Genomic DNA, 221,569 nt, shown 5'->3' with positions numbered 1-221,569 from the left:
TCCGCGAGGAGGATGAGCCCAAGCAGGTCATGATGGCCCGCTGGTCGCTCACCGACACCCAGGCCGAAGCGATCCTCAACATGCGGCTGCGCGCCTTGCGCAAGCTGGAAGAATTCGAGATCCGCAAGGAATTCGACGGCCTGACCGCGGAGAAGAAGCAGATCGAGGCACTGCTGGCGTCCGATGCCAAGCAGTGGTCGACCATCAAGTGGGAAGTCACTCAGGTTCGCGACAAGTTCGGTCCGGAGACCGAGATCGGCAAGCGCCGCACGCAGTTCGCCGACGCGCCCGAGCACGACCTGACCGATATCGCGCACGCCATGATCGAGCGCGAGCCGGTCACCGTGGTGGTTTCGGAAAAAGGCTGGCTGCGGGCGATGAAGGGCCATCTGGCCGATTTTTCGACCCTAACCTTCAAGGAGGGCGACAGCCTCAAGCTCGCCTTCCATGCCCAGACGACGGACAAGGTGCTGGTCTTCACCACCGGCGGCAAGTTCTACACGATCGGCGCCGACCGGCTGCCGGGCGGCCGCGGCCATGGCGAGCCGATCCGCATCATCGTCGACATGGACAATGACCAGGACATCGTCACCGCCTTCGTCCACGATCCCAAGCGCAAGCTGCTGCTCGCCTCTTTCGACGCCAACGGCTTCATCGTTCCCGAGGAAGAGGTGGTCGCCAACACCCGCAAGGGCAAGCAGGTGATGAACGTCAAGGCGCCGGACGAGGCCAAGCGCTGCGTGCCGGTCACCGGCGATCACCTGGCCATCGTTGGCGAGAACCGCAAGATGCTGGTGTTCGCGCTCTCGGAAATTCCGGAGATGGGTCGCGGCAAGGGTGTGCGGCTGCAGAAATACAAGGACGGCGGCCTGCTCGACCTCAAGCCGTTCACGCTGGAAACCGGTCTCTCCTGGCAGGATTCGGCCGACCGTACCTTCACCCGGTCGCGCGAGGAATTGGCTGAATGGATCGGCGCCCGGGCGTCGGCGGGACGGATGGTGCCTAAGGGATTCCCAAGGACTGGGAAGTTCGGCTAGAAGCTGCCGATCTCCTCCCTCGTGGGGGAAATGGCCGGCTGGCCAGAGGAGGCGCTGTCCCGCCAGCGCATCAAATGGCTGGCCACACCTCTCGCAATTCTCGGTCCTTAAGATCAGATCAGGGGTTCACGCCCCCTCTGTCCTGCAGGAAATTCCCACGAGGGGGAGATTGGCAGCTCCGCCATCACCATTTGGAGTATCGTCACGATTGCTGCACTATATCGGTGCATAACTGACCGGATGGGCCGGGGAGAACAGGGCGTTTGAAGGAAGCAAAGATCCAGAAGCCGGAACGGCAGCAGCGCCTCTTCGGGCTGTCCACGCCGCTTCGTTCGGCCGTCATACCGCCGCTGTCGGCGGCGCGCTGGCTGCTGGTGCTGATCGTTGCCGCCGGCGTCTATTTTTTCCACGGCTTCCTGTTCCCGGTGCTGGCCGCCCTCGTTATCGCCTTCGCCAGCTGGCCGCTCTACCGACGGCTGCTGGTCGGCGTCGGCGGCAACCGAACCATCGCCGCCACATTTGCCATCCTGTTCATCCTGGCCTTCCTGGTGATACCGATCGCGCTTGCCGGCACCTATGCCATCAACGAGGTGCGCGCATGGGTCGGCTGGGCGATAGAGACCAACCGCCACGGTGCGGTGACGCCGCACTGGATCGCCACCCTGCCTGTGGTGGGTGAGTGGCTGAACGAGCAGTGGACGACCAATCTCGGCCATCCCGGCGGCATCGGCGAACTGATCCAGCTGGTCAGCGGCGCCAATATAGGCAGCATCTACCGCGGTGCGCTCGCCGCCGGCGGCAGCGCTTTCAGCCTCTTTCTGACGCTGCTGTTCATGATGATCGCCCTGTTTTTCGCCTATCGGGACGGCGAGAACTTCGCCGGCCAGATCGACCGCCTCGGCGAGCGTATCCTGCCCACCCGCTGGGAACGGATCTCGCGCGTCGTGCCGGCGACCATTTCCTCGACCGTGACCGGCATGACGGTAATCGCCATCGGCGAGGGACTGGTGCTGGGCATCGCCTACTGGCTGGCCGGTGTGCCGTCGCCGGTGACGCTCGGCGCGCTGACCGGCGTCATGGCGCTCATCCCAGGCGGTGCGCCATTGTCCTTCACATTGGTCTCGATCTACCTCGCCGCCAGCGGCTCGCCGATGGCCGGCCTGGCGCTGTTCATCTGGGGCACGGTCGAGTTGTTCGTCGTCGACAAGACGTTGCGCCCCAAGCTCGTCGGCGGCCCGATAAAACTGCCCTTCCTGCCGACCTTTTTCGGTTTGATCGGCGGCGTCAAGACCATGGGTTTCCTCGGCCTGTTCATCGGCCCGGTGCTGATGGCGCTGCTGGTCGCGATCTGGCGCGAGTGGCTGCGCGAGGTGGAACTGGCCGACGAGATCGTGCCGCCGAATGAGATCGAAGCCGGTCCACAAATCGAGGTCCTGCCCGAGCCCAGCGTGGTCAAGAAAGCCAGCGCCTGATCTCGACCTCTACGCCGGATGGTGCACCGCGAGGTCGCCGCGCCGCTTGCGCCCATCATGCAACTGCCAGAGCGAATGGGCGACCAGCGTGACGATCAGGATGCCGCCGCCGATCAGGCTGTTGCGGGTCGGCGTCTCGGCAAAGATCATCCACACCCAGATCGGCGCCAGCACGGTTTCGAGCAGGTAGAACATCGCCACTTCCGGTCCTGAAATGTATTTCGGCCCGGCGGCGAGGCAGAAGAACGAGATGGGCATAATGACGGCGCCGTTGAAGATGATCCACCATGGCGCGTTTACGTGAAAGCCTTCGCCGCTCACCATGAAGGCCGCCAGCCCAAGCGGCAGAAGGACGCCGATCAGCGAGGTGAATCCCATATCTTTGCCGCTGGCGCGCGAGAGGGTGATGGCCACCGCGATGAAAAAAGCCGAGCACAGCGCCATGAAATCACCGAACAGCTTGCCGCTGCCAACCGAACCGCCGACGATGACCAGCACGCCGAGGATCATGACCAGCATGGCCGCGATCGTCACCGCTCCCGGCCTTTCCCGTAGGAATATCCAGGACAAGAGTGCGGCGAAGACGGTGTTGAAGGCCAGGATGAACACCAGGTCGGCGGTCGAGGTGTGGAAGACCGCGGTAACGAAGGTGATCGAGGTCAGCCCATAGCATATCGCCACGATCAGCCCGGACCAGCCGGGGATAAGCGGCGGGACATTCCGGCTCAGCGCGCGCCAGACCGACCAGATGATCATCGCGGCGATGAAGGTGGTTCCGGTTCGCAGCAAAAGGATGGTCCACGCGCCGCCATCCGCAAGGCGGATCAACGGTATGTCGACGGTCAGTATCAGTCCGCCGATGGCGGTTATCAGAAGGCCCTTCTGGTGATCATGGTGAGAGGACATGCAGGAACTTTCGCAATTGAATTGCAGGCGGCCGGTCGGCGCAAGCGCGCACTCTCTCCAGCCGAGCGGCTGAAAGACCAGCATCCCCTGCCTTGAAACAGTTTAAGCGTGGATCGGGGGAAAACTCAGCGTCAGACCGCTTCGTTGGTATAGCGCTCCCAGCCTTTTGGGCCGAGATGCTCCTGCGGCATGAAGCGCATCTTATAATTCATCTTGCGCGAACCATTGACCCAGTAGCCAAGGTAGACATGGGGCAGCCCCATCGCCTTGGCACGGGCGATATGGTCGAGGATCATGAACGTGCCGAGCGAGCGGCTTTCGAAATCGGGATTGAAATAGGAATAAACCATCGACAAGCCGTCGGCCATCTTGTCGGTGAGCGCCACCGCTATGAGTTCACCCTGGCCTTTGCCGGTGATGAAGGTGTCGGGTCCGCGCCGCCGGTATTCGATCACCTTGGTGTCGACATGGGTATCCTCGACCATCATGGCGTAGTCGAGCACCGTCATGTCGGACATGCCGCCGCGGCGGTGGCGGGCATCGAGATAGCCGCGAAACAGTGAATATTGTTCGGTCGAGGGCTCGGCGTTGTGCATGGCGCCGACGAGGTCGGAATTGTGCTGCAGCACGCGCTTCATGTTGCGGCTGGCGGTGAACTCCTGTGCCAGGATACGCACCGATACACAGGCGCGGCAGGTCTCGCAGGCTGGTCTGTAGGCGATGTTCTGCGAGCGCCGGAAGCCGCCTTGCGTGAGCAGGTCGTTCATCTCCGAGGCCTTGTCGCCGACCAGATGCGTGAACACCTTGCGCTCGAACTGGCCGTCGAGATAGGGGCACGGCGACGGCGCGGTCAGGAAGAACTGCGGCGACTGGGTCGGGTGCTGCGTCATCGAGCCTTGGAAACACTCCTTCGAATCGCTCTACCTTTGGCTCCGGCGGCGAAAAATTCAACAGGATTGTGAAGGTGTGGGCAACTCAACACCTTCACATTTGCGCTCAAGGGGGCTGCGGCTTTGCTTCAGGGCGGTTTCATCGGCCGGTGCGGCTGACGACAGTGCCGAGCAAAAGATCGTGCAGCGTGCGCTTGCGGTCCGAGAACAGGGTCACCAGCAGGACCAGCGGCGACAGAATGACGTTGCCGGCCCAGAACAATACGGAATGGACGACCGCGGTCAGCCCGTCGATGCGGGTGCCGTCGAGACGGTCGAGACGAATGCCCATCATCTTCATGCCCGTGGTGGCCTGGTCGGCGCTGCCCAACGTGTTCCAGATGTAGAGGATGGCGACTGCCGGCACCAGGACGCCGAACAGCATCCAGCCCAGGCCGAGGGTCAAGAGCCCGAGGAAGAACACCAGGATGGCGACCGGAATGCTCAGCAGGCCAACGATGAGATAGTCGAGCACGAAAGCCAGAATGCGCCTTGTGCGCACGCCTTCAAAAGCCCTGACATCGTCGAGCCGGGTGTTGATGATTTCGCCGTCGAGAACGCGAGCGTTCATGTCATTTCCTCGTAACAGGGGCCTGCTTAGCCTGCGCCCCACCGCACCAGAAATGGTGAAGGCTCATGGTGGAATCAAGATCGGACCGTTTCGCCGCGGCGCCAGGCGGGACAGAATGGGCTGAGGGTCCGAAGCGGTTGAATTTGCAGCACGGATGGCGTTAGCTTGCTGCGGCGCAACAAGACGCCGAGGGGACGGGGCAATATGGACTACGACATGCTGGTCATCGGCAGCGGCCCTTCCGGCCGCCGCGCCGCAGTGCAATCGGCCAAACTCGGCAAATCGGTGCTGGTGGTCGACCGGGGCCGGCGCCTTGGCGGCGTCTCGGTGCACACCGGCACCATTCCTTCCAAAACGCTGCGCGAAACGGTGCTCAATCTCTCGGGCTGGCGCGAGCGCGGCTTCTATGGACGCGGCTATCGGGTCAAGCAGGATATCTCGGTCGGCGACCTGATCGAGCGCCTGCACAAGACGCTCGACCATGAGGTCGAGGTGCTGCAACACCAGTTCATGCGCAACACGGTCAAAAGCGCGCGCGCGGCGGTGAAATTTCTCGGCTCCAACAAGGTCAGCCTGACATCGGACAATGGCGACTACAGCGAAGTCGGTTTCGCCAACGCACTGATCGCCGTGGGCACCAGGCCGCATCGGCCAGCCGACGTGCCCTTCGACAAGACCCGTGTCTTCGACAGCGACGAAATGCTTGAACTCGACCGCCTGCCACGCACGCTGACGGTGATCGGCGCCGGCGTCATCGGCGTCGAATACGCCACGATCTTTTCCGCGCTCGACGTACCGGTGACGCTAGGTCGAGCCGCGCAACTCCATCCTCGATTTCGTCGACCGGGAGATCGTCGACGATTTCATCCACCAGATGCGCGACCGCGGCATGACGATAAGACTGGGCAGCGCGGTCAAGGAAATCCGCTCCAAGCCGGATGCCGCCGAGGTGGAACTGGCCGATGGCCGTACCATCCGCTCCGAAGTCGTGCTCTACGCCGCCGGCCGCACCGGCAATGTCGGCAGCCTCGGCCTCGACGTGGTCGGCATCGAAGCCGACTCCAGGGGCCGCATCAAGGTCGATCCCCAGACTTTCCAGACCAGCGTGCCGAACATCTACGCGGCCGGCGACGTCATCGGCTTTCCGAGCCTCGCCTCGACCTCCATGGAGCAGGGCAGGGTGGCCGCCTGCCATGCCTTTGGCGTGACCCTGCCCGCGCCGCCGGAGACCTTCCCCTACGGCATCTACGCGGTGCCGGAGATATCGACGGTCGGCCAGTCCGAGGAGCAGGTGCGTCAGAGCGGCGGCGCCTATGAGGTTGGCGTCGCGCGCTTCCGTGAGACGTCGCGCGGCCACATCATGGGCGTCGACACCGGCTTCCTGAAGCTGTTGTTCTCCATCGAGACGCGGCGCCTGCTCGGCGCGCACATTGTCGGCGAGGGCGCCACCGAACTCATTCATATCGGCCAGGCGGTGATCAATCTCGGCGGCACGGTCGACTTCTTCGTCAACAACACCTTCAACTATCCAACCCTGGCCGAGGCCTACAAGATCGCCGGCCTCGACGCCTGGAACAGAATGGGAAGAGGGTAGATCAGCCTTCCAACTGCGACAGCAGCGCCAGCATCACGTCGGCAGAGGGCATCGGCAGCACCGCCTCGATTTCCGCCGGCCGCACGCCGGCGATCGCGGCATCGGCGCCGCCGCTGACGGTGCCGAGCGGCCCGCGAAAACCGTGTTTCGACCAGGCAAGCTCTTGCAGCTTTGGGCTGGTCAGCGCTTCCAGCAGCCTGTCGACCGAGGGGTCGACGACGATCAGCGGATGCGCCGAATAGACGGTTGGCCTGGGGTAGAGAATCTCGGGCTTGGCGCCCATGCCGGCCTGCACCCTTTGCCAGCGCGCGGGATCGGCGAGCGCCCATTCCACCAGTTGGTTCTCATAACCCACCACCATCGGCTCGGCGCCGAGACCGCCGGCGATGTACTGGTCGAACAGCTTTCCCGACGAGGACGACTTCAGCCCCATGCTGCGGAAGATCGCCTTGGCCTGGTCGCCGTGCTGGGCAAGCAGTTCCTGGGTCGCCACGTCGCCGCTCATCAGGCTGAGCACCAGGCCGGCGAACATGAAACCGGAGTTGGAGCGGTTGGGATCGGTGGAGACGATGCGGGCGCGGCCATAAAGCTCGTCAATGCCGAGATCGGCCCAGTTCTTGCCGGCCAGAATGGCGTCGAGCAAGGCCTTGAGATCGAGCTGGTTGTAGCCGCCCTTGGCGGCGACCGTGACCAGCCCGCTCTTCTTCAGCCCTTCGACTACAGGTCCCCAGGTGTAGACGACGATCGGGGAGTTGAGCACGACCTGGTCGTTGCGGATCGAGACACCGCTCTTGCGCGCGAGGTCGACCATGATCGAGGAAGAGGGCCACAGGAATTGCGGTTTTTGGGTGAGCAATGCCGGCTCGCGCACCATCTCCACGGAACCGGCGACACGCGCATCGAGTTCCAGCCCGTAGCCGCCAAGCGCATGCACGACGTCCGGATCGGCCAGGAATGCCTGCTTCTCGCCGCCGATGAAGCCGAACAGATGCGCTTTGTTGCCAAGATAGCCACGGAACTCGGGACGATCCTTCAGCGTCAAATAGCCGCCGGTGCCGGCAGCGGCGGCACCCAGCAGACCCAGTCCGAAAGCGCGGCGCGAAATGGCCATCAGCGTCCGATATCCTCTTTCAACGACTCCTGAATGAGTCGCAGGTCGACGTCGAGCGTGCCGAGTTCGCTGTCGGCCAGGCTGTCGGCATAATGTACGAACGCGTCCTGCAGCTTGGTGATGACGGCGCCGACATTGGCGAGCCGGACCTGGCTGGGTGCACGCCGGTTCGCCAGCGTCGCGTAGCCTTCCGCCACTTCCGCCGCCTGCGGCACGTAGTAGGTGAGGAAACGCCGCACCGAGGGCGCGGTTTCCGGCTTCGTCTCGACTTTGGAAATCACGTCGGCGGCGATGTCGGACAGGTTCTTCACCTTGGCCTTCATGTCCTTGTCGGCGATCGAAACGGCCGTTGCCGACAGCCGGTCCGCGGCTGGCTGGGCTTGCGCCAGGAGTTCGCGGGCGAAGGCCACTTTGCTGCCGCTGAGCGTGCTGAGGTCGAGCCCTTCGAAAAGCTGTCGCGGCGCCAGCACGAACACCAGTCCGGCAAAGACGAGGGCCGCGATGATGGCCGACACCAGGAACGGGAACTGGGTCAGAAAACCCAAGCCGACAAGCAGCACCGCAGATATCCCGCCCGCCGCGATCCAGTTCCAGTCATTGCCGAACAAGCCACGCATCCCGGCAGGCTCTAATTGTAGCCGCGCGCGGCGCGGAAGGCGCCGGCCAGATCGCCGCTGCCATCGAAGACCCGTGCCGACGTCGCCTTGGCGAGACTGTCGAGCTGGCTCTTGTCGGCGTCGCCGAAGGTGACGCCGAAGACCGGCACGCGCACGGCGGCGTTGCGCCAGTCAGCGAGAAACAGGTCCGCGCCGCCATCGGTGCGGCCATCGGTCATGATGACGATGGCCGGGAGGTATTTCGAAAGATCCGCCGTGGCAACGATCTTCTGCAGGGCCTGGTCGGCACAGGCATACATATCGGTGCCGCCGCCGGCGCGTTGCTGGGCAACGTCCGCCAGCAGCTCGCTCTGGCCCGCCGAGTCGCCTTTCGCCTCGAATGTGTCGCGCACGACGGCGTCGAAAGGCAGCACGAAGATGTGGTCGGACGGCGTCCATTGCACCAGCACCTCGCTTGCCTTTTCCGGCGTGAACAGGAATTGGGCGGCGGCCTGCAACTGTTTCTCGCCCTGGTCTTCCATCGAGCCGGAAAAATCGAAGCACAGCGCCGTCAGCGAAGGCTTGCGCAAGGCCTCCTGGTAGAGGTCGAGCGCCTTGCGGATCACGGCCGGCTCCGGCATGCGGATCGACGTCACCAGCTTGCCGGGATCAAAATTCCAATCCGGCTCGGCGGCGGCCTGGATGGCCGCGCCGCCGAGCGGCAGCCGCCGACCGGTATCGGCGATGCGTTTGCGTGCCGCGTCCGACTGCAGATAGGCGAGAAGGTCGGTGAAGAATTTTTCGACATCGGCTCCGCGTCCATGATCGATGAAACCCAGCGGCGAGTCGCCGACAGCGACGCCGTCGGCCGGATAGATGGCATAGAGCGGCTCGTTGCCCATCTGCTTGAGTTTGTCGTTGGTCTCCTTCAGCGTCGCCTCGTAGTTCCACATCGCGTCGTAGACGGTGCCCTTGCCGGCGCTGTCGACGTAAAGATCGGCGAGCCAGCCCGACGAACCGGACGAACGCTCGACGCCTTGCAGCAAGGCACTTACTGTGTCGTGCACGGCGGGATTGTCGAGGTCGCCCGGCTCGATCACCTGCTTGCCGCCGAGCGCGCTGGACAGCATGGCGAGATAGGCGCTGGCGCCCGAATTGGACTGCGTCGCCGACGTCATCAGGAATTTCAGCTTGCCGTCCTTCACCGCGGCCAGGATGTCCTTCATGAAGACCGGCTTGCCGACCCAGCCGAGTTCGGTGGCCTTGGATTTGCGCACGCCCAGAATGACCGGCATCTGCGCGATCGACGTCAGGTTGCGCACCTTGCGGCCGCTGTCGAACAGGTCGACCCAGACGCTGGAGGCCGGCCAAACCGCATCGTTGTCGAGGCCGCCAGGCTTTTGCAGTCCGAGCCCGATGTCGAGCGAGCCTTGATAGGAAATGGTGCAGGTCGCGCCTTGCTTGGCGCAGAATTCCTGGACGATCGGCTCCAGCACCGTATTCTCGGAGCCGGAGACGATCGAGAATTTGACTTGGCTGGAATTGCAGGCCGTCAAAAACATCGCGAAGGCGAGCAGCAGAACGGACGTCAGCGTCTTCGGCATGGCGGTTCCGATCAGGACTGGGTCAGCGCTTTCTTCAAGTCGATCGTCATCTGGTCCATCTGTCTTTCGGCGTCGGCCCGCTTCTGGCGGCCCTCCTGCTGGACTTTCAGCACGCCCTGTACCGTGTCGATGAGATCGCGATTGGCCTGCGCCAGCGTCTCGACGTCGACGATGCCGCGCTGCGCCTGTTCCTCGACCGAAATCGCCTGGTCCTTCATCATTTTCGACGTTTGGCGGATCATCTCGTTGGTTGCGTCGGTCACGGTCTTTTGCAGTTCGAGCGCCGACTTCTGGTTGGTCAGCCCAAGCAGGATGACCATCTTCTGCTTCCATGCCGGCACGGTCAGCGCCGAGGTTGCTTGCAAATTCTCGATCAGCGTCTCGTCGCCCGACTGGACGATGCGGATCTGCGGCAATTGCTGGATGCCGAGCTGGCGCGCCTGCACCAGGTAGAAGATCCGCTTTTCCAGGCGGTCGAGCGCCTGCACGGCGTCCTGATAGGTTTGCGCCTCCAGCGTGCCTCCAGTGTCGCCGCTAGCGGTATCCGCCGCGGCCTTCAGCTTCGGCAACTCGTTGGCGCGGTAGTCATCGACGAATTTCTTGCCGGCCTGCACATAGGCATCGAGCTTGAGGATGGAGCCCTTGGTCTGCTCATGGAGGTCGTCGAGCACGGCAATGTCGCGCCGCAGCGTGTCCTTGTGACGGTCGAGTTCGAGGCCGATGCGATCGATCTGTCCCGCCACGTCTTCGTACTTCTCCTTGAAGCGCTCGAGCCGCGCCTTGAACGAGGAGAACAGGCCGCTGAGGAAACCCTGGTCCTTGAGCGAGGCCGGATCGAGATTCTTGGCCTTCATGATGATGTCGGTCAGGAGATCGCCGGTGTCGCCGAGGTCCCGGTTGCGCAACTGGGACAATATCTTGTCGGCATAGTCGCTGACTGCCTGCTGGGCACGGTCGCCATAGACAGAAATGCCGGCACGGTCTCTGACGTCGATCGTGCTTTCGATTCTGGCGATGTCGGACGGATCGGCTACGATTGCCGGCAATGTCGAAGTGTCGTCGAGCAGAGTGATGCTGTTCTTGTCGGCCATGCAGACTTCCCCTCGGTAACAGCATCTCGATAGGTAATCTGTGACAGTGATATGTCGCCGCTGTGGAAAACGGTAGTCCGAGGCCGTTTTCGGCGGTGAACAGTGCCGTCTTCCGGCCTAGCGTCAAGAAATATCTATTCGGCGGCCTCCCGCACGGCTGGAGATGACCCGGTTCGCAGGAGCAATGGCAGGCACAGCACATAAAGCGCCGCCCCCGCGATCCAGACTGTGCCGGGAAAGACGGTGCGCGTGCGGAAATAGAGCATGGCGATGATGAAGGGCCCGAACACCGAGACCAGGCTGGTCATGCTGGTGAGCACGCCCTGCAGCCGTCCCTGATGGTCGGCGCCGACGCGTGAGGTCAACAGCGACTGCAATGCCGGAGCTCCGATCCCGCCGAGACAGAACAGCGGCAGCAGGGCGAAGGCCATCCAGCCCTGCCAGGCCAGCGCTATCGATATATAGGCCGTGCTGTCGGCGAGGATGGCGATGATCAGCGCTGCTTTCTCGCCCCAGCGCTCGGTGATCGGCCCGGCAACAAAACCCTGGGCTCCAGCATGGAAGAGCCCGAACAGCGCCAACGAGATGCCGACGGTGAACAGGTCCCAGGCGAATTTGCCTTGGACATAGAGCACCCAGATGGTGCCGCCGACTTCGCCGACCAGGGCAAGAACGGCGAAGGCACCAAGCAGCGGCAAAAGGGCCGGGAAAGTCAGCGCCCAACGCAACGGCGCCAGCGGGTTGAAAGACGGCATTTCGCTTGCGCCGCCCGCGCGCTTCGGTTCCGGCAGCAGGAAGAAAGCCAGTACCAGGTTGATCCCGTTGAGTGCTGCCGCAACCAGGAAGGGCGTGCGTAGCCAAACGTCACCAAGCAGGCCACCGAGCGCCGGACCGGCTATGAAGCCGACGCCAAAGGCGGCGTTGAGATGGCCAAAACCCCGAGCACGACGATCCTGGCTGCTGATATCTGCCATGTAGGCGGAAGCTACCGCCATGCTGGCGCCGGTGACGCCCGCGATCAGCCGGCCAACGAACAGCAGCGGCAGTGTTGGCGCGAAGGCCATGAACAGATAGTCCGCCATCGATCCCGTGAGCGAGACGAGCAAGACCGGCCGACGGCCGTAGCGGTCGGACAGGGCGCCGAGCAGCGGCGAAAAAAGCACCTGCATGGCGGCGTAGGCCGACAGGAAGGCGCCAAAAATCCAGCCGATATCGTCGACATGGCCGACCGTGCGCAGCAAGCCCGGCAGCACCGGCATCATCAGCCCGACGCCCACGGCGTCCAGTGCCATCGCCATCAGGACGACGAGATAAGCTCTTTTCACGATCGGACTCAGGAATTTATCGTTGATAAGGAAGGTTTATCACTGATAAATTCACGGCGCAAGCTGGAGGACCAGACGGATTCGCATGAAACTGGACAAGACGATGATCGTCGACGAAGCGCTAGGCTTGCTCAACGAGGTTGGCATCGATGCGCTGTCGACCCGCCTTTTGGCGCAGCGGCTCAAGGTGCAGCAGCCGGCACTCTACTGGCATTTCAGGAGCAAGCGCGCCTTGCTTGACGCGATGAACGAAGAGATCTTGCGGCGCGGCCATCGGCATCGAACACCACGGCTCGGCGAGACCTGGCAGGATTTCGTGCGCAAGAATGCCCGCAGCTTTCGCAGCGCCCTGATTGCCTATCGCGACGGCGCGCGTGTCCACGCCGGCACGGAAGCGGATCCGCAAGAGCTCGGGCACTTCGAGCGGCTGCTGGAATTCCTGGCGGGCGAGGGCATGGCGGCGATTCCAGCCATGGAATTGCTGATGACGGTCGGCCGCTACACGGTCGGCTGTGTCATGGAGGAGCAAGCCGAAAATCCGTCAGGTCCGGGGCGTGGCGAAGCGCTGGATGCGGCGGCGCATGATCATCCGCTTTTGCATGAAGCATTGGTGCACTACCGTGCCGGCGGACACGAGGCGCTGTTTGAAAGCGGGCTCGCCCTGCTGATCGCCGGGGCAGAAGTTCGAATGGTGGCCGAACGCTGATTGGGCAGCGAGCGTCCGCGAAGGCGGTCAGCCTCCCTGTGCCGCCGCCGATTCCGCCAGCCATCGCTCGACGATCGCGGCGTCCGGGTCGCCGATTTCGTGGCCCGAGGGAACGATCCGGGCGTCGATCTCGCTCCCGTGCCGGCTGAGCAATGTCACCAGGTGCGGCGTGAAAGGCCCGTAGGTCTCGTCCGCCGCCCCGGCAATGATCAGCGTCCGTGTGCCCATGAGGTCCGTTGAAGGCACCTTGTCGAGCACCGGCATTGGCCTCAGCAGCGCCGCGCTCCGGACAATGCCGGGATGGAGCAGCATCAGGCTCGAAACCAGATTGGCGCCGTTCGAATAGCCAAGGAATGTCGCGTGGGCGAGATCGAGCCCATGGCGCGCGGCGACTTCGCTTGCGAATGCCGCGAAGGCGGCGGTTTCGACACGGATGCTTTGCTGGCCGAAGCGCGTCGGCGTGATTCGCTCGAACCAGCGAAAACCGTCCTCCTGCGGGATGCGGCCCCGTACCGCGATCAGGGGGGCGTCGGGCGCGATGCGCCTCGCCAGCGGCACCATGCTTGTCTCGTCGACACCCGATCCATGCAGCAGGAACAGGCACGCGCGGCCGCTTTTGCCGGCGCCGAGGAGGCGATAGGGAAAGGCTAGATCCAGCATCGGAGGGCCATTTTCGACACTGGCGCCAGTCATACCGCATCCCGTTGATTATATGAGGTTTCGCTCAATTTGCCGGCTTCAAAACGCAATATTTTCATGCTCCGCGAAAGTTGATTGAACCAGGCTCATTCCGGCCCGTTTCTGCGCCGATACACTCCCTGTGGGAGGAATCGAAGCGGTGCGTCGGGGGTCGCATTGCTGGACATGAACAACCAGCTTTGAGGCCTTTTGTCGATGACTACCCCTGTTTCGCCAGATCGCGATTTGCGTATCTTGGAACGCGACACGCGTATCGATGTATTGCGCGCGCTGGCACTGCTCACCATCTTCGTCGACCATGTGCCGGGCACGGCTTTCGAGACCCTGACCTACAAGAATTTCGGGTTTTCGGACGCGGCCGAGGCGTTCGTGCTGATATCAGGCATTTCGGTCGCACTCGCCTACGGCACAAAGTTCCGGCCGGGTGGCCGGCTTCTGGCGACCTTGAAAATGTGGCGGCGGGCCGGCGTGCTCTACGTCGCCCACATCGTCACGACGATGGTGGTGATGGCCCTGTTCTGCGCCGTGGCGGTGTTTGCCAAGCGGCCGGAACTGCTGACGCTCATCAACATCGAGCCCTTGATGAAAAACACGCCGCAAGTGCTGGTCGGCATCGTCACGCTCGGCCATCAGCTCGGCTATAACAACATCCTGCCGGTCTATGCAGCGCTGCTTTTGATGGCGCCGGCGTTCGTCCTGTTCGTCAGCTCCAGGCCCGTCGCGGCGCTTGTCGTGTCCGGCACGCTATGGCTGGTTGCCGGAATTTGGGAGATCGCTCCGCCCAATTACCCCGAGCCCGGTTTCTGGTTCCTCAACCCGTTGTCCTGGCAGTTCCTGTTCAACATCGGCCTTGCCGCCATGCTGCATGTCAGGCGCGGCGGTGTCATTCCGGTCAACCGCTGGCTTGTCGGCGCGGCCGCGACCTATGTGCTGGCGGCTCTGGTGTGGGTGCATAGCCCGCTCTGGGGACAGATAACGTGGTTCAACCTGCCGGTGGTGATCGGCGGCTTCGACAAGACCTTCCTGTCGTTGCCGCGGCTGTTGCACATCCTGGCGGTCAGCTACCTCGTCGTCGCCCTGCCGACGGTGTCAAACCTGTTCCGCACCAGCCCCGACCATCCGCTGGCCATACTGGGCAAAAGATCGCTGCCGGTCTTCATCGCCGGCACGGTGATCGCCATGGTCGCGCAGGTGATGAAGCTGATCAATCCGGGCGGGCTCGTCTATGACAGCCTGCTGATATCGGCCGGCATCGCCATGCAGTTCGCGCTCGCCTTCTATCTCGAATGGCTGTCGACCATCGGCGGTTCGGGCAAGGCCCGCACGGCCCAAACGGTTCCCGCGCCGGTTCGTGCGCCTTTGGGGACTGCCATGGCAAGAGCCAATCGGTAGGCGGTTCGGCCGTGCGGTTCAGCCGCGTGGCGAAGCCGTCGAGGCTCGCACGATCAGTTCGACCGGCAGTTGATGCCGGCTGACCGGCCCGTCGCTCTCCAGGATCGCCCTGACGGCAAGGCGGCCCATCTCGGCAATCGGCTGGGCGATCGTGGTCAATGGCGGCTGGGACACCGCTGCTTCCGGAACACCGTCGAAGCCGACGATGGAAACGTCGTCAGGCACGCTCAGCCCGCGTGCGCTCAGCCATTCGAGCGCCACCAGGGCTATTCTGTCCGACATGGCCAGAATGGCGGTGGGCGGCGTGTCGGAGGCGAAGATGGTCTCGAGCCCCGCCTTCGTGCTCGCCACGTCGTTGGCGGTCTCGTAGACAGGCACTTTGGTTATGTCGACGCCAACCCGCGAAAGCTCCCGGAGATAGCCGGTGAGGCGGTCGCGCGTTCCGGCATAGGTCGCCGCCCGAACCTGTTCGGCCGAAACAAGGCCCGTCCTGTTGTCGGCGAAGGGCAGGGCCATGACGGCGAAGCGGCGATGGCCGAGATCCGTGAGATGGCGGGCCGCCATGCCGGCGCCGGCGATGTTGTCGACACCGATGGCGGCGACCGAGCCGTCCTCGGAGTCGAGGTCGAGCGCGACGAAGGGCAGCTTGCGCTCACGTGCCAACTCCACCAGGCGCGAGCCACCTTCGATGCAAAAGACGATGAAGCCGTCGACCAGCGCGCTCTGGATGTTCCAGGCAAGCTGCTCGTTGTTGGCGGCCGAGACCAGGGAAATGCCGGCTCCGGTCGCATCGCAAGCTTGCGAGATGCCCGCCATCATGACGCGCGCAAACGGATCGTCGAAGAAATAGGAGAGGGGCTCGGCGGTGGCCACGCCAATGGCGTTGACCTTGCCGGCCCGCAGCAGCCTGCCCTTTGGATCGGGGCCGCCATAACCCATTGCCTCGGCCGCGGCGCGAACCCGTTCGCGGACTTCCTCGCGCACGATCTCGGGGCGGCTGAATACGTTGGACGCGGTGCCGTGCGAAACACCGGCGGCCTTGGCGATGTCGGCCAGCCGTACGGGTCGTCGATTGCCTGCGGTGAGTGACGCCATTTGTGCGTGCCTCCTGATATCCATGTAGCACGTTCTTCCGCCGCATCTAGTATTTTCGTTGGATCGATTCAAATTTTGCTTGACCTGCGCCGGTTTCGATCCTAGATTTGAATCGATCCAAGTGGCAGCTTGTTCTGCTGAATAGCCAAAAAGGGAGGAGCGCCATGCATCCCGTCAACTACCTGTTCGCCGACATCTACCGCAACGACTGGAATATCGGGTCAGCCACCAACAAGGCTAGGCATCGTGGTGAGACGGGCCCATGGGTTCGCGATCTTCGCTTCTTGGTGGCGCGCAAGCGGAGCTGATCAAACCGGCTTTTTCGCGCCCGACGATTGGATCGATTCAAAGACAAGGAGGATGAGTCATGCATCCCATCAAGCATCTGTTCGAAGATATCTACCGCAACTACTGGGGCATCGCACCGGCCACCGAGCTACCGGAAGCGCGACGGCGGGTGAAACCTGCTGTTGGCGGCCGTGCCCTTTGGGTCCGCCCGGAACGCCGCCGGGATTGACCTCAAGCAATCATTTCAGGGTCGTGGACGTGCCACGGCCGAGATCGCTATCGCCAGCCAGCCTGCAATGAGCAGGGTGCCGCCGATCGGCGCCGACATCGGAAACAGCCTTGAGCCCCAGAAATCGCGGGCGAGAAGATCGCCCGCGAAGAGGAGCAGCCCGGCGAGCAGAACGAGGCTGGCGATGCGCAGCCAGCGGTTCGCGCCGATAAGGCCGATGGCGAGGAAGACCGGCGCATGCATCAGCAGGAACGACGCGGCGGTGCCGGTAAAGGCGCCGCCGCGGTGGGCGGCGGCCGCCGAAAGCGCCACCCCCGCCGCGCCGACGAGGCCGCCGGCAAGCACGAGGAGGCGGCTGCCGTTTGGATCGGGGTTCATGGCCGGCGTGCTCCTTCTTTCTTCAGCAAGCGTCAGGGCTTGCGCGCTTCCAGCGCCATATGCCGCGTCCGCCGCGACTGGACGATCCAGTTGTAGGCCGCCCCGAGCGCCATCAGCACCGACGTGCCGAGAAACACCGCCGGCATGCCGAAATGGCCGCCCACAAAACCGCCGGCCAGTGGCCCCGCGACCTGTCCGACATACTGCGCCGAGATCGCCAGGCCAAGCACGTTGCCGCCAACGCCGTCGGGGATGTTGTGCCTGATGACACTGGTGATGCAGGGCAGGAGGCCGCCCAGCGCCAGGCCCATCAGGAAACGCAGGCCGATAAGCTGCCAGCTGTTGGTGACAAAAGCCTGCGGGATAAGCAGCAGCGCCGAAACCGCCAGTGCTCCCACGACAACGTTCCAGTGCCCGATCCGGTCCGCGAGCTTGCCGAGCCAGGACGCCGAGAGGATGGTGCCCAGCGCGGCGGCCGACATCACAACGCCGGCGACGAGCGTCACCCTGCTCTGGTCCTCGATGAGCTGCTGCACATAGACGGTGATGATCGGCTCGATCGACATTGTGGCGAAGGCGAGCAGCATGCCGGTGGTCAGCATGGCCACGACCGGGCGCTTGTCCGGGATCTGCGACCAGCCGCTTTTCGGCTTTGCCGCCGACACCGGTTTGGCTGGCTTCGGACGCGGGCTCTCCTTGATGAGGAAGGTCGTTGCCAGGAAGGCGAGGAAGATCACACCGCCTGACAAGAGGAAGGTGGCGCGAATGCCGATCACCGGCGGCAGCACGCCGCCCAACAGGGGACCGACCAGCGAGCCCGCCGTAATGCCCGCCGACAGCACGCCAAGCGCCCAGCCGGAACGCTCCTTCGGCGTCTGCATGGCCACCAGTATGGTTGAACCGGAGGAATAGCCGCCCGCGAAGCCGATCAGCAGGCGCAGCAGAACCAGTTGCCAGACCGTCTCGACCATGCCCGTCAGCGACATGCAGATCGCCATGCCGAAGGAGGCGCGCACCAGCATCACCTTGCGCCCGTAGCGGTCACCCAGGCGCCCCCATAGCGGCGCTACTGTGGCCGCGGCGAAGAAGGTGGCGCCATAAGCGACGCCGGACCACTGCACGATTGCCGCGTGGCCCAGTGCGCCGAGCTGTTCGACATAGAGCGGCAGGAATGGCAACAGCAGGGTCATGGCGATGAGCGTGCTGAACGAGCCCGCGAAACAGACCGCGAGATTGCGCCGCCAGTGAATGTTGTAGCCGCTTTGCTGCGTGTCTTCCTGCGTCATGCCCTGCCTGCCCGGTATCAGCGCTTGTTGCGGATACCATTTTGGGATACCAAATTGGTCTCCGTCATGAACTTCACGCCGGCCGCTGTCAATCCGGCTTCGGAAAGGGCGCGCGATGTCGCAGATGCAGAATGTCGAACGGCAGCTTCGCGAGATGATCCTGGCGCTCGAGATCGGGCCGGGAGAGCGGCTGACCGAACGCTGGATCGAAAGCCAATTCGGCGCCTCGCGCACGCCTGTCAGGGCGGCGCTGCTGCGGCTGGAGACCGAGGGGCTGGTCGGCAGGGACGGGCGCGGCTGGACCGTTTCGCCCATCAATCTGGCCGAACTCGAGCAGGTCGCGGTCTATCGCGAGGCGGTCGAGATCGCGGCATTGCGGCTGACGTGCGGGCAAGCCGACAAGAGCGCCATCGATGTCATCGAGGCGATGCTCGATTCCTGCGACGAAAATACGCCGCGCGAGGAGTGGCATCGTGTCGGCATGGATTTTCACATCGAGCTGGCGCGGCTCTCCGGCAACGAATTCCTGTTCCGGGCGGTTCGTGACGCGATGACGCGTCTGTCGCGCGCCCGCTGGCTGGAAGTGCGTGACGAGACGGCCCTTGGCCGTGCCTGGGTCGAACATCGCGCCATTCTTGCCGCGACACGCCTCGGTCGGGCTGATGAAGCCGCGCGGCTGCTGTCGGCCCACATCGTCGGCAGCCGTGACCGGCTGGTGACGTCGCTTGCCAACGACCGACGTGGCCTTCGCGCCAGGGGATTTGCCGTCGTCGCCGCTTAATGCGGTCCATGCGCTGCGGCGCGCTGGCCGGAAAAACAGACGGGTCTGACGTGAAGCGCACTTTCGGCCTCGCTTCAAGGAAGCCGATGGCGTAAGAGCGGCGATGGAAAACAACCGGTTTGAAACACCTGTGACCGTCAAATCCGTCACGGCGGGAAGCACTCAGCTCTTGCGTTCGGCAAGGGAGGCTTCCGATTACCTCCTCAACAACTGGCCCGGCAAGCGCAGCCCCAAGCATCGTGCGGCGCTGCAGGCCTGTCACGACGCGCTCGCCGGCGACAAGCCGGCGATGAATGCCAGGCGCGCTTTCATCGCCGCGGCGCGGGAAGTGGATGTCTTCATCAGCGACAAGGCGCCAGCCTGATATTAGCTCGCGGTTTGGGCTGACAATTGGATTTGAGGCTCGGCCCGCATTAGCGGGCCGGATGCCGTTAATCCTTCGTTTCGGTCTCAGTCTCGGTTTCAGGCTTCGTACGTTCGCGCGCGGCAACCTTGGCCGCCAGCTTTTCAGCCTTCTTGGCCGCTTTCTGGCGGTCGCGCTCCTTGCGTTCCTGATCGTAGTTTGGTGCTCGCGCCATGTCGGCTCCTTTTTGTGACTGCCTTGCGGCCCTGAGCCTGCCTAGGAGCATTAGCCGTCAAACACAACAGCCGAAGCGATAATGCGTGGCTGCTGGCATCGAAGAGATGCGGGCGCTTGCCAGATCGGCGCCACAATGATGTAGGACATGCGGGCGCCATGGATTGAGAACCGCCCGTTTGTTTTGATCAAGTGACCGATGGCCACAATTTCGCGGACCGCAGCAAGAGTTTTCTATTATGCGAGAAACGTCGCGCGCGATGTCGCTCCGCAAGCGTTGTTTCGTGCCCGGCTGGCTGGCCGTCTCGAAAGGGCCAGGCTTTCCGGTGAGGCGGCGCGCCGCAGGCTGAATTACTACAACAAGTTGCAGGATGGTTTCGCGCCAAGCGCCGATGCCATGCGCATCGGCAAACTGCCCTTCACGCCGACCATGTACTATTACGACCTGAAGGAGTTCGCCCGCTACTTCGATCCCGGCCTGCTCATCGACCTGGAATTCGGCGACGTCAGGAATGTCCCCAAGGTGCCTTCGATCGTCAAGGACCGGCCAATCTGTGCTGACGACAAGAACGCGATCATCATGAAACTCGACAAGTTTCGTCATTTCCAGATGCCGGCTGACGCGATGTCGTTCGCCGACAAGCTGCCGTCCGTTGTCTGGCGCGGTGATCTCAACAATCCGATCAGGACAAGATTTCTGAACGCTGTGCGCGACCTGCCGTTCTGCGACGCCGGTTCGCACAAGCCGAACGCACCGCCCGAATACGCCAGGCCTTTTCTCAGCATCAGCCAGCACCAGCGCTATCGCTACATCGTCTCGCTCGAGGGCAACGACGTGGCGACCAATCTCAAATGGATCATGAATTCGAAGTCGCTCTGCATGATGCCGCCGCCGACCTATGAGACATGGTTTGCGGAGCGGCAGCTCGAAGCCAACGTCCACTATGTGCCGCTCGCGGCGGATTTCTCGAACCTTGAGGACCACGTCGCCTATTTCGAGCGGAATCCGGCGGAGGCGGAGCGCATCATCGCGGCTGCGAACGCCTATTGCCGGACATTCGACGACGAACAGACCGAGCAGACGATCTCCCTGCTGGTGCTCTACAAATACTTCGTGCTGTCGGGCCAGATCAAACCGGATGCCGAGGTGTGGCGCTACATAACGGGCTAGTTGCGGCGCTCGGTCGAGGCCGCCAGCCGCATTCGGGCGCTATCGGAATGCGTGGCTGGATGGTAGGGCAATCATGCTGCGGGAACCATCCCGACCGTCATTTGTTTAACCGCGTTTATCTTTGATCAAAAGAATCCATGGCCACCCTCCAACGAACGACGGCAAAGGTCTTCTACTATGCGCGGAACGTCATGCGCGACATCGCGCCCCAGGCGATCTTCCGGAGGCGATTGGCCAGCCGCCTGCAACAGGCCAGGCTCTCGGACGAGGCCGTGCGCCGGCGACTGAATCACTACAACAAGCTGCAGGATGCTTTTACACCAGGCCCGAATGCGGTGCGCATCGACAAGATACCGTTTGAACCGAGCATGTACTATTACGACCTGAAGGAATTTGCCCGCTATTTCGATCGATCATTGCTCATCGACCTGAAGTTCGGCGATGTCATCGGCGTGCCCAAGCTGCCGACCCTCGTCAAGGACCGGCCGATCCGCGCCGACAACGGCAATGCCGTCGTCATGAAGTTCAACAAATTCCGCCACTTCCACATGCCCGTCGATACCGTCGCCTTCGCCGACAAGCGCCCTGCCGTGGTCTGGCGCGGCGACCTCAACAACCCAATCAGGACACGGTTCCTGGATGTCGCGCGCGACTTGCCGTTCTGCGATGCCGGTTCGCACAAGCGCAGCGCACCGGCTAAGTACAGCAAGCCTTTCCTCAGCATCAGCCAGCACCTGCGCTATCGCTACATCGTCTCGCTGGAGGGCAATGACGTGGCGACCAACCTCAAATGGATCATGAATTCCAACTCGCTCTGTCTGATGCCGCCGCCGACCTACGAAACATGGTTCGGCGAGAGCCAGCTCGAGGCCGGTATCCACTATGCGCCGCTTGACCCGGATTTTGCCGATCTCGGCGAAAAAGTGCGCTATTTTGAAGGGCACCCGGCCGCGGCGGAGCGCATCATCGCCGCAGCCAATGCCTATTGCCGCAAATTCTCCAATGAACGGGACGAGCATGCGATCTCCTTGCTCGTCCTCTACAAATATTTCGTGCTCGGCGGCCAGATCGAACCCGATCCCGAACTCTGGCGGTTTATCGGCGGCTAGCTCTTGCTCTCTGCCTGACGCTGATCAGATATCGCTGCGGTCGAGAACCAGATCGGCTGGGCCGAAGCGATCCTTCGCTGTCAGTTGCTGGTGCCAGTAGGGGTAGAGCAGAGCCGGCCGGCTGACCGCGTCGAGGCGCTGGCGTTCTTCGGTGCCGAGCTTCAGGGCCGCCGCCGCAAGGTTGTCCTTGAGCTGAACGTCATTGCGGGCACCGATCACCAGCGAGGAGACGGCAGGGCGTCCGAGCAGCCAGGCGAGCGCCACCTGCGCCGCCGAGACGCCACGATCCTTGCCGATCTCGACCAGCACATCGACAATCCGCCACAGCCGGTCCTCGTCGCGGATCGGCGGCTCGGACCAGCCGGCAAGCTGGCGAGCGGTCGGGCTGTCGCGGCGGTATTTGCCCGACAGCAGGCCGCCGGCGAGCGGGCTCCAGACCAAAACGCCCAGCCCTTGGTCGACCGAGATCGGCAAGAGCTCGTACTCGGCCTCGCGCGCTTCCAGCGTATAGTGGATCTGCTGGGTGACGAAGCGTTGCTGGTGACGGCTGTCGCTGATGGAAAGCGCCTTCATCACCTGCCAGCCGGAATAGTTGGAGCAGCCGATGTAGCGCACCTTGCCCTGGCTGACCAAACTGTCGAGCGCGGCAACGGTCTCCTCGAGCGGAGTGAGGCCGTCCCATTGGTGGACGAAATAGATGTCGATGACATCGGTCTTCAAGCGCTTCAGGCTGCTCTCGCATTCACGGATCAGATGATGGCGCGACAGGCCCTCGTCGTTCGGGCCCTTGCCGATCCGCATCCGCGCCTTGGACGCGATCAGCACATCGTTCTTGCGCTTGCCGCCGAGAGCTTCGCCTATGATCTCTTCGGAGAGGCCGTTGGAATAGACATTGGCGGTGTCGATGAGGTTGATGCCGGCATCGATGCACATATCGATCATCCGCTTGGCTTCGGCGAGATCGCTGTTGCCGACCGCGGCGAAGGGCCCGGCGCCGCCGAATGTCATGGTGCCAAGCGTCAGTGTCGAAACCTTCAGGCCGGAACGGCCAAGGGTGCGGTATTCCATGTCAGATCCTCACGATTTTGTTGAAGAGGCGTGCCGGCAAGGCAGGCCTGGAAGGCGACCGCGCATTTGTAGGACAATTCGGCCGGCTTGTCGCCATGCGACGACGGTCGATCGATCGTACATTGCGGAATTTGCAACGCCGGCAATTGCGCCTGTGCTGCAATAAAACCGTCACCGCCGGCCTATATTGAAGTCGGCTCAGGTGTTTCCATTGGCCAGCAATTGGAGCGCCCAGTGGTAACCGACAGGGCTTGCAAGCGGAGCAGTTGATATGACCGAGCTGAAACAGAATTCCCCTGCCAAGGACTGGCTTGAAGCCGAGCTCGCCGACACGCTCGACGAGGACTATGAGCTCGAAATGTCGGAGCCGGCCCTCTCGATGGAGATCGCCAAGATCTACAAGAACTCGCATCCGCCTTCGATCGATCGCATGCAGTATTTTCGCGACCTGATCAGCCTCCAGTCCGAATTGATCAAGCTGCAATCCTGGGTCGCCTACCACAAGAAGAAACTGGTGGTGATATTCGAGGGCCGCGACTCCGCTGGCAAGGGCGGCGTCATCAAGCGCATCACACAGCGGCTCAATCCGCGTATCTGCCGCGTCGTGGCGCTTCCGGCTCCGACCGAACGCGAGAAGTCGCAATGGTATTTCCAGCGCTATGTCCCGCATTTGCCGGCAGGCGGCGAGATCGTTTTGCTCGACCGCTCCTGGTACAACCGCTCCGGCGTCGAACGGGTAATGGGTTTTGCCAGCCCCGAGCAGGTCGAGGAGTTCTTCCATGACGTGCCGGAGTTCGAGCGCATGCTGGTGCGCTCGGGCATCACCGTGGTCAAATATTGGTTCTCGATCACCGACGAGGAACAGCAAATGCGCTTCCTGATGCGGATCCACGACCCGATGAAACAGTGGAAGCTGTCGCCGATGGACCTGCAGTCGCGGGTGCGCTGGGAACACTACACCAAGGCCAAGGAGGAGACCTTCGCCCGCACCAACATTCCCGAGGCGCCCTGGTTCATCGTCGAGGGTAACGACAAGAAGCGCGCGCGGCTGAACTGCATCGACCATCTGCTCAAGCAGCTGCCGTATGAAGAGGTGCCGCACGAGGAGATCACGCTGCCGGAGCGCGTCTTCAACCCGGAATACGAGCGCCAGGTGCTGCCGCGCGAGCTTTACGTGCCGGAGAAGTATTGAGCGAGAGTTTGTCCTTCTCCCCGTCACTATACGGGGAGAAGGTGCCGGGCAGGCGGATGAGGGGCGGCGCTGGCTTTGACAATTGAGCCCGGATAAACCCCCGCGCGCGCTATCTTCTTCTGCTGACACATTGCCATCGGACATGCTCGACAGCGCAATCTTCTAGCGCTAGCGCCGCCCCTCATTGTCCTGCCGGACATTTCTCCCCGTATAGTGACGGGGAGAAATGGGCTTTCGTCGAGGGTTTCGCCACCTTACGCCCGCTTGATCACCACGTGCGTGGCCAGTGCCGTCGCCACCTGTTCGCCGCACTGGTAGCCCAGATTCAGCATGTCGAGGCCCGCAAAAAGGTTCTCGCCTCTGCCAAGCAGCACCGGCGAGATCGCCAGGTGCATCTCGTCGATCAGCTTTTCCTGCAGATACTGCCGGATGGTGGAGACGCCGCCGCCGACCCGCACATCCTTGCCTGACGCGGCCGCTTTGGCCTGTTCGAGAGCCGAATGGATGCCGTCGGTTACGAAATAAAAAGTCGTGCCGCCTTCCATCACGATGGGATCGCGCTTGTAATGCGTCAGCACGAAGGTCGGGACGTGATAGGGCGGATTGTCGCCCCACCAGCCCTTCCAGCTGTCGTCAGGCCACTCGCCCCGGATCGGCCCGAACATGTTGCGGCCGAGGATCCAGGCGCCGACATTCTCGAAGCTGCGCGCCGCAAAGTCTTCGTCAACGCCTGTCTCGCCGCCTTCCTGGCCAAACATCTTGCGGAAGGTGCGAGTGCTGAAAGCCCATTTGTGCAGGGCCGGTCCGCCGACACCGAGCGGATTTTCAAGGCTCTGATCGGGGCCGGCGCCATAGCCGTCAAGCGACAGGCTGAAAGCGTTGACGCGAAGTTTGGACATGAGAACCTCCTCCTTGAGAACCGGTTGTTTTTTGCAAGTGGTTTCTTCTAGCAAACTGATTTTGAATTGCAAGTGGTTTTTCGAGCCGGAAAAGGTATTTCCGATTGCCGCCAAGCTACGGCCGCCGCCTCATTGGCCGGTCGGTTGGCGCGCGACGATCTCAAGGGCCTCGCTGTGGCTGATCGTCAGTCTGCGGGCGGCAAGCGCCTCCCGCATGGCTTTCGCCATCGTCTTGGCATCGCGATAGGCAAGCATGTCCGTTTCCTCGGGTCACGGCAAAGCCTTCGTCAGTGCCCGCATTGCCGACACCTTCGCCCGACGGTGAAACGGGTCAGGAAGCATCCTCAGGAAGCGTTCGCCATACCTCTTGGCCGAGGGTGCGGGCTGTCGGCCGCTTCCATCATAGTTGCAGCCGCCAGTTTTTGTCAGCGGGTTTTCGATAGAACCGCCGACCAGTCGAAAGAGTGGTGACATCTACTGAAGTGCCTTGCCCGGCAAGTCGGGCTACCCCTTCAGCATCACAGCCACTTCGGGTGCGAAATAGGTCAGGATGCCGTCGCAGCCGGCGCGCTTGAAGGCGAGCAACGATTCCAGCATCGCCTTCTCTCCATCGATCCAGCCATTGGAATCAGCCGCCTTGATCATCGAATATTCGCCCGAGACCTGGTAGGCGAAGGTCGGCATCTGGAATTCGTCCTTCAGCCGGCGGATGATGTCGAGATAGGGCAGGCCGGGCTTGACCATCAGCATGTCTGCGCCCTCGGCGAGGTCCTGTTCGGCCTCGCGCACCGCCTCGTCCGAATTGGCGTGGTCGATGTAATAGGTCTTCTTGTCGCCCTTGAGCAGACCGGCGGTGCCGACCGCCTCGCGATAGGGGCCGTAGAAGGCCGACGCGAATTTTGTGGCGTAGGACATGATCGCCACGTCCTGGAAACCGTTGGCGTCGAGCGCGTCGCGGATGGCGCCGATGCGGCCGTCCATCATGTCGGACGGCGCGATGATGTCGGCGCCGGCCGCCGCCTGGATGACGGCCGCCGCGGCGACCTGTTCGACCGTCTCGTCATTGACGATGATGCCGTCGCGCAGGATGCCGTCATGGCCATGGCTGGTGAACGGGTCGAGTGCGGCGTCGGTGATGATGCCGATCTCGGGTACCGCGTCCTTGATGGCGCGTGTGGCGCGGTTGATGATATTTTCCGGGTCGAGGATGTGGGAACCCGTCTGGTCGCGCAGGCCGAGATCGACGTTGGGGAAGGTGGCAAGGGCCGGGATGCCGAGCTTGGCCGCCCGTTCGGCCTCCTTGACGGCAAGGTCGACCGAAAGCCGGAAGACGCCGGGCATGGCGGCAATCGGCTCTCGGACATTCCTGCCCTCGACGACGAAGATCGGCCAGATCAGGTCGTCGACCGAAAGCCTGTTCTCCTGCACGAGCCGGCGCGACCAGTCGGCCTTGCGCATGCGGCGCAGGCGGCGGCTGCCGGTGACATCGTCGACGCTGCGCGCGCCGGCAGCTTTTGCTGGGGTGAATTTGTTCATGGCCAAAACTCCGGATCGGTGGCTTTTACCACGAGCCCTTGGTGCTGACCAATGCGACACGTTTGTGCCAGTGCCGAAAGCTGCCTGTAGCGCTGTCCACCACGCCTATTGGTTCAGGGCTGCCCGTTGCCCGAAAGGATCTGTGCCGCGCCTCCGATTGCCACGCGGAACGCCTCGTCGAAGCTGACACCGCGCACCTGCCAACGATAGGTCTTGCCGTGATCGGCCAGTCGCCAATCGGCGATCCAGCCCAGTTCCTCGTCGCTCCATACGATGCTGCCGGCGAGCGCTCGGTCGCCTCCGGCTTGCTTGGCCACTCGATCCAGCCTTGCCATGTCCGTCGCGCGCAGCGCTTCTTCGCCCAAGCCGGCAAGTTGCGCGGCCTTGGGAAACGCGACATGCATCAGCATCGGCCCGCTGGCATTGACGAAGGATTCGCGCATCGTCTCGCCACGCCCTTCCTCGGCGCTCAGCATGAAATGCCGCGCGCCTTGTTCGGTCGTGAGGAAGACGGTGAGTGTCGGCCGCTCGCCAAGCCAGGGCCTGCTGCCGAGCGACGCCAGCAGCCTGTCGATCACATCAGGCTTGTAGAAGCAGGTGAGATCGTGCGGCCGGTCATGCGTCCCTTGCTCGTCATGGATCGGAATGCCCTCCATCCGGTCATGGTAGCGGAACGAGTCGACAAAGCTGCCGGCCTTGTCGCGCAGCGCGTCCATTTCGCGTCTGGCAAGCAGCCGCTGATCGCCCGAAACACGGACGAGCACCTTGTCGAGGCAGGTCCTGAAGCCGAGCTGACGATTTTCTTCACCCTGGCCGGTGACAATGGTCTGCGAGTGGTAAAGGTCGCCAAGGTCGGCTGCCCCCGCGGGGACATTGGTTGCCCACAAAAACGGCAGGCAACTCAGAACAAAGGCAAAGCGCAAAAATTGCGGCATGGCTAACTATCCTGCTCTCGGCCTGTCGTACCGGCCACCAATGTCTAGCATCGGCGACCGCTAGCCGCCAAGATCGAGGCGGCCAGGCTGCAGCCATTGACGCACCCATGTGCCGCCTTTAGCACTTCAGTCCCGCAGGCGCGGGAACAAGGATTCTCTGGCGATGGATTTTGGTGGAGGCGACGAAATTCGCTTCGAAAGGTTGGGCAGGGCCGGGGTCGTCACGCTGACGCGGCCGCAGGCGCTCAACGCCGTCACCCATCGCATGATCAAGGCGCTGGGCAAGGCCCTGCGGTCTTGGGAGCGCGACGAGGGTGTGGATGTCCTCGTGGTCAAGGCCGAGGGCAGGGCGTTTTCGGCCGGGGGCGACATCCTGCACATCTACGAAGCCGGCCGGGCTGGAAACCCACCGGTCGAATTTTTCGCCGACGAGTATCGCCTCAACGCCTACATCGCGCGTTTCAAGAAGCCCTATGTGGCGCTCATCGACGGTATCGTGATGGGCGGCGGGGTCGGCATTTCCTTCCACGGTTCGCACCGGGTGATGACCGAGAATGCCCAGTTCGCCATGCCGGAGGTCGGCATCGGCTTTTTCCCGGATGTCGGCGCCAGTCATCTGCTGCCCGACCTTGGCGGTTCCTTCGGCATGTACCTGGCGCTGACCGGGAACCGCATTCGTTATGGCGATGCGCTGTGGTCTGGGCTGGCCACCCACACCATCAAGGCTGAAGACCAGACAAGCTTCCTCGATCGGCTGGCGCTGACGGGCGATCCGGAATCGGTGCTGCGCGGTTTCTTTGTTCCGGCAAAGCGGGAGACCGACAGGCCGATCCTGGAGGCGATCTCCCGCCATTTCGCCCAACCGTCGCTGCCGGATCTGATCGACAGCCTGGACCGCGCGGGCAATGACGAATTCGCCACCGGGACGCTGGCAACGATCCGCAGGCGCTCGCCGACCAGCCTTCGCGTCGCCTGGCGACAGATCAGCGCCGGGCAGACATTGTCGATGGACGACTGCATGAGGATGGAGTTCCGCATCCTGAACCGGATGCTGGCCGGCCACGATTTCTACGAAGGCATCCGCGCCGCCATCATCGACAAGGGCTCGAAGCCGCAATGGCGGCCGGCAGCGATCGATGCGGTTAGCGAGGCGGATGTCGAGGCCTATTTTGCCCCGCTCGGCGATCGGGAGCTCGAGTTGTGAGCGAAGTGACATCGAGACGCGTCATCCTGCAGCCCTCGACGGTCGAGGTGATCTTCGCCTGGTTCCAGCGCGTCATCGCGGGCTACTGCCTGCTGTTCGGCATCCTCTACTGGATCAAGCTGATCGGCTTCTATCCGGGCTCGCTGTGGCGGTTCGACCTTATGCCGGTGCATTGGCAGGTGGCGGCGGTGATGCTCGCCGTGTTCTTTCCCTTCGCTGCGGCGGGGTTGTGGATGCTGGCGTCCTGGGGTCCGGTGATCTGGTTCATCTGCGCGGTCACGGAGACGGTCATGTATGCCGGCTTTCCCGAGCTTTTCGGCCATCGTCTGCTGATTATCGTCTCGCATGCCTGCGTGGCGCTGCTCTATATCGTCTTTCGCGTCGTCATCTACCTGCAGAAACGACCGGCACGGCACTAACGCATGTCGCCCCGAAGTGTCCTCGGTTGCGGGACAACGACATGCATAAAATCAGAAGCCTGCGGCAGGTCGGGCGAATCCTATTCGCCGCGACATGCCGCAAGCCCTTGTACGCGTTGACGACCTGGCGACCGCCTGAATCCGGCGCGGCGATCATTGCCTAAATCTTTAGGTTAATCATCCTTGCTCGGGTGACCGTTCGTTAAGCGTCTTGCGAAACCTCTTACCGGTAAGCTCTTGTTAGCCCTAGCGTTTAAGTCGAATTTTATGAGTATTCGATAGTGTCGCGATCAAGGTGAAAAACAAAAAATCACCAAGGCGACAAACGAGAGGCAAAGACAATGATCAATTCGCGTCCGGCGGCGAAGACCGCCAACGTTTCCGACGATCGCCGCGAGGCTATCCGTTCCCTGTACATGGAATCGCTGCAGCTGGTCGAGCGCCTGCACCGCCGTCTGCTTGATGTCATCAAGGACGAATTCGACCGCAACGGCCGCTCCGACATCAACGCCATCCAGGCGCTGCTGCTCTTCAACATCGGCAATTCCGAGCTGACCGCCGGCGAACTGCGCTCGCGTGGCTATTATCTCGGCTCGAACGTCTCCTACAATCTGAAGAAGCTGGTCGATCTCGGCTTCATCAACCACCAGCGCTCGCGCATCGACCGCCGTTCGGTCCGCGTCTCGCTGACGCCGAAAGGCAATGAAGTGGCAGACGTGGTTGCCGGTCTCTATGAGCGCCATGTCGGCTCGATCGAACAGGTCGGCGGCATCAACACCGACGAGTTCAAGCAGATGAACCGCGCTTTGCAGCGGCTCGACCGCTTCTGGAACGACACGATTGCCTACCGGATGTAAGAGCATCCAGGAAACGGAGCCGCGCCGCAGAAGCGTGGCCGAAACAGCGACCTTCAGTCAGGGCCGGTGCCGAAAAGCACCGGTCTTTTCTTTCTTGCGTCCGGCCAAAGCAAATTACGGGCCAAGGCCACGTTGCCGCCATATTCCAATGGAACCGAGAGCGGCAGTGATGCTGTGGTGAAGACCATGCGTCCACCCGCAACCGTGTCGCGCCCCTTGCCTTGGTCGCCAATGTGATACGGACCATGGTTGGCTAATTGTTAAGATTGCCGATTTTAGAGTGCGGGCGAGATCGCGCGATGGTTGACGCAGCAAGTGATCGAACCGCTACAAGAATGTCTGGAACGTCCATGAGAACCAGCCGCCGCTTTTTCCTTTCCGGAGCCTCCGCGCTCGCCGCCGCCGTGGTGGCTGGGCGTGCGAATGCGCAGGATGTGATCGGGGATATCCTGAAATCCTCGGCCCGCGGCAACTGGGACGATCAGTTCGATGCCCGCGCCAGCGAAGGCGGCAAGGTGGCCTCGACGCTGCCCATCTTCAGTCCCCAGACTGTCGCCTTCACCGAGCAGGCGGTCGCGCAGTATCAGAACATTGTCGGGCAGGGCGGTTGGACGGACGTTCCCGCGACCAAGAAGCTGCAACTCGGCGTCGACGATCCGGACGTGGTGCCGCTGCGCAAGCGCCTGATGGTTGCGGGCGACCTGTCGCAGAGCGCCGGCATTTCGACAGCGTTCGATTCCTATGTTGACTCGGCGGTCAAGCGTTTCCAGTTGCGCCACGGCCTGCCGGCTGACGGTTCGATGGGCAAATACACCTACGCCGCGATGAACGTTTCGGCGCAGATCCGGCTCGGCCAGTTGCAGACCAATCTGCAGCGGCTGAAGGAAAAGGCCGGCACGCTGGGCAGCCGTTACGTGTTGGTCGACATTCCGGCGGCGCAGATCGAAGCGGTCGAGAACGACCGCGTCGTGCTTCGCCACACCGCGATCGTCGGCAAGATCGATCGCCAGACGCCGATCGTCAATTCCAAGATCAACGAGATCATCGTCAATCCGTACTGGAACGCCCCGGTCTCGATTGTGCGCAAGGACATCATTCCGCTGATGCGGAAGGATCCCGATTATCTCAAGAACAGCCATATCCGCCTGTTCGCGCCCGATGGCAGCGAAGTCGATCCGATGAATGTGGACTGGTCGACGGACGATGCCGCCAAGTACCGTTTCCGCCAGGATCCCGGTTCCGAAAACGCCATGGCGTCGGTCAAGATCAATTTCCCGAGCCCGGACGGCGTCTACATGCACGACACGCCGCAGCAGAGCCTGTTCGGCAAGATGATGCGCTTCGATTCCTCGGGCTGCGTGCGTGTCCAGAACGTGCGCGATCTCGTCACCTGGATCCTTCGCGACACGCCCGGCTGGGATCGCCAGCATTTCGAGGCGGCCATCAAGACCGGCCAGAACACGCCGATCCAGGTCACCAACCCGGTGCCGGTGCATTTCCTCTATCTCTCGGCCTGGTCGACAGGACCCGGCGTCGTCCAGTTCCGCGACGACGTCTATGCGCTCGACGGCAACAGCGAGCTGCAGATCACGTCTTCGCTGTAACAAGCTGATTTTTTAAAAAAAGCCGCTCTCAGGGCGGCTTTTTTGTTGCGGACGCCGTCAGATCCACTCATTCGGCCGGCTGGACGAAGGTCAGGCGATTGGCGATGGTCGGCAAACAGCCGGGATCGTGCCATGGACGTCGCCATCTTCATTCTCGTCGTGCTCATCTTCGTTGCGCTGTCGGGCGCGCTCGTCCGGCTGGTTCGGGTGCCGCTGCCGGTGCTGCAGATTGCCATCGGCGCGGCCCTTGCTTGGCCTGCCAAGGGCCTGCATGTGGAGATCGATCCGGAGCTTTTCCTGCTGGTCTTCATCCCGCCGCTCCTGTTCGGCGACGCCTTCGCGGCGCCCAAGCGCGAACTCGTCGCCTTGCGCGGACCCATACTCGATCTCGCCGTCGGGCTCGTCTTCTTCACCATTGTCGGCTTCGGCTATGCCTTGCATTGGCTGGTGCCGAGCATTCCGCTCGTCGTCGCATTCGCGCTGGCTGCCGTGCTGTCGCCGACCGACGCCGTGGCGGTGTCCGCGATCGTCGACAGGAATGTGGTTCCGTCCCGGTTGATGCACATATTGGAGGGCGAGTCGCTGCTCAACGACGCGTCGGGCCTGGTCATGTTCCGCTTTGCGGTGGCGGCGGCATTGACCGGCAGCTTCTCCTTCGCGGGAGCCTCGCTCAGCTTCCTCTACGCCGTCGCCGCCGGCATCCTGGCCGGTGTCGCGGCGCTGTTTATCGCCGCCAAGGCGCTGCAGCTGCTCAACCGCATCGGCGGCGTGCCGGCCGAGGCGCAGGTTCTCGTCATGATCCTGCTGCCTTTCGTAGCCTATCTCGGCGCCGAGCATGTCGGCGCCTCGGGCATCCTGGCGGCGGTCACCGCCGGCCTGCTGACTGGGGTTTCCGGCATGTACCGCTTCCTCGGTGTGTCGGCGCGCATGCAGACCCTGTCGCTTTGGGCGACGCTCACCTTCGTCTTCAATGGCGCTCTGTTCATCCTGCTCGGCCTGCAGCTTCCCGACATCATCCGCAAGGTCCCACCGGAACTGTCCAGCCGTCATTGGCTGATCGAGCCGGTGGCGACGGTGCTGATCCTGACGCTCTGCCTGATCGGACTGCGCTTCCTGTGGATCTGGGTCGGCGACATCGCCCAGGCGATCGCGGCACGCATCGGCAAACGCGAGTCCGAGCCGTTCGGATTTCGCGTCCGGCTTGCCGGCTCCGTGGCCGGCGTGCGCGGCGCCATCACATTGGCGGGCATCCTGTCATTGCCGCTCGCTTTGCAGGACGGCTCTCCCTTTCCGGCACGCGATGTGGTGATCTTCCTTGCCGCCGGCGTCATCATCTGCTCGCTTCTGATCGCCAGCCTTGCCTTGCCCAGGGTCGCGCGGGGGCTGGTCGAGCCGGGCCAGGATCCGGCGGCGGCGGAAGAGCGCCGTGCGCGCGTCGGCGCCGCCAATGCGGCGATCGCCAGGATCGAGAGCATCGCCAATGAGGCGGGCGAGGGCGAAGCGGTCCAGGCTCGGCTGGCCGTCGCCGACAGCATCGTGGCAGGTTATCGTAGACGCATCGCGGCTTCGGACGAAGCCGACGAGGCCCGTGCCGAGGCTCGCGAGGCCGGCAGGCTGGAACTGGAACTCAGGGCGGCCGGCATCGAAGCCGAGCGCTCCGCGCTGCGCGCCATGTTCCGCAGCCAGGAGATCAACGATCACACGATGCGCGCGCTGTTTTCTGAAATCACCTTGACCGAGGCCTTGTTGAAGCAGCGGCGGGACAGGAAATAGCGATCCGCCGCGATCCGTTGGCGCAAACCGGCCAGCAAATTTCGCGCTGCAAACGTGGCGAGCCCAAAACAACTGTGTTAATGGCCCCGCGAACGCAATGCATGTCGCCCAAGGCCGTTGAGTGGTTCGGGACGACGGCGTGCACGAATTTGCCCTTCCAACCCTAGGGGAACTCAGGCCATGGCAACAGCAGCGGCGGCGTCCAACAAATTCGAATCCTTCTTCGAAACCACTTTGGAAGATGCCGATCCGGAGATCTTCGGCGCCATCCGCAACGAGCTCGGTCGCCAGCGCCACGAGATCGAACTGATCGCCTCCGAAAACATCGTCTCGCGCGCCGTGCTCGAGGCGCAGGGGTCGATCATGACCAACAAATATGCCGAGGGCTATCCGGGCAAGCGCTACTATGGCGGCTGCCAGTTCGTCGACGTGGCCGAGGAACTGGCCATCGAGCGGGCCAAAAAACTGTTCGGTTGTAACTTCGCCAACGTCCAGCCGAATTCCGGCAGCCAGATGAACCAGGCGGTGTTCCTGGCGCTGCTGCAGCCCGGCGACACTTTCATGGGCCTCGACCTCAATTCCGGCGGACATCTCACCCATGGCTCGCCGGTCAACATGAGCGGCAAGTGGTTCAAGGTCGTCTCCTATGGCGTGCGCAAGGACGACCATCTGCTTGATATGGACGCCATCGAAAAGACCGCGCACGAGACCAAGCCGAAGCTGATCCTGGCCGGCGGCACAGCCTATTCGCGCATCTGGGACTGGAAGCGTTTTCGCGAGATCGCCGACGCCGTCGGCGCCTATCTGATGGTCGACATGGCGCACATTGCGGGCCTCGTTGCCGGCGGTGTGCATCCCTCGCCCCTGCCGCACGCCCATGTGGTGACGACCACCACGCACAAATCGCTGCGCGGCCCGCGCGGCGGCATGATCCTGTGCAATGACGAGGATATCGCCAAGAAGATGAACTCGGCGGTGTTCCCCGGCCTGCAGGGCGGACCGCTGATGCATGTCATCGCCGCCAAGGCGGTAGCCTTCGGCGAAGCGTTGAAGCCGAGCTTCAAGGTCTATGCCGAAAGCGTGGCCGCCAACGCCAAGGCGCTTGCCTCCAGCCTCAAGGAAACGGGCCTCGACATCGTCTCCGGCGGCACCGACAACCACCTGATGCTGGTTGATCTCAGGCCCAAGAACGCCACCGGCAAGCGCGCCGAGGCGGCCCTTGGCCGCGCCAACATCACCTGCAACAAGAACGGCATCCCCTTCGATCCAGAGAAGCCCTTCGTTACCTCTGGCGTGCGGCTCGGCACGCCCGCCGGCACCACGCGCGGCTTCGGCCAGGCCGAGTTCCGCGAGATCGGCAAGCTGATCGCCGAGGTGCTGGATGGGCTCAAGGTCGCCAATTCCGACGAAGGCAATGCCGCGGTCGAGGCGGCGGTCAAGGCCAAGGTCGTCGCATTGACCGATCGATTCCCCCTCTATCCCTATCTCGGTTGATCGCTTATCTCGGTTGACCGGGCGCGAAGCGTCATCTTTTATCCACCGGCATCGCGTCACCCCTGATCGGGTGACGCATCGAACCGGAGAATTGATGATGCGCAATTTCTGTCTTGCTTCTCTCGGCGCCTTCGGTTGGCTGGCCGCCTGCGGCCCCGTTTTGGCGCAGACGCAGCCCGCCGCGGACATGCCTGCCACCAGCACTTTCGGCCGGTGGACGACCATGGTCGATACGCTCGACACCGGCCAGGACGCGCACAAGACCTGCGCGGCTTCCACAGCCTTCTTCGATGCGAGTGGCAATTCGGGCACGCTGACATTGTCGATCTCGACCGGCGACGCGCTGCCGCCCGATGCTTATCCGGCAATCTTGATCACCATCGACAACAAGAGCCTGCTAACTGGCAAGAAGATCGCGGCGACTTTCGGCGATCCCGGCGTCAAGGTTTCGACGACTGTCTATTCCAATGACGCCGTCAACGGCCGTCCGAGCTGGACGATCGACAACCAGGCCAAGACCAGTCTTGCGCTGCTGCGGGCCATGCGCCAGGTTACCTCGCTCGATGTTGCGTTCGGCAAGCAGGCTGTCGCCAGCATTCCGATGGACGGTTTTACAAAGGCCTATCGCAATCTCGGCGCGTCTTGTGGCTTTCCAACCAAGGACGTGGCGCCATAGCGGACTGGCCGGCGCAACTGCTTGCCGTGCTGGCAATCTTCCTCGCGCCTCGCTATCTCTGAGTACGGCAGGCCGTGGAAAAGCGGAACTGCTTCAATCCGCACCGGAAAGGTTCTAAGCCTTTCACCCCACCAGATTCGCGAACCCAAGGCTCTCCATGCGCTGTCCCTATTGCCAGTCCGAAGATACGCAGGTGAAGGATTCGCGCCCCGCCGAGGATGGCGCGGCGATCCGCCGGCGGCGTGTCTGCCCCGATTGCGGCGGCCGTTTCACGACGTTCGAGCGCGTGCAGTTGCGCGACCTCGTCGTGGTCAAGAAGTCGGGACGAAAAGTGCCGTTCGACCGCGACAAGCTGTTGCGCTCGGTCGAGATCGCGGTGCGCAAGCGCAATGTCGACCCCGAGCGCATCGATCGCGCGGTGACCGGGATCGTGCGCCAACTGGAAAGCTCCGGCGAAACGGAAGTGGCCTCGGGCGAGGTCGGCCGGCTGGTCATGGATGCGTTGAAATCGCTCGACGATGTCGCCTACGTGCGCTTCGCCTCGGTCTATCGCAATTTCCGTGAGGCCAAGGATTTCCACGAGCTGCTCGGCGAGCTGAAGGGGGACGAAGAAAAGAGCGAAGAGGACGCCGGCTGAGCATGGCAGCACCGCAACGCAGCGAGGCCGAACAAGCGGCCCTTGACCGCCGTTTCATGGCCGCGGCCTTGCGGCTGTCGCGCAAGAACGCCGGACGCACCTCGACCAACCCTTCCGTCGGCACGCTGATCGTGCGCGATGATGGGACCGGGCCGATGATCGTCGGTACCGGCGTCACCGCCGTCGGCGGCCGGCCGCACGCCGAGACCGAGGCGCTTGCCGAGGCCGGCGAACTCGCGCGTGGCGCAACCGCCTATGTCACGCTCGAGCCTTGCGCCCATCACGGCCGCACACCGCCTTGTGCCAACGCGCTGGTCAATGCCGGCATCGCGCGTGTCGTGGGTGCCGCCAGTGATCCCGATCCGCGGGTCTCCGGCAAGGGTTACGCCATCCTGCGCGAGGCCGGTGTCGAAGTGGTCGAAAAGGTCCTCGCCACGGAAGCTGCCGAACAGATGGCGGGCTATTTGATTCGCTCTCTGAGAAAGCGCCCGGAAGTAATTCTGAAGCTTGCGCTTTCTAGCGACGGCAAGATCGGCAGGGAAGGCGCCGGCCAGGTCGCGATAACAGGCGACATGGCGCGCCGCGAAGTCTACCTGATGCGCGCCGAGGCGGACGCCATCCTGGTCGGCATCGGCACGGCGCTGGAAGATGATCCGGCACTGACGGTGCGTTTGCCCGGACTGGAGAACCGGTCGCCGGCACGCATCGTGCTCGACCGCCAGATCAGGCTGCCGGAGGGCTCGAAGCTGGTGTCGGGCGTCGATCGCGTACCTCTTTATGTGGCGGCTTGCCTGGAGGCCGATCCGCAGCGCCGGGCCGCGCTCGAGCGCGCCGGCGTGCGCTTCATCGGTACGGAGACGCACGAGGGCGGCGTCGCATTGCCGGAGCTGCTCGAGGATCTGGCGGCGCTTGGCATGGCAAGCGTGCTGGTCGAGGGCGGCGCCAAGGTGGCGAGCGCCTTCCTAGCCGACGGGCTGGTGGACCGCATCGTGCTGTTCCAGGGTCCGGAAGCGATCGGCCAAGATGGCATTGCATCGCCTGTCGACGCTGACCATGTCCCCGTGGGTTTTCGCAAGCTGCGCGAGATGCGGTTCGGCGAAGACGGTTACGCCGAATGGATCAGGGATTTTCAGGGATAGCGATCGATGTTTACCGGGATTGTCACCGATATCGGCACCGTGGCCGCCATCAAGCCGCTGCGGGAAGGGATGGGACTGCGCATCGACACCGCCTATGATCCCGAGACCATCGCCATCGGCGCGTCGATTTCCTGCGGTGGCGTCTGCCTGACGGTCACGGCTTTGCCCGACAGCGGCTCGAACGCGCGCTGGTTCGAGGTCGAGGCCTGGGAGGAGGCGCTCAGGCTGACCACGGCGTCCGGTTGGAAGTCCGGCACCAGGATCAATCTGGAACGGGCGCTGAAGATCGGCGACGAGCTTGGCGGCCACATCGTTTCGGGCCATGTCGACGGCACCGCCGAGATCGTTGAACGCCGGGATGAGGGCGATGCGGTGCGCTTCACACTGCAAGCGCCGCGCGATCTGGCGAAATTCATCGCGCCGAAAGGCTCCGTCGCGCTCGATGGCACCTCGCTCACTGTCAACAGGGTCGAGGGCACCCGCTTCGACGTGCTGTTGATCCACCACTCGCTGACCGTGACCACCTGGGGCGAGCGCAAGGCAGGCGACCGCGTCAATCTCGAGATCGATACCATGGCCCGCTACGCCGCCCGGCTGGCGGAGGCGGCGAAAGAGGGGCTTTGATCGCCTGCGGGACAGTCCGACCCACGGCAATCTGATACGCGTCGGGCAATCTTCCGCTTGCGATCAAACCGGCTTCGGCCTAAGTCACCGGCGACTCCGGAGACATCTATGGCTGGCACATCCCAACACGGCAAGGCGTTCATTCGTCCCAAGAAGAAGGCTCACCTCCTCGTCATCGAGGCGCGCTTTCACGACGACCTTGCCGACGCACTGCTCGATGGCGCGACAAGCGCGCTCGACGAAGCGGGCGCGACTTACGACGTCGTCACCGTTCCCGGTTCGCTTGAAATTCCCGCGGTGATCACCTTCGCGCTCGACGGCATGGCCGAAGGCGGGACGGGCTATGACGGCTTTGTCGCACTCGGCACCATTATCCGTGGCGATACCTATCATTTCGACATCGTCGCCAATGAATCCAGCCGTGCGCTCATGGACCTGTCCGTGCAGGACTCGGTCTGCATCGGCAACGGTATCCTGACCACCGAGAACGATGTGCAGGCGTGGACGCGGGCCAAGCGCTCCGAAGGCGACAAGGGCGGCTTTGCCGCGCGCGCGGCGCTGACCATGATCGCGTTGAAGGAACAACTGGGAGCGCAATCGTGAGCGAACCCGCTTCGCCCGGACAGCCCGCGGTGCGCCACGCCAACAAGCGCGGCGCTGCCCGTCTGGCCGCCGTGCAGGCGCTCTATCAGATGGATGTCGCCGGCAGCGGCGTGTTCGAGATCACCGCCGAGTACGAGGCGTTCCGTCTCGGCAAGGAAGTCGACGGCGCGCTCTATCGCGAGGCGGACGCGCAGTGGTTTCGTGCCATCCTGACCGGGGTCGTCGAGAACCAGAAGACCATCGATCCGATCATCCGCCAGGCCCTGACCGACGACTGGCCGCTGTCGCGCCTCGATTCGACGCTCCGTGCCATTCTGCGCGCGGGCGTCTACGAACTGATGAAGCGCGAGGACGTTCCTGTCGCGGTCATCGTCACCGAATATGTCGACATCGCCAAGGCCTTCTACGAGGAAGACGAGCCGAAGCTGGTCAATGCCGTGCTCGACCGCGTGTCACGCCGGGTGCGTGGCGAGGGACGCGGCAAGGACGCTTCGTGACCGCCATCGCCGTCGAGGCGGGCAAGGAGGCGCGGCGCACCGCGCTGATCCTCGCCGCCTCGCAGGCGATCATCGGCTCGGCGGCTCCCATCGCCATTTCCATGGGCGCGCTGGCCGGGCAATATCTGCTCGGCGCCGACAAATCCCTGGCGACCGCGCCGATCACCGGCTTCAATCTCGGTGTGGCGCTAGGCGCCTTGCCCGCGGCCGCCATTATCCGCTGGCTGGGGCAGCGTGGCGGTTTCATGACCGGAACCGTGGTCACCGCGCTCGGCGGGCTGGTCGCCACCCTGGCTTTATTCCACGGCAGCTTCTGGCTGTTCGCGTTCGCGCTGCTCGTCATCGGTGTCGGCGGCGCCTTCGTCCAGCAGTTCCGTTTTGCCGCGGCCGACAACGCGCCGCCGGCGTTCAAGGCCCGCGCCATCTCCTTCGTGCTCGCCGGTGGCATCATCACCGCCATCCTCGGGCCGCAGATCGTCATCTTCACGCGCGAATTATTCGCACCAGTCATGTTTGCCGGTTCCTGCGCCTCGATCCTGCCGCTGGCGGCTGTCGGCGCCGTCATCCTGTCGTTCCTTCGTTTGCCGTCGAGGACCGCGAGCAAGGTGGACGTTGCCGACGGCGATGCCCGACCCCTTTCCGAAATCGTCACCAAGCCGCGTTTCGTCGCGGCGCTCTTCTGCGCCGTCGGCAGCTACGCGCTGATGAGTTTCGTCATGACCGGCGCGCCGCTCGCCATGGTGGGCTGCGGCCTGTCGGAGGACGATGCGACGCTGGGCATCTCCTGGCATGGCATGGCGATGTTCGGGCCGAGCTTCTTCACCGGCTCGCTGATCCATCGCTTTGGCGCCGAGCGCATTGTCGCCATCGGCCTGCTGTTGCTGATCGGCTGTGCCGTCGTTGCCTTGTCGGGCCTGGCGCTGTGGCAGTTCTGGGCGGCGCTGATCCTGCTCGGCCTCGGCTGGAATTTCAGCTTTATCGGCGCCACCGCCATGGTGGCGGCCAGCTACCACCCTTCCGAAAAGGGCAAGGTGCAGGGCTTCCACGACTTCGTCCTGTTCGGCTCCGTCGCCTGTGCGTCGCTGATGTCGGGCATGGTCTACAACGCCTGGGGCTGGACGATGCTCAACTGGATGATCTTTCCAGTCGCCGCACTTTGCTTCGTGGCACTCGGCGCGCTGAAGATCACAAGCTTGCGGCCGGCTTGACGCGAATTCGAAAGCTATGCGTCCGGCGGCAGAACCTGAAGCACCCGCGCTATGAACATATGGAACTCAGCCATGTAATTGCGCAGGAAATCCTCAGTGGATTCAACCGTCACCTCGCCGTCATCCGTGATCAGTCCCGGCGTGAACTGGATATAGGCTTCGGGCGCATTCATCTGCGGTGAGTTGCAGAAACTCAGCACGCTGCGGAGGCTTTGTTGGGCGACAGCGGTCGCGATCGCGCCCGGCGATGTTCCGATGACGGCCGACGGTTTGCGCGCGAATGAATTCTTGCCGTAGGGGCGGCTGGCCCAGTCGATCGCGTTCTTCAGTCCGCCGGGGATCGAGCGATTATACTCCGGGGTGACGAACAGCACGGCCTGGACGGAGGCGATCGCCTTTTTGAAAGCCTGGGCGGCCGGCGGGAAATTGGCGTCGTAGTCGTAACTGTAGAGAGGCAGATCCTTGAAGCCGATTTCCGTCATTTCGAGCTCGGGAGGGGCAAGTTGAACAAGCGCCTTCGCGAGCTTGCGGTTGATGGATGCCTGGGCAAGGCTGCCGATGAGATAACCGACCTTGTGTATGGCCATGACACGCTCTCCGTGTTTGCCGCCACCCTCGTGGCATTATTCACCCGATAGCGGCCAATCGCCAGCCCGCTGTTGCCGCCAGGCCCAAATCGGCGCGTCCGGAACAAAAATATTGCGCTGGTCCCCCTTCTTATGAAACCGTGTGCCCCGACTGGCCGTTGAAGCCATGCTCATATGCGGCCACCGCATCCGGTTCACAGCAAGGGGTTTCACAATGTTTTCAGTCAAGGTTCTGGCCAGCGCGGCAATCGCGCTCGCCATCACGGCGGCTTCCGCGAGCGCTCAGGTCGTCGTCTCCTCGAAGATTGACACCGAGGGTGGCGTGCTCGGCAACATTATCCAGCTCGTCCTCAACGCCAACAACATCAAGACCACGGACCGCATCCAGCTCGGCGGCACGCCCGTGGTGCGCAAGGCGATCACCGCCGGTGAGATCGACATCTATCCCGAATACACCGGCAACGCCGCCTTCTTCTTCGAGAAGGCCGATGATCCCGTGTGGAAGGATGCCGCCAAGGCCTATGAGACGGCCAAGAAGCTCGACTACGACGCCAACAAGATCGTCTGGCTGTCACCGGCGCCGGCCAACAACACCTGGGCGATCGCCCTGCGCAAGGAAGTGACGGACGAGAACAAGCTCGTCACGCTGTCGGACTTCGGCAAATATGTCGCCGGCGGCGGCAAGGTGGTCCTGGCGGCCTCCGCCGAGTTCGTCAATTCGGCGGCAGCCCTTCCGGCCTTCCAGACTACCTACGGCTTCACGTTGAAGCCGGACCAGCTGATCACTCTCTCGGGCGGCGATACGGCGGCAACCATCGCGGCGGCCGCCAACCAGACCAGCGGCGCCAATGCTGCCATGGTCTACGGCACCGACGGGGGCATCGCGCCATCGGGCCTCGTGGTGCTGACTGACGACAAGGGCGTGCAGCCGGTCTATCAGCCGGCGCCGATCATCCGCGAATCCGTGCTGAAGGAGCACCCGGAGATCGAAACGCTGCTGAAGCCGGTCTTCGCCAAGCTCGATCTCGTCACGCTGCAGGAACTGAACGGCCGCGTGCAGGTCGGCGGCGAGCCGGTCAAGGGCGTCGCCGAGGACTTTTTGAAGAAGAACGGGTTTTTGAAATAGCGACGCGTCGATAGCGACGTCAGGGCGAGGCGCCTTATGACCCCGCGTTTCGATAAGCTCGGCGTGGTCATCGCTGCACTCGCTGCTTACGCCGCGTTTCTCGCGCCATTCGCCACCTTCCGCGCCAACCGCATCGTTCCCGGCCAGGCACGCTCTATCGTCGAGGCGCTGCCGCAGGCTATAGGGCCGTTGCTGCTCGCAATCATTGTCGCGGCGGCAATCATCGCGCTCCTCAAAACGCCGCTCGTCTTGCGCCTTGCGGCGAGCATCGTGACGCTTGTCGCGCTGGCGCTGCTCATCGGCGTCGCCGGCACATTCCTCACTCCAGCCGGCAATACCTTTGCTCGGGTCTCGCCGGCATCCGGCTTCTGGATTCTCATCTTCGCCTTCACGCTTTTGCTCGCCGACGTGCTGACCCGGCTCAACCTGTCGCCCTCGGCGCGCGTCGGCGTGCTTGTCGTTGCGGCGCTGGTCATCGGCTTGCTGCTGATTTCGGGACGCTGGGACAGCCTCTCGATCCTCAAGGAATACTCCAACCGCGCCGACAGCTTTTGGGCCGAAGGCTCCAAGCATGTGACCCTTGCTCTCGGCTCGTTGCTTGCCGCCGTGATCGTCGGCCTGCCGCTCGGCATCCTGTGCCACCGTGTCGAGAGCCTGCAGGCCGGCGTCCTCAACGTCTTGAACATCATCCAGACCATTCCCTCGATCGCGCTGTTCGGGCTGCTGATCGCGCCGCTTGGCTGGGTCGCGGCCCACGTTCCGGGGGCCGCCGCGCTCGGTATCAGGGGCATCGGCACGGCGCCCGCCTTCGTCGCCCTGTTCCTCTATTCGCTGCTGCCGGTGGTGGCCAACACCGTGGTCGGCCTTGCCGGCGTGCCGCGTGCGGCCAATGACGCGGCGCGGGGCATGGGCATGACGGGCCGCCAGCGCCTGTTCGGTGTGGAGTTTCCGCTGGCCTTTCCGGTGATCCTCACCGGCATCCGCATTGTGCTGGTGCAGAATATAGGCCTTGCCACCATCGCCGCGCTGATCGGCGGCGGCGGTTTCGGCGTGTTCGTCTTCCAGGGTGTCGGCCAGACGGCGATGGATTTGGTGCTGCTTGGCGCAGTGCCGACCGTGGCACTCGCCTTTGCCGCCGCCATCATCCTCGACGCCGTGATCGAAATGACCGCCACCAAGCGCAGGGTTGAAACGGCATGATCGAAATCGAAGGCATCACCAAGCGCTATGACGCGACCACTGTCGTCGACGACGTCTCGATGGTCGTCGAGCCGCGTACGGTCTGCGTCATTGTCGGCACCTCGGGGTCCGGCAAGACGACGCTGCTGCGCATGATCAACCGGCTGGTCGAACCAACCGCCGGCGTCATCAAGCTCGATGGTGCCGACAATCGATCGGTGCCGGGGTACGAACTGCGCCGCAGCATCGGCTACGCCATCCAGGGCCACGGCCTGTTTCCGCATCGCACGGTGGCGCAGAACATCGCTACCGTGCCGGTGCTGCTTGGCTGGGACAACGCACGCATCAAGTCCCGCGTCGACGAGCTGATGACGCTCTACCAACTCAACCCCCAGGAATTTGGGCCGCGCTACCCGCATGAACTGTCCGGCGGCCAGCAGCAGCGCGTCGGCGTTGCCCGCGCGCTCGCCGCCGAACCCAACGTGCTGTTGATGGACGAGCCGTTCGGCGCACTCGACCCGATCATCCGTACCAAGGCGCAAGAAGATCTGCTGGCAATCCAGAAGCGCTTCGGCACCACCATCATCCTCGTCACTCATGACATGGAGGAGGCCGTGCACATGGGGGACAAGATCGCGGTGATGGATGCCGGCAAGCTCGTGCAATATGCAAGGCCGGCGGAGATCCTGGCGAACCCGGCCAGCAGCTTTGTCGAAACCCTGGTCGGAGCCAGCGAAAAACCATTCAGGCTGCTGTCGCTGGGGCGGGTACGCGATGCGGTGGAGCAGGGCGGTGCCGAAGGCGAGGCGATCCCCGGTGACGCCAGCCAGCGTGACGCGCTCGCGGAACTTCTCTGGTCCGGCAAGCCGGCGCTGCCGGTGAAGGGTGCCGACGGCAAGCCGATCGGCCGCGTCACCGTCGACGGACTGATCAAGCGCGCGGCGAGGCCGGCATGAAGGCCTGGCTGCCGCTGCTGCTCAGGCTTGCGCTGGTGGTGTTGCTTGTTGCCTTCATCACCAGTCCGGGGTGGTTCGAGCCGTTGCTGAAGCCGCTGACCGAAAACAACGCTCCCGTAATCTACAACCAGGGCAGTCTGCTGACGCTGACGCTGCTGCATCTGCGTACCGTGTTGATCGCGACCGTCGCGGCCACCATCGTCGCGGTGGCGCTCGCCATCCTCGTCACCCGGCCGGCGGGCGTCGAATTTCTGCCGTTGTCGCGCAGCCTGGTCAACATTGGCCAGACCTTTCCGCCGGTGGCGGTGCTGGCGCTCGCCGTGCCGGCTGTCGGCTTCGGCGAGAAGCCGACGCTGATCGCGCTGTTTCTCTATGGACTGCTGCCGATCTTCGAGAACGCACTGACCGGGTTGACAACGCTGCCGGCCAACGTCGTCGAGGCGGCGCGTGGCGCCGGCATGACCGGCTGGCAAAGGCTCACCAAGGTCGAGTTGCCGCTCAGTGCACCGATCATCCTCGGCGGCATAAGACTGTCCGTGGTGATCAGCCTGGCCACGGCCACCATCGGCTCGACTGTGGCCGCAAAGACACTCGGCGAGGTGATCATCGCCGGCCTGCTATCCAACAATCTCGCCTTCATCCTGCAGGGCGGCCTGATCGTGGCGGCCCTTGCCGTGCTGATCTATGACGGACTGTCGGCGGTAGAGCGCTACACGGCGCGCCGGATGGGCCGCGAAGCGGAATGATCCTCGGGGAGACCGGGGGTCTTGCCCCGGATGGTTCCCTAGCGCGATTTCAATCGATCTAAATCGAAGGCCCTTTCGGCTCTGCCGTCGCGGTTTTTGTCTTTTGGGCAAAAGCCGGGCAAAAACCGAACAATATCTTGACGTTCGCGGCCCTGTTTCGCATACACCGATGCGAAGAGGTGGATTCCGCGCGCGGAATCCGGTCTTTGTCTCAACGGCCCAGGGAGGGGTTCTTTTGGGCCAACAATCGAGGAAAATTCGGCAATGACCATTATTTCCGCCGTCATCGCCTGCGGCCTGCTTTCAATCCTATACGCCATCTGGGCGACACGTTCGGTCCTCGCGGCCGATCAGGGCAATGCACGCATGCAGGAAATCTCCGCCGCCATCCGCGAAGGCGCCCAGGCCTATCTGGCGCGCCAATACACCACCATCGCCATCGTCGGCGTGGTCGTGCTCGTGCTCGCCTGGTGGCTGCTGTCGATCACCGCCGCCATCGGCTTCCTGATCGGCGCCGTTCTGTCGGGTGCCGCCGGCTTCATTGGCATGCATGTTTCGGTGCGGGCCAATGTACGCACCGCGCAAGCGGCTTCCAACAGCCTCGCCGCCGGCCTCGACATCGCTTTCAAGTCGGGTGCCATCACCGGCATGCTGGTGGCCGGCCTCGCTCTGCTGGGCGTCTCCATCTATTATCTCGTCCTGACCCATTTCATGGGTCTTCAGCCCAACGATCGTATCGTCATCGACTCGTTGGTCTCGCTCGGCTTCGGCGCCTCGCTGATCTCGATCTTCGCCCGTCTCGGCGGCGGCATCTTCACCAAGGGCGCCGATGTCGGCGGCGACCTGGTCGGCAAGGTCGAAGCCGGTATTCCGGAGGATGATCCGCGCAACCCGGCCACCATCGCCGACAATGTCGGCGATAATGTCGGCGATTGCGCCGGCATGGCCGCCGACCTGTTCGAAACCTATGCGGTGACGGTTGTTGCCACCATGGTTCTGGCCGCCATTTTCTTCGGTGGCACCGCTGTCCTCGGTGCGGCGATGCTGTATCCGCTCGCCATCTGCGGCGCCTGCATCCTGACCTCGATCGTCGGCACCTTCTTCGTCAAGCTCGGCTCCAACGGCTCGATCATGGGCGCGCTCTACAAGGGCCTGATCGTGACCGGCCTGCTGTCGATCGTCGGCCTCGGCGTCGCCACTTCGGCCACGCTCGGCTGGGGCGAGGTCGGCACCGTCGCCGGCATGACGATCACCGGCAAGAACCTGTTCATCTGCGGCCTGATCGGCCTCGTGGTGACCGGGTTGATCGTGGTGATCACCGAGTACTACACCGGCACCAACAAGCGCCCGGTCAACTCCATCGCCCAGGCGTCGGTGACCGGCCACGGCACCAACGTCATCCAGGGCCTCGCGGTCTCGCTGGAATCGACGGCACTGCCGGCAATCGTCATCGTCGGCGGCATCATCGCCACCTACCAGCTCGGCGGCTTGTTCGGCACGGCGATCGCCGTCACCACCATGCTCGGCCTCGCCGGCATGATCGTGGCGCTCGACGCCTTCGGTCCGGTCACCGACAATGCCGGCGGCATTGCCGAAATGGCGGGCCTTCCCAAGGAAGTGCGCCACTCCACCGACGCGCTCGACGCGGTCGGCAACACCACCAAGGCGGTGACCAAGGGCTACGCCATCGGTTCGGCCGGCCTCGGCGCGCTGGTGCTTTTCGCGGCCTACTCGAACGACCTGAAGTTCTTCGCCGCCAATGGCGACAAATATCCCTACTTCCAGGGCATGGGCGAAATCTCCTTCGATCTCTCCAACCCTTACGTCGTCGCCGGCCTGATCTTCGGTGGCCTGATCCCGTATCTGTTCGGCGGCATCGCCATGACGGCGGTCGGCCGCGCGGCGGGCGCCATCGTCGAGGAGGTGCGCAAGCAGTTCCGCGAGGATCCGGGCATCATGGCCGGTACGTCCAAGCCGAACTATGCGCGTGCGGTCGATCTCCTGACCAAGGCGGCGATCCGGGAGATGATCATCCCGTCGCTGCTGCCTGTGCTGGCGCCGCTCGTCGTCTATTTCGGCGTGCTGCTGATCTCGGGCTCGAAGGCGTCCGCCTTCGCCGCGCTCGGCGCCTCGCTGCTCGGCGTCATCGTCAATGGCCTGTTCGTCGCCATCTCGATGACCTCGGGCGGCGGCGCCTGGGACAACGCCAAGAAGTCGTTCGAGGACGGGTTCACCGACAAGGACGGCGTCAAGCACCTCAAGGGCTCCGAGGCACACAAGGCTTCGGTGACCGGCGACACCGTCGGCGATCCCTACAAGGACACCGCCGGCCCGGCGGTCAACCCGGCGATCAAGATCACCAACATCGTGGCGCTCCTGTTGCTGGCCGTGCTCGCGCACGGCTGAGCGGGAGCGGTTGAATAACCCGCGGGGAGCGATCCCCGAGGGTTATTCATGTCAGCTGACTGGTCGCTTGGTCCGGCATCTGGGCGCCGCGTGCGCGACAGCCGCTATTCTCCGGTTTCTTCCCGCTTGCTGCCTCCGCGGTACATAGCCAACAGATCATCCACGGTCGGCTCCCGTTCAGGCATGGGCGGCAGGCCGCGTACCTTTCGAAGCATGGAGACAAAAGCACCGCGTTGGTATTTGCGGCGAAACTCGACGGATCTCGGATGAACGCCGCATGCAGCCCAAACCCTGCGTTTCAGATAACTGGATTTCTTCAGGCGAGACGGCACCGCCGCCGCGGCAAGAACCTTGATACGCAGGTCGTCAGGTATGCGCATGCGGTCGATGAGTTCCTCCTGCTCCATTGCCGTGTCTTCGAGATAACTGCCGCTGCGCTGGCCGGAGAAGATACTCAGCACCGTCAGGTGCGGCATGGTCGCGATCACGGCTCCCTTTCGCCAGGCCCGGAAGAGCCAGTCCTGCGAACTTTCGCATGAGCATTCGCTGGCAGGCCGCCAGGGGCCGAGCCAGTCCAGCGACGCCCGCCTGACCACCTGTGCCGATCCGTATCCGGCCGTGACGACGGGATCGTAAAAACCGTCTTTGCCCATTCCGTAAATCGAGGTCTTGAGAGCATCGTCTCTCGTCCGCACCGGTTCGATGATGGCGCCACGAGCGATGACGACATCCGCCCCGGTCGCATCGATCCATCCCGTGGTTGCCGCCAGATGATCCGGAAACCAGAGGTCGTCGTGATTGAGCACGGCGACAAGCCGGCCGCGCGCCCTGGCAAAACCGATATTATTGGGGCCGGATTGCTCGCCGAAATTGACGGGCAGGTCGATATAGAAGATGCGCGGATCGGCGAATTCGGCGATGATCGCCGGTGTCTCAGGGCGACAGTCGTCACCGATCACCAGAATTTCAAAATCCTGCAGCGTCTGGCGCAAGACGCTGAACAGCGTCTGTCGCAAGGCTGCGGGACGATTGTGGGTGGCGATCACCACCGAGACGAGCGGCACGCGCTGCCCTGTTGCATCGAACAAGCGCGATCCTTCCACGCTACACCAGCTTGTAGGGGATTTGTTCGGTGTCCGGTGGCAGGCGCCAATGGTCGGGCGCGTCGTAGGCATAGGCCTTGTCGACGAGATTGAGCAGCAGGGCGATCTCCGGCCCGAGCGCCGTCACGCCGTGCCACACGCCTGGCGGGATTATGACGATCGCCGGCCGCAACGCGCCGAGTATCTTGTGCCACACCGTGCCGAAACTGGGCGAAGCCTTCCGGCCGTCATAGAGCGATATGCGGACGCTGCCGGCACAGCAGAAGAGCCGATCCAGCGTCACCCTGTGCGCATGCCAGCCGGTTACCGCGCCTGGATACATCGTGCGTTGAAACACCTGGCCGACAGGCGATGGATCAAGTCCCCACTCATCCCGAAAGACCTCGGTCAGATAGCCGTTGGATGTAGCGACCGGCCTGATTTCCTTGATTGTGACGCCATCGATCGACGGCGGATCGATGGCAAGCCAGTCTGATGTCACCGTCTGCCGGTCGGGTGTCCCGGTCGCCATCCAGCCAACCGGCATCGCATGGTCGTCACTGCTCATGTCCAAATCCCCCAGCCTGACGGTTTGATATGGGTTTGCCCCATCACTGGCAAGCCGGGCCCCGTTAACAAAAACCCGTGGGATCGCTCCCACGGGTTTTTGGTCGCCTGAGACATTTCTGTTCCCCAAAGTCAGGGAAGCAGGATTCTAGGGATCAGGGGGTGCCGCCGCCGGGAATGCCGGGCGCCAGCTTGCTGGCGCCGTTGATGATCTGGCTGAGGAAGTTCTGGTCCTTGCCGCCGGTTGGCGTGGTGCGCGAAATGAAGTCGAAGATCTTGCCGTCCTTCAAGCCGTAATTGGCGATCTGGGTGACGCGGCTGTCCGGGCCGAAATAGACCGCCAGCACTTTCTGGTCGACCAGCCTCGGCTTGTCGAACGCGACGTAGCGCTTACGCGTCTGCGAAATATAGTAAAACGCCTCATTGTCGAAAGTCGCCGTGGTCGACGGCGTGCCGAGTGCAAGGAGCACCTGCTCGCGGCTGGAACCGACCGGCACGGAATCGATCGCCTGCTGATCGAGGACATAGCCTTGCGTGAACGTCTCGCTCGGACTGAGGTCGCCGATCATCTTGTTGGTGTGGCATGCCGACAGCGCCGCTACGATAGCCAGCAGCGAGATCGCGCCGGCAGCCCTGGAATTGAAACCCGACTTGAAATTCAGCGCGCGCAACAACAATTCTCCATTATATCGCCGCAACTTGCGCTGGGCCGCAAAACCGGTAAACCAGCTTGCTTGCCGATGCAACAAGGCCAATTCAACAAACGGTCCCCGGAGACCATCCCCATGTTCCAGCGCCTTTTTGGCCGCGAACGCCACGCCAACCGCGCCATCACCGACGCGCTTTACGCACAAATCGTGGCGGCGGCGCGGCAGACCGTTTTTTATTCCCACTGGAATGTGCCGGACACGCCGCTTGGCCGTTTCGAGATGCTTTCGTTGCACATGTTCCTCATCCAGCACCGCTTGCGCGGCGAGGACGGTGTGGCGCAGGAGATCGCGCAGGTGCTGATCGACGAATTCTTCCTCGACGTCGATCATTCGCTGCGGGAACTGGGCATTGGTGACGTGGGTGTGCCAAAACGCATGAAGAAGCTGGCGAAGATGTTCTATGGCCGCACCGCCGCCTATGATGATGCGCTTGAACGAAACGACCATGACGGTCTGACCGCGGCACTTGCCCGCAATGTCCGTCCCGACGCCGGCGGCTGGCCGGAAGCGTCACGTTTGGCCGGGTATGTCGCCGACGCCGGCCGGCAACTGAGTGCGCAGCCGACCGAATCGATCGTTGCCGGCACTGTGGCGTTTCCCGTAGCCAACGGAGGCTGATCGATGAAACACGTGGATATGCAAAGTCCGGTATCCTTTTTCGCCAATGTCGCGCGTCTGCCGCACAAAGGGCTGCCGGTTGTGATCGAGGCCGATGCCGCGCAGCGCGCGGCACTTGCCGAGACCCATGGGCTGCTGTCGGTCGAAGCCTATCGCGCCGAACTGCTGGTTACGTCATGGAAGCGCAACGGCGTTAAGGTCAGCGGCCGTGTCGAGGCGGACATTACCCAGGCCTGCATCGTCACGCTCGACCCCATCGAAGCGCATGTTGAAGAGCCGTTCGAGGCGCTGCTCTTGCCCGAGGACTCCAAACTCGGACGGCAGGGATTCGAAGGTGGCGGCGAAATCCTGCTCGATGCCGACGGCCCCGACAGTCCCGAGACATTTTCGGGCGACACCATCGATGTCGGGGCACTTGCCGAACAGTTCTTCGGCTTGGCCATCGATCCGTATCCGCGCAAGCCCGGCGCCTCGATTGGCACCGATGACGACACCGGACCGGCCGAGAATGAATTTCAGCAAAAACTGCGATCCTTGCTGCGAAAATCCTGAAAACCTCGCTCGCGACGGAAAAGTCGGTTGTGCGACAGCCTAAAACCGCTATTTTCGCCGAACCTTTGCGATCACTAAAACGACTTGCCGCCTAACCGTGAGATGAATACCGCGTGATCAGGATTTCCATCGATGCCATGGGCGGCGATCACGGACCAGCCGTGGTCATTCCGGCGCTCATGACGGTCGCGACCCGCCGTCCCGACATCCGCTTCGTCATCTACGGACGTGAGGAACTGGTGCGCCCGGAACTCGCCAAATTCCCCAAATTGGCCGAGGTCAGCGAGTTCTTCCACTGCGAGATCGCGGTCAGGATGGATGACAAGCCGAGCCAGGCGCTGCGCCATGGCCGCTGGAAATCGTCGATGTGGAAGGCGGTCGAGGCGGTAAAGTCGGGCGCTGCGGATGCATGCATCTCCGCCGGCAATACCGGTGCGCTGATGGCGATGTCCAAATTCTGCCTGCGCACCATGGCGACCATCGACCGCCCGGCGATCGCGGCATTATGGCCGACATTGCGCGGCGAAAGCGTGGTTCTGGACGTCGGCGCCACCATCGGCGCCGACGCGCACCAGCTCATTGATTTTGCCATTCTCGGCACCGGCATGGCGCGTTCTGTGTTCGGCATCGCCCGACCCACGGTTGGCCTGCTCAATGTCGGTGTGGAGGAGATCAAGGGCCAGGAAGAGGTCAAAGAGGCGGGACGCATGTTGCGCGAAGCCAATATGGCCTCGATGAATTACCATGGCTTTGTCGAAGGCGACGATATCGGCAAGGGTACGGTCGACGTCGTCGTGACGGAAGGCTTTGCCGGCAATATTGCTCTCAAGACGGCGGAAGGCACCGCGCGCCAGATAGCTGGCTATCTACGCGCCGCGATGAGCCGCACCCTGATGGCCAAGATCGGCTATGTCTTTGCCAAGGGCGCCTTCGACCGCCTGCGCGAAAAGATGGATGTCGGCCGCTCCAATGGCGGCGTCTTCCTGGGGCTGAACGGCATCGTCGTCAAAAGCCATGGCGGTGCCGACTCGGACGGTTTCGCTGCGGCGATCGAACTCGGCTATGACATGGTGCGCAACAATCTGCTTGATCGCATCGAGGCCGACCTCGACCTGTTTCATGCGCGCAACCCGCATGCCCTGACATCAAGGAAATCCGACGTCGTTACCGACGCAAGGGAATAGGAAAGAATTTTGATCAGATCAGTTGTGCGCGGCACGGGCGCCGCGCTGCCCCGCCGCATCATGAAGAATGCCGATTTTGAAGGTATGGTCGAGACCTCCGACGAGTGGATCGCTCAGCGCACCGGCATCCGCCAGCGCCATATCGCGGCTGATGACGAGACGACGGCTTCGCTGGGCGAGGCCGCGGCGCGTGCCGCCCTTGCCGATGCGGGATTGACCCCGGGCGATATCGATCTGGTCGTACTGGCGACCTCGACCCCCAACAACACGTTCCCGGCTACCGCGGTCGAGATCCAGAACCGGCTCGGCATGCAGCACGGTTTTGCCTTCGACATGCAGGCGGTATGCTCGGGTTTCGTCTATGCGGTGACGACAGCCGATCTCTACATCCGCGGTGGCCTTGCGAAGCGCGTGCTGGTGATAGGCTCGGAGACCTTCTCACGCATCCTCGACTGGAGCGATCGCTCGACCTGCGTGCTGTTCGGCGATGGCGCCGGTGCGGTCGTTCTGGAAGCCGGTGAGGGGGCCGGCACGATCGCCGATCGCGGCGTCCTGGCGGCCAGCCTGCGTTCCGACGGCTCGCACAAGGAAAAGCTTTTCGTCGACGGCGGACCGTCGACGACGGGCACGGTCGGTCATCTGCGCATGGAGGGACGCGAGGTCTTCAAGCACGCGGTCGGCATGATCACCGATGTCATCGAGGCGACCTTCTCGGCCGCCGGTATTACCGCCGACGATCTCGACTGGTTCGTGCCTCACCAGGCCAATAAACGGATTATTGACGCTTCAGCCAAAAAGCTCGGGATAGCTGAGCAAAAGGTGGTGGTGACCGTCGATTTGCACGGTAACACGTCGGCTGCTTCCGTACCGCTGGCGCTGTCGGTGGCCGTCGCCGACGGCCGCATCAAGAAGGGAGATCTGGTGCTCCTGGAGGCGATGGGCGGCGGCTTCACCTGGGGCGCCGTTCTGGTTCGCTGGTAAGTGCAGAACGGTCCGGTTTCGGTCCTTGACCTTGCCGGATCAATTACTTAGGCTCTGCCGTTGTTGTGCCGATTTTATGTTTGAGCTGATGGGACGGTCGCATGGGGGGAAAGACACTTACGCGCGCCGACCTTGCCGAGGCCGTCTACCGAAAGGTCGGTCTGTCGCGCACTGAATCCGCCGAACTCGTCGAGGCGGTGCTGGACGAGATCTGCGAAGCGATCGTGCGCGGCGAGACGGTGAAGCTGTCGTCTTTCGCGACATTTCATGTCCGCTCCAAGAATGAGCGGATCGGGCGCAATCCCAAGACCGGGGAGGAAGTACCGATCCTGCCGCGCCGGGTGATGACCTTCAAATCGTCCAACGTCCTGAAGAACCGCATCCTGCGTTCCCACCAGAACAGCAAGGCCAAGGGCGGCAAATAGCCTCCATTGCACGGTTGAAAACCGGCTCCGCGACAACGGCGGACTTGAATATTGCTTCACAAACCGCTGAAATAAGGCCCGATTCGGCAGCATGGCCGGATGGATGTCTGGCTTATGATCGATTCCGCACCTGCGGAACAAGCTCTTCTCATTGTTGAGCGGGATCTCGTCGGAGCACCGTTCCGGGCTACACGCCAGCGTGAGGATTTCGCCCATGGACAAGAGCCCTGACGCCTTCCGCACCATCAGCGAGGTCGCTGAAGATCTCGACCTGCCACAGCATGTGCTGCGTTTCTGGGAGACGCGCTTCAACCAGATCAAGCCGATGAAGCGTGGCGGCGGCCGCCGCTACTACCGGCCGCAGGATGTCGAACTGATCAAGGGCATCCGCCATATGCTCTATGACCAGGGCTACACCATCAAGGGCGTGCAAAAGCTGCTGCGGGAAAACGGCAATCATTTCCTGGTCGCCATCGGCAATGGCGACATGGCCGCCGTCGAGGCGATCTCGCAGCGCAAGCAGGCCGATCAGGTGCCGCTGACGCCGGCAGCCCAACCGCGCGGCGGAGATGACGAACTGGTTGGCCAGCCAAGGGTCAAGCCCAGCCGCCGCTTTTTCGGCCTGGGCAAGGGCGACGAGGAAGGTCCGGTTGCGCCGGACGCGTCGAAGCTCTCGCGTGACAACCGCGCGCTGCTGCAGGAAGCGCTGTTTGACCTCCTGGAATGCAAGCGCCTGCTCGACCAGGTGCGCTGACCGCCGCGAAGCGCTTTAAAGCCTCGAAACTGGAACTCGCTTTGGGGTGAGGCGTTAGGTTTCCTTCTGCAAGACAAGGAAACGCATGATGGCATCATTTTCGACCCTTTCGGACATCGACCTCGAAAAGCAGGTCGCGGCTCTCTCGAGGGAACTCGCCGCGTTGCGCAAGGCAGTGTCGAAGCGGGGTGGCGCTTACTATGAAGACGGCCGTGATGCTGCTCTTGATACGTATTCGGATCTTGCGGAGCGTCTGCGCGATGCCATGCCGGCAATCCGCAAACAGGGCAGGGTGATCGAGAAATCGGCACGCGAACATCCGGCGGCGGCCGCAGCGGTCGGTCTTGTCGTACTCGGTCTGGTCGCCAGCCTGCTGTTCAGCCGGCGCTGACTGCTACCCAAGAATTTCCAGAGAGAGAAAATGGCGGCTCGCCCTCCGGCGCGGCCGCTATTCCCATTGACGTCAGCGGTTTGCGATACCGCTCCGGAATCTGGCCGAAGCGCGTCGGCGTAGAGGCGCACGGCACCGCTGTGCTGCCGGTGCAGAAAGGCGGATCGATCGATCCCCCACAGCCGCTCGATTCCGCGGCGATGGCCGGGTTTGTCCAGTAGTCCCGGCCTGGCATTGTGACCAGGAGAAAACCAGCCTTGGACAAGAAGCCAGGGCTGGTCTTCTCGTTGCGGTGCTTAGGCCTTGTTGCCCATCTTCTTCATGTGATGATGGTGGTGACGATGGTGATGATGCTTTGCCATTGAGGCCGCGTCCGCGCTTGTCGCGCCGACCACCGGCACCGCGAAAGCGATTGCAGCTGCAAGCCCGAGGGCCGAGAGGAGGGATTTCTTCATTGGATCGTTTCCTTTTTTGCAAGCAGGTACGATCGGGCCGATATCCCGACCGCCGCGAACGGAATTACGCTCCCGAATTTTTTCGTCAGTATTTCCCGATTGTAGAATCTTGTTTCTGAACTGTTTCCCAGGAACCGGCTTCCTGCCCCATGATCGCCAGGGCCGAAGCCGGCTGCTTTGGCTTACATGGGCGGGATCACACCATTGTTTCCGACCACGACGCGGCTGGAACTCAGCGTGCCGTCCGCCTCGCGCTGAGCGGTAACGAAGACCGTCGCACTTGGTTTGAGATCGGTCGGGCGGCCGGCGCGAAAGTCACGACAGGCGTTCCGTCGGGGATCGAGATATTCTTCGTCTGCCCATTGTCATAGGTCAGCGTCACGGCACGCCCGTTTATGTCGGTGACGTCCGCGACGGTGCCGTTGGTCATGCGGCTGTTCGGCTCCAGGTCCCAAGGGCGATCACCCTCTCCAGCGCCTTTCAAGGCCGCTGGAAAGACCACCACTTCCAGCGCGCCGCTGCCGCCGTCAGCCTTGGAGACGGAGGCGATGCCGACGAAATCGCCCTGCTTAATGTCTTTTACCGATGCGTTGGCGACGCCTGAAAGCTTCCAGCCGTCTTTCAGCTTGATCGCGGCCGTGTCGCCTTGACGGGTTTTCACGGTCAGCAGCGACGGCTCGAAACTGACCACCGTGCCGCGCACGCGCAATGTGTCCGCCGCCTGCGCGCTGGCCATGACGATGCCGGAAAGCATGGAAATCGTGCCGAGCACGAGGAGAGGTGTCTTGAGGCTCATTGGAGTATCCTTTGGGAAAGGCTGGCTGGAAGGAATGGTTCACGCCAGCGACGTCGAGATAACGAACGGGTGGGGCGAAACTGCCGGGCAAAACCCGCTCGCGCGTTCAAAACAACTTGATCGGGACAGGGCGTGGCAGCCCCATGGGCATCCGGGTCACGATGCCGTGACGGCCAGATTGGCGCTTGGCAAATCGCTGGCGAGAGGGCATCTTCCTGCTCGTCTCAGGCAACATCCCATTTTGATCAAACGCTTTCAGCCAACGGAGTTGCCAATGCCCAACAATGCAAAAAGCCACGCCCCCTCCGAACCATTAGCCAACGAGATCGGACCGGACTACAACGCCCTCAGGGCAATGCGGGAAACGCGCGGGTACAGCCTCGAAGCGCTTTCGCTGACCTGCGGCCTCTCGGTCGAAGAGATCGAGGATATCGAGAGCGGCCGGGCGGCCGACCCGGCGAAGCTGCGTCGTATTGCGTCCGCGCTTCGTCTGCCGCAGGATGCTCCTATTGCTTCCGCCGTACCGACGCTGGCCGCACAAGGCCGGCCTCAGGCATAGAATCGGCGCCAGGGCATGCGCGAGAAACCCGCCAAGGTCGCTTGGCGGGTTTCTTGTGGATGCCATGGCGTTCGCCTGCAGGCCGGGCTTGCCGATTTGCAGAACTTGCCGGTTTGCAGATCGCACGTGTCCATACGCGGCATCCATCCGCGCCAAACGCATCCGCCGTGCAGCGGGTCTGAACCGTGAGTTTTTCGACATGAGCCTGGATTCCGTCGGTGCCTTCTTCGCGGCTCGCGCGCCTGATATCGAGGTCGTCGTCACGCAATCAAGTTCGGCGACAGTGGCGCTGGCGGCGGAGGCGCATGGTGTGTTGCCGGCGCAGATCGCCAAGACGATCTGTCTTCGCGTCGGCGAGCGCACCATGCTGGTCGTGACCAGCGGCATCGCCAGGCTCGACAACCGCAAGTTCAAGGACCAGTTCGGCGGCAAGCCGCGCATGCTGGACGCGCAAGAGGTTGTCGCTGCCACGAGCCATCCGGTCGGCGGCGTCTGCCCGTTCGGCCTGCCGTCGCCGCTGCCGGTTTATTGCGACGTCTCGCTGCGCCAATTCGACGAAGTCGTCCCCGCCGCCGGCGCCACCAATGCCGCTGTCCGGATTGTACCACAGCGCATGGCCGATCTTACCGGTGCCGAGTGGGTCGATGTGTGCCAAGCGTAGCGCCGGATCCAATCCAGAGCCGGCGGGTAAAGGAACACGCGATTCGAAAATTGGGTGATGCGGCAGGGCGGACTTTTGGGGACAAGTCCTGCTTCGAAATGGTCGGAGTGGCCGGATTCGAACCGACGACCCCTTGACCCCCAGTCAAGTGCGCTACCGGGCTGCGCTACACTCCGGACCGGTCGCGATGTATCGTGATAACCCGGCTCGGGTCAACCGAAATTCGGCGTTAATCGTACCGGTGCCGATGTGATGGCTGGTGGACCCGGCAATACCGGCCGCAATAGCCGCTGATGGCGGTATTCGAGCGCTATGGCGCCCCAGATCAAGCCGAGCAGCAGATACATATGGCGCCAGTGGTCGATGTCGATGAAGGTGCCGAGCCCGACATTGCCGATGAAGGCGACGTAGGCGCATAGGAGGTAAGGCTGCCACGGCCGGTCGCGCAGCAGGATGCGGAATCCGGCTGAGATCGTCCAGATGACCAGCGTCAGGAACGAGACGAAGCCGAGCCAGCCATAGTCCATCAGCATCTTCAGCCAGATGTCGTGTGTGTCCTCGCCGAAGATCGTGCCGAAGACCAGCGGCCCGATGCCGAACGGGTGCTCCATCGCCATCTGGAAACCGAGCGTGTAGCGGGCAAAGCGGCCCAGGCGTGCGGTGTCGTAGCTCTGTTCCAGATGCGCGCGGCTGGAGAACATCTCCGACACACCGGGCAACTGCAAGATGACGATGATGGCGATGGCCAGCAGCGACAGCGCGGCGATCGTCATGATCACCACGCGGAGCCGGAACATGCCGCTGGCGCTCTGCAGGAACAGGCAGCCGGTGAGCAGGATGGCCGAGACCGCGAACATGCCCCAGGCACCACGCGAGAAGGAGAAGAAGATGCCGGCGCTGATGATCAGCAGCGGCACAGCCAGCAGCGGCATGCGCGTGACTGGGCCCGTCAGCAGCAAATAGAGCAGATAGATGCCGGGCAGCACCAGGAACGGCCCGAACACATTCGGGTCCTGGAAGGCGCCGGCGGCGCGATCGTATTTGGTGAAAATTTCGGCACCGGGGAAGGCGTGGAAATAGCCCGCTATGCCAAGCAGCGACGTCGCCACCGCCGAAACGACATAGGCATTGAAGATCAGCCGGTAGAGGTTCGGCTGCGTGGCCGTAACCGATGCGAAAAACACCGCGCTGAAAGCGAGAAACAGCGACACGGCAAGATAAAGCGGGGTGTTGGCGAGATCCGCCATCTGCGTCATGGAAATCATGCCGCCGATGTTCATCGTCACCAGCAGCACCAGAAGCGGCATGGCCGCGCGCGATATCCTCAGGCCGAACAGCGCCCAGATGGCGATCAGCGCGGCCATGTAGATTTCGTAAGGCGCCGGCTCGCTGATGACGAAGCCCGACAGAAGAATGCCGAGCACGACCGCGCTCGAGGAGATCAGCGTGATCAGCTTGGCGTTGACCGCCGCACGCAGCAGATCATGGCTGATCGCGCTCAATAGGCGTTTTCCGTGTTCAAGAGCCGGACCGGCGTCAGGAACAGGATCCGCAGGTCGAAAAGCAGCGACCAGTTCTCGATGTAGTAAAGGTCGTATTCCGTCCGCATGCGGATCTTTTCATTGGTGTCCATCTCGCCGCGCCAGCCATTGATCTGCGCCCAGCCGGTGACCCCGGGCTTGACCTTGTGGCGCGCGAAATAGCCGTCGACCACCTCGTTGTAGAGCAGGTTGTGCGACTGCGCGGCAATGGCGTGCGGGCGCGGACCGATGAGCGACAGTGAGCCCAGCAGCGAGTTGAAGAACTGCGGCAGTTCGTCGATAGAGGTCTTGCGGATGAAGCGCCCGACGCGGGTGACGCGCGGATCGTTCTTGGTCACCGTCTGCTTTGCGGTCGGATCCGACCGGTCGGTGTACATGGAGCGGAACTTGTAAACCTCGATGATCTCGTTGTTGAAGCCATGCCGCTTCTGCTTGAACAGCACCGGTCCCTTGCTGTCGAGCTTGATGGCGATCGCGGCGGCCAGCATCACAGGCGAGAACACGACGATGCCTATGAGGCTGAAGATGATGTCGAAGGCGCGCTTGGCGACCGAATCCCAATCGTTGATCGGCTTGTCGAAGATGTCGAGCATCGGTACTGAACCGATGTAGGAATAGGCGCGCGGACGGAATTGCAGCGCGTTGGAATGCGCCGACAGCCGGATGTCGACCGGCAGCACCCACAGTTTCTTCAGCAATTGCAGCACGCGCGATTCGGCGGTCAGCGGCAACGACACGATCAGCATGTCGATGCGGGCAATGCGGGCGAATTCGATCAGTTCCGAAATCGTGCCGAGCTTGGGATAACCGGCGACGAGGGACGGCGAACGCTTGTCGTTGCGATCGTCGAAGATGCCGCAGATGCGGATGTCGTTGTAAGGCTGCTTTTCCACCGAGCGGATGAGCACTTCCGCCGCCTTGCCGCCGCCGACGATGACGGCGCGCCGTTCCATGCTGCCATCGCGCGCCCAGCGCCGGATCAGCCTCGACATCACCAGCCTGAGACCGTAGAGGCAGATGAAGGCGACGACGAACCAGGTGCCGAACAGCAGGCGCGAATAGTCTTGCGACATCTTCATGGCGAATGCCGTCAGCGCCATCAGCGCGAAGGTGCCGGCCCAGACCAGCAGGATGCGCCCAAAATTGGCGAGCGGCCGCATCAGGGACACCACCTGGTAGCAATCGGTGACATCGAGCAGCACCACGGCGAGGAACGATGCGGCGGCGATCGTCAGCGGATATTGCCAGGCGAGATAATTGAAGAATCCGACATAGTAGAAATAGACGCCGAGCCCCGAGACGAACAGCACCGCGAATTCGACCATGCGCAGCACGCCGCTGACCATGATCGGCGACATCGTATCGCGCCGGTATTGCGACGCGACCTGCCGGGCAACGTCGTTCATGCCGCCGGGCTTGTCGCCATCGGCAGGCCCGTCGAAATGACGCACCGCTTCTGATGAAAAGCGGTGCGCGGGGTCGATCTCGTTCATGGAACAGTCCGCAAGCTTCCCAGGGTGATTAGCAAAAGAGAGCTAAGAAACCCTTGAAACAACCTGTGGCTTTGGAAGGGCCTGAGCTAACTTGCGAGCGCGGCGAAGTAGGCCTTCTCGATTTCGGCGGCCATGACGTCGGCGCCGAAGCGCGCCCTGAGCGTGGATTCGTCAGGCATCAATCGGCGATAGGTGGCAAGGTCGCCCAGCGCCTGGCTCATTTTGTCGGCGAGCTCGGCCGGATCCGGGCGAATCAGGGCGGGGGAGCTTGAACCGAAAATCTCCGGTATGCCGCCGACCGAGGTCGCGATAACAGGTCTTGCCGCGGCAAGTGCCTCCAGCACGGTATAGGGCATGGCTTCCGCGCGCGAAGGAACGACGACGAGCGCCCCCAGCACAAAGGCCTCCCGGGCCGGCATTGGCGGCAGGAAACGGACATTGTCTTCAAGCCCGAGGCGTTTCACCTGCGCGTGGTAGCGGGGCAGGTCGTCGCCGTCGCCGACCATCACCGCACTCGGTGCGCGGCCGAGCCGGGGAGCGGCGGCGGCCAGGGCATCGATGAAGATATCCGGGCCCTTGAGGTCCCGCATCATGCCAATATAGAGCAAATCAGCCGCATCGGCTCTGGCGGCTACCGGCTCGAATTCGGTGGTGCGAATTCCATTGTAGACCAGCGTGTTCGGGATCGGCGGTTCGCCCACCTTCCTGCGGTAGGTCCGCCGCTCGTAGTCGGAGACGAACAGCAGGCAATCGGTGAAGCGCGCCATGAGATACTCGAGCGCGAAGAACAGCTTTCCGGTGGCTGTGTTCTCGTCATAGTGGAGAGAGCCGCCATGCGGCGAATAGAGGCGGGCTACGCGAGACCTTGATACCCGCAACAATGAGCCGAACAGACGGGCATAGGCGCCACCCTTGGCGCCATGTCCGTGCAGCACGTCCGGCCGCAATTCCTTGATGATCCTGTAGGTGCGCCGGGCCGAGGCGAGGTCGCCCGGGCCGACGTGACGCTGCATTGGCGTACGATGAACGCCGAGCGCCAGCATGTCCTTCATCTGCCCGAAAAGACGCTCCTCGAATTCACCGCCGGTAGTCGAATCGCAGACGATGCCGACCATGTGGCCGGCGGCGACCTGCGCTTCCGCCAGGTCGCGCACGTGCCGGAAAATTCCTCCCACGGGTGAGCGAAAGCAGTGGACGATCCTGAGCTTGTCCGCCACGAGGTGTCTGTCAGAACAGACGTTCACGGACGTAGACGGTATCTCCCGGCAGCAGGGGATCGGAGGTGACCACACGGCCGGTTATCACCTTGCCGTTGATATCGCGGGTGATGTCGACGCTCTCCTGGTTGGCGCGTGGCGTGAAGCCCCCGGCAATGGCGATGGCCTTCTGCACCGTCAGGCCGGGCACGTAGGAATACTGGCCGGCGGCGCCCACTTCGCCCATGACGAAGATCGGCCGGTAACGATCGATCTCGACCGAGACGTCGGGGTCGCGCAGATAGCCCTGCCGCAATTTGTCGGCGATCTCCTTTTCCATCTGCTGCGCGGTATGGCCCCGTGCCGGTATGGCGCCGACGAGCGGGAAGGAGATATAACCGGACTGGTCGACGCTGTAGCTGTTGGTCAGGCCCTCCTGTTCGAACACAGTGACGCGGACCCGGTCGCCTGCGCCGAGGCGATAGGGCTGTTCGAGGACCTCGTGGAAGGCGGCCGGCGTCGGCCGGTAGCTGGAACAGCCGGCGAGCATCGAAACGGCAAGCAGTGCGCGAAACAGGGAAGCAGTGCTTTTCATGACCGGACAGGTACCTTCGACTGGCCGCTGCGATGTCGCAGCAAACATCTGGGATCGGGTCCGTTATCATCCTGTTAGGGTTAATGGCCGGTAAAGGAGCGCGCCAATAGCGTTTTAGCAGGCAAGGTTTTGCTATTTTATCGATTTTTTTGTCGGCCCCGGCAAAATCCTAACGGAAGCTTACCGTGATCTTAACGGCTGGGTTACCATAGTTGTTTACGGTGCATGCTGATCCAGTTTCGGAGTAGGGATGCATGTCCGTTCAATCCGCGGCCGCAGACGTCGACGTTGATCTTAGGCAGCTCTTCGCCAGCCTGGGACGCAACTGGCTGCGGATTCTGGTCTTCGTTCTGGTGGTGACGGGGCTTGCATTCGTGGCTGCGTCGTTCGCGACCCGCCATTACAAGGCCCAGACGCAGGTGGAGATCGCCCCGCGAGAATCGGTCTACACGCGGCCCGCCAGCAGCAATCCAGACAGCGACAAGCCGATCCTCGACGAGCAGGGCGTTGCTACCCAGGTCCAGATAATTTCGTCCAACGAGATCCTCAAGCAGGTCGCGCAGAAGCTCGGCCTGTCGCGACTGCCCGAGTTTGACGAGACGATCAACATGTCGTCGCTGAGTCGCGTGCTGATCCTGCTTGGCCTTAAGAACGACCCGATGGATGTTCCGGCCGATGAACGTGTCCTGAAGAAGATGCGCGAGAAGCTCAACGTCTACGGCGTTGAAAAGACACGCATCATTGCCATCGAGTTCTCCTCGGAAGATCCGAAGCTCGCGGCCGCCATCCCCGATGCCATTGCCGCCGCGTACATTGCGGGGCAGGGCGCGGCTAAGAGCGAATCGAACACCGCCGCCGCCGACTTCCTGGCGCCCGAGATCGCCGACCTGTCCAAGCAGGTCAGGGATGCCGAAGCCAAGGTCGCGGCTTACCGCTCCCAGTCCGACCTCCTGATGGGCGGCAACAATTCCACCCTGGCCACCCAGCAATTGGCCGAACTGTCGACCGAGTTGTCGCGGGTGCGGGCCAACCGGGCCGCGGCCGAAGGCACGGCCGAGAGCGTGCGCAAGGCGCTGCAGAACGGCGGATCGCTGGATTCGCTGCCGGAAGTGCTGTCTTCCGATCTGATCCAGCGCTTGCGGGAGCGCCAGGTCGAGCTGCGCGCCAACATCGCCGATCTGTCGACGACGCTGCTCGACAATCATCCGCGTGTTCGCGCGGCCAAATCGCAACTGGCCGATCTCGACGCGCAGATCCGCAGCGAAGCCCAGAAGATCATGAAGGGCTTGGCGATGCAGGCCGATGCCGCCAAGGCGCGCGAAAGCCAGCTCGTCGCCGACGTCAACACGCTCAAGGCTGCTTCGGCGCAGGCCGGTGAGCAGCAGGTCGGTCTCGACGCGCTGCAGCGCGATGCCGCCGCCAAGCGCCAGCAGCTCGAACTCTACCTGACCAATTATCGCGAGGCGGCGTCGCGTCAGGATCGCAACTATATCCCGGTCGACGCCCGCATCGCCTCACCGGCTTCGGTCCCCGCAGAGCCATACTTCCCCAAGGTCGGGCCGATCGTCGGTGCTGCCGCCGCGGCTTCCCTTCTGCTGGCGGCCGTGTTCACGCTGCTGCGGGAGCTTTTCTCGGGCCGTGCCATGCGCCCAGCCAGGGGCGCGCGATTTGAGCCGATCGACGAGGTGACGATGCCGCCGGCCGCCTATCAGGAGCCGTCCACCCGCCTCGAACCGGCTGTCGCCACTGAGCGCGCCACTCGCACCGCCGACGTATCATGGCCCGAAACGGTCACGGAAACTCCGGCGCAGCCGCGGTCTGCCGCCGAGTTCGAGCCCGTCGCCAAAGCGGAGCCTATCGCCGAGCCTGAACCGTTGGCCAAATCCGAATCCTTGACCAAATCTGGACCCGTGGCAGAGCCTGAGCCCATGGCTGAGCCGGAACCCGTGGAGGTTCGGCGGCCGCGCTCCGTGCTCGGCGAGATCGACGTCGAGAAGGCAGCCGAGAAGCTGATCGCCAGCGGGGCCGCGCGCGCCATATTCGTTTCCCCCGAGGGCGATGAAGCGGCGGCGTCGGCGATCCTGGTGGCGCGCGAGGTTTCCGACGCCGGACTGCGCGTCCTGCTGCTCGACCTCACTGCCTCAGGGGCTGCCTCGCGCCCGATGCTGGACAGCGGGCTTTTCCCGGGCATCACCAATCTGCTGGCGTCGCAGGCGCAGTTCAGCGACGTGATCCATGGCGACCTCTATTCCGACTGCCATGTCATCCCCGTCGGCACGGCCGATCCCGTCCGTGCCATGCGTGCCGCCGATCGGCTGCCGATCATCATGCAGTCGTTGACAACAGCCTACGATCTGGTGGTGGTCGAGTGCGGGCCGGCCGATGCACAAGGCATCAGCCGTTTGGGCGGCGAGGCCACCGAGGTGTTCTTGTCCATGCTGGAGGCCGACGACGAGGTGACGCAGGCCGCGGTCAAGCTGATCGAGAGCGGCTATCCCGACCTGACGCTGGTGACGCCGCTCGGCCACGAGCCGCCAGGCAATCCGGTGCCGGGGCGGCGTTCGGCTGCTTGAGATAACAGCTGTTCAGAGGCCCATCAGGTCTATTCGAGTTCCTGCGTCGTCACATCGAATATCCTGTTGGCGTATTGGGGCTAGTTTTCGTCTTCCGTGGGCACGGGCGCTGTCTGTCCAACGGCCTTGCGGCGCAGCAGCTTGGTGAGCTTCCAGATTGTCGGGCTGTTCTTGACAAAGGCCTTCAGCCGCGCGCCCTGCCGAAGCGCCTGTCCCAGCGCACGGCCCTTGAGCGTCAGCGGGACGAGGACCTCGAAATGCCGGGTTTCGATATCGCACCATAGCCGCTTGTAAGGTTCGTCTCCGACGGAGAAATCATAAACCGCGAACCCGCTCCGGCAGGCATCCTGGATGTTGTCGAAGAACAGGAAGTCCCCCGGGCTGGTGTGGGCAAGATCATCCTCGGCGATCGCTCCGAACTCGCAGATCAGCCGGCTGCCCGAGCGGCTCGCTCCGGTGACGGCGCGCAGCTTGCCGGCTACTTCCAGCCCGTGCAGCACGAAGCAAGGCTTGTCCTCGCCAAGTGCTTGCTTGAACAGCCCCCGGAAGAAGGCGCGTGTCTGGTCGTCACCGAAGACGTTGGCGATGCCCATCTTGCGGAAGCGCTGTTCCTTCATATCGAAGAACGCGTCGAGCAGCCTCTCCACGTCGTCGGCACTGCTCGCCTCGATGCGCCGGTAGCTACCGACAGCCTCGAACTTGCGTGTCTGCGAACGATGCTTCTTGCGTTTGCGCTTGCCGCTGGCACGCAGCAGCAGCGCATCGAATCCGCCGCTGAGATCGACGGCCAGTGAAAGATTGGGGCTGGCGAAGTGATCGAGCGATGCCAGCGGATTGGCGGTGCCGTCGAGATCGGGCAGCAATCTTTCCAGCGCGATGAGATCGATATCGGGCCGGAATCTGGCGATCGCCGCGAGCATCGACTGGATGGCTGTGAGGTCGCCGCTGGCCAGCCATTGCGGTTCGGCGGCGCAGAAATTGCCATTGGCGTGGCGGCCGCCCATGAACTGGGCGACCCGCAACGGGCCGCGCTTGACCACCTCCAACGCCAGTGCGAAGGCCGGCTTGCCCTCCAGTTCCAGCGTGGCAATGAGCAGGTCGGGCCTGACCTCGGCGGCCCAGTTCAACACCCATGCCGCACTTTGCGCTGGAGCACAGAGTGCCGAACGACAGAACGTCGCATATGCCGCGAGCCCCTCGGCGGCGGCAATGGAAACCAACGGCGCCGCGGCATTTCTGGGTAGTGTGCGTGGCGAGGCCTGGCTCGCCGCGAGCCGCTTGCCATCAAATGACGCGGTTGCGTCAACCATACCTCAATCCTTAAGGCGTATTGATCCCGATTTGGGGGGCGCTCGGGCGTATTCCGTGCTTGGTTAGCCTAGGCGCAAAAGGTGAATGAATGATCGACGGTGGGGAGGCAATCCGGAAACTGGCGCTCAACGTCGCCCGTTATACCGGCCTCGCACCGCTGGCCAGGCCGTTTGTCGGCGGCATCGGCGCCATCCTGATGCTGCATCGCGTGACGGCGACCCCCGAAAAGCCCGAGAGCGTCAACCGACACCTCAACATCGCGCCCAGTTTCCTCGATGCCGTGATCGCCGACATGAAAGCGGGCGGCTATGCCTTCGTTTCGATGGATGAAGCGGTGGAGCGTATCAAGGCAGGCGGCAAGGGCGGCCGGTTCGCCACCATCACCGCCGACGATGCCTATCGCGACAACATGACCGAGGCCCTGCCGGTGCTGGAAAAGCATGGCGCGCCGCTTACCATCTATGTGGCGCCCGGGCTGATCGATGGCTCCGCCCACCTTTGGTGGGATGTGGTGGAGGATATCGTCAATGCATGCGACCGCCTGACCCTCGCCACATCGAACGGCCCTGCGGTGATCGATTGCGGGACCCCCGCCAGGAAACATCAGGCCATCGCCCGCCTGCATGCCTATTTCACCAGCGAGGTCCGCGAGGAAGACCTGCGGAGCGTGCTGCGCGGTCTCGCCGCGTCGCATGGTGTCGACGCCGACGCCCCGCGCCTGCGCACGCTGATGACCTGGGATGAGATCCGCACCGTCGCCGCGCACCCTCTGGTGGCGATAGGCGCCCACACGATCAACCACAGCAACCTGAAGCGGCTTTCCGAGGCCGATGCGCGGCGCGAGATCGGCGCCGTCAAGGACATGCTGCGGACCGGGCTTGGCGAGGAGCCGCGCCATTTCGCCTATCCCTATGGCTATGCCAGCGCCGTCGGCTGCCGCGAAGTGGGCTTTGCGCGCGACGCCGGCTATGCCTCAGCCGTGACCACCCGCCACGGCGTGCTGCGCGCCGAACATGCCGGCTTCCTGCATGCCTTGCCGCGCATTTCGGTCAATGGCCGCTACCAGAGCCTCGCCCACATCCGCACCATGCTGTCGGGCGTGACGACCCCGCTCGCCAATGCCGGCAAGATGCTCGTTACCGTTTGACGTACGGCCGGACCGCGCAGGGCTCAGCGCTTAGTCCGCGGCTCCAGCATCAGCCATTTGATGATGCCCATTGCCGGCAGCACCCAGAGCAGGCCGCTGACGAGGAAGAACAGGAATTGCACCAGTGCGCCCGATTCCGACAGGCGGGCGACGGCGAAGATCGAGGCGACCAGCGCGTAGATGATGACCAGCGCCAACAGCAGGAACATTCCGATCAGTTTTTTCAGGCGAATGGGCATGTCTTGGCCTCGTTGATGGCTACCGCTTAGGCCGAACGCAAGGCACGCGCAACCCACGACACCGGGCGCGACGGCGTGCCGCGCTGCGCGGCCTTGCCAGCAGGAGTGCGATGGTTCACCAATCCGCGACATTCAACCTGCCGGGACATATCCATGGCCGCCATCACCGCCGCCGCGCCCTATCAGGCCCGCGACCGCGACCTGCACAACCGGGCACTCGTGCGCGGCTGGCTCTACGTCGTGCTCCTGGTGCTGTTCGCGCTGGTGCTGGTTGGCGGCGCCACGCGGTTGACCGAATCCGGCCTTTCGATCACCGAATGGCAGCCGATCCATGGCGTCGTCCCGCCGCTCAACGACGCCGAGTGGCAGGAGGAATTCAAGCGCTATCAACAGATCCCGCAATACGCCGAACTCAACAAGGGCATGAGCGTCGAGGCGTTCAAGTCGATCTTCTGGTGGGAATGGGCGCATCGCCTGCTGGCGCGCAGCGTCGGCCTGGTCTTTGCCTTGCCGCTGCTGGTCTTCTGGGCGACGCGTCGCATCGAGCGCGGCCTTGGGCCGAAACTGGTCGGCATCCTGCTTCTCGGCGGCCTGCAGGGGGCCATCGGCTGGTGGATGGTGGCGTCCGGCCTGGTCGACCGCGTGTCGGTGAGCCAGTACAGGCTGGCGACGCATCTCACGCTGGCGGCACTTATCTTTACCGCGACCATGGTCGTCGCGCGTGGCCTGGCGCCGCATTCCGAACCCGCTGCCGATCGCTCGACGCAGCGTCTGGCTGGTTTCGTTGTGCTTCTGGCGCTGGTCCAGATCTATCTCGGCGGCCTGGTTGCCGGTCTCGACGCCGGCATGAGCTACAACACCTGGCCGCTGATGGACGGCCGGATCATCCCCGGCGATCTGCTCGTCCTCGAGCCGGCGTGGCGCAATTTCTTCGAAAGTCCGAAAACGGTGCAGTTCATCCATCGGCTTGGCGCCTATACGGTCTTCGCCGTCGCGCTCTGGCACATGATCGCCACGCGTCTGCGTCTGCCCGGCTCAACGCATGCGCGACGCGCGACACTGTTGTTCGTGCTGGTGCTGGTGCAGGCTTCGATCGGTATTGGTACGCTGCTGATGCAGGTGCCACTGCACATGGCGCTGACCCATCAGGCTTTCGCGCTCGTCGTGCTGGGCTTTGCCGCCGCGCATTGGCGCGGCACCAAGGGCGCCTATCCCTTACCCAACGAGATTGCCGTCGGACGTTGAGTGCAGCCGATCACATCCAGAATTCGTTCGACTGGGTCGTCTTCTCGCCGTCGAATTCAGCCTGACGCAGTGCGGCGGCGGATGGTGCCGATTTGTCCTGGTCGGCCTGGCCGCCTGGTCCTGATTTGCCTTGGCAACCCTGTCAGCGGCCTTGAGCGCATCGAGCCTGGCCTGGGCGACGGCGATATGCACCTGGCGGTCTGGGGAGCCGTCCTCGAGCCGCACCTTCCAGATGCCGCTCGAAAAGGTCTCGGCCATGAGTTCCGGTTCGCTGACCTTCCAGCGCGCTGGAAAGGCTGGTGCATCCATCAGAGACCGAGCATCAGGTCCATGTTCTGGACGGCCGCACCCGAAGCGCCCTTGCCGAGATTGTCGTAGACCGCCAGCAGCAGCGCCTGGGCTCTGCTGTCGTTGGCAAAGACATAGACCTTCATGCGGTTGGTGCCGTTGTAGATCTCCGGATCGATGTCAGGCACGCGTTCCAGATGTGCATAGGGCGCCACCTCGACCACGCCGCCCTGGATCGCGGCGAAATGGTCCGCAATGGCGGCGTGAAGTTCGGCACCCGTCGGCACGCGGTCGAGGCCACCGAGCTGCAACGGCACCACCGTGATCATGCCTTGCGCGAAATTGCCCACCGCCGGCTGCATAATCGGATCATGCGACAGCTTCGCATAGGCCTTCAATTCCGGCACGTGCTTGTGCTGCAGGGTCAGGCCATAGGGCAGGAACTCCGAAGCGTCCTCGCCCTTGGCGACGTAGTCCTCGATCATCGGCCGCCCGCCGCCCGAATAGCCCGTAATGCCGTTGACCGCGATCGGGAAGCTGGCCGGCAGCAGGCCTGCGGTGACCAGTGGCCTGAGCGTTGCGATCGGCCCCTGCGGCCAGCAGCCGGGATTGGCGACGCGCTTGGCCGTGGCGATCTTTTTCGCCTGCTCCTTGTCCAGTTCGGCGAAGCCATACTCCCAGCCTTCGGCCACGCGATGCGCGGTGGACGCATCGATGACCTTGGTGGTTTCGTTGGCGATCAGCGAGACGCTTTCCTTGGCCGCATCGTCGGGCAGGCATAGGATCGCGATATCGGCGGCGTTGAGGAATTCGGCGCGCGCGGCCGTTTCCTTGCGGCGCTCGACCGGGATGGAAATGATCTCCAGATCGCCGCGCTCGGCAAGCAGCGCTCGGATCTGGAGGCCGGTGGTGCCGTGCTCGCCATCGATGAAGATTTTCGGTTTCATTGCCTGATCAAATTCCCTGATATCTCAAAACTATATGCCGTTGCCATGATTGACCGTGGCGCCATTGTGGTTGCCGTTGTTCAGCTCCTCGAGCCGGGCCTTTCGCTCGGCCAGCAGGCCAAGATATTGCATGGCCACCATCGAGCCGGCGATCGCCGTTATATCGGCGTGATCGTAGGCCGGCGCAACCTCCACGACATCGGCCCCGACAATATCGACCTGGTTCAGCTGGCGCAGCGTCGACAGGACCTTCGCCGACGACGGGCCACCCGAAACCGGCGTGCCGGTTCCCGGCGCATAGGCCGGATCCAGGCAGTCGATGTCGAAGGTCAGATACGTCTTCTTGCCACCGGTGCGATCGACGATCGCGTAGGCGATGTCGGAGGCGCGCATTTCCTCGATTTCATGACCATGGAGAATCTTGATGCCGAATGTGTCGGGCGCATGGGTGCGAATGCCGATCTGGATCGAGCGATCGGGATCGATGATGCCTTCCTTGACCGCGCGGCCGACGAAGGAACCATGGTCGATGCGCTTGCCGTCATCGGGCCATGTGTCCTGATGGGCGTCGAACTGCACCAAGGCCAGCGGTCCGTGGATGGCGGCGTGCGCCTTGAGCAGCGGCCAGGTGACGAAATGGTCGCCGCCGAGCGTCAGCAGGAAGGCGCCCGATTTCAGGATCTTGGCCGCCTCGCGCTCGATCGTGCCGGGCGTCTTCTGATGGTTGCCCGAATCGAGCAGGCAATCGCCATAATCGACCACGGCAAGGTGTTCGAACAGATCGCGCGAGAACGGGTATTGCGGGTCGTTGTCGAGGATCGCGGAGGCGCGGCGGATCGCCTGCGGCCCAAACCGGGCGCCCGGTCGGTTGGTGACGGCGGCGTCGAAGGGAATGCCCCACACCACCGCATCCGCGCCCTTCACGTCCTTGGTGTATTTGCGCCGCATGAAAGACAGCGCGCCGGAGTAGGTCGGCTCGAGGGCACCACCCGTTTTGGAGCGGGCGGTGAAGGCATGGTCGATGGTGTTGGTCGCCATTACGGGTCCTCGTTTTCATCGGGGTGCAACAACTACAGAACCGGCATGGAAGATGCCAGTCACGGCTTGGGGAGACGAAACCGCGCCGCCCGGGTGCCACGGCAAGACAGGACTTGTATCATCATGACGCAGACCGCGTTTCTTAATCCGTCGGATGCCGTGGTGTCGACCCACACCGGTACGATCGCCGGCGATCGGTTCCGGGTTCTCGATTCGTGGCGCGGCATCTGCGCGTTGCTGGTGGCGCTGTTTCATTTCCCGACCGCCTCGACGATCTCGCAGAGCAGCTTCATCGGTTCGTCCTATCTCTTCGTCGACTTCTTCTTCGTCCTTTCCGGCTTCGTCATCGCCTCCAGCTATGCCGATCGGCTCGGCCGCACTCAGGAGGTCTGCCGCTTCGTGCTAGTCCGTTTCGGCCGCATCTATCCGCTGCATCTGGTCATGATTGCCGCCTTTGCCGCCTTCGAGCTGCTGCGGCTCGTGCTGCCGCAGCTGCATGGCACGGGTGCTGCTCCTTTCACCGGTGGCTTCGACCTCAGGAGCTTGGCTGCCAATCTCCTTTTGCTGCAAGGTGTCGGCTTCGAGGATCGGTTGACCTGGAACGCCCCGAGCTGGAGCATCTCGGCCGAGTTCTTTGCCTATCTCCTGTTTGCCGGCGTGCTCTTCATCGCCGGCGCGCGCGCCTGGATATGGTTGGTCGCCGCCGCTGTCACCGCGCCGCTGTTCCTGCTCGGCTTCTCCACGCATCATATGGATGTGTCCTATGATTTCGGCTTCATCCGCTGCCTCTACGGCTTCTCGCTGGGCGCCCTGCTGGCCTGGTTTCAGCATGATTCCATTGCAGGAGCGCGACAGGTTCTGGCCGCAAACGGCCCGAGGATGAGCTGGACTGTTGCCGAAATCGTCATGGTGGTCGTCATCGCTCTCTTTGTCTCGCTGGCGGGCGACAATGACGCCGGCATCGCCGCGCCCCTGGTGTTCGCCTTGGCGCTGTTTCTCTTCGCCCATGAAGGCGGCTGGATCAGCGCGTTGCTGAGGACGCCGTTGATGCTGACGCTCGGCGCGCTGTCCTATTCGATCTACATGGTCCACATCTTCGTTCAGGCGCGCCTGATCAATGTCGCCGGGCTGGTCGAGCGCAAACTCGGCCTCGGCCTGGTTGGCGACATCGTACTGCGTGGCGAGCCCGCGACCGGCTTTGGCGCCGGCTGGACGGGGACCGTGGCGATCGTCGTCATGCTTCTTACCACCATAGGTGTCTCTTGGATCACCTGGCGTTTCGTCGAGATGCCTGCGATGGCCTGGTTCCGCCGGCTGTCGAAACGCATCTGAGGCGAGATATCGCGGCAACCGCTAGCCGGCTTCGTTCACCCAGATGTCACGGGCATCGCCTATTCCCGGCTCGATCCGGAATGGAGCGATTCTCGATGCAGACCTTCTGGCCGAGCCTTCTGCTTTCCGTCACGCTGGCGGCTTCCGCCAGCCAGTCAATGGCCGGCGAAACCCGCGCCAGGCAGATCCTCGACCGCTTCGAACATGCCAACCAGTGGCGCGACCATGTCATGGTGGCCGCCCATCGCGCCGGCAGCATGCAGGCCGGCAAGACGCTCTATGCGGAAAACTCGCTTGCCGCCGTGGAGGGCTCGATCGCGATCGGCGCCGAAATCGTCGAGGTCGACATCCGGCGCTCGAAGGACGGCGCGTTCATCGTCATGCATGACAGCTGGCTCGACCGCACGACGACCTGCAAGGGCGAGGTCATCAACTACACGCTGGCCGAGTTGAAGAGATGCCGGCTGGTGATCGAGGGCACCCATGCCGTCACCAACGAGACCGTCTCGACATTGCGCGAGATGCTGATGGCGACACGGGACAGAATCCTCATCAATCTCGACAACAAGCTCGAGGTCGGCGACCTCCCGGGCATGATCGCGGTGGCGCGCGACCTCGGCATGGCCGAGCAAGTCATCGTCAAGGAAAACCTTTGGAACCAGAACAGGATCAGCACGGTGAAGGCGGCCATGACTGCCGCAGGCGGTGGCTTCCAGTTCATGCCGATCATCGCCGATGACGCGGTCCATGATGCGGGCTTCGCCTCGACGGTCGACCACGTCTTCGCGCCGCGCGCGATCGAACTGATCAACTGGCGGGCGGGCGCCGAGACGCTGACCGAAACCGGCGGGCCGCTGTTCAGCACGCGCATGCGCGCCGAGGCGGTAAGGGGCGACTGGCACATCTGGGCCGACACCTATGCCATCGTCAACAAGCCAGGCGGCTTCCTCGCCGGCGGCCGTGGCGACGAACTGGCGGTCCAGGCCAGCTTGCCGCGCGAAGCCTGGGGCTTCTGGGCCGATCGTGGCGCCACCATCATCCAGACCGACGAGCCGAAAGCGGCGATCGGCTGGCTGGCGGCGAATGGTTATCGGGTGCCCTATGCCGGCACGAGCGAACGCATCGAGCCAGCCGCGACCGCCAGCATCAATTGATCCGCCGCGTCCAAGCAAAAAGGCCGCTCGGAGGCGGCCTTTTCGATTGTCCGAAAATTCGAAACGGTTAGCGCTTCGAGAACTGGAAGGAACGGCGAGCCTTTGCCTTGCCGTACTTCTTGCGCTCGACGACGCGGCTGTCGCGGGTCAGGAAGCCGCCCTTCTTGAGCACGGCGCGCAACGCCGGCTCGTAATAGGTCAGCGCCTTCGAGATGCCGTGACGCACCGCGCCGGCCTGGCCGGAAAGCCCGCCGCCGACGACGGTGGCGATGATGTCGTACTGGCCCGAGCGGTTGGACGCGATGATCGGCTGGTTGAGGATCATCTGCAGGACCGGACGCGCGAAATAGTTCGCGAATTCCTTGTCGTTGACGACGATCTTGCCGGAACCCGGCTTCACCCAGACGCGCGCGATGGCGTTCTTGCGCTTGCCGGTGGCGTAGGCGCGGCCCGACTTGTCGAGCTTCTGGACGTGGACGGGGGCGGCGGCCTGCGTGTTGGTGTTGCCGGTGGCGGCGCCCAGTTCTGCGAGCGAGGAAAGCTCAGCCATCTTATGCGACCTTCTTGTTCTTGGAATTCAGCTTGGCCACGTCGAGGACTTCTGGCTGCTGGGCGACATGCGGATGCTCGGCACCTGCATAGACGCGCAGGTTCTTCATCTGGCGGCGGCCGAGCGGGCCACGCGGAACCATGCGCTCAACGGCCTTCTCGACGACACGCTCGGGGAAACGGCCCTCGAGCAGCTGACGCGCGGTGCGCTCCTTGATGCCGCCGGGGTGGCCGGTGTGCCAGTAATAGACCTTGTCGGTGAACTTCTTGCCGGTGAATACCACCTTGTCGGCATTGATGACGATGACATTGTCGCCGTCGTCGACATGCGGGGTGAAGGTCGGCTTGTGCTTGCCGCGAAGATGATTGGCGATGACAGTGGCGAGACGGCCGACGACGAGACCCTCGGCGTCGATCAGGATCCACTTCTTCACCACATCCGCAGGCTTCTGCGAAAAGGTTGTCATGTTTTCTGCTCTCGGTTCTGACCTTCGGGAGTGAAGGCGTTTCTTGTTGCTTGGATTGGCGAAAGACGCTTGTCATCAGCCAATAACAAAACGGCGGCCTTTGCGGGCCGCTGCTTCGTGAAGGCTTATAGGCGAGCGGAGTAACTGCGTCAAGGTAGCGGAAAAGTCCTGTAGCGCGGAAAAGGCTGTAGAAACAGCATGTTGGACTAAAGGTATTATTTTACCACATTGGCGGCGCGCTGCGGCGGGATCGAGTAGGTGCCCGTGGCATGCGCGATCGTGTGTCCTTCCGGGCCGGCGACGATGTCAATGTCGAACACCATCAGGCTCTTGCCGAGCTTCAGGATGCGGCAATGGCCATCGATCGGCCCGGCCTCGGCCTTACGCACGAAATTTATGTTGAGGTTGGTGGTGACCGAGAGCGCATCCGGCCCGGCATGGCTGAGCACGCAGACATAGCCGCCAATGTCGGCCAGCGTGAACAGGGCAGGGCCGGACACCGTGCCGCCGGGACGCAAATGCCGTTCACCGGCATTGAGCCGTACGATGCAGCCGCCTGGAAACACGTCGATCGCCTCGTAGGCGGCGGCACTCTCGTTGAGTTGGGGAAAGACGGTTTCCATTAACAAATTGATCTGCGTTGCGGTCAGCACCGGCTTGAGGTTGGTCTGGGCGGGCATATCGGTCTCTCGTTCTGCGCCAAGCCTGTATGGGCGCAGCCGGGTGTTTCTGGCAACATATACATCATGCTGGCGCAAGCGATGGGTGTTGGACGAAACCCGATCCGATATTAGATACTCTGCCGGCACCACCGGAATCGCGGAGACCTTAGCCATGGCCGAAATCCTTGCCATCAAGCCTGCTGCCGCCGACGAGGGCCCGGTCACGACAAGACGGGAGAAGGGCGTGCTGCGCCTGACGCTCGCCAATCCGCCCGCCAATGCCCTGTCGCTTTCGGTGATGGCGGCGCTCGTGGCGGAGTTGGAACGCGCCAAGGCGGACAAGGCCGTTCGCGTTATTGTGCTGTCGGCGGCCGGCAAGGTGTTCTGCGCCGGTCACGACCTCAAGGAAATGACCGCGCGGCGTGCCGATGCCGATCGCGGCAAGGCCTTCTTCGAAGAGACCTTTGCCGCTTGCGCCATGCTGATGCAGACGATCGTGCGCCATCCCTTGCCTGTCATCGCCGAGGTGGACGGCCTGGCGACAGCCGCCGGCCTGCAATTGGTCGCCAGCTGCGACCTGGCGATCGCCTCGCATGAGGCGACCTTCTGCACGCCTGGCGTCAACATCGGCCTGTTCTGCTCGACGCCGATGGTTGCGCTGTCGCGCAACGTCTCGCGCAAGCAGGCGATGGAGATGCTCTTGACCGGCGAGACGATCGACGCCGCGACCGCCAAGGAATTCGGCCTCGTGAACCGCGTCGTGCCGCGCGAGTACCTGAATCAGATTGTCACCAAATACGCGCAAGCCATTGCTTCCAAATCCTCTTTGGTGATCAAGACCGGCAAGGAAGCTTTTTACGCGCAGGCCGAGATGGGCTTGGCCGATGCCTATGCCTATACCGGCCGCGTCATGGTCGAGAACATGCTGGCGCGGGACGCGGAAGAGGGCATCGGCGCTTTCATCGGCAAGCGCAAGCCGGAATGGACGGACGAATAGGATCATGGAACCGCGCATTTCCATCATCACCATCGCCACCGAAGATCTGGATCGCGCCGTGCGCTTCTACGAGGCGATGGGTCTGAAGCGCCACGCGGGGATCACCGACGGTGTCGCCTTCTTCCAGATGGGCGGCGCGATCCTCGGCCTGTTCCCGCGCCCCAGCGCCGAGGAGGACTCCGGTATCACCTTCGCCCAGGCGCCCTCGGCCGTCTATCTCGCCTACAACACCCGCTCCGATGCCGAGGTCGACGAAGTGCTGGCGCAGGCGGAAAAGGCCGGCGGGCGCATCATCAAGCCGGCCGGCCGCGCCTTCTGGGGCGGCTGGTATGGGTACTTCGCCGATGCCGACGGGCATGTTTGGGAGGTGGCTCATAACCCGGCCTTTCCGATCGCGGACGACGGCACGATTTCGCTGCCTGATTGATGGCCTACCGCAAGCAACTGACACGGCTCAAGGCACCGTACCTCAAACGGATTTTGCTCGACCGGGAGCGGGTTACGGACTGGGAAAAGTATCCGTGGAACCTGCCGCTGTTTCGCGGCCACGCGTTCGAGCTCGAATTCACCACGCCCATCACCATCATCGTCGGCGAGAACGGCACCGGTAAATCCACGCTGCTCGAGGCGATCGGCGCGCTGGCCGGCTATGACGAAGCGGGCGGCGGCAAGGGCTACCGGCCGGTCGACCATTCCGGCGCCATCGACGAGAGTGGCGCCGCACTGGCCAACACATTCCGTGGCCACTGGTTGCCAAAAGTCACCGCCGGCTGGTTCTTTCGCGCCGAATCCTTCTACTCGGTGGCCCGCTACCTCGACCAGGCAGCGCTGGAAGATCCGTTCAAGCCACCGCCGCCGGATTTCCTGTCCTGGTCGCATGGCGAAGGCTTCATCCGCTTCTTCGAGGAGCGCTGCCGCAGGCAAGGCATCTATATCCTCGACGAGCCCGAGAGCGCGCTTTCGCCGATGCGCCAGATCGAATTGCTGAAGATGCTGCGGCGCATGGACCAATCGGGCACCGCGCAGGTGATCATGGCGACCCATTCGCCGCTGTTGATGGCCTGTCCCGGCGCGCAGCTGTTCCGCATCAGCCGCTTTGGGCTCGAGCTTGCCGACTTTCGCGATACGGACCACTTCCGCATGCTGCGCGATTTCAGCAATGACCCGGATGGTTTTCTCGCCGAGGCGTTGTATGAGGACGAGACATGAATCACGATAGCTACGACAACACCTATATCGATGGCATCCTCAATTCGGTGAAGTCGATCGCCATGGTCGGGGCGTCGGCCAATGATGTCAGGCCGAGCTATTTCGTCCTGAAATACCTGCTGGCCAAGGGGTTTTCGGTGTTCCCGATCAATCCTGGCCAGGCCGGCAAGGAAATCCTCGGCCGAATGACCTATGCCAGGCTGGCCGACATACCGGGGCCGATCGACATGGTCGATATTTTCCGTAATGCCGCGGCGGTCCCAGGGATCGTCGACGAGGTGTTGCAACTCGATCCCTTGCCGAAAGTCATCTGGATGCAGCTTGGCGTGCGCCATGACGAGGCAGCCGCTCGCGCCGAAGCCGCCGGCATCAAGGTGGTGATGAACCGCTGCCCCAAGATCGAATATGGCAAGCTCTCCGGCGAGATCGGCTGGACCGGCGTCAATTCCGGCGTGCTGTCGTCCAAGAAGCCGCTGATGCGCCAGGGTTTTCAGAGTTTCGGCGTGCGCCAGAAATAGACGCGGCGTAGAGGCGCAAAATTATTCCGCGTATTGCCGCATTATCCTGCGGTGTGATCGAAGGATCGGCGCCGAAAGGTATTTTCTTCTTTGCATTCGCACGCCGCCTTCGCCAAGAATGCGCGGCCAATTTAGGAAGTTCAAAGGGAGGTTTCAGTGACCCGTTCGCCCGGTTTCAACACGCTCGCCGTCCATGCCGGCGCCAAGCCCGATCCTGCCACCGGCGCGCGCGCCACGCCGATCTACCAGACGACCTCCTTTGTTTTCGATGACGCCGACCACGCCGCTTCGCTGTTCGGGCTAAAAGCTTTCGGCAACATCTACACCCGCATCATGAACCCGACCCAGGCAGTGCTCGAAGAGCGCGTCGCGGCCCTCGAGGGCGGCACGGCCGCCCTTGCGGTTGCTTCTGGCCATGCCGCGCAGGTCATCGTGTTCCACAATCTGATGCAGCCCGGTGACAATTTCGTCGCCGCCAACAAGCTTTACGGTGGTTCGATCAACCAGTTCGGCCATGCCTTCAAGAATTATGGCTGGGAGGTGCGCTGGGCCGAAACCAACGACATCTCGACCTTCGAGAGCCAGATCGACGACAGGACGAAGGCGATCTTCATCGAGAGCCTGGCCAATCCGGGCGGCACCTTCGTCGATATCGAGAAGATCGGCGACATCGCCCGCAAGCACGGCCTGCCGCTGATCGTCGACAACACGCTGGCCTCGCCCTATCTGATCCGGCCGATCGAGCATGGCGCCGACATCATCGTCCACTCGCTGACCAAGTTCATGGGCGGCCACGGCAATTCGATTGGCGGCGTCATTGTCGACGGCGGCACCTTCGACTGGTCGAAGTCGGGCAAATACCCGATGCTGTCGGAACCGCGCCCCGAATATGGCGGCCTCGTGCTGCACGAGACCTTCGGCAATTTCGCTTTTGCCATCGCCGCGCGCGTGCTCGGCCTGCGCGATCTCGGCCCGGCGATCTCGCCGTTCAATGCCTTCCTTATCCTGACCGGCCTCGAGACCTTGCCGCTGCGCATGCAGCGTCATTGCGACAATGCGATCACCGTCGCCGGCTGGCTGTCCAACCACCCCAAGGTCGCCTGGGTGAATTATCCCGGCCTGCCCAGCGACAAGAACAACGCGCTGCAGAAGAAATATTCGCCGCTGGGCTCCGGCGCCGTGTTCACCTTCGGCCTCAAGGGCGGCTACGAGGCGGGCATCAAATTCGTCGAGGCACTCGAACTGTTCTCGCACCTGGCCAATGTCGGCGACACCAAGTCGCTGGTCATCCACCCGGCATCGACCACGCACCGCCAGCTTTCCGACGAACAGAAGGTCAAGGCTGGTGCCGGACCCGACACGGTGCGGCTGTCCATCGGCATCGAGGATGTCACCGACATCGTCGCCGACCTCGAACAGGCGCTCGCCAAGGTCTGACCTGATATGACCGCGTTTCTTTCCGTCGACACCAAAGGCGTCGAACCCGAATCCGGCGCGCCGGCGCCGGATCGCCTGATCTCGGGCGATCCGAAATTCCGCACCTGGAATGTCGAGGAGCGCGACGGCGGCCTCTATGCCGGCATCTGGGAATCGACCCCGGGCAAGTGGCGCATCGTCTATGAAGAATGGGAGTTCTGCCACATTCTCTCAGGTGTTTCGGTAATCGCCGAAGAGGGCGGCCAAGCGCGCACCGTCAAAGCCGGTGACAGCTTCGTGCTGCGGCCGGGCTTCAAGGGAAGCTGGGAAGTGCTTGAAACGACTCGCAAGGAGTATGTGATCAAGGTTTGAAGCTTGATCACATATCGAGAATCCGATCGGATTTCCGGGCAACTCGCTAGCTAAAAATCGACGGCAAGTCGTTCCAGCCCATGGAAATGGTAAGTGTCGCGGAAGCGTGGCTGTTCGGCGAGATGCAGTTGCGGGTGCCGCTCGAACAAGGTCCTCAGCGAAACCTGCAGTTCGAGGCGGGCCAGCGGCGCACCGATGCAGAAATGGATGCCGGCGCCGAATGATACATTCTTCTGGTCGGTGCGCTCCGGCCGGAAGGTCTGCGGTTCGGCGAAGGCATGCGGATCATGATTGGCCATGCCAAGCAGAAGTCCGATCGTCTGGCCCGGCCGCACGACGATGCCGGGCGCGATTTGGATTTCCTCATAGGCATAGCGCATGAACATGTGCAGCGGCGCATCGAAACGCAGGCATTCCTCGACCGTTGCTGCCGTCACTTCGGGTGAGGTAAAGAAGCGGCGCGGGTCGCCGCCTTGTGCCAGGATGGAGTGGATGGCATTGCCGGTCTGGTGCACGGTTGCTTCGTGGCCGGCGTTGAGCAGCAGGATGGCCGAGGAGACCAGCTCGTCCTCTGACAGTTTCTGGTCGTCCTCCTGGGCCGAGATCAGCAGCGACAGCAGGTCATCGCCCGGCTTCTTGCGCCGTTCGGTCACGTAGCCGCGCAGGAAATCGGAAAATTCGCCCGCGGCACGGTTGGCCGTCTCCTCGGTCTCACGGGTGCGGCCGTGGATATACATGGCGACCATTTGATGCGACCAGTCGAGCAGTCGCGGCCCCATCTCCACCGGCACGCCAAGCATTTCGGCGATGATGGTGATTGGCAGCGGGGAGGCGAAGGCCGGCAGGAGGTCGACGGCCTTGCCAGGTTCGAAACGATCGATCAATTCGTTGGCGAGCGCCTCGACGCGCGGCCGCAACCGTTCGACCTGACGGGAGACGAAAGCCCGGTTGACCAGTGTTCTCAGCCGCGTATGGACCGGCGGCTCCAGCTCCAGCATCGAATTGGCTTCGATGCCGTCGAATGCCTTGAGATGGGTCCTGTCTTGGCCGACACCGCGGCTGTCGGGGATGCCGGCCGGGTTCTGGCGGCCGAAACGGCGGTCGCGCAACAGCCGGTTGACATCGCCGAAGCCGCCAAAGCACCAGAAGCCGAACTCTTCCCAGAAAAACGCATTCGAGGCTTCGTGCAGGAGGCCGTACGCCTCGTAAGAATTCAGGAAGAAAGCCGGTTCGCGCGGGTCGAGTCTGAGCCGGCGAGTGGCTGGATCAAAGGCCAGGTAGGAGAGCGTCGATTTGGTCATGCCAGACCCATAGCGCGGCTTGCCAGCCCGGTTCCAGACCGTATGTTGCGTCCGACAGCCCGATGCATTGAGCCAGGCAGTAGGGTTGCGGAAGGTCTGAACGGATGAATGTGATCGTTGTCGGCGCGGGTATCGCCGGTCTGTCCACGGCGTGGTCGCTGGTCAAGGCGGGCCACGCCGTGTCGGTCGTCGAGCAGGGGCCGATCCCCAATCCGCTGTCGGCATCGGGCGACCATCACCGCATCATCCGCCGCGCCTACCGCGCTGGAACCGGCTATGGGCTGCTGATCACCGAAGCCTACGAGGCCTGGGACGAGCTGTGGGCCGATCTCGGCGAGAACCACCTCGACGCGCGGGGCTTCGTCTGCGTTTCGCGCGAGCCCGGCGACGAGGCCGAGGAATACCGCGAGGGCCTGGAAGAGGGAAAATTCCCTTTCGAATTGCTGGGACCGGACGCAGCCGTCGAGCGCTGGCCGTTCCTTGAGGCCGGCTCGTTCCGCTACGCCTATTTTTCGCCCGAGGGCGGCGCGCTGCATTGCCGCAAAATAGCAGCCGGGCTGGCCAAATGGCTGCGTGCCAATGGAGCCAACGTCTACGAGCACAGCAAGGTGACGGAGATCGATGCCGAGGCCGGCCATATCGTGCTCGAATCCGGCGAGACGATGCAGGCCGACCGCATCGTCGTTACCGCTGGCGCCTGGGTGCTGAAACTATTCCCCGAACTCGGCGGCGAATTGAAGACCTTTCGCACCGCGCTCGCCTATGTCGAGCCGCCGGCCGATCTCAAGGCCGCTTGGGAGGCGGCGCCCGTCATTCTCGATGTCGGCGGCACGACCGACGGCTATATGATCCCGCTTACGCGGGGCGCCGGCATGAAATTCGGCTCGGGCCTGCACAAGGTGCCGACCAGCGACGCCGACTGGAACCGCGAGCCGGTGCCCGGCGAGGGCGAGGCGATCCGCAACCTGTTTTCGCCGCCGATCGCCCGCATCGAGGAGTACAAGGTGACCGAAGTGGTCACCTGCGCCTATACGTTCACCGATGACGAGAAATTCCTGGCGCATGAGACCGGCAAGTGCCTGGTCGTCTCGGCGTGCTCGGGTCACGGCTACAAGTTCGGCGCGGCGGTCGGGCGTCGTGTGGCCAAAACCATTGGCGATGGCGATGTCGTCGGTCTTAAGGCCTGGCTGCGGGCCGAGGTGGCCTAAGCCTAGTCCTGGCAGTGCCTTGGAATATGCACCCGCCGCCAGCCGGATGAGCCTTCGCGCACCAGCACGCGGCGCGGGACGGTCTGGTACGCGGCGGGAATATCGATGACGCGCCTTTGCTCGGGCCGCACCAGCACCTCCTCGGCGATGCTGTCATATTGCGCCGGAATGACGACGCGCCGCGTGCGCTCGGGCTGGATCACCACCGTCTCGGCGACGCGTTCAAAGCGTGCCTTGTGCCAAACCTTGCACAACACGCGGCGGCCATGGATGACGCGCCATTCCCAGGAATAGCCGCCGCCATCGACCCTGACGGTGTGATAGACGGTCCTGGTGGCCGCAGGCACCACCTCATACCGAACCTGGGCCGGCACAGTCATCACCACTCGCTCGCGCGTGCCATAGATCGGCGGATCATAGTCGACGATCTGCTGGCCGGGAGGGCTGACCATGACGTCTTCGTAGACGGTGTCGTAAACGGCCGGTGTGTGGACGGGCTCGTAGCATTCGACGGCGCGACCACCGGCCGCCGTTTGCGAAATCGAGCCGAGCATGGTCATCCCTGCAATGGTGAAGCATGCGGTTTTCCCGGACATGGCACTCCCCGTCTGAACTGTAGGCACAAGTTCAACGTTGAATTGTAGGGGAAGCCGTTGCGGAGAAAAGCGGTTTTGGCGCATTTCGTTAAGTGACGAGGTTAAGAAACTGCTACCCTGGCGGGGCCGGTCGGTATTTGAGGTCGGCGTGGCATCAGCTGCTGCTAATTCTTGCCCGGAAGCTTGATTCGACTTACCCAGATGGCTAGGACGGGTCGGCCTTGCACAAGGATGAGCCGGCATCCTATTTACATCTTAACGATCCAGAACCGATTCTGCCCGAGCTGCCAGCCTGTCCGGCGCCGGAATCCCACCGCGAGACAAGAGATAACTGATGAAGAATCCCGTCGAAACCTACATGAACCTCGTTCCGATGGTGGTCGAACAGACCAATCGCGGCGAGCGGGCCTACGACATTTTCTCGCGCCTCCTCAAGGAGCGCATCATTTTCATCACCGGTCCGGTCGAGGACGGCATGGCGACGCTGGTCTGCGCGCAGCTCCTGTTCCTCGAAGCGGAGAACCCGAAGAAGGAAATCAACCTCTACATCAATTCGCCGGGCGGCGTCGTCACCTCGGGCATGGCGATCTACGACACCATGCAGTTCATCAAACCGGCCGTGTCGACGCTGTGCATCGGCCAGGCGGCCTCGATGGGCTCGCTGCTGCTGACCGCCGGCCACAAGGACATGCGTTTCGCCACGCCCAACGCCCGTATTATGGTTCACCAGCCGTCCGGCGGCTTCCAGGGGCAGGCGTCCGATATCGAGCGTCACGCCCAGGACATCATCAAGCTGAAGCGTCGCCTCAACGAGGTCTATGTCAAGCACACCGGCAAGAGCTATGAGGACATCGAGAAGACGCTCGACCGCGACCATTTCATGACCGCCGACGAGGCCAAGGATTTTGGCCTGATTGACAAGGTCATTTCGTCGCGCGAGGCGGCCGAGGGGGCGTTGGCATAAAGGCTAGTTGGCAGTTGGATGGCACCATCACGCGCTTTTGGCGTGTCTTGCGTCATTTCGGCCACAATTGGCTGTTCCCTCGGAGGTCGGGATTGCCTACGTTAAGGCTATGTTGATTTTCGACGGCTTAGCTTTGCGTGGGGAAGCTGCGAATCATTGCCACGTTTTCTGATTTGTGTTTCGTACGGAATACGTTGCGGGAGCCGGAAGACTGGCGGCGGCGGATTCCCGCGATAAATAGAGTATGCGCCCTTTCAGCCAGACCATCGGCGGGCGGCCATGAAAGGACATGAAAATGAGCAAGGTCGGCAACAACAGCGGTGATTCCAAGAACACGCTTTATTGCTCGTTTTGCGGCAAGAGCCAGCACGAGGTGCGCAAGCTGATCGCCGGTCCGACGGTGTTCATCTGCGACGAGTGCGTCGAGCTGTGCATGGATATCATCCGCGAGGAGAACAAGACCTCGATGGTGAAGTCGCGCGAGGGCGTGCCGACCCCGCAGGAGATCCTCAAGGTTCTCGACGACTATGTCATCGGCCAGCCCTACGCCAAGCGCGTGCTGTCGGTGGCCGTCCACAACCACTACAAGCGCCTCGCGCATGCCGGCAAGAACAACGATGTCGAGCTGGCCAAGTCCAATATCCTGCTGATCGGCCCGACCGGCTGCGGCAAGACGCTGCTGGCACAGACGCTGGCCCGCATCATCGACGTACCCTTCACCATGGCCGACGCCACGACGCTGACCGAGGCCGGTTACGTCGGCGAGGACGTCGAGAACATCATCCTGAAGCTGTTGCAGTCGGCCGACTACAATGTCGAGCGCGCCCAGCGCGGCATCGTCTACATCGACGAGATCGACAAGATTTCACGCAAGTCCGACAATCCCTCGATCACCCGCGACGTGTCGGGCGAGGGCGTTCAGCAGGCGCTGCTCAAGATCATGGAAGGCACGGTCGCCTCCGTGCCGCCGCAGGGCGGCCGCAAGCACCCGCAGCAGGAGTTCCTGCAGGTCGACACCGCCAACATCCTGTTCATCTGCGGGGGCGCCTTTGCCGGGCTGGACAAGATCATTTCGGATCGCGGCAGGAAAACCTCGATCGGCTTCGGAGCTGTCGTCGCCTCGCCGGAGGATCGCCGCACGGGTGATGTTTTCCGCCTGGTCGAGCCCGAGGATCTGTTGAAGTTCGGCCTCATTCCGGAGTTCGTCGGCCGTCTGCCGGTCCTGGCGACGCTGGAGGATCTCGACGAGCCGGCACTGATCCAGATCCTGACCGAGCCGAAGAATGCGCTGGTCAAGCAGTACCAGCGCCTGTTCGAGATGGAAAATGTCGATCTGACCTTCCACGAGAACGCGCTTTCGGCGATCGCCAAGCGCGCCATCGAGCGCAAGACCGGTGCGCGCGGCCTGCGTTCGATCATGGAAGCGATCCTGCTCGACACGATGTTCGAACTGCCGGCGCTCGAAGGCGTGCGCGAGGTTGTGATTTCGGAAGAGGTGGTGACCGGCAGCGCCCGGCCGCTCTACATCTATTCCGAACAGAAGGAAAAGAAGGGCAATGTCAGCGCCTGATATGGCACTTGGCCCTATATTTTTATGGAACGGCGCCCCTGCGGCGCCGTTTTGCTGTGAGGAACCGGCACAGCGTCGCGATGGAGTGGATTGGGGACGATGTTAACTCTTGATCTTTGCCCTGCCTGCCTCCACCTAACACGAGAAGGCCGAGGTGCCCGATTTCTGTGCTGTAAAACTCCCGTCATAAACGGTGGTAGGCGGAACGATCCCCGGTCGTTAATATGAGATTCGCGGTTGGCCTGATGGTGGCCGCGACATGAAAGGTTGGACAATGGCCAAAATATCCAAGGCTCCCAGCGACGGCGTCTTCGCGGTCCTCCCACTGCGCGACATCGTGGTGTTCCCGCATATGATCGTTCCGCTCTTCGTCGGGCGCGAAAAGTCGATCAAGGCGCTGGAAGAGGTGATGGGTCAGGAAAAGCAGATCCTGCTTGCCACCCAGATGAATGCCGCCGATGACGATCCCGAGCCCGATGCGATCTTCGACATCGGCACGCTCGCCAATGTGCTGCAATTGCTGAAGCTGCCCGACGGCACCGTCAAGGTTCTGGTCGAAGGCGCCTCGCGTGCGAAAATCGTCTCCTTCACCGACCGTCCCGACTTCCACGAGGCCAAGGCCACGGCGCTGGTCGAACCGGAAGAGGAGGAGGTCGAGGTCGAGGCTCTGGCCCGCTCGGTCGTCACTGACTTCGAGAACTACGTCAAGCTGAACAAGAAGATCTCGCCCGAAGTGGTGGGTGCCGCTAGCCAGATAGACGACTATTCCAAGCTCGCCGACACGGTTGCCTCGCATCTTGCCATCAAGATCCCTGAAAAGCAGGAAATGCTGGCCACGCTTTCCGTCAAGGAGCGGCTGGAAAAGGCGATGGGCTTCATGGAAGCCGAAATCTCCGTCCTGCAGGTGGAGAAGCGCATCCGCTCGCGCGTCAAGCGCCAGATGGAGAAGACGCAGCGCGAATACTACCTCAACGAGCAGATGAAGGCGATCCAGAAGGAGCTCGGCGAGGGCGAGGACGGCCGCGACGAGGCCGCCGAGATCGAGGCTCGCATCAAGAAGACCAAGCTCTCCAAGGAGGCCCGCGAAAAGGCGGATGCCGAATTGAAGAAGCTCAGGACGATGTCGCCGATGTCGGCCGAATCGACTGTCGTGCGCAACTATCTCGATTGGCTGCTGTCGATCCCGTGGGGCAAGAACTCCAAGGTCAAGCAGGACCTGGCCTATGCGCAGAACGTGCTCGACACCGATCACTTCGGCCTCGACAAGGTCAAGGACCGCATCGTCGAGTATCTTGCCGTGCAGAGCCGCCAGAAGAAGCTGAAGGGGCCGATCCTGTGCCTCGTCGGCCCTCCCGGCGTCGGCAAGACCTCGCTCGGCAAGTCGATCGCCAAGGCGACCGGTCGCGAATTCATCCGCATGGCGCTTGGCGGCGTGCGTGACGAGGCCGAGATCCGTGGCCACCGGCGCACCTATATCGGCTCGATGCCCGGCAAGGTCATCCAGTCGATGAAGAAGGCCAAGAAGTCCAACCCGCTTTTCCTGCTCGACGAGATCGACAAGATGGGCCAGGACTTCCGTGGCGATCCGTCGTCCGCGCTGCTCGAGGTGCTCGACCCCGAACAGAACTCGACGTTCATGGACCATTACCTCGAGGTCGAATACGACCTGTCGAGCGTGATGTTCGTGACGACGGCGAACACGCTGAACATCCCTGCGCCCCTGATGGACCGCATGGAGATCATCCGTATCGCCGGCTACACCGAGGACGAGAAGATCGAAATCGCCAAGCGGCACCTGATGCCGAAGGTGATCCGCGATCACGCGCTGCAGCCAAAGGAGTTCTCCGTCGGTGAGGACGCGATCCGCGCCATCATCCAGACCTACACCCGTGAAGCGGGCGTCAGAAGCCTGGAGCGCGAGCTGATGAAGCTTGGGCGCAAGGCGGTGACCGAGATCCTGAAGACGAAGAAGAAGACGGTGAGCATCACGGCGGCGAACCTCGCCGACTATCTCGGTGTTCAGCGCTACCGCTTCGGCCAGGTCGAGGCTGACGATCAGGTCGGTGTCGTCACCGGCCTTGCCTGGACGGAAGTCGGCGGCGAGCTGCTGACGGTCGAAGGCGTCATGATGCCCGGCAAGGGCCGCATGACGGTGACCGGCAATCTGCGCGACGTGATGAAGGAATCGATCTCGGCGGCGGCCTCCTATGTCCGCTCGCGCGCCATCGATTTCGGCATCGAGCCGCCGCTGTTCGACAAGCGCGACATCCACGTGCACTTGCCGGAAGGCGCCACGCCGAAGGACGGTCCGTCCGCCGGTGCCGCCATGGCCACGGCCATCGTGTCGGTGCTGACGGGTATTCCGGTGCGGGCCGATGTGGCGATGACTGGCGAGATAACGCTTCGCGGCCGCATCTTGCCGATCGGCGGCCTCAAGGAGAAGCTGCTCGCCGCACTGCGCGGCGGCATCAAGAAGGTGCTGATCCCGGAAGACAACGCCAAGGATCTGGCGGAGATCCCGGACAACGTGAAGAACGGCATGGAAATCATTCCGGTCTCACGCGTCGGTGAGGTGTTGCGCCACGCGCTGGTGCGGATGCCGGAGCCGATCGAATGGGTCGAACCGGTCAATCCGCCGGCTTCCACGGACACCAGCGATGACGCTGGAAAGTCGCTTGCGCATTAGTTTTTTCTAAGGTTGCAGCGCACAAACAGAAAGCCGGGCCTCGCGCCCGGCTTTTTCATGTGAAAAACCCCGGAATTCCGGGCTTTTTCCGCTATTTTCCTGCCTTTTCGACTTGGTTGCGGGAACGCTTCTTTCTAAAGTCCGTTTCCTGCCGGATGAGTCGTGAGTTCCGGTGTTCTCATGGAAGGGAATTTTTATGAACAAGAACGAACTGGTGTCCGCTGTCGCCGACGCCGCGAGCATTTCGAAGGGTGACGCGCAGTCTGCGGTCGATGCAGTGTTTTCTGTCATCTCCGGCGAACTGAAGAAGGGCGGCGATGTCCGGCTTGTCGGCTTTGGCAATTTCACCGTGTCAAAGCGCGCCGCATCCACCGGCCGCAACCCGCAGACCGGCGCCGAAGTGAAGATCCCGGCGCGCACCGTGCCGAAGTTCTCGGCCGGCAAAGGTCTCAAGGACGCCGTCAACTAAGCGCGTTTTTATTTTTGAAAAAACCAGAAAAGCCGGGCTTGCCCGGCTTTTCTTTTTCGGCGTATTGGGCCGGACGGTAGCTCCTCAAGCTGTCGGGGCGTCGGCGCGCATGAGGCCTTCGTTCTTGAGGTCGGCCCAGAGCGCTGCAGGGAGTTTGGCGTCCAGGAGCGAGCGGTTGCTCTCGACCTCTTCAGGCCGCTGACCGCCGGGGATGACCGAAACCACCGACGGGTGCAACAGCGGGAACTGCAGGGCGGCTTCGATCAACCTGACCCCATGGCGCTTGCAGACGGCCTCGATGCGCGCCACGCGATCGAGCACTTCCTGCGGCGCCTCGGAATAATTGTAGTAAGCGCCGGACTTCGGTCCGGTGGCCAGGATGCCGGAATTGTACGGGCCGCCGAGAACGATGCCGATGCCGCGTTTCTGGCAAAGCGGCAGGAACGATGTCAGCGCCTCCTGTTCCAGCAGCGTATAGCGCCCGGCAAGCAGGAACAGGTCGAAATCGCCGCGCTCGGCCAGGGTCTGGGCCACCTGCCATTCGTTGATGCCGCCGCCGAACGCCTTGATGACGCCCTGGTCGCGCAAGGCGAGCAGGCCATAATAGCCCGAACGCATGAACTCTTCGATGCGCCGGTCGGACGCCTCCTTGCTGCCGTGGGTGAAGATATCGACATCGTGCACGAACAGGATATCGATGCGGTCGACGCCAAGCCGCTCCAGCGAGGCCTCGAACGAGCGCATGACGCCGTCATAGCTGTAATCGTAGACCTCCTTGCGCGACGGCGTGTCGAAGAACTTGCCGATGCCGGTGCGCTCTTCTGGCGGGCAGGCGCGCATGATGCGGCCGACCTTGCTCGACAGCACGTAGTCGTCGCGCTTCCTGGATCGCAGGAACGGATTGAGGCGCGTTTCCGACAGGCCGAGCCCATAGAGGGGCGCGGTGTCATAATAGCGGCAGCCGGTCGCCCAGGCGGCCTCCAGCGTCGCATTGGCATCCTCGTCGGAGACGGCGCGGTAAAGATTGCCGAGCGGCGCTGTACCGAAACCCAGCTCCGTGAAGGTGATGCCGCCATTGCCGATGCGGTCGAAATGCCGTGTCTTCATATCTTGAAATTTTCCCGGATTGATTTGTCTGACATGACACTATCACGCTCGTGGCTTGGCAAAAGCGCCGCTGAGCGTTGGACACGCATTTTCCCGGTTGCTAGCATGAACGAAATCAAGCTGTTCCGGGGAAAAGCGTGATCAGGAATTGCCAATCCAATTCGATTGCCGGCGCGCAGGCGGCGCGGCCGTGAGCAACTCCAGCTCGGAGATGTTCAAGACCGCGCTCGACGAGCTTGGCGCGGTGCTGGCGCGCGTCGATGGCGATCGGATCGACGCCGCCTGTGGGATGCTGGTCGGTGCCAGACAGATCGTCGTCTATGGCTGCGGCCGCGAGGCCTTGCAGGTGAAGGGCTTCGCCATGCGGCTCTATCATCTGGGCCTGCCGGTTTCGGTCGTCGGCGACATGACCACCCCGCCTGTAGGGCAGGGCGATGTCCTGCTTGTCAGTTCCGGACCCGGCGAAACCTCGACCGTACTCACCCTGATGCGCATCGCGCGCGAGGCAGGCGCCACCGTCCTGCTCCTGACCGCCCAGGCAGGCGGCAGCGCCGCAGGGCTGGCCGATTTGACGCTGCTGATCCCGGCGCAGACCATGGCCGACGACCAGGGGCCGCAAAAGACGTCGGTGCTGCCGATGGGCTCGGTGTTCGAGGGCGCGTTGTTCGTGCTGTTCGAGATCATGGTGCTGAAACTCAGGGACATGACCGCGGCGTCGCCGGAAGCCATGCGCGCCCGCCACACCAACATGGAATAGATCATGCGCTATGAACTGATGCTGCCGCACCAGATCCGAAAGGCAATCGCCCAGAATTGGCCGGTCGCGCTGCCGCTCGGCGTGCTGGAATACCATGGCGAGCACATGGCCGTCGGCATGGATACGCTGGCAGTCATCAAGACGCTGGAGCTGTTCGAAAAAGAGAGCGATGTCGTCATCCTGCCGCCCTTCTACTATGGCGCGGCGAGTTACGCGGTGGCACCGCCGGAAGGCAGCGGCTCCGTCCAGGTCGGCGGCAATCAACTGGCGCCATTCGGCGAGGCGCTGTTCTACAGCCTGCTGCGCATTGGGTTTCGCAACATCCACGCCATCATTCATCACCAGACCGAGAATTTCGCCGCCGGCATGCCGACGGATCTCGCCTTCAAGACCGCAGGCAGACAGGCGATCTTCCGCTTCCTCGAGAAGCAGCGTGGCGAGGGCTGGTGGGGTTCAGAGACGATGGCCGACTATTATGCCGGACATGCCGAGGGCGAAAACTTCTTCAACTGGGTGCAGGTGCACCCGCTGATGCCGACCGCCATGAACGGCAAATATCCGTTCGACCATGCCGGCATCGGCGAGACATCGCTGATGCTGGCGCTATGCCCGGAAGCGGTGGACGCCGCGCATTTCGCGGACAACAAAAGCTGGTATACGGCAACTGCGGCGGAAGCCTCGGCAGCACTTGGACAGAAGGGCGTCGCCATGATCATGGATCATCTGCGCGCGATCCTGAAGGCTTAGATTAGCGCGACCTTTCTCCGACCGAGGGGAGGTGAAGACGCCCGGTCACTTCACCGCGCCAGCGGTCATGCCCATGATCAGGTAGCGCTCCAGGGCGATGCCGATGACGGCAAGCGGCGCGATCGCGGCCGTGGCAAGCGCCGCCATCGACCACCAGTTGATGCCTTGCGAGCCCGTCTGGCTGGCGACCATGACGGGAATAGTCTTGGCGTCCGTCGAGGTCAAAAGGGCGGCGAAGAAGTACTCGTTCCAGCACAGCACCATCGCCAGGATGAAGGCGGCCACCATGCCCGGCAGCGCGATCGGCATGACGATACGGAAAAAGGCGCCCCAGATCGACAGGCCGTCGACGAGGGCTGCTTCCTCGAGTTCGACGGGGATGGAATTGAACTGGTCGCGCATGATCCAGATGACGATCGGCAGCACCATCAGCGTGTAGAGCAGGATCAGTCCGACGCGGGTATCGAGCAATCCGACTTCACGGTAGAGCACCAGGAAGGGCAGGGCCAGCACCACCGGCGGCAGGATGAGCTGCGACAGGAAGAAGAAGGAGATGTCCTCGTTCTTGAACCAGGCGAAATGGTAGCGGTAGCGGGTCAGGCCATAGGCGGCGAGGCTGCCGATGATGATCGCCAGGCTCGACGCGCCAACCGAGGTGATGACCGAATTCATGAAGCGCTTGAGGAACTCGTCGCGCACGGTCGATGTCTGGAAGATCGAGTCCGGCGACAGGCCAAGCGATCGCCAGCCTTTCCAATCCGGCTGGAAGTCCACGAACGGGATCAGGTGGCCCTGGGTGACATCCACCGCCGTCTTGAAGGATGTGGTGATGGTCCAATAGATCGGAAACAGGCAGATGAAGCCCCAGCAGGCGAGCGCACCATAGATGAAGACGCGGCTGGCGAGGAAGCTCGCCGGCGAGCGGATTTCGGATGCGACGTAGTCGGTGGTCTGAACGCTCATCTCTACCTAATTCACATTGCGCACGAAACGGCTGGCGAACTTCAACAGCCAGGTCACGAACACCACGATGATGACGAGATAGGCCATCGCCAGCATGGTGCCATAGCCAACATTCGAGCGGTCGCGGTATTCGCGGTAGATGAAGCTCGAGACCGAATCGGTGGCGCCGCCCGGACCGCCCGAGGTGACCGTGATGATGATGTCGGCAAGCTTCAGCTTGAAGATGATGCGCAGGATCACCGCCGTCACCGACACCGGCAGCATCAGCGGGAAAGTGACCTGCCAGAAGGTTTGCCAGGCTGTGGCGCCGTCGACACGTGCCGCCTCCAGCACCTCGCGCGACATCGCCTGCAGCCCCGCCAGCAGCATGATCATCATGAACGGAATGAAGGTCCAGGCGTCCAGCAGCATGATCGAGATGCGGGCGGTGATCGGGTTCGAGAAGAAGGCCGGGTCTTCCCAGCCGAGATGGCGCGCCAGCGTGGCAGCGGGTCCAAAGCGGTATTCCATCAGCGACTTGCCGATCATCCACGACACCGCGACCGGCGACAGCATGAGCGGCATCAGGAACACCACCCGGAAGAACTTTCGAGCCCGGATCTGCGCGTTGAGGAGCAGTGCCAGGCCAAAGGCGATGACATATTCGACCAGCACCGCCAGCACATAGAGTACCATGTTGAACAGGGCGTTGCGGTAATAGGGGTCGGCGAGCATCTGCCAGAAATTGTCCAGCCCATTGAACCTGCGGCCGCTGAAGGAGGAGAGGTTCCAATCGGTCAGCGCGATGTAGAAGCCGAACAGGGTCGGGAAGATCACCATCGCAATGGTGAACAAAAGGGCCGGCAGCAGGAACAGCGCGCGCTGGCCGTCCTCGCCGCGTGTCAGAACCTGGCCGATGCCGATCGCCACACCCCACAGCACATAGGCGTAAACCACGGGCCGCCATGTCTCGAAGCCGATCGTATCGAGCTCGGTCTTGTAGAGGATCTGCACCACGATCGTTGCCAACAGGCCGAGCGTGGCAATCGCCATCAGCGCCCAGCCCAGACGCCTGCGGCCCGGCGGGATCAGATCATAGGGGGCGGCGTCTGCCGGCCACTGGGTCGCGGTCGAAGTCTGGTCAGTCACAAATCTCGCCCGTTTGGAAGGAAAGGCTGTGGCCCGGCGTTGCCGCCGGACCACGGTTCACAGGGCAGCCTACATGCCGAGCGAGGCCTTGTAGAGCTTGATCTGCTTGTCGCGGCCAATCTGGTCGGTCAGCTTCTCCCAGGCGGCTGCGATGGCATCGGCGCCTTCCTGCGCCTTCATCTTGCCGGCGAAGGTGTTGGCCAGGATATCCTCGGCGGCGCTGTAATACTGGAAGATGCCGGGGATGCGCGGCTCGATCGCCGCGTTGGGATGATTGTAGCTGTCGCCTTCCGACTTCAGATATGAGGTGATGAACGCCTCGTCGTAGCCGGCCGCCACCCACTCCGGAATGTCGAAGTGCGAATTGCGGTAGGGCTGGAAGCCCGACGGATACATCGCCGTCCAGATCGACAGGTCCTTGCCGCCGAGATGGGCGGCGGCCGACCATGCCGCCTTCTTCTTCTTTTCGTCGCTATCGACGCGGGCCATGACATAGACGCCCCAGCCGAGATAGGCGCAGTTGGGCGAATAGTTCGGGCCGCTGGCGAGCTTCTCCCACTTGCCGGTCTTGGAGTTGTAGACATCGTCGGAGCCCGGCAGGATCGAGAAGCCGGTGACATCGCCGATGACCGAGCTGTCATTGGTCTTGACGTTCGAGCCGACGTCGCCCCACCAGGGGATCATCGAGCCGGTGCCGGCCAGGAACTGCTGGAAGGCGGTGGTGTTCGGGTCGGCATTGATCTGGTCGGCCGGCTCCGACGGCAGGGCGTCGATGACGTCCTGGATGGCGCGTACCCAGGCCGGATTGTTGATGCGTGGCTTCATCGTGTCGGCGTCGAACAGCCAGGCCTTGTCGTCGGGATGCTTGGCGTAGGCGGTGGCACGGCTGCCTAGGAAGTAGAAGCCGAACCCGCCCCAGGGCTTGGGCGCGTCGAGGTAGCCGTAGACATCCTGGCCCTTGAACTTCTTGCCTTTCAGGAACTTGGTCACGGCCTGAACCTCTTGCCAGGTCTTAGGCACGCCCCATTCGCTCGTCGCCCCGCCATCCTTCCACTGCTTGGCGAGGTCGGCATCGGCAAACACGTCGGTCCGGTAGTTGAAATTGTGCGCGTCGCCGTCGATGGTGACCCGGTACTGCTTGCCATCCCACGTGCCGACGGGCGGCTTGAGGTAGTTGACGAGATCGTCGAAGTCGATCTGCTTCTTGACCCAGTCGGGCATCTCCGAAGTCAGGCCCTTGCCGCAGACGTCGCCCTCGAACGGCGCGCCCATCTCGATGATGTCGAAGTCGACGGTGCCGGTGGCGATCGACTGCTGCAGGCGGGCGTTGTAGTCGGCCTGCGCCAGGTCGATCCAGCTGATCTTGGCGCCGGTATAGGTCTCCCATGGCTTCAGGAAACCACGGAACAGCACATTGTGCAGGTTCTGGTTGTTGAGGCCCATGAAGGTGAGCTCGACGCCGGCGAACTCGCCTTCCTTGACATTGGCCTTGGTCGCCTCCAGGCAAAGCTCGCCGACCTTCTGGAAGTCGGCGTCTGTCGGCTGGCCTTTGCCAACCCCGGGGATCTGCAGGATTTTCGAGCGCAGTTCGCTTGCGGCGGAAGCCGGGCGCGTCAGCGCGCCAAGTCCGGCGCCGGATGCGGCGGCGATCGCGGCCATCGAGGCCGCGCCCTTCAATATGTCGCGCCTTGTGGCGCCGGCACGTACCAGTTTGTCGTAAAGACCTACTCGCATGGACTATTTCCTCCCAGAACGTTAGTCGTGAATCGAAAGTGCCAATCGTGCCGGGCGCTGGCCTTTTTAGAAGCGAAATCAGGACCCCGACCTGCGTCGCTTCGCGTTCCGTTTTTTCGGGTAGAGTACCGGCGTTCGGATTGGCGCTCGTCACTATTCTCACAACCAAACGCCGTGTCAACGAGGACGGGTTTTTATCTATAAGAGACCGACTTGCCCTGACCGGTCGCGTTGGTTAGCTTCTGCGCCTACGGCCAGTGGAGCCGATGGGGGAACGATGGCTCAAGTCGCGATCAGCAATGTGGCCAAGGCGTTTGGAACCGTCAAGGTTCTGCACGAAGTCAGCGTCGACATTGCCGATGGCCAGTTCGTCGTGCTTGTCGGCCCGTCCGGTTGCGGAAAGTCCACGCTGCTCAGGATGGTGGCCGGGCTGGAGACCGTCTCCGGCGGCACGATCGCCATCGGTGACCGTGTCGTCAATCACCTGCCGCCCGCAAAACGCGACATCGCCATGGTGTTCCAGAACTATGCGCTCTACCCGCACAAGACGGTCGAGCAGAACATGGCCTTCGCCCTCAAGCTGCGCAAGACCGATCCGGCCGTGGTTGCCGAGCGGGTCAAGCGCGCCGCCGACATCCTCGACCTCAGCCCCTATCTGAAGCGCTACCCGCGCCAGCTTTCCGGCGGCCAGCGTCAGCGCGTCGCCATGGGGCGCGCCATCGTGCGCAATCCGCAGGTATTCCTGTTCGACGAGCCGCTTTCGAACCTCGACGCCAAGCTGCGCGTGCAGATGCGAACCGAGATAAAGGAACTGCACCAGCGGCTGAAGACCACCACCATCTATGTCACCCACGACCAGATCGAAGCCATGACGATGGCCGACAAGATCGTCGTCATGCGCGATGGCCGCATCGAACAGGTCGGCGCGCCGCTGGAGCTTTTCGACCGGCCGGCGAACCTTTTCGTTGCCGGCTTCATCGGCTCGCCGTCGATGAACCTGCTCAAGGGTACCGGGCGCAAGGGCGGCGTCGAGATTGCCGGAACGCTATTCCCGGTCGCTCCGAACAACACCGTCGAGGAAGGGCGCTCCGTCGTCTATGGCGTGCGCCCCGAACATCTCGAAATCCATCCCGAAGGCGTGCCGGCGAAGATTTCCGTGGTCGAGCCGACCGGCTCGGAAACCCTGGTGTTCCTCCGCTTCGGCGACGGCGAGATGGTGGCGCTGTTTCGCGAGCGCCATGACTTCAAGCCCGGCGATACGCTGAAGCTCCGGCCAAGGCTCGACCATATCCATCTGTTCGATGCCGAGACCGGCAAGCGTCTCTGATCTCAAACGCACTCCACGAGGACCATCATGCTCAAAGGGATCGATCCGTTGCTCAATGCCGACGTGCTCCAGGCATTGCGGGCGATGGGGCATGGCGACGACCTGATCATCGCCGACACCAACTTCCCGTCCGATTCGGTGGCGCGCCAGACGGCGCTCGGTCGGGTGCTGCGCATCGATGCGCCGGCGGCGCGAGTGGTCAAGGCGGTGCTGTCGCTCTACCCGCTGGACACCTTCGTCGATGATTCCGCCGCCCGAATGGAGATCGTCGGAAAGCCGGACGAGATTCCAGCCGTGCAGAAGGAAGTGCAGAAAGAGATCGACGCCGCGGAGGGCAAGTCCTGGCCGATGGTGCCGGTCGAGCGTTACGCCTTCTACGAGCGCGCCAAGCAGGCCTATTGCGTCATCCAGACCGGCGAACGCCGCTTCTACGGCTGCTTTGCCTTCCGCAAGGGCGTCGTGCCGCCGGATGCGGAGTAGCGGCATGGCCTCGGGCAAGCCGGTCGTCATCCTCGGTGTGTTTGTCGCCGACACGGCCTACAGGGCCCAGCGCCAGCCGCGCATGGGCGAAACGATCCTTGGCAATTCCTTCAAGCTGGGGCCAGGCGGCAAGGGGTCGAACCAGGCCGTGGCCGCTGGCAAGCTGGGGGCCGACGTCGCGTTCCTGACCCGCCTCGGTGTCGATGCCTTCGCCGACATGGCCAAGCGGACCTGGAAGGATGCCGGCGTGAAGAGCGCCGCCATCGACACGCCGGACAGCTACACCGGTGCCGCCTACATCTTCGTCGAGGAGGGGAGCGGCAACAACGCCATCATCGTCAGCCCCGGCGCTGCCATGCTGATCACGCCCGAGGACATCGAAGCCAATGCCGACCTTATCAGGGGTGCCGGTGTTTTCGTGACGCAGCTCGAACAGCCGATCGATGCCGCGCTGCGGGCATTGGAGATCGCACGCGGGGCCGGGGTGACGACCATCCTCAACCCGGCACCGGCGGCAAAGCTACCCGACCGCATCTACACGCTCTGCGACTATCTTACACCGAACGAGACAGAGACGGAGGAGTTGACCGGGCTGAAAGTTTCTTCGGTCGAGGAGGCTCGCGCCGCCGCCGGCAAGCTGCTCGAAAAGGGCGTCGGCACGGTCATCGTCACGCTGGGCGAAAAGGGCGCGCTCCTGCACACGAAGGATCGCTCCGAGCATGTTTCCGCCATCAGTGCCGGCCCTGTCGTCGAAACCACCGGCGCGGGGGACGCCTTCAACGGCGGCTTGGCCGCAGCACTTTCGCGAGGCGTGGAGCCGCTGGAGGCGGTGCGCTTCGCCTGCGCCGTGGCCGGCATTTCGGTGACCCGTCCAGGCACGGCACCGTCTATGCCGACATCGCAGGAGGTCGAGGCGTTGCTGGCCAAGCGCTGAGGCTGCTCAGGGTTCGCGGGGTCCCGGAGCCCAGACCGTTCTGGCCTCCGGGTCAGTGGGCGTTGAGAAGCTACTGCATGACGTAGCAGCGCTTTCCCTGGTCGGGAGCGGGATCGCCGAATGCATCGTTGTCGCATTGGACGCCATTGCGGAACACGTCCTGCGTGAACCGGCCGCGGGCGCCATACCTGACCACCTTGCGGCCATAGAAATCGCAGAATTCGCCTTCCTCGGCGCAGACCGCCCACTTCTCGCGGCGAGGCTGATCGTAGTCGTCGTTCGACTCGTCACGGTCGCGCTTCACGATGAAGCAGAACTTTTCCTTGCCCGGCGCGGGATCGCCGAAAACGCGGTTCGAACAGGGTACCGCGTTGCGCTCGATGTAACGCGAGGTCGTGCGGCCCCTGGCGCCGTAGACGACCTCGGCGGGATAGGGCAGGCGGCAGATCTCGCCCTCGCGAGCGCATCGCTGCAGCCGGTCGGCCGACGCGGCGGCGGGAAAAAGGACGGATGCGGCCGTCGTCGCGCCACCCAGGCAAATCAGCGTGAATATCGTGCGCGTGGAAATGTTCGGTGCAATTGACATTACGTCCTCCATGCCATTCCGGCAGCATACTGCAATGTGGCTGCCTGCGGCATGAATCGAGCGTTTTGTGGGCGATTGCGCAAGCAGATTCGCAACGACCAAGTCGTCCGCTGTCCGCAGGGCCTCTTCGTCCGTTGCTTGGCGACCCACAGGAATCGCGTCGTGGATTCCAAGGCATCGCTCATGCAAGGGCGATTTTGGAGCCGAGAAGAACCGGGCCGAAGAAGGTCTTCGGACGCTGTTCCTGGAGAGGTCTTTGACAATTTTGTCGGCATTTCCCCGGAGCCAAGGATCATCGTCCTTGAGGGGAAATGGCGCGAGTGACGGGGCTCGAACCCGCGACCTCCGGCGTGACAGGCCGGCACTCTAACCAACTGAGCTACACCCGCGCATTGACGAGCACGTGTCAGCCGTGTTCGTCGTTGGGGCGCTGGATAAGGGGTTCGCTACCGGGTGTCAAGCGCACCAAACCATCATAACGCCAAACAGGAGAAGGTTTTTTGACAGCCGGCATTTTGTTCGCAAATCCGGCCTGCGAACAGGGTATCCCGCACTCATTTGGCCTTGCGAAGCAAGCCCCGACCGCTTAAAGGTCCGGCCCGGAGCGGGCGATTAGCTCAGTTGGTAGAGCGCTTCGTTTACACCGAAGATGTCGGCGGTTCGAGCCCGTCATCGCCCACCATTCAAACCCACATTTCAAGTCAGCTGAGACCCGGCCGCTAGCGCAGCGCGATATCACGGCGGCACCATCCGGAAATCCTTGCCCTCCGGCAGCAACTGCCCGCCATCGACCACGATGGTCGTTCCCGTGATGTAGCTCGCATCGTCCGAGGCGAGGAACAGGAAGGCGTTGGCCACGTCGCGTGGGCTGCCGAGCCGGCCGAGCGGGATGGAATCTTCCATGTTCTTGATATAGGCGGCGCCGCGATGCTCCTGGATGGCTTCGGTGATGATATTGCCGGGTTCGACGCCGTTGACGGTGACGCCGTAGGCGGAGAATTCCAGCGCCGCGGCGCGAATGAAGCCGTTGATGCCTGCTTTCGTCGCGGAATAGTGGCCATGGCCGGGGCTGGTGACATGCGGGCCGGTGATGGAGGAGGTGTAGAGCATGCGGCCAAAGCGCTGCGCCTTCATCGGCACCAGGGCCGCGCGGCTGGCGTTGAAGGTGCCGCGCAAATTGACCGCCATGACGCGGTCCCAGTCGTCGGCGCTGGTGTTCTCGATCAACTGCCAGGGATAGATGCCGGCATTCTGGACGATGATGTCGAGGCGGCCATGGTGTTTCAGCGAAAGCGCCACGGCGGCCTCGGCGTCGCTCATTTGCGAGATGTCGGTGCGGATGAAGGGAACGCCAAGCTCATCCGCGCTTGCCCGCCCGGCCCCGGTCTCGGAGTCGGCGAGCACCAGCCTTGCACCTTCCTCGGCGAAGCGCAGCGCGATGCCCTTACCGATGCCGCGCGCGCCGCCGACGATCAGCGCCACCTTGCCTTCCAGTCGTCCTGTCATGCGAGCCGTCCTGTCACGCCAACCTTTGGCGAATGGTTTGCTTGAATGCATCGAGCAGCACGGCCGCCAACACCAGCAGGCCATGGATGACCTGGGTGAAGTTGGCGGGCAGGCCCATCAGGTTGATCGCCGTGTTGATGGCCGAAAGCAGGAGCACGCCGGCGTACACGCCGGGCAAGGTGCCGACGCCGCCCTTCAGGCTGACGCCGCCGATAACCACGGCCGCGAAGGCGTTGAACAGAAGGCCGACGCCCAGATTGGCGGTGGCGCCCGAGGTGCGGATCGCCAGCAGCCAGCCGGCCAGCCCTGCGATGGCGCCGGCGAGCACGAAGGCGATGATCAGGTTGCGGTTCACCCGGATGCCGGCACGGAAGGTCGCGGTTTCATTGCCGCCGATCATCACCAGGTGCCTGCCGAACGGGGTCTTGGCCATGATCAGTGAGAACACGACGAAACAGGCCACCGCGATCCAGGCGGTAAGCGGCAGGCCAACCAGGCGCTGGATGCCGAACCAGCGGATGGCGGGTGCCAGATCCTGCGCCGAGCGGCCGCCCGAAATGACCAGCACCAGGCCGCGCACCCAGATGTAGGAGGCGAGCGTGATGATAAAGGCGCTCATCTTGACCTTGACCACGAGATAGCCGTTGAAGGCGCCGATGAGGCCGCCGACGGCCAGCGCCAGCAGCAGCGAGACCGGAACCATCAGCCATTCCGGGTGCAACTGCACGCCGAGGCCGATGCCCGAGGAACAAAACAGGATGCCCACCGCCATGGCGCTGAGCGCGGCGACGGATTCGACCGACAGGTCCATGTGCCCGGCAATGATGACCAGCGCCAGGCCGATCGACATCACACCGAGCACGCTCGACGCCTCGATGATGTTGGCGAAGATGCCGAGCTGGAAATAGTTCGGGATGAACAGCGAGAAGACGACCAGGACAAAAAGCAGCATGAACCAGACGAGGTTGTCGAGGACGAACTCCAGGGCGTGGCGTGTGCGAGGGTTCATGTGTCGATCCGGTTGGCGTGCGGGATCAAAGCCGCGGCAGGTTGCCTGCGTCTCGTTTCATGCGGGCAGGGCAGGGCTCCGGGCCTGGTATGGCCCGGAGCGGTCGGGCCGTCTGTCTATTCGACCGGCTTGACGGTATCCGTCGGCGGCTTCTGGTTGCCCCAGAAAGCCGGGTTGTCGACGTTTTCCTTGGTGATGGCGGCACCCGGGATCTTGATGTTGGGGCCCCAGGCTTCCTTGGTAAGGGTCGATTTCAGGCCAAGCACATCGTATTCGCCGGGCTTGATCTCTTCCTTCTTGACGACCTTGTCCATGAACATGGCGACGGCGGCGGCCTGTGCGTAAAGCGGCTGCTCGACCTCGACGTTGAGCCAGCCCTTGCGGATCAGGTCGAGGCCGACCGGTGCGCCGTTCGAGCTCATCAGCATGACGTCGCCCGGCTTCTTGCCGGCGGCCTCGAGCGAGGCGACGGCGGCGACCGACAGGTGTGCGGCATGGCTGAAGATCAGGTCGATGTCGGGGTTGGCCAGCATCTGGTCGGCAACGATGGTGCCGGCGTTGCTGGCCTCCCACTGCATGGCCGGCAGCGAGATGATCTTGACGTCTGGGAACGCCTTCATCTTCTCCTCGAAACCCTTCTGGATGTCGAGCGTGTAGGGATCGCCGGGATCGCCAAGCACCTGCAGGACCTTGCCCTTCACCGAGCCGTTCTTGGCTTTCAGAAGCTTTTCGGCCTGCTCGGCGGCGACGTAGCCGATCTCGACGGTGCCCGCGACCGACGTGAAGTCGGACGGTGTCGACGTGATCTGGCGGTCGAACTCGACCACCGGAATGCCGGCCGCGCGCGCTGCCTCGATCGATGGTTTCAGCGCATTGAAATCGACGGCGGCCAGGATGATCGCCGCCGGCTTCAGCGCGATGACGTCGTTCATCTGCGATTGCTGGGCGTCGGTCTTGTTGTCGGCGTTCAGCGTCTTCATCTCGTAGCCGGTCTGTTTCAGGAACAGCTCCAGCGCGCTCACCGAGCCGGTCTGGAATTCGTCGAGCAATGTCGGCACCATGTAGTAGACGATACCCTTGGACTGGGCGAATGCCGGCGTGAGCGTGGCAAAGGCCAGTGCCAGGATACCGAAGACAGCAAGAAGTATTCGCTTCATGTCGTTGGCTCCCTGTTAAGCCGGACCCCTCTTTGTCCCTCAGCCCGCCGGTCCGGCACCGGCAAGCGTCTCTCCGGTGATCATGTTGATCACCGCATCGGGACTTGTCTTGTTGCGGGCGACATCGCCCGCCACGACGCCTTGCCGGATGACCACGATCCGGTCGGCGACCTGAAAAGCCTGCTGCATGATATGGGTGATGATGACGACGCCGATGCCCTGGCTCGCCACCTGGCGGATCATTTCGAGACCGCGCCGGGTTTGCTCGACGCCAAGTGCGGCGAACGGCTCGTCGAGAAGCACCAGCTTGCCGCCCCAATGCACGAAGCGGTTCAGCTCGATGGCCTGCCGCTGGCCGCCCGAGAGATGCTCGACATTGGTGCGCAGTGAAGGAATGCGGGTCCCGGCGCTGGCCAGCGCCTTGCCGACGACGGCTTCCATGGCGCGCTCGTCGAGCACCGGAATGCCGAGCACCTTTCTGGTGATCTCGCGGCCCATGAAGAAATTGGCCACCACATCGACATTGGTGCACAGCGACAGGTCCTGGTAGACGGTCTCGATGCCTGCCGCCTTGGCTTCCGCCGGCGACCGGGCCAGGAATTCCTTGCCCTCGAACAGCATGCGGCCGGAGGTCGGTTCGAGACCGCCAGCTATGATCTTGACCAGCGTCGACTTGCCGGCGCCGTTGTCGCCGAGCAGCGCCACCACTTCGCCCTTGCCGATGGAAAAGCTGATCCCCTTCAGCGCTTCGATCGCGCCGTAGTTCTTGGTCACGTTGTCGAGCACCAGCAGGGGTTCGCTCATGCGGCAATCTCCCTGCCCGAAAGTATGTCGCGGCCGCGCTCGCGTTCGGCGGCGAACATCTGCCCGAAGCGTGGCGACAACACCCCTGAAACGGCGAGCGCCGCCGCGCCGCGCAGCACGGCATGCTGGCCGCCGCTGGCGACGATGACGCGCGGCGTCTTGCGGTCCGCGCGGGCCGAAACCGAATTGTGCAGCGGTTCGGCCGCGTCCGCCAGGCGCTCGAGCAGTTCCGATGCCGCCAGGCCGCCGAGCACGACCGTCTCTGGATCGAAGAGGTTTTCGATGATGGCGATGGTGTTGCGGAAGATCGGGCCGACTTGCGCCACCCAATCGGCGTCGCTGCCGGCCCGGCGGCCCCGCGCCTCGAGCGAGAGATAGCGCTCGAGGCAGCCTCGGTTGCCGCAGGGGCAAAGCTCGCCATCGGGGACCACGGGAATGTGGCCGATCTCGCCGGCATTGCCCCAGCCGCCGCGCAGAACGCTGCCGTCATGCATCATCGCGCCGCCAAGCCCGACGCCGAAATAGAGATAGTAATAGTCGGAATGGCGGGCTCCGATGCCATAGAGCCGCTCGCCCATCGCGGCCGCGGCCATGTCGCTCTCGAAGAACGCCGGCAATCCTGTCGCGGCCGTCAGCCGCTCACGCAGCGCCACATGCTTCCAGCCGGTCATCGTGGTCGGGCCGACAAAGCTCATGGAGTCCACATCGAACGGGCCGGGAAGCGCCATGCCGACGCCGATGACGCGGCCGCCGGGCCGCTTGCCCGTCAGGTCGCGGACCATGGCGCCGATCTGGTCGAACGCCTGATCGGGCGTCGCGTTGGACGCTTCGCGGCGTGAACTCTCGATAACGTCGCCGCTGAGATTGATCAGCGCGGCGTCTATTCCAAGCGGCGTCAGGTGGATGCCGACGGCATAGCCGCCTTCCGGGTTGATGCGCAGCGTTGCCGGTGGCAGGCCACGTCCCTTCGGCTCTTCGCGCACGGACAGGATGTAGCCCTGTTCCTCCAGTTCGCGAACGATGGTCGACACGGTCTGCACGGTGAGCCCGACGTGCCTGGCGATGTCGCCGCGTGCAATCGGGCCATGACGGCGGATGGACTCAAGCACGATGCGCCGGTTGTATGGCCGCCCGAACTCCTGATTGGTCCCCCGCAATGCCATGCCTTGCGCCCCCACTTGACGTAAGGTTCGCATCAAACATTTATTCAGTCAAATGGAATTCAAAAATAATCCGGAAGCTGAGGAGCCGAGATCCTATGGCGGTTTACGGGGTGCGGGATACCGCATGGCGAGGAGAGGTGTGCTCGACCGGGACCGACGGCTCCGGATTCAGCAAGCGAGCGGCTGATCTTGCTAGAGATACTGGGCGACTTTCTTGCCGACGGTCAAGAAGCGCAGCGGATCGATCGCCTCGCCATTGTGACGCACTTCATAGTGCAGATGCGGGCCGGTCGAGCGCCCACTGCTGCCGGTCTTGCCGATGACGGCGCCGGCGTCCACTTTCTCGCCTACCGTCACGTCGATCTCGCTGAGATGTCCGTAGCGCGTGGCAAAGCCATTGCCATGGTCGATCTCGACCATGCGGCCATAGCCGCCATTCCAGCCGGCCTTGGTGACGATGCCGGGCGCGGTGACCTTGGCCGCCATGCCGATCGGCGCCCTGAAATCCATGCCCGAATGCAACGCGGCCGTGCCGAGAATGGGATCGGTGCGCACGCCGAACGGACTGGTGACGGAGTGGCCAGGGGCAGGGTTTGCAAGCGGCAACCGGCGCGCTTCCTTCTTGAGGTGATCGAGCGTATCCAGCGCCTCGTCCAGTTCCTTGACCTTGCTGTCGAAGATCATCGACGAGTCGAGCGGAATCAGCGGTCCGCCGACATCGCTTTCGTTCTTGCCGAAATCACTGTCGACCGGCAGTCCGGCCGTCTGCAGCGCCTGCTGGATGGCATCGGCGCTTTTGTAGGCGTTGTCCGCGAGCGTGTTGATGCGGCTGAGCTGTTCATTCTCGATGGATTTCAGCGACTGGTTGATCGAGACGAACAGCCTGTCGGCGCGATCGGCGGCTGAGTCGCTGGGCAGCGGATCGGTGCGGGTCGACCACAAGGAGAAGGGCCTTGTGTCGGCGGTGCCGAGGTCCGCGCCCAGGCTGGCAACCGCGTAGTTCCGCGCTGGCTGGCTGATGCTGCCGGTCACCTCGGCGCGCTTGTCCGGCTTGGCGGGCGCGGCCGGATCTTCGGCGGGCACCGTTCCGATATCACCTTCGGCGCGTTCGAGCAGTGGGCCGAGACGGCCATGCCGCTGGCTGAGCTGCGTCTGGCGCTCGAGCAATTCGCTGACTTTGGTCTCCATCAGTTGCTGGTCGAGCAACTGCCTGCTGGTGATGCGGTCGACCTGGGCGCGAAGCGCCGAAATGCGGTCTTCGTAAGCCTGCTGCATGCGAGCCTGGCGCGCCGTGGTGGCGCCGATCAGGTCGTCGCGCAGCACGAGATAGGATGTGGCCAGGAGGTAGCCGATGGCAATGGCGGCGAGTGCTGAACCAATGAATGCCGCCAGCCAGGGGCGGATCGTGAAGTGCCTGATCTCGTTGCCCCGGGCGATGATGATCGTGTGCGGTTCCTTGCGCCTGCCGAAGACTGCGGACTGACCGGTTGCGTTCACGGGACCAAGCTTTCGTTACGACACCACGACCGCCTGATTACACATTATTAGGGTTAACAAAGGCTTGCCGTATCGGCAGCGCGACGCCGAATGCACGCAATGCAGGCAAGAGGTTGCATGGAAATCGCCAGCTACGGCCGCTACGTCGCGAAATCGTTGGCGAGGAGCACCAATGTTCCGCCAGCAGCGGACAGTCACGCGCTGAGCAAGCTCCAGGTTTCTTAACTGTATTCGATTGCATTTAATTGACTCTTTTCGAGTAAAGACCTGCTGGTATTTCGGATTCACCGTGGCGGTAGGAATGCTGGACGACCTGGTTGGCAAGATCCTCGACAAGATTTCGGGCACCAGTCTGCTGGCGACCGGGCTTTTGCTGCTGACGGCCCTTGTCAGCGCGCTCGTGGCTTATTGGCGCACGGTCGAGGAGAAGAGCTGGAAGGAATTTTTCGAGTTCGTCGTCCCCCATGAGGTCATCACCCATCCCTCCGCGAAGGCCGACCTGCTGTTCTGGATCACCAGGAAGGCCCTGATGCCTTTCCTGATGCTGCCCGCCGGAATTGTCTTCGTCACGGCGGTGGGCTACGGGACCAACTGGCTGTTTTCGACACTGTTCCAGTTTCAGCCGCCTCTGATCGAGGGGCCGGCAGGACCGGTGACGGTGCTGATCTTCACCATCAGCATGCTGCTCGCCTACGACATTTCCTATTATCTCTATCACGTCGCCCAGCATCGCTACCCCCTGCTTTGGGAACTGCACAAGGTGCATCACTCGGCCGAGGTGCTGGTCGGGATCACCAAGGACCGGGTCCATCCGCTCGACGAGTTGATGAACCGAGCCTGGGACGGGCTCATCGTGGGGCTGTGCTTCGGCATCTGGTCGCTGATTTCGCTGAACCTTGTCGAACTGACCGTCTTTGGCGTTAACGTCTATGTCATGCGGAACATCCTGATGATGGATTTCGTCAGGCACACGCATTTCAAGATCTCGTTCGGCCCGCTCAACAACTTGATCCTGTGTCCTCATTGGCACCAGCTGCATCACAGCGTCGATCCGCGCCACTACGACAAGAATTTCGGGCTGCTCTTCTCGTTCTGGGACCGGCTCTTCGGAACATTGTGCGTGCCGAGGCCCGACGAGGACTTCAAGTTCGGACTGGTCGACCGCGATGTGCGCGACTACCAGTCGCTCGCCGGCCTTTATGTCATGCCGCTGAAGCGGATGTGGGGTCATGTTGCCAGGCGCATCCGGCCTGGAAAGCGGCAGCCACGGACTGCGCGACCATCGGAAGGGACACGGCCATGAACGCTCCCGTCACGCTCTCCATCCCGCGGACACGCACCTTCGAAATCGTGACATCGGCGGTGCGCCTGGCCGAGATCGCACCGGCCTGGAGCGCGCTCTGGCAGCGGGCTGGCGGGCTTGTCTTCCAGCATCCCGACTGGATCGCGGCCTGGTGGCGCACCACCCCGCATCAGGAGCGGCGCGCCCTCAGGATTGGGCTTGCCTGGAACGGCGACCGGCTCGAGGGCGTGATAGCGCTCGCGACCTTCAGGCGCTCCGGCATCCGCATGCTCGAATGGGCGGCGAAGGATCACAGTGACTATGGCGACGCGCTGGTTGCACCCGACAGCGACCCGCAGGCGATCTCCCGCCTTTGGCAGCATGTCTTCGATCAGGGCGGCTTCGACCTGATCTACCTCAACCGTCTGCTGCCGGATGCCGGGGTTCATGCCCTGCTGCACCCGGCCCATGGCAAAGCGCTTCGGCCCAACCACCGCGGTGAAATCAGCTATCGTGTCACTGGTCCCTGGCAGAGTGGGGCGGAATGGTTCGAGACGTTGTCGAAAAAGGGCCGGCAGAACTATCGTCGCGGCCGCAAATTCATGGAAGAGAGCGGCGCATTGCGTTTCCGCCTCCTGGATGCGGATGACCCGCGCGAGCCGGTGCTCGAGCGGGTCGCGACGCTGAAGCGGCTCTGGCTCGTTCGGCATGGCCGCGCTTCGGATCTGTTCGATGAGGGCTCGCCGGTTCTCGCCGCGCTTATTTCCGTGCTGGCCGACCTCGGGCTGTTGCGCATTTTCGTGCTGGAGCTTGACGACACGATCATCGCGGTCTCGATCAACTTCGAGCAGCACGGCACGATGATGGCTTTCGTCACCACCTACGATCCCGAACACGAGCGCGCCTCGCCGGGTATGGTGCTGATGATGGACTATATCCAGTGGTCGCTCGACCGTGGCCTTGCCACGATTGATTTTCTCTGCGGCGGCGAGGATTTCAAGCGCCGCTTCGCCACGCAATCAGTCGCGCTGTCGTCGATGATGGGTGCGCGCGGCTTGCGCGGTCATCTCGCCGCACTGGCCGATCATGTGGACCATGTTTCGAAGTCCTGGAAGACCCGGCGGCAGCCGAAAGCCGACGCGGTGCCTGACGAATAGCGCCACGATCGTCGTTTGCGTCGTGTGCTTTGGCGACGCTCAAAGCGCGCGAACGGCTTCCAGAACGGCCTCGGCATGGCCCTTGACCCGGACCTTGCGCCAGATCTTGGCGATCCGTCCGTCACGGCCGATCAAGAATGTCGCGCGCTCGACGCCCATGTATTTGCGGCCATACATCGATTTCTCGACCCACAGGCGGTAGGCCTCGATCACCTTGCGCTCCTCGTCGGCGGCAAGATCGATGGTTAGATCGTATTTCGATTTGAACTTGTCGTGTTTCTTGGCGCTGTCTGGCGACAGGCCGATGACGACAGCGCCGGCCTTCTCGAATTCCGGCTTCAGCCGCGAGAAGCTGATCGCCTCTTGCGTGCAGCTTGTCGTGTCATCCTGAGGATAGAAATAGAGCACGACTGGCTTGCCGGCGGATGCGGCCAGGCTGAGCGATCCGCCGCCGTCCCGCGGCAGATCGAATTGCGGCGCGGGATCGCCTACTTCGAGGTCAGCCATATCGATGCCCTTGTTTGAGGTTACGCGCGAAGCCACACCGATATAGTGTCGACCGGGGATTCGTCCACGAGCGAGTTTGTACAACGGAAGATTGCGTGGATCAGGAGCAACCGCAGCACGAGAAGATCCGGTTCAGGCGGGACGAAATCACCGACCTGGGCGCCCTGCCGTCCGCGTGCCGCGTCCCGCCTCTTGGCCAGGCGGCGATCGGCCGCGGCTTTCGCATCCTTTCGCGCGTGTTTGCCGGCGTGGTCGCGTTCATGCTGCTGGCCGCGACGGCGGTCTATCTCATCGGCCTTTCCGGCATTGGTTCTGACCGGCTGCGCGTCGAGGCGGAGAGCGCCATCGAGAGGCTGGCGGGCGTCGACGTCAATGTCGCTGTCGGGCCCGCCCGCATCACGCTCGACAGTTCGAGCTTCGTGGCGCTGCAGGTGAGCGATGTCAGCCTGAAGACATCGGACGGCAAACCCATGGCCGATGCCGGGCGTGTGCGCTTCGGCATCCGCCTGGTGCCGCTTTTGTGGGGCGAGGTGCGGCTGACCAGCGCCAGGATCTCCGATGCCCGCATCGTCATGGCGGCGATGCCGTCCGGCGGCGACTGGACGGCGGCACTGCGCAACGAGAACGGCCTCGTCGATCCGGAGAAGCTGTCGGACGCGGTGTTCGGCTACATCCATCGTGCGCTCGACGCCGTGCGGGAAGATTCGATGCGCCGGATCGATCTCAGCAATGTCGAGTTCGTGTTGCCCGACGCTGGATCGATCAAGCTGGTCAAGATCGCCGACGCCACCGTGGTTCAGTCGGGGCCGGGCGGCATGGAGTTCACCTCCGACGCGGACGTCGACGGCAGGACAGTCACCGTTGTAGCTTCCGCCACCCGTAACATCGCGGCGCATCGGGTGACGGCGTTGGATGCCAGCATCAATCTGGCGGATGCCGGCGCCACCGCTGCCGGCTCCGGCAAGCTTGGTGCCGTCGCGCTGAAGTTGACAGGATCGGAAGGGTCAGGTGCCACCGCATCACGCTTGACCGCCGCCCTTTCGTCCACCGGGTCCGTGCTGGATCTTGGCACACGCGGGCTGCTGCCGGCGGATGCCGATGTCAATGCGACGCTTGTCTATGGCTCCAACAAGATCCAGGTCGACAGGCTGCTCTTGAAAACCGGCAGGTCTTCATTCGATTTCGGCGGCTCGATCGGGCCAAAACCAGCAACCGGGGTGGCTGGTGAGGAACCCTCCTACCGTTACGATCTGACCAGCGACGGTTCGACCCTGGCGCCATCGGAATCGCCTGAGCCCGCGCTGATGTTCCTGGCGCGCATCGCCGGCGTCTACCAGCCGCAAAGCCATAAACTGGTGGCCGAGCAGATCGCGGTTCGGTCCGCCGGGAGCAGCGAGGTGCTTGGGACCGCGGCTGTGGAATTCGTCGAGGGCAAGGCTCCCGGGGTCAGTCTGGCGCTCAACATCCATGACATGCCGGTCTCGCACGTCAAACAGCTGTGGCCGTGGTTTTCGGCGCGCAATGCGCGGCTCTGGGTGCTGAACAATCTGTTCGGCGGCCGCGTGGTCGACGCCAGCCTCCAGTTCCAGGTGGTGCCGGATCGCCTCGGCAATGGCGTGCCGCTTTCCGCCGACGAGGTCTTCGGCCGTTTCCAGATCGAAGGCGCGCGTTTCGACACTGCCGGCCGCATCCCACCGATCCGCGACGCGGTGGGCGTGGTCGGATTCCACGGCAACGACGTCGACGTATCCTTGTCGTCGGGCACCGTCTTCATGCCGAGTGGCCGCACGGTGGCGGCCAGCAATGGCACGCTGACGGTCAAGGCCGCCAACCGTCCGCCGGTCATCGGCGCACTCGACATCGATGTCGAGGGGGAGGCGCCGGCCGTCGCCGAGCTTGCCTCCTACGAACCGATCAACGCCATGCGCCATGTCGGCATCCTGCCTGAGGATCTTTCCGGCAGCGTCACCGGCCACGTCAAGGCGGATATTCCGCTGCAGTCGGGCGTCGATACGGCGAAGCTCGATTGGCTGGTGTCGCTCGACTACACCGGCCTGTCCCTGGCCAAGCCGTTCGAGGGGCAGGCCGTGACGGACGCGGACGGCTCGATCACGGTCGACCCGCAAAAGGCTGTCATTTCGGCCAAGGCATCGCTGAACGGCATTCCGGCCGAACTCGATCTCGTCGAGCCGTTGGTGGATGACGGGCCGGCGCGCAGCCGCAAAGTCGCCCTTGTGCTCGACGACAAGATCCGCGCCGCCGCCATGCCCGGCCTGACGCCGCTGCTTGGTGGAACGGTGAAGGTCGCGATCGACAAGAGTGGTAGCGGCAACCAGAACGTTTCGGTCGACCTGACCAATGCCAGGCTGGACATTCCCTGGGCCGGCTGGAGCAAGGGGGCGGGGGTTCCCGCCAGCGCCACCTTCGTCATGACCAAGGCCGGCGACACCACGACGCTGTCCGACTTCGACCTCGGTGGCAAGACATTCTCCATCGATGGCGGCATCGTGCTGGTCAACGGCGCGCTGTCGTCGGCCAAGTTCAGCAGGGTCACCCTGAACCGGGGCGATGACGTTTCCGTGTCGGTGAAGCGATCGGGCAAGGGCTATGCGGTCGGCATCAATGGCAATGCGCTTGATGCTCGTTCGCTGATCAAGCAGTTCACGTCCGATGTGGACACGGCGACCAAAACGACAGGAACAGACAATATTTCAGTCAGTGCGGACGTCAATCAGCTCACCGGTTTTCACGACGAGCAACTCTCCAACCTGAAGCTCGACTACAGTGCGGCCGGTTCGCGGGTGAACGGACTGAAGGTCAGCGCGACGGCGAGTTCGGGTGCCGCCATCGCCATCAGCAACACCACCGGCGACGGCAGGCGTTCGCTCAATGTGCAGTCGGCGGACGCCGGCGCCATCCTGCGGTTCCTCAACATCTATGAGCACATGGAAGGCGGATCGATCACGCTGGCGCTGACCGGGGGCAGCGACGGGCCGATGAAGGGCAAGGTCGACACCAGCAACTTCTTCATCGTCAACGAACCCAAGCTCGCCTCCATCGTCTCGACCACGCCGGCCGGCGACAGCCGCAGCCTCAACCAGGCGGTGAAGGGCAAGCTCGACACGTCGCGGGTGAAGTTCGAGCGCGGCTATGCCGAAATCGACAAGGGCAGCGGTTATCTGCGGCTGACCAATGGCGTGCTGCGCGGCCCGCGCATCGGCACGACCTTCCAGGGCATCCTCTACGACCAGAACAACAATATGGATATGACCGGCACCTTCATGCCTGCCTACGGTCTCAACCGCATCTTTGGCGAATTGCCCATCGTCGGCGCGCTTCTCGGCAATGGCCGCGACCGCGGCCTGATCGGCGTCACCTACCGCCTCAGGGGCAATGCCAACAAGCCGGTGCTCGACGTCAATCCGCTGTCGGTGATCGCGCCGGGGATATTCAGGTCGATCTTCGAGTATCGCTAGAGCGAAACGGTTTTCCGCCCGGAATTGCCTCAAGACACATAGTTGGAGCCGTTTCCGGGAAACGGCTCCAAGGGCCTTAGGCCGGCCTGACCAGGATGTGTTTTTTCCTGCCCAATGAAAGCTTTATGACGTTTTCCGGACTCAAATCCTGAAGCGTCACCAGCCGGCGGTCGTCGCTGACCGCCTGGTCGTTCAGGCGCACGGCGCCGCCCTGGATGTGCCGCCGTGCCTCGCCATTGGATGATGCCAGCCCGGCGCTGACCAATAGCGACAGGATGCCGACACCGGCTTCGAGCGCGGCCTTGTCCGCCTCGACGGCCGGCAAAGTGTCGGCGAGAGCGCCTTCCTCGAAAGTCTTTCGCGCCGTCTCGCTGGCCTGTTCGGCGGCAGCGCGGCCATGCAGATGGGCGGTAATCTCGGTCGCGAGAATCTTCTTTGCCTCGTTGATCTCGGAGCCGCCCAGCCGCTCGAGCCGTGCGACCTCGTCCAGCGGCAATGTGGTGTAGAGTTTCAGGAACCGGGCAACGTCGGCATCCTCGGTGTTGCGCCAGTACTGCCAGAACTCGTAAGGGCTCAGCATCTGCGGATCGAGCCAGACCGCACCCGACGCCGACTTGCCCATCTTGGCGCCGGACGAGGTGGTCAGCAGCGGCGTGGTCAGCGCATAGAGTTGCGCATCTTCCATACGGCGGCCGAGATCGATGCCGTTGATGATGTTGCCCCATTGGTCGGAGCCGCCCATCTGCAGGCGGCAGCCGAGGCGCTTGTAGAGTTCGACGAAATCATAGGCCTGCAGGATCATGTAGTTGAATTCGAGGAACGAAAGCGATTGCTCGCGATCGAGCCGCAACTTGACGGAATCGAACGCAAGCATGCGGTTGACGGAAAAGTGCCGGCCGACATCGCGCAGGAAATTGACGTAGTTGATCTCCATCAGCCAGTCGGCATTGTTGACCATGACCGCGTCGTTCGGGCCACTGCCGAATTTGAGGTAGGGCATGAAGTTGCGGCGGATGCCGGCAAGATTGTCGTCGATGTCTTGCGGCGTCAGCAGCTTGCGCGCCTCGTCCTTGAAGGAGGGGTCGCCGATCATCGAGGTACCGCCGCCCATCAGCGCGATCGGCCGATGGCCGGTCTGCTGCAGCCAGTGCAGCATCATGATCTGGATCAGCGACCCGGCATGCAGGCTCCTGGCTGTGGCGTCGAAGCCGATATAGGCCGTCACCGTCTCCTTGGCGAAGAGTTGATCGAGACCGGCATCATCCGAGGTCTGGTGGATGAAACCGCGCTCGCTCATCGTGCGCAGGAAATCGGATTTGAAGGCAGGCATCGTTTCTTTCCCGAAAGCGTGTGCCCGTCCAGCGCGGGCAATGTGAACGCGCGCGTTTAGCACCCAAGCGCGATCAGCAAAAGTGGAATCCGGTTTTGCGTCGGATCGCGCGCCAACAAGGAGTCCGCGATCAGCAAAAGTGGATTCCGGTTTTGCGGCCGGCGCGGATGGCATTTGCGAATCCTTGCCTCATCCATGCCGCTGGCGTAATGAGGCGCCGCGCAAGGGCAGCGCCCGCACGCCGCGACGGGGTCGTCCCGCAGATCAGATCCGGAAAGCTCCCGCGATGAACAGAAACTACCTCTTCCTCTTTCTGTTCAGCTTGGTCATGAGTTTCAGCGGCTTGGCGAGCCTTCCGCCGATCGACCGCGACGAGTCCCGCTTTGTCCAGGCGACCAAGCAGATGGTCGAAACCGGCGACTATATCGACATCCGCTTCCAGGATGTCTCGCGCTACAAGAAGCCGATCGGCATCTACTGGCTGCAATCGGCTGCCGTCGCATTGAGCGGCGAGGGCGCGGCCGCACCGATCTGGGTGTACCGCCTTGTCTCGATGCTCGGAATCGCGCTCGCTGTCCTGGGCATCGGCTGGACGGGCACAAAATTGTTCGGCGCCAATGCCGGCCTTGCCGCCGGCCTGATGATGGCGGCGATCTTCGCAACCGCGTTCGAGGGACGCGACGCCAAAACCGACGCCATGCTTCTGGCCTGCTGCGTGGCCGCGCAGGGCGCGCTGGCGCAAGTCTACCTGGCGTCGCGCCGCAACGAGCCGGTGGCCGGCCATCTGCCGTGGATATTCTGGTTCGCGCAAGGCGTCGGGATCCTCATCAAGGGACCCGTGGCCCCGCTTCTGTCACTGCTGACGGCGGCCGCGCTGTTTGCTTTCGAACGCGACTGGCGCTGGCTTTTGAAGCTGAAGCTCGTGCGCGGCGTCGCGCTCGTTTTGCTCATCGTGCTGCCCTGGGTCGCTTTTATCGGCTGGAAGAGCGGCGGCGCCTTTTTTCAGGAAGCCGTCGGCAAGGATATGCTGAACAAGGTCGCGTCGGGAGAGGAATCGCACGGCCTGCCGCCTGGCTTCTACATGCTAACCTATTCGCTGTTCATGTGGCCGTTCGGCCTGATCGCGGTCGGCGCCGGCCTGCAGGCCCTCAATCGTGTGCGCGACGATTTCAGGCTGCGCTTTTGCCTGGCATGGTACATTCCGTTCTGGCTGGTGTTCGAACTCATCCCGACCAAACTGCCGCATTACGTCCTGCCGGCCTATCCCGGCATGGCGCTGCTGATCGGCTGGCTGCTGACGTTGTCGCCGCAGGACGCCAATGCGCCGCTCAAGCGCTGGCAGCAGTGGTTGTGGTGGTCGACCGCGTTCGGTCTGGTGGTGGTCAGCCTCGGGCTGGCCGCGGTTTGTATCGGGGCACCGATCTACCTTACGCACAGTTTCTCCTGGTGGAGCATTCCTGCGGCAGCGTCAGCGCTGGGCGCCGGTTATCTCGCATTCTCCAGGCAGTTGCAGGTGCCGCTGCCTCGCATTGGAGCCACCGCCGCCTGCGCGGGCATCACCTATGCCTTGCTGTTCGGGGTCATCGCGCCGTCGCTGAAGCCGATGTGGCTGAGCCCGGCGATCAGGCAAGCCGTGCTTGCCAACCAGGCATGCGACACAACGGTGCTGGCCTCGGCGCGGTATCAGGAGCCGAGCCTGGTGTTTCTGGTCGGCACGAAAACGGTGCTGACCGATGTCGGAGGCGTGGCGGAGCACCTGCTCGCCGATCCTGCCTGTGCCTTGGGGCTGGCCCCGATCGGGGATGAGCAGAAGCTGAATGGCATGCTGTCGGTGCGAGGCAAATCGGTGAACCGCGTCGCTGAAATCGATGGCCTCAACTATTCGTCGGGAGACAAACTGTCGCTCGGCCTTTATCGTGTGGCCCAATGACGGCTGGGTCGATGACAGAGTCCAGTTTCCAATGCTCGTGAAATCACGCCCACCAGTTACCAGCTCCCTCCTCGGGATAGGACGCCGGTCCCTCGACAATTTTCGCGACACCCTGCGGATCGCAAGGCGGCGCCTCGCCGTTCGGCCCGCTCGCTATCCCAACATCTCATGGTGGGCGTGGGGACTGGTCTGGGTCTTTCTGACGGCAGCCGCCTTTGTTCGTCTCGATACGCCGGCGGGGGTAGCCCATGGCCAATGGTCGGCGGGTGCCGCCAGGCTTGCCGAATTCTTCACACAGTTCGGACTGGGCGGCTGGTATCTCATCCCGTCCGCGCTTCTGCTTGTCGCGGCCAATCTGACGGATTGGCGAAGCCTTTCGCGGCGCGCGCTGATGCTGGTCTACAGTTGGACTTGTCTGGCTTTTCTGGTGCTGAGCGCCGTTGGCCTGTCGGGCCTGACCGTCAATGTCTTGAAATATGCCATTGGCAGGGCGCGCCCGCTCTACTTCCAGGATTTTGGCGTCCTTGCACTCCACCCCTTTGCCTTCGATGCGCGCTTTGCCGGCTTTCCGTCCGGCCACGCCACGACGATGGGCGCCGTGTTCGGTATCCTGCTGCTTTTGTTTCCGCGGCGTTGGTATATCGCCCTTGTGGTCACCGGCTGCATCGCCTCGACCAGGATATTCGTCGGCGCGCACTATCCGAGCGACACCGTCGCCGGCTTCGGCCTCGGCTGTGCCTTCGCGGTGGCCTGCGGACTGGTCTTTGCCAGGCTCGGTTTCATCTTCCGGCCGGCAGCTTCAGGATTGCCGGTCCGCAAATCATCGTTCCGGCTTATTGCCCCAGAAAAATAAGTCGCTGCCGAACCGTATCGTGGCAAGCCAAATGGCGAGGAGCGGACATTGTCCGCCCGCTCATAGCCCCACGAACACGCCTGGCCAGATGTCTTAACGCAGCCGCTTCGGCCTCGGATCGGACAATTCTCCCGCCAGCCGTCGATCGAGATAATCGGAGCATTCCTCGATCAAGAGATCGGCGTCGTTGGCGAAAAAGTGGTTGGCGCCGGGCAGGGTCTTCTGCGTGATGGTGATGCCCTTCTGCGTATGCAGCTTGTCGACCAGGCCCTGCACATCCTTCGGCGGCGCCACCTTGTCGGCGTCGCCATGAATGATCAGGCCCGAAGACGGGCAGGGCGCCAGGAAGGAAAAATCATAGGTGTTGGGCTGCGGTGCGATCGAGATGAAGCCCTCGATCTCGGGCCGGCGCATCAGCAGCTGCATGCCGATCCACGAACCGAAGGAATAGCCGGCGACCCAGCAGCTCTTGGAATCCGGATGCAGCGACTGCACCCAGTCGAGTGCCGCCGCCGCGTCCGACAACTCGCCGGTTCCATGGTCGAACTCGCCCTGGCTGCGGCCGATGCCGCGAAAATTGAAGCGCAGCGTGGTGAAATCACGCTTCTGGAACATGTAGAAGAGGTCGTAGACGATCTTGTTGTTCATCGTGCCGCCGAACTGCGGGTGCGGATGCAACACGATGGCAATCGGCGCGCTCTTTTCCCGCGAGGGCTGGTAGCGTCCCTCCAGGCGGCCGGCCGGACCGGTGAAAATGACCTCAGGCATGAAATACTCCACGTGACATACAAGTGCGCGGTGCCCGGAAAACTGTTCCTCTGGCCCCGCTTCCACAGACCTTGACGCAGGGCGAGCGTCTTCATAGAAGCTAGTTTAGAATTGTTCAAAACTGGGTGGCCGAAACGCAATCGCCCGGTCGCCCTCGCCGCAAGCCGCGTAAATAGGACGGCTTGCCTTGGAATTTCAAGGAAATAACGCCATACGTCGGCGGAATGGCTTCTGACGGGAAGAACTGGACAAAAATGGCCGCGAGACGCGCCTATCTCGACTATAATGCCAGTGCGCCGCTGCTTTCAGCGGCGCGCGAGGCCATGGTCGCGGCGTTTGATGCGGCCAACCCTTCTTCGGTCCATGCCGAGGGGCGCGCCGCGCGCAGGCTCGTCGACAATGCCAGGCGCGACGTGGCGGCACTGGTCAACGGCAAGGCCGAACATGTCGTCTTCACTTCGGGTGCGACCGAGGCCGCCTCGGCGCTTCTGACGCCGGACTGGCGGATGGGGCGCGGCGCCATTCGCATGAGCCGGCTCTACGTGTGCGAGGCCGACCATCCGTGCCTGCTGAATGGCGGACGTTTCCCGGCAAGCCAGGTAACGCGGATCGGTGTCGACGCCGATGGCATAGTCAACCTCGACGCCTTGGCCGCGGCGCTCGCCGGCCACGACAAGGCCGACGGTCTGCCGCTGGTGGCGATCCATGCCGCCAACAACGAAACCGGCGTCATCCAGCCGATCGATCGCATTGCCGAAATCGTCAAGGCGGAGGGCGGCATTCTTGTCGTCGATGCCGTGCAGGCCGCTGGCCGCGTCTCGATCGACATGGCGGCTGGATACGCCGACTATGCGATTGTGTCCTCACACAAGATCGGCGGCCCCAAGGGCGCCGGTGCCATCGTCGCCGCGGCCGACCTGATGATGCCGACGCCGCTGATCAATGGCGGCGGCCAGGAAAAAGGCCACCGTGGCGGCACCGAGAACCTGCCTGGCATTGCCGGGTTTGGCGCCGCTGCACGAGAAGCCCTGGCCGGACTGAAGGCCGTCGGTGCCGTGCGGCAGCGTCGCGATGAGGCCGAAGCCATCCTGAAGACGCTGGTGCCGGACGTGGAAATCTTCGGAACGGACGCGCCAAGGCTTGCCAACACGACATTCTTCGCTATTCCCGGCGTGAAAGCCGAAACCGCCCAGATCGCCTTCGATCTGGCAGGCGTGGCGCTTTCCGCCGGATCCGCCTGCTCGTCGGGCAAGGTCGGGCCGAGCCATGTGCTGAAAGCCATGGGGCACGGCGACAGCCTTGGCGCCCTGCGCGTCTCGGTCGGTGCCGCGACCGCCGCCGAGGACATCGAACTGTTCCGCACCGCGCTGGCAAGCATTGCCGCGCGTCGGGCGGGTAGAGATAAGGCCGCCTAGCGGTTGGAGCATCGGACCGGAGAATCCGATGCTTGAGAAAAACGGATTTGGGCCTTTCGGCCTGGTAGAGCCGTGCGTTTCATGCTGGCCGGGTGAATTTCCGGTGGAGGCGCACTATATTGAACTTACGCTGCCGCGGATGCTGCTCGGGCGTCCATTTGGCGGTGCCATAGTTTGAAAACTGTTGGGCCTTGACCCCGGCGTGGATGGAGAACGCTTATGCCTGCTGTGCAGGACACGATCGATCGGGTCCGAAAGATCGACGTCGACCAATACAAATACGGATTCCAGACCGAGATCGCCGTCGACAAGGCTCCCAAGGGCCTGAGCGAAGACATTATTCGTTTCATCTCGGCCAAGAAGGACGAACCGTCCTGGATGCTGGAATGGCGCCTCGAAGCCTATCGGCGCTGGCTGACGCTGGAAGAGCCGACCTGGGCGCGCGTCAACTATCCCAAGATCGACTTCCAGGACATCTACTATTACGCGGCGCCCAAGAGCACGCCCGGACCGACTTCGCTCAGCGACGTCGATCCTGAGATCTTGAAAGTCTACGAGAAACTCGGCATTCCGTTGAGGGAGCAGGAGATCCTCGCAGGCGTCCAGAAGACCGACGCCTCGGAGTTCGAGGAAGCCAGCGACAATGTCTACAAGTCGGGCCGCGTCGCCGTCGACGCCGTGTTCGATTCCGTGTCCGTCGTCACCACTTTCAAAAAGGAACTGGCGCAGGCCGGAGTCATCTTCTGCTCGATCTCGGAAGCTATCCGCGAGCATCCCGAACTGGTGAAGAAATATCTCGGCTCGGTCGTGCCGACCTCTGACAATTACTACGCCACACTGAATTCGGCCGTGTTCACGGACGGGTCCTTCGTCTTCGTGCCGAAGGGGGTGCGCTGCCCGATGGAGCTGTCGACCTATTTCCGCATGAACGAGAAGAACACCGGACAGTTCGAGCGCACGCTGATCATCGCCGAGGAGGGGGCCTACGTCTCCTATCTCGAGGGCTGCACGGCGCCGCAACGCGACGAGAACCAGCTTCACGCCGCGGTGGTCGAACTGGTGGCGCTCGACGATGCCGAGATCAAATATTCGACCGTGCAGAACTGGTACCCCGGCGACGCCGAGGGCAAGGGCGGCATCTACAATTTCGTCACCAAGCGCGGCGACTGCCGAGGCCACCGATCGAAGATCTCGTGGACGCAGGTCGAGACCGGCTCCGCCATTACCTGGAAATATCCGAGCTGCATCCTGCGCGGCGACGATTCCTCTGGCGAGTTTTATTCGATCGCCGTCTCGAACGGCTATCAGCAGGTCGACAGCGGCACCAAGATGATCCATCTCGGCAAGAACACGTCGAGCCGCATCATCTCCAAGGGCATCGCCGCCGGATTCTCGCAGAACACCTATCGCGGCCAGGTCTCGGCGCACCGCAAGGCGACCAATGCCCGCAATTTCACCAACTGCGACAGCCTGCTGATCGGCGACCAGTGCGGCGCCCACACCGTGCCCTACATGGAAGCCAAGAACTCGACGGCGCAGTTCGAGCATGAGGCGACCACGTCGAAGATTTCCGAGGACCAGAAGTTCTACGTCATGCAGCGCGGCATCCCCGAGGAGGAAGCCATCGCGCTGATCGTCAACGGCTTCGTCAAGGACGTCATCCAGCAACTGCCGATGGAGTTCGCCGTCGAGGCGCAGAAGCTGATCGGCATCTCGCTGGAAGGCTCGGTGGGCTGACCAGCCCAGATAAATATTCAGGAAACAAAGAATGCTTGAGATCAAGAACCTGCACGCCCGCATCGTCGATGACGGCACCGAGATCATCCGCGGCCTGAACCTGACGGTGAAAGCCGGTGAGGTCGCCGCGATCATGGGCCCGAATGGCTCTGGCAAGTCGACCCTGTCCTACATCCTTGCCGGCCGCGAGGACTATGAGGTGACCGAAGGCGACATCCTCTACAACGGCCAGTCGATCCTTGAAATGGATCCGGCCGAGCGCGCTACGTCAGGAATTTTCCTCGCTTTCCAGTATCCGATGGAGATACCGGGCGTCGCGACCATGGAATTTCTCAAGGTGGCCATGAACGAGCAGCGCAAGGCGCGTGGTGAAGAGCCGCTGAAAATCCCGGAATTCCTCAAGCGCGTGAAGGAAGCCGCCGCCTCGCTCAGCATGGACATGGCGATGCTGAAGCGGCCGCTCAATGTCGGTTTTTCCGGCGGCGAGAAGAAGCGTGCCGAGATCCTGCAGATGAAGCTTCTGGAGCCGAAACTCTGCGTGCTCGACGAGACCGATTCCGGCCTCGACATCGATGCGCTGAAGATCGTCTCCGACGGCGTCAACGCGCTGCGGGCGCCGGACCGGGCATTCCTGGTCATCACCCACTATCAGCGCCTGCTCGAGCACATCGTGCCCGACAGCGTGCACGTGCTCTACAAGGGCCAGGTCATCAAGTCGGGCGACAAGTCCCTGGCGCTCGACCTTGAAGCCAATGGCTATGCCGGTGTGATCGGCGAAGCCGCGTGAGATGCCAGGTCATTTTGTGCCAAAAGACGGGGCAAAGCTGATGAATATGCACACACAACCGCAGCGCACACCGGCCGAGACAGCGTTGATCGACGCGTTCGGCGACCGGCTGTCGCTGTTGCCGGGCGACGGCGCGGTGATGCTGAAGCGCGACGATGCCATCGAAGCGATCAAGCACGGCTTGCCGACGCGACGCATCGAATCCTGGCATTATACCGACCTGCGCCGTCTTTTGAACGCGGTGCCGGAGTTCGACCCGGCCGCCACGGCGAAAGCCATCGCGCCAATCGTCGACGGTTCGACGGTTCTAAGCTTGTTGAACGGCGTATCGAGTGCCAAGGCGCCAGTTGTCGAAGGCGTCAGCGTCCAGCGCCTGTCGGAAAAGCTGATTGACGGCAGCATCGCGCCGGGCCTCGATCCCTATGGCAATGACGATGCCATCGGTGCGCTGAACACGGCTTTCGTTGCCGACGGCTACTTTGTCGACATCGCCGATGGCGCCGAACTGGAAAAGCCGGTCGAGCTGCAGAATTTGCAGGCCGGCAGCCAGACCCATGTGCGCTTGGCCGCTCGCGTCGGCGACGGCGCCAAGGCCGTCATCGTCGAGCGTCAGGCGGGCGAGGGCGCGGCGCTGACCAGTTCGGTCAGCCAACTCGTGCTCGGCGAAGGTGCTGAGGTAACGTGGCTGATCGTGCAGGAGCAGCCGGAGACTGCGACGCATCTGGCACAGTTCAAGGCCCATATCGGCAAGAACGCGAAACTGACGCTGTTCGTCATGAACGCCGGCGGCAAGCTTGTGCGCCAGGAGATCATGGTCAGGACGACAGGTGAGGGCGCCGACTTTCAATTGCGCGGCATCAACCTGCTCGCCGGCGACACCCACACCGACGTCACCATGGTGCTCGACCACGCCGTGCCGCACACGACCTCGACGGAGATCGTCCGCAACGTGGTGACGGGCAAGGCGCGTGGCGTCTTCCAGGGCCGCATCAACGTCCATCAATATGCGCAGAAGACCAACGCCAAGATGGCGTGCAACACGCTGTTGCTGTCGGATGACGGCGAGTTCTCGACCAAGCCCGAGCTCGAAATTTTCGCCGACGATGTCGTCTGCGGCCACGGCGCGACGGTGACCGAGATCGACCACGACCATCTGTTCTACCTGATGGCGCGCGGTGTCGACGAAAAGAGCGCACGCGGTCTGCTGGTCAAGGCCTTCGTCGCCGAGGTGATCGAGGAACTGGACGACGAGACGATTGTCGAGGCGCTGGAAGCGAAGCTCGACGAGTGGTTTGTGACGCACGGGTGAAGCTGATGAACGCACCGGGCAAGATTGGAGATTTCTACGACGTCGAGGCGATCCGCCGCGACTTCCCGATCCTGTCGCGCGAAGTCTACGGCAAGAAGCTGGTCTATCTCGACAATGGCGCCTCGGCGCAGAAGCCGCGGGTGGTGCTGGACACGATCCAGCACGCCTATTCCCAGGAATACGCCAACGTCCATCGCGGCCTGCATTTCCTGTCCAATGCCGCCACCGACGCTTACGAAAAGGCGCGGGAAACGGTGCGCCGCTTTCTCAATGCGCCAAGCACCGACAACATCGTCTTCACATCCAACACCACCTCGGCGATCAACACCGTCGCCTATGGCTATGGCATGCCCAATATCGGCGAGGGCGACGAGATCGTGCTGTCGATCATGGAGCACCACTCCAACATCGTGCCCTGGCACTTCATCCGCGAGCGGCAGGGCGCCAAGCTGGTCTGGGTGCCGGTCGACGATCTCGGCGTCTTTCACATCGAGGAATTCGAAAAGCGGCTGTCCGATCGCACTAAACTCGTGGCCATCACGCAGATGTCGAACGCGCTGGGCACGGTGACACCGATCAAGGAGATCGTGCGCATCGCGCATTCGCGTGGAATTCCGGTGCTTGTCGACGGCAGCCAGAGCGCGGTGCACATGCCGATCGACGTGCAGGATCTCGACTGCGATTTCTTCGTCTTCACCGGCCACAAGGTCTATGGTCCCTCGGGCATCGGTGTCCTCTACGGCAAGAAGGATAGTCTCGCCGGCATGCGGCCTTTCATGGGCGGCGGCGAGATGATCGAGGAGGTGACGGAAGACATCGTCACCTACAACGAGCCGCCGCATCGCTTCGAGGCCGGCACGCCGCCGATCGTCCAAGCGATCGGACTGGGCGCCGCGCTCGACTATATGGACTCTGTCGGTCGTGAGCGCATCGCCGCGCATGAGGAAGACTTGAAGACCTACGCCCACGAGCGCCTGCGCGCCATCAACTCGCTGCGCATCTTCGGCGATGCGCCCGGCAAGGGCGCCATCATCTCCTTCGAGCTGCAAGGCATTCATGCCCATGACGTGTCGATGGTGATAGACAGGCAAGGCGTGGCGGTCCGTGCCGGCACCCATTGCGCCCAGCCGCTGTTGAAACGTTTCGGCGTAACCTCCACATGCAGGGCATCGTTCGGCATGTATAATACCAGGGCAGAAGTCGACGCTTTGGCCGAGGCGCTTGAAAAAGCGCGCAAATTCTTCGGATGACGATTTTTTCGGGTGACGACCATGGATGATGTGACCACCACCGAAGCTACGCCGGAAAACTCGGGTAACGGCGTCGTTTCCGCCTCGGCCATTCCCGCTGATGAGCTGGCGCGGCTGACCGACGATATCGTCTCGGCGCTGAAGACGGTCTACGACCCGGAAATCCCGGCCGATATTTACGAGCTTGGCCTCGTCTACAAGATCGACGTCGAGGACGACCGCTCGGTCAAGATCGACATGACGCTGACCGCGCCTGGCTGCCCGGTGGCCGGCGAAATGCCCGGCTGGGTGGAAAATGCCGTCGGCGCCGTCGAGGGCGTCTCCGGCGTCGAAGTCAACATGACTTTCGACCCACCCTGGACGCCCGACCGCATGTCGGAAGAGGCGCAGGTGGCGGTGGGCTGGTACTAGCGCCGCACCTGGCACACTTGCGCCGGTGGTAAAACTTCACCATTTTAGGTGAGGAATCATTCGGCAGGCCTTGAACCTGCATGGAATGGAGAAGGAAAAACATGGGACGCTTTGCCGTCATCACGATGACCGAAAAGGCCGCTGACCGGGTGCGCGAGATCGTCGCCACGCGCGAAAACGCGCATGGCATCCGCCTTGGCATTAAGAAGGGCGGCTGCGCCGGCATGGAATACACGGTCGATCTGGTGACCGAGCCCAACACCAAGGACGACCATATCGAGCGCGATGGCGCCCATGTCTATGTCGCGCCGGAAGCCGCCCTGTTCCTGTTCGGCACCGAGATGGATTTCGAGCAGACGACGCTGCGCACCGGTTTCACCTTCCACAACCCGAACCAGAGTTCGGCCTGCGGCTGCGGCGAGTCGGTCGAGTTGAAGCCGGCCGATCTCAAGGCGCTGGCCGAGGCGCGCGCCACGGCCTGATCTTCCTTCGCCCCGTAAACGGGGCGAAGAAAGCTACTCCACCCACATACCCGTCCGCTTGTGCCAGTCCGCGATCGATTCCTCGGGATAGACGTCGAACGTCTTGTCGCCTTTGCCGATCTCAGGCTCGACCCAGTTCGCCTTGTATTTCAGCATCAGATGCACTTTTTCGGGTGGTTTCGGCAGGTCGCTGTCGATCGCCGAGGCGAAGGGATGCACCAGCTCCGGCCAGGTTGGGTCGTAGAGCCAGAGCGCCGACCCGCATTTGCGGCAAAAATTGCGCTCCCCGGTCGAGATCTCGCAGTGGGGATGCTCGTCATCCTCGATCTCGGCGCGATAGACGCCGAGATTGCTCTTGCCCCTGATGTTCAGCGTCTCGTAGGCGGCGCCGAGATTGATGGCGAAACCGCCGCCGCCCTGCTGCTTACGGCAGATCGAGCAGTAGCACAGCATGAACGGCACGGGCGTGTGGCTTTCCACCTCGAAACGCACGGCGTTGCAGCGACAGGACCCCTTGAGCAGCACAGGCATGGCTAAAACTCCGACAGGATAGCCACAACCTGTCAGCATGATTTTGGTTGCGGCGATGACAAGGCCAAATGCCAGTGACATGATCGCGGCATGGACAATGAGCGCATCGCGGAACTGTTCGAGGGCCTCGGTCCGGTCAGCATCCGAAAACTATTCGGCGGCAAAGGCATCTATTTCGATGGCGTCATCGTCGCCATCGTGCTGCGCGGCGAATTGCTGCTGAAAGCCGACGCGCAGAGCGCATCGGAGTTCGAAGCCGCGGGCTGCCGGCAATGGACCTACACCGGCTCTCGCCACGGCAAGCTTGTCGCCATGCCCTATTGGAGCATTCCCGACAGCGCTTTCGACGATCCCGACGAAATGACGGTGTGGGCGCGACGCGCCTATGAGGCTGGGCGGCGGGCGGGGAAGTAGGCTCCCGCCAGCGCGAGGCCGCCCCCTCATCCGGCCGCTTCGCGGCCACGCTCTCCCCGCCGGGGAGAAGAGGTTCGTTGACGCTGCAAGCTCATCTCCCCTCGGGGAGAGGTCGGATTGCTCCGAATTGCCCTTTGCAATTCGGTCTTGGCAATCCAGGCGAGGGGGACTTTCGCAGTCCCTACAGCGCCTTGGCGATCTCAGCCGCCAGCCTTGCATTGTTCTCGACCAGCGCGATGTTGGTCTTCAGGCTGCGGCCGCCGGTGAGTTCGAGGATTTTTCCCAGCAGGAACGGCGTCACCGCCTTGCCGGTCACGTTGAGCGCCTCGGCCGCCTTTTGCGCGGCTTCGATATAGCCCGCCATCTCCTCGGCCGGGATTTCCTGGTTCTCCGGCACGGGGTTGGCAATCAGCATGCCGCCGCCCAAGCCCAGAGCCAGGCGTGTCCGGTAGAAATGCGCGATATCTTCCGGTCCGTGCAAGGTCAATGGCGCCCGGAACGGTGACTGCCGCGACCAGAAGGCCGGCATCGTCTCGCAGCCATGGCCGACCACGGGCACGCCGCGCGTCTCCAGCACTTCCAGCGTCTTTTCGATGTCGAGGATCGCCTTGGCGCCGGCCGAGACGACGATCACCGGTGTACGCGCCAATTCATCGAGGTCGGCCGAGATGTCGAAGCTCTTTTCCGCCCCCTTGTGCACGCCGCCAATGCCGCCGGTGGCGAACACCTTTATCCCGACCATGTCAGCCGCGATCATGGTGGCGGCGACCGTGGTGCCACCGGTGCGGCCCTGCGCGACGGCGAAGGCGAGATCGGCGCGCGACAGCTTCATGGCGTCACCGGTCATCGCCAGCGATTCGCGTTCGCCGTCCGAAAGCCCGATCTTGATGCGGCCGTTGACCACCGCGATGGTTGCCGGCACGGCGCCGCCGTCAGCGATGATCTTTTCGACGTTGGCCGCCATGGCGCCATTGTCGGGATAGGGCATGCCATGGGTGATGATGGTGCTTTCGAGCGCCACCACCGGGCGCCCGGCGGCCAGGGCCTGCGCCACCGGTGCGTGGATATCGATGAAGGGGCGGGCGGTCTCTGGCGTCATCTCTGATCTCCAATCCGGAGTGCGGCGCATCCATCAGGAAAGCGTAGCTTCACCGCGTGTTGTGAACTTGCCGGGTCTCATGCCACTTCCCTGGCATCCGGCACAAGGGCCAGCGCTTCCGCGAAACTCGCCGCGGTGAATTCGGGCACCGCGTCGGCGCTTTCGATGGCCAGCGTTGCCGCGGCGACGCCCTCGCGCACGGCGTGGCGCAGCGGCTGGCCCCGCAGCAGTGCTGCGACCGTCGCACCTGCCAGCGCGTCGCCGGCGCCGGTGACATCGGCGACTTTTCTGGGGGCAGGCGGCAGGATCGAAAAGGCGCCTGTCTCATCGAAACCCAGCACAGGGCCGCTGCCGGCCGTGACCACGCCGCTGGCAAGGCCGCTGCACCGCAACCCGTCGACCATTTCCCGCTCGGCGGCCGCTGCATTGACACCGGCCAGCACGACGGCCTCTCGCCGGTTCATGAAGAGCTGGGCCAGCCCGCCGAGAACCGGTATCAGCCGCGTTACCTTCGCCGGCGAAATCGCGATGGCGAAAACCGGTTTACCGGCGGCGAGCGACAGCAGCCGCTCCAGGGCGGCCGACGGCAGATTGGCGTCGCACAGGATGGCATCGGCGGCGGCCACCTCCTGGCGTATCTTGGAACGCCTGATCTGCTTGGGAAAAGCCAGGTCGTACAGTGCCATGTCGGCAAAGCCGACGATCAATTCGCCCTCGCGATCAATCAATGCCGTGTAGCTCGGCGTGGTACGGTCGAGGAACACCGCCGAAAGATCGGCGATGCCTGCCTCGGCGATGGCCCGTGAAACCGTATCGGCCGACGCATCGCCGCCCCGCATCGACACCAGGGAGGCCGACACGCCGCGCCGCACCATGCTGCGCAACGCATTGAAGACGCCCCCGCCGACATCCTCGCGCATCGTGCCGGGATTGGAGGCTGCCGGCACATAGGGACCGTACACCTGGCCACGCCGGTCGATATGGGCGCCGCCCACGGCCAGGATCTTCGGGGATTCCACCATGGTGGCGATATGACCTTTGTTGTTGCGGCCGCACAAGCGCTAGAGTGCGCGACAGAGCTTCGCATGCTGGTCGGCGATTCGGTCGGGCGATACGATCGAGCCGTCTGGCCCAATGCGGAGCCCGTTCGTGCCCGGGTTTGCGAGACAAAAAAAGGACAAACCGCGATATCCTTTGTTTTTCAGTTGGTTGTCACCCCTTGCCAAATGAGAACAAAAAAGGTACAAAATGGCAGGGATTACGGATTGTCCGGCCTTCATTGACGACCAAGGGGTGATGTATCATGGCTCAGAATTCTTTGCGGCTGGTAGAGGATAAGGCAGTGGACAAATCAAAGGCTCTGGATGCGGCGCTGTCGCAAATCGAGCGGGCTTTCGGCAAGGGCTCGATCATGCGGCTCGGCGCCAACGAGCAGGTCGTCGAGATCGAAACGGTGCCGACCGGCTCGCTCGGCCTCGACATCGCGCTCGGCGTCGGTGGCTTGCCGCGCGGCCGTATCATCGAGATCTATGGGCCGGAAAGCTCCGGTAAGACGACCCTGGCCCTGCACACCGTGGCTGAAGCCCAGAAGAAGGGCGGCATCTGCGCCTTCGTCGATGCCGAACACGCGCTCGATCCGGTCTACGCCCGCAAGCTCGGCGTCGATCTTGAAAACCTGCTGATCTCGCAGCCCGACACCGGCGAGCAGGCGCTCGAGATTTGCGACACGCTGGTGCGTTCCGGCGCCATCGACGTGCTGGTGGTCGATTCGGTGGCGGCGCTGACGCCGCGTGCCGAGATCGAGGGCGAGATGGGCGATTCGCTGCCGGGTCTGCAGGCCCGCCTGATGAGCCAGGCGCTGCGCAAGCTGACCGCGTCGATCTCGCGCTCCAACACCATGGTCATCTTCATCAACCAGATCCGCATGAAGATCGGCGTCATGTTCGGTTCGCCCGAAACCACGACCGGCGGCAACGCGCTGAAATTCTACGCTTCGGTTCGCCTCGACATCCGCCGTATCGGCTCGGTCAAGGATCGTGACGAGGTCGTCGGCAACCAAACCCGCGTCAAGGTGGTCAAGAACAAGTTGGCGCCGCCCTTCAAGGTGGTCGAGTTCGACATCATGTATGGCGAGGGCGTCTCCAAGACCGGCGAACTGGTCGACCTCGGCGTCAAGGCCGGCGTGGTCGAGAAATCGGGCGCCTGGTTCTCCTATAATTCGCAGCGTCTCGGCCAGGGCCGCGAGAATGCGAAACTGTTCCTGCGCGACAATCCCGATACCGCGCGCGAGATCGAGCTGGCGCTCAGGCAGAATGCCGGATTGATCGCCGAAAAGTTCCTCGAAAATGGTGGCTCCGAGGGCAATGGCGACGACGGTTTTGAGGACGAAGCCGGCGCGATGTAGGCAACGGTCAGAATTTGGCCATAAATCCAGACTATTAGTCAATGCTTAAGTAACAGAGTTCTGTAGTTCCGCGTTCCAAACCGCCGGCCTTCGCGCCGGCGGTTTTCGTTTGGGCGGCCCCGCAAGTGCCGGTGCAAAGCGCGAATTGGCCCAATTCCGTGTTTCTGGACAGGGTCAAGAGCTACGGCTAAAAGGCCAGCTCCATCTTCTAGAAAATACAGAGCCATCTCCCGCCGGTCCGGCCGGCGGCTCTCTTGAAAAGGCAGTATCCATGAGTGGCGTCAACGAGATCCGGTCGACCTTTCTCGACTATTTCCGCAAGGAAGGCCACGAGGTCGTGGGCTCGAGCCCGCTCGTGCCGCGCAACGATCCGACATTGATGTTCACCAATGCCGGCATGGTGCAGTTCAAGAATGTCTTCACCGGTTTGGAGAAGCGGCCCTATTCGCGCGCCACCACAGCCCAGAAAAGCGTCCGCGCCGGCGGCAAGCACAACGATCTCGACAATGTCGGCTATACCGCGCGCCACCTGACCTTTTTCGAGATGCTCGGCAATTTCTCCTTCGGTGACTATTTCAAGGAGCGCGCCATCGAGCTTGCCTGGAACCTCATCACCAGGGAGTTCGGGCTGAAGAAGGACAAGCTGCTGGTCACCGTCTATCACACGGACGACGAGGCGGCTGGCTTCTGGAAGAAGATCGCCGGTTTCTCCGACGATCGCATCATCCGCATCCCGACCTCGGACAATTTCTGGGCGATGGGCGACACCGGTCCTTGCGGACCATGCTCGGAAATCTTCATCGATCGTGGCGAGCACATCTGGGGTGGACCTCCCGGCAGTCCCGAGGAAGACGGCGATCGCTTCCTCGAATTCTGGAACCTGGTGTTCATGCAGTATGAGCAGGTGACGAAAGAGGAGCGCGTCGACCTGCCGCGCCCGTCGATCGACACCGGCATGGGCCTGGAGCGCATGGCGTCCATCCTGCAAGGGGTGGAGAGCGTCTTCGAGACCGACCTGTTTCGTCATCTGATCGATGCGGCATCCTCGGCACTTGGGCGCGCGCCCGACGCCGAAACGGTTGCGTCCTACCGTGTCATTGCCGATCATCTGCGCTCGTCCTCCTTCCTGGTCGCCGACGGCGTGCTGCCGTCGAACGAAGGCCGCGGCTATGTGCTGCGTCGCATCATGCGCCGCGCCATGCGCCATGCGCAGTTGCTGGGGGCGAACGAGCCGCTGATGTGGAAGCTGGTGCCGGCGCTGGTGCGCGAGATGGGCCAGGCCTATCCCGAACTGGCACGCGGCGAAACGATGATCGCCGAGACCCTGAAACTCGAGGAGACCCGTTTCCGCAAGACGCTGGTGCGTGGCCTCGGGCTGCTGTCCGAGGCGACGGAGAAGCTCGGCGCCGGCGACATGCTCGATGGCGAAACGGCATTCAAGCTCTACGACACCTATGGCTTCCCGCTCGACCTGACGCAGGACGCGCTGCGGCAGCGCAGCATCTCGGTCGACCTTGCCGGCTTCACCAATGCGATGGAGCAGCAGAAGGCGGAGGCGCGCAAGCACTGGGCCGGGTCCGGCGAGGCCGCCACCGAGACGGTTTGGTTCTCCGTGCGTGAAAAGACCGGCGCCACCGAATTCCTCGGCTACGAAACCGAGCAGGCGGAAGGCCTCATCGAGGCGCTGGTCAAGGACGGCAAGACCGTCGACAGCGCCGGCAAGGGCGATGCGGTCGCCGTGGTCGTCAACCAGACGCCGTTCTACGGCGAGTCCGGCGGCCAGATGGGTGACACCGGCATAATCTCGGGCGAGGGCTTCTCGATCGAGATTTCCGACACGCAAAAGAAGGCCGATGGCCTCTTCGTGCATCTCGGCAAGGTGGTCGCCGGCACGGTCAGTCCGGGTGCCGCGGTCGAACTTAAGGTCGATCATGCCAGGCGCTCCCGGCTGCGCGCCAACCACTCGGCGACGCACCTGATCCACGAGGCGTTGCGCGAGGTGCTGGGCACCCATGTCGCGCAGAAGGGTTCGCTGGTCGCACCCGAGCGTCTGCGCTTCGACATCTCGCACAACAAGCCGATCTCCGCGCAGGAGCTCGAAGAGGTCGAGCGCATGGCCAACGAGATCGTCGTGCAGAACGGCCCGGTGACCACGCGCCTGATGTCGGTCGACGACGCCATTGCCGAGGGCGCGATGGCGCTGTTCGGCGAGAAATATGGCGATGAGGTGCGCGTCGTGTCGATGGGCACCGGCTTGCATGGCGCCAAGGCCAACCGGCCCTATTCGGTCGAGCTCTGCGGCGGCACGCATGTCAGGGCGACCGGCGATATCGGCCTGGTGCGCATCGTCTCGGATGGTGCTGTCGCCGCCGGCGTGCGCCGCATCGAGGCATTGACCGGCGAGGCCGCGCGCAGGCATCTCGATGAGCAGGACCGACGCCTGAAGACCACGGCGGCGACGCTTAAGATTTCGCCCGCAGATGTGCCAGCGCGCGTCGAAGCGCTGCTCGAAGAGCGCAAGAAGCTCGAAAAGGACCTGGCCGAAGCGCGCAAGAAACTGGCGCTGGGCGGTGGGTCGCCTGCTGATGCTCCTGCCGCCAACGAGATCGTCGCTGGCGTCGGCTTTCTCGGCAAGGCGGTGTCAGGTGTCTCGCCAAAGGACCTGAAGCCGCTGGCCGATGCCGGCAAGACTTCGTTGGGTTCTGGCGTCGTCGTGTTCGTTGGCGCCGGAGAAGACAACAAGGCGAGCGTCGTGGTCGCTGTCACCGATGATCTCGTCGGCCGTTTCAGCGCTGTCGACCTTGTTCGCGTGGCCTCCGCCGCATTGGGCGGGCAGGGCGGCGGCGGCCGCCCCGACATGGCGCAGGCCGGCGGCCCGGATGCGTCGAGGGCCGATGATGCGATCGCGGCAGTGAGGGCGGCGCTCGAGGCAGCGTAGCTACCATGCGTGGGGCCAGGCGGGATCCCTTCTCTTGGGGCAGCGCTGCCCCTCATCTGGCTGCCGCCATTTTCTCCCCGTAGAACGGGGAGAAGGGCGCTTTCGTCGCGCCCTTCGCCAATCGCCCTCGTTGCAGAAGAGCGCCGACAACGCGACCAGCCTCTTTCTCCCCGTTCACGGGGAGAAATGCCCGGCAGGGCAGGGGCGGCGCGACGTCGAGGAAGCTCACCTCGAGTTATACGCTTTTTCGGTACGCACGAAGCTCGGGCGGCCAGCCATTCGCAAATACAAATCCCAGATGCCTGCAAACTGCGCCAGCAATCCCCGCCCTTCTGGAACCTTGACGAAGTAGGCGATGATCGGCGCCGCGTGCAGATCGGCCAGGGTCAGCTGGTCGCCGAGCAGCCAGGGTCCATCTTGCTTCAGCGAGGTCAATACCTTCAGCACCGTCTCTGCCTGCCGCAGGCCATCCGCGATCAAGCTCTCGTCGGGCACTTCCTTCTCCAGACGCTCGACCGCGACATCCCAGACCATGGCCCGATAGCCATGGGCGTCGAACATGCCGATGATCTGGTTCATCCGCGCGCGGCCGCGCGGATCCTTTGGCTGCAAGGGTGGACCGTCGAAAGCGTCGTCGATATAGCGCGCGATCGCACTCGACTCGAACAGGCGGAACCCCTCATGCTCGAAGGCCGGGATGCGGCCGAACGGGTGGTGCTCGAAATACCAGGCGGGGATGCCCCCGGCGGCAAAGACATCGACCGGCACAAGCTCATAGTCGACGCCCTTCTCCTCCAGCGCCATGCGCGCTATGCGCACGTAAACACTGTAGTCCGCGCCGTACAGGACCGGTTTGGCCATGCTGCCAGTCCTTGCCTTCGTTTTCGTTTGACCCAAAAAGCGAAGGCTCCTTTTGGAGCCTTCGGCATGTGGAGCGGGAGATGTTTACGCCATTGCCTTCTGCAAATTCTCGTCGATCTTGTCGAGGAAGCCGGTGGTCGAGAGCCAGGGCTGGTCGGGGCCGATCAAGAGCGACAGGTCCTTGGTCATGAAGCCGCTCTCGACAGTCTGGATGCAGACCTTTTCCAGCGTCTCGGAAAAACGCTTCAGTTCGGCGTTGTCGTCGAGCTTGGCGCGGTGCGCGAGGCCTCGCGTCCAGGCGAAGATCGACGCGATCGAATTGGTCGAGGTTTCCTCGCCCTTCTGATGCTGGCGATAGTGGCGGGTGACGGTGCCGTGCGCGGCTTCCGCTTCGACGGTCTTGCCATCCGGCGTCATCAGCACCGAGGTCATCAGGCCGAGCGAACCGAACCCTTGCGCCACCGTGTCAGACTGGACGTCGCCGTCATAGTTCTTGCAGGCCCAGACATAGCCGCCCGACCATTTCAGGCTCGAGGCCACCATGTCGTCGATCAGGCGGTGCTCGTACCAAAGCTTCTTCGACTTGAACTCGGCCTCGAATTCAGCCTCGTAGACTTCCTGGAAAATATCCTTGAAGCGGCCGTCATAGGCCTTGAGGATGGTGTTCTTGGTCGACAGGTAGACCGGATAGTTGCGCAGCAGGCCGTAGTTCAGCGACGCCCGGGCGAATTCGCGGATGGACTCGTCGAGATTGTACATGGCCATGGCGACACCGGCGCCGGGCGCGTCGAACACGTCGTGCTCGATGACTTGGCCGTCCTCGCCGACGAACTTGATCGTCAGCTTGCCCTTGCCGGGAAAGCGGAAATCGGTGGCGCGATACTGGTCGCCGAAGGCGTGGCGACCGACGATGATTGGCTTGGTCCAGCCGGGCACCAGGCGCGGCACGTTCTTCATGATGATCGGCTCGCGAAAGATGGTGCCGCCCAAAATGTTGCGGATGGTGCCGTTCGGCGATTTCCACATCTTCTTCAGCTTGAATTCCTCGACGCGCTGCTCGTCGGGGGTGATGGTCGCGCATTTCACGCCAACACCGTATTTCTTGATGGCGTTGGCCGAATCGATGGTCACCTGGTCGTTGGTGGCGTCGCGATGCTCGATGCCCAGGTCGTAATATTCGAGCTTGAGGTCGAGATAAGGGTGGATCAGCTTGTCCTTGATGAACTGCCAGATGATGCGGGTCATCTCGTCGCCGTCGAGTTCGACGACCGGGTTCGCCACCTTGATCTTCGCCATGGAAAGAATGCCTCGTTGCTGGGAATGGGACGGCCTTGCCCGCGTGGCGTCGGCCGGGGATGCCGCCCGTATATCAAAGCGCTTTTGGCCACGCAAACGGCGATCGGTCACGAATGTGAGCCCACGGCGCCGTCATTTGCGAATGCTTCATTTTCGCGGCCGAATATGGCAGGGGACGCTGAAATGCCGCAAACAGCAGTTCATTGACAATCATGCCCATTACCAAAGATCCCGATAACACCGCAGCCGGTCCGGCGATCATCCTTGTCGAGCCGCAACTCGGCGAGAATATCGGCATGGTCGCCCGCGCCATGGCCAATTTCGGACTGTCGGAGCTGCGCCTGGTCAATCCGCGCGATGGCTGGCCGAGCGAGAAGGCGCGTGCCGCCGCCAGCCGTGCCGATCACGTCATCGATGCCGTCAAGGTTTTCGACGATCTGGCCTCGGCACTTGCCGACCTGAACTTCGTCTTCGCCACCACCGCCAGGCAGCGCGACGGCTTCAAATCCGTGCGCGGCCCGGTGGAAGCGGGCAGGATGCTGCGAGCCCGTCACGGAATGGGGCAGCGCACCGGCATCCTGTTCGGTCGCGAGCGCTTCGGCCTCTACAATGACGAGGTTGGCCTCGCCGACGAGATCGTCACTTTCCCGGTCGATCCTGATTTCTCCTCGCTCAACATCGCCCAGGCGGCCTTGCTGATGTCCTACGAGTGGATGAAGTCGGGCCTGGAGGACGAGACCAGGACCAATTTTTCGGGGCCGGAGATGAAGCCTGCAAGCAAGGAAGAATTGCACGGCCTGTTCACCTATCTCGAAGGCGCGCTCGAGGCGCGCGGCTATTTCAGGCCGGCGCCGAAGAAGCCGAAAATGGTCGACAACCTCCGCGCCGTGCTGACGCGGGCAGGCTTTGCCGAACCGGAGCTCAAGGTGCTGCGCGGCATCATCTCTTCGCTTGACCGGTTCTCGCCGGCGATGCCGCGCGGCGATGGGTCACCTGGCGATGACCCCAGGCGTTTGCCCGCGGCGGCGGCGCGCGCCCGCAAGGCGGAGGCGACTGGTCGGGCGCCGGGCGCTAGCGGCGACGACACGGACACGCCACTGCTCGGCGGCAAGGGAACCGACAATGACTGACCAGCCGATCCTGATGTTCGATTCCGGCGTCGGCGGTCTGACCGTGTTGCGCGAGGCACGCGTCCTGATGCCCGACCGGCGCTTTATCTATGTCGCCGACGATGCCGCTTTTCCTTTTGGCGCCTGGGAGGAGCCGGCCCTAAGGGAGCATATACTAGGATTATTCGCCAAACTGCTCGACCGCTTCGCGCCGGCCATCTCGGTTATCGCCTGCAACACCGCCTCGACACTGGTGATCGACGCGCTGCGCGAAAGATTTCCCGGCCATCCCTTCGTCGGCACGGTGCCGGCGGTCAAGCCGGCGGCCGAGCGCACGCGCTCCGGGCTGGTCTCGGTGCTGGCGACGCCGGGCACGGTGAAGCGCCAGTATACGCGCGACCTGATCAGCAAATGGGCGCAGAAATGCCATGTCCGCCTGGTCGGCAGCGACAGGCTGGCTGGCCTGTCCGAAGCCTATATGCGCCAGGGCTTCGTCGACGAAGAGGCCGTGCGCGCCGAGATCGAGCCATGCTTCATCGAGCGCGACGGCATGCGCACCGACATCGTCGTGCTGGCCTGCACGCACTATCCCTTTCTGGTCAATCGCATGCGCAAGACCGCTCCCTGGCCGGTCGACTGGATCGATCCGGCCGAGGCGATCGCACGGCGCGCCCTTTCGCTGCTGCCGCCGATCAATGGGGCGCTGCCGCAAGCCGAGCCTGATATCGCGGTCTTCACCTCGGGCAAGGCGGACTTCGCCGTCAGCCGCCTGATGCAGGGGTTCGGGCTGACCGTTCACTTGGACAGCGGCAAAGCCGCCCGCCACTCAAACAGGTTCGAAGACGATGCTGCGTTGATCCGGATCGGCCAGGACTAGCCTAAGCGTCAGACCATCACCCTGTCTGAGCCCCGAGGCCTTCACGGTGGCAACGACAGCCATGTCGGCAAGCTGAATGCGCACGCCATGGTCGACGAAGTCGGTGACGACGGCTTTGAACGTCTCGCCCTCGCGCCCCTCCAGCATTACCGCCTCGGCAAGGTCGATGGCCGCGTGGTTGATCTGCGAAGCGCGGCTATCCGCGCGTCCCATCGCCTTCGGCAACCTGGCAAACGCGTCGGTAACAGCCTGGGGCACGGGCTGGCCGTCGGCGATAGCCAGCGCGCAGCGCACGACATAACGATCGGCAAGGCGCCTCAGTGGGGCGGTTGCATGGGCATAGGTCGCGGCCATCGCCTCATGCCATGGGACAACGCCGTCCTGATACGGTTGATAGGATGCGCCGGGGCTTGCATGGCGGATTTCCAGCATCAGCGCCGCCTGATGCGGATCGGTCGGATCGAGGGTTCGCTGATAGTCCCGCAAGCTGGTCGAGGCCGGCCAGGACAGTCCGAGAGCCTGTGCCGCGTTGCGCAGCCTTTGAACCTTGAGGGCATCCGGCCCCGACATCACCCGAAAAAGGCCGGTATGATGCGCAAGCATGGCATCGGCGATCGCCATGTTGGCGGCCAGCGAAAGCGCGGCGTTGTCCTGCTCGGATTGCAGAAGCGGCCTGAACGAAAGCCGGAATGTGCCGTCGGCAAGCCTTTCCACCTCCTGCTCGGGTGGGTCGACGCGGGAAGCCCCACGGCGCCGCTCATTCGCCGCCATGCGCCGCGCCATTTCGGCGAAGCCGGCCGGGACATCGGAGGCCTTCACGCTGTCATAGGCGAGCTTCGCGCGGCTTTGAATGATTGCCCGCTCCGCGCCGTCCAACTTCGTCGCGCCGTCCTGCGCAACCCGAACCGTGAAGATAGCAGCTGGACGGGGTCCATCCGGCAACAGGCTCGCCGCACCCTCGGCAATTACCGGCGGATAGAGCCCGGCCTTGCCGTCCGGCAAGTAAAGCGTCTCGCCCCGCGTCCAGGCTTCGCGATCGATCGCGTCGCCGTCCTCGACGAACCAGGCCACGTCGGCGATGGCGTAATGAAGCAGAAGATCGCCACCGCTGGCCTCGATCGAGAACGCCTGATCGAGATCGGTGGAAGCAGCCGGATCGAGCGTGACGAACGGCATTTCAGTTCGATCGGCATGCTGGTTGGGCACACGTTTGGCCGCCGCCTCCGCCGCGGCAAGCACATCGGCCGGAAATCCGTCCGGAACGTGGAATTCGGCGCGGATTTTCGCCAGTCCCGCGGAGAGAACCTGTGAGGGATCGGTCAGGGATTTCATTCAGCCGTCCTACACTGGGGTTCCGGACACGAGAAGGCTGCCGACGAAAATCGCCGAGCGCGGCCAAGGGTTGGCACCAGGCGGACGGGGAGCAGCGCCACTGGCGCTGGAACCGCCGCCGAAGCGTGGCGTTTCTCCTGACAGCAAAGGAGACCCGCCATGCCAGCCACTTCGAAAGCCCAGCAGAAAGCCGCCGGCGCCGCACTCTCCGCCAAACGCGGCGAGACCAAGAAAAGCGAACTCAAGGGCGCCTCCAAGGGCATGTATGAATCGATGAATGAAAAGCAGCTCGAGGAATTCGCCGAGACGAAGCGCAAGGGATTGCCGGAGAAAAAATCCTAGGATTGAGCGCTCGAGCCAGACTACCTTGGAATGAAAAAGGGCCAGCGACGTTCGCTGGCCCAGGAATTGTGGCGTTGAACAGCCTTACCAGCGGCAGCGCCGTATTCTCTCGACGATCACCCTGCGATGGCCATGCCGCCACACCACTCGCTTCTTCACGACGATGCGGCAGACCTGCTTGTGGCCGTGCCAATGACGCGCCATGGCCGGCTCAGGGGCCACCGCCATCGACCCGGCAAGCACCGCGGCCCCTGCCAGGGTAAGGAAAAACTTCTTCATGCAATTAAGCTCCTCTAGCTCCAGTCCCTTCCTGGTGCCGCTGGCGCAAACCTCCCGCCACATCGGCATCGCATCAACGCCTTGGACGCTATACGGTTGCGTTGCGCCGCGCCACTCACAAGCTTGACACCGGTTAAATCTCGGTTTAACCAGCCGCCAACGCCGGGCAGCGATGTCCGGTGTTTGTTTTGCATACGCAAGATCTGTCACGACAATCGTTTCCGATCTTGTTTGAACTGACGTGTCCCGTGGGTTTTCCGCCGCGTTGCGTGGGAAAACCCTGTCAGGTCTCGAAAACAGAGGCCAGAGGAGGGCGCGTTTCCTTCACCCGGACCATGAGGTGCCGGGTGTGTTGTCTTTGAAAGGGAATGCGATGAGCAAGCGCGAATCCGCGAAATACAAGATCGACCGCCGTCTCGGCGAAAATATCTGGGGCCGCCCTAAGTCCCCGGTCAACAAGCGTGAATACGGCCCCGGCCAGCATGGCCAGCGCCGCAAGGGCAAGCTTTCCGACTTCGGCCTGCAGCTCCGTGCCAAGCAGAAGCTGAAGGGCCACTACGGCGACGTGTCGGAAAAGCAGTTCCGCAAGGTCTATGAAGAGGCCGATCGCCGCAAGGGCGACACCTCGGAGAACCTGATCGGCCTGCTCGAATCGCGTCTCGACGCGGTTGTGTACCGCTCCAAGTTCGTGCCGACCATTTTCGCCGCCCGTCAGTTCGTCAATCACGGCCACGTCAACGTCAACGGCAAGCGCGTCAACATCGGCTCGTATCGCTGCAAGCCGGGCGATGTCGTCGAAGTGCGCGAAAAGTCGAAGCAGCTGGTCATCGTCCTGGAATCGGTTGGCCTCGCCGAGCGTGACGTGCCGGACTACATCGAAGCCGATCACAACAAGATGGTCGCGACCTTCTCGCGCATCCCGGGCCTGGCGGACGTTCCGTTCGCCGTGCAGATGGAACCGAACCTGGTCGTCGAATTCTACTCGCGCTAAGCGAACGCTTTTTTTGCGATACCGGAAAGGCCGCCCTCGAGGCGGCCTTTTTGTTTCGGGCACCCGCTTTGCGGGTGTGTCGCTAAAATCAATTTCGATTTTCCAGACAATGCGCTAAGCCGGGCGGAAGTCACATCCGGGGCCGTCGCGCCATGAACATGCAGCCAGACATCGAAACACTAGAACCGGCCGCCGAAGGCGGCTCTCACCCGCTGTTCGCCGATGTGCCGTCGTCGGTCGAGTTCAACAAGCTGCGCAAGCGACTGCTGCGGCTGACCCGCCAGGCGATCGAGGATTTTTCGATGGTGAAGCCGGGCGAGCGCTGGCTGGTCGCGCTGTCGGGCGGCAAGGATTCCTACGGTCTGCTGGCCATGTTGCTTGATCTCAAATGGCGCGGGATGCTGCCAGTCGAGTTGCTGGCCTGCAATCTCGACCAGGGCCAGCCGAATTTCCCCAAGCATATCCTGCCCGACTATCTCGACACCAACGACATAGCGCACCGTATCGAATACCGGGACACCTATTCGGTCGTGACCGACAAGCTCCCTGAAGGCAGCACCTATTGCTCGCTCTGCTCGCGGCTGCGGCGCGGCCATCTCTACAGGATCGCGCGCGAGGAAGGCTGCTCGGCCCTGGTCCTCGGCCATCATCGCGAGGACATCCTCGAAACCTTCTTCATGAACCTGTTCCACGGCGGGCGGCTTGCCGCCATGCCGCCAAAACTGCTCAACGACGAAGGCGATGTGATGGTGTTGCGGCCGCTGAGCTACTGTGCCGAAATCGATCTGGAGAAATTCGCTGCCGCGATGCGGTTCCCGATCATCCCTTGCGATCTCTGCGGCAGCCAGGAGGGGCTGCAGCGCAACGCCATGAAAGCGATGCTCGAGGACATCGAAAAGCGCATGCCCGGCCGCAAGGACACCATGATTCGCGCTCTGTCCAACACCAGGCCGTCGCATTTGCTCGACCGAAAGCTGTTCGATTTCGCCGCCCTCAATGAAACCCTCGCGATCAGGCAAGACATTTCCGATGACATTTGACGACACCGCGATCGACTGGCTGGCCGGCATTCTGGCCGAGGCAGCCCAAGCCGAAATCATGCCGCGCTTTCGCCGACTGGGCGACGGCGACATCAGGCAGAAGACTTCCGCCGCCGACCTGGTGACGGAGGCCGATGTCAACGCCGAGCGGCTGATCACCGCCAGGCTGCGCGATCGCTATCCCTCTGCCATGGTGGTGGGCGAGGAGGCCTGCTCCGAAGATCCGGCGCTGCTCGACGGCTTGGCAGATGCCGAACTGGCGTTCACCGTCGATCCGGTGGACGGCACCTTCAATTTCGCGTCCGGCGTGCCGCTGTTCGGCGTCATGCTGGCGGTCGTGGTCAGGGGGGAGACGGTCGCGGGCATTATCCATGATCCGGTGGGCAAGGACTGGCTCATCGCCGCCAGGGGTGCCGGCAGTCATATCAGGCATGCCCATGGCAGCATGGAGAAAGTGCGTGTGGCGGCGCCAGTGCCGATCTCGCAGATGACCGGCGCGGTGTCCTGGCAATATCTCGACGAACCGGAGCGCTCACGCCTGGCGCGCAACCAGACCAAGGCACTGTCGCAGTTCGCCTATCGCTGCGCTGCTCACGAATATCGCCTGCTGGCGAGCGGGCATGCGCATTTTGTCGTCTACAACAAGCTGATGCCCTGGGATCATCTGCCCGGCGTGCTGATCCATCAGGAGGCCGGCGGCCATGCCGCTCGGATCGACGGCAGTGCCTATCTGCCTTCGCATGTCGATGGCGGCCTGCTTGTCGCGCCGGACCAGGACAGCTGGCAGGAACTGCGCCGCGAGCTGTGGGCGGAATAGGACCAATTCCTGTGGCTTGAACCGTTGTATGATCGAGTCGGGCGTTTTGGCGGAGGCTCTCGGATGAAACCTCGGTTCGCAATTTTTGCGGCGGCTCTTGCCGTGGTGCCGTTTGCGAACGCGGCAATCGCGCAAGAACGCCCCTGTCACAGTCCCGATCCTATCGACACCATCAAGGAGATGTCGGACGCTATCTATGCCTGCTGGAAGCCGCCACCCGGAACCGCGGGCATGTCCTTGACCATCCAGTTCTCGCTTCGTCGCAACGGGACGCTGATCGGGACGCCTCGCGCCACCTATTCCGATCTGGGGGTCGATCCGCGGCTCAGCCGAGCCTTCGTGGCGTCCATTCTCAAGGCGCTCGACGACGCTCTTCCATTGCCCTTTTCAAATGGCATGGGCGGAGCGATCGCGGGGCGGATGCTCTCTCCTCGCTTCACGGCGGCGCTTGAACGCGCATCCTGACGCCACCAGCAAACGACAATCAATGCAGGTCGGTGACGTGGCCTGAAACGGGGGCGTTCTGCGGCTGGAACATCTTGCCGCGTTCCGCAAACAGGATCATCAGCAGCGCGGCCACCGAGACGCTGCAGAAACCGGCGGCCAGCGGCGTCACCGTGCCGTTGAAAGCCTGCCCGATCAGCGTGCCGAGAATGCCGCCGAGAAAAGTCTGCATGAAACCCAGGATCGATGACGCCGTGCCGGCCAGCTGGCCAAGCGGCTCCATGGCCAACGCATTGAAATTGGCTCCAAGACAGCCAAACGGCAGCATGGCACTGGCAAAGAAGGTGATGAACAGCCAGAGCGGCATCTTCGTTTCCAGTGAAACCACCAGCCAAGCCAGGCTGATCACCAGAAACAGCAACAGCGCGCTTTGAGACAGGCGGCGCATGCCGACGCGGCCGACGAGGCGCGAGTTCAGATAGTTGGAGAAGGCGAGTACGCCCGCGACACCGGCGAAAATGACGGGAAACATCTCGCCGACGTCGAAGATGTTGACGTAGATTTGCTGCGCCGAGGCGATGAAGCCGAACATGGCGCCGAAGATGAAGGTGCTGGCGAAGGCATAGCAGAGCGCGATGCGGTTGGTGAGCACGATGCGGAAGCCGCCGAGGATGGATGAAACCGTCAGTGGCCGGCGATATTCGGGGTGCAGCGTCTCGGGCAGGCGCAGCAGCGACCACGCCGAGACGATCATGGCTCCGACGGCCATGGTGACGAATATCCAATGCCAGGTCGCGAACAGCATGATGAACTGGCCGATGCCTGGAGCCACGACCGGGATCGCCATGAACACCATGAAGATCAGCGACATGACTTCGGCCATACGCCGGCCGTCGAATGTATCGCGCACGATCGAGACCGCTATGACGCGCGTGGCAGCCGCGCCAAGGCCTTGCACGGCGCGGCATATCAAGAGCGTTTCAAAGCTCGGCGCGATAGCGGCCGCGGCGGCCGCCGCCACATAGATGATCAGGCCGGCGACGAGCGGCGATCGGCGCCCGAACCGGTCCGAGATCGGCCCGAAGAACAGTTGGCCGCCGCCGAAACCCAGTATGTAGGCGGTGACCACATATTGCCGATGATTTTCGTTCTCGACCCCCAGCGAGGCACCGATCTGCTGCAGCGCCGGCAGCATGATGTCGATGGCCAGCGAATTGAGCGCCATCAGCGCCGCGCAGAGCGCGATGAACTCCCAGCGCGGAATCGGCAATTGGCTTGCCCGAGGCGAGGTGCTTGCCCCTTGCGGCGCTGATTTCTGCTGGTCCACGGCAAGTCCGATCTCTCAAACGAAAACGCGCCGGCGGGCCGGCGCATTTGGCTCGTCTTGGTCCCGGGATCCGGGCTTGTAAAATTGCCGAGGTGGGGCCGCCCCGGTGGCTTGGGCATGTCGATACCGACACGCCCAAAACTGAAGTCAAGCGGCGCCTTTGACGCTCACGCCCTTCTCGACCAGAAAGGTCTGCAATTCGCCGGCCTGGAACATTTCGCGGATGATATCGCAGCCGCCGACGAATTCGCCCTTGACGTAGAGCTGCGGGATCGTCGGCCAGTTGGAATAGTCCTTGATGCCCTGGCGCAGTTCGGCGGAGTCCAGAACGTTCACGCCTTTGTAGTCGGCGCCGATATAGTCGAGGATCTGGACGACCTGGCCGGAAAATCCGCATTGCGGGAAGCCGGGCGTGCCCTTCATGAAAAGGACGACGTCGTTGCCCTTCACTTCATTGTCGATGTAGTCGTTGATGCCGCTCATGGAATATCCTTTCACGCCTGTGGGAGTCAGGCTCGAAACATGTCCCTCAAATAAACCCATAGGTTGCCCGAAACAAGACTTTAGCCATGCCATCACCCGGATGGCGCAAAGAACGGGCGGCTTTGGGCCAAGCGTGTCGGGTGGAATGCCTCAGTCGGGAACGCTGGTCTGCAGCGCCAGCGCGTGCAGCACGCCGCCCATATTGCCCTTCAGCGCGTCATAGACCATCTGATGCTGCTGGACGCGGCTTTTTCCGCGAAAGCTCTCGGCCACGACCTCAGCGGCGTAATGGTCGCCGTCACCGGCGAGGTCGCGAATCGTCACACGGGCATCCGGTATGCCGTCCTTGATCAGTTTTTCGATGTCGTGGGCGTCCATTGCCATTGCGGAAATTCCTGTTTCGGAAGGGCGGCGGTGCGGCGGCCCATATGATGAGAGTCGGGCAAGCCTAAAGCCTTTCCAATCCGGATTGAAGCGGTTCTGTCCAGTGTCCATTCTGTTGGTGTTCAGGCGATGGGTTCACCCGGCCCCTGCGCCGGCTCATCCTCGCGCATCGAGAAGGCGCGGCCAAGGCTGAAGACCAGCACGTAGAGCGGGAGGTTGACCGCCATGTTGGCGATCGGCAGATAGCTGGTCATTCGCCAGGCGGGCGAGAAGAACGGCTGGCTGTAACCATCGCAGACAAGCGAAGAGCCGTACTCCCACAAGGCCCCCAAAACGGCCGAGACGGCGAAGAGCTTCATGCAGGTGACGACGTGTCTCGTCCGCGCCTGGTCCGGCAGAAGCCGGTTCCAAAGCAGCAGGCAGATGATCGGAACCGCATAGATGAGGTTCTGCAGGACAAGCATCGGAAGCGTGCCGTTGGCCGCGGCGAGGAATTCTCCGCGCGTTTCCAGCCTGGGACAAACCTCGCTCGATGTCGTCGAGAGCAGGAAGAAGACGAACGGCCCGAGACACCAGAAGAAGAACAGCGACGGCCAGAAGACCACTGCAAGCAGCGCCCGGACGGCCAGTTTCTTATGATTGAGCAGGATCTCTGGACAAAACGGTTTTCCCTTTGTCCGAGAAAACCGGTTTCCACCTTTCAGGATCATGCCCTGGTCAACTGGCCTGATCCATGAAGCGCGGGAACCAGCCTTCATGGGCGGCGGTCAAGTCGCTGACCGGGATTGCCCTGGCATCGCCGAGCTTCAACGCGGCGCCGCCGGTCGAGCCGATCCACGGCGCGAAAATGCCGAGTTCGCCCTGCTGCTTGCGGATGGCGTCCCATTCATCGCCATGCGGATCGATCGACAACGTCAGGAGATAGCGGCCCTGGTCTTCACCGAACCAGACCGGGATCGGATCGGTACCGACAAGCCCGGGAACGGTCGCGCCGATGCCCGACGCCATCGCCATTTCGGCCAGCGCCACCGCAATGCCGCCATCTGAGACGTCATGCGCGGCCGTGACGATGCCGGCAGCGATCAACGAGCGTACGTGGTCGCCGACGCGCTTCTCGTGTTCGAGGTCGACCGGCGGCGGCGGGCCGTCGCTGCGGCCGTGGATATCCCTGAAATAGACGGACTGGCCAAGATGCGTTCCCCAGGAAGCCGGTGCGCCGACCAGCAGGATCATCTGGCCTTCCGCGGCGAAACCGATCCGCGCCATCTTCGACCAGTCTGATATCAGGCCGACGCCGCCGATGGTCGGTGTCGGCAGGATGCCCTGGCCGTTGGTCTCGTTGTAGAGCGAGACATTGCCCGACACGATCGGGAAACCAAGCGCCCGGCAGGCGTCGCCGATGCCTTTCACCGCGCCCACCAACTGGCCCATGATCTCAGGCCGTTCGGGATTGCCGAAATTGAGATTGTCTGTGGCGGCGAGCGGCAGCGCGCCGGTGGCGGTCAGGTTGCGCCAGCATTCGGCCACCGCCTGCTTGCCGCCCTCGTAGGGGTCGGCTTCGCAATAGCGCGGCGTCACATCGGAGGAGAAGGCCAGCGCCTTGGTTGGATGGCCCTCGACCCGCACCACGCCGGCGTCGCCGCCCGGAAGCTGCAGCGAATTGCCCTGGATCAGTGTGTCGTACTGTTCCCACACCCAGCGGCGCGAAGACAGGTCCGGTCCGCCAAGCAGCTTCAGCAGCGCATCGGCGAGGTCGGCCTGCGGGATATCGTTGGCGGCAAGCGGCGCCGGCTTCTTCGGCTCGACCCAAGGGCGATCGTATTCGGGAGCCTTGTCACCGAGATCCTTGATCGGCAGGTTGGCGACCTCGTTCCCCTGGTGCCGCACGCGGAAGCGCAGATCGTCGGTGGTCTTGCCGACGATGGCGAAGTCGAGGCCCCATTTGTGAAAGATCGCCTCGGCCTCCTTCTCTTTTTCAGGGCGCAGCACCATCAGCATGCGCTCCTGGCTTTCCGACAGCATCATCTCGTAGGCGCTCATGCGCTCCTCGCGCACCGGCACCTTGTCGAGGTCGAGTTCGATGCCGAGGTCGCCCTTGGCGCCCATTTCGACCGCCGAACAGGTGAGGCCGGCAGCACCCATGTCCTGGATGGCGATCACGGCGCCCGAAGCCATCAGTTCGAGAGAGGCCTCCAGCAGGCATTTTTCGGTGAAGGGATCGCCGACCTGCACGGTCGGGCGCTTCTCGTCGATCTTGTCGTCGAATTCGGCCGAGGCCATGGTGGCGCCGCCGACCCCGTCGCGGCCGGTCTTGGCGCCCAGATAGACGACCGGCAGGCCGACGCCCTTTGCCTCGGACAGGAAGATGGCATCGGTCTTGGCAAGGCCCGCGGCAAAGGCATTGACCAGGATGTTGCCGTTGTAGCGGGCGTCGAAATTGACCTCGCCGCCGACCGTCGGCACGCCGAAGGCATTGCCGTAGCCGCCGACGCCGGAAACCACGCCCGCGACCAGATGCCTGGTCTTGGGATGGTCGGGCGCGCCGAAGCGCAGCGCGTTCATCGCCGCGATCGGCCGCGCGCCCATGGTGAAGACGTCGCGCAAGATGCCGCCGACGCCCGTCGCCGCACCCTGGTAGGGCTCGATGAAGGAGGGATGGTTGTGGCTTTCCATCTTGAAGACGACGCAGTCGCCGTCACCGATGTCGACCACGCCGGCATTCTCGCCCGGGCCCTGGATGACTTGCGGGCCGGTGGTCGGCAAGGTGCGCAGCCATTTCTTCGAGGATTTGTAGGAGCAGTGCTCGTTCCACATCGCCGAGAAGATGCCGAGTTCGGTGAAGCTCGGCCCGCGACCGACCAGGTCCAATATGCGCTGATACTCATCGGGCTTCAGCCCATGCGAGGCGATGAGGTCTGATGTGATCGGGACGGAATTGGAAGTGGTCATGGGCGGCGATTTATGTCCATGGAGCAGGGATTTTGAGTCTCCTCTTATCGCAAGCCTTGCGGTCGATACACCCGTCGGCTGAGGAAAAAGGCAGAAAGCAACAGGGCGATAGATCGCGGCAGGCCTTTTGGTGAGCAGCGAAAGGCGTCCACCCAGCTTTCAAGTCCCCGCAAAACCAAAATGGGGAACGCTCCGATGCCCCGGTCGTTAGGTCCCTATCACCGAGGAGACAGAATCATGGCTACCAAGCAAGGCAAGAACGACAATCGCCTCTCGGACAAGGAAGCTCTCCATATCGCGGAGACCACCGACGTTTCGCCGCGGCAGGCCAAGGAATTGGCTGAGAAGCACGGCAAGGAAAAAGCCGAGAAGGAAGCCAAGAACTTCAAGGCCGAAGGTTGATCCGGGTCTGGTTCTGACAAGTCCAGTGTCGCAAGTCGACGTCTCGAGGCAGCAGGGCGGGTGGCCGCGAACGGTTCAGGAAAAACTGTCGTAGCCCGCGCGGCCCTCGTCCAGCAGCCGCCTGATCACCGCGACGCCGCCGGCAACATCCTCGCGCCCGCTCGGCTGCGAAACACCGAAGCGCACCCCATGGAAAACCCGCTCCGAGCGCCCCGCCTTGAATTCATCCTCATCGTCGATCAGCACGCCATGCTCCAGGCAGGCATTCTTGAACGTGCCGGAAAGCCAGGGATCGGGCAGGGTGAGCCAGACGAACGGCACCTTGTCGTGCGATCTGAATGAGAAGCCCGCCAAACTTTCGCGCACTATGAACATGCGGGCGCTGATCTCCGCGATGCTGCGCTTGCGGATTTCGCTGGCCTGGCCGGAAAGCACCAGCCGGGCATTCACCTCCGCCAGCAGGAATGGCATGCCGCCGGTCATCATCTTGTGGGCGACCCGGATGCGATGGCGATAGGCGGGCGGGCAGGAGAGCCAGCCGCCGCGCAGTCCGGCGGCGACCGACTTCGACAGGCCGCCGGCGATGATGGTGCGCTCGGGCGCGAATTCGGCAAGCAGCGGTGTCGGGTCGTCGGTCAAATGGCCGTAGAGGTCATCCTCGATCAGGATGACGTTGTAATCACGGGCGATACGCGCGATCGCCTCGCGTCGAGCCGACGACAAGGTCACCAAGGTCGGATTCTGCGCCGTCGGTATCAGGAAGATCATCTTGGGGTGCTTTTGCGCGCAGACGCGTTCGAAATCCGCCGGATCGAGGCCTTCATCGTCCGATGCAACCAGCGCGGTGGGGGGGGGGGGGGGGGGGGGGGGGGGGGGATCGGCGGGCGCTGCGGGAAATCTGGGAGTAGGTGAGGTGCTCGAAGGCGACATAGTCGCCGGGCGTGGTCAGGGCCGCGATCGCGGCCATCACCGCGGCGTGGGTACCGAGGGTAGGCACAATTGTATCGATCGTTGGCCGGAAGGCATTCCGGGACAGCCAACGGGCGCCGGCTTCGTACCAGCGATCCGGGAAGTCGCGCGTGTAACTTGAGATCTCATGCGGATGGTCCTGTGCGGTGCGCGACAGGACGTCGGCTACAACGGCGCCCTGGCCGATATCAGGGGCTGCCGTGCTGTCGAACCGCAACTTGCCCTTGGGGGCATCGACATAGCGCGTGCCCTCCACGCTGGTGTCGGGCGCCTCCGGCTTCGTAACCCCGATGTTCTGGCTAAGCACATAGGTCCCGCGTCCGACTTCGCCGCTGACGAGACCGCGCTCGCGCAGCAACTGATAGGCCCGCCCGACGGTGCCGACCGTGGCGCCGATGTCGTAGGCAAGGTCGCGCTGTGGCGGCAGTTTTGCCCCCGCGCCGATCACTCCTCGATCGATATCCGCCTCGATGGAATCCGCGAGACGCTGATACAGCGGGCCTGAACCGGTGAGATCTGGAACCCAATTTGTCATGGTGACAATTTTCTATATTGCACCGTTTTGGGAGTCAATACATATCGGCAGTGCACCCAACCAAGGGTGCAATTGACATTTGGCAGAAGAAAATGAATACAATCGGACCATTCCGCCACTCGGCAATCCAATTGCTCGGTCAGCCTGCTCGCCCGTCCGGGCAGCGCGGCTTCGCCGGCCGAATTGTGCAAGTGCTCAGTTCGCTGGCGAAATGGATCGACCACCTGCTGGAGCGCCGGCGCGGCCGGCTGGCGCTGCTGGAGATGACCGACGATCAACTCAAGGACATCGGCATCTCGCGCTGCGACGCTCACCGCGAAGGCATCAAGCCGCTCTGGGAATAGCGACCCGTCTATCGGATGCCTTTGCTCCCGAGGCGCCCGATAGCGTGGTCGACGAAAACGGCGACGATGCATATCACCAGGAAAAGCGTGGTTATGGCGAGCGCGGCCATGGCGACGCTCTCAACGCCGTTCCTGACGACATCGAGGAAGGGGTAGGGCACTTCGCCCGCCAGCGGCGCGCGCGCCAGCGCATAGGCCAGATAGGCGATGGGATAGAGCACCCACCAGGAGATGTCGCTCCATCGCGTCCTGCCATCGGCGCCCGATATCAGCCACCACAGCACGAACAGCACCGGCGTCACATAGTGCAGCAGGATGTCGCAGAGCAGGAACAGGCCTTGCGGCTGCCAGAGCCGCGCCAGAACCGTGGCATAGACGGTGAACACCAGGGTGATCGAAGCCGCGACGCCCGCGCGCATCCGCGGTCCGGCAAAGGCCGGCAGCCATGCATAGAAGCTGGATGACAACAGCGAAGCGTGGATCAGCACGGCGCCAATGTTGGTCAGGATGGTGAAGAAGCTGAAATAGAACACGATCGAGCCGAGCAGGCCGCGGCCCGCTACCATCGAAGCCGGAATGGTGATCGAGAACTGCAAAGCGAGCGCTATCAGGCCAACAAACAATCCCGCGATCTGCAGGAACCGACCCATGGCAGGCTCAGGCGGTGGCCGCGCAGGCCGGGTTGCCCGCCTGCCAGCGCGCGACATCAGAGCTGATGCGTGCGCCGAGCGGGTCGTTCATCAACGGTCCGAAGACGTCGACACGGCTTGAATTGCCCTGTGCCTGCACGACCAGCAACGGTTTGCCGCCATAGTGCTTGGCCGGCACCAGAAGGAAGCGCGGCGTGCCGCTGAACGAGTTCAGCTCATTGGCCATCTGATACTGCTTGAAGGCCGGATCCTTGCTGGCGATCCAGCATTTGTGGGCCGATATCGCCACCTGTTCCATGGAGAGCAGCGCGGCGCTCTTGCCGGACGGCACGGGCGTGCTCTTGGGGCTCGATTGGCAAGATGCCAAGGCAAAGCCTGACACGGCGATCAGGGCGATCGTCCTGTTCTTGATCAAGCGGCACCCATTTCGAGTTCGGACAGAAAGATCTTCAGGCCGTCGGTCATCTCGCCCCACACCCTGGACAATGCCGGATGCTGCGAAGCGATCTGCTCATAGGCATCGAATCTGGGATAGGCGTCGAGCAGGTCGTGGCGGCCGGTCATGGCGCGGAAATTGTTGAAGATGAACCGCGTCGGCGTCAGCCAGGCATCGGCGAAACTGATGTCGCTGCCGAGCGCGAAGGGGCCTTGCGCCATGCGTGCCTCGATGGCGGCCAGCCCATGGTGCAGACGGGCGAATTGGGCGTCGATCTCGGCAATGTCGCGCTTCGGCACGAAATGCAGTTCGAAAAGCTTCATCGTCGGTGTGAGTACGTCGAGATCGACGATGCGGGCAAACATGCGCACCAGCGCGCGGTCCTTCGAATCGGGCGGCAACAGAGCCGGTTCGGGAAACCGTTCCTCGAGATATTCGGCGATCACCACCGATTCGACGATCGTTTCGCCTGAGCCGGTGATCAGAACCGGAATCCGGTTCATCGGCGAGATGGCGCGAAACGCCTCGGGGATCGGAAAACCGGGCGGCGGCGCGATGATCTTGATCGGCACGTCCTTGATATAGGCCAGCGCCCGCACGATCGAAGAGTAGGGCGACAACGGCCGCGAATAGAGTTTCATGACCGTCTCTCCCTCACGCTATGATCTTTAATTGCCGCAATTCTTAAGGTTGCAGTTGCAAACCTCAAGCGGCAATGCCCAAGGCGCCTTCGAACAGCGCTCTGCCGTCATTGCCGCCATGCGCTGCTTCTATCAGATTCTCGGGATGCGGCATCAGGCCGAGCACATTGCCTTGTTCGTTGACGATGCCGGCAATGTCGTTGATCGAGCCGTTCGGGTTGGTGCCTTCGGCATAGCGGAACACCACCTGGCCTTCGCCCTCGAGACGGGCAAGTGTGTCGGCGTCGGCAAAGTAATTCCCGTCGTGATGCGCCACCGGCGAGCGGATGATCTGGCCCGGCTGGTAGCGACGCGTGAACATGGTGTTGGCGTTGGCGATCTCGAGCTTGACCTGCCGGCAGACGAATTTCAGCGAGGTGTTGCGCATCAGCGCACCTGGCAGCAGACCGGCCTCGACGAGGATCTGGAAACCGTTGCAAACGCCGATGACCATGACGCCCTTGGCCGCCTTTTCGGCGACCGCCCGCATGACCGGCATGCGTGCCGCGATCGCGCCGCAGCGCAGATAGTCGCCAAAGGAAAAACCGCCTGGGATGGCGATCAGGTCGACATCGGGAATTTCGGTGTCGGTCTGCCAGACGGTTGCCGGCGCCTGTCCGGAAATCTTGGTCAGCGCCGCGATCATGTCGCGGTCGCGGTTGAGACCAGGGAGAAGGACGACGGCTGATTTCATTTTGGTTCGTAAGGCCTTTGTGCTTCGGCAAGTTCGCGCGGGTCGAGACGGCGCTCGATATGTTCTAGCCAATCATCCCGGCGAGCGAGCACGCCATAGATGTTCTTCACGTCACTCTCGGTGGCTATCAGATGACCGCAGATGGAGCCAAGCTCGGATTTTACCTCTCCGAGCGTCAAATCCATCCTGTCCAACCGTGATTGAATGGACTTGCGGCCTTCAAATATCAAGCTTCCATCGCGCTCGGCCATCAGTTCCTCCGGCACAACTTCAGGTAAGCGTCACACTATAATTCTCAATTACAGTGTTCGCCAGCAGCTTGTCGCACATGGCCTTGAGATCGGCCTCGGCCTTGCCCTTGTCGCTTTCCGAAAGCTCGACGTCGAACACCTTGCCCTGCCGCACTTGGCCGACGCCATCGAAGCCCAGCCCCGACAGCGCGTGTTCGATCGCCTTGCCTTGCGGGTCGAGCACACCATTCTTGAGGGTGACGGTAATGCGGGCCTTGATCACGCTGGACATGCTCCTGTTCTGAACGTTGGGCGCAAGCCGCTGTCAGTGCGGCTTGCCTTTGAGGCCATCGGTCGAGGCGACAAGCACCGGACCGGTAGGACGCGGCGGCTCGTTCTCGTTCATGATGCCGAGGCGGCGGGCGACTTCCTGATAGGCCTCGACGAGGCCGCCCATGTCGCGGCGGAAACGGTCCTTATCGAGCTTGTCCTGCGTCGCCACGTCCCACAGGCGGCAGGAATCCGGCGAAATCTCGTCGGCCACGACGATGCGCATCATGTCGCCCTCGAACAGGCGACCGCACTCGATCTTGAAGTCGACGAGCTGGATGCCGACCCCCATGAACAGGCCGGAGAGGAAATCGTTGACGCGGATGGCCAGCGCCATGACGTCGTCGATCTCCTGCGGGCTTGCCCAGCCGAACGCCGTGATGTGCTCTTCCGAAACCATCGGATCGTCGAGTGCGTCGGCCTTGTAATAGAATTCGATGATCGAGCGCGGCAGGACGGTGCCTTCCTCGATGCCGAGGCGCTTGGACAGCGAACCGGCGGCGACATTGCGCACCACCACCTCGAGCGGGATGATCTCGACTTCCTTGATCAGCTGCTCGCGCATGTTGAGCCGGCGGATGAAGTGGGTCGGGATGCCCATGCGGTTCAAATGATTGAAGATGTATTCGGAAATGCGGTTGTTGAGCACACCCTTGCCGTCGATGACCTCGTGCTTCTTCTTGTTGAACGCGGTTGCGTCGTCCTTGAAGAACTGGATCAGCGTGCCCGGCTCGGGTCCCTCATAGAGGATCTTGGCCTTGCCTTCATAAATGCGGCGGCGATTTTTCATTTGAATTTTTCTCTGGATTTGCGGACAGGCGGCAAGCGACCACTTCCTGTCCGTCCGCCTGAATTAATGCGGCGACGGTGACGTTCAATGCCGGGTCTATCCCAATCACACGGTTTGCTCAATCGGCAAATCCTTTCAATCAACCGCTTTCGAGACTGAAATGCCGCAGCGCAGCATATGACGAAGCATATTGACCGGCCCGCGACCTTTTGGTTTGTGCTTCGGCAACACACATATCCATTGCCAACGAATCGGATTTGACCGGAGGGACGCCATGAGCAGCATGAAAGACCGCGAAGAGGGCTTCGAGCGCAAATTCGCATTCGACGAGGAGCTTCGGTTCAAGGCTTCGGCGCGGCGCAACAAGGCGCTTGGTCTGTGGGCAGCCGAAAAGCTCGGAAAGTCCGGCGCCGATGCCGACGCCTACGCCAAGGAAGTCGTTGTTTCCGACATCGAGGAAGCCGGCGACCACGACGTGTTCCGCAAGATCCGCAAGGATTTCGATGCCGCCGGCGTCGAGCAGTCCGATCACCAGATCCGCCGCACCATGGACGAAATGATGGCGCAGGCGATCGAGCAGATCAAGAACACCTGATCCGGCCGCTTTCTGGCCCAATCGACCGCCCGGCCGATCCGGGCGGTTTTTCTTTGCCTTTGCGGCGGTTTCCGGCTGAAACTGCCGACGTTCACGAGGAAAGAGATTAGATGTCCCTGAAGTCCCGTCTTGCCGCAGATGAAACGCTGGTAACCGCCTGGTCGGGCGTGCCGGACGCCTTGACCGTGGAGATCCTCGCCAGGCAGGACTTCGATGCCGTGACACTCGACATGCAGCATGGCGGCCATCACGAGGACAGCGTCCTGCGCGGCCTGGCACCCGTGCTGGCCCTGGGCAAGCCGGCGCTGGTGCGCATTCCCGTTGGCCGTTTCGACATGGCCAGCCGTGCTCTCGATTTTGGCGCCGAAGCAGTCATTGCGCCGATGGTCAACTCGGTGGCCGATGCAAAGCTGTTCGCCGCGGCCATGAAGTATCCCCCGCTCGGCGAGCGCTCGTGGGGTCCGACCTATGCCTTTCCCCGCCATGGCAAGGGCGACTATGCCGAATGGCTGCGCGACACCAATCAGCGCACCATGGCTTTTGCCATGGTCGAGACGCGCGCCGCGCTCGATGCGCTTGACGGTATCCTCGACACGCCGGGCATCGACGGCATTTTCCTCGGGCCGTCCGACTTCTCGATCGCCTGGACCAACGGCACCACGGTCAATTCGACGCTGGAAAGCATGATGGAGACGGTGGCTTCGGTTGCCGAACGCACCCGCAAGGCCGGCAAGCATGCGGCGATCTATGTCGTCGAACCGGCTATCGCCGGCCGCGTCGTGTCGATGGGCTATCGCCTGCTCGCCACGGGTTCCGAGCACGCGCTGATTTCATTGGGAGCAAGGACCTTGCTCAAGGACATGCGGGACTCGATCGGATCCTGAACCAGCGGACTGCTGTCGCCAGCGTGTTGCTCAGGCCTTTGCACCGCGAGCGCCGTGGCGGCCGATCCGCCGCGTCTGATCCTGTCGAACAAAGCGCCGAGCGCCTGGACCCACCAGTTGTTGAAAGCCATCAGCGGCAATGCCGCGAGGATCGACCCAGATATCGCGGCGGCAGCGCCGAGTGCGGCGGAGTCGCTTGCCAACAGCGCCCATGATCCCAACGAGCAGATAACGGGTACATGCACGAGGTAGAGCGGGAAAGACAGGTCGCCCAGGAAACGTGCGGCCTTGCCGGAGAGCCACGACGGTGGGTCATCCATGCTCAGCACGGCGTAAACCAGCATGATGCTTGCCGGGATGGCCACGCAAGCTTGCCGCAAACCGATATCGGAAGCTGCAATATCGAGCACGGCGAAGGGCCGGTATATTCCGACAGCATCTCCTGCATAACCCAGCAGCACCAGCGAAATAATCGCCATGGCCCCTCTCACCCATCGATTCGGGCGAAATCCCATGGCGAGAAGCGGATAGAGTAGGAGGCTAGCCGGAAAGGCACAAAAAAAGAAGCTGACTTGCACCGCCAAGAATACGCCTGTTGCTATGCAAAACCACGACAATAGCGCCCAGCGGCCTTGGAAGAAAAAGACGATCGGGGCGAGGGCGAAGGTCAGCATGCTGCCCCAGAACTCGATCGTCATGGTCCACAGGCTGCTGTCGTAATATTTGTCGCCGTAAATGAATGTCCGCCACGCTCCTTGCAGGAATGCGTCGGAGAAACTCGCTGTCTCCCGCGACAGTACCTTTGAAGCATTGCCGAATCTGCCGAGCCACTCAGATTGAGCGACCGCCGCTGCATCCTCGAAGAAATACAGATCGAGCTTGAAGATGACACAGGACGATAGAACCACAACAAGCACGGGTCCAGCCAGACGAGGCAAACGTTTGATCGCACCCAGCCGAAGGTCTTGTGCGTCGCGGGACTGGAAATAACGCTTCACAAGCACATAGGAAGAGAGGACGAAAAACAAGTAGACGGCAGAGCCGCCATTGAAAGCGATGAAAGCCAGACTTGTCTTGAGCGATTGCGCAGCCTCCTCTTCGCCCGCCGCGGACGGCGCAAAAGCACACAAGATATGCCAATTGAGAACGATAAGCGCTGCGGCACCTCTCAAGAATTCGAGTGAAGCGTCCTTGCGCAAGCATTGACCTCTGTTTCAAGGGCGAAGAATTGGCAGCCCGGTTCAAGCACGGATGATCATCCAGAAAGCAATTTCCACTGCTTCTGAATAGTTAACGCTGGCCCTCTTAAATTATTATTTATTCGAGTCCTGCAGTTTGATCGAATGCCATCGTGCGTTGATTTTGGCACGCCTCAGAGGTCCGTCAGGAACTTGGCGAAGGTCATCGATCCCTCGGGCCAGGGGCCAAAGCCTGAATCCTCGCTGAGATGGCCGGTTTCTCCGGCATCGATGAACAGCGAGCCCCAGGCGCCGGCGATGTCCTCGGCGACATCGAAAGGGCAGAAGGGGTCGTTGCGGCTGGCGATCACGATGGAGGGAAACGGCAGCGGTTCGCGAGGATAAGGGCCGAAGGTCATCAGATGTCTTGGCTTGATCTTGGGATTCGCGACGTCCGGCGGTGCCACGAAGAAGGCGCCGGCGACCGGCTTCCGGAACTGCGGAATGGCTTGTACGGCCGCGGCCACTCCAAGTGAGTGAGCGACGAGAACGACAGGTCTCTCGGCCTCGTTGACCGCCTTGGCCACACTCGCCGTCCAGTCCTCGCGCACCGGCTTCGACCATTCCGCTTGCTCGACGCGGCGCGCCGTGGACAGCTTCGATTGCCAGCGGGTCTGCCAATGCTCAGGCCCCGAATTGGTGTATCCGGGAATGATCAGAATATCTGCGTCCTTGACTTTCATGGCGCTCAGATAGCGAGCGCGATTGCCTCATGCAACCGTTGATGGGCAGGCTTCCGGTCGCAACGGTGAACACCATGTTCGCTTTTCGCTGTCTTGTGTGAACGATGAAGATCGACGATCTCTGTCGGGAGAGAAACAGCCGTGGAGGACCGGGATTTTGGCGCTGACACGACGTAGAGTGATCGGCGCCGCCGGACTCCTCGCTTTGGGAGCTTCGCGAGACGTCGCCGCAACGGAGACAATGATGAGCGAATTGCCATTTGCCGCCACCACGCCGGTGAGCGTCGCCCGCGTCGGCCTGAAGGCGCGTGATGCCGAAAGTCTTGCCGCCTATTATCGCAAAGTCGTCGGACTGCAGGAATTGAGCCGCGCCGACGGCGCGATCACGCTCGGTGCCGGCAGCCGTCCGCTGATGGTGCTTGAGCCGGACAGCTCCGCCAAACCGGACGATCCGCGCAGCGCCGGCCTGTTCCATACGGCTTTCCTGCTGCCCAGCCGTGCCGATCTCGGACGCTGGATCAACCACGCCATCTCAGACAAGATCGCTATCGAGGGCGCTTCGGACCATCTGGTCAGCGAAGCGCTCTACCTGACCGATCCCGAGGGCAACGGCATCGAAATCTATGCCGACCGCCGCCCGCAGGATTGGAAATGGAACGGCGACAAGATCGCCATGGCGACCGAGCGGATGAACATTCCGTCTGTCGTTGCCGAAGTGCCGGCCGGCGATGCGGGATGGCAAGGCGCGCCGGAAAACAGCATTGTCGGCCATGTCCACCTGCGCGTCGGCAGACCGGAAGAGGCCGAAGCCTGGTGGAACCAGGAATTCGGCTTCGACACGGTCGCCAAATATGGCGGCCAGGCGGTGTTCCTGTCGTCGGGGCATTATCACCACCACATCGGCGCCAATGCCTGGCAAAGCGCCGGCGCCGGCCGCCGCGATCCCTCCCGCTCGGGCCTTGCCTGGGTCGAGATGCGTTCGGACAATGTGACCAGCGAAACGAGCCGTGAGGATCCTTGGGGCACGGTGATCAGGACCGTGCCGGGTAAGGCTTGATTGGACGTCATCACGGCACCTTCTCCCCGTAACGGGGAGAAGGAAAGCTCATGCCCCTCCGAACACCCGCTTGAAGATCGTGTCGACGTGCTTGGTGTGGTAGCCCAGGTCGAATTTCTCGCGGATTTGCGCCTCCGGCAGTGCGGCTGTCACTTCCTCGTCGGCCAGAAGTTCCTCAAGAAAATCAGCGCCTTGTTCCCACACCTTCATGGCGTTGCGCTGCACCAGCCGGTAGGAATCCTCGCGTGACAGGCCGGCCTGCGTCAGCGCCAGCATGACGCGTTGCGAATGCACGAGGCCGCGAAACTTGTTCATGTTGTTCAGCATGTTGTCGGGATAGACGACCAGCTTGTCGACGACGCTGGTCAGGCGTGACAGCGCGAAATCGAGCGTCACGGTGGCGTCCGGGCCGATCATGCGCTCGACCGAGGAGTGCGAGATGTCGCGCTCATGCCAGAGCGCAACGTTCTCCATCGCCGGCAGCGCCATGGAACGCACCATGCGGGCAAGGCCGGTGAGGTTTTCGGTCAGCACCGGGTTGCGCTTGTGCGGCATCGCCGACGAGCCTTTCTGGCCCGGCGAAAAATACTCTTCCGCTTCCAGCACTTCGGTGCGCTGCAGATGCCGGACCTCGATCGCCAGCCGCTCGATCGAGGAGGCGATAACGCCGAGGGTCGCGAAGAACATGGCGTGGCGGTCGCGCGGAATCACCTGCGTCGACACCGGTTCCGGCTTCAGTCCGAGCTTACGAGCCACATGTTCCTCGACATAGGGCTCTATGTTGGCGAAGGTTCCGACCGCGCCCGAAATCGCACAGGTGGCAATGTCTTCGCGCGCGTGCACCAGCCGCTCGCGGCAGCGCGAGAATTCGGCATAAGCCTGCGCCAGCTTTATGCCGAAGGTCGTCGGCTCGGCATGGATACCGTGGCTGCGGCCGATGGTGACGGTGTCCTTGTGCTCGAAGGCGCGGCGCTTGAGCGCTGCAAGCAACGTATCGATGTCGGCCAGCAAAATGTCGCTGGCGCGGGTGAGTTGCACCGCAAAGCAGGTGTCGAGCACGTCCGAAGACGTCATGCCCTGATGGATGAAGCGCGCGTCGGGCCCGACGAATTCGGCAAGATGGGTGAGGAAGGCGATAACGTCATGCTTGGTGACGCGCTCGATCGCGTCGATCTTCTCGACGTCGAATTCGGCCGCGCTTCCCTTTTCCCAGATCGTTTTGGCCGCTTCCTTGGGGATGACCCCCAGTTCGGCCAGCGCGTCGCAGGCATGGGCCTCGATTTCGAACCAGATGCGAAACCGGGTTTCGGGCGACCAGATGGCGACCATTTCCGGCCGGGAATAGCGAGGGATCATCGGTCATTCCTGATGTATCGGAGGGATTTGTCCGCGTCCTAACAGAGGCGGGCCAAATGCTCAACGCTGCTGCCGTGCAAACCAGAGGCTGACGGCGAACAAGGCGACGAAACCAAGCGGGAAATAGAGCCGGATGCCCAGCACCACGAACTGGTAGGACGCCACCGCCATCGTGAAGGCGAGCTGAAAGCCCCAGGTGAGGGTGAATACGGGCGCATGCCATTCGGCATAGTAGGAGCGGTATTGCAGGGCATACAGCAGGGCGGTGAGGCCGATCGTTGCGGCAGCAAGCCCTACGAATATCGCCGCGAAGGCGACCTCCCGGCCCCTTCCGAGCGAAACCAGCCGTGCGGCAAAGAGGCCAACCGGAAAGGCCAGGGCGCCGCCGACGGCAAACAGCAGGGACACGGTGCGGATCTTGCCCGGCGTCACCCAATTGTCCAGCAACAGGTTGACGAGTGCGCTGGCGCCCATGGCGGCGGCCCACAGCAGCGCACCGAGAAGCGCTGCACGCAGTGTCGGCATGGCGCCGCGAAGGTGGTGCAGGGCGCGATTGCGCCTGACGGGTTGGACAAGCTCTGTCACAGGCGGCCGGTCACGGCGATCCAGCGAAAGTCCGGCCCTTCGAAGCCATACTGGCGCACCGCGATCAGCACCGCATAAGCGCTGAGGCTGTCCATCGAGAACGTCTGCACCGCGCCGATGCGGTAGCCGTTCGGGCAGCCCCGGCTCTTGGGGATCGCTTTGTCCTCGTGCAGCAATTTGGTGGTGCCGCCATCCCGCGCCTCGATACGCAGCAGCCGGAAGCCATTGATCTCGCCCTGGCTGGCGCAACTTTCGGTGTCATTCATGCCGATCTCGTCGAGCCGGAACTCGAGCGGCTGGTCGACAGGGGAAAAGATCGGTCGCGGATTGACCACTATGCGATGTGGATCGGCCGAAAGCTCGGTCACCGGGTTGGAGCCGGCGGTGATGCCGCGGTTGGCACTCAGCTCGGCCTGGCTGACAATGGCCTCGCCCTTTTGCCGGGCCTGAAGGCGGGCAGCGTCGAGCGTTGCCTTCTCGTCGTCGAGCCGGACCCTGACCGGCGTGCCCTTGAGAAAGCTGTCGTTGCTCGTGTCGATGTAATACCGGTTGGCATAGGGAAAGCCCGACCCGTCCTGGATGCCGTACTCCTCGAAGGCGAACACGCCGCCATCCCGGGTGAAGCCCAGGATTTCGAGCTCCGCGACATCGCCGGCCTGGGCAATCGACGCCGCGAACTGCGTGGCCAGGCAAACGGCAAACAGGAAAAGCGTCCGCATTGTCATCGCTCCTTCGGCCTGATCGCTTCATCCCTAGCACGACGAGATCAAAACGTCGTGCGGACCAAGGCCGATGCATCCAAACCGCTCGTCATTTGTTATTGTCGGCAGTCCCAAGGGAAACCCACCCCAATGGAGAAGCTAACATGACCGACACCAGCAAAATTCGTGAGCACATGGACGTCGTCGGCGCCGACGGCGTGCATATCGGCACCGTCGACAAGGTCGATGGCCAGCGCATCAAGCTGACCAAGGCCGACAGTGGCGAGGGGGCTCACAAGGGCCATCACCACTATATTTCACTGGCCCTGGTTGCCGAGGTCGATGGCAAGAAGGTGTGGCTGTCCGCGAATTCCGATGTCGCGGTGACGTTCGAGGAAGAAAAATCCGATCCGGTTTGATCGACGGCTTTAGCCAGCCTAGTGACGTGACGACCAGACGGGAAACAGGTCGTTGTCGGCTGGCGTCGCGGCAAACACGCCACGGCTGATGGCGCGCGCCATAGTGGCGCCGGCGGCGGCGTAGAGGTCGATTGCCGCGTCGGCGGTCAGTTCGACCCCGCTATTGCCGGTGGCCAGCGCGAACACCAGGTCGCCGTCGGCCGGCGTATGGGTCGGCCAGATGGCGCGTACGAAGCCGTCATGCGCCGAAATTGCCAGGCGTTTGGCGGCGGCCTTGGTGAGAACCGCGTCCGTGGCAATGACCGCGATGGTCGTGTTGCCGCCGCTGTCCAACTGCCGTCCGTGATCCTTGTCCCGGTATTTCAGCAAAATCCGCTTCGCGTCCTCGGGCATGGGCGAGGGATAACCAAGCCCGCCGAATTCATCGCCGATTTCGAAGGGTGCCGCCCAGAAATGGCGGGTGCGGCCGACGGTCACCGAGCCGGTCGGGTTGACGGCGGCCAGCGCGCCGATGGTGATCCCATTGTCCAGCAGTGTCGAGGCGGAACCCAGGCCACCCTTCAGCCCCGACGTCAGTGCACCGGTTCCGGCGCCCGCCGTGCCAAATTGGAAATCGACAGCGGCAGTCTGCACCGACTCGTAGCCGAGGTCGCGATAGGGGGGATAGCGGCCCCAGTCCTTGTCGCCGCCATTGCGCAGGTCGAAGAGGATCGCCGCCGGCACGATCGGTACGCGGAAGCCGCCAACCTCGAAGCCGATGCCGCGTTCGCGCAGTGCGGCCTGCACGCCGGAGGCAGCATCGAGCCCGAAAGCAGAACCGCCCGACAGCACCACGGCATGGATCGTCTCCACCAAATTGTGCGGTTCCAGCAGATCCGTCTCGCGGGTGCCAGGCGCGCCGCCAAGAATCTGGACTCCCGCGACCGCCGGCTCGTCGCAAAGGACGGTCGTCAGGCCGGACTTCAGCCTCGCGTCGGAAGCATTGCCAACGCGCAGGCCCATGACATCGGTGATGAGATTGCGTGGACCGGTGCGGAACATCAGTTGTTTTCCAAGGGCACGAAGCGGGTGCCGTCGAAGCGGAAGACACGGTAGAGGCTCTGGCTGAGGTCGCCCTTGTCGTCGAAGCGGACCGATCCGATCGCCGTGGTGAAATCATGCCCGGTGAGTGCCTCGGCCAGCGGCCCGCCGGAGCCTGCTGCGTCCGACGATGCGGCCTTGGCGATCTCGACCGCAGCATAAGCCGGCAGGGCGTAGCCGTCCGGCACGATCTTGTGCGCGGAGAAGCTTTCCAGCACCTTGGGATCCGCGACATCGGCCCATTCGGGTGGCGCGATCATCAGCGTGCCGGTCGCGTAAGGCACGTCGCCGGGCGGCGTGCGCAGGTTTTCGCCGCCGGCAAGGACGATGCCCGTCTGGAGCTGGGCGGCATCGCGCCCCATAATGGCGATGTCGTCGCCATCGCCGCCGGCAAAGACATGCGTGGCGCCGGCCTTTTTCAACCGTCCCATCAGGCCGATCTGGTTGTCGAGCTGCGGCCGGAACGTGTCGACGAAGACCGGTTTCAGTGCCGCCTGCTCGGCAGCAGCACGAAATGTTTCCGCCATCTCGCGGCCATAGATAGTGCCGTCGTCAATGATCGCGAACAGCTCGTTCTGCCATAGGCGGGTAAGGGTGGAGGCGACGGCATTGCGCTCGTCGTCGCCTCGCGGGCCGAGGCGATAAACCGGCCAGCCGGTCTTGGCGCGGCGGTCGGTCAGGCTTTCGGTTCGCACACCAACGGTGATGGCGGGAATATTGGCGTCCTTAAGGACAGGCATCGCCGCCTCGATCGCCTCCGTGCAGAGGAAGCCGATCACGACATTGACCTTGGCTGCCACGAATTCCCTGGCCGCCGCGGCGCCGCCATCGCCGGTGCAGGCGTCATCAACAGTCTTGAGTTGGATGCCATCCACCTCTGCCGCGAGCCCGGCGCCAGCCTCGATCTGCCTGCCGAGGATGGCCGATGGTCCCGACAGGGGTGCTGCGACACCAATCGTGAGCGTCTGTGCGCTGGCGGCGCCGGCCATGAACAGCCAGGCCAGCGCTGCGGTTATGGTTGCCCCGGATCGCATGCTGCCGAAGAATTCCTCCAAGCCCGCGACGTCGCGCAGGCGTCAAATTCCCGCCAAGACCTAAAGGCTGCCCGGCCTTGGTGCAACACGCGAATTCGGGATATGGGCCAAGCACTTCGCTTGTGGCATGTGATGTCTGGCCATATATGTCAGGTGAACAATGGCCATGGAATCTTCCAGTGCTGAAGAAGAACGATATTGGACCGCAGGCCTATCGCGACGCGATGAGTCATTTTGCCGGTCATGTCCATGTGGTGACCACCGACGGACCCGCCGGAAAGCGGGGGACGACGGTGATCGCGGCATGTTCTGTGTCGGATACGCCGCCGACCATCCTGGTCTGCCTCAATCGTGAAAATGCCAAGAATGAGCTGTTCGTGAAGAACGGCAAATTTGCCCTGAACACGCTGGCTTCGCACCAGGAGCCGCTGTCGATTGGATTTTCCGGCATGACTGGCCTGCCGGTCGAAGAGCGCTTCGCGCTCGGCGAATGGGATGTGATTTCCACCGGCGCGCCGACGCTGAAGGGCGCGCTCGCCGTGTTCGACTGCGAACTGATCGACACCAAGGACCTGGCCACCCATCGTGTGCTTTTTGGCAAGGTGACAGGTCTGCGTATGGGCGATAATTTGCGGCCGCTGATCTATCACGCCCGCGGCTACCACGTCCTGGAAAGTGGGGCCGCCGCACCCGCGGAGAAGGAATGAGCGACTTGAAACCGCGCCCCGTGCCGCGGACGATCGACGAAACGCTCGATCTCCTGACCGGCGCGGACTATGTCGCGGACCGGTCGCTGGCAACGGTGCTTTTCCTGTCTCTGCGCATGAGGCGGCCGCTTTTCCTCGAAGGCGAGGCCGGCGTCGGCAAGACCGAGATCGCCAAGGTGTTGGCCGAGGCGCTTGGCCGCCGGCTGATCCGCCTGCAGTGTTATGAGGGGCTCGACGTCTCCTCGGCCGTTTATGAGTGGAATTACGCCGCGCAGATGATCGAAATCCGCATGGAGGAGGCAGCCGGCAAGGTCGACCGCTCCGCCATGGAGCGTAACGTTTTCTCCGAAAAGTACCTGATCCGCCGGCCGGTGCTCGATGCGCTGACGGGCAAGGCGGGCGCAGCCCCGGTTTTCCTGATCGACGAGCTCGACCGCACCGACGAAGCCTTCGAAGCCTTCCTGCTCGAAATCCTCTCCGACTTCCAGGTGACTGTGCCTGAACTCGGCACGATCAAGGCGGAAGAGCCGCCGATCGTCATCATCACCACCAACCGCACCCGCGAAATCCACGATGCGCTGAAGCGGCGCTGCCTTTATCACTGGGTCGACTATCCCAGTGCCGAGCGCGAACTGGAGATCGTGCGCCGCAAGGTGCCTCGGGCCAACCAGCGGCTTTCGGCCGAAGTGGTGTCCTTCATCCAGAAGCTGCGCCAGATCGAGCTGTTCAAGGTGCCGGGCGTTGCCGAAACCATCGACTGGGCCGGCGCGCTGACCGAACTCGACAAGGTGGCGCTCGATCCGGAGACCGTGTCCGACACGATCGGGGTGCTGCTGAAATACCAGGACGACATTGCCCGCATCGGCGCGGGCGAGGGCCGGCGCATCCTCGACGAGGTCAAGACCGAGCTCGCGGCGGCGGAGTAGGGTGGTGAAGGCGTCCCGACCCGACCCTGGAGAGGCGACGGCGGACGGCCGGATCGCAGACAACATAGTCTATTTCGCCCGCACCTTGCGCAAGGCCGGCATGCGGGTCGGGCCCGCTTCGGTCAAGGACGCGATCGAGGCGGTGCTCGTCGCCGGCATCGGCTCGCGTGATGACTTTTACTGGACCCTGCACGCCGTTCTGGTCTCGCGGCATGAGGATCATGCCACCTTCGACGAAGCTTTCCGACTGTTCTGGAAATCGCGCGAATTGATCGAGAAGCTGCTGGCGATGTTTTCGCCGGTGGCGCCTGACGTCAGGCAGAAGCAGAAACCGCGCGCGGCTGAAAATCGCGTCAGCCAGGCGATGTTCGAGGGTCATCAGAAAAACCAGACGCCTCAGGAAATCCCTGAGATCGAGGTCGACGCCCGCTTCACCTTTTCCGGCAACGAGCTGTTGCGGGGCAAGGATTTCGCGCAGATGAACGCAGTCGAGATGGCTGACGCCAGGAAGGCGATCGCGGCGTTGCGGCTGCCTGTCGACATGGTGCGGACCAGACGCTTCAAGGCCGATGCGCATGGCCGCCGCATCGATCCACGCGCCATGATGCGCTCGGCGGCGCGTACCGGCGGTGAATTGATCCTGCCGAAATTCCGCTCGGTCCGCGAAGTCCATCCGCCCCTGGTGGTGCTGGCCGATATTTCCGGTTCGATGAGCCAATACACGCGCATCTTCCTGCATTTCCTGCATGCGCTGACGGAAAAGCGCCGGCGCGTGCACACTTTCGTCTTCGGCACGCGGCTGACCAACCTGACCCGGCAGATGCGCCACCGCGATCCCGATGCCGCCCTTGCCGATTGCTCGGCGGCGGTCAAGGACTGGTCGGGTGGCACGCGCATCGGCGATACGCTAGCCGAGTTCAACCTTGTATGGTCGCGACGTGTGCTGGGACAGGGCGCGGTGGTGCTTCTGATCACCGACGGGCTGGAACGCGACGATATAGGGGGTTTGGCGCAAGAGATGGAGCGGCTGCACAAATCCTGCCGGCGGCTGATCTGGCTCAATCCGTTGTTGCGCTTCGATGGTTTTCAGGCGCGCGCCCGCGGCGTCAAGGCGATGCTGCCGCATGTCGACGAATTCCGCTCGGTGCACAATCTCGACGCGCTCGCCGATCTCTGCACCTCGCTGGACAAGAAATCGGTCCTTTCCGTCGATCCACGGCGGTGGATGGATGCTGGCGCAAGGCGCGCCGCATAGCCATATATTTTCCTGCTTTTGGAAAAACAGACCCTGAGAGAAGCAACGATGAGTGACAGTCTTTATCTCGATGAGGCCCGCGACCCGCTGATCATCGCGGAAGCCTGGATGAAGGACGGCAAGGATGTCGCTGTCGCGACCGTGGTCGAGACCTGGGGTTCGGCGCCGCGCCCGGTCGGCAGCCACCTTGTCATCGATGCCGATGGCAATTTCCACGGCTCTGTTTCGGGCGGTTGCGTCGAGGGCGCTGTCGTGACCGAGGCGGTCGACGTCATCGGCTCCGGCAAAGCCAGGATGCTGGAGTTCGGTGTTGCCGATGAGACCGCCTGGCAAGTCGGCCTGTCCTGCGGCGGCCGCATCAAGGTTTATGTTGAGCGATTGGGCTGACCTCCGATGGATCCTTATGCGCTGAAGACGCTCAATGCCGAGCGGCGCGCCCGCCGCGCGGCGATCCTCGTCACCGATCTCGGTGATGGTCGCGACCGTATCGTGCGGGAGGGCGATCAGGTCGCCGGCGATCTCGGAGCGGCGATCGCCAAGGCGTTTCGATCCGGCAATTCGGGGTCCGTCGAGGCGGAAGGGCGGACCTTCTTCCTCAATGCGCATCTGCCGCGGCCGCGTCTGGTGGTGATCGGCGCCGTCCATATCAGTCAGGCGCTCGCGCCGATGGCCCGGATATCAGGCTATCCCTTGGAGATCATCGATCCGCGTACCGCCTTTGCCACATCGGACCGCTTTCCCGATGTCGCCTTGCATGCCGACTGGCCGCAGGACGTGCTGGAACGCGAGCCGCTCGACGCTTACACCGCGCTCGCCGCCGTCACCCATGATCCGAAGATCGACGATTTCGCGCTGAAGGCGGCACTCGACGCCAACTGTTTCTATGTCGGAGCGCTCGGCAGCCGAAAGACGCATGCCAAGCGCGTGGAGCGCCTGCTGGCGCTGGGCGCGAGTGCGGACCAGATCGCGCGTATCCACGCGCCGATCGGGCTGGACATCGGGGCGGCAAGCCCCGCCGAAATCGCCGTCGCCATTCTCGCGCAGACCATTCTTGCCTTCCGCTCGCGCGGCCTCGATGCGAAGGGCGCGGCGGCGTGAAATTCGGTCCGATCCCGATCGACGCGGCCGAAGGGGCGGTGCTGGCGCATGCGACCGCGGCCGGCGAAAAGCGATTTCGCAAGGCGCACAGGCTGAGCGCCGAAGATGTCTCAACGCTCAAGAGGGCAGGTGTTTCGCAGGTCGTTGCGGGCGTGCTGGCGCCGGACGATCTCGGCGAGGACGCCGCGGCGCAAAAAATTGCCGAAGGCATGACCCTGGGCGGCATCGAGGCGAAGCCCGCGGCCACCGGCCGGGTCAATCTCCACGCCAAGGCGGCTGGCATCTTCACCGTCAATGCCGCTGTCATCGATGCCATCAATGCCGTCGATCCTGCCATCACCATCGCGACGCTGGCCCAGCACGCGCCGGTCGAAAAGGGCCAGATGGTCGCGACGGTGAAGATCATCCCCTTCGCGGTCTCTTCCTCGTTGGTGGCCGCCGTGACGGAAATCTGTGCCAGCGGCGAAATTTTTGCCGTCAACGCCTATCGGCCGATGCGTGTCGGCGTCATCCAGACGGTGCTGCCGGGCACCAAACCAACCGTGCTCGACAAGACGCTACGCGTCACCGAAGCCCGGCTGGCGCGCTCCGGCGGCAGGCTGACGGCGGAGCGCCGTACGCCGCATGAGATCGCCCCTGTCGCCGAGGCTGCCATCGCGCTTGCGCGCGACAACGACATGGTGGTGATCTTCGGGGCTTCCGCCATGAGCGATTTCGCCGACGTCGTTCCGGCGGCGATCGAGGGGGCGGGCGGTACCGTCATCCGCGCGGGCATGCCGGTCGATCCCGGCAATCTGCTGGTGCTCGGCACACTCGGCGGCAAGCGCATCATCGGCGCGCCTGGCTGCGCCCGCAGCCCCAAGGAGAACGGCTTCGACTGGGTGCTCGACCGATTGATTGCCGGCCTGGACGTCACCGCGCGCGACATCGCCGGCATGGGCGTCGGCGGCCTGCTGATGGAGATACCGACGCGGCCGCAGCCGCGCGAGCCGCTGCCGGCCAAAAGTCGGCTCAAGGTCGGGATCGTGCTTCTGGCGGCGGGCCGGTCGAGCCGCATGGGCGGGCCGAACAAGCTGATGGCGCTGTTCGACGGCCAGCCGCTGGTGCGCCGCACCGCCGAACGCGCGCTCGCCTCGAAGGCTTCGGGCACGATCGTCGTCACCGGTCATCAGCGCGAGCGGGTGCGCGCGGCATTGTCGGGCCTCGACGTCACCTTCGCCGACAATCCCGATTTTGCCGATGGTCTGTCGACCTCGCTTAAGGCCGGCACTGCCTATCTGCCCGAAGACGCCGCTGGTGCGATGATCGTTCTGGGAGACATGCCGGGTGTCGCATCCGACGACCTCGACAGGCTTATCGATGCCTTCCGCAGGGCCGGCGGCAACTCGGTGGTCCGTGCCACGCACCAAGGCAAACGCGGCAACCCGGTGCTTTTGCCGCGCTCGTTATTCGCGGCGATCGCCCATCTCGAAGGCGACACCGGCGCTCGCCATCTGGTGGAGGCCGAAGGGCTCGATGTCATCGATGTCGAGATCGGGGAGGGCGCGTCCGTCGATGTCGACACCCGAGAGGCACTGGAAGGCGCTGGCGGCGTGCTGCAGGATTGACAAACAGAGGCGGCATTAGCATGCCTGCGGTATGGCTATTCGTACCGTCGCGTGCCGCGCTTTCGTCACGGCAATGCTTTTCTTGTTTTCCTCGGCCGCCAGTGCCGACACATTGTCCCTGAAACCTTTCAAGGACGATCTCTTCGCCTATCCGGCGACGCTGTCATCCGACAGCAACGGCGCCTACACGGTCCTCGACTACCGCGAGATGCGCGACATCAACCAGCGCGACGAGGTGCCGGAAAAGCGCGTGCATGCCCAGTACACCGACACCGGCGTACGCAAGGTGCAGCAGGATCTGATGCTGAAGACCGACGCCGGCGATGTCAGGCATGTCGCCGTCGGCAGGACGCAAGGAGCCGCCATCATCGTGCTTTACCTGCATGGGCAGGGCGGCAGCCGCAAGCAAGGCGTCGACGATTTCACCTTCGGCGGCAATTTCAACCGGCTCAAGAACCTGATGGCCGGCAATGGCGGGCTCTATATTTCTCCGGATTTTCCTGATTTCGGCGACAAGGGCGCAGCACTGGTCGCCGCCCTGATCGACCATTATGCCGAACAGTCTCCGGGCGCGAAAATCTTCGTCGCCTGCGGCTCGATGGGCGGCGCGCTGTGCTGGAAACTTGCCGCACGCAAGGATACTGGTGGCCGCGTGAATGGACTGCTGCTGCTCGGATCGCTGTGGGACGAGGGCTTTCTCGGCAGTCCCGCCTTCAAGCGTCGCGTGCCAGTGTTCTTCGGCCAGGGCAGCCACGATGTGGTCTTTCCCGTGGCCAACCAGGAAGCGTTCTTCCGCTCCATCCTTGCCAAATCAAAAAACTATCCGACCCGCTTCGTGCGCTTCGAGACCGGCACGCACGGCACGCCGATCCGCATGGTAGACTGGCGCGGCACGCTCGACTGGATGCTGTCGAAGGCACCATAAGCCTGATGCGCTAGAGGATCTAAGGCGCGGTGTTGTAGTCGACGATCGTCTGCGGGTTCTCCTCGCCGTCATAGGACGCGTCGACGTCATACTGGACCAGCGAGAAATCGCCGTTGCGGAACAGATATGTCCCGGCATCCGAAGCATCGCCGACGCCGCGCCATTTGTTGAACGTGGTGATGGTGTGAGCGTTCTGGTCATAGTCGGAATTGACCGCCCACCCTGTGGTCCGGAAGCCGATCACCGTTACACTCAACAGCTTGCCGTCGCTGTCGTTGTTCTCGTAGCGTATATCGGTCTCCGGCTCGGCGAACTGCAATTGCCTGACACCGTCCACCTCGTCGGTCATGTAATAGACCGAGCTTTCATTGTAGGCGGCGGCCGAACAGGAGAAGTGGAACAGCCGGGTCTCCTTGTCAGGATCGTTCGGCTGAGCATTCCTGTCCTTATATTTGATCGAAAAGACCTCTGGCTCATTGGCCAGGCGGTCCTTGTCGCATTGGTCGCCATAGGTCGCCAGGAAGGCCTTCTTGGCCTGTTCCAGTGCGGTGTCCTTTTTCGGCGGCGGCGGGCCGTCGCCGCAGCTTGGCGGCAACGCCTCGTCGAAGTCGGCGGTGGAGGGCTTCAGCGCTCCCTTGTCGATGAAGATAGGCTGGAACGGCGGCGCCTGGATCTGGGCGTTGACCTGGCGCAGCGTATAGCAGCCGGCGAAAACCTTCGCCTCGCCCTTCTTGTCGGTTGCCTGGATGGCGACCGGGACGTTGTAATAGATGCTGCCCGCCGCGCCCTCGTCCGAAATCGGACCGGTCTTGACCTCCACCTTATCGGTGCCGTCATAGCCTTTGACGAATGTGTCGAAATCCTTTGCCGGCTTTGTATCACCGAAGTAGCCCCAGGCGCGGGCGAATTCATGCCGGTTGATGGCGCTGTAGAGTGAATGCACGACCGCATCCGCGCTCGACCGATCGTCGACGTAAGGCGCTTCGGGCGTATCGGCTGCGGCCAATGCCGCGTGGCCTGTCGTGGCAAGGGAGAGAAGGGCAGTCGCTGCGAAAAGGGCGCGTCTCATCGGGAATCTCCGCTCGATAACGAAGATTCTACCACGGCGATTGCGGCGACGTGGTGACGCCATGCGCCCGCCGCTTGAAGAATCGCGCCTGAGAGCGCTACGTCCTCGCGCCGGCGTTCCTGCCGGACAGGAGATCCGACGTGACGATATCGATGTATGAGGCATCCGTGCCCGTGTTTTCAGCCAGGCTGAAAGCACTTTCCAGTGTGCTGGCTGCAGCCGAACAGAATGCGCTTGACCGCAAGATCGACCCGCAGGTGTTTTTGACGGCGCGGCTGGCGCCCGACATGTTCGCACTTGCCAGGCAGGTGCAGATCGCAACCGACCATGCCAAGGGCGCGCCTTCACGGCTGGCCGGCCGCGAAGTGCCTAAATATGAGGACAATGAAGCAAGCTTCGCCGATCTCGAAGCGAGGCTCGCCAAGACGGTCGCCTACCTGGCGACTTTTTCCGCAGCCGATATCGACGGGTCGGATGACCGGATGATCGAACTGAAGCTGGGGGGCCGGGAAACGACGCTAAGCGGCATGCAATATCTGCTGCATGTGGCCATGCCCAATTTCTATTTCCACCTGACCACCGCCTACGACATCCTGCGCCACAATGGCGTGCCGTTGGGCAAGGCGACATTCCTCGGATCGCGTTGAGAAATCGGACTTTGAGATGTCCCGGGTCGATCCGGGACATCTCGCACCTGCTTAGCGGATGGACATTTCGCGGGCGATGCGCGGGAAATCGGCGGGCTTGATGCCGATGTCGGCGCGCTCGGCATTGCTCATCGAATAAAGGAGCGCGAGCGCCGCGCGATATCTCAGATGTTCCTGCGGGCGCGGCCGGGCGAACATTTCCGTGAAGAAACCCATGATTCAGGCTCCTGGTTGGTCCTCCACATCAGGCAATATAGGTGAATCGTGAAGATTGTGCAGTGCAGCATACGCATGCCTGCCATGTCCGGATGGTTTTTGTAAAATTTTTTTGCAGCAAGGTGAAACTCTTGCGGCGCGCCCAACGTAGGCTTCGAAGCTGGTACATGGCCAGTTTTTCCTCCCCACTCCTGGCGAATTTCCGGACTGCATGAACATGCGGCCGGCTTTTGCCGGCGCCTCCGGCAACGATCCCCTGAAGGGAAATTAGTTAAGACCGGCGGCATTTATTTTTAACGAGCTGGTTCTATGGTCTGAAACTCGAACTGTCGGGCATGGGGGAGGCTGATATCGCTACTGGCGCCAAGCGGGATTTTGCGTCACTGCTCGACGACCTCTTCGTTGCCACCGAAAAGGGCAACGGCAGTGAGGGCGTAGAGACCGGCGCGCGCCCATCCATCCCGTTCGACTATCTCTCGGTCGCCGATGAACTCCATTCCGGCCGCATCAAGGTATCCGCTGCGGAATATCGCGAGGCCGGCGCTGATCTGGCCAGCGAATTTGCCGCCGTGCTTGAACAGGCAAGGCTGGCGCTGGCTGGCGAAGAGCCGAAGCCGGAAGAAACATTGCCGCCAATCGATCCTGAATCGATTGCGGTCGAACTGGGTCTGGAGCAGTTTAAGAGCGCCGCCGACTTCGGCCGCATGCGCCGCAGCTTTGCTTTCGCCAACCATCCCGATCGCGTCGCCCCGCATTTGCGCCAGCGCGCCATGATCCGCATGCAGGTGGCCAACATGCTGATCGACGAGGCCAAGCGCCGCGCCGTGGCCGCCGCACGACGCTAAGCCCGCTCTGCTCACGCAAAAGTCGGCCTGGCAAGGCTTGGAGAGCGCTTCCGCTTTTCCTATAAGATGCGAACTCCTCCCCGCGCAGCCGCGCATACATGCCCTCCGGAGCAGAATTCCATGCACAAACGCCGTCTCGGTCGGACCGATCTTCTTGTTACCCAGATCTGCCTTGGTTCGATGACCTGGGGCCAGCAGAACACCGAGGCCGAGGGCCATGCCCAGATGGACCTGGCCTTCTCGCGCGGCGTCAATTTCATCGACACCGCCGAACTCTATCCGATCCCGCCCAAGGCGGAGACGCAAGGACGGACGGAGAAGATCATTGGCAGTTGGATGAAGGCCAAGGGCAACCGCGACAAGGTGATCCTGGCCTCCAAGGTCGTCGGCCGCACGGCCAACAGCTGGTTTCGCGGAGACCGGCCCTCGCAATTGGTGCGGGCCGATATCTTCGATGCCATCGACAAGTCGTTGGCCAAGCTTGGCACTGATTATCTCGACCTTTATCAAATCCATTGGCCGGAACGGGACATCCCCTGGGGCGCCAACCCGACGCGCGTCGGCGCCGTGGCGCGGCGTGCCGATTCTGTCGGCGCACCGGTCGGTGAAACGCCGATCGCCGAGACGCTCGCGGTGTTCGATGACCTGGTGAAGGCAGGAAAAATCCGCCATTTCGGTCTCTCCAACGAGAGTTCCTGGGGCGTGATGCGCTTCCTTGCAGAGGCCGACAAAGGGATCGGTCCTCGCGTCGCCTCGATCCAGAATGCCTACAACCTCGTCAACCGCACTTTTGAGGTGAACCTCGCTGAGGTCTGCGAGCGCGAAGGGGTGTCGCTGCTTGCCTATTCGCCGCTTGCCCAGGGTTATCTGACCGGCAAATACGATCATGGCGCCCGCCCGCAGGGCTCGCGCTCGCAGCTGTTCAACCGCGGCCAGCGTTACGAGACGCCCAATGCCGCCGAAGCGCAGCTCGAATACAATGAACTGGCACGGTCTTTCGGCCTGGAGCCGGCGCTGTTTGCCAATGCCTATGTCTCGAGCCGGCCCTTCGTGACCTCCAGCATCATCGGCGCGACAACCATTTCCCAACTGGAGATGGCGCTGTCTTCGGTGGATGTCGTCTGGACTGAAGAAATGCAGAAGGCGGTGGATGCCGTTCACCAGAGGGTCGGCAATCCCTGCCCGTGACCGAGCCTGGAATTGTCGTGTAGCAGCAAAGGGATGGAGACCATGGTGGATTTTTCGATCGAGGCCGTGCGTGGAAAATTCCCCGCTCTCTCGCTGACCGACAAGGGCCGGCGGCGCATCTATCTCGACAATCCTGCCGGCACGCAGGTGCCGCAGGCCGTGGCCGACGCGGTGTCGCGCTGCCTGCTTACGACCAACGCCAATCTGGGCGGTTATTTTGAAACGACGATCGCGGCGCAGCAGGTCGTTGACGAGGCGCATCTGGCGATGGCCGACTTCCTCGGCGCGGCGAGCCGGCACGAGATTGTCATCGGCGCCAACATGACGACGTTGACCTATCATATGTCACGTACGCTCGGCCGCACGATGAAATCAGGCGACGAGATCATCCTCACCCGCATGGATCATGAGGGCAATGTGTCGCCCTGGCTGCAACTGGCCGAGGACCTCGGCCTCGTCGTGCGCTGGCTGCCGTTCGACGAAAAGACCTGGCAGATCGAGGAGGCGACGCTCGCCGGTCTGCTGTCCGGGAAGACAAGGCTGGTGGCATTGAACTACGCCAGCAATCTCACCGGCTCGATCAACCGGGTCAGGTCCTTGACCCAACTTGCAAAACGGGCCGGCGCGCTGGTTTATGTCGATGCGGTGCAATTCGCACCGCATGGGCTGATCGATGTGCAGGAACTCGGCTGCGATTTCCTGATCTGCTCGGCCTATAAATTCTTCGGTCCGCATATGGGCATCTTGTGGGGCCGGCGCGACGTCGTCGAAGGTCTGCAAGCTTATAAGTGCCGTTGCTCCTCGAACGGCTTGCCGGAACGGTTCGAACTCGGCACGCCGCAGGTCGAACTGATGGCCGGCTTGACCGCCGCCGTCGACTATTTCGCCGAGCTCGGCGCGGCGGCAGGTGAGGGTGGTTCAAGAAGGCAGAAGATCGCCAAGGCGTTCCAGGTCTCCATTGCCCATGAAAACCCGCTGGCGCAAAGGCTGATCGATGGCTTGTCCGACATTTCCGGGCTGACGGTCCGAGGCATCACCGATCCGAAACGGCTCGGCGATCGTGTGCCGACTGTCTCCTTCACCGTCGATGGCATTGTCCCCGAAACGATCGTGCGGCAGATGAACGCCGAGAACATCTTCGTGTGGTCGGGCCACAACTATGCCTGGGAGATCGTCCATCAGCTCGGCATTCCGGCCGAGCAAGGCGTCGTGCGCATCGGCATCGCCCATTACAACACCGCGTCCGAAATCGACGAGACGCTGGAAAGCGTGCACCGGGTGATTGCCATGCTCAGGCAGCAACGCTCCTGACTTGGGTTTGAACTCTCACCGCGCCTTGCCGCCAAAGCCGGTGAGGAATGCGGTGAGATTGGCGCCCAGTTCGTCGCAGAGATAGCCGCCTTCCTGGACGATGACCGCCGGCAGGCCGAGCCCGGCGATGGCCTCGCCGATGCGCGAGAAGCCCGGCGTCGTCACCGAAAGCCCGCCGAACGGATCGCCCTCGAACGCGTCGAGGCCGAGCGCCACGACCAGCGCATCGGGGGCGAAGGCGCGGATACGCTGGAACGCCACGCCGAGCCCTTCCAGAAACGCCGCATCCGCGGATTTGCGCGGCAGCGGCAGGTTGAAATTATAGCCAAGCCCGGGACCTTCACCGCGCTCGTCGGCATGGCCCCAGAAGAACGGGTAGAACCGCACCGGATCGGCATGCAGCGACACCGTCAGCACGTCAGGTCGCGCATAGAAAATGCCTTGCGTCCCGTTGCCGTGATGCAGGTCGACATCAAGGATCGCGACGCGGGCCGCCTGCCTGCGCAGCACTTGCGCCGCCACGGCTGAGTTGTTGATGAAGCAGAAGCCGCCGGCGACATCGGCGAAGGCGTGGTGGCCGGGCGGGCGGCACAGCGCATAGGCGGCCGACGCTCCGGCCATGACGGTTTCGGCGGCCTCGACCGCGCTCCAGGCGCTCCACAGCGCGCTCTGCCATGTCTCGCCCGAGATCGGGCAGGCGGTGTCGGCCATGTGGTAGCCGGCTTGGCCCACTGCTGAGGCCGGATAGGAGCCGTTGCGGGCGATCGGGTGGATGTTGGGAATGACCTCGGCCGACGCCCCTTCGATCCGCTGCCAGCGTTCGAAAATATGTTCGAGGAAGTCGAGATACTCGGGTGTGTGCACCGCCGAGATCGGACCGAGGCCGTGATCGCGCGGTCGCTCGACCGTGCAACCAGCGGATTTTGTGCCGGCTAACAATCTTTCGACGCGTTCCGGCTGTTCAGGGTTGGGCTGTGCCGCGCCACTGGAAAGAAAGGCCTTGGGATCGTGGCGCTTCTGCTCCTGCGCATAGAAGGCCTTCATTGCTGCTCCCCATTTTCCGGCGCGTCGGCGAAGGCGAAAAAGGCCCCACCGATGATTTTCTGCGTCTGCTCGTAGCTCGACCAGGCAATGCCCAGCCGTTCGTAAAAGGACTTGGCACCCTCATTGTCGGTGTCGACCGACAGCCTCAGATACACGCCGCCCTCTTTGCGGCACTCGGCAGCCACGCGTCGCAGCAGGCGTTCGCCGATCTTGCGGCCGCGAAACCGGTCCTCGACATAGAGGTCCTGCACATAGACGCCAGGCCGTCCCATCCAAGTCGAGAAGATCGGGAAATGCAGGCACAGCCCGGCGAATTCGCCGTCGACTTCTGCGATCAGGGTCGAGAAGGCGGGTTTTTCGCCAAAGCCCCAGCTTCTGAGATCGTCCGCTGTCGAGATGATTTCCTCGGGCGCCCCGATATGAGTGCCAAGCTTCAGGATCGCCGCGTGAATGGTTTCGACGTCATCGATGGTGCCGGGGCGAAGGATAACCGCACGCGTGACAGGTACAGTGGCAGGACCGGGCGCTGTCATCTCGTCAAAAAGCCACCCTGTCGCCGCCCTTGAGCGCCAGCATGTCGCGCGCGTCGGCCGGCGTGGCGACCTCCAGCGACAGTCCATCGAGAATGCCACGGATGCGCCGCACCTGGTCGGCGTTGGACTTCGCCAGCTGGCGGCCATCATAGAGGCTGTCCTCCAGTCCGACCCGCACATTGCCGCCCATGGCTGCGGCGATCGAGATCAGCGGCATCTGGTTGCGGCCGGCGGCCAGCACCGAAAACTGGTAGCTGTCGCCGAACAATTTGTCGGCGATGCGCTTCATATGGACGAGGTTGTCCGGGTCGGCGCCGATGCCGCCCAGGATGCCCAGCACGAATTGGATGAACAGCGGCCCCGAAACCAGCCCCCGGTCGCGGAAATGCGCCAGCGAATAGAGGTGGCCGACATCGTAGCACTCGAACTCGAAGCGGGTGCCGCAGCCCTTGCCCAGCCGCTCGATCACGCCTTCCATGTCGGCGAAGGTGTTCTTGAAGATAGTGTCGCGGGTGGCCTGGAGCAGCTTCGGTTCCCACTCGTGTAGCCATTCCCTTGGCTTGTCGAGCATCGGGAACAGCGCGAAATTCATCGAGCCCATATTGAGTGAGCACATCTCGGGCTGAGCCCGAAGCGGCGCCGCCAGCCGCTGGTCCAGCGTCATCAGCGAGGAGCCGCCTGTCGTGATGTTGATCACCGCATCGGTCGCCTGCTTGATGCGCGGCAGGAACTCCATGAACACTTCGGGGTCGGCGGTCGGGCGGCCATCTTTGGGATCGCGGGCGTGCAGATGCAGGATCGAGGCGCCGGCCTCGGCCGCGGCGATAGCGTCCGCGGCGATCTGGTCCGGCGTCACCGGCAGATAGGGCGACATCGAGGGCGTGTGTACCGAGCCTGTAACGGCGCAGGTGATGATGACTTTTCGCGGCGCCATTTTCCGCTACCCCCGGCCTTCGACCGGCAGGTCGAATTCGCCCGCCAGAACCTCAAGCGAGTCGCCGATAATGGAGATGATCTCGCCGACCTGCTCGCCGGTGACGATCATCGGCGGCGCGACCATGAAATTGTCGCCGTCGACGCCGCCCTTGACCCTGCGGCCATAGATGATCAGCCCGCGCTCATAGGCGAGATCGAGCAGGCGCTGCGTGGCTTTTTTGCTCTGCTCGATCGGTTTCAGCGTATCGGGATCGGCGACCATTTCGGCGCCCGTAAGCAGCCCCTTGCCACGCACATCGGCAATGAAGGGGAACCGCTTCGCAAGTTCCTTCAATCCGTCCATCAGCACGTTGCCCATGGCAGCCGCATTGGCAATCAGGTCGAGCCGGTCCATTTCGCCCAGCACCGCAAGCCCGGCGGCGCAGGCGAGCGGATTGCCGGCATAGGTGTGGCCATGCTGGAAGCCGCCGGTGGCGAGAAGCGGCTCGACCAGTCGCATCGGTGCGGCCAGCGCGCCGAGCGGCGCATAGCCCGAGCCTAGGCCCTTCGACAGCGCGACGATATCAGGCTTGCAGTTCCAGTGGTCGCCGCCGAGGAATTTGCCGGTGCGGCCGGCACCGCTCATCACCTCGTCGTGGATGAGCAGGATGCCGTGGCGATCGCAGATTTCGCGGATGCGCGCATAATAGCTGTCGGGTGCCACCAGGGCCGCGGTGGCCGCGCCGCCGATCGGCTCCATGATGAAGGCGACGACGCTTTCGGGACCTTCAGCGAGGATCTTATCCTCCAGCATGTCGGCGTAGCGGACGCCACGCTGCTCCATCGAGAGATTGTCGCGATTGCGCCAGGCGGCCGGTGCCGGGACGGTCGGCATCACCCGCATCATCGGCGTAAAAGTCTCGGCCAACGCGTCGTCGCCGGTGATCGAAAGCGAACCGAGCGTGCCGCCGTGGTAGGAAGGAAACCGCGTGATCACCTTCCAGCGGCTGGCCTGGCCGGTGGCCACAGCCCATTGCCGCGCCAGCTTGATGCAGGATTCCGTCGCTTCCGAGCCGCCGGACACGAAAAAGATGCGGTCCATGCCTTCCGGCAACTTTCCGGCCAGTTCGCGCGCCAGTTCTTCCGCCGGCTCGTTCTCGAAATGCAGCCGGTAGGCAAAGGTGGCGCGGTCCATCTGCCGCTTCATCGCATCGAGCACATTGCGGTTGGAATGGCCGATATTGGCGACCATTGGGCCGCTCGATCCGTCGATGAAACGGCGGCCGTCCTGCGTCCACATGTAAATGCCTTCGGCGCGGTCGATCAGCGGCCGGCGCAGGCTGGAGAGGTAGAACAAATGCGATTGGCGCCGGGCATCAGTGTCTTGAACGGCGGTCTGGGCTTTCGACATGTCAGGACTTTCCGATATAGCGGTCGAGGACATTCTGAGTGACCCGTTCGACCATCGGGTCTTGTCTTAGCAGGCCGGCGACCCATTCGCAGCTTCCGGCATGGAACACCTCGCCCTTGCCGCGCGGGAAGTTGACGATCATGCCATTGCCGCGTTTGACCTTTTCGAGATTGGCGTCGCTTGCCTCGCCAAACAAGGTCTCGGCGGTGAAGCGGCCATCCTCGTCGGTGAGGAACTGGTCCTCGATCGGAATATCGGCGCTTTCCTCGACCTGGCTAGCCATGCCGACGGCCAGCACTTGCAGGCCGTCGGGCGCGCCGCTGTCTGGCGTGGGGTAGGGCAGCCCACCGCGGATCTCGAAATCGAGCCCGTCGACCTCATAGCCATAGACGTGGCTGTCGGCGCCCAGCAGGTCGCCATAGTAGATGCCGGTGCCGGCAAAGGCCCAGTGCTCCGGCCGATAGACCGGAAAGCCGCGTACGCCACGTGGCGCGCAGCCACCCCAGCCGGCATAGACGCCCCGTGTCGCATTGAGCCCGAAGGTCGCCGAACCCGGCCGGCCGATTTCCGGTGCTTCCCAGGAATTGGTGGCGCGGGTCACGTCGCCGCCGCGATAGGCCGGGTCCTCGGTGCGGGCGCGATATTTGTAGCAGACCTGCCGGCGGCCCTCATCTTCCAGCCGCGTCTGCCACATGAAATTGCCGGCAAAACGCGCCGCATGGCCGCCGCGTTCGACATAGAAGTCGACCGCGTCGCGCATCTCCCAAGTCCAGTATTCGTCATGGCCGACGAAGACCGCGCAGTCATAACCGTCGAGAATCTCGGGCGAGAAGTGGAGGTCATGCTGACTGGCGAGGTCGACGCCGTAGCCTGATCGTTCGGCGAAGCGAAAAAAATGACTGTCATAGCTGGCCCAGCCCGACGAGGCGTATTTCTTCGAATGGCCGGTGGCGAGCGCCCATTCCATGTGCGGATAACGCGGCACGGTCTTCGGCGGCACCGCCACCTCCAACGGCACGCGCGGTGCATCCCCGGGCAACACGACGAAGCCGCGGCACCAGGGGCGCTGCGTCGACACGATGGGCGAGTACTGGTCGCGGTCGGGCCCGGTGATGCCCTGATAATGGTTGGAGCCGCCCCAGGTGTTGTAGGCAAGCCAGGTGCCCGTCGCCGCCACCTGCAGCACACGGCCAGGTTTCTTGCCGGGCTGGGGAGAGACGATGAAAATGTGGTGACTTTGGATCGGCTTGCCGTCGCGTCCGTCGGCGGTCAGCGTTATCAGGTAGGCGCCGGAGGGCCAGTCGCTCTCCACGCGAAATTCGAAGGAGGCTTCCCAGCCGCAGCCTTCGATCGAGCACTGCTCCGGACTGTCCTGCCAGCGCGATGCGATATCAGATTTCTCGAACACCCTCGTCTCGGCACCGCCGTCCCGGACGATCGTCATGCCGAAGGACGGAGCGGTCGAGCTGACATGCAGCGTAACAGTCTCACCGGCGCGATACGAAAACCGGTCGCTGTAGCACCAGATTTCGCCGCGCTCGCCATCCATGCCTGGCCACTCGTAATAGTGGCCGCGAACCGCGTGGCGGCGCTGCTCGGCTGTCAGCCCGAAATCGGGGAATTCGGTCGGCGGATTGATCATGAAGTCCTGGCCCATCTGAGGCCCATTTCGGCGATCCGCCCGCCAGGCGTCAAATGGAAACGATCATGCCAGCATTCGTTAGCCGTACCCTTGGCCGCTTTCGCCAAACCGACTATCTCAGTAAGACGGCGGCAGTTCCGCCATGGGGACAGGGCATGCTCAGGGTTCAACAGGTCAAGGTTGACGACATCTACGTGCCCACGGCGCGGAAGAAGACGCTGCACCCCGAGACCGTCCGGCATCTGGCCGAGGACATACTCGAGAACGGCATGAAGACGCCGATCCAGGTCCGCCACGATGGCAAGCGGCACATACTTGTCGAAGGCCTGCACCGGCTCGAAGCCGCCAAATGGCTGGGCGAGACCGTAATCGACGCCTACCTGGTGCAAGCCAAGCGGCACTGACACGCGCTCCGCTCACGGTTTTCAACCTGCGTTTCCAGAATTTTTCGCGGGCGATGTCGGTTTGCTTTGCGTCGGCTCGTCCTTGGGACGGAAGCCAGATCAAACCGAGGAGACCACCGTGGCCACCAAGCTCGACATCGCCCCCGCCGACGACCGCGAACTGGTTCTCGCCCGCATCATCGATGCACCGCGCGGGGACGTCTATCGCTGCTGGACCGAACCGAAATTGATCACGCAATGGTTCGCGCCAAAGCCGTGGACGACGCCGCGTGCCGAGATGGATGTGCGCACCGGTGGCAACAGCCTAGTCGTCATGGCAGGGCCCGACGGCAACGAGTTCCCCAACCCCGGCGTCTTCCTCGAGGTCGTTCCCGGCGAGAAGATCGTCTTGACCGATGCTTATACCCAGTCATGGCTGCCATCGGAAAAACCGTTCATGACAGTCGTACTGACCTTCGAGGACGAGGGCGAGGGCAAGACCCGCTACATCGCGCGCGTCCGGCACTGGAGCGTCGCCGACCGCGAGCAGCACGAGGCCATGGGCTTTCACGCCGGTTGGGGCCAGTGCACCGATCAGCTCGAAGATCTCGCCAGGACGCTCTGACAGAGCCACACCGGAGGAGTTCGACATGTCCAAAGTTCTGTTTTTTGCCATTTTTGCCTCGGCCGCTGCGCTTCTCGCTTGCCCGGGCACCATCAATGCAGAGGAGACAAAGCCTGCCATGACGACCGAAACGAAAACACTGCCGAAGCCACAAAAGTCCGGCCTGTTGCCGATCAATGGCGTGAATTACTATTACGCCGTCTATGGCAAGGGTGAGCCGCTGCTTCTGCTGCATGGCGGCCTCGGCTCCACCGACATGTTCGCGCCGATCCTGCCCAAGCTTGCCGAAAACCGCACCGTCATCGGCGTTGACCTGCAGGGGCATGGCCGCACCGCGCTTGGGGACCGGCCATTCAGCCTGCAGGCGATCGGCGACGACATGGCTGGTATCGTCAACACACTCGGCTACGACAAGGTCGACGTCATGGGCTATTCGCTGGGCGGCGGGGTTGCCTTCCGCATGGCGGTCCAGCATCCCGAGGCCGTGCGCCGGCTGGTCCTTGTTTCGACCGGTTATGCCGCCGACGGCTTCTACGACGAGATGCGTCCGCAGCAGGCACAAGTGAGTGCCGCCGCCGCGGCGTACATGAAAGACACGCCGATGTACAAATCCTACGTCGCCGTCGCCCCACATCCGGAGGACTTCCCGAAACTGCTCGACGCGCTCGGCAATTTCATGCGCCAGAACTACGACTTCTCGGCTGACGTTCCCAAGCTGAAGATGCCCGTGATGCTCGCCTATGGCGACAACGACATGTACAAGCCCGAGCACGAGATCAAGTTCTACCAGATGCTCGGCGGCGGCCTGAAGGATGCCGGCTGGATGCGCGAGAACCTGTCGCGGAACCGGCTGGCCATCCTGCCCAACCGCACCCACTACGATGTCTTCTTCGCTCCGGAACTGACGGCCGCCGCACTGCCGTTCCTCGACGGCGAGACAAGGGTGAAGAGCTGGGACGAGGTGGTCGGCGAAGCCGAATGACCCCTGCCTTCTCCGCCGGCCGTCTCCTGCGAGACAGCCGGCGTGCTGTTTAGGAAGCCTTGGCCCGGCGCGGCTGCCTCAGATGCTTGATGCCGCTCATTTCGACGAAGTTCGTCGCCGACTCCCAGAGATAGTCGCCGTAAAGAAACGGCGCGAAGGGTTCGGCGCCGTCCAGCGGCAAAGGCGAGATTTCCGCGTCGACGCGTGGCTCGTAGAAGAACGGGATCGAGAACCGCACCGTTTTTGGCGCAATGACCCGGTGCCGTGTCGCCCGCACGCGGCCGCCGGTCCAGCGTTCCAGCAATTGGCCGAAATTGACCGCCAGCGTGCCATCGGCTGGAGGCACGTCGATCCATTCGCCGGCGAGGTTCTTCGCCTGCAAGCCCTCGACGCCGTCCTGCGCCAGCAAGGTGACGAAGCCTGAATCGGCATGTTCGCGGCCTATGATGGTGCGCGTCTCGCCTTTGTGGGTCACCGAAAACTCGGGCCCACTGGTATCGACGCCCGCACTGGCGTCGCGCAGCGGATAGCGGATCAGGCGCAGCGTCGAGATGCCACCGTCGAAATAGGCATCGAAGGTCATCTCAGGCAGGCCAAGCCCGCGGGCGATCGACCGCATCAGCATGGTGCCGACCGTTTCCATCACGCGATAGTAGTCGGCTGCGGCAGCGCGCCAGCCCGGCAGGGCATGCTCGTCCGGCAAGGGTGTCGGCTCGCACAAGGGATCGTCGGAAGCCGTGCCTCGCGCCGCATCGGCAAGGTCTGGCCCCATGTCGATGCCTTCCTTGTAGGAAACGGCTTGCGGCTGCAGCGGAAACCAGCCGCGGTAGAAATTTTTCTTGGTGTGATCGAAATTCCAGCGCAGCAATTCCTGCTTCTCGGCGTCAGGAAGCGCGAAGATGCGCAGCAATTGCGCGCGCTTGTCGGGCGTCAGCCAGTCATCGCCGGGAAAATCCCGGACCGCCAGGAAGCCGATGCCGGCCGCCGCGGCCATGATCCCGGCGTCGGCACGGTCGCGCGCGGGCGAGGGCGACCCGAACAGGGCCGCGATGCCGATCGTTTCGATGTCGGGTGTCATGACAATCCTGCTGCATCACGATAATCGATGACCTTGTATCAAAGCTTTTCAATTGACCCAATCGACCTCGCCGTTACTTTTGCCGCCTGTTCACTCCACCAATGGATCCAGGCGATGGCAAAATACGAGGGCGGATGCCTGTGCAGGGCCGTGCGCTATCGCACCGATGCCGCCTCCATCAACGAGCGCATCTGCCATTGCCGGCTTTGCCAGAAGGCGATCGGCGCGGCGTTCAATGCGCGTGTTCTTTTCCGCATCGACGATGTGACGGTCGAGGGCCCGTTGGCCACGGTCAACACCTCGCCGGACCTCAAGCGCGGGTTTTGTCCGGCCTGCGGCACGACCCTGTTTTCGCGGCGCGATTCCGCCGGCATCATCGGCGTGACGACCGGTTCGCTTGACGACCCGTCGCTGTTCAGGCCCCAGATGCACATCTGGACCGTCTCGAAACAGCCCTGGGTGATGCTGGATGACGGCCTGCCGCAATTTGAAGGCGCTCCGCCGGCCTAGCTTCCTTCTTCCCCGTGAAGGGAAAGGACGTGCCCCAGGATGACCAAAAATTAATCCAAAGAGACACGTGATAGCCGGCAAAGCGTCATTGGCGGGCCATCTTTGTCTCCCTATCTAAGCGTCGCGGGCCCGGCATTCGAGGAGACGACGGATGAACGACAGCATCAGCACCCTGGACGAGCTTTTGAGCGATCCTATGGTCCTGCTCGTGATGGAACGTGACCGTGTGCGCCCGGAACAGGTGCGCATGCTGCTCGAGCGGGCTCGCCGGCCCTCCACGGAGGAGCCTGTCGTGCCGCCCGCCCATGTTATTGCCAGGACCTGCCAGAAACTTTGGCTCTGCCCATAATCGTCTTGCCAACCTCCAGCCATGGGAGCATCGCCGGCCCTTCGGGCCGGTTTGAACCGTGCGCGTCCGACGCGGCGGTGCCAGCTTACAAATCCGTAAATTGATTATCCGCCGCATGACGGTATGCCTTGCCGGGCACCGATCTCCTCCGATGGTGCCTTTGCAACTCCGATCTCTCCCGGATGGAACCCGACATGGCTGATATCTGCACGCAAGGCGTCGACACGGGCTTTGTCGGCCTTGGATTTGCCAAGGTCGCATTCCTCGGCCTGGTGCAAGGCATAACCGAACTGCTGCCGATTTCCTCGACCGCCCATATGCGCATCGTGCCGGCGGTGCTTGGCTGGCAGGATCCGGGTTCCGCCTTCTCCGCCGCCATGCAGCTTGCCGCCCTTGACGCCGTGGTCAGCTATTTCTGGGGCGATGTCAGGGATCTCCTGTTCGGTTCGATCGACGCTCTCACACGGCGCGATTTCGCCGATCGGCATTTCCAACTGGCTTCCTGGATCGTGCTGGCGACAATCCCGATTGTGATCGCCGGCGTGGTACTTTCGGGTGTTCTCAACACCTGCAATTCGCCGTTGCGCAGCTTGAGCGTGATTGGCTGGGCCTGCATAGGCATGGCTATCCTGCTGGCCCTGGCCGAGATTTTCGCCCGCCACAAGCGCACCATCGGCGAAGCGTCGCTCGCCGACGCGCTTCTTGTCGGTGTCGCCCAGGTCGGCGCGCTGATCCCGGGCGTCTCTCGCTCCGGTTCGACGCTGACGGCGGCACTGGGGCTCGGCTTCAAGCGGGCCGAGGCGGCACGCTTCTCGTTCCTGCTCGGGCTGCCGGCCATCGCGCTCGCCGGCCTCAAGGAATTGTGGGAACTGCACAAGGTGCATCTCGATGCCCATGGATGGTCGGTTCTTGGCCTGGGGCTGCTCGTCGCCTCGATTTCGGCCTTCTTCGCCATTTGGGGCCTGATGCGTGTGCTGGAACGCTTCTCCGCCTGGCCCTTTGTCATCTACCGTGGCCTGCTTGGCGTCGTCCTGTTGCTGGGTGTGGCGATGGGATGGCTCGTCTAGCTCCCTAGCCCGAACCTCGGTGTTGCGCTGCTGCAACCCTCGAAGGGGCATGCGGCGTCCCTCCAAGATGTGATCGGCCGGTTTGGTTGACTTCGGGATACAACCGCCCTTAACGTTCTGTTAACAAAACAGATGGGCGGGGCCGGATGGCATCCTCGATGGGTTGGCGCCGGAAGGCGAAGGGGCTGGGGCTTGCGATTGCCCTGATTGCTTTCTGTTCGGCGGCGAATTCCGCCTACACGGCTCCCGTTTCCATGGCTATCGGCGGCTCGACGTCCCAGCCGATCGGCCACTATGATTTTTGCAAGATTCATGCCGCCGAGTGCTCGATCCGTTCATCCGACAGCGAGCCGGAACAGATGACTGGCAAGCTGTTGCGGGAGATCAGCGCCGTAAACCTCTCGGTCAACGCGCGCGTCAAGCCGATGAGCGACATGGACAATTACGGCAAGGAGGAATGGTGGGCCTATCCGGACAATGGCTTCGGCGATTGCGAGGATTACGCGCTGGAAAAGCGGCGTGAGCTCAACAGCCTGGGCATCGCCATAGCCAATCTCCTGATGACGGTGGTTCGCAAGCCGGACGGCGAAGGCCATGCCGTGCTGACGGTGCGCACCGACAAGGGCGACTTCATCCTCGACAATCTCGTCGACAAGGTTCGCCTCTGGAACCAGACCCCGTATCGCTATCTCAAAAGACAGGCGAGCGACAATGCCGGGCGCTGGGTCTCTATTCTTGCCGGCGAGGAGAAGCTGGTCAGCGCCGTCAAATAGTCGCTGCCGACGTCCGGGCGATAACCATACTTCTTTCAGCAAATCCTTCATCGTGCCGGCAAGCGGTGCTATCCACGACAGTTCGTTGGAATGGCAATCCGGAACGCGCATGGATTTTTTGACCGTCCTGTATTCGGCGCCCTTGCTGCTGAGCTTGTTCAAGGCGGCGTTGCCGTACGCGGTCGCCACGACAGCGGCATTCGGCCAGTGGTTCGCTTCGGTGCCGCCGTGCCGCGACGTCTCCTTCGAGGCTACGAGCTTCCTCGTCTGCGAGGTCGATCCGAAGCTCTATTCAATCGAACTGTTCTGGAAAGACCCGGCAGGCAAGCCCTTTCAGTCGCTGCACAATCTCGACAACGCCCAGCGCATGGCCGGCCGGACCATGCTGTTTGCCATCAATGCCGGCATGTACCACCCCGATCTCAGGCCGGTCGGCCTCTACGTCGAACGCGGCCGGGAAATGGCCGGTGTGAAAACGGGATCGGGAAGCGGCAATTTTTCGCTGCAACCGAATGGCATCTTCTATATCAGCCGCGGCAAGGCCGTGGTGCGGGCGACCAAGGACTTCGTCAGGCAGCGGCCAGCCACCGACTATGCGACACAATCAGGGCCAATGCTGGTGATCGACGGCCAGCTTCACCCGAAATTCCAGGCCGACGGCACCTCGCGCAAGAGCCGCGATGGCGTTGGAGTGCGAAAGGACGGTGTTGCCGTCTTTGCCATCTCGAACGGCACGGTGACGTTCCATGCCTTCGCCCGCCTGTTTCGCGACGCGCTCGGCTGCGACAACGCGCTCTTTCTCGACGGCACGATATCGAGCCTGCTCGCTCCGGCCATCGGCCGCAACGACGACTACTGGAATCTGGGGCCGATGATCGGCGTCTTCAGGAAGCGCGGCTGATGCACGGCGCCCTCAATCGCGAGACGCGCTAAATCCCTGCATCACGCCTGCCGCGCAGTCTGATGACAAGCACGGCGATGATGATCGCCACCACCATGGCCGCGATCACCGCCAGGCCGAACAGGCTGGTCGCGTCGAATTCGGGGAGATTGTCGGCTCCTTTCGCCACCAGCCATCCAGGCGATAGCACGACCGGCGCCCAGATGATCGCCGACAGGATGTTGGCGACCTGGAAGCGCCGCCTGTTCATGCCCATCATGCCGGCGACCAGCGGCACGGTGGCACGCACCGGACCGAAGAAGCGGCCGACGAAAACGGCGGCGACACCGTAGCGGTGGAAGAACAGGCGCGCCCTGGCGATCTCGCGGCGATAGCGGTTGAGCGGCCATTTGTGGACGACGCCGCGCCCCAGCCATTTGCCGAGGAAATAGGAGGTGGTGTCGCCTAGCGCCGCGCCGAGCATCGCGGCGAGGAGAACGGGCAGGGGCTGGACGATACCGGCGCCCACCAGCCCGCCGACGATGATCAGCACCGTGGTGCCAGGCAACAAGATGCCGACCAGCACCAGCGACTCGCCGAAGGCCAGCAATCCGACCACGAGGCCCGCCCAAGCCTGATGGTTCTCGATAAAACACACGCTCTGGTCGATGAACGACTGCACGCAAGCTCCCTGTTAAAAGTGTTCCTCAGCCGCCGCTGTCGAGCAGGCTCCTGAGTTCGTCGAGCTTGCCGTTGACGAGCCAGCCGTAATAGTTCTCGACCGGTAGCTTGCGGCCCTTGGCGCTGGCAAGGGCGCCGGCCCGCACCCCGTCTCAACAGCCACATCATGGCCCTGTCAAGGCTTGGCCGGGCCGCTGCCGACGACTGTCAGAAAGCGGCCACAGCTATGGTAAAAAACTTGATTCAAACTTTATTGGTAATTTCTCGTTCATAACTCGTCTGGTTGTCCGTCGGCCGTCGCCTTCGGTCTGTTGTGTTCGAGTACAGGTCCAGATGCGGTTACCAGGCGTCGTGAGTTTCGTGATCGCATCGCTGTGCCTTGCCGGCTGTTCGTCGACATCGGGCATGGATGCGCTCGACATGCAGAAGCCGTCCAATGAAGTCACCAGTTCGGTGGTGCGTCCAAGCGCGCCGATCGCGTCCGTTCCGGTGGCCAGGGCAAACGCGGCGCGCAAGCGGATTGAGGTTGCGGCAGAGGATACCACCGCTCGGCCTTATGGCCTTGCCGAGGAAGAGACAGTGGCGTTTCCCGCACCCGAACTGCCCGACAGCGTCGAGCCGCCGATCGAGGAGGCAGCCCTGGTGTCGCCGCCGAAGCTGTTGTCGCGGGCGGCACCGTCCATGCTGGCCGGCCCGGTCACGCGTTATGGCTTCCGCGATGCCAAGCCGATCAATTTCGGCCGCTCGTCGCCCCGTCACCTTGCCGTGCACGGGGTGGACGTGTCGCGCTGGCAAGGCAACGTCAACTGGGAGAAGCTGCGCGCCCAGGGCGCCAACTTCGCCTACATCAAGGCGACCGACGGCGGCGACCACCTCGACCCCCTGTTTATGAAGAACTGGCGTGATGCCGACGCCGCGGGCCTGAAGCGCGGTGCCTATCATTTCTTCTACTGGTGCCGCACCGCCGGCGAGCAGGCCGACTGGTTCATCCGCAACGTGCCGAAGGTCGACGGAGCGCTGCCGCCGGTGATCGACGTCGAGTGGAACGGCGACTCCAGCTGCCAGCGGCGCCCGTCGCGCGAAAAGGTGCTGGAAAAGATGCAGGTGTTCATGGACAAGCTGGAGCGCCACTACGGCCAGCGGCCGATCATCTACACGGCGCCCGATTTCTATCGCGATAACCTCCAGGGCGCATTCCCGGATTACCCGTTCTGGCTGCGCGCCGTGGCCCGGCATCCGTCAAAGGTCTATCCCGATCGCAAATGGCTGTTCTGGCAATATTCCGGCTCCGGCCTGTCGCATGGCGTGACCGGCCGCATCGATCTCAACGTCTTCCATGGCGATGAGCGGCAATGGCGCGCCTGGGCCGGCGGCGGAGGTCGGGCCGTGATGGCCGACGCGGATTAGAACCGATGCTTTCGCGTCGGCGCTCGTCCTGTCCACCTATTGGAACTGGTTGCTCCCGCCGTTCTTTTCCTCGCTCAACCGCAGCCGCGCCCTCAAGCCCATGATCTCGGCCATCGCGGCATCGATCATGGCGAGAAGGGTCAACGTGTCGTGCTGGGTCGGATCGGCCCTGACATAGGCGAGTTGGTTCAGTATATCGGTGTCATCTTCGGTTTGTTCGCTCATGCGCATCGTCCCGGCTGTTGTCTCCTGGATCTTCGTCCGATCGGATCGATCGTCCTTTTATCACGTCATCGTGCGGATGGCCCGCCGCATTGGCCACCAGTTCCTGGCGCGGTCCCCACCGTGCTTCGGTTACGTCCTCGGAGGCAAGATGGAGAACATCGGTGTGAGGCTTCGGCTCGGTGGGGCACTGGTCTGCCTGCTGACATTGCTGTTGCCCGCGAGCCCGATGGCCGCGGGTCTGAAAGACGCCACCGCCGATACGCTCGACCGCTGCCTGGATGAGCCAGCCAATGGCTCTACGGCAGGCCAAACCGACTGCGAGGCGACGGCATCAAGCGACTACGATCGCCGCATGAATGCCGCTTATGCGACACTCCTGCGCAAATTACCGCGCCAGGCAGCGCAAAATCTTCGTCTGTCACAACGCGCCTGGCTGGCCTTCCACGACAGCGAGGCGAAGACACGGGGCGCTCTCTATGAAACAAGGCAAGGCACGATGTACGTGCCCATGCAGGCTGCCGACGCCACCAACATCATCCGGGATCGCGCCCTTCAGCTGGAGGGCTATGTTCGTGTCATGGCAATAGAGGATGCCGAATAGCGGCTGGTCGCCGCTCCCATGGCCACGCGACAGCATTGAACCTTGCCGGCGGTCATTTCCTGATCTTGCGAATAGACGAGACATTGCCCTCGCCATGCTGTCTATATGCGTGCTGCTGTACTCTAGTCGTCGGGGGGACGAGTTGGAGCTCAAGTTTCTGTTGGTCGGCTTTGCCTGCGCGGTCGCCGGCATGCTGTCGATCGTCACCTTCCTGAAATGGCTCGAGGTCAAGGCGGCCAGCCGCTGGTTGCCGACGCCTGGAAAGATCGTCTCGTCGCGCGTCGAGGCGCGCGAGGTGACAAGCTCGGGTACCGGCTCGGAGAGCAGCACCTCGACCGAAATCCGCAACTTTCCGGCCATCACCTATGAGTACAAGGTGGGCGGCAAGACATTTCAAAGTTCGCACTACAGCGTGCAGGAGAACCTCGGAAATTTCGAAGTCGCGGAAACCCTTGCGCGGTTTCCGCGTGGCGCGGCGGTAACCGTGTTCTATGACCCGTCCAGCCCGGGCAAGGCCGTGATCGAGCGCACCATGCCGGACGGCGCCTTCAAGTTCATGGTCCAGCTTTCGGCGGGGCTCGTGGTTGGTGCGCTGGTGTTGGTGTTTTCGGTCGGTGGCGTGCTGGAGGCTATCGGGCCGCATCTGCCCAAGCCGCGGAACCTCGGTGCGGCGGCATTCCTGCTGTTCATGGGGCTTTTCGTGCTGCGCATGGGCTTTGCCCAAAGATCGATGGCCGGGCAGGCGGCAACATGGCCGACCGCCGCCGGCCGTATCGATGCGTCCGGCCTGCAGGCGATCAAGACCCGCGACCGGTTTGAGGGCGGTGGGTACCGGCCCTGGCGCACGGTGTTCAAGTCCCGCATCGTCTACAGCTATGGTGTCGCCGGACAGCGCTACAGCGCCGATCGCGTCGCTTTCGGCGCCAGCGTGACGGCCTCGCTGCCCGGCCTCGTCGGCGGTCAGGCGCGGCGCTATGTCGAGGGCAGCAAGGTCGACGTTCGCTATGACCCCGCCAACCCCGCCTCGGCGGTGCTCGAATGCCGGGTGCGTGGGCTATGGCTGCTGTGGGTCTGCTCGGCAGGCTTTCTCGGCGGCGCGGCCTTGCTAGTCGGGTTGGTCTGAGTGTCATCGCCTTGAGCAGCGCACGAGAGGTCCGCTGTCGAATCCGCGCCAGCTCAACCGCACCGTCGCGCCGTCGATTTTGATATGGATGGTGCGAGAAAATGGCTCGTCGAGCGATGGGTCCGCGCCGTAGCACTGGCTGGCACGAACCACCCAGCCGATGGCGGTTTTGCGAAAGATCGCGTGCTCGCAGCCGAGGTTGGGAAACGACAGGGCCGACTGATCCACAGTGAAGACAGTCTGGCGCTGGACGTCGGCGGTTGCATAGCAGTTCAACCTATCGCTGGACCACGTCCCGACATAGGGCGCTGCCGCTACGGCCGGCACAATCGCAGTTGCGGAGATCGCTATGATCAGTGCCAAACGCTGCATCTTTTGTCTCCTGGGCCGCTGCGTTCGATCATACAGATTGCGGGTTTGTGTGGCGCAAGTTTTCGATCGAGGCACGATAAACGCAGCGGTTCCGGATTTCGCTTATGGTTTTGTACGGATGATGCGACTGTGCGGCCCGGCACGCAGCCGGCCTTGCTTCACAACAGATTGCCCGAGATTTCGATGATCATTCGCAAACTGGCCTTCGTTGCCCTGGGTTCGCTCGGGCTCATGCAAGCGGCGGGCGCCAAGGAATGCCTCCTGAGCCACGCCACCTACCAGGAGCCACGCTCGGGCGCGGTCATGCAATTCCGGCCGCTGGGCAACGAACCGGCGGCACTGACGACGCAGGTGTTCTCGCTGGCCGTGCCTCATACCGGCATAAGCCTGCCGGCCGATATTACCTGGACCAACGGCAAGAACTCGTTTCCGCTCGGTACCATCCGCCACCCCTGCACCGACGACGACCGCGAAGCGGGTCTGCAAGACGACAGCGGGCTTTGCCGGATATGGGACGGGCAGGTCTATGCCCTGACCGGAGGCGGCGCCGAGCAACTGAATTCGCACGAAGCGACACCGGCGCCGAAAGGGCTATTGCTGCCGCAGTTCGGTGCGATGTTCAGCGAATGGTCCGACTTCGCCAATGCCAACCCCGCCGGCTCAGCCTGGGATGCCTTCACTTTGACAGGATGCAGCGATGAATAGCGCCATGAGATCGATCGTCTGGACCTGCGCCCTGTTCGCGTCCGTGACGGTATCTGCCGGGGCGCGTGCGGAGGAGCCGGTACCATCGCGGCAGCCGATCGACAAATGCGTTTGGGAAAAACTGACGGACAAGACGATCGGCCTGGTCGCATGGGCGCAGCGCTGCGATTCCGGCTTTCGCCAGATCCATTTCGAGTTTGTCGGCAATGCGCTTGCCATCAAATACAGCGATGGCGGTGCGCCAGATCCGCTTGTCGAGGTGCTCGACATCCAGCCTGGCGAAACCGCGGAGGCTGCCATGCGGCGTCTGTTCCTGGAAAAGACCGACAAGGCCGTCAGCGCCCGCTGCGTGCTCGCGCCTTACACGGAGGGCACCGTGCCCGCCGGCGTCAAACGCTACACATTCAGCCCCGACGCCGCTTATGCGAAAGAGCTGAAGGCGCAGGCCGACCCTGACGAGGTCCCCGAACCGCCCTGCGGCGACTGGGGCGAAATGCCTGACGGTATCCAGTATTTCGAGGTGCCGGCAGGTGAGGGACACAAGCTGCTGTTCGTCCGCGTGGGCCAGGATGAGCCGTTGTTTGATGAGCAGACGCTGCGGGTGTTGCCCTAGGGTGAGGAGCCGCGGTCAAGCCAGATCCTAGCCACACAGATCGTGGCTGCAACTGGCAGGCTATATTCGCGGAACATTAGTGATGATCTGCCTCTAGGCAGTGAGTTCATAAACGCCGAACGGCCCAAGATGAAATTGAAAGCAGACGATGAGCTTGCTATTCTCCAAACATGAAGCATGACCGCCTTTGCGCAATCGCTCACAACTTCGCTGACTCAATGGCAAGTGGGCTGGGTTTTGTTGTCGGCTTCTGCCAAACCGAGGTGTTCGAAGAGGCTGCGATCAGCCCAGGTGGAGTAATCGAGATCGACTTCCTGCGTGGACGTGTTGTTAGAGGTCGCGCTTCGCAACGGTTGGAAAGCGCCGCGATCACATTCGGGCAAGCCTTCCCCGACTTCTGCAAGAAAAACGGCGCCGAAGCGACTGATTTTCAGAGCTTCCTAGCCGCGTTTGATGCCAGAGGAGAATGGCGCCGTGCGATGCTGACCGTTGTAGACAGCAAGGGCCGCCGTTCACTTACAGAGTATGGCGGCGTCCCGTTGAAGCGGTTGAGAGTTCTGGACACTCTGGGCCGTATACGTCGAAAAACAAGGCAGATCGAAAAGGCGGGCCAATAGCAAACGTCGTAAACGGGATCGATTTCCCGATTGGGGCTTTCAAGTTGTCCCGTATGCCGCTTTCAACGACGCCGAAATCCAGAGTTGTCGGCGTCGTTGCATTTACGACCTTTGGGCTCGAACAAACCCCTCAGCTGCACCCGCTCGTGGCACCGCAAGTATCGCACTTCTCGCAAGTCCCGTTCCTTACCATCGTAAAGTTCTGGCATTCGGAGCAGGAATTGCCGGTGTAGCCCTGCAGCAGCGACTTGGCGCGGCGGTCGGCGGCGAGTTTCTTCGCTTCGGCCGCTTCATGGGCCGCCGTATCGGTGAACAGCGCCGCGGTGGTATCGGTCGAGGCATCGGAGGCCGCTTCCTCGAAGGCGATGTCTTCCGCCAATTCCCTAGCCCGCTCCTCGTAGTCGCGCTTGTAGGCGACCGCCTCGTCGGTTGCAGGCTTCAAGGCCAGCACGTTGGAGCCGGAGAAGGCTGTCGGCGCCGAGCGGGCAGGGGTGCCGGAGCCGGCAAAGCCCTTCGGCTCGCCTGCCCTCGACACCAGCTTCACCGGCGAACCGCGGGTCAGGCCCTTGGAGACTGCGTCGGTCTTGCCTTCGCTGATGCCACGGCCGAGTGCGGTGTTGGAGAAATCCGACTGGTCGACATGGGCGAGATCGTTGCGGCCGAGATACGAAATGGCCAGCTCACGGAACACATAGTCGAGGATCGACGTCGCGCTCTTGATGGCATCGTTGCCGATGACCATGCCGGCCGGCTCGAACTTGGTGAAGGTGAAGGCGTGCACATATTCGTCGAGCGGCACGCCATACTGCAGGCCAAGCGAGATCGCGATGGCGAAGTTGTTGAGAAGGCCACGCAGGGTGGCACCCTCCTTGTTCATGTCGATGAAGATCTCGCCGAGACGCCCATCGTCATATTCGCCGGTGCGCAGGAAGATGGTGTTGCCGCCGATCTTGGCCTTCTGCGTATAACCCTTGCGGCGGCCGGGCAGCTTTTCCTGCTCGCGCGACACGCGTTCGATGATGCGTTCGACGATGCGCTCGGTGATCTGCGCGGCGCGCGCCGCCGCCGGTGCCTGGATCAGCTGCTCGACCGCATCATCCTCATCCTCCTCGCCATCGGCGAGCAGCGACGCATTGAGCGGCTGCGACAGCTTCGAGCCGTCGCGGTAGAGCGCGTTTGCCTTCAGCGCCAGCTTCCACGACAGCATGTAGGCGCTCTTGGCGTCCTCCACCGTCGCGTCGTTCGGCATGTTGATGGTCTTGGAAATGGCGCCGGAAATGAAGGGCTGCGCCGCCGCCATCATCTGGATGTGGCTGTTGATCGACAGCGAGCGCTTACCGATCTTGCCGCAGGGGCTGGCGCAGTCGAACACGGGGAGGTGTTCGGCCTTGAGGAAGGGCGCGCCCTCCAGCGTCATCGCACCGCAAACATGGATGTTGGCGGCCTCGATGTCCTTCCTGGAGAACCCCAGCGCCGGCAGCATTTCGAACGAGAAGTCGTTGAGCTGCTCGTCGGTGAAACCGAAGGTCTCCTTCACCCAGTCGGCGCCGAGCGTCCACTGGTTGAAGACGAACTTGATGTCGAAGGCCGACTTCAGCGCCGCGTTGAGCGCCGCGATCTTGTCGTCGGTGAAGCCCTTGGCCTTGAGCGAGCCGGGGTTGACGGCCGGCGCCTGGTTGAGATTGCCGTGGCCGACGGCATAGGCCTCGATCTCGGCGATCTGGCTCTCGGAATAGCCCAGCGTGCGAAGCGCTTCCGGCACGGCGCGGTTGATGATCTTGAAATAGCCGCCGCCGGCGAGCTTCTTGAACTTCACCAGGGCGAAGTCGGGCTCGATACCGGTGGTGTCGCAATCCATGACCAGGCCGATCGTGCCGGTCGGCGCGATCACGGTTGCCTGTGCGTTGCGGTAGCCATGCTCCTCGCCGAGTTCGATGGCGCGGTCCCAAGCGGCCTTGGCGTGGATGGCCAGATCCTGCTGCTTCAGGTCCGATGCGACGAGAGGCACAGGATTGACGGCCAGCTTCTCGTAGCCGTCCTTGTCGCCATAGGCGGCGCGGCGATGATTGCGCATGACGCGCAGCATGTTCTGGGCGTTGCGGTCATAGTCCGGGAAGGCGCCGAGCTCGGAGGCCATCTCGGCCGAGGTGGAGTAGGCGACGCCGGTCATGATGGCGGTCAGCGCGGCACAGATGGCGCGGCCCTCGTCGGAATCGTAGGGAATGCCCGAGGTCATCAGCAGGCCGCCAATATTGGCGTAGCCGAGGCCCAGCGTGCGGTAGTCGTAGGAGAGCTTGGCGATCTCCTTCGACGGGAACTGCGCCATCATGACGGAGATTTCCAGCACCATGGTCCACAGCCGCACGGTGTGCTCGTAGGCTGCGATATCGATGGTGCCGTCGGTGTTGCGGTAGGGCAGCAGGTTGATCGAGGCGAGATTGCAGGCCGTGTCGTCGAGGAACATGTATTCCGAGCACGGGTTGGAGGCCCGGATCGCACCGGCCGAAGCGCAGGTGTGCCAGTCGTTCATCGTGGTGTTGAAGTGCAGGCCGGGATCAGCCGACGCCCAGGCGGCGTAGCCGATCTTTTCCCAGAGGTCCCGCGCCTTCAGTGTCTTCAAGACCTTGCCGTCCTTGCGGGCGGTCAGGTGCCAGTCTGCGTCCTCTTCAACGGCGCGCAGGAAATTGTCCTTCAGCGACACCGAATTGTTGGAGTTCTGGCCCGAAACGGTGAGATAGGCGTCGGAATCCCAGTCGGTGTCGTAGGTCTTGAACGACATCGAGGTGTAGCCCTGCTTGGCGAACTGGATGACGCGGTAGATGTAGTTTTCCGGCACAGCCGATTTCTTGGCCAACTTGATTTCGCGCTTCAGCGCCGTGTTGATGGCCGGATCGAAGCAGTCGTTGTCATGGCCTTCGCAGTTCACGCAGGCCTTCATGATCGCTTCGAGATGCTTCTTGACGATCTTGGAGCCGGTCACCAGCGAGGCGACCTTCTGCTCTTCATTGACCTTCCAGTCGATGAATTCCTCGATATCGGGGTGATCGGCGTCGACGATGACCATTTTCGCCGCACGGCGCGTCGTGCCGCCCGACTTGATGGCGCCGGCGGCGCGGTCGCCGATCTTGAGGAAGCTCATCAGGCCGGACGAGCGGCCGCCGCCGGACAGCTTTTCGCCTTCGCCGCGCAGCAGCGAGAAGTTCGAGCCGGTGCCGGAGCCATATTTGAACAGGCGCGCCTCGCGCACCCACAGATCCATGATGCCGCCCTCGTTGACGAGGTCGTCCTGCACGCCCTGGATGAAGCAGGCATGCGGCTGCGGATGCTCGTAGGAGGATTTCGACTTGGTCAGCTTGCCGGTGAACGGATCGACATAGAAGTGACCCTGGCTCGGACCGTCTATGCCATAGGCCCAGTGCAGGCCGGTGTTGAACCATTGCGGCGAGTTCGGCGCGACGCGCTGGGTCGCCAGCATATAGGCAAGCTCGTCACGGAAGGCGCGCGCGTCTTCCTCCGAAGCCTTGAAGTAGCCGCCCTTCCAGCCCCAATAGGTCCAGGTGCCGGCCAGCCGGTCGAAGACCTGGCGGGCGTCGATCTCGGAGCCGTAGCGCTCGGCCTCGGGAAGCTTGGCGAGTTCGGCTTCGTCGGCGACGGAACGCCACAGGAAAGAGGGGACGTCGTTCTCCTCGACCTTCTTCAGGCGCGCGGGAACGCCGGCCTTGCGGAAATATTTCTGAGCCAGGATGTCGGCGGCGACCTGGGAAAACTGCGCAGGCACATCGATGTTGTCCAGGCGGAACACCACCGAGCCATCCGGATTCTTGATCTCGGAAAGCGCCTTGCGGAATTCGATCTCCGCATAAGCGGCCCCTTCTTGGCCTGCATGTCCTGGCTTGGTGAAACGACGCTCGATGCGCATTGGTCCGGTCCCTTTTGTCTACATATAGCGCTTTCATCAGGGGATTTCTGCCCCAAAAGACGAAACGCGCAGTCCGCCGTTTGCCGGCATTGCGAACAATGCCGGCATCTCCTCTTCGCAGGCTCGGCCACGCACACGACAATACGCCTTGCCAGGCATCTGCCGAGGCTGCCAACCGGCCCGCGGGCCCCTCAAAACTGAATTTTTCGATTCCCTCACTCGAGGGAAATTCACACTATCTAGCGTCGAACTTAGCTGCAAACACTAAATATAGTATTAACAGACAATTTATTCCAGTCCGACAATTCTCCCTTTCGTCGCCCACCCAACCCACGATCCCAACGCTTCCGCCGGCCTCGTAAACAGGCGGAAATGCGGGCAAAACGCACATAATCCGGGAAAAAGACCGGGCTCAGAACTTTCCGGTCTCGCTCTCAACAGGAGCGCATGGCCTATAAAAGGCGACTCGTTTCGAGCCGTCAAGGATTCGTTTGCGTAGCTTTTGTGACCCCAACATCTTGTGTGTCACACATGTGGATAACGGGGATAGAATCGACCCGCCGTCGGCCATCTGCCCGGCGGCAAGCCGGTGCGATCGTTGGCCAGCGGCACGGGCGCTGCGAAACATTTGCTGGATGCCGCAAAAAGCCAGCCAAGCCGGTGGGCCGGGCCTCAGCCGTAGTGTAGCTTCGGCTTGGGTTCGGTCCCGTTGAACTGTACGCCGATCCGGTCGCTGCGGCGCCAGCGGACCTCGCAGCGATAGGCGACGCCGTCGAGCGGTATGTAGAGAAGGAAATGATCGGGAACCCTGGCTTCGGCCGGTAATTTCAGTTCGGCGCCGCCTGCATGCTGGTTGCGCACCGTACAGGCGACTTCGGAATTCTGGATCCCCGTGATGACTGTTCCACCTTTGAGCACGCGCGGGCGATGCTCGCGCTGCGGCTCGCCGGGGTCGTGCTGAAGTGGGTCTGCGGGATTCGCCATCGATCAAACGCCAGGAACGATCGATCCTAACCACCAAAAATTAGCAAACCCTTGCGGCACAAGGTTGTGCGTCTGCCGCGAAAGGCGTCGATCAGGAGAACCTGCGTGGGTCGGCACAGAAATAGGCGATGATCTGGCAAAGGTCGGGTTCATTGACCATGCGCACCGCTTCGCTGGAGCTGACCCATTTGCGGGTGCGGGAGTGCTTTTCCTTCCAGCGGTCCGCGATCTTGTCGACGTGCAGTGGGAACACCAGAACCTCGCAAGGCACTTCTTCGCCCGAAGCCAGCACCTTGGCATAGAAATAGCGGCCGGCTTCGAGATGAGAGATGTTTCCGCGCAAACCGGCTTCCTCGGCGGCCTCGCGGGCGGCCGCTTCGCAGAGCGGCTCCCTGGCTTCCGGCCAGCCTTTTGGAAGCACCCAGCGGCCAGTATCGCGGCTGGTGATCAACATGACCTCGACGCCATTCCCGACATCGCGCCAGGGCAGGGCGGCAACCTGCAGACGGCACGGCGCCGTGCCAAAGAGTCGCCTGACCCTTTCAGCAAGGTGGTTGTGCGTCGTTGGCCGTGTCAACATCGGAGAAGCTAGCCCCAGCCTCCAGAATCGTTTGCCGTCTCATGAATCTTACGGCTAATTGTGACCAATAAAAGTAAAAACTTCGGTCACGCTGGCTGATTTCCACCAACAAGGGTCGATTTCACAGGATATCTTGGCGGCGGGTGCCTCCGCGCAAGCAAATATTGGCCGTCGGCGCTGGCTTGATTGGAAAAAAGCAGCTTGCCGCGAATCAGCCGGCGTGATCGTCGGCGATTGGCTTCTGATAGGTGAAACCCATGTCCCAAGGGAAATAGATCCAGGTGTCCTGGCTGACCTCGGTGACGAACGTATCGACCAGCGGCCGGCCTTTCGGCTTGGCGTAGACGGTCGCGAAATGGGCCTTCGGCATCATTGCCCGCACGATGCCGGCGGTCTTGCCGGTGTCGGTCAGGTCGTCGACGATCAGCACGCCGGCGCCATCGTCGGCCAGCAAGGCCGGTGTGATCTCCTTCAGCACCTGCAACTGCCCTTGGCTGGTGTAGTCGTGATAAGAGGCGACACAGACCGTCTCGATCACGCGGATGCCGAGTTCGCGCGAAATGATCGCCGCCGGGACCAGGCCACCACGTGTGATGCACACGATAGCCTTCCACTGACCTTTGCTAGTGCCGGCAAGCCGCCAGGCAAGTGCGCGCGCGTCGCGATGGAACTGGTCCCAGGAGACCGGGAAGGCTTTTTCGGGAAGGGACATGTCTCGCGCACTCCACGGCACGCGGCGGCCGCGTGCAAGAAACAGGGGAATGCGCGCGGAATTAACTGGAAACCCCCGGACTTGGCAAGGGTGGCCGGCAGCAATCGCTGTGGACTTATCGCGACAGGAAGGCCGCGACCTGTGCCGAGCGCAGCACCGTGCGTGTTACCCCGCCGAAGAGCAGCTGGCGCAGCCAGGAGTGGCTGTAGGCGCCAAGCACCAGCAGATCGGCGCCGGTCTCGGTGATCCTGTTCTGGATTATGTCGTCGACCGAGGTGCCGCCCGATTTCTGCACCGAGACGCTAACGGTGGCGCCGTGGCGCGACAGGGCCGACGCGATTTCGGCGCCCGCTGCCTCCGGGCGCTCTTCGAGCGTATCGGGCGGATCGATGACCAGTATGTCGGTTTTCTCAGCCTCGATGATGAAAGGCAAGGCATCGAAAGCGGCGCGCGCGGCCTCCTTGCTGCCGTTCCAGGCGAGCAGCACGCGTTTGAAGGTGGTGACCAGCGGGCCCGCACTCGGTACCACCAGCACCGGCCGGCCGGCGTCGTAGACAAGCGTATCGACGTCGGCGCTCGGATCGCCGCCGGTCTCACGTTGGGCGGCGATGATGAGATCGGCGGCGCGCACGCTTGAGATGCCGGTCAGTGCGCTGTCGCCGGAGAAGCTCTCCAGGCTGCGCCATTCGAAGGAAAGGCCGGAATCCTCGATCCGCTTCAGGAAGACAGCCTGGAGTTTGTCGGCCCGCTCCCGGTTCATGTCGGCGGAAACCTGCAGGAACTCCGTATCGGGAAAGCCCGTCGCCGACGTGTAGGGCACCGGGAGCGCCTCGGCATGGATGCCGATCAGATGGCTCTCGAAGCGGCTGGCAAGCGGAATGGCGCAGTCGAGCACCCGCTCGGCGTCCTGCTCGTTCTGCAGAATGGCAACGATGGTCTTGAAACGCATGATGACCCCTCGATCGTGCGAGCGACGAGCCCCGCGCCATGGAAACGCTGTAGCGTCGTTCTTGGTTCCGGTTTGCAGCGGATCAGCTCGCCTCAGCCGCGAAGCCTGCCACCATGGCCTCGACGTCGGCGCGCGCGGCTTCAAGCGCCTCCGCGCTGCGGGCACGAACGACCAGTTCGGTCCAGAACTTGCCGTCGCCATACTTGGGGTAGGAGCCGATGATCGTATCCGGATGGGCTTTCTGGATCTCGCCCAATGGCCCGCCGACAAGGCCCTCGCCGAACGGACAGTGCACCGTGGCCGACAGCATTTTGGTGCCGGCTCTCAAGGTCGGCACGACATTGTCGAGCATGGCCTGGAAGATCGAGGGCACGCCGGCCATGACATGGACGTTGCCAATGCGGAATCCGGGCGCCACGGAGACGGGGTTGTCGATATGGTCGGCGCCGCGCGGCATCCGCGCCATGCGCTTGCGTGCCTCCGTGTATTCGATGCCGCGCGCGGCATAGCTCGCCTCCAGCAGGGCATAGGCCTTGGCATCGTATTCGCAAGGCACGCCAAACGCCTTGGCGATCGAATCGGCTGTGATGTCGTCATGCGTCGGGCCGATGCCGCCGGTGGTGAAGACATAGGTATAGCGCGCGCGCACGGCATTCACCGCCGCGACGATCTCGTCTTCCTCGTCGGGAACAATGCGTACCTCCTTCAGGTCGATGCCGATCGCCGTCATGATATCGGCGAGATGGCCGATGTTCTTGTCCTTGGTGCGGCCGGACAGAATCTCATCGCCGATGACGAGCATGGCGGCAGTGACGATTTCAGGCATGGAACGCTCCGGCAGGACGGGTCGCCTGAAATAGCGCGGCGGATGGGCGGCGGCAATGCCGTCCAAAGGCGAACGATCCGACACGTCCACCACACCTGCATTGCAGTACCAAGCGCGGCTTGACCAGTATGGGAACAAGCCCTTCCGGATTGTCCTCGGTCGCGGAGGGCGACCAGGGCCGAGGTGGTGCCGCAATCCGTGGCGCCCGAACAGGTCACAGCCTTCGAGCGCATGGCGGCACGCGCTTTTGTCACCCGACATCACCGCCACTTCACGAGAATTTCAGGGAACCATTCGGCTGACGGTCAGGTTTACCCCGTGTCGCATCCCAAGGCGGCCAAGATCAAGATACGGAGTAAAATCAATGTACAGGAAACTTTTCGCAGCATCCGTCCTGACGATCGGTCTCGCCACATCGGCGATGGCCCAATCGTCGGACGCTACCTATTCCAACCATCACAATTGGTGGCTGTTCGGCAATGAGGATTCGTCGGCCATCGACCAGAGCACCACTGGCAGCATCAACGCCGACGGCTCTGGATTGAGCACCCTTGGCAACCCCGGCCCGGCCGGGCCTTGTGCCTCAAGCACGCCAGGCCCCGATGCGAACGCTCAGGGCAACGTCAACGATCAGTATTGCGGCAAGTAAATAGGCAGCCGCGTATTGCCTGCCGCGGGACGCCGTCTCTCCTGGCGTCCGCGGCTGGCGCAGGGCTGGATCAATCCGAGATTTCAGTCTGAGGCCGATCGCGGCCGTCGGCCAGTTCCTCGTGCCATTTGCCCTCGGCGTCCTCATACTGGATACCATCGGTGGAACCCGCCACCTGCTGTTCGGCCGAAGCGATCTCGGCGGCACGCAATGCATCCTGATGGGTGGGAAATGTCTCCGAGAAGGTCGCACCGACCTTGTAGGCCCAGCCACCGTCATGCTCGACGATCTTGTAAGTCAGCTTCGCCATCAAAACCTCCAGTTAAAAGGTCCGCCTGCTCAATGCAGCCGGTCGTCGGGCAGCTTGTCGTCGGGCACCAGCACTTCCGATTCCCTGGCCGCCTCGATCAGTGCCCGGCGCGCTTCCGCTGTCGAACGATAACCTTCCAGCACTTTGAGGCAAGTGTCGAGGGCATCACGATGACGAGGCCCGCGATTGAGCGGCCACACCGTCATCAGGCACTCGGCCGCCTCCTGGGTCGAGCGGATATGGCGATATTTACCGACATGGCCAAGCTCGACCACGACCGGCGTTTCAAAGGGTTTGTTGTCCATCATCATGGCCGCAACGCAAAGCAGCCAATTTGGTTGCAAAAGTGGCCTTCGGCCTGCGCCCAAAGGTCGCGACGCCGTTGCGCAAGCGCGTCGGCGTCGGGAGAAAGGGCGATCAGCCGGCGGCCTTCATCCAATGTTCCATCGTCGTCACCGAGCGGGCGAGCTGCGGCGCCGGATGAATCTTTTCGCTGAACGTGGCGGCCGCACGCCATCCCCAGCGCGGATCGGCGAGGAAGGCTCGCGCCAGCGCCACCATGTCGGCGCGACCCTCGGCGATAACAGCCTCGGCCTGTTTCGGGTCGTCGATCAGGCCGACCGCCCGGGTCGGGATGCCCGCGCCCTTGCGCACGGCTTCGGCCAGATGCACCTGATAGCCGGGGCCGGTGGGTAATTTCTGCAATGGCGAATTGCCGCCGCTCGAGCAGCAGAGGTAGGCGACGCCTTCGGCCTTCAGCGCTTTCGCCACCTCGACCGCGTCCGCGACGTCAAAGCCGCCATCGACCCAGTCCTTCACCGACAGCCGTGCGCCGAGCATCAGTTTCGGCGCGGCTTTCTTCACCGCCCTGGCGATCTCGACGACGAGACGCATCCGGTTTTGCAGCGAGCCACCCCAGCGATCCGTGCGCTGGTTGGACAGCGGCGACAGGAACTGGAAGATGAGGTAGCCATGCGCCGCATGCAGTTCGATGAAGTCGAAGCCGGCACAGTCGGCCCGCCTTGCGGCGTCCGCGAACCGCTCGACGAGCTGCAGGATTTCCTCATCGTCCAGGGCGCGCGGCACGTTCCAGCCGGTGTCGTAGGCGATGGCTGAAGCCGAGACGGTCTGCCAGGGATCCTCGTTTGGCTGCAATGGGCCGCCGCCTTCCCAGGGCTTGCGGTTCGAGGCCTTGCGGCCGGCATGCGCCAGCTGCGTGCCGAACTTAGTGCCGGGCGCGGCCACGCGCTTGGCCGCATCCAGCGCGCGCCGCGCGGCGGCTTCATTGTCTTCGGAATAGAGGCCGAGACAGCCATGGCTGATGCGTCCGCGCCGCTCGACATCGGTCATCTCCACCGTGACCATGCCGGCACCGGACATGGCAAGGTTCATCCAGTGGTAAAGATGCCAGTCGCTGGCCGAGCCGTCCTCGGCGGAATACTGGCACATCGGCGCGACGGCGATGCGGTTGGGGAAGGTGAGCCCATCGAGAGTGATCGGCTGGAAAAGCGATGTCGTCATGGAAAAACTCCGGGAAGGGGAATGCGCTATCTAGGCGACGGCACCCGTCCATACCACACACGAGACGGTGAAGCGCGCGCTGGACCAATCGCCGGATTGCGCCTGTTCCGCTTCGCGGCTACGCCTGCGTCCGCCAGCCAGCATCGAGGTGTCATATGGAAGACCGCGTTCGTATCCGCTCGGAAGAGGTTCTCTCCGACGACTGGGCGGTCCTGAAAAAGACCGTGCTCGACTATCGCCGGCGTGACGGTCAATGGGAGACGCAGGTCCGCCAGACCTATGATCGCGGCGACGGCGCGGTGATCCTGCCCTATGACCCCCAGCGTTCGACTGTGCTTCTGGTGCGCCAGTTCCGTTATCCCGCCTATGTCACCGGCCACCGCGAGCCGCTGATCGAGGCCTGCGCCGGCTTGCTGGACGAAAACGATCCGGAAACCGCCATCCGCAAGGAAGCCGAGGAAGAACTGGGTTACCGGTTGAAGGACATCGAGCGGCTGTTTTCGCCTTATATGAGCCCGGGCAGCGTCACCGAGCGGCTCTGGTTCTTCGTCGCGCGCTACTCGCCCGCCGACCGCATCTCGGCCGGCGGCGGCGCTGCGGAGGAGGGCGAGGACATCGAGGTCCTGGAAATGCCGCTCGACGAAGCGCTGGCCGGCATCGCCGATGGCCGCATTGTCGATGCCAAGACCATCATCCTGATCCAGCACCTGAAGCTGAATCCGGTGACGGCTTGATCAGAGACCGAGCGATCTCAATTCAGCCCGCGTGACCCAACAGTCGGGTGGTGGCCGCGTCACGATGATGTTCGGAATTAACGCGATCGACGCCTTCGACGGTTATGGCGAACGTGCCGTTTTCCGTCCTGGCTATCCAGCCCTTTGCTTTCAGATACCAGAGGTGAAACTCGAGGTGCTCTTGCGGACAGCCTGACATTCGTTCGAGTTCTTCATCGCCTATCCCGGGATGATTGACGTCCTGTCGGCGTTTTACATACAGCAGCGACAGCACTTTGGCTTGAATGACGGAATCTCGATCGAAGCCCTTTGTGTTGCTCGCCTCATCGGTCAGCTCGGCCCGGTGGCTCAAATGCGCCTTGTACTGAATGTCGTATTGCGCACGCTTGACCGGATCCTTGAGCGTGTTGTGAGCCTCAAGAATATCGCTGAAGCGTGACTCGTTCCCAGTGACTTGGTTGTCGGGGTGGTAGCGCATGGCAAAATGCCGAAAAATGCGTTCTATCGTTTCCGAATTGGCATTCGGACTGATTTCCAGCATTTCGTAGAAGTCGATGAACATACCTGGCTTCCCCATGCCATTTTCGCCGTCTGTGTCTCAGCGTCAGGTGACAATTTTGGCGACGACCATAGAGTATATATTTCACGATTTACTAATGTGCCGAGCGTACAAAGGGTCAGATACACGAATTAAGCGAAAACGTCAGACCTTTGCGTCCTGAGCTGCAGACCTTGGTCTGGTAGCATTTCGCTCGTCGGAGGCGGCTTGCCATGACCGATAAACCTTCTGAACCTCCAGTAGAGCGTCGAACGCACTTACGCGAGGTGGTTTTGAAGGAGGCGTTCATAATCACGCAGGATGGCGAAATAGGCTGCGCCGTCAGAAACCAGCATGAGCATGGCGCCGAGTTGCGTGTCGCTGCGGGGGTTGAAGTGCCAAATACCTTCCGGCTGCGCGTGCCGTTGGACGGTGCGACTTATCGAGCGGAAGTGCGCTGGAGAAAGGGCGAGCGACTGGGCATCCAGATCCACGGCAATTTCTCGCTGAAGATCACCTAAAGGCGGTAAGCCGGTTGATATGAGGGCACCCAGCACTGCGTTGCAGGTGGCTTTCGTCGTCTCGCATCCCGCCGCCATCTCATCAATCCTGACGTTGTCGCCGATCGCTTGCTATATATTAGAGCAAGCGCATATTATGCCTTGGGGACTAGGGCGGGGAATTGAGAATGTGCAGCACCTGTGATGGCAAAGCGGTCGACCGGAGGGACTTCCTCAAAGTCGGCGCGGGGCTCGTTGCATTCGGCGTTGGTGGGGCCACATGGTCGGCGCGCGCGGCCCAGGGTGCGGTGACCGCGCTGAGCCTCGATGACGCGCTCGCGGCACTGAAATCCGGCAACGAACGCTACGTCAGTCACCCGGAACTCTGCTCGATAGACCTTGCCGCGCAGCGGAATGCTGTTGCCGCACACCAGGCGCCCTGGGCCACGATCATCAGTTGCGCTGACAGTCGCGTTCCGCCTGAACTGATCTTCGGCGGTCACGGCGTTGGAGAACTGTTCGTCGCCCGGAATGCCGGCAACCTCGTCGACACCGCCACGCTCGGGACGGTCGAATACGGGGCAGCGGTGCTCGGCTCACCCTTTATCGTCGTTCTCGCGCACACAAACTGCGGCGCCGTCAAGGCGGCGTGCGACGTAGTGACCAAGAACGCGACCTATCCTGGCGCGATCGGTCCGATGATCGAACCGATCCTGCCCGCGGCGATAGCCGCGCGGAGCGAAGCGGGTGATTTCGTCGACAACACCGCCAAGGAAAGCGCACGGAGGACCGCGAGGCGACTGGCCGCCTCGAGCAAGGTGCTGGCCGGCCTCATCAAGGCGGGGAAGCTGAAGATAGTCGCGGCAATCTATGACTTGCAAACGGGTGCGGTGACTTACATCGAATGACACACCCGTCATCGAGATCGAAGGCTCTGGGGGCCTCGATGCGTCGGGGTCTGGCTTCGCCTGCCTTTCGGGGCGGTGACGGCCGCAATATCGGCCACAAGGGCCGCAGCAGGCGTTCGGCAGGGCGCAAGGACGCGCCGGAGTAGTGATGGCGGTCATCAACTGACGCCTTGCCATTGCCAATCGGAATGAGCGGCATGCGCGAAGCTTTCATCGCAATGGTAATCTTCCTATGCCTGACGGTGGCCGCGCTCGCCAGCACGGCGATATGGCCAAAATTGCCGGCCAAACATCGTGACGATGACACGAACACCGTGGTTCGGCACGCCGCGAACCTGTTCGGGGTCATGACCTCGCTGATGCTCGGCCTGATGATCAACTCGGCCAGGAACACCTTCGAATCGATCGACCGCAACGTGCACGCCTATGCGACCGAATTGATCCTTCTCGACAGGACCTTGCGCCAATATGGCCCGCAAACCGACACGGTACGCCAGCCGCTGGTCGTCTATGTGCAGCGTGTGGCGGGTGATTCTTCGCCCACCAGCGAGACGCTGGTCGCCGCCAACCGGCTCTCTGAGCAGTTGCTGGCGGAAATCGGCACCCGGCTGAGTGCGCTGGCGCCGACCGACGATGCGCATGGCTTCATTGTGCAGGACGCCCGCCAGCATTTGCAGAAAGTGCTGGAGTTGCGCTGGGTGCTGATCGAGCAGTCGGAGGGCACGATCCCGGTGCCTCTGATCACGCTCCTGGTTACCTGGCTGGTGCTGATCTTCGCCAGCTTCGGCTTCAGGGCGCCACGCAATACGATCACCGTTTCGACCTACGCGGCATCGGCGGCTTTGGTTGCCGGGGCGATCTACCTGATCTTCGACATGGACGTGGCTTTTTCCGGCCCGATCCAGATTTCAATGGCCCCGATGGAGAGGGCGCTGTCCGAGTTACAGCAGTGATCCGCAGCAGTGGCACGCCGGCTAAACGACGCTGCGGCGGTTCAACAGAGAAAAATCCAAACAAATCTGAAGACTTTTTCTGGTGCGGACGACGGGAATCGAACCCGTACGATCAGAGATCGAGGGATTTTAAGTCCCTTGCGTCTACCAATTCCGCCACGTCCGCAGGCACGTCCTTTTCAGATGCCAGACACAGCCCGTCAAGTCGTGTTCTGCGGTGGCCGAACGCGCACCCAGAGGAGGTGGCATAACGATACTGGCGCGATCGCGGAATTATGCGCGCCGCGCGCATCGGTAAATATCTGCGTGGCGGATCCGATCCGCCTAGGCCGGCGCCTCTCAGGCCAACCCATCCCCCCGCCCACTTGGGGGCGCCGGCCGCCCCCTTTCCAGCGAGTGGCCGCGGCCGTTGTAAGCCAGGGCCGAAAACGTTGCCCGTGGAACTACGTTCAGAATTTATAGCTGAGATTGATGCCGACCGTGTTCAGTTTCACGCTCTGATCGCGGTCGTTGAAGGGGGCTGGCGCCTCGTGGTTCTCTGAGCCGAAGTCGTAGTAGCGATATTGCGCGCCGACGACGAACTTGTCTGTCAGCGCGTAGTCGACGCCTGCGCCCACGGTCCAGCCGACATTTGTGCCCGTGTTGTCGAACCCTGGCCCCGAGGTCTGCGACGTCTCGATGCCGGCAAAGGCAATGCCGCCGATGCCATAGACCAGCAGGCGGTCCATGGCGAAGCCGGCCTTGGCGTTGACCGACCCGAACCATTTGATGTCGGCGCCGAATGTATCTCCCAGGCCCGATTGCGCCGTGCCGTCGACCGAGGAATAGTTGAGATCCGCCTCGGCGCCCAGCACTGCCTGATCGAACTGCCAGAGGCCGGCGACATGGCCGCCTACGAACCCACCGCCGACGTCCGGCGTGATGGAAAACGGCGCGCCTTCCGTCGTGGTGATCTCGGAGCGGCCCCAGCCATATCCTGCCTGCAGGCCCGCATAGTAGCCGGTCCAGTCGAAGCCAGGCGCGGTCATCGGCACATCGACTGTCGCGTCGGCAGCAAATGCCGGCAAGGACAGGGCAAGAAGACCGGCACTTGCGACCATCAGGCGACGCATCGAACTCCCCGAGAAGAGTCATAGATCCCAGGTCGGAGCCTAACCTGATTTTCGGCAAAACGGAATCGGATTTCTGCAAACGCGGTTAGCGTCCTCGCGGGTCTCGAGGAGTTGGCGGGTAGCGTGCTGCCGCGATTGCGGTGGCGCGCGCCTCGTGCGAAACACCGCCATCGTGAGAGGATCCTTTATGCGCATCTTGTTCCGCTTGGTCGCGGCCGTCGCGGCGGTGGTGCTGGTCGGTCAGGCCGCCGTGGCCGAACCGCTGACGCTCATCATTGCCAAGGCCGTGGCCGTTCCCGATTCTGTTTCGGGGCAGGCCATGCTCAGCCTGAAGCTCACTCCCGACAGCGGCAAAGCCTTTGCCAGGTTTACGGGGGCAAATGTCGGCAAGATTGTCGATCTCAGCATCGACGGCGCCGTGGTGATGTCGCCGCGCGTCGTGGAGCCGATACGCGGCGGCGAAATCATGGTCAGCGGCACGTTCATGGGCGGCGAGGTCGAGCGTATCGCCGAGCGGATTTCAGCCGGCGATGCCAAGGTCGAAGTTGACGTGAAACCGGAGTAATCCGGCAATCTCCAGGCAAATCCATTCTTCCTCGCTGGCCAAAACGCCGTCGGCTTGGCACAGTCGGACAAACAGGAGTCTTTGATGATCAGGAAGCCGCCCGTCCGCGCGACAAAACCCAAACCGTGGACCGAAATGGCGACCGATCTGGTCGATGTCGCGATGGGCCGCAAACCCGCCGATCTGGTCATCCGCAACGGGCGCTGGGTGAACGTCCATTCGGGCGAGATCATCGCCGGCACCGACATCGCCATATCGGGCGGCCGCTTCGCCTATTGCGGGCCGAATGCCAGCCACACGATCGGGCAGGGCACCAAGGTGGCCGACGCCGGCGGCCGCTACCTCGTGCCCGGCCTTTGTGATGCCCACATGCATGTCGAGAGCAGCATGGTCACAGTCACCGAATTCTGCCGCGCCGTCGTCCCGCACGGCACCACCTCGATGTTCATCGATCCGCATGAGATCGCCAATGTGCTGGGCCTGCCAGGCGTGCGGCTGATGCATGACGAGGCGGTGGCGATGCCCATCAACGTGCATGTGCAGATGCCGTCCTGCGTGCCGTCGGCACCGGGGCTGGAGCATGCCGGCGCCGAGCTGACGGTCGCCGATGTCGCGGAAGCAATGACCTGGGAAAACATCATCGGGCTCGGCGAAGTGATGAATTTCCCCGGCGTCGCCGCCAACGATCCCGTCATGTCGGGCGAGATCGCCGCCACGGTTCAGGCTGGCAAGACGGTTGGCGGCCACTATGCCTCGCGTGACCTTGGCTTGCCGTTCCATGGCTACGTCGCCGGCGGCCCAGAGGACGACCACGAAGGCACGCGGGCCGAGGATGCCATCGCGCGCGTGCGCCAGGGCATGAAGGCGATGCTGCGGCTGGGCTCGGCATGGTACGACGTTGCCTCTCAGATCAAGGCGGTGACGGAGAGCGGCATTGATCCGCGCAATTTCATCCTCTGCACCGACGACAGCCACTCCGGCACTCTTGTCCAGGACGGCCACATGGACCGGGTGGTGCGCCACGCCATCCAGCAGGGGCTGAAGCCGGTGACCGCGATCCAGATGGCAACGCTCAACACCGCTCAGCATTTCAAACTGGAACGCGAGATCGGTTCGATCGCGCCGGGGCGGTTGGCCGACCTGCTGGTCGTCTCCGATCTCGCCGCAATGAGCATCGACGAGGTCTATGCGCGCGGCGTCAGGCTGGCCAAGGGCGGCAAGCTGGACATCGATATCCCGGCCTATGATTATCCGAAGACGGCGAAGAACACCGTCAAGTTGGGCAAGAAACTGAAGGCCGGCGATTTCGATATCGCGGCACCCAAGGGCGCCAACGAGGTGCGGGTGCGGGTGATCGGCGTCATCGAGAACCAGGCACCGACGCGGGCCCTGGAGGCCGATCTGCCGGTCGAGGATGGACTGGTCGCGATGGATCGCCGCAACGACGTCTGTCAGATCGCGTTGGTCGAACGGCACAGGGGCACGGGTGGCGTCACCAATGCCTTCGTCTCCGGTTTCGGTTACATGGCCGACTGCGCCATGGCCTCCAGCGTCGCCCATGACGCCCATCACATCATCTGCGTTGGCACCAACAAGCAGGACATGGCGCTGGCCGTGAACCGGCTGGGCGAAGTCGGCGGCGGGGTCGTGCTGTTCTCCAGGGGCAAGGAACTGGCGCTGGTCGAAATGCCGATCGCCGGACTGATGTCGGACGAGCGGGCCGAGATCGTCGCCGCCAAGGCCGAGAAACTGACCGCGGCGATGCGCAAGATGGGTTGTTCCCTGAACAATGCCTACATGCAGCACTCGCTGCTGGCGCTGGTGGTCATTCCCGAGCTCAGGATTTCCGACGTCGGCCTGATCGACGTGACGACGTTCCAGAAGGTCGATCTGTTCGTCTGAGACCAGCCGTCCGCTCGTGGCTGCTCAGCCGCCGGTGGCGATGGTCAGCACCTTGAACGGCGTCGTGATGATGACTTCGGCGGCGGAGCCGACGACCTTTCCCAGGCCCTGACCGATATTGGCGAGCTGTGCGGGGTTCTCGTCCGCGGCGAGCCCGGCCGGCGTGCGCAGCCGGTCGCCCAGCAATTGCACCAGGAACGGGTTGTCGGCGAATTTCGCGTGGTTGAGACCGCCGTCACCGCCTTTCGTTTTGGTCAGATCGACCACCGACACGCCATAGGAGGCGAGATCGGCGGCATCGCCATAGTCGCCGACGCGCGGTTTGTCGCCGGAGATGAACGAGGACAATTTGAGCGCCCGGTCGTCGCCCGAAAGCAGCACGGCGAACGGCTTGTTGGGTTTGCCATAACGGATCATCTGCTTCTTGAACACGTCGACATCGATGTCCGGTGAGGCAAGGATGACATAACCCAGTTTGCCGCCGAGATCGCGGTCGCCGGTGATGGCAAGTTGGCGCAGCGCCTCCATCGTCAGCCAGGTTCCCATCGAATGGGCGATGATGTCGATGCTCTTGACGCGCGTCTTGGCGAGCATCCTGAGCGTTGCCTCGAGATCGTCACGGGCGGCGGTGGAACTGTCCTTGTCGTAGATGTAGCCCGTCGTCTTGGCGCTCGATGCCCATGAGAACAGCACCGGAGTGCCCGGATATTTGGTGTCGTGGGCGATCTGCGTCAGCCGGTAGATGCCGTCGTCGAAACCATTGTTGAAGCCATGCACGAAAACCAGCGCCCGGTCGCCGCGCATGGCGATGTCGGAGCCGACCGCCTTGGCGAATTGCGGCGCGCCTTCGTAGAAGGTGACGTCCGTGGCCGCAAAATCCTTGGCCGGATTGCTGTTGGCGGAACCCTTGGCGCGCTCGATGTTGCCGACCTGATGGCTCTTCGGAACCGTGACATCGACCCGCGCGAAACTGGTGGTCAGGGAACGGTCGCCGTCGAAGACCTGTCGCGGGTCCTTCACCGCTTTCTGGCGGGTGGTGGCGACAAATATCTCATGGGTGGCCGCAATATCGGATGCCGGTACGGTGACCGTCGTCTTGTTGAGCAGATCATGCGTATTTCCGGCGCAGCCAGCGACCAGCAGCGCGAACGCGACGACACCGAAACTCTTCAAGCCCAAGGCCACGCGTCGGCTCCCGCATAGGGGGACGTCAAACGCATGACGTCGCTCGATACTCCGATAAGGCCAGAGGCGGGCGCGGTCCAGTTCAAAGTGAGCCGATCGTTCGGCGATGCCGGACAGGCACGGCGAAATCCGCTGCGCCGCATCTACTGCCCAAGCAGGCTGATGCGGTCGGTCACGTCCCGGTCGCTGGCAAAACCATCGTCCTCGCGCAGCCGCTGGCCGATCATCTTCACCAGTGCCGGATTGTCGGCGAATTTCGTGTGGTTGAAGCTGTCGCTGCCCTTGACCTTGGAGAGATCGACGACCGTCACGCCATAGGAGGCAAGGTCCGCGGCATCCTTGTAGTCGCCGACGCGTGGGCGCGAGCCGGCGATCAGGCCGGACAATCTCAGCGCGCGATCGTCATCAGACAACAGCAGGATGAACGGCTTGTCGGGCTTGCCATAGCGGCGCATCTGGCTCTTGAACACATCGACGTCGATGTCGGGAGAGGCGAGCACCACGTCGCCGAGCTTGCCGCCGAGGTCGCGGTCACCGGTGATGGCGAGCTGGCGCAGTGTCTCCATCGTCACCCAGGTTCCCATCGAATGGGCGACGATGTCGATGCGCCGCGCGCCGCTCTGCGCCAGCATGCGCAACGTCACTTCGAGCTGGTCGCGGGCGGCACTGGCACTTTCCTTGTCATAGACATAGTCGGTGGTCTTGGCTCCCGAGGCCCACGAGAACAGCACCGGCGTTCCCGGATAACCGGAATCGTGGACGATCTGGGTCAAGCGGTAGACGGCGTCGTCGAAGCCGGTGTTGTAGCCGTGGACGAAGACCATGACGCGGCCGCCGCGTGCCGCTATGTCGGCGCTGAGCGCGCTGGCGAATTTCGGCTGCGTGTCGTAGCCGACGACTTCGGAAGCCATGAAATACTTGGCCGGATCGTTCGATTTGCCGCGTGAGCGCCGCTCGATCTGCCCGGTCTGGTGGAGACCGGGAACGGTGACGTTGACGCGGGCGTAGTTCAGCGTCGCCGAGCGTTCGCCGTCGAAAACCTTGTTTGGATCGTCGGAGGCCTTACGGGTCGTGGCAATGAAGATCGAGTGGTTGCCTGCGATTTCCGTCACCGGCGCGGACATGACCGCGCTGCCGAGCAGTTCCTCGGTTTTGCGGCCGCCGCAGCCCGCCACCAGCAGCGCAAGCGCAAGAATGCAAATCGTCTTCAAATGCACGTCAAAAATCCACTCGAGCCCAAAAAGGGCCAATCCACCCTCCGCGATATCTCCCCAGCAGGCGAAGTGCGGCGGAAGTAAGTCGTGTCCAGCCAAAATGCGGTCGGCGCCTCGCGACCGCGGGCGCAGTGTTGCGCGAAAGCCAAAGCGGGTGGCAAGGCCGCAACGTCGCACAAGTCAGGCACCTGCAACTGGCCGGATGTCGAACTTCCGCGTCCACCAATGCGCGGCTCAGCGCGACGAAGAGGCATGAACAAACGTCCCCAAGTGCTTGCTAGCATTTCGGGAAGGCGCCGTTGCGGGCACGGGCTCGACCGGGCAATGGTCTTGCGGGGCCGGATGTGTAATAGGGTTCTCCTCTAACTCGCCCGCGGGCGATCCCGGGATGATCTTGCCATGACCAGCTTTTCCTCGCGCGTCGCCACCGCCGCCTCCGCGATCCGCCAGATATTCCCGGAAACGCCGCTGCAGGAAAATGACTATCTGTCGAAGAAGACCGGCGCGCGGGTGCTGCTGAAGCGCGAGGATTTGAGCCCCGTGCGCTCCTACAAGATCCGTGGCGCCTTCAACTTCTTCCGCAAGGCGCTTGGCGAAGGCAACCAGGCCGAGCTGTTTGTCTGTGCGTCCGCCGGCAACCACGCGCAGGGCTTCGCCTTCGTCTGCCGCCATTTCGGCAAGAAGGGCGTGGTGTTCATGCCGGTGACGACGCCGCAGCAGAAGATCGACAAGACCAGGCTGTTTGGCGGCGATTTCGTCGAGATCAGGCTGGTCGGCGATTTCTTCGACGACTGCTACCGCGCCGCCTTCGAATTCACCGAAAGATCCGGTGCCCACATGGTGCCGCCCTTCGATCACAAGGATATCATCGAGGGTCAGGCGACGGTCGCCTACGAGATCGCGGACCAGATGCCGGGCGGGCGCATGCCCGACATCGTCATGCTGCCGGTGGGTGGCGGCGGGCTCGCCGCCGGGGTGACGCACTATTTCGCCGATCAGGGCCGCGAGGCGCGTTTCGTCTTCTGCGAGCCGGCCGGCGCGCCGAGCCTGCGCGAGAGCCTCGCCGCGGGAAAACGGCTGAAGCTCGCCAAGGTCGACAACTTCGTCGACGGCGCGGCGGTCGCCGAGATCGGCCGCGAACCTTTGCGCTATCTCAAGGAGTTTGCCGCCGACAGCGTGCGGCTCATCCCGGAAAACCGGCTCTGCGCGACCATGATCGAGATGCTCAACATCGAAGGCGTGGTCCTGGAGCCCGCCGGCGCGCTGGCGATCGACGCGCTGAAGGATTTTTCCAGGAAGGAGATCAGGGGCAAGACCATCGTCGCCGTGGTGTCTGGGGGCAATTTCGATTTCGAGCGGCTGCCGGACGTCAAGGAAAGGGCGCTGCGCTTCGAGGGCCTGAAGAAATACTTCATCATCCGTTTTCCGCAGCGGCCGGGCGCGCTGCGCGACTTCCTCGACATGCTGGGTCCCGACGACGACATCGCCCGCTTCGAATATCTGAAGAAGTCGGCGCGCAATTTCGGCTCGGTGCTGATCGGCATCGAAACCAAGGATCGGCGCAATTTCGATCTCCTTGAGGCAAATTTCGAGGCCGAGGGCGTCCAGTATCAGGACATCACCGAAAACGAGACATTGGCCGGGTTCATCATATGAGCGGAAAGATCTTCATCGCCCTGTTTTCCGGCATCAATGTCGGCGGCAACCGCATCGTCAAGATGGCGGAGTTGCGGGCCTTCTTCGAGGATCTCGGCTTTTCCGATGTCGCCACCTATGTGCAGAGCGGCAATGTCGTGTTCCGGGCCGACAAGGGTGATGCGGCCGCGCTGACCAAACGGATCGAGGCGGCCTTCGAGACAAAATGGGGTTTCCATTCGCGCATCATGGTGCGCGATTTCAAATGGTTCGAAAGGCTGGTGCGCGAAAATCCATATCCGGAAGCGGCCGCCGACCACACAAAGCTCCACGCCTATGCGCTGGAGCGTGAGCCGACCGCCGACGAGGTGGCGCGGTTGGCGGAAAAGTGCACTGGTCCCGAGCGTTTCGAGGTCAAGGGCGACGTGCTCTACCTCAGCGCGCCGGACGGGCTCGGCAAATCGGTGTTCGCCAACCTCATTCCGCGCACGTTGAAAGTGCCGGGCACGGCACGCAATTGGCGTTCGGTGCTGGCGCTGCTGGAGATGGCGGGCAAGTCCCGCAGCGACTGATCCGTGCGTCTCGCCGGAAATGCGGGGCGGCGACACGCATGAACGAACTACGCCGCCTCGGCGCGTTTCCAGTCGAAGGCCAGTTCTTCGCGGAACGCAAAGCGCTTGATGTGGTCGGCAACGACGCTTTCGAGGCGCTCGATCGAAGCGGGCTCGTCGGTCGATACCGTGATGTGCAGCGCTGCCCCGTCGGCGTCCATGACCGTACGGCCGAGTGAAAGGTCGATGATGCCGTGGTTGGGGTCGAACTCGACGGGAAACTTGTGCGCCCAATGCTTGCACAGCTGTTGCAGATAGCGGCTTGCATGGGCCGTGGCGACATTGGCATGGCTGGTCGGCATGAAGGGTTCTCCGAAGCTCAATCTCATGACGAGGCGCCGCTCTTCAGGGCAGGCGCCATGGCTGCATAGATAGGCACAACCTCGCCAAACACCATCGAGGGGCCGCCGGTCGAAAAGGTGATCGATTACCAGCTTCCGGTATTCGCCATTGATGCCCACGGCTCGGCCTTGGCCTTGGCTGGGCCTTTTTGCAGAAGCTCGATGGAGATGCCGTCAGGCGACCTGACGAAGGCCATGTTGCCGTCGCGCGGCGGTCGGTTGATGGTGACGCCATTGTCCATCAGATGCTGGCAGGTGGCGTAGATATCGTCGACCTCATAGGCGAGGTGACCGAAATTGCGCCCGCCCTTGTAGTCTTCCGGATCCCAATTGTAGGTGAGTTCGACCAGCGGCGCCTTCTCGTTGATGCCGCTCTGCTCGTCTTCCGAAGCGGCCAGGAAGATCAGCGTGAAGCGGCCCTGCTCGTTTTCATAGCGGCGAACTTCCTTCAGGCCGAGCTTGTTGCAGTAGAAATCGAGTGAGGCATCGACATCGGCGACGCGGACCATGGTGTGCAGATAGCGCATGTGTTTTCCTCGATCTGTTGGGTTGCGGCGCAACATAGGGTCGGCCCGGTCAAAGGGCAATCGTGAGGCGGCAAGCGGTGCCGGCAAAGAACAAATCCGGTATTCCCGCAATGAACCGTGAAAAAAGGCACGTCAGGTCTTGCACACACCGGAAGCCGCGGTGTTAATCTGGTATCAAGAATCAGTTGCGGTGTTCTTGAATAAAGGGGGCATTCTTATGGGGGAAAAGGCCTCTTTGACGGGGCGGGCCAATACCCTTGGCGACGCTTTGACGCGCGACGAAGGCGGCGATGCCGACCTGGCCGAGATTGCCGGCGCCATCAAGTGGTTCGATGTGGCCAAGGGCTATGGCTTTATCCTTCCCGATGACGGTGTTTCGGGCGATATCCTCCTCCATGTGACTTGCCTTCGACGGGACGGCTTCCAGACTGCCCTGGAAGGCGCGCGCGTGGTCTGCCTGGTCAAGCAGGGTGAGCGCGGGCTGCAGGCGTTCCGTGTGCTTTCCATGGATGTCACCACCGCCGTCCATCCCGCGGAAATGCAGGAGCAGCGCACCCACGTCTCGGTGACTCCGGAGAGCGGGCTCGAACGCGCTTTGGTCAAATGGTTCAACCGCACCAAGGGGTTTGGTTTTCTGACGCGCGGCGAGGGCACCGAGGACATTTTCGTCCATATGGAGACCTTGCGGCGCTACGGCATCACCGAGCTTCGGCCAGGGCAGGTCGTGCTTGTCCGTTTCGGCCGCGGTGACAAAGGCCTTATGGCCGCCGAAATTCACCCCGATATGGGCACCTTGCCGGTTTCGCACTAGGGCGATCCGGCCGAGGATTTCATATGACACACAGGAACGGGCTGACGGCGGGCGTGATGTGCGCTGTGGCTGCCGTCGTGGTCGCCGCCGCATTCTTCTATTTCCAGGTACCCAGCGCGGCCGATGGCCGGGCCATGATCCTTCCCGTCGATCCCGCGCCGCTGGTTGTGGCGACGAAAAACGGAGATCGCTCGTTTTCCATTGAAGTCGCTGACACCGACGCGGAGCGGGAGGCCGGGCTGATGTATCGCCAGGAGATGGCGGACGACCATGGCATGCTGTTCGTTTTTCCGATCCAGCAACAGGTCGGCTTCTGGATGAAGAACACGTCGATGCCGCTTGACCTGATCTTTATTGGTCAGGACGGCAAGATCCGGGCTGTCAAACAGGGCGTACCGCAGTCCGAGGCCGTCATTTCACCTGGCGTACCCGTGCGTTTCGTACTTGAACTCAAGGCCGGCACGGCCGCCAGGAACGGCATCGAATATGGCAATCTGTTGAGCCATCCGGCCATCGGCACGGTCTCCGGTCCGAGCGCGCCGCCGGCGGACGACGGCGATGCGCCAAATGGCGGCGGCTGAGTGCCGATGGTGGTGTAGCCGATGCAGTTTTTCTCTCATGACGGGTTCGATCTGGCTTTCCTCGACCGTCAGCCGGCATCGGGCGAGGGCGATCCGGTGCTCATGATCCACGGCTTTGCATCGAGCCATTATGTCAACTGGGTGTCGCCCGGCTGGTTCAAGACGCTCAACGATGCCGGCTACCGCGCCATTGCCTTCGACAGTCGCGGCCACGGCTCGTCATCCAAGAGCTATGAGGAGGCCGACTATACACCGGCGAAAATGGCTTCGGACGCGGCAGCCCTGCTCGGTCATCTCGGCATCGAGCGCGCCCATGTCATGGGTTATTCGATGGGCGCGCGCATCGCGGCCTTCCTGGCACTGTCCGACCCGGACAAAGTGGCGACGCTGGTTTTTGGTGGCCTCGGCATCGGCATGATCGATGGAGTAGGCGATTGGGATCCGATCGCGGCCGCCCTTCTGGCCGAGGATCCGGCCGCGACCACCCATCCGCGCGGTCGCTCTTTTCGCGCCTTCGCCGACCAGACCCGCAGCGACCGCCGGGCGCTTGCCGCCTGCATCGTGACCTCACGGGAACTGCTTGATGAGCAGGATATTGCCCGCATCGCCCAGCCGACGCTGATCGCGGTCGGTACCACCGACGACATTGGCGGATCGCCGGACGAGCTTGCGGCGCTGATGCCGAACGCCAGGGCCTTCCACATCGGGGGCAGGGACCATATGCTGGCCGTCGGGGACAAGACCTTCAAGCAGCGCGTGCTGGAGTTTTACGCCGAAAATCCGCTCTGAGGCTCCGGAGTTTGGGGACGAGCATCTCGGGTCGCGAAATGATCTAAATCAGGTCAAGGCCTGCAGCGACCGCGCTATGTTCCGCCTTGCCTGCGGCTCGAAGCGCTGCCGGAACTCCTGCGTGTGAAAAATATGCGGGCGGGCAAGGAAGCTTTTCAGCACCGCGCCGCGGCCGGCACGCCACATCGGCTCTTCCACCCAGCCATATTCGTGGCGAACCGCGCGTTCATAGGCGTCGAATGCATCCGGCGCGGCACCCAGGATCGAAAGATCCATGTCGAGGAACAAGCTGGCGTCGCGCGTCGCCGCAACGTCGTCGAACAGCGGCAACTGGTGCGTGGCGGTGGCGAGTATCATTGCGCTGACGCGGCTCAGGCGCCCGGCATCGATGCGGCCGGCGAGCTTTTGCTCGGCAAGGGCGGCACTTTGCGCTTCGTTGTCCTTGGCCCTGCTGTCATACACGGCGTCATGGAACCAGATCGCCGCTTCGACGGCCTCGGGGTCGTCCAGAAGCGTTCGATAGTCATCGGCCAGCTCCAGCATCGCTTCGATATGGGTGAGGTTGTGATAGTGGCGATCGCCGGCCTTGTAGAGGACCGAAAGCTCGGTTTTCAGGGCATCGTCGATCAAGGGTTCGTTTTCCATGGCTGCTTGAATTCCCGCGAACCAAATCCATTTGACACAGCACTAAGGAAAATTGAGTTCAATCATGCTATGAACTGGCTTATATGTGCGGCCAGATGGCAGGCAGACTAGCAGGACGCAGGACGAGACGTCGATGAACAGCATCAGCATTTCCCGCCAAAGCGCGTTGCAGCCGGTCGATCCGATCTGGCGTTCGATCCGCGACGAAGCGATGGAAGCGGTCAACCGCGACCCCTTGCTGGCCGCGTTCCTCTATTCCACGATCCTTAACCAGGAGAGTCTGGAAGAGGCTGTCATCCATAGGATCGCGGAGCGGCTTGCTCATCAGGATATCGGCTCCGATCTCATCCGCCAGACCTTCAAGTCGATGCTCGCCGACGACAAGGACTGGCCGACCACGGTACGCGTCGACATCCAGGCTTATTATGACCGCGACCCGGCTTGCGACCGGTTCATCATGCCAGTGCTCTATTTCAAGGGCTTTCATGCCATCCAGACCCACCGGCTGGCGCACTGGCTGTGGAACCACGGCCGCAAGGATTTCGCGCTCTACCTGCAGAGCCGCTCGTCCGCGGTCTTCCAGACCGACATCAATCCGGCCGCGCGCATCGGCAAGGGCATCTTCATCGATCACGCCACCGGCCTCGTCGTCGGCGAGACCGCGGTTATCGAGGACGACGTGTCGATCCTGCATGGCGTGACGCTGGGCGGCACCGGCAAGGCCGGCGGCGACCGCCATCCCAAGATCCGCCACGGCGTGCTGATTGGCGCCGGCGCCAAGATTCTCGGTAACATCGAGATCGGCCATTGCTCAAAGATTGCCGCCGGATCGGTGGTGCTGTCGCCTGTGCCGCACAACAAGACGGTAGCCGGCGTGCCGGCCCGCGTGGTTGGCGAGACCGGCTGCGACCAGCCTTCGCGCCAGATGGACCAGCTTCTGCCGTCGCAGAAGATGGACCACGTCATCAGTTTCGATATCTGATTTGCCGGCAGTTGCCCCGGATGATTGCCCGGCAGCGCTGCCGCTTCCGGTGCAATAAGGCCGGCTTGCCTTTACATCGCCATTGTCGACGTGCCAGAAGCGCCGTTCAAACGAGCAAGCCGATGATCGGAGAAGACTGTTGAAGCCGGACGAAATCAGAAAGCTGGACGCCTATTTCAAGCGCGTCTTCCAGAACCCCAAGCTTGAGGTCAAGGCACGGCCGCGCAAGGAAGATTCGGCCGAGGTCTATGTCGGTGACGAATTCCTCGGCATCGTCTTCAAGGACGAGGACGACGGCGACTACAATTTCTCGATGGCGATCCTGGACATCGACCTGGCCTGAGCCCGCAATGCCACGGCAGGCCGCATCGAGCGCGGCCGGCCTCTTCTGCCTGTCAATGTCCGGTCTTTAGGATTCGCCCCGCCTTGGCCGTGATTGCCGCGTCTAGCGTCTGCCAGTCGTCAAGGAATTTCCTTGGGAAGCGATAGGTAAGGCTGAGATCGTCCCCGACATGGATATCCCGCTCGCAGGGCGCCAGCGATTCGCCGGCGCTCGGCCCGCTGAGGCAGCGGGCCACGAAAGGGTCGGTGCCCGCGCGCTTGCCGACGACCAGCACCTCGTTCAGGTAGCCTGATTTCTCATTGAACCCGTAGACCGTCGTGCCGCCGGGGCCTGGTATGCCGGGCTGGATGATGAGCGCGCTGTAGATCGGCCCGAACCGGCCGCTCATGTCGCGCGACATCATCTGCTGCTCGAAGGACAGGAAAATGATGTTCCTGTTGGCTCCGGCGTGATTGAAATCATCGCGCGACGCCTCGCTGTAGCCGTCCATCTGGGGATAGCGCATATAAAGGTCGAGGCGCGTGGCGACGCCGTCGCGCCGGGCCTGCTCGAACCGGATGAAATTGGCCGGCACGGTGATGACGTTCTTGCCGATCACCACTTCGCGCACGGTCGCGTCGTCGGTGTAGCCGGCCATGGCAATGGAACGGCCGAACCATTTGCCGCCAAGGCTGATGGCTATCGACAGCAAGGCCAGAGCCGCGAACGCGTAGAACACCCGCTTCATCAGCATGGAATCGACCACGGTCAGTTTCGGGCCGTCGGCGATCGCTGCCTGCTTCATCTCGGTCCTCGTTCCACCGCCAAACGGCCATCCGTGTGTCCGCGGTCCAAGTGTCCCTTGACGGCACACTTCGCACGGCACGGCCCTTGCAGACTTCCTGAAACGACTGTGCGATTGCATGGTAAATGGAGGGTTAATGTGGCCCAGATGGAACTCTTGCTGTTCGCTTTTGTCGTCGGCTTGACGGTTTGCGGTCTGGCGGGCTCGACAATGGAGCTGGTATCGGGTCGCAAGGTCGCCTTCACCGAACCCTATGTGTCGCCCGCCCATGTGCTGCGCTCGCTGGCTGTGACCGCGGGCGCCGGGCCGTTCATGCTGGTCAACGATGCGCTTGACGCCAGGCGCGCGAACCGCATCTCGACAGTGGCGCTCCTGTCATGCGGCTGCACCGCTATTGCCTGGTCGTTGGCGCTGGGCATCGTCGTACTGGCCATTGCTTCCTGGGCCGTCGGTCTCCTAGGGTTTCCGGCCTGAGGCGATTCGGAGACCGACAATGCCGCTTTATGCGATCGATGGAACGGAGCCGAGCTTCGCCGACGCGGACTCGAACTGGATCGCGCCCGATGCGACGCTGATCGGCGACATCAGGATCGGCCGCAATGCCGGCTTCTGGTTCGGCGCCGTCATCAGGGGTGACAACGAGCCCATCGTCATCGGCGCCGACACCAATGTGCAGGAACATACCGTCATGCACACCGATCCCGGCTTTCCGCTGACCGTCGGCGAGGGCTGTACGATCGGCCATCGCGCCATGCTGCATGGCTGCACGATTGGTGACAACAGCCTGATCGGCATGGGCGCCATCGTGCTCAACGGCGCCAGGATCGGCAAGAATTCACTCGTCGGCGCCGGCGCTCTGGTCACCGAAGGCAAGGAATTTCCGGACAATTCGCTGATCGTCGGCTCGCCCGCCAAGGCGATCCGGGTGCTGGACGACGCTGCGGTCGAGCGGCTGCGGGCCTCGGCCGCGCACTACGTCGCCAACGCCAGGCGCTTCAAGCTCGGGTTGAAGAAGGTCTGAGGTCTCGGCCGGCATGCCGTCGGCCACCGGCGCCTATTAATCCCGGCTGCCGGTTGCGCGCTCCGCAAGGGCTGCCCGCAGCAGCGATGCGCCCACCTCGAACCCTGCAATCTCTGCTTCTTCCAGCGCTGTCGTGCAGTGGTCGATGCGAGTCCTCAAAGAGGGATCCGCGCCGGCGGCAAGAAGCAGGCGGATCGCCTCGGCGTCTCGCATGGCCACGGCGTGATGGAGCGGCGTCCAGTCGTTGACACCTCGCATGTCTGCACTGGCGCCGTGATCGATGAGGATGCGGATGATGTCGAGCTTGTCGGCGCGCTCGGTGGACAGCGCCGCGATGATCGATGGAAATCCGGCATGATCGTCGTAGTTCGGGCTCGATCCGGCGTCGAGCAGCGCCGCGACGAAGGCAAGAGGGCTCCAGTAGATCGCGTATTCGAGCGGATGGCCTAGGCCGAGCTCAAACGGCATGCGCTCGTCAAACCAGCGGGGCGAACAGCCCAGGACGGTGCCGAGGCCCTCGAAGTCACCAGCCTTGAAGGCATCGTCGATCGCCTTGAACAGACGATGGCGTTCGCATCGATCTTCCGGAATTTCCTGCATGGCTGCGGTCCAGAAGGCGGAGTTGCCGACTGATAATATCTCGATCTTCCGCCTGTGGAGATTAATATCACAATGTACTGATGTCTTCCCAGAAATGGCGGAGCCGGCCCGGGGACGGGGCCGGCTCCTTTGACCCGGTCGTTGGGGACGGGGGGGGGGGGGGCGCGCCCGGGGGT

General features: G+C 62.8%; 234 protein-coding genes, 4 tRNA genes and 4 pseudogenes (1 of these 242 cut by a window edge). 130 read left to right on the top strand and 112 right to left on the bottom strand.

The features are described 5' to 3' along the window. Both parC and LB554_RS03095 read left to right on the top strand, forming a co-directional pair. Positions 1-1,037, top strand: partial view of a DNA topoisomerase IV subunit A gene (parC, locus tag LB554_RS03100; RefSeq protein ID WP_140617081.1) — the end only. It extends 1,216 nt beyond the left edge of the window; only the last 1,037 of its 2,253 coding nucleotides appear in the window; its start codon lies off the left edge, out of view; its stop codon occupies positions 1,035-1,037. Positions 1,038-1,300: 263 nt separating this feature from the next. After that, a complete protein-coding gene (locus LB554_RS03095) occupies positions 1,301-2,509 on the top strand; it encodes an AI-2E family transporter (RefSeq protein ID WP_224583080.1) in 1,209 nt (402 codons plus the stop codon). Between the two features lie 9 nt (positions 2,510-2,518). Here LB554_RS03095 and LB554_RS03090 read toward each other — a convergent pair whose 3' ends face one another. From LB554_RS03090 to LB554_RS03080, 3 genes are all read right to left on the bottom strand, one after another. Continuing rightward, on the bottom strand, positions 2,519-3,415 hold the full coding sequence (locus tag LB554_RS03090) for a DMT family transporter (protein ID WP_041163860.1): 897 nt from the start codon (positions 3,413-3,415) through the stop codon (positions 2,519-2,521). Positions 3,416-3,546: 131 nt separating this feature from the next. Further along, complete coding sequence (locus LB554_RS03085; RefSeq protein WP_015318275.1) at positions 3,547-4,305, bottom strand: arginyltransferase; 759 nt, start codon at positions 4,303-4,305, stop codon at positions 3,547-3,549. A 139-nt stretch (positions 4,306-4,444) separates the two neighbouring features. Then, the gene (locus LB554_RS03080; RefSeq protein ID WP_015318274.1) at positions 4,445-4,915 is read right to left on the bottom strand and encodes an RDD family protein; all 471 of its coding nucleotides are present in this window, start codon (positions 4,913-4,915) and stop codon (positions 4,445-4,447) included. Between the two features lie 204 nt (positions 4,916-5,119). Here LB554_RS03080 and sthA point away from each other — a divergent pair. Then, positions 5,120-6,509: pseudogene (gene sthA, locus LB554_RS03075) on the top strand (Si-specific NAD(P)(+) transhydrogenase). A gap of 1 nt (position 6,510) precedes the next feature. On the opposite strand, the gene LB554_RS03070 reads toward sthA, so the two are convergent. The 5 genes from LB554_RS03070 to LB554_RS03050 all read right to left on the bottom strand — a co-directional run bounded on the left by LB554_RS03070 (position 6,511) and on the right by LB554_RS03050 (position 12,209). Then, a complete protein-coding gene (locus LB554_RS03070; protein ID WP_224583079.1) occupies positions 6,511-7,620 on the bottom strand; it encodes a hypothetical protein in 1,110 nt (369 codons plus the stop codon). Then, positions 7,620-8,237, bottom strand: coding sequence for a 5-bromo-4-chloroindolyl phosphate hydrolysis family protein (locus LB554_RS03065; protein WP_224583077.1), 618 nt, complete (start codon positions 8,235-8,237; stop codon positions 7,620-7,622). Before LB554_RS03065 ends, LB554_RS03070 begins: the two co-directional genes overlap by 1 nt. 11 nt (positions 8,238-8,248) lie before the next feature. Continuing rightward, positions 8,249-9,820, bottom strand: a complete 1,572-nt coding sequence (locus tag LB554_RS03060; protein WP_411962610.1) for a substrate-binding domain-containing protein — start codon at positions 9,818-9,820, stop codon at positions 8,249-8,251. Positions 9,821-9,831: 11 nt separating this feature from the next. Next, a complete protein-coding gene (locus LB554_RS03055) occupies positions 9,832-10,911 on the bottom strand; it encodes a toxic anion resistance protein (protein WP_224583075.1) in 1,080 nt (359 codons plus the stop codon). A gap of 134 nt (positions 10,912-11,045) precedes the next feature. Continuing rightward, positions 11,046-12,209 (bottom strand): TCR/Tet family MFS transporter, encoded by a 1,164-nt coding sequence (locus LB554_RS03050; RefSeq protein WP_140617253.1) that lies wholly within the window; start codon positions 12,207-12,209, stop codon positions 11,046-11,048. Between the two features lie 112 nt (positions 12,210-12,321). Here LB554_RS03050 and LB554_RS03045 point away from each other — a divergent pair, with 112 nt between their 5' ends. Further along, on the top strand, positions 12,322-12,942 hold the full coding sequence (locus LB554_RS03045; RefSeq protein WP_140787657.1) for a TetR/AcrR family transcriptional regulator C-terminal domain-containing protein: 621 nt from the start codon (positions 12,322-12,324) through the stop codon (positions 12,940-12,942). Positions 12,943-12,969: 27 nt separating this feature from the next. Here LB554_RS03045 and LB554_RS03040 read toward each other — a convergent pair whose 3' ends face one another. Further along, entirely contained in the window at positions 12,970-13,635 is a 666-nt protein-coding gene (locus tag LB554_RS03040) for an alpha/beta hydrolase (RefSeq protein ID WP_224583074.1), read from the bottom strand. Between the two features lie 201 nt (positions 13,636-13,836). Here LB554_RS03040 and LB554_RS03035 point away from each other — a divergent pair, with 201 nt between their 5' ends. Then, a complete protein-coding gene (locus tag LB554_RS03035; protein WP_140823675.1) occupies positions 13,837-15,033 on the top strand; it encodes an OpgC family protein in 1,197 nt (398 codons plus the stop codon). An 18-nt stretch (positions 15,034-15,051) separates the two neighbouring features. On the opposite strand, the gene LB554_RS03030 is transcribed toward LB554_RS03035, so the two are convergent. After that, complete coding sequence (locus LB554_RS03030; protein WP_224583072.1) at positions 15,052-16,128, bottom strand: substrate-binding domain-containing protein; 1,077 nt, start codon at positions 16,126-16,128, stop codon at positions 15,052-15,054. A 164-nt stretch (positions 16,129-16,292) separates the two neighbouring features. Here LB554_RS03030 and LB554_RS03025 point away from each other — a divergent pair, with 164 nt between their 5' ends. Together LB554_RS03025 and LB554_RS03020 are read left to right on the top strand one after the other, a co-directional pair. Next, on the top strand, positions 16,293-16,436 hold the full coding sequence (locus tag LB554_RS03025; RefSeq protein ID WP_015318269.1) for a hypothetical protein: 144 nt from the start codon (positions 16,293-16,295) through the stop codon (positions 16,434-16,436). A gap of 59 nt (positions 16,437-16,495) precedes the next feature. Next, a complete protein-coding gene (locus LB554_RS03020) occupies positions 16,496-16,645 on the top strand; it encodes a hypothetical protein (protein WP_224583069.1) in 150 nt (49 codons plus the stop codon). A gap of 15 nt (positions 16,646-16,660) precedes the next feature. Here LB554_RS03020 and LB554_RS03015 read toward each other — a convergent pair whose 3' ends face one another. Together LB554_RS03015 and LB554_RS03010 are read right to left on the bottom strand one after the other, a co-directional pair. Continuing rightward, positions 16,661-17,023, bottom strand: a complete 363-nt coding sequence (locus LB554_RS03015; protein WP_015318267.1) for a DUF423 domain-containing protein — start codon at positions 17,021-17,023, stop codon at positions 16,661-16,663. A gap of 32 nt (positions 17,024-17,055) precedes the next feature. Further along, positions 17,056-18,309, bottom strand: coding sequence for an MFS transporter (locus LB554_RS03010; RefSeq protein ID WP_224583067.1), 1,254 nt, complete (start codon positions 18,307-18,309; stop codon positions 17,056-17,058). A 115-nt stretch (positions 18,310-18,424) separates the two neighbouring features. On the opposite strand from LB554_RS03010, the gene LB554_RS03005 reads away from it, so the two are divergent. After that, positions 18,425-19,090: a GntR family transcriptional regulator gene (locus LB554_RS03005; RefSeq protein ID WP_224583065.1), complete on the top strand. Its 666-nt coding sequence runs from the start codon at positions 18,425-18,427 to the stop codon at positions 19,088-19,090. 130 nt (positions 19,091-19,220) lie between these two features. Further along, on the top strand, positions 19,221-19,454 hold the full coding sequence (locus tag LB554_RS03000; RefSeq protein WP_245262889.1) for a DUF982 domain-containing protein: 234 nt from the start codon (positions 19,221-19,223) through the stop codon (positions 19,452-19,454). 67 nt (positions 19,455-19,521) lie between these two features. Here LB554_RS03000 and LB554_RS02995 read toward each other — a convergent pair whose 3' ends face one another. Beyond that, entirely contained in the window at positions 19,522-19,668 is a 147-nt protein-coding gene (locus LB554_RS02995) for a hypothetical protein (RefSeq protein ID WP_015318263.1), read from the bottom strand. A gap of 198 nt (positions 19,669-19,866) precedes the next feature. Between LB554_RS02995 and LB554_RS02990 the strand changes: the two genes are divergently transcribed. Both LB554_RS02990 and LB554_RS02985 read left to right on the top strand, forming a co-directional pair. Then, complete coding sequence (locus LB554_RS02990; RefSeq protein ID WP_015318262.1) at positions 19,867-20,838, top strand: glycosyl transferase family 90; 972 nt, start codon at positions 19,867-19,869, stop codon at positions 20,836-20,838. A gap of 137 nt (positions 20,839-20,975) precedes the next feature. Next, a complete protein-coding gene (locus tag LB554_RS02985; RefSeq protein WP_224583064.1) occupies positions 20,976-21,947 on the top strand; it encodes a glycosyl transferase family 90 in 972 nt (323 codons plus the stop codon). Positions 21,948-21,971: 24 nt separating this feature from the next. Here the strand turns inward: LB554_RS02985 and LB554_RS02980 are convergent, their stop codons facing one another. Beyond that, complete coding sequence (locus tag LB554_RS02980; RefSeq protein ID WP_140661935.1) at positions 21,972-23,015, bottom strand: aldo/keto reductase; 1,044 nt, start codon at positions 23,013-23,015, stop codon at positions 21,972-21,974. 271 nt (positions 23,016-23,286) lie between these two features. Between LB554_RS02980 and ppk2 the strand changes: the two genes are divergently transcribed. Further along, positions 23,287-24,207 (top strand): polyphosphate kinase 2, encoded by a 921-nt coding sequence (gene ppk2 / locus LB554_RS02975; protein ID WP_015318259.1) that lies wholly within the window; start codon positions 23,287-23,289, stop codon positions 24,205-24,207. A 254-nt stretch (positions 24,208-24,461) separates the two neighbouring features. On the opposite strand, the gene LB554_RS02970 is transcribed toward ppk2, so the two are convergent. The 4 genes and pseudogenes from LB554_RS02970 to LB554_RS02955 form a co-directional block, all read right to left on the bottom strand. After that, positions 24,462-25,106: a dihydrofolate reductase family protein gene (locus tag LB554_RS02970; protein ID WP_140720783.1), complete on the bottom strand. Its 645-nt coding sequence runs from the start codon at positions 25,104-25,106 to the stop codon at positions 24,462-24,464. A gap of 144 nt (positions 25,107-25,250) precedes the next feature. After that, positions 25,251-25,361 (bottom strand): annotated as a pseudogene (locus LB554_RS02965) (glyoxalase superfamily protein); the annotation flags it as partial. Between the two features lie 249 nt (positions 25,362-25,610). After that, complete coding sequence (gene hemB / locus LB554_RS02960) at positions 25,611-26,642, bottom strand: porphobilinogen synthase (protein ID WP_140787649.1); 1,032 nt, start codon at positions 26,640-26,642, stop codon at positions 25,611-25,613. Positions 26,643-26,755: 113 nt separating this feature from the next. Beyond that, positions 26,756-27,577 carry a DUF2066 domain-containing protein gene (locus LB554_RS02955; RefSeq protein ID WP_224583062.1) on the bottom strand — a complete coding sequence of 274 codons (822 nt, stop codon included), beginning with the start codon at positions 27,575-27,577 and terminating at the stop codon, positions 26,756-26,758. Between the two features lie 163 nt (positions 27,578-27,740). Here LB554_RS02955 and LB554_RS02950 point away from each other — a divergent pair, with 163 nt between their 5' ends. From LB554_RS02950 to LB554_RS02890, 13 genes are all read left to right on the top strand, one after another. Next, positions 27,741-28,781 (top strand): enoyl-CoA hydratase/isomerase family protein, encoded by a 1,041-nt coding sequence (locus LB554_RS02950; RefSeq protein ID WP_224583059.1) that lies wholly within the window; start codon positions 27,741-27,743, stop codon positions 28,779-28,781. Then, positions 28,778-29,200, top strand: a complete 423-nt coding sequence (locus LB554_RS02945; RefSeq protein ID WP_015318253.1) for a DUF6163 family protein — start codon at positions 28,778-28,780, stop codon at positions 29,198-29,200. The genes LB554_RS02950 and LB554_RS02945 overlap by 4 nt, the downstream gene beginning before the upstream one ends. 341 nt (positions 29,201-29,541) lie before the next feature. Continuing rightward, positions 29,542-30,057, top strand: coding sequence for a transcriptional regulator LdtR (gene ldtR / locus LB554_RS02940; protein WP_013896002.1), 516 nt, complete (start codon positions 29,542-29,544; stop codon positions 30,055-30,057). Positions 30,058-30,407: 350 nt separating this feature from the next. Next, on the top strand, positions 30,408-31,661 hold the full coding sequence (locus LB554_RS02935) for a murein L,D-transpeptidase (RefSeq protein WP_140661940.1): 1,254 nt from the start codon (positions 30,408-30,410) through the stop codon (positions 31,659-31,661). A 132-nt stretch (positions 31,662-31,793) separates the two neighbouring features. Beyond that, complete coding sequence (locus LB554_RS02930; RefSeq protein WP_224583057.1) at positions 31,794-33,434, top strand: Na+/H+ antiporter; 1,641 nt, start codon at positions 31,794-31,796, stop codon at positions 33,432-33,434. Positions 33,435-33,614: 180 nt separating this feature from the next. Continuing rightward, positions 33,615-34,928 carry a serine hydroxymethyltransferase gene (gene glyA, locus LB554_RS02925; RefSeq protein WP_015318249.1) on the top strand — a complete coding sequence of 438 codons (1,314 nt, stop codon included), beginning with the start codon at positions 33,615-33,617 and terminating at the stop codon, positions 34,926-34,928. Positions 34,929-35,025: 97 nt separating this feature from the next. Beyond that, positions 35,026-35,604, top strand: a complete 579-nt coding sequence (locus LB554_RS02920; protein WP_015318248.1) for a hypothetical protein — start codon at positions 35,026-35,028, stop codon at positions 35,602-35,604. A 157-nt stretch (positions 35,605-35,761) separates the two neighbouring features. Then, positions 35,762-36,241, top strand: a complete 480-nt coding sequence (nrdR, locus tag LB554_RS02915) for a transcriptional regulator NrdR (RefSeq protein ID WP_015318247.1) — start codon at positions 35,762-35,764, stop codon at positions 36,239-36,241. Positions 36,242-36,243: 2 nt separating this feature from the next. Further along, on the top strand, positions 36,244-37,380 hold the full coding sequence (gene ribD, locus LB554_RS02910; RefSeq protein WP_140823667.1) for a bifunctional diaminohydroxyphosphoribosylaminopyrimidine deaminase/5-amino-6-(5-phosphoribosylamino)uracil reductase RibD: 1,137 nt from the start codon (positions 36,244-36,246) through the stop codon (positions 37,378-37,380). A 6-nt stretch (positions 37,381-37,386) separates the two neighbouring features. Continuing rightward, positions 37,387-38,004: a riboflavin synthase gene (locus LB554_RS02905; RefSeq protein ID WP_224583055.1), complete on the top strand. Its 618-nt coding sequence runs from the start codon at positions 37,387-37,389 to the stop codon at positions 38,002-38,004. Between the two features lie 108 nt (positions 38,005-38,112). Continuing rightward, positions 38,113-38,607: a 6,7-dimethyl-8-ribityllumazine synthase gene (gene ribH / locus LB554_RS02900; protein WP_140617055.1), complete on the top strand. Its 495-nt coding sequence runs from the start codon at positions 38,113-38,115 to the stop codon at positions 38,605-38,607. Then, positions 38,604-39,104, top strand: coding sequence for a transcription antitermination factor NusB (gene nusB / locus LB554_RS02895; RefSeq protein ID WP_015318243.1), 501 nt, complete (start codon positions 38,604-38,606; stop codon positions 39,102-39,104). The genes ribH and nusB overlap by 4 nt, the downstream gene beginning before the upstream one ends. Then, on the top strand, positions 39,101-40,312 hold the full coding sequence (locus LB554_RS02890) for an MFS transporter (protein WP_224583053.1): 1,212 nt from the start codon (positions 39,101-39,103) through the stop codon (positions 40,310-40,312). The genes nusB and LB554_RS02890 overlap by 4 nt, the downstream gene beginning before the upstream one ends. A 14-nt stretch (positions 40,313-40,326) precedes the next feature. On the opposite strand, the gene LB554_RS02885 is transcribed toward LB554_RS02890, so the two are convergent. Then, positions 40,327-40,899 (bottom strand): NADPH-dependent FMN reductase, encoded by a 573-nt coding sequence (locus LB554_RS02885; RefSeq protein WP_023773263.1) that lies wholly within the window; start codon positions 40,897-40,899, stop codon positions 40,327-40,329. A 214-nt stretch (positions 40,900-41,113) separates the two neighbouring features. On the opposite strand from LB554_RS02885, the gene LB554_RS02880 reads away from it, so the two are divergent. The 5 genes from LB554_RS02880 to LB554_RS02860 all read left to right on the top strand — a co-directional run bounded on the left by LB554_RS02880 (position 41,114) and on the right by LB554_RS02860 (position 47,312). Beyond that, entirely contained in the window at positions 41,114-42,025 is a 912-nt protein-coding gene (locus tag LB554_RS02880) for an ABC transporter substrate-binding protein (protein WP_140718225.1), read from the top strand. A gap of 36 nt (positions 42,026-42,061) precedes the next feature. After that, positions 42,062-43,225, top strand: coding sequence for an ABC transporter permease (locus tag LB554_RS02875; protein ID WP_224583051.1), 1,164 nt, complete (start codon positions 42,062-42,064; stop codon positions 43,223-43,225). Beyond that, positions 43,222-44,160, top strand: coding sequence for an ABC transporter ATP-binding protein (locus tag LB554_RS02870; protein WP_224583048.1), 939 nt, complete (start codon positions 43,222-43,224; stop codon positions 44,158-44,160). The genes LB554_RS02875 and LB554_RS02870 overlap by 4 nt, the downstream gene beginning before the upstream one ends. After that, positions 44,157-44,906 (top strand): ABC transporter permease, encoded by a 750-nt coding sequence (locus LB554_RS02865; RefSeq protein WP_015318237.1) that lies wholly within the window; start codon positions 44,157-44,159, stop codon positions 44,904-44,906. Before LB554_RS02870 ends, LB554_RS02865 begins: the two co-directional genes overlap by 4 nt. 264 nt (positions 44,907-45,170) lie before the next feature. Further along, a complete protein-coding gene (locus LB554_RS02860) occupies positions 45,171-47,312 on the top strand; it encodes a sodium-translocating pyrophosphatase (protein ID WP_015318236.1) in 2,142 nt (713 codons plus the stop codon). 104 nt (positions 47,313-47,416) lie between these two features. On the opposite strand, the gene LB554_RS02855 is transcribed toward LB554_RS02860, so the two are convergent. The 3 genes from LB554_RS02855 to LB554_RS02845 all read right to left on the bottom strand — a co-directional run bounded on the left by LB554_RS02855 (position 47,417) and on the right by LB554_RS02845 (position 49,632). After that, the gene (locus LB554_RS02855) at positions 47,417-48,400 is read right to left on the bottom strand and encodes a glycosyltransferase family 2 protein (RefSeq protein ID WP_224583046.1); all 984 of its coding nucleotides are present in this window, start codon (positions 48,398-48,400) and stop codon (positions 47,417-47,419) included. 16 nt (positions 48,401-48,416) lie between these two features. Continuing rightward, entirely contained in the window at positions 48,417-48,962 is a 546-nt protein-coding gene (locus tag LB554_RS02850; protein WP_015318234.1) for a dTDP-4-dehydrorhamnose 3,5-epimerase family protein, read from the bottom strand. A 154-nt stretch (positions 48,963-49,116) separates the two neighbouring features. Then, entirely contained in the window at positions 49,117-49,632 is a 516-nt protein-coding gene (locus LB554_RS02845; RefSeq protein WP_015318233.1) for an outer membrane protein assembly factor BamE, read from the bottom strand. 114 nt (positions 49,633-49,746) lie between these two features. Here LB554_RS02845 and LB554_RS02840 point away from each other — a divergent pair, with 114 nt between their 5' ends. From LB554_RS02840 to LB554_RS02810, 7 genes are all read left to right on the top strand, one after another. Next, the gene (locus LB554_RS02840) at positions 49,747-50,289 is read left to right on the top strand and encodes a ubiquinol-cytochrome C chaperone family protein (RefSeq protein ID WP_224583044.1); all 543 of its coding nucleotides are present in this window, start codon (positions 49,747-49,749) and stop codon (positions 50,287-50,289) included. Between the two features lie 3 nt (positions 50,290-50,292). Beyond that, complete coding sequence (locus LB554_RS02835) at positions 50,293-50,841, top strand: YceD family protein (RefSeq protein WP_015318231.1); 549 nt, start codon at positions 50,293-50,295, stop codon at positions 50,839-50,841. Positions 50,842-50,954: 113 nt separating this feature from the next. After that, positions 50,955-52,025 (top strand): phosphate acyltransferase PlsX, encoded by a 1,071-nt coding sequence (gene plsX, locus LB554_RS02830; RefSeq protein WP_041163469.1) that lies wholly within the window; start codon positions 50,955-50,957, stop codon positions 52,023-52,025. Positions 52,026-52,034: 9 nt separating this feature from the next. Next, on the top strand, positions 52,035-53,006 hold the full coding sequence (locus LB554_RS02825) for a beta-ketoacyl-ACP synthase III (protein ID WP_015318229.1): 972 nt from the start codon (positions 52,035-52,037) through the stop codon (positions 53,004-53,006). Between the two features lie 101 nt (positions 53,007-53,107). Continuing rightward, positions 53,108-53,431 (top strand): integration host factor subunit alpha, encoded by a 324-nt coding sequence (locus LB554_RS02820; protein WP_010915609.1) that lies wholly within the window; start codon positions 53,108-53,110, stop codon positions 53,429-53,431. A 214-nt stretch (positions 53,432-53,645) separates the two neighbouring features. Then, entirely contained in the window at positions 53,646-54,185 is a 540-nt protein-coding gene (locus LB554_RS02815; protein ID WP_015318228.1) for a MerR family transcriptional regulator, read from the top strand. A gap of 88 nt (positions 54,186-54,273) precedes the next feature. Next, positions 54,274-54,576, top strand: coding sequence for a hypothetical protein (locus tag LB554_RS02810; RefSeq protein WP_015318227.1), 303 nt, complete (start codon positions 54,274-54,276; stop codon positions 54,574-54,576). A 296-nt stretch (positions 54,577-54,872) separates the two neighbouring features. Here LB554_RS02810 and LB554_RS02805 read toward each other — a convergent pair whose 3' ends face one another. Beyond that, entirely contained in the window at positions 54,873-55,031 is a 159-nt protein-coding gene (locus LB554_RS02805) for a hypothetical protein (protein WP_224583042.1), read from the bottom strand. A gap of 182 nt (positions 55,032-55,213) precedes the next feature. Then, positions 55,214-55,827: pseudogene (locus LB554_RS02800) on the bottom strand (hypothetical protein). Positions 55,828-56,101: 274 nt separating this feature from the next. Here LB554_RS02800 and LB554_RS02795 point away from each other — a divergent pair. Further along, a complete protein-coding gene (locus tag LB554_RS02795; protein WP_140717549.1) occupies positions 56,102-56,386 on the top strand; it encodes a helix-turn-helix domain-containing protein in 285 nt (94 codons plus the stop codon). A gap of 199 nt (positions 56,387-56,585) precedes the next feature. Further along, a complete protein-coding gene (locus LB554_RS02790) occupies positions 56,586-57,047 on the top strand; it encodes a YbaK/EbsC family protein (RefSeq protein WP_140617044.1) in 462 nt (153 codons plus the stop codon). Positions 57,048-57,146: 99 nt separating this feature from the next. Here the strand turns inward: LB554_RS02790 and LB554_RS02785 are convergent. The 5 genes from LB554_RS02785 to LB554_RS02765 all read right to left on the bottom strand — a co-directional run bounded on the left by LB554_RS02785 (position 57,147) and on the right by LB554_RS02765 (position 61,872). Beyond that, positions 57,147-57,223 (bottom strand) — tRNA-Pro (locus LB554_RS02785). 36 nt (positions 57,224-57,259) lie between these two features. Next, the gene (locus LB554_RS02780; protein WP_224583040.1) at positions 57,260-58,549 is read right to left on the bottom strand and encodes an O-antigen ligase family protein; all 1,290 of its coding nucleotides are present in this window, start codon (positions 58,547-58,549) and stop codon (positions 57,260-57,262) included. Then, positions 58,546-60,081, bottom strand: coding sequence for an undecaprenyl-phosphate glucose phosphotransferase (locus LB554_RS02775; RefSeq protein ID WP_140617042.1), 1,536 nt, complete (start codon positions 60,079-60,081; stop codon positions 58,546-58,548). The genes LB554_RS02780 and LB554_RS02775 overlap by 4 nt, the downstream gene beginning before the upstream one ends. Before the next feature lie 86 nt (positions 60,082-60,167). Then, on the bottom strand, positions 60,168-61,298 hold the full coding sequence (locus LB554_RS02770) for a glycosyltransferase (RefSeq protein ID WP_224583197.1): 1,131 nt from the start codon (positions 61,296-61,298) through the stop codon (positions 60,168-60,170). Positions 61,299-61,308: 10 nt separating this feature from the next. Beyond that, complete coding sequence (locus tag LB554_RS02765; protein ID WP_041163468.1) at positions 61,309-61,872, bottom strand: polysaccharide biosynthesis/export family protein; 564 nt, start codon at positions 61,870-61,872, stop codon at positions 61,309-61,311. Positions 61,873-62,126: 254 nt separating this feature from the next. Here LB554_RS02765 and LB554_RS02760 point away from each other — a divergent pair, with 254 nt between their 5' ends. Continuing rightward, a complete protein-coding gene (locus LB554_RS02760; RefSeq protein ID WP_140787614.1) occupies positions 62,127-64,445 on the top strand; it encodes a GumC family protein in 2,319 nt (772 codons plus the stop codon). An 80-nt stretch (positions 64,446-64,525) separates the two neighbouring features. On the opposite strand, the gene LB554_RS02755 is transcribed toward LB554_RS02760, so the two are convergent. Next, positions 64,526-65,755 (bottom strand): GNAT family N-acetyltransferase, encoded by a 1,230-nt coding sequence (locus tag LB554_RS02755; protein WP_224583039.1) that lies wholly within the window; start codon positions 65,753-65,755, stop codon positions 64,526-64,528. 89 nt (positions 65,756-65,844) lie between these two features. Here LB554_RS02755 and LB554_RS02750 point away from each other — a divergent pair, with 89 nt between their 5' ends. Continuing rightward, on the top strand, positions 65,845-66,903 hold the full coding sequence (locus LB554_RS02750; RefSeq protein ID WP_224583037.1) for a polysaccharide deacetylase family protein: 1,059 nt from the start codon (positions 65,845-65,847) through the stop codon (positions 66,901-66,903). 23 nt (positions 66,904-66,926) lie between these two features. On the opposite strand, the gene LB554_RS02745 is transcribed toward LB554_RS02750, so the two are convergent. Continuing rightward, entirely contained in the window at positions 66,927-67,142 is a 216-nt protein-coding gene (locus LB554_RS02745; RefSeq protein WP_015318215.1) for a DUF2842 domain-containing protein, read from the bottom strand. Between the two features lie 153 nt (positions 67,143-67,295). Here LB554_RS02745 and LB554_RS02740 point away from each other — a divergent pair, with 153 nt between their 5' ends. Beyond that, positions 67,296-68,387 (top strand): COX15/CtaA family protein, encoded by a 1,092-nt coding sequence (locus LB554_RS02740; protein ID WP_224583034.1) that lies wholly within the window; start codon positions 67,296-67,298, stop codon positions 68,385-68,387. Positions 68,388-68,695: 308 nt separating this feature from the next. On the opposite strand, the gene argC is transcribed toward LB554_RS02740, so the two are convergent. Together argC and speB are read right to left on the bottom strand one after the other, a co-directional pair. After that, positions 68,696-69,622, bottom strand: coding sequence for an N-acetyl-gamma-glutamyl-phosphate reductase (gene argC, locus LB554_RS02730; protein ID WP_224583033.1), 927 nt, complete (start codon positions 69,620-69,622; stop codon positions 68,696-68,698). Between the two features lie 30 nt (positions 69,623-69,652). Further along, entirely contained in the window at positions 69,653-70,660 is a 1,008-nt protein-coding gene (speB, locus tag LB554_RS02725; RefSeq protein ID WP_224583032.1) for an agmatinase, read from the bottom strand. A gap of 123 nt (positions 70,661-70,783) precedes the next feature. Between speB and LB554_RS02720 the strand changes: the two genes are divergently transcribed. Then, the gene (locus LB554_RS02720) at positions 70,784-71,992 is read left to right on the top strand and encodes an acyltransferase family protein (RefSeq protein ID WP_224583031.1); all 1,209 of its coding nucleotides are present in this window, start codon (positions 70,784-70,786) and stop codon (positions 71,990-71,992) included. 95 nt (positions 71,993-72,087) lie between these two features. Beyond that, complete coding sequence (locus LB554_RS02715) at positions 72,088-73,146, top strand: glycerophosphodiester phosphodiesterase family protein (protein WP_224583030.1); 1,059 nt, start codon at positions 72,088-72,090, stop codon at positions 73,144-73,146. A 67-nt stretch (positions 73,147-73,213) separates the two neighbouring features. Here LB554_RS02715 and rpsI read toward each other — a convergent pair whose 3' ends face one another. The 3 genes from rpsI to LB554_RS02700 form a co-directional block, all read right to left on the bottom strand. Then, complete coding sequence (rpsI, locus tag LB554_RS02710; RefSeq protein WP_224583029.1) at positions 73,214-73,696, bottom strand: 30S ribosomal protein S9; 483 nt, start codon at positions 73,694-73,696, stop codon at positions 73,214-73,216. A 1-nt stretch (position 73,697) separates the two neighbouring features. Next, complete coding sequence (gene rplM / locus LB554_RS02705) at positions 73,698-74,162, bottom strand: 50S ribosomal protein L13 (RefSeq protein ID WP_010915638.1); 465 nt, start codon at positions 74,160-74,162, stop codon at positions 73,698-73,700. Positions 74,163-74,377: 215 nt separating this feature from the next. After that, complete coding sequence (locus tag LB554_RS02700; protein ID WP_140661962.1) at positions 74,378-74,842, bottom strand: PaaI family thioesterase; 465 nt, start codon at positions 74,840-74,842, stop codon at positions 74,378-74,380. A 154-nt stretch (positions 74,843-74,996) separates the two neighbouring features. Between LB554_RS02700 and LB554_RS02695 the strand changes: the two genes are divergently transcribed. The 6 genes from LB554_RS02695 (at position 74,997) to LB554_RS02670 (ending at position 79,336) form a co-directional block, all read left to right on the top strand. Continuing rightward, on the top strand, positions 74,997-75,821 hold the full coding sequence (locus LB554_RS02695) for an enoyl-CoA hydratase (protein ID WP_140717526.1): 825 nt from the start codon (positions 74,997-74,999) through the stop codon (positions 75,819-75,821). 4 nt (positions 75,822-75,825) lie between these two features. Further along, positions 75,826-76,248 (top strand): VOC family protein, encoded by a 423-nt coding sequence (locus tag LB554_RS02690; protein WP_140717524.1) that lies wholly within the window; start codon positions 75,826-75,828, stop codon positions 76,246-76,248. Next, positions 76,248-77,030, top strand: a complete 783-nt coding sequence (locus LB554_RS02685; protein WP_224583028.1) for an AAA family ATPase — start codon at positions 76,248-76,250, stop codon at positions 77,028-77,030. Before LB554_RS02690 ends, LB554_RS02685 begins: the two co-directional genes overlap by 1 nt. Then, positions 77,027-77,548 (top strand): CoA-binding protein, encoded by a 522-nt coding sequence (locus LB554_RS02680; RefSeq protein WP_224583027.1) that lies wholly within the window; start codon positions 77,027-77,029, stop codon positions 77,546-77,548. The genes LB554_RS02685 and LB554_RS02680 overlap by 4 nt, the downstream gene beginning before the upstream one ends. A gap of 156 nt (positions 77,549-77,704) precedes the next feature. Beyond that, on the top strand, positions 77,705-78,985 hold the full coding sequence (locus LB554_RS02675; protein WP_224583026.1) for an O-acetylhomoserine aminocarboxypropyltransferase: 1,281 nt from the start codon (positions 77,705-77,707) through the stop codon (positions 78,983-78,985). 6 nt (positions 78,986-78,991) lie between these two features. Beyond that, on the top strand, positions 78,992-79,336 hold the full coding sequence (locus LB554_RS02670) for a cupin domain-containing protein (RefSeq protein WP_140661968.1): 345 nt from the start codon (positions 78,992-78,994) through the stop codon (positions 79,334-79,336). A 50-nt stretch (positions 79,337-79,386) separates the two neighbouring features. On the opposite strand, the gene LB554_RS02665 is transcribed toward LB554_RS02670, so the two are convergent. Further along, positions 79,387-80,637 carry a cytochrome P450 gene (locus LB554_RS02665; RefSeq protein ID WP_224583025.1) on the bottom strand — a complete coding sequence of 417 codons (1,251 nt, stop codon included), beginning with the start codon at positions 80,635-80,637 and terminating at the stop codon, positions 79,387-79,389. Positions 80,638-80,741: 104 nt separating this feature from the next. Between LB554_RS02665 and LB554_RS02660 the strand changes: the two genes are divergently transcribed. Next, on the top strand, positions 80,742-81,845 hold the full coding sequence (locus tag LB554_RS02660; protein ID WP_224583024.1) for an NAD(P)/FAD-dependent oxidoreductase: 1,104 nt from the start codon (positions 80,742-80,744) through the stop codon (positions 81,843-81,845). 2 nt (positions 81,846-81,847) lie between these two features. Here the strand turns inward: LB554_RS02660 and LB554_RS02655 are convergent, their stop codons facing one another. Beyond that, positions 81,848-82,441 carry a hypothetical protein gene (locus tag LB554_RS02655; RefSeq protein WP_140717514.1) on the bottom strand — a complete coding sequence of 198 codons (594 nt, stop codon included), beginning with the start codon at positions 82,439-82,441 and terminating at the stop codon, positions 81,848-81,850. Between the two features lie 334 nt (positions 82,442-82,775). On the opposite strand from LB554_RS02655, the gene clpP reads away from it, so the two are divergent. The 4 genes from clpP to LB554_RS02635 all read left to right on the top strand — a co-directional run bounded on the left by clpP (position 82,776) and on the right by LB554_RS02635 (position 88,130). Then, on the top strand, positions 82,776-83,405 hold the full coding sequence (gene clpP, locus LB554_RS02650) for an ATP-dependent Clp endopeptidase proteolytic subunit ClpP (RefSeq protein WP_015318198.1): 630 nt from the start codon (positions 82,776-82,778) through the stop codon (positions 83,403-83,405). Between the two features lie 295 nt (positions 83,406-83,700). Next, entirely contained in the window at positions 83,701-84,975 is a 1,275-nt protein-coding gene (clpX, locus tag LB554_RS02645; RefSeq protein ID WP_013532190.1) for an ATP-dependent Clp protease ATP-binding subunit ClpX, read from the top strand. Between the two features lie 274 nt (positions 84,976-85,249). Beyond that, complete coding sequence (lon, locus tag LB554_RS02640; protein ID WP_015318197.1) at positions 85,250-87,661, top strand: endopeptidase La; 2,412 nt, start codon at positions 85,250-85,252, stop codon at positions 87,659-87,661. Between the two features lie 196 nt (positions 87,662-87,857). Continuing rightward, a complete protein-coding gene (locus tag LB554_RS02635) occupies positions 87,858-88,130 on the top strand; it encodes an HU family DNA-binding protein (RefSeq protein WP_015318196.1) in 273 nt (90 codons plus the stop codon). Between the two features lie 84 nt (positions 88,131-88,214). Here LB554_RS02635 and LB554_RS02630 read toward each other — a convergent pair whose 3' ends face one another. After that, positions 88,215-89,237 carry an aldo/keto reductase gene (locus LB554_RS02630; RefSeq protein ID WP_140617024.1) on the bottom strand — a complete coding sequence of 341 codons (1,023 nt, stop codon included), beginning with the start codon at positions 89,235-89,237 and terminating at the stop codon, positions 88,215-88,217. Between the two features lie 211 nt (positions 89,238-89,448). Here LB554_RS02630 and LB554_RS02625 point away from each other — a divergent pair, with 211 nt between their 5' ends. Both LB554_RS02625 and LB554_RS02620 read left to right on the top strand, forming a co-directional pair. After that, positions 89,449-89,994 (top strand): SIS domain-containing protein, encoded by a 546-nt coding sequence (locus LB554_RS02625; protein ID WP_263485717.1) that lies wholly within the window; start codon positions 89,449-89,451, stop codon positions 89,992-89,994. Between the two features lie 3 nt (positions 89,995-89,997). Then, the gene (locus tag LB554_RS02620; RefSeq protein WP_140617022.1) at positions 89,998-90,741 is read left to right on the top strand and encodes a creatininase family protein; all 744 of its coding nucleotides are present in this window, start codon (positions 89,998-90,000) and stop codon (positions 90,739-90,741) included. Positions 90,742-90,786: 45 nt separating this feature from the next. Here LB554_RS02620 and LB554_RS02615 read toward each other — a convergent pair whose 3' ends face one another. The 3 genes from LB554_RS02615 to LB554_RS02605 all read right to left on the bottom strand — a co-directional run bounded on the left by LB554_RS02615 (position 90,787) and on the right by LB554_RS02605 (position 94,566). Then, positions 90,787-91,704, bottom strand: a complete 918-nt coding sequence (locus LB554_RS02615) for a carbohydrate ABC transporter permease (RefSeq protein WP_023773222.1) — start codon at positions 91,702-91,704, stop codon at positions 90,787-90,789. A gap of 6 nt (positions 91,705-91,710) precedes the next feature. Beyond that, positions 91,711-92,832 carry a carbohydrate ABC transporter permease gene (locus LB554_RS02610; RefSeq protein ID WP_224583020.1) on the bottom strand — a complete coding sequence of 374 codons (1,122 nt, stop codon included), beginning with the start codon at positions 92,830-92,832 and terminating at the stop codon, positions 91,711-91,713. 69 nt (positions 92,833-92,901) lie between these two features. Continuing rightward, positions 92,902-94,566: an ABC transporter substrate-binding protein gene (locus tag LB554_RS02605; RefSeq protein ID WP_015318190.1), complete on the bottom strand. Its 1,665-nt coding sequence runs from the start codon at positions 94,564-94,566 to the stop codon at positions 92,902-92,904. Positions 94,567-94,843: 277 nt separating this feature from the next. Between LB554_RS02605 and LB554_RS02600 the strand changes: the two genes are divergently transcribed. Genes LB554_RS02600 through rbsK form a run of 3 tightly spaced genes read left to right on the top strand, consistent with a single transcriptional unit; the run spans position 94,844 to position 97,307 of the window. After that, positions 94,844-95,893, top strand: a complete 1,050-nt coding sequence (locus LB554_RS02600; RefSeq protein ID WP_140717504.1) for an ABC transporter ATP-binding protein — start codon at positions 94,844-94,846, stop codon at positions 95,891-95,893. A gap of 27 nt (positions 95,894-95,920) precedes the next feature. Next, entirely contained in the window at positions 95,921-96,373 is a 453-nt protein-coding gene (locus LB554_RS02595; RefSeq protein WP_015318188.1) for an RbsD/FucU family protein, read from the top strand. Positions 96,374-96,377: 4 nt separating this feature from the next. Beyond that, the gene (gene rbsK, locus LB554_RS02590; protein ID WP_224583018.1) at positions 96,378-97,307 is read left to right on the top strand and encodes a ribokinase; all 930 of its coding nucleotides are present in this window, start codon (positions 96,378-96,380) and stop codon (positions 97,305-97,307) included. Between the two features lie 70 nt (positions 97,308-97,377). Here the strand turns inward: rbsK and LB554_RS02585 are convergent, their stop codons facing one another. Further along, positions 97,378-97,893: a hypothetical protein gene (locus LB554_RS02585; RefSeq protein ID WP_015318186.1), complete on the bottom strand. Its 516-nt coding sequence runs from the start codon at positions 97,891-97,893 to the stop codon at positions 97,378-97,380. A 312-nt stretch (positions 97,894-98,205) separates the two neighbouring features. Then, positions 98,206-98,282 (bottom strand) — tRNA-Asp (locus LB554_RS02580). 217 nt (positions 98,283-98,499) lie between these two features. On the opposite strand from LB554_RS02580, the gene LB554_RS02575 reads away from it, so the two are divergent. After that, positions 98,500-98,575: transfer RNA gene (locus LB554_RS02575), tRNA-Val, on the top strand. A gap of 53 nt (positions 98,576-98,628) precedes the next feature. On the opposite strand, the gene LB554_RS02570 is transcribed toward LB554_RS02575, so the two are convergent. The 6 genes from LB554_RS02570 to LB554_RS02545 all read right to left on the bottom strand — a co-directional run bounded on the left by LB554_RS02570 (position 98,629) and on the right by LB554_RS02545 (position 105,029). Continuing rightward, complete coding sequence (locus tag LB554_RS02570; protein WP_224583017.1) at positions 98,629-99,399, bottom strand: SDR family NAD(P)-dependent oxidoreductase; 771 nt, start codon at positions 99,397-99,399, stop codon at positions 98,629-98,631. A 13-nt stretch (positions 99,400-99,412) separates the two neighbouring features. Beyond that, positions 99,413-100,408: an ABC transporter permease gene (locus LB554_RS02565; protein WP_015318184.1), complete on the bottom strand. Its 996-nt coding sequence runs from the start codon at positions 100,406-100,408 to the stop codon at positions 99,413-99,415. Between the two features lie 116 nt (positions 100,409-100,524). Continuing rightward, positions 100,525-101,565, bottom strand: coding sequence for a sugar ABC transporter substrate-binding protein (locus tag LB554_RS02560; RefSeq protein ID WP_015318183.1), 1,041 nt, complete (start codon positions 101,563-101,565; stop codon positions 100,525-100,527). Positions 101,566-101,604: 39 nt separating this feature from the next. Beyond that, the gene (locus LB554_RS02555) at positions 101,605-102,369 is read right to left on the bottom strand and encodes an ATP-binding cassette domain-containing protein (RefSeq protein ID WP_015318182.1); all 765 of its coding nucleotides are present in this window, start codon (positions 102,367-102,369) and stop codon (positions 101,605-101,607) included. After that, on the bottom strand, positions 102,366-103,532 hold the full coding sequence (locus LB554_RS02550; RefSeq protein ID WP_224583015.1) for an ROK family transcriptional regulator: 1,167 nt from the start codon (positions 103,530-103,532) through the stop codon (positions 102,366-102,368). Before LB554_RS02550 ends, LB554_RS02555 begins: the two co-directional genes overlap by 4 nt. Before the next feature lie 192 nt (positions 103,533-103,724). Further along, positions 103,725-105,029, bottom strand: coding sequence for a M23 family metallopeptidase (locus tag LB554_RS02545; RefSeq protein ID WP_224583014.1), 1,305 nt, complete (start codon positions 105,027-105,029; stop codon positions 103,725-103,727). A gap of 301 nt (positions 105,030-105,330) precedes the next feature. Here LB554_RS02545 and LB554_RS02540 point away from each other — a divergent pair, with 301 nt between their 5' ends. Together LB554_RS02540 and LB554_RS02535 are read left to right on the top strand one after the other, a co-directional pair. Beyond that, positions 105,331-106,332 carry a sterol desaturase family protein gene (locus LB554_RS02540; RefSeq protein WP_224583013.1) on the top strand — a complete coding sequence of 334 codons (1,002 nt, stop codon included), beginning with the start codon at positions 105,331-105,333 and terminating at the stop codon, positions 106,330-106,332. After that, entirely contained in the window at positions 106,329-107,468 is a 1,140-nt protein-coding gene (locus LB554_RS02535) for a GNAT family N-acetyltransferase (protein ID WP_015318178.1), read from the top strand. The genes LB554_RS02540 and LB554_RS02535 overlap by 4 nt, the downstream gene beginning before the upstream one ends. Positions 107,469-107,507: 39 nt before the next feature. On the opposite strand, the gene LB554_RS02530 is transcribed toward LB554_RS02535, so the two are convergent. Beyond that, positions 107,508-107,975: a peroxiredoxin gene (locus LB554_RS02530; RefSeq protein WP_015318177.1), complete on the bottom strand. Its 468-nt coding sequence runs from the start codon at positions 107,973-107,975 to the stop codon at positions 107,508-107,510. A 95-nt stretch (positions 107,976-108,070) separates the two neighbouring features. Between LB554_RS02530 and LB554_RS02525 the strand changes: the two genes are divergently transcribed. Continuing rightward, positions 108,071-111,451 (top strand): DUF3971 domain-containing protein, encoded by a 3,381-nt coding sequence (locus tag LB554_RS02525; RefSeq protein WP_224583012.1) that lies wholly within the window; start codon positions 108,071-108,073, stop codon positions 111,449-111,451. A 76-nt stretch (positions 111,452-111,527) separates the two neighbouring features. Here the strand turns inward: LB554_RS02525 and tyrS are convergent, their stop codons facing one another. Continuing rightward, positions 111,528-112,781: a tyrosine--tRNA ligase gene (gene tyrS, locus LB554_RS02520; RefSeq protein WP_224583011.1), complete on the bottom strand. Its 1,254-nt coding sequence runs from the start codon at positions 112,779-112,781 to the stop codon at positions 111,528-111,530. Positions 112,782-113,067: 286 nt separating this feature from the next. On the opposite strand from tyrS, the gene LB554_RS02515 reads away from it, so the two are divergent. Then, entirely contained in the window at positions 113,068-114,711 is a 1,644-nt protein-coding gene (locus tag LB554_RS02515; RefSeq protein ID WP_015318174.1) for an ArnT family glycosyltransferase, read from the top strand. A gap of 31 nt (positions 114,712-114,742) precedes the next feature. Next, on the top strand, positions 114,743-115,564 hold the full coding sequence (locus tag LB554_RS02510) for a phosphatase PAP2 family protein (RefSeq protein ID WP_224531434.1): 822 nt from the start codon (positions 114,743-114,745) through the stop codon (positions 115,562-115,564). 93 nt (positions 115,565-115,657) lie between these two features. Here LB554_RS02510 and LB554_RS02505 read toward each other — a convergent pair whose 3' ends face one another. Beyond that, positions 115,658-116,332 carry an alpha/beta hydrolase gene (locus LB554_RS02505; RefSeq protein WP_015318172.1) on the bottom strand — a complete coding sequence of 225 codons (675 nt, stop codon included), beginning with the start codon at positions 116,330-116,332 and terminating at the stop codon, positions 115,658-115,660. A 254-nt stretch (positions 116,333-116,586) separates the two neighbouring features. Between LB554_RS02505 and LB554_RS02500 the strand changes: the two genes are divergently transcribed. The 3 genes from LB554_RS02500 to sufC all read left to right on the top strand — a co-directional run bounded on the left by LB554_RS02500 (position 116,587) and on the right by sufC (position 120,271). Then, on the top strand, positions 116,587-117,747 hold the full coding sequence (locus LB554_RS02500; RefSeq protein WP_224583010.1) for a cysteine desulfurase family protein: 1,161 nt from the start codon (positions 116,587-116,589) through the stop codon (positions 117,745-117,747). A 219-nt stretch (positions 117,748-117,966) separates the two neighbouring features. After that, positions 117,967-119,484: a Fe-S cluster assembly protein SufB gene (gene sufB / locus LB554_RS02495; protein ID WP_224583009.1), complete on the top strand. Its 1,518-nt coding sequence runs from the start codon at positions 117,967-117,969 to the stop codon at positions 119,482-119,484. A gap of 31 nt (positions 119,485-119,515) precedes the next feature. Continuing rightward, positions 119,516-120,271, top strand: coding sequence for a Fe-S cluster assembly ATPase SufC (gene sufC / locus LB554_RS02490; RefSeq protein ID WP_015318168.1), 756 nt, complete (start codon positions 119,516-119,518; stop codon positions 120,269-120,271). A 210-nt stretch (positions 120,272-120,481) separates the two neighbouring features. On the opposite strand, the gene LB554_RS29585 is transcribed toward sufC, so the two are convergent. Beyond that, positions 120,482-120,550, bottom strand: coding sequence for a hypothetical protein (locus LB554_RS29585; RefSeq protein ID WP_411908821.1), 69 nt, complete (start codon positions 120,548-120,550; stop codon positions 120,482-120,484). A gap of 34 nt (positions 120,551-120,584) precedes the next feature. Here LB554_RS29585 and sufD point away from each other — a divergent pair, with 34 nt between their 5' ends. The 4 genes from sufD (at position 120,585) to sufA (ending at position 123,723) form a co-directional block, all read left to right on the top strand. After that, a complete protein-coding gene (gene sufD / locus LB554_RS02480; protein WP_224583007.1) occupies positions 120,585-121,580 on the top strand; it encodes a Fe-S cluster assembly protein SufD in 996 nt (331 codons plus the stop codon). Positions 121,581-121,585: 5 nt separating this feature from the next. Continuing rightward, a complete protein-coding gene (locus tag LB554_RS02475) occupies positions 121,586-122,830 on the top strand; it encodes a cysteine desulfurase (protein WP_140662014.1) in 1,245 nt (414 codons plus the stop codon). Between the two features lie 21 nt (positions 122,831-122,851). Continuing rightward, positions 122,852-123,241: an SUF system Fe-S cluster assembly protein gene (locus LB554_RS02470; RefSeq protein WP_015318165.1), complete on the top strand. Its 390-nt coding sequence runs from the start codon at positions 122,852-122,854 to the stop codon at positions 123,239-123,241. Positions 123,242-123,342: 101 nt separating this feature from the next. Then, on the top strand, positions 123,343-123,723 hold the full coding sequence (gene sufA / locus LB554_RS02465; protein WP_015318164.1) for a Fe-S cluster assembly scaffold SufA: 381 nt from the start codon (positions 123,343-123,345) through the stop codon (positions 123,721-123,723). 33 nt (positions 123,724-123,756) lie between these two features. On the opposite strand, the gene LB554_RS02460 is transcribed toward sufA, so the two are convergent. Further along, complete coding sequence (locus LB554_RS02460) at positions 123,757-124,254, bottom strand: GFA family protein (RefSeq protein WP_015318163.1); 498 nt, start codon at positions 124,252-124,254, stop codon at positions 123,757-123,759. A gap of 90 nt (positions 124,255-124,344) precedes the next feature. Here LB554_RS02460 and LB554_RS02455 point away from each other — a divergent pair, with 90 nt between their 5' ends. Then, entirely contained in the window at positions 124,345-124,668 is a 324-nt protein-coding gene (locus tag LB554_RS02455; protein ID WP_015318162.1) for a TfoX/Sxy family protein, read from the top strand. 181 nt (positions 124,669-124,849) lie between these two features. Here LB554_RS02455 and LB554_RS02450 read toward each other — a convergent pair whose 3' ends face one another. Beyond that, on the bottom strand, positions 124,850-125,767 hold the full coding sequence (locus LB554_RS02450) for a pseudouridine-5'-phosphate glycosidase (RefSeq protein ID WP_224583004.1): 918 nt from the start codon (positions 125,765-125,767) through the stop codon (positions 124,850-124,852). Between the two features lie 77 nt (positions 125,768-125,844). Continuing rightward, positions 125,845-126,789 (bottom strand): carbohydrate kinase family protein, encoded by a 945-nt coding sequence (locus LB554_RS02445; RefSeq protein WP_015318160.1) that lies wholly within the window; start codon positions 126,787-126,789, stop codon positions 125,845-125,847. 281 nt (positions 126,790-127,070) lie between these two features. On the opposite strand from LB554_RS02445, the gene recA reads away from it, so the two are divergent. Together recA and alaS are read left to right on the top strand one after the other, a co-directional pair. Continuing rightward, complete coding sequence (gene recA / locus LB554_RS02440; RefSeq protein WP_013895892.1) at positions 127,071-128,171, top strand: recombinase RecA; 1,101 nt, start codon at positions 127,071-127,073, stop codon at positions 128,169-128,171. 271 nt (positions 128,172-128,442) lie between these two features. Next, positions 128,443-131,109: an alanine--tRNA ligase gene (gene alaS, locus LB554_RS02435; protein WP_224583003.1), complete on the top strand. Its 2,667-nt coding sequence runs from the start codon at positions 128,443-128,445 to the stop codon at positions 131,107-131,109. A 225-nt stretch (positions 131,110-131,334) separates the two neighbouring features. Here the strand turns inward: alaS and LB554_RS02430 are convergent, their stop codons facing one another. Beyond that, positions 131,335-131,970, bottom strand: a complete 636-nt coding sequence (locus LB554_RS02430; RefSeq protein WP_224583001.1) for a glutathione S-transferase family protein — start codon at positions 131,968-131,970, stop codon at positions 131,335-131,337. A gap of 84 nt (positions 131,971-132,054) precedes the next feature. Then, positions 132,055-133,266, bottom strand: a complete 1,212-nt coding sequence (locus tag LB554_RS02425; RefSeq protein WP_140617002.1) for an NADP-dependent isocitrate dehydrogenase — start codon at positions 133,264-133,266, stop codon at positions 132,055-132,057. 212 nt (positions 133,267-133,478) lie between these two features. Here LB554_RS02425 and LB554_RS02420 point away from each other — a divergent pair, with 212 nt between their 5' ends. Next, complete coding sequence (locus LB554_RS02420) at positions 133,479-134,396, top strand: RNA methyltransferase (RefSeq protein ID WP_224582999.1); 918 nt, start codon at positions 133,479-133,481, stop codon at positions 134,394-134,396. After that, entirely contained in the window at positions 134,389-135,252 is an 864-nt protein-coding gene (murI, locus tag LB554_RS02415) for a glutamate racemase (RefSeq protein ID WP_140617000.1), read from the top strand. Before LB554_RS02420 ends, murI begins: the two co-directional genes overlap by 8 nt. On the opposite strand, the gene LB554_RS02410 is transcribed toward murI, so the two are convergent. Continuing rightward, positions 135,202-136,584 (bottom strand): RNB domain-containing ribonuclease, encoded by a 1,383-nt coding sequence (locus LB554_RS02410; protein WP_224582997.1) that lies wholly within the window; start codon positions 136,582-136,584, stop codon positions 135,202-135,204. The genes murI and LB554_RS02410 overlap by 51 nt on opposite strands. A gap of 159 nt (positions 136,585-136,743) precedes the next feature. Here LB554_RS02410 and LB554_RS02405 point away from each other — a divergent pair, with 159 nt between their 5' ends. Then, positions 136,744-136,926 (top strand): DUF3008 family protein, encoded by a 183-nt coding sequence (locus LB554_RS02405; protein WP_015318153.1) that lies wholly within the window; start codon positions 136,744-136,746, stop codon positions 136,924-136,926. An 84-nt stretch (positions 136,927-137,010) separates the two neighbouring features. Here the strand turns inward: LB554_RS02405 and LB554_RS02400 are convergent, their stop codons facing one another. Continuing rightward, on the bottom strand, positions 137,011-137,205 hold the full coding sequence (locus LB554_RS02400) for a hypothetical protein (RefSeq protein WP_140874111.1): 195 nt from the start codon (positions 137,203-137,205) through the stop codon (positions 137,011-137,013). Positions 137,206-137,578: 373 nt separating this feature from the next. Here LB554_RS02400 and rpsD point away from each other — a divergent pair, with 373 nt between their 5' ends. The 4 genes from rpsD (at position 137,579) to LB554_RS02380 (ending at position 140,518) form a co-directional block, all read left to right on the top strand. Further along, entirely contained in the window at positions 137,579-138,196 is a 618-nt protein-coding gene (gene rpsD / locus LB554_RS02395) for a 30S ribosomal protein S4 (RefSeq protein ID WP_023773182.1), read from the top strand. 152 nt (positions 138,197-138,348) lie between these two features. Continuing rightward, complete coding sequence (ttcA, locus tag LB554_RS02390) at positions 138,349-139,236, top strand: tRNA 2-thiocytidine(32) synthetase TtcA (RefSeq protein WP_224582995.1); 888 nt, start codon at positions 138,349-138,351, stop codon at positions 139,234-139,236. After that, the gene (locus LB554_RS02385; protein WP_224582993.1) at positions 139,226-140,053 is read left to right on the top strand and encodes an inositol monophosphatase family protein; all 828 of its coding nucleotides are present in this window, start codon (positions 139,226-139,228) and stop codon (positions 140,051-140,053) included. The genes ttcA and LB554_RS02385 overlap by 11 nt, the downstream gene beginning before the upstream one ends. Positions 140,054-140,284: 231 nt before the next feature. Beyond that, positions 140,285-140,518, top strand: coding sequence for a hypothetical protein (locus LB554_RS02380; RefSeq protein ID WP_224582991.1), 234 nt, complete (start codon positions 140,285-140,287; stop codon positions 140,516-140,518). A 19-nt stretch (positions 140,519-140,537) separates the two neighbouring features. On the opposite strand, the gene LB554_RS02375 is transcribed toward LB554_RS02380, so the two are convergent. The 5 genes from LB554_RS02375 to purL all read right to left on the bottom strand — a co-directional run bounded on the left by LB554_RS02375 (position 140,538) and on the right by purL (position 145,640). Continuing rightward, positions 140,538-141,767, bottom strand: a complete 1,230-nt coding sequence (locus tag LB554_RS02375) for a multidrug effflux MFS transporter (protein ID WP_263484967.1) — start codon at positions 141,765-141,767, stop codon at positions 140,538-140,540. A 204-nt stretch (positions 141,768-141,971) separates the two neighbouring features. Next, positions 141,972-142,307 carry a Grx4 family monothiol glutaredoxin gene (grxD, locus tag LB554_RS02370; protein WP_013895877.1) on the bottom strand — a complete coding sequence of 112 codons (336 nt, stop codon included), beginning with the start codon at positions 142,305-142,307 and terminating at the stop codon, positions 141,972-141,974. Between the two features lie 150 nt (positions 142,308-142,457). After that, positions 142,458-142,691, bottom strand: a complete 234-nt coding sequence (locus LB554_RS02365) for a BolA/IbaG family iron-sulfur metabolism protein (RefSeq protein WP_015318146.1) — start codon at positions 142,689-142,691, stop codon at positions 142,458-142,460. A 122-nt stretch (positions 142,692-142,813) separates the two neighbouring features. Continuing rightward, a complete protein-coding gene (locus tag LB554_RS02360) occupies positions 142,814-143,401 on the bottom strand; it encodes a hypothetical protein (RefSeq protein ID WP_224582989.1) in 588 nt (195 codons plus the stop codon). Between the two features lie 7 nt (positions 143,402-143,408). Beyond that, complete coding sequence (purL, locus tag LB554_RS02355; protein WP_224582987.1) at positions 143,409-145,640, bottom strand: phosphoribosylformylglycinamidine synthase subunit PurL; 2,232 nt, start codon at positions 145,638-145,640, stop codon at positions 143,409-143,411. A gap of 237 nt (positions 145,641-145,877) precedes the next feature. On the opposite strand from purL, the gene LB554_RS02350 reads away from it, so the two are divergent. Further along, positions 145,878-146,042: a hypothetical protein gene (locus LB554_RS02350; RefSeq protein WP_015318143.1), complete on the top strand. Its 165-nt coding sequence runs from the start codon at positions 145,878-145,880 to the stop codon at positions 146,040-146,042. 75 nt (positions 146,043-146,117) lie between these two features. Here LB554_RS02350 and LB554_RS02345 read toward each other — a convergent pair. Then, positions 146,118-147,546 (bottom strand): annotated as a pseudogene (locus LB554_RS02345) (PLP-dependent aminotransferase family protein). Positions 147,547-147,638: 92 nt separating this feature from the next. On the opposite strand from LB554_RS02345, the gene LB554_RS02340 reads away from it, so the two are divergent. Next, positions 147,639-147,890: a DUF1127 domain-containing protein gene (locus LB554_RS02340; RefSeq protein WP_224582984.1), complete on the top strand. Its 252-nt coding sequence runs from the start codon at positions 147,639-147,641 to the stop codon at positions 147,888-147,890. Between the two features lie 8 nt (positions 147,891-147,898). On the opposite strand, the gene LB554_RS02335 is transcribed toward LB554_RS02340, so the two are convergent. The 7 genes from LB554_RS02335 to purC form a co-directional block, all read right to left on the bottom strand. Continuing rightward, positions 147,899-148,540 (bottom strand): Pr6Pr family membrane protein, encoded by a 642-nt coding sequence (locus LB554_RS02335; protein ID WP_224582982.1) that lies wholly within the window; start codon positions 148,538-148,540, stop codon positions 147,899-147,901. A gap of 7 nt (positions 148,541-148,547) precedes the next feature. Then, positions 148,548-148,955 carry a hypothetical protein gene (locus LB554_RS02330; protein ID WP_224582980.1) on the bottom strand — a complete coding sequence of 136 codons (408 nt, stop codon included), beginning with the start codon at positions 148,953-148,955 and terminating at the stop codon, positions 148,548-148,550. Beyond that, a complete protein-coding gene (locus LB554_RS02325; protein WP_224582978.1) occupies positions 148,952-149,617 on the bottom strand; it encodes a glutathione S-transferase family protein in 666 nt (221 codons plus the stop codon). Before LB554_RS02325 ends, LB554_RS02330 begins: the two co-directional genes overlap by 4 nt. A gap of 64 nt (positions 149,618-149,681) precedes the next feature. Then, on the bottom strand, positions 149,682-150,350 hold the full coding sequence (gene purQ, locus LB554_RS02320) for a phosphoribosylformylglycinamidine synthase subunit PurQ (protein ID WP_015318137.1): 669 nt from the start codon (positions 150,348-150,350) through the stop codon (positions 149,682-149,684). Further along, positions 150,347-150,601 (bottom strand): hypothetical protein, encoded by a 255-nt coding sequence (locus tag LB554_RS02315; RefSeq protein WP_224582976.1) that lies wholly within the window; start codon positions 150,599-150,601, stop codon positions 150,347-150,349. The genes purQ and LB554_RS02315 overlap by 4 nt, the downstream gene beginning before the upstream one ends. Positions 150,602-150,620: 19 nt before the next feature. After that, positions 150,621-150,863, bottom strand: coding sequence for a phosphoribosylformylglycinamidine synthase subunit PurS (gene purS / locus LB554_RS02310; RefSeq protein WP_015318135.1), 243 nt, complete (start codon positions 150,861-150,863; stop codon positions 150,621-150,623). 42 nt (positions 150,864-150,905) lie between these two features. After that, the gene (gene purC, locus LB554_RS02305; protein ID WP_013532127.1) at positions 150,906-151,700 is read right to left on the bottom strand and encodes a phosphoribosylaminoimidazolesuccinocarboxamide synthase; all 795 of its coding nucleotides are present in this window, start codon (positions 151,698-151,700) and stop codon (positions 150,906-150,908) included. Positions 151,701-151,974: 274 nt separating this feature from the next. Here purC and LB554_RS02300 point away from each other — a divergent pair, with 274 nt between their 5' ends. Together LB554_RS02300 and LB554_RS02295 are read left to right on the top strand one after the other, a co-directional pair. Next, complete coding sequence (locus tag LB554_RS02300) at positions 151,975-152,295, top strand: DUF1476 domain-containing protein (protein WP_015318134.1); 321 nt, start codon at positions 151,975-151,977, stop codon at positions 152,293-152,295. 110 nt (positions 152,296-152,405) lie between these two features. Continuing rightward, the gene (locus tag LB554_RS02295; RefSeq protein WP_140717434.1) at positions 152,406-153,179 is read left to right on the top strand and encodes an HpcH/HpaI aldolase family protein; all 774 of its coding nucleotides are present in this window, start codon (positions 152,406-152,408) and stop codon (positions 153,177-153,179) included. Here the strand turns inward: LB554_RS02295 and LB554_RS02290 are convergent. Both LB554_RS02290 and LB554_RS02285 read right to left on the bottom strand, forming a co-directional pair. Continuing rightward, positions 153,086-154,378, bottom strand: coding sequence for an acyltransferase family protein (locus tag LB554_RS02290; RefSeq protein ID WP_224582975.1), 1,293 nt, complete (start codon positions 154,376-154,378; stop codon positions 153,086-153,088). The two genes, LB554_RS02295 and LB554_RS02290, sit on opposite strands and share 94 nt — an antisense overlap. Positions 154,379-154,551: 173 nt before the next feature. After that, positions 154,552-155,100 carry an RBBP9/YdeN family alpha/beta hydrolase gene (locus LB554_RS02285; protein ID WP_140616988.1) on the bottom strand — a complete coding sequence of 183 codons (549 nt, stop codon included), beginning with the start codon at positions 155,098-155,100 and terminating at the stop codon, positions 154,552-154,554. 244 nt (positions 155,101-155,344) lie between these two features. Between LB554_RS02285 and LB554_RS02280 the strand changes: the two genes are divergently transcribed. Continuing rightward, positions 155,345-156,157, top strand: coding sequence for a VOC family protein (locus LB554_RS02280; protein WP_141906851.1), 813 nt, complete (start codon positions 155,345-155,347; stop codon positions 156,155-156,157). A 48-nt stretch (positions 156,158-156,205) separates the two neighbouring features. Here LB554_RS02280 and purB read toward each other — a convergent pair whose 3' ends face one another. Genes purB through LB554_RS02265 form a run of 3 tightly spaced genes read right to left on the bottom strand, consistent with a single transcriptional unit; the run spans position 156,206 to position 158,817 of the window. After that, positions 156,206-157,513: an adenylosuccinate lyase gene (gene purB / locus LB554_RS02275; RefSeq protein WP_224582974.1), complete on the bottom strand. Its 1,308-nt coding sequence runs from the start codon at positions 157,511-157,513 to the stop codon at positions 156,206-156,208. A 60-nt stretch (positions 157,514-157,573) separates the two neighbouring features. Then, positions 157,574-158,038, bottom strand: a complete 465-nt coding sequence (locus LB554_RS02270) for a hypothetical protein (protein ID WP_015318128.1) — start codon at positions 158,036-158,038, stop codon at positions 157,574-157,576. Between the two features lie 56 nt (positions 158,039-158,094). Beyond that, positions 158,095-158,817, bottom strand: coding sequence for a DUF2259 domain-containing protein (locus LB554_RS02265; protein ID WP_015318127.1), 723 nt, complete (start codon positions 158,815-158,817; stop codon positions 158,095-158,097). 146 nt (positions 158,818-158,963) lie between these two features. Between LB554_RS02265 and LB554_RS02260 the strand changes: the two genes are divergently transcribed. Further along, entirely contained in the window at positions 158,964-159,218 is a 255-nt protein-coding gene (locus tag LB554_RS02260; protein ID WP_015318126.1) for a DUF2171 domain-containing protein, read from the top strand. 18 nt (positions 159,219-159,236) lie between these two features. Here the strand turns inward: LB554_RS02260 and LB554_RS02255 are convergent, their stop codons facing one another. Together LB554_RS02255 and LB554_RS02250 are read right to left on the bottom strand one after the other, a co-directional pair. After that, positions 159,237-160,259 carry a P1 family peptidase gene (locus LB554_RS02255; RefSeq protein WP_141906853.1) on the bottom strand — a complete coding sequence of 341 codons (1,023 nt, stop codon included), beginning with the start codon at positions 160,257-160,259 and terminating at the stop codon, positions 159,237-159,239. Then, a complete protein-coding gene (locus LB554_RS02250; RefSeq protein WP_141906854.1) occupies positions 160,259-161,332 on the bottom strand; it encodes a branched-chain amino acid ABC transporter substrate-binding protein in 1,074 nt (357 codons plus the stop codon). The genes LB554_RS02255 and LB554_RS02250 overlap by 1 nt, the downstream gene beginning before the upstream one ends. 179 nt (positions 161,333-161,511) lie before the next feature. On the opposite strand from LB554_RS02250, the gene LB554_RS02245 reads away from it, so the two are divergent. The 7 genes from LB554_RS02245 (at position 161,512) to LB554_RS02215 (ending at position 167,850) form a co-directional block, all read left to right on the top strand. Then, positions 161,512-162,039 carry a flavin reductase gene (locus LB554_RS02245; protein WP_015318123.1) on the top strand — a complete coding sequence of 176 codons (528 nt, stop codon included), beginning with the start codon at positions 161,512-161,514 and terminating at the stop codon, positions 162,037-162,039. Continuing rightward, positions 162,036-162,965 carry an AAA family ATPase gene (locus LB554_RS02240; protein ID WP_224582973.1) on the top strand — a complete coding sequence of 310 codons (930 nt, stop codon included), beginning with the start codon at positions 162,036-162,038 and terminating at the stop codon, positions 162,963-162,965. The genes LB554_RS02245 and LB554_RS02240 overlap by 4 nt, the downstream gene beginning before the upstream one ends. 4 nt (positions 162,966-162,969) lie before the next feature. Further along, entirely contained in the window at positions 162,970-164,220 is a 1,251-nt protein-coding gene (locus tag LB554_RS02235) for a vWA domain-containing protein (RefSeq protein ID WP_224582972.1), read from the top strand. 48 nt (positions 164,221-164,268) lie between these two features. Then, positions 164,269-164,607, top strand: a complete 339-nt coding sequence (locus LB554_RS02230; protein WP_015318120.1) for an XdhC family protein — start codon at positions 164,269-164,271, stop codon at positions 164,605-164,607. A 6-nt stretch (positions 164,608-164,613) separates the two neighbouring features. Then, complete coding sequence (locus LB554_RS02225) at positions 164,614-165,318, top strand: XdhC family protein (RefSeq protein WP_224582971.1); 705 nt, start codon at positions 164,614-164,616, stop codon at positions 165,316-165,318. Continuing rightward, on the top strand, positions 165,315-166,925 hold the full coding sequence (locus LB554_RS02220; protein ID WP_224582970.1) for an NTP transferase domain-containing protein: 1,611 nt from the start codon (positions 165,315-165,317) through the stop codon (positions 166,923-166,925). The genes LB554_RS02225 and LB554_RS02220 overlap by 4 nt, the downstream gene beginning before the upstream one ends. Before the next feature lie 73 nt (positions 166,926-166,998). After that, positions 166,999-167,850 (top strand): alpha/beta hydrolase family protein, encoded by an 852-nt coding sequence (locus LB554_RS02215; protein ID WP_015318117.1) that lies wholly within the window; start codon positions 166,999-167,001, stop codon positions 167,848-167,850. 19 nt (positions 167,851-167,869) lie between these two features. Here LB554_RS02215 and LB554_RS02210 read toward each other — a convergent pair whose 3' ends face one another. Beyond that, on the bottom strand, positions 167,870-168,919 hold the full coding sequence (locus LB554_RS02210; protein ID WP_224582969.1) for a DUF1176 domain-containing protein: 1,050 nt from the start codon (positions 168,917-168,919) through the stop codon (positions 167,870-167,872). A gap of 140 nt (positions 168,920-169,059) precedes the next feature. Here LB554_RS02210 and LB554_RS02205 point away from each other — a divergent pair, with 140 nt between their 5' ends. Continuing rightward, on the top strand, positions 169,060-169,566 hold the full coding sequence (locus tag LB554_RS02205; protein ID WP_015318115.1) for a DUF1993 family protein: 507 nt from the start codon (positions 169,060-169,062) through the stop codon (positions 169,564-169,566). Between the two features lie 51 nt (positions 169,567-169,617). Here the strand turns inward: LB554_RS02205 and LB554_RS02200 are convergent, their stop codons facing one another. After that, entirely contained in the window at positions 169,618-169,782 is a 165-nt protein-coding gene (locus LB554_RS02200) for a hypothetical protein (protein ID WP_015318114.1), read from the bottom strand. 335 nt (positions 169,783-170,117) lie between these two features. Here LB554_RS02200 and LB554_RS02195 point away from each other — a divergent pair, with 335 nt between their 5' ends. The 3 genes from LB554_RS02195 (at position 170,118) to LB554_RS02185 (ending at position 173,126) form a co-directional block, all read left to right on the top strand. Then, on the top strand, positions 170,118-170,627 hold the full coding sequence (locus LB554_RS02195) for a hypothetical protein (RefSeq protein ID WP_181171187.1): 510 nt from the start codon (positions 170,118-170,120) through the stop codon (positions 170,625-170,627). Positions 170,628-170,747: 120 nt separating this feature from the next. Beyond that, positions 170,748-171,815, top strand: coding sequence for an aldo/keto reductase (locus LB554_RS02190; protein WP_140717412.1), 1,068 nt, complete (start codon positions 170,748-170,750; stop codon positions 171,813-171,815). A gap of 42 nt (positions 171,816-171,857) precedes the next feature. Beyond that, entirely contained in the window at positions 171,858-173,126 is a 1,269-nt protein-coding gene (locus tag LB554_RS02185) for a cysteine desulfurase-like protein (RefSeq protein WP_224582968.1), read from the top strand. Between the two features lie 15 nt (positions 173,127-173,141). On the opposite strand, the gene LB554_RS02180 is transcribed toward LB554_RS02185, so the two are convergent. From LB554_RS02180 to LB554_RS02160, 5 genes are read right to left on the bottom strand one after another with little or no spacing between them, the layout of a single operon-like run. Continuing rightward, positions 173,142-174,170 (bottom strand): histone deacetylase family protein, encoded by a 1,029-nt coding sequence (locus LB554_RS02180; protein ID WP_224582966.1) that lies wholly within the window; start codon positions 174,168-174,170, stop codon positions 173,142-173,144. Next, entirely contained in the window at positions 174,167-174,703 is a 537-nt protein-coding gene (locus LB554_RS02175; RefSeq protein WP_224582964.1) for a GNAT family N-acetyltransferase, read from the bottom strand. The genes LB554_RS02180 and LB554_RS02175 overlap by 4 nt, the downstream gene beginning before the upstream one ends. Before the next feature lie 4 nt (positions 174,704-174,707). Continuing rightward, entirely contained in the window at positions 174,708-175,637 is a 930-nt protein-coding gene (locus tag LB554_RS02170) for a 3-keto-5-aminohexanoate cleavage protein (protein WP_224582962.1), read from the bottom strand. A 6-nt stretch (positions 175,638-175,643) separates the two neighbouring features. After that, on the bottom strand, positions 175,644-177,029 hold the full coding sequence (locus LB554_RS02165; protein ID WP_224582960.1) for an aspartate aminotransferase family protein: 1,386 nt from the start codon (positions 177,027-177,029) through the stop codon (positions 175,644-175,646). A gap of 1 nt (position 177,030) precedes the next feature. After that, a complete protein-coding gene (locus tag LB554_RS02160; protein WP_224583196.1) occupies positions 177,031-178,671 on the bottom strand; it encodes a N,N-dimethylformamidase beta subunit family domain-containing protein in 1,641 nt (546 codons plus the stop codon). Between the two features lie 155 nt (positions 178,672-178,826). Here LB554_RS02160 and LB554_RS02155 point away from each other — a divergent pair, with 155 nt between their 5' ends. The 3 genes from LB554_RS02155 (at position 178,827) to LB554_RS02145 (ending at position 180,661) form a co-directional block, all read left to right on the top strand. Continuing rightward, positions 178,827-179,075, top strand: coding sequence for a ParB N-terminal domain-containing protein (locus LB554_RS02155; RefSeq protein WP_140617245.1), 249 nt, complete (start codon positions 178,827-178,829; stop codon positions 179,073-179,075). Between the two features lie 118 nt (positions 179,076-179,193). Further along, a complete protein-coding gene (locus tag LB554_RS02150; protein ID WP_224582957.1) occupies positions 179,194-179,679 on the top strand; it encodes an SRPBCC family protein in 486 nt (161 codons plus the stop codon). A 25-nt stretch (positions 179,680-179,704) separates the two neighbouring features. Further along, positions 179,705-180,661 carry an alpha/beta fold hydrolase gene (locus LB554_RS02145; RefSeq protein WP_224582955.1) on the top strand — a complete coding sequence of 319 codons (957 nt, stop codon included), beginning with the start codon at positions 179,705-179,707 and terminating at the stop codon, positions 180,659-180,661. Between the two features lie 49 nt (positions 180,662-180,710). Here the strand turns inward: LB554_RS02145 and LB554_RS02140 are convergent, their stop codons facing one another. Next, positions 180,711-181,739 (bottom strand): isopenicillin N synthase family dioxygenase, encoded by a 1,029-nt coding sequence (locus LB554_RS02140; RefSeq protein WP_224582954.1) that lies wholly within the window; start codon positions 181,737-181,739, stop codon positions 180,711-180,713. A 114-nt stretch (positions 181,740-181,853) separates the two neighbouring features. On the opposite strand from LB554_RS02140, the gene LB554_RS02135 reads away from it, so the two are divergent. From LB554_RS02135 to LB554_RS02115, 5 genes are all read left to right on the top strand, one after another. Then, on the top strand, positions 181,854-182,249 hold the full coding sequence (locus LB554_RS02135) for a GFA family protein (RefSeq protein WP_015318101.1): 396 nt from the start codon (positions 181,854-181,856) through the stop codon (positions 182,247-182,249). A 151-nt stretch (positions 182,250-182,400) separates the two neighbouring features. Further along, the gene (locus LB554_RS02130; RefSeq protein WP_140616965.1) at positions 182,401-182,598 is read left to right on the top strand and encodes a hypothetical protein; all 198 of its coding nucleotides are present in this window, start codon (positions 182,401-182,403) and stop codon (positions 182,596-182,598) included. Positions 182,599-182,792: 194 nt separating this feature from the next. Then, complete coding sequence (locus tag LB554_RS02125; protein ID WP_224582953.1) at positions 182,793-183,665, top strand: undecaprenyl-diphosphate phosphatase; 873 nt, start codon at positions 182,793-182,795, stop codon at positions 183,663-183,665. Between the two features lie 146 nt (positions 183,666-183,811). Then, positions 183,812-184,438 (top strand): transglutaminase-like cysteine peptidase, encoded by a 627-nt coding sequence (locus LB554_RS02120; RefSeq protein WP_140616963.1) that lies wholly within the window; start codon positions 183,812-183,814, stop codon positions 184,436-184,438. A 109-nt stretch (positions 184,439-184,547) separates the two neighbouring features. Then, positions 184,548-185,339 carry a phosphodiester glycosidase family protein gene (locus tag LB554_RS02115; protein WP_224582952.1) on the top strand — a complete coding sequence of 264 codons (792 nt, stop codon included), beginning with the start codon at positions 184,548-184,550 and terminating at the stop codon, positions 185,337-185,339. Between the two features lie 28 nt (positions 185,340-185,367). On the opposite strand, the gene LB554_RS02110 is transcribed toward LB554_RS02115, so the two are convergent. Both LB554_RS02110 and LB554_RS02105 read right to left on the bottom strand, forming a co-directional pair. Next, the gene (locus LB554_RS02110; RefSeq protein ID WP_224582951.1) at positions 185,368-186,000 is read right to left on the bottom strand and encodes a DedA family protein; all 633 of its coding nucleotides are present in this window, start codon (positions 185,998-186,000) and stop codon (positions 185,368-185,370) included. Positions 186,001-186,025: 25 nt separating this feature from the next. Further along, the gene (locus tag LB554_RS02105; RefSeq protein ID WP_411962609.1) at positions 186,026-186,145 is read right to left on the bottom strand and encodes a DUF1402 family protein; all 120 of its coding nucleotides are present in this window, start codon (positions 186,143-186,145) and stop codon (positions 186,026-186,028) included. 187 nt (positions 186,146-186,332) lie between these two features. Here LB554_RS02105 and LB554_RS02100 point away from each other — a divergent pair, with 187 nt between their 5' ends. Beyond that, the gene (locus LB554_RS02100; RefSeq protein WP_224582950.1) at positions 186,333-187,406 is read left to right on the top strand and encodes a GH25 family lysozyme; all 1,074 of its coding nucleotides are present in this window, start codon (positions 186,333-186,335) and stop codon (positions 187,404-187,406) included. 36 nt (positions 187,407-187,442) lie between these two features. On the opposite strand, the gene LB554_RS02095 is transcribed toward LB554_RS02100, so the two are convergent. Then, positions 187,443-187,631, bottom strand: a complete 189-nt coding sequence (locus tag LB554_RS02095) for a hypothetical protein (protein WP_224582949.1) — start codon at positions 187,629-187,631, stop codon at positions 187,443-187,445. Here LB554_RS02095 and LB554_RS02090 point away from each other — a divergent pair. Both LB554_RS02090 and LB554_RS02085 read left to right on the top strand, forming a co-directional pair. Next, positions 187,630-188,232 (top strand): lysozyme inhibitor LprI family protein, encoded by a 603-nt coding sequence (locus LB554_RS02090; RefSeq protein WP_224582948.1) that lies wholly within the window; start codon positions 187,630-187,632, stop codon positions 188,230-188,232. The two genes, LB554_RS02095 and LB554_RS02090, sit on opposite strands and share 2 nt — an antisense overlap. Before the next feature lie 142 nt (positions 188,233-188,374). Next, positions 188,375-189,355 carry a DUF3592 domain-containing protein gene (locus tag LB554_RS02085; RefSeq protein ID WP_224582947.1) on the top strand — a complete coding sequence of 327 codons (981 nt, stop codon included), beginning with the start codon at positions 188,375-188,377 and terminating at the stop codon, positions 189,353-189,355. A gap of 3 nt (positions 189,356-189,358) precedes the next feature. On the opposite strand, the gene LB554_RS02080 is transcribed toward LB554_RS02085, so the two are convergent. Beyond that, the gene (locus LB554_RS02080) at positions 189,359-189,727 is read right to left on the bottom strand and encodes a hypothetical protein (RefSeq protein WP_224582946.1); all 369 of its coding nucleotides are present in this window, start codon (positions 189,725-189,727) and stop codon (positions 189,359-189,361) included. A 183-nt stretch (positions 189,728-189,910) separates the two neighbouring features. Between LB554_RS02080 and LB554_RS02075 the strand changes: the two genes are divergently transcribed. From LB554_RS02075 to LB554_RS02065, 3 genes are all read left to right on the top strand, one after another. Beyond that, complete coding sequence (locus LB554_RS02075) at positions 189,911-190,432, top strand: hypothetical protein (RefSeq protein WP_224582945.1); 522 nt, start codon at positions 189,911-189,913, stop codon at positions 190,430-190,432. Between the two features lie 4 nt (positions 190,433-190,436). Next, on the top strand, positions 190,437-191,045 hold the full coding sequence (locus LB554_RS02070; RefSeq protein WP_224582943.1) for a hypothetical protein: 609 nt from the start codon (positions 190,437-190,439) through the stop codon (positions 191,043-191,045). Positions 191,046-191,215: 170 nt separating this feature from the next. Next, complete coding sequence (locus LB554_RS02065; protein ID WP_224531112.1) at positions 191,216-191,662, top strand: hypothetical protein; 447 nt, start codon at positions 191,216-191,218, stop codon at positions 191,660-191,662. 130 nt (positions 191,663-191,792) lie between these two features. Here the strand turns inward: LB554_RS02065 and LB554_RS02060 are convergent, their stop codons facing one another. From LB554_RS02060 to LB554_RS02035, 6 genes are all read right to left on the bottom strand, one after another. Then, positions 191,793-195,581: a vitamin B12-dependent ribonucleotide reductase gene (locus tag LB554_RS02060; RefSeq protein WP_224582941.1), complete on the bottom strand. Its 3,789-nt coding sequence runs from the start codon at positions 195,579-195,581 to the stop codon at positions 191,793-191,795. A 672-nt stretch (positions 195,582-196,253) separates the two neighbouring features. Then, a complete protein-coding gene (locus LB554_RS02055; RefSeq protein WP_015318086.1) occupies positions 196,254-196,565 on the bottom strand; it encodes a PilZ domain-containing protein in 312 nt (103 codons plus the stop codon). 91 nt (positions 196,566-196,656) lie between these two features. Then, the gene (locus LB554_RS02050; protein ID WP_015318085.1) at positions 196,657-197,145 is read right to left on the bottom strand and encodes an NUDIX hydrolase; all 489 of its coding nucleotides are present in this window, start codon (positions 197,143-197,145) and stop codon (positions 196,657-196,659) included. A 211-nt stretch (positions 197,146-197,356) separates the two neighbouring features. Further along, positions 197,357-197,857, bottom strand: coding sequence for a xanthine phosphoribosyltransferase (gene gpt, locus LB554_RS02045; RefSeq protein ID WP_015318084.1), 501 nt, complete (start codon positions 197,855-197,857; stop codon positions 197,357-197,359). A gap of 115 nt (positions 197,858-197,972) precedes the next feature. Then, complete coding sequence (locus LB554_RS02040) at positions 197,973-198,806, bottom strand: universal stress protein (protein ID WP_224582939.1); 834 nt, start codon at positions 198,804-198,806, stop codon at positions 197,973-197,975. An 82-nt stretch (positions 198,807-198,888) separates the two neighbouring features. Next, entirely contained in the window at positions 198,889-199,632 is a 744-nt protein-coding gene (locus tag LB554_RS02035; protein WP_140823593.1) for a competence/damage-inducible protein A, read from the bottom strand. Positions 199,633-199,996: 364 nt separating this feature from the next. Here LB554_RS02035 and LB554_RS02030 point away from each other — a divergent pair, with 364 nt between their 5' ends. Continuing rightward, complete coding sequence (locus tag LB554_RS02030) at positions 199,997-200,281, top strand: hypothetical protein (protein ID WP_015318081.1); 285 nt, start codon at positions 199,997-199,999, stop codon at positions 200,279-200,281. A gap of 70 nt (positions 200,282-200,351) precedes the next feature. Here LB554_RS02030 and LB554_RS02025 read toward each other — a convergent pair whose 3' ends face one another. The 3 genes from LB554_RS02025 to LB554_RS02015 all read right to left on the bottom strand — a co-directional run bounded on the left by LB554_RS02025 (position 200,352) and on the right by LB554_RS02015 (position 202,112). Then, entirely contained in the window at positions 200,352-200,591 is a 240-nt protein-coding gene (locus tag LB554_RS02025; protein ID WP_015318080.1) for a DUF2188 domain-containing protein, read from the bottom strand. Between the two features lie 29 nt (positions 200,592-200,620). After that, on the bottom strand, positions 200,621-200,899 hold the full coding sequence (locus tag LB554_RS02020; RefSeq protein WP_032935880.1) for a DUF982 domain-containing protein: 279 nt from the start codon (positions 200,897-200,899) through the stop codon (positions 200,621-200,623). Between the two features lie 109 nt (positions 200,900-201,008). Beyond that, the gene (locus LB554_RS02015; RefSeq protein WP_224582937.1) at positions 201,009-202,112 is read right to left on the bottom strand and encodes an NADH:flavin oxidoreductase/NADH oxidase; all 1,104 of its coding nucleotides are present in this window, start codon (positions 202,110-202,112) and stop codon (positions 201,009-201,011) included. Between the two features lie 155 nt (positions 202,113-202,267). Between LB554_RS02015 and LB554_RS02010 the strand changes: the two genes are divergently transcribed. Next, entirely contained in the window at positions 202,268-202,846 is a 579-nt protein-coding gene (locus LB554_RS02010) for an NUDIX domain-containing protein (RefSeq protein WP_015318077.1), read from the top strand. A 22-nt stretch (positions 202,847-202,868) separates the two neighbouring features. Here the strand turns inward: LB554_RS02010 and LB554_RS02005 are convergent, their stop codons facing one another. Next, entirely contained in the window at positions 202,869-203,408 is a 540-nt protein-coding gene (locus LB554_RS02005) for a J domain-containing protein (protein WP_224582935.1), read from the bottom strand. Between the two features lie 209 nt (positions 203,409-203,617). Here LB554_RS02005 and LB554_RS02000 point away from each other — a divergent pair, with 209 nt between their 5' ends. The 3 genes from LB554_RS02000 to LB554_RS01990 all read left to right on the top strand — a co-directional run bounded on the left by LB554_RS02000 (position 203,618) and on the right by LB554_RS01990 (position 205,745). After that, positions 203,618-203,905, top strand: coding sequence for a PilZ domain-containing protein (locus tag LB554_RS02000; RefSeq protein ID WP_140787467.1), 288 nt, complete (start codon positions 203,618-203,620; stop codon positions 203,903-203,905). 167 nt (positions 203,906-204,072) lie between these two features. Continuing rightward, positions 204,073-204,792, top strand: coding sequence for a carbonic anhydrase (locus LB554_RS01995; protein WP_224582934.1), 720 nt, complete (start codon positions 204,073-204,075; stop codon positions 204,790-204,792). Positions 204,793-204,989: 197 nt separating this feature from the next. Next, entirely contained in the window at positions 204,990-205,745 is a 756-nt protein-coding gene (locus LB554_RS01990) for a DUF4239 domain-containing protein (RefSeq protein WP_015318073.1), read from the top strand. Between the two features lie 80 nt (positions 205,746-205,825). Here the strand turns inward: LB554_RS01990 and LB554_RS01985 are convergent. Together LB554_RS01985 and LB554_RS01980 are read right to left on the bottom strand one after the other, a co-directional pair. Then, positions 205,826-205,911, bottom strand: a tRNA-Leu gene (locus LB554_RS01985). A 283-nt stretch (positions 205,912-206,194) separates the two neighbouring features. Next, on the bottom strand, positions 206,195-206,857 hold the full coding sequence (locus LB554_RS01980) for an outer membrane protein (RefSeq protein WP_224582932.1): 663 nt from the start codon (positions 206,855-206,857) through the stop codon (positions 206,195-206,197). Between the two features lie 187 nt (positions 206,858-207,044). Here LB554_RS01980 and LB554_RS01975 point away from each other — a divergent pair, with 187 nt between their 5' ends. Next, positions 207,045-207,422, top strand: coding sequence for a SecDF P1 head subdomain-containing protein (locus tag LB554_RS01975; RefSeq protein ID WP_224582930.1), 378 nt, complete (start codon positions 207,045-207,047; stop codon positions 207,420-207,422). An 84-nt stretch (positions 207,423-207,506) separates the two neighbouring features. Beyond that, entirely contained in the window at positions 207,507-209,324 is a 1,818-nt protein-coding gene (ade, locus tag LB554_RS01970; RefSeq protein WP_224582928.1) for an adenine deaminase, read from the top strand. 24 nt (positions 209,325-209,348) lie between these two features. On the opposite strand, the gene LB554_RS01965 is transcribed toward ade, so the two are convergent. Further along, positions 209,349-210,509, bottom strand: a complete 1,161-nt coding sequence (locus LB554_RS01965) for an alpha/beta hydrolase (protein ID WP_015318070.1) — start codon at positions 210,507-210,509, stop codon at positions 209,349-209,351. Between the two features lie 143 nt (positions 210,510-210,652). Further along, positions 210,653-211,726, bottom strand: coding sequence for an alpha/beta hydrolase (locus LB554_RS01960; protein WP_083883249.1), 1,074 nt, complete (start codon positions 211,724-211,726; stop codon positions 210,653-210,655). Between the two features lie 396 nt (positions 211,727-212,122). Here LB554_RS01960 and ilvA point away from each other — a divergent pair, with 396 nt between their 5' ends. Both ilvA and LB554_RS01950 read left to right on the top strand, forming a co-directional pair. After that, entirely contained in the window at positions 212,123-213,379 is a 1,257-nt protein-coding gene (ilvA, locus tag LB554_RS01955; RefSeq protein WP_140665554.1) for a threonine ammonia-lyase IlvA, read from the top strand. After that, positions 213,376-213,930, top strand: coding sequence for a DUF1697 domain-containing protein (locus LB554_RS01950; protein ID WP_224531100.1), 555 nt, complete (start codon positions 213,376-213,378; stop codon positions 213,928-213,930). The genes ilvA and LB554_RS01950 overlap by 4 nt, the downstream gene beginning before the upstream one ends. Positions 213,931-213,977: 47 nt before the next feature. Here LB554_RS01950 and LB554_RS01945 read toward each other — a convergent pair whose 3' ends face one another. Continuing rightward, complete coding sequence (locus LB554_RS01945; protein ID WP_041163846.1) at positions 213,978-214,271, bottom strand: DUF2218 domain-containing protein; 294 nt, start codon at positions 214,269-214,271, stop codon at positions 213,978-213,980. Positions 214,272-214,396: 125 nt separating this feature from the next. Beyond that, entirely contained in the window at positions 214,397-214,837 is a 441-nt protein-coding gene (gene gloA / locus LB554_RS01940) for a lactoylglutathione lyase (protein ID WP_140665549.1), read from the bottom strand. A 217-nt stretch (positions 214,838-215,054) separates the two neighbouring features. Between gloA and LB554_RS01935 the strand changes: the two genes are divergently transcribed. Genes LB554_RS01935 through LB554_RS01925 form a run of 3 tightly spaced genes read left to right on the top strand, consistent with a single transcriptional unit; the run spans position 215,055 to position 217,018 of the window. Then, positions 215,055-215,648, top strand: coding sequence for a cold-shock protein (locus tag LB554_RS01935; RefSeq protein ID WP_140665573.1), 594 nt, complete (start codon positions 215,055-215,057; stop codon positions 215,646-215,648). 23 nt (positions 215,649-215,671) lie between these two features. Then, positions 215,672-216,229, top strand: a complete 558-nt coding sequence (locus LB554_RS01930; RefSeq protein WP_224582927.1) for a DUF192 domain-containing protein — start codon at positions 215,672-215,674, stop codon at positions 216,227-216,229. A 21-nt stretch (positions 216,230-216,250) separates the two neighbouring features. Further along, positions 216,251-217,018, top strand: coding sequence for an alpha/beta fold hydrolase (locus LB554_RS01925; RefSeq protein WP_224582925.1), 768 nt, complete (start codon positions 216,251-216,253; stop codon positions 217,016-217,018). Positions 217,019-217,066: 48 nt separating this feature from the next. On the opposite strand, the gene LB554_RS01920 is transcribed toward LB554_RS01925, so the two are convergent. Further along, the gene (locus LB554_RS01920; protein WP_140720586.1) at positions 217,067-217,663 is read right to left on the bottom strand and encodes a hypothetical protein; all 597 of its coding nucleotides are present in this window, start codon (positions 217,661-217,663) and stop codon (positions 217,067-217,069) included. A gap of 133 nt (positions 217,664-217,796) precedes the next feature. On the opposite strand from LB554_RS01920, the gene cysE reads away from it, so the two are divergent. Continuing rightward, positions 217,797-218,645: a serine O-acetyltransferase gene (gene cysE, locus LB554_RS01915; RefSeq protein ID WP_015318060.1), complete on the top strand. Its 849-nt coding sequence runs from the start codon at positions 217,797-217,799 to the stop codon at positions 218,643-218,645. Between the two features lie 139 nt (positions 218,646-218,784). Then, a complete protein-coding gene (locus tag LB554_RS01910) occupies positions 218,785-218,988 on the top strand; it encodes a DUF3126 family protein (RefSeq protein WP_006200852.1) in 204 nt (67 codons plus the stop codon). 52 nt (positions 218,989-219,040) lie between these two features. Here LB554_RS01910 and LB554_RS01905 read toward each other — a convergent pair whose 3' ends face one another. Next, positions 219,041-219,772, bottom strand: coding sequence for a hypothetical protein (locus LB554_RS01905; protein WP_224582923.1), 732 nt, complete (start codon positions 219,770-219,772; stop codon positions 219,041-219,043). Positions 219,773-219,919: 147 nt separating this feature from the next. Here LB554_RS01905 and LB554_RS01900 point away from each other — a divergent pair, with 147 nt between their 5' ends. After that, positions 219,920-220,246 carry a DUF6949 family protein gene (locus tag LB554_RS01900; RefSeq protein ID WP_263485710.1) on the top strand — a complete coding sequence of 109 codons (327 nt, stop codon included), beginning with the start codon at positions 219,920-219,922 and terminating at the stop codon, positions 220,244-220,246. Positions 220,247-220,265: 19 nt separating this feature from the next. Then, complete coding sequence (locus tag LB554_RS01895) at positions 220,266-220,793, top strand: gamma carbonic anhydrase family protein (RefSeq protein ID WP_015318057.1); 528 nt, start codon at positions 220,266-220,268, stop codon at positions 220,791-220,793. A gap of 36 nt (positions 220,794-220,829) precedes the next feature. Here the strand turns inward: LB554_RS01895 and LB554_RS01890 are convergent, their stop codons facing one another. Beyond that, positions 220,830-221,393, bottom strand: coding sequence for an ankyrin repeat domain-containing protein (locus LB554_RS01890; protein ID WP_224582921.1), 564 nt, complete (start codon positions 221,391-221,393; stop codon positions 220,830-220,832). Positions 221,394-221,569: the final 176 nt, after the last annotated feature.

The sequence above is a fragment of the Mesorhizobium sp. CO1-1-11 genome, assembly GCF_020164995.1.
Lineage (GTDB): Bacteria > Pseudomonadota > Alphaproteobacteria > Rhizobiales > Rhizobiaceae > Mesorhizobium > Mesorhizobium australicum.
This window is presented reverse-complemented; position numbering and strand designations above follow the sequence as displayed.

Excerpts from the sequence above, each read along its gene's own strand:
- LB554_RS02715 (WP_224583030.1), top strand. The coding sequence starts at position 72,088 with ATGCAGACCTTCTGGCCGAGCCTTCTGCTTTCCGTCACGCTGGCGGCT.
- LB554_RS02335 (WP_224582982.1), bottom strand. The coding sequence starts at position 148,540 with ATGGGTCGGTTCCTGCAGATCGCGGGATTGTTTGTTGGCCTGATAGCG.
- LB554_RS02950 (WP_224583059.1), top strand. The coding sequence starts at position 27,741 with ATGGATTTTGGTGGAGGCGACGAAATTCGCTTCGAAAGGTTGGGCAGG.
- LB554_RS02005 (WP_224582935.1), bottom strand. The coding sequence starts at position 203,408 with ATGTTCATCGACTTCTACGAAATGCTGGAAATCAGTCCGAATGCCAAT.
- LB554_RS02635 (WP_015318196.1), top strand. The coding sequence starts at position 87,858 with ATGAACAAGAACGAACTGGTGTCCGCTGTCGCCGACGCCGCGAGCATT.
- LB554_RS02690 (WP_140717524.1), top strand. The coding sequence starts at position 75,826 with ATGGAACCGCGCATTTCCATCATCACCATCGCCACCGAAGATCTGGAT.
- LB554_RS02255 (WP_141906853.1), bottom strand. The coding sequence starts at position 160,259 with ATGTTCCGCACCGGTCCACGCAATCTCATCACCGATGTCATGGGCCTG.
- rplM (WP_010915638.1), bottom strand. The coding sequence starts at position 74,162 with ATGACAACCTTTTCGCAGAAGCCTGCGGATGTGGTGAAGAAGTGGATC.
- LB554_RS02685 (WP_224583028.1), top strand. The coding sequence starts at position 76,248 with ATGGCCTACCGCAAGCAACTGACACGGCTCAAGGCACCGTACCTCAAA.
- LB554_RS03025 (WP_015318269.1), top strand. The coding sequence starts at position 16,293 with ATGCATCCCGTCAACTACCTGTTCGCCGACATCTACCGCAACGACTGG.
- LB554_RS02010 (WP_015318077.1), top strand. The coding sequence starts at position 202,268 with ATGGAAGACCGCGTTCGTATCCGCTCGGAAGAGGTTCTCTCCGACGAC.
- LB554_RS02660 (WP_224583024.1), top strand. The coding sequence starts at position 80,742 with ATGAATGTGATCGTTGTCGGCGCGGGTATCGCCGGTCTGTCCACGGCG.
- lon (WP_015318197.1), top strand. The coding sequence starts at position 85,250 with ATGGCCAAAATATCCAAGGCTCCCAGCGACGGCGTCTTCGCGGTCCTC.
- speB (WP_224583032.1), bottom strand. The coding sequence starts at position 70,660 with ATGGCGACCAACACCATCGACCATGCCTTCACCGCCCGCTCCAAAACG.
- glyA (WP_015318249.1), top strand. The coding sequence starts at position 33,615 with ATGGCAACAGCAGCGGCGGCGTCCAACAAATTCGAATCCTTCTTCGAA.
- LB554_RS02210 (WP_224582969.1), bottom strand. The coding sequence starts at position 168,919 with ATGAGACGCGCCCTTTTCGCAGCGACTGCCCTTCTCTCCCTTGCCACG.
- LB554_RS02400 (WP_140874111.1), bottom strand. The coding sequence starts at position 137,205 with ATGAAGAAGTTTTTCCTTACCCTGGCAGGGGCCGCGGTGCTTGCCGGG.
- LB554_RS02870 (WP_224583048.1), top strand. The coding sequence starts at position 43,222 with ATGATCGAAATCGAAGGCATCACCAAGCGCTATGACGCGACCACTGTC.
- LB554_RS02805 (WP_224583042.1), bottom strand. The coding sequence starts at position 55,031 with ATGAAGAAATCCCTCCTCTCGGCCCTCGGGCTTGCAGCTGCAATCGCT.
- LB554_RS02095 (WP_224582949.1), bottom strand. The coding sequence starts at position 187,631 with ATGAGCGAACAAACCGAAGATGACACCGATATACTGAACCAACTCGCC.
- LB554_RS02560 (WP_015318183.1), bottom strand. The coding sequence starts at position 101,565 with ATGAAGCGAATACTTCTTGCTGTCTTCGGTATCCTGGCACTGGCCTTT.
- LB554_RS02540 (WP_224583013.1), top strand. The coding sequence starts at position 105,331 with ATGCTGGACGACCTGGTTGGCAAGATCCTCGACAAGATTTCGGGCACC.
- LB554_RS01900 (WP_263485710.1), top strand. The coding sequence starts at position 219,920 with ATGGAACTCTTGCTGTTCGCTTTTGTCGTCGGCTTGACGGTTTGCGGT.
- LB554_RS02820 (WP_010915609.1), top strand. The coding sequence starts at position 53,108 with ATGGGGGGAAAGACACTTACGCGCGCCGACCTTGCCGAGGCCGTCTAC.
- recA (WP_013895892.1), top strand. The coding sequence starts at position 127,071 with ATGGCTCAGAATTCTTTGCGGCTGGTAGAGGATAAGGCAGTGGACAAA.
- LB554_RS02250 (WP_141906854.1), bottom strand. The coding sequence starts at position 161,332 with ATGCGATCCGGGGCAACCATAACCGCAGCGCTGGCCTGGCTGTTCATG.
- LB554_RS02860 (WP_015318236.1), top strand. The coding sequence starts at position 45,171 with ATGACCATTATTTCCGCCGTCATCGCCTGCGGCCTGCTTTCAATCCTA.
- LB554_RS02200 (WP_015318114.1), bottom strand. The coding sequence starts at position 169,782 with ATGGGTTTCTTCACGGAAATGTTCGCCCGGCCGCGCCCGCAGGAACAT.
- LB554_RS02695 (WP_140717526.1), top strand. The coding sequence starts at position 74,997 with ATGGCCGAAATCCTTGCCATCAAGCCTGCTGCCGCCGACGAGGGCCCG.
- LB554_RS02755 (WP_224583039.1), bottom strand. The coding sequence starts at position 65,755 with ATGGTTGACGCAACCGCGTCATTTGATGGCAAGCGGCTCGCGGCGAGC.
- LB554_RS02015 (WP_224582937.1), bottom strand. The coding sequence starts at position 202,112 with ATGACGACATCGCTTTTCCAGCCGATCACTCTCGATGGGCTCACCTTC.
- LB554_RS02550 (WP_224583015.1), bottom strand. The coding sequence starts at position 103,532 with ATGGCATTGCGGGGGACCAATCAGGAGTTCGGGCGGCCATACAACCGG.
- grxD (WP_013895877.1), bottom strand. The coding sequence starts at position 142,307 with ATGAGCGGCATCAACGACTACATCGACAATGAAGTGAAGGGCAACGAC.
- rbsK (WP_224583018.1), top strand. The coding sequence starts at position 96,378 with ATGGCCTCGGGCAAGCCGGTCGTCATCCTCGGTGTGTTTGTCGCCGAC.
- LB554_RS02680 (WP_224583027.1), top strand. The coding sequence starts at position 77,027 with ATGAATCACGATAGCTACGACAACACCTATATCGATGGCATCCTCAAT.
- LB554_RS02300 (WP_015318134.1), top strand. The coding sequence starts at position 151,975 with ATGAGCAGCATGAAAGACCGCGAAGAGGGCTTCGAGCGCAAATTCGCA.
- LB554_RS02760 (WP_140787614.1), top strand. The coding sequence starts at position 62,127 with ATGTCCGTTCAATCCGCGGCCGCAGACGTCGACGTTGATCTTAGGCAG.
- LB554_RS02405 (WP_015318153.1), top strand. The coding sequence starts at position 136,744 with ATGCCAGCCACTTCGAAAGCCCAGCAGAAAGCCGCCGGCGCCGCACTC.
- LB554_RS02135 (WP_015318101.1), top strand. The coding sequence starts at position 181,854 with ATGGCAAAATACGAGGGCGGATGCCTGTGCAGGGCCGTGCGCTATCGC.
- LB554_RS02145 (WP_224582955.1), top strand. The coding sequence starts at position 179,705 with ATGTCCAAAGTTCTGTTTTTTGCCATTTTTGCCTCGGCCGCTGCGCTT.
- ade (WP_224582928.1), top strand. The coding sequence starts at position 207,507 with ATGATCAGGAAGCCGCCCGTCCGCGCGACAAAACCCAAACCGTGGACC.
- LB554_RS01920 (WP_140720586.1), bottom strand. The coding sequence starts at position 217,663 with ATGGAAAACGAACCCTTGATCGACGATGCCCTGAAAACCGAGCTTTCG.
- LB554_RS03085 (WP_015318275.1), bottom strand. The coding sequence starts at position 4,305 with ATGACGCAGCACCCGACCCAGTCGCCGCAGTTCTTCCTGACCGCGCCG.
- nrdR (WP_015318247.1), top strand. The coding sequence starts at position 35,762 with ATGCGCTGTCCCTATTGCCAGTCCGAAGATACGCAGGTGAAGGATTCG.
- LB554_RS02380 (WP_224582991.1), top strand. The coding sequence starts at position 140,285 with ATGTCCTTGACCATCCAGTTCTCGCTTCGTCGCAACGGGACGCTGATC.
- LB554_RS02620 (WP_140617022.1), top strand. The coding sequence starts at position 89,998 with ATGCGCTATGAACTGATGCTGCCGCACCAGATCCGAAAGGCAATCGCC.
- LB554_RS02020 (WP_032935880.1), bottom strand. The coding sequence starts at position 200,899 with ATGATGGACAACAAACCCTTTGAAACGCCGGTCGTGGTCGAGCTTGGC.
- LB554_RS02655 (WP_140717514.1), bottom strand. The coding sequence starts at position 82,441 with ATGTCCGGGAAAACCGCATGCTTCACCATTGCAGGGATGACCATGCTC.
- argC (WP_224583033.1), bottom strand. The coding sequence starts at position 69,622 with ATGAAACCGAAAATCTTCATCGATGGCGAGCACGGCACCACCGGCCTC.
- LB554_RS02795 (WP_140717549.1), top strand. The coding sequence starts at position 56,102 with ATGCCCAACAATGCAAAAAGCCACGCCCCCTCCGAACCATTAGCCAAC.
- LB554_RS02775 (WP_140617042.1), bottom strand. The coding sequence starts at position 60,081 with ATGAACGAGATCGACCCCGCGCACCGCTTTTCATCAGAAGCGGTGCGT.
- LB554_RS02530 (WP_015318177.1), bottom strand. The coding sequence starts at position 107,975 with ATGGCTGACCTCGAAGTAGGCGATCCCGCGCCGCAATTCGATCTGCCG.
- LB554_RS03040 (WP_224583074.1), bottom strand. The coding sequence starts at position 13,635 with ATGACTGGCGCCAGTGTCGAAAATGGCCCTCCGATGCTGGATCTAGCC.
- LB554_RS02035 (WP_140823593.1), bottom strand. The coding sequence starts at position 199,632 with ATGCCTGAAATCGTCACTGCCGCCATGCTCGTCATCGGCGATGAGATT.
- LB554_RS03045 (WP_140787657.1), top strand. The coding sequence starts at position 12,322 with ATGAAACTGGACAAGACGATGATCGTCGACGAAGCGCTAGGCTTGCTC.
- LB554_RS02875 (WP_224583051.1), top strand. The coding sequence starts at position 42,062 with ATGACCCCGCGTTTCGATAAGCTCGGCGTGGTCATCGCTGCACTCGCT.
- LB554_RS02070 (WP_224582943.1), top strand. The coding sequence starts at position 190,437 with ATGAGATCGATCGTCTGGACCTGCGCCCTGTTCGCGTCCGTGACGGTA.
- gpt (WP_015318084.1), bottom strand. The coding sequence starts at position 197,857 with ATGTCCCTTCCCGAAAAAGCCTTCCCGGTCTCCTGGGACCAGTTCCAT.
- LB554_RS03050 (WP_140617253.1), bottom strand. The coding sequence starts at position 12,209 with ATGGCGATGGCACTGGACGCCGTGGGCGTCGGGCTGATGATGCCGGTG.
- LB554_RS03015 (WP_015318267.1), bottom strand. The coding sequence starts at position 17,023 with ATGAACCCCGATCCAAACGGCAGCCGCCTCCTCGTGCTTGCCGGCGGC.
- LB554_RS02790 (WP_140617044.1), top strand. The coding sequence starts at position 56,586 with ATGAGCCTGGATTCCGTCGGTGCCTTCTTCGCGGCTCGCGCGCCTGAT.
- LB554_RS02990 (WP_015318262.1), top strand. The coding sequence starts at position 19,867 with ATGGCCACAATTTCGCGGACCGCAGCAAGAGTTTTCTATTATGCGAGA.
- LB554_RS02475 (WP_140662014.1), top strand. The coding sequence starts at position 121,586 with ATGAACGCACCGGGCAAGATTGGAGATTTCTACGACGTCGAGGCGATC.
- LB554_RS02745 (WP_015318215.1), bottom strand. The coding sequence starts at position 67,142 with ATGCCCATTCGCCTGAAAAAACTGATCGGAATGTTCCTGCTGTTGGCG.
- LB554_RS02865 (WP_015318237.1), top strand. The coding sequence starts at position 44,157 with ATGAAGGCCTGGCTGCCGCTGCTGCTCAGGCTTGCGCTGGTGGTGTTG.
- LB554_RS02265 (WP_015318127.1), bottom strand. The coding sequence starts at position 158,817 with ATGCGGACGCTTTTCCTGTTTGCCGTTTGCCTGGCCACGCAGTTCGCG.
- LB554_RS02935 (WP_140661940.1), top strand. The coding sequence starts at position 30,408 with ATGAGAACCAGCCGCCGCTTTTTCCTTTCCGGAGCCTCCGCGCTCGCC.
- LB554_RS02535 (WP_015318178.1), top strand. The coding sequence starts at position 106,329 with ATGAACGCTCCCGTCACGCTCTCCATCCCGCGGACACGCACCTTCGAA.
- LB554_RS02240 (WP_224582973.1), top strand. The coding sequence starts at position 162,036 with ATGAGCGACTTGAAACCGCGCCCCGTGCCGCGGACGATCGACGAAACG.
- LB554_RS02430 (WP_224583001.1), bottom strand. The coding sequence starts at position 131,970 with ATGGCCAAACCGGTCCTGTACGGCGCGGACTACAGTGTTTACGTGCGC.
- LB554_RS02385 (WP_224582993.1), top strand. The coding sequence starts at position 139,226 with ATGACATTTGACGACACCGCGATCGACTGGCTGGCCGGCATTCTGGCC.
- LB554_RS02885 (WP_023773263.1), bottom strand. The coding sequence starts at position 40,899 with ATGGCCATACACAAGGTCGGTTATCTCATCGGCAGCCTTGCCCAGGCA.
- LB554_RS02125 (WP_224582953.1), top strand. The coding sequence starts at position 182,793 with ATGGCTGATATCTGCACGCAAGGCGTCGACACGGGCTTTGTCGGCCTT.
- LB554_RS02155 (WP_140617245.1), top strand. The coding sequence starts at position 178,827 with ATGCTCAGGGTTCAACAGGTCAAGGTTGACGACATCTACGTGCCCACG.
- sufC (WP_015318168.1), top strand. The coding sequence starts at position 119,516 with ATGCTTGAGATCAAGAACCTGCACGCCCGCATCGTCGATGACGGCACC.
- LB554_RS01895 (WP_015318057.1), top strand. The coding sequence starts at position 220,266 with ATGCCGCTTTATGCGATCGATGGAACGGAGCCGAGCTTCGCCGACGCG.
- LB554_RS02670 (WP_140661968.1), top strand. The coding sequence starts at position 78,992 with ATGACCGCGTTTCTTTCCGTCGACACCAAAGGCGTCGAACCCGAATCC.
- cysE (WP_015318060.1), top strand. The coding sequence starts at position 217,797 with ATGAACAGCATCAGCATTTCCCGCCAAAGCGCGTTGCAGCCGGTCGAT.
- LB554_RS02765 (WP_041163468.1), bottom strand. The coding sequence starts at position 61,872 with ATGAAAAGCACTGCTTCCCTGTTTCGCGCACTGCTTGCCGTTTCGATG.
- ribD (WP_140823667.1), top strand. The coding sequence starts at position 36,244 with ATGGCAGCACCGCAACGCAGCGAGGCCGAACAAGCGGCCCTTGACCGC.
- LB554_RS02055 (WP_015318086.1), bottom strand. The coding sequence starts at position 196,565 with ATGGCGAATCCCGCAGACCCACTTCAGCACGACCCCGGCGAGCCGCAG.
- LB554_RS02425 (WP_140617002.1), bottom strand. The coding sequence starts at position 133,266 with ATGGCGAAGATCAAGGTGGCGAACCCGGTCGTCGAACTCGACGGCGAC.
- LB554_RS03090 (WP_041163860.1), bottom strand. The coding sequence starts at position 3,415 with ATGTCCTCTCACCATGATCACCAGAAGGGCCTTCTGATAACCGCCATC.
- LB554_RS02750 (WP_224583037.1), top strand. The coding sequence starts at position 65,845 with ATGATCGACGGTGGGGAGGCAATCCGGAAACTGGCGCTCAACGTCGCC.
- LB554_RS02075 (WP_224582945.1), top strand. The coding sequence starts at position 189,911 with ATGATCATTCGCAAACTGGCCTTCGTTGCCCTGGGTTCGCTCGGGCTC.
- purL (WP_224582987.1), bottom strand. The coding sequence starts at position 145,640 with ATGACCACTTCCAATTCCGTCCCGATCACATCAGACCTCATCGCCTCG.
- LB554_RS02600 (WP_140717504.1), top strand. The coding sequence starts at position 94,844 with ATGGCTCAAGTCGCGATCAGCAATGTGGCCAAGGCGTTTGGAACCGTC.
- LB554_RS02720 (WP_224583031.1), top strand. The coding sequence starts at position 70,784 with ATGACGCAGACCGCGTTTCTTAATCCGTCGGATGCCGTGGTGTCGACC.
- LB554_RS02170 (WP_224582962.1), bottom strand. The coding sequence starts at position 175,637 with ATGGCGCCGCGAAAAGTCATCATCACCTGCGCCGTTACAGGCTCGGTA.
- LB554_RS02180 (WP_224582966.1), bottom strand. The coding sequence starts at position 174,170 with ATGAAGGCCTTCTATGCGCAGGAGCAGAAGCGCCACGATCCCAAGGCC.
- LB554_RS01975 (WP_224582930.1), top strand. The coding sequence starts at position 207,045 with ATGCGCATCTTGTTCCGCTTGGTCGCGGCCGTCGCGGCGGTGGTGCTG.
- LB554_RS02000 (WP_140787467.1), top strand. The coding sequence starts at position 203,618 with ATGACCGATAAACCTTCTGAACCTCCAGTAGAGCGTCGAACGCACTTA.
- hemB (WP_140787649.1), bottom strand. The coding sequence starts at position 26,642 with ATGAACAAATTCACCCCAGCAAAAGCTGCCGGCGCGCGCAGCGTCGAC.
- purQ (WP_015318137.1), bottom strand. The coding sequence starts at position 150,350 with ATGAAATCAGCCGTCGTCCTTCTCCCTGGTCTCAACCGCGACCGCGAC.
- LB554_RS02880 (WP_140718225.1), top strand. The coding sequence starts at position 41,114 with ATGTTTTCAGTCAAGGTTCTGGCCAGCGCGGCAATCGCGCTCGCCATC.
- sufA (WP_015318164.1), top strand. The coding sequence starts at position 123,343 with ATGGGACGCTTTGCCGTCATCACGATGACCGAAAAGGCCGCTGACCGG.
- LB554_RS02295 (WP_140717434.1), top strand. The coding sequence starts at position 152,406 with ATGTCCCTGAAGTCCCGTCTTGCCGCAGATGAAACGCTGGTAACCGCC.
- LB554_RS02225 (WP_224582971.1), top strand. The coding sequence starts at position 164,614 with ATGGATCCTTATGCGCTGAAGACGCTCAATGCCGAGCGGCGCGCCCGC.
- LB554_RS02025 (WP_015318080.1), bottom strand. The coding sequence starts at position 200,591 with ATGGCGAAGCTGACTTACAAGATCGTCGAGCATGACGGTGGCTGGGCC.
- LB554_RS02030 (WP_015318081.1), top strand. The coding sequence starts at position 199,997 with ATGTACAGGAAACTTTTCGCAGCATCCGTCCTGACGATCGGTCTCGCC.
- LB554_RS02060 (WP_224582941.1), bottom strand. The coding sequence starts at position 195,581 with ATGCGCATCGAGCGTCGTTTCACCAAGCCAGGACATGCAGGCCAAGAA.
- LB554_RS02130 (WP_140616965.1), top strand. The coding sequence starts at position 182,401 with ATGAACGACAGCATCAGCACCCTGGACGAGCTTTTGAGCGATCCTATG.
- LB554_RS02835 (WP_015318231.1), top strand. The coding sequence starts at position 50,293 with ATGAAACACGTGGATATGCAAAGTCCGGTATCCTTTTTCGCCAATGTC.
- clpX (WP_013532190.1), top strand. The coding sequence starts at position 83,701 with ATGAGCAAGGTCGGCAACAACAGCGGTGATTCCAAGAACACGCTTTAT.
- LB554_RS03005 (WP_224583065.1), top strand. The coding sequence starts at position 18,425 with ATGTCGCAGATGCAGAATGTCGAACGGCAGCTTCGCGAGATGATCCTG.
- LB554_RS02985 (WP_224583064.1), top strand. The coding sequence starts at position 20,976 with ATGGCCACCCTCCAACGAACGACGGCAAAGGTCTTCTACTATGCGCGG.
- LB554_RS02350 (WP_015318143.1), top strand. The coding sequence starts at position 145,878 with ATGGCTACCAAGCAAGGCAAGAACGACAATCGCCTCTCGGACAAGGAA.
- LB554_RS03055 (WP_224583075.1), bottom strand. The coding sequence starts at position 10,911 with ATGGCCGACAAGAACAGCATCACTCTGCTCGACGACACTTCGACATTG.
- LB554_RS02810 (WP_015318227.1), top strand. The coding sequence starts at position 54,274 with ATGGCATCATTTTCGACCCTTTCGGACATCGACCTCGAAAAGCAGGTC.
- LB554_RS02905 (WP_224583055.1), top strand. The coding sequence starts at position 37,387 with ATGTTTACCGGGATTGTCACCGATATCGGCACCGTGGCCGCCATCAAG.
- LB554_RS02970 (WP_140720783.1), bottom strand. The coding sequence starts at position 25,106 with ATGTCCAAACTTCGCGTCAACGCTTTCAGCCTGTCGCTTGACGGCTAT.
- LB554_RS02080 (WP_224582946.1), bottom strand. The coding sequence starts at position 189,727 with ATGCAGCGTTTGGCACTGATCATAGCGATCTCCGCAACTGCGATTGTG.
- LB554_RS02455 (WP_015318162.1), top strand. The coding sequence starts at position 124,345 with ATGGACAATGAGCGCATCGCGGAACTGTTCGAGGGCCTCGGTCCGGTC.
- LB554_RS03065 (WP_224583077.1), bottom strand. The coding sequence starts at position 8,237 with ATGCGTGGCTTGTTCGGCAATGACTGGAACTGGATCGCGGCGGGCGGG.
- LB554_RS03060 (WP_411962610.1), bottom strand. The coding sequence starts at position 9,820 with ATGCCGAAGACGCTGACGTCCGTTCTGCTGCTCGCCTTCGCGATGTTT.
- LB554_RS02955 (WP_224583062.1), bottom strand. The coding sequence starts at position 27,577 with ATGCCGCAATTTTTGCGCTTTGCCTTTGTTCTGAGTTGCCTGCCGTTT.
- LB554_RS02360 (WP_224582989.1), bottom strand. The coding sequence starts at position 143,401 with ATGATCCTGAAAGGTGGAAACCGGTTTTCTCGGACAAAGGGAAAACCG.
- LB554_RS02270 (WP_015318128.1), bottom strand. The coding sequence starts at position 158,038 with ATGCCGACACTGCGTGCAGCGCTTCTCGGTGCGCTGCTGTGGGCCGCC.
- LB554_RS03070 (WP_224583079.1), bottom strand. The coding sequence starts at position 7,620 with ATGGCCATTTCGCGCCGCGCTTTCGGACTGGGTCTGCTGGGTGCCGCC.
- LB554_RS01930 (WP_224582927.1), top strand. The coding sequence starts at position 215,672 with ATGACACACAGGAACGGGCTGACGGCGGGCGTGATGTGCGCTGTGGCT.
- LB554_RS02190 (WP_140717412.1), top strand. The coding sequence starts at position 170,748 with ATGCACAAACGCCGTCTCGGTCGGACCGATCTTCTTGTTACCCAGATC.
- ldtR (WP_013896002.1), top strand. The coding sequence starts at position 29,542 with ATGATCAATTCGCGTCCGGCGGCGAAGACCGCCAACGTTTCCGACGAT.
- LB554_RS03030 (WP_224583072.1), bottom strand. The coding sequence starts at position 16,128 with ATGGCGTCACTCACCGCAGGCAATCGACGACCCGTACGGCTGGCCGAC.
- LB554_RS02215 (WP_015318117.1), top strand. The coding sequence starts at position 166,999 with ATGCTTTTCTTGTTTTCCTCGGCCGCCAGTGCCGACACATTGTCCCTG.
- LB554_RS03080 (WP_015318274.1), bottom strand. The coding sequence starts at position 4,915 with ATGAACGCTCGCGTTCTCGACGGCGAAATCATCAACACCCGGCTCGAC.
- ilvA (WP_140665554.1), top strand. The coding sequence starts at position 212,123 with ATGACCAGCTTTTCCTCGCGCGTCGCCACCGCCGCCTCCGCGATCCGC.
- LB554_RS02090 (WP_224582948.1), top strand. The coding sequence starts at position 187,630 with ATGCGCATCGTCCCGGCTGTTGTCTCCTGGATCTTCGTCCGATCGGAT.
- LB554_RS01990 (WP_015318073.1), top strand. The coding sequence starts at position 204,990 with ATGCGCGAAGCTTTCATCGCAATGGTAATCTTCCTATGCCTGACGGTG.
- LB554_RS02840 (WP_224583044.1), top strand. The coding sequence starts at position 49,747 with ATGTTCCAGCGCCTTTTTGGCCGCGAACGCCACGCCAACCGCGCCATC.
- LB554_RS02815 (WP_015318228.1), top strand. The coding sequence starts at position 53,646 with ATGGACAAGAGCCCTGACGCCTTCCGCACCATCAGCGAGGTCGCTGAA.
- ppk2 (WP_015318259.1), top strand. The coding sequence starts at position 23,287 with ATGACCGAGCTGAAACAGAATTCCCCTGCCAAGGACTGGCTTGAAGCC.
- LB554_RS02470 (WP_015318165.1), top strand. The coding sequence starts at position 122,852 with ATGGATGATGTGACCACCACCGAAGCTACGCCGGAAAACTCGGGTAAC.
- rpsD (WP_023773182.1), top strand. The coding sequence starts at position 137,579 with ATGAGCAAGCGCGAATCCGCGAAATACAAGATCGACCGCCGTCTCGGC.
- LB554_RS02605 (WP_015318190.1), bottom strand. The coding sequence starts at position 94,566 with ATGCGAGTAGGTCTTTACGACAAACTGGTACGTGCCGGCGCCACAAGG.
- LB554_RS02195 (WP_181171187.1), top strand. The coding sequence starts at position 170,118 with ATGGGGGAGGCTGATATCGCTACTGGCGCCAAGCGGGATTTTGCGTCA.
- LB554_RS02230 (WP_015318120.1), top strand. The coding sequence starts at position 164,269 with ATGAGTGACAGTCTTTATCTCGATGAGGCCCGCGACCCGCTGATCATC.
- ribH (WP_140617055.1), top strand. The coding sequence starts at position 38,113 with ATGGCTGGCACATCCCAACACGGCAAGGCGTTCATTCGTCCCAAGAAG.
- LB554_RS02555 (WP_015318182.1), bottom strand. The coding sequence starts at position 102,369 with ATGAGCGAACCCCTGCTGGTGCTCGACAACGTGACCAAGAACTACGGC.
- LB554_RS02505 (WP_015318172.1), bottom strand. The coding sequence starts at position 116,332 with ATGCCTGAGGTCATTTTCACCGGTCCGGCCGGCCGCCTGGAGGGACGC.
- LB554_RS02140 (WP_224582954.1), bottom strand. The coding sequence starts at position 181,739 with ATGACACCCGACATCGAAACGATCGGCATCGCGGCCCTGTTCGGGTCG.
- LB554_RS02515 (WP_015318174.1), top strand. The coding sequence starts at position 113,068 with ATGAACAGAAACTACCTCTTCCTCTTTCTGTTCAGCTTGGTCATGAGT.
- LB554_RS02740 (WP_224583034.1), top strand. The coding sequence starts at position 67,296 with ATGGCCGCCATCACCGCCGCCGCGCCCTATCAGGCCCGCGACCGCGAC.
- LB554_RS02165 (WP_224582960.1), bottom strand. The coding sequence starts at position 177,029 with ATGTCGAAAGCCCAGACCGCCGTTCAAGACACTGATGCCCGGCGCCAA.
- LB554_RS02160 (WP_224583196.1), bottom strand. The coding sequence starts at position 178,671 with ATGATCAATCCGCCGACCGAATTCCCCGATTTCGGGCTGACAGCCGAG.
- LB554_RS02570 (WP_224583017.1), bottom strand. The coding sequence starts at position 99,399 with ATGACAGGACGACTGGAAGGCAAGGTGGCGCTGATCGTCGGCGGCGCG.
- LB554_RS02460 (WP_015318163.1), bottom strand. The coding sequence starts at position 124,254 with ATGCCTGTGCTGCTCAAGGGGTCCTGTCGCTGCAACGCCGTGCGTTTC.
- LB554_RS02050 (WP_015318085.1), bottom strand. The coding sequence starts at position 197,145 with ATGTTGACACGGCCAACGACGCACAACCACCTTGCTGAAAGGGTCAGG.
- LB554_RS02175 (WP_224582964.1), bottom strand. The coding sequence starts at position 174,703 with ATGACAGCGCCCGGTCCTGCCACTGTACCTGTCACGCGTGCGGTTATC.
- tyrS (WP_224583011.1), bottom strand. The coding sequence starts at position 112,781 with ATGCCTGCCTTCAAATCCGATTTCCTGCGCACGATGAGCGAGCGCGGT.
- LB554_RS02040 (WP_224582939.1), bottom strand. The coding sequence starts at position 198,806 with ATGCGTTTCAAGACCATCGTTGCCATTCTGCAGAACGAGCAGGACGCC.
- LB554_RS02700 (WP_140661962.1), bottom strand. The coding sequence starts at position 74,842 with ATGCCCGCCCAGACCAACCTCAAGCCGGTGCTGACCGCAACGCAGATC.
- LB554_RS02285 (WP_140616988.1), bottom strand. The coding sequence starts at position 155,100 with ATGAAAGTCAAGGACGCAGATATTCTGATCATTCCCGGATACACCAAT.
- LB554_RS01905 (WP_224582923.1), bottom strand. The coding sequence starts at position 219,772 with ATGAAGCAGGCAGCGATCGCCGACGGCCCGAAACTGACCGTGGTCGAT.
- LB554_RS02980 (WP_140661935.1), bottom strand. The coding sequence starts at position 23,015 with ATGGAATACCGCACCCTTGGCCGTTCCGGCCTGAAGGTTTCGACACTG.
- LB554_RS01890 (WP_224582921.1), bottom strand. The coding sequence starts at position 221,393 with ATGCAGGAAATTCCGGAAGATCGATGCGAACGCCATCGTCTGTTCAAG.
- LB554_RS02420 (WP_224582999.1), top strand. The coding sequence starts at position 133,479 with ATGCCCATTACCAAAGATCCCGATAACACCGCAGCCGGTCCGGCGATC.
- gloA (WP_140665549.1), bottom strand. The coding sequence starts at position 214,837 with ATGCGCTATCTGCACACCATGGTCCGCGTCGCCGATGTCGATGCCTCA.
- LB554_RS02325 (WP_224582978.1), bottom strand. The coding sequence starts at position 149,617 with ATGAAACTCTATTCGCGGCCGTTGTCGCCCTACTCTTCGATCGTGCGG.
- LB554_RS02615 (WP_023773222.1), bottom strand. The coding sequence starts at position 91,704 with ATGAGCGTTCAGACCACCGACTACGTCGCATCCGAAATCCGCTCGCCG.
- LB554_RS02930 (WP_224583057.1), top strand. The coding sequence starts at position 31,794 with ATGGACGTCGCCATCTTCATTCTCGTCGTGCTCATCTTCGTTGCGCTG.
- LB554_RS03010 (WP_224583067.1), bottom strand. The coding sequence starts at position 18,309 with ATGACGCAGGAAGACACGCAGCAAAGCGGCTACAACATTCACTGGCGG.
- LB554_RS01950 (WP_224531100.1), top strand. The coding sequence starts at position 213,376 with ATGAGCGGAAAGATCTTCATCGCCCTGTTTTCCGGCATCAATGTCGGC.
- LB554_RS01945 (WP_041163846.1), bottom strand. The coding sequence starts at position 214,271 with ATGCCGACCAGCCATGCCAATGTCGCCACGGCCCATGCAAGCCGCTAT.
- LB554_RS02280 (WP_141906851.1), top strand. The coding sequence starts at position 155,345 with ATGAGCGAATTGCCATTTGCCGCCACCACGCCGGTGAGCGTCGCCCGC.
- alaS (WP_224583003.1), top strand. The coding sequence starts at position 128,443 with ATGAGTGGCGTCAACGAGATCCGGTCGACCTTTCTCGACTATTTCCGC.
- LB554_RS02450 (WP_224583004.1), bottom strand. The coding sequence starts at position 125,767 with ATGACGCCAGAGACCGCCCGCCCCTTCATCGATATCCACGCACCGGTG.
- purC (WP_013532127.1), bottom strand. The coding sequence starts at position 151,700 with ATGAAAAATCGCCGCCGCATTTATGAAGGCAAGGCCAAGATCCTCTAT.
- LB554_RS02185 (WP_224582968.1), top strand. The coding sequence starts at position 171,858 with ATGGTGGATTTTTCGATCGAGGCCGTGCGTGGAAAATTCCCCGCTCTC.
- LB554_RS02630 (WP_140617024.1), bottom strand. The coding sequence starts at position 89,237 with ATGAAGACACGGCATTTCGACCGCATCGGCAATGGCGGCATCACCTTC.
- LB554_RS02500 (WP_224583010.1), top strand. The coding sequence starts at position 116,587 with ATGGCCGCGAGACGCGCCTATCTCGACTATAATGCCAGTGCGCCGCTG.
- LB554_RS02065 (WP_224531112.1), top strand. The coding sequence starts at position 191,216 with ATGAAGCATGACCGCCTTTGCGCAATCGCTCACAACTTCGCTGACTCA.
- LB554_RS01925 (WP_224582925.1), top strand. The coding sequence starts at position 216,251 with ATGCAGTTTTTCTCTCATGACGGGTTCGATCTGGCTTTCCTCGACCGT.
- LB554_RS03020 (WP_224583069.1), top strand. The coding sequence starts at position 16,496 with ATGCATCCCATCAAGCATCTGTTCGAAGATATCTACCGCAACTACTGG.
- LB554_RS02340 (WP_224582984.1), top strand. The coding sequence starts at position 147,639 with ATGAATACAATCGGACCATTCCGCCACTCGGCAATCCAATTGCTCGGT.
- LB554_RS02100 (WP_224582950.1), top strand. The coding sequence starts at position 186,333 with ATGCGGTTACCAGGCGTCGTGAGTTTCGTGATCGCATCGCTGTGCCTT.
- LB554_RS01935 (WP_140665573.1), top strand. The coding sequence starts at position 215,055 with ATGGGGGAAAAGGCCTCTTTGACGGGGCGGGCCAATACCCTTGGCGAC.
- rpsI (WP_224583029.1), bottom strand. The coding sequence starts at position 73,696 with ATGGCTGAGCTTTCCTCGCTCGCAGAACTGGGCGCCGCCACCGGCAAC.
- LB554_RS02510 (WP_224531434.1), top strand. The coding sequence starts at position 114,743 with ATGCTCGTGAAATCACGCCCACCAGTTACCAGCTCCCTCCTCGGGATA.
- LB554_RS02595 (WP_015318188.1), top strand. The coding sequence starts at position 95,921 with ATGCTCAAAGGGATCGATCCGTTGCTCAATGCCGACGTGCTCCAGGCA.
- ttcA (WP_224582995.1), top strand. The coding sequence starts at position 138,349 with ATGAACATGCAGCCAGACATCGAAACACTAGAACCGGCCGCCGAAGGC.
- LB554_RS02625 (WP_263485717.1), top strand. The coding sequence starts at position 89,449 with ATGTTCAAGACCGCGCTCGACGAGCTTGGCGCGGTGCTGGCGCGCGTC.
- LB554_RS02995 (WP_015318263.1), bottom strand. The coding sequence starts at position 19,668 with ATGGCGCGAGCACCAAACTACGATCAGGAACGCAAGGAGCGCGACCGC.
- LB554_RS02410 (WP_224582997.1), bottom strand. The coding sequence starts at position 136,584 with ATGAAATCCCTGACCGATCCCTCACAGGTTCTCTCCGCGGGACTGGCG.
- LB554_RS03035 (WP_140823675.1), top strand. The coding sequence starts at position 13,837 with ATGACTACCCCTGTTTCGCCAGATCGCGATTTGCGTATCTTGGAACGC.
- LB554_RS02565 (WP_015318184.1), bottom strand. The coding sequence starts at position 100,408 with ATGAACCCTCGCACACGCCACGCCCTGGAGTTCGTCCTCGACAACCTC.
- LB554_RS02120 (WP_140616963.1), top strand. The coding sequence starts at position 183,812 with ATGGCATCCTCGATGGGTTGGCGCCGGAAGGCGAAGGGGCTGGGGCTT.
- purB (WP_224582974.1), bottom strand. The coding sequence starts at position 157,513 with ATGATCCCTCGCTATTCCCGGCCGGAAATGGTCGCCATCTGGTCGCCC.
- sufB (WP_224583009.1), top strand. The coding sequence starts at position 117,967 with ATGCCTGCTGTGCAGGACACGATCGATCGGGTCCGAAAGATCGACGTC.
- LB554_RS02850 (WP_015318234.1), bottom strand. The coding sequence starts at position 48,962 with ATGAGCAGTGACGACCATGCGATGCCGGTTGGCTGGATGGCGACCGGG.
- LB554_RS02920 (WP_015318248.1), top strand. The coding sequence starts at position 35,026 with ATGCGCAATTTCTGTCTTGCTTCTCTCGGCGCCTTCGGTTGGCTGGCC.
- LB554_RS01995 (WP_224582934.1), top strand. The coding sequence starts at position 204,073 with ATGTGCAGCACCTGTGATGGCAAAGCGGTCGACCGGAGGGACTTCCTC.
- LB554_RS02260 (WP_015318126.1), top strand. The coding sequence starts at position 158,964 with ATGACCGACACCAGCAAAATTCGTGAGCACATGGACGTCGTCGGCGCC.
- LB554_RS02315 (WP_224582976.1), bottom strand. The coding sequence starts at position 150,601 with ATGGCCGAGCGCGATGGAAGCTTGATATTTGAAGGCCGCAAGTCCATT.
- clpP (WP_015318198.1), top strand. The coding sequence starts at position 82,776 with ATGAAGAATCCCGTCGAAACCTACATGAACCTCGTTCCGATGGTGGTC.
- LB554_RS02445 (WP_015318160.1), bottom strand. The coding sequence starts at position 126,789 with ATGGTGGAATCCCCGAAGATCCTGGCCGTGGGCGGCGCCCATATCGAC.
- LB554_RS02665 (WP_224583025.1), bottom strand. The coding sequence starts at position 80,637 with ATGACCAAATCGACGCTCTCCTACCTGGCCTTTGATCCAGCCACTCGC.
- murI (WP_140617000.1), top strand. The coding sequence starts at position 134,389 with ATGACTGACCAGCCGATCCTGATGTTCGATTCCGGCGTCGGCGGTCTG.
- LB554_RS02585 (WP_015318186.1), bottom strand. The coding sequence starts at position 97,893 with ATGTCAATTGCACCGAACATTTCCACGCGCACGATATTCACGCTGATT.
- LB554_RS01980 (WP_224582932.1), bottom strand. The coding sequence starts at position 206,857 with ATGCGTCGCCTGATGGTCGCAAGTGCCGGTCTTCTTGCCCTGTCCTTG.
- LB554_RS02115 (WP_224582952.1), top strand. The coding sequence starts at position 184,548 with ATGGATTTTTTGACCGTCCTGTATTCGGCGCCCTTGCTGCTGAGCTTG.
- LB554_RS02365 (WP_015318146.1), bottom strand. The coding sequence starts at position 142,691 with ATGGCAATGGACGCCCACGACATCGAAAAACTGATCAAGGACGGCATA.